The following is a 230,686-nucleotide window of genomic DNA, read 5'->3' as shown; positions in this document are numbered from 1 at the left end:
TGTTGCAGGTGAGCTGGACCTTTCCGGTTCCTATGTCCTGCAGACAGGCGGTAATGCCAGTATTGAGACAGATATCACCAGCTTCGCGGTTCCAGATACATACAAACCCGAGCAGTGCCCGGTGCTGGAACAGGTTAATGACGGTTTCTCTGTTGATTTGACATGGGGATCTGTGGCCGGAGCTGCCGGTTACCGGATATACCGGGTCAGGGATGACCTGCTGATGTCAGGAGTGGCTGAAATGGTTTACCAGGCCGGACCTGATATGAACAGAATCACCCTGATAGAGCCTTATGGGGCCAAAGATTACATCATAATGACCCTGTTTGACGATACAGAGGTGATCCGGCATGCCATCACAGGCATGTCCTGGGAGAACAGGGACGGGAGCCCGGTGATCACAGTCAGCCCGACAGAAATAAGGGCAGGTACGGCCACTGAACTGCTGATAACAGTAAATAGCGGCGGCTTCCCCCTGGCTGACGGCACGGTAGATGTGGGTGCTTTTGCCGCCGCAGTTGAACTGGATGAAAACGGTCAGGCAAGAGTTACCGTGACGCCTCAGGAAACCGGTTTGTTCACTGTAACGGCCTATGACCAGGGCGGAACGGCAGTTGCCGGAGCCACTGTTCAGGTACTGCCGGCGCTGGAGGATATTCCGGCAATTCCTGCAGAACTAAGGTACAGCGCCTTCGCCAGAGAGGTAACCCTGACCTGGAACCCCAATACAGAGGCCGATTTGGCCGGATATAACGTTTACCAGATGATTAATAACGTCTGGACCCGGATTAATACAGAGATGGTAGTCGAAGCCACATATACCGTCACCGGATTGAGATTCGGCATCCCATATCCCTTTGCGGTAACTGCAGTTGACCTCAGTGGAAACGAATCGGGCAGGTCTGAGCCGGTAAGCGTCACTTTATTTAGAGAGCCTTCCACTATAGAACTTGATTTGGGCAGTGCCGCCATTGCCGGCCAGCCGGTTGATTTCCGGGCAGCCACTGTGGCTAAAAGTGATGTGGGCGAACCGGTCCGGTTCCGGATAACCCTTTATGACAAAAACCAGGCTCAGGATATAGACCTCCGGTATCTTGAGGGCGAGGACGGAAGCTATCAGCCCATGGCTTTTGATGAAAACGGAATGGCCTGGTTTGGCCCTCCGGAAGGCTTCCTGCTTACCGATTCCTCCCAGGGCTTCCGGGTAGCCTTTGACAGATCCGGGGTATACGGTTTTACTTTTGATACCATTGCTCTTTATGATGACAGTGTCTTAAACGGGGTCAGGAAGATTGTTGAGGTTACCGGAACTTATACAGCTCCGGTGATCAGGGATGACCTGCTAACCGCCATTTCCGCAGGGCAGGAAACCGGCTTTAAAGTAACCACAACTGCCAACAGCGCCCAGGGGGCTGTGGTACGTTTGCGGCTGACTCTGGCTGACCCGGCGCAGCGAGATAATGTTACTCTGAAGTATCAGGACGATGACGGTATCTTCCTGCCGCTGACCTTTGATGAGCAGGGAGCAGCCTGGTTTGGCCATGCAGACGGACTCACACTGGCAGATAGGGTAACCGAAATGAAAGTTTTCTTTGCCGAAACAGGCAGTTACGGATACAAGCTTGAGATTGTGGATTTGGCCACCCGGAAAGTACTGGCCTCTTCCGAAAAATGCATTGAAGTTAAGACTGCATACCTGGCTCCCGGCATATCTGATACACTGCCCGCCAGGGTTGATACAGGGACGGTTTATGATTTCACTGTCTCGACAAAAGCCAACAGTGAAGCGGGTACGTTGGTCAGGGTAAGAGTTATTCTGGCTGACCCGGAGCAGAGAGAAGAGCTTACCCTGAAATACAGGGGAGATGACGGCGCCTTCCTGCCGCTCACTTTTGATGACCAGGGAGTAACCTGGTTTGGTCCCGCCGCAGGTTTCCCAATTGCAGACACCTCAACAGAGTTTAAGGCAGCCTTTGCCGTACCGGGAACTTACGGTTATACGCTGGAGATAGTGGCCCTGACGGGCGATGGGGCCATCGACGGGATACTGGCTGCGACTATGAAGAGTGTGTCAGTCAAGGCTGCCTATCTGCCGCCGGTGATTGCCGACAGCTTGGGTACAACAGTTGATGTGGGTGTGGCCCGGGCCTTTACGGTCTCCACGACTCCCAACAGTGACCGGGGGACAGATGTACGGGTGCGGGTAACCCTGACTGACCCGGAACAGAGAGAAGAGCTTACCCTGAAATACAGGGGAGATGACGGCGCCTTCCTGCCGCTCACTTTTGATGACCAGGGGGTTACCTGGTTTGGCCCGGCAGATGGGTTCCCGCTGGCTGATGCGGTCACTGAACTTACGGTTTCCTTTGCTGCCGCCGGAAATTACGGATACAAACTGGAAATTGTGGAACTGGCCGGTGGGAATGTGCTGGCATCAGCTGAGAAATGCGTTCAGGCAGCAGATGCTTACTGCGCTCCGGTTATTGCCGATACCTTGATATTGAGGCCAACTGCCGGAACTGTTTATGACTTTGAGGTATCCACTATGGCTAATAGTGATGCCGGCAAAGTGGTCAGGGTAAAGGTAGTCCTGGAGGATGCCGCACAGGCCGGTGAAATAAACCTGCAGTACAAAGAGAGCGACGGAACATACCACCAGTTACTGTTTGACCAACAGGGAATTACCTGGTTTGGTCCATCAACCGGTTTTCCCTTAACAGATACATCAACCGGCTGTAAAGTAGCTTTTACTGAACCGGGGACTTACGAGTATACACTTGAAATAGTGGAGCTTGCCAGTGGTAACACCCTGGCAGCGGCTGTGAAGAGTGTTCTGATAAATGAAACTTACCTGCCGCCTGTGATAACAGACAATCTGCCAATCAGAGTGAGTCAGGGTTTAGAGCAGGCCTATACGGTAACCACAACGGCCAAGAGCGCCAGGGGGGATACAGTGAGTTTGCGTTTTGTCCTGGCCAATCCCGCTCAGAGAGATGTAATAACCCTGAAATACAGGGATAGTGGCGGCATCTTCCAGCCACTGTCCTTTGATACCCAGGGAGCCGCCTGGTTTGGCCCGGTTGGGGGTTTCCCGCTGAATGATACAGTGATAGAAATGCTTGCTTCCTTTGCAGTCGCGGGCAGTTACGGATACCGGCTGGAGATTGTCGAGCCCGGCAGCGGGAACGTGCTGGCTGCCGCTGAAAAGGGTGTGGAAGTGCCGGCTCCGGCAGCGTCGGGCGGTGGTTCAGCCGGCGGCGGCGCTATCGTACCGTATGTCAATATCCTGCCTGCTGCGGCCCCAGCCATCACTGGATATAGTGATGTCTCCGCAGATTACTGGGCAGTGAACGAAATAGTATATCTCTCCAGTAACAATATTCTGAAAGGGTTTCCTGACGGGACCTTCCGGCCCGGGAATAGCATGAGCCGCGGGGAATTGGCGGCTCTGCTGGCGCGGGCCCTGGACCTGGACTCCGCTGCTGCAGCAGCCTTCCCGGATGTGCCTGACGGGCACTGGGCTGTGAAGGCAGTTGGCACAGTAACCACCGGCGGATTAATGGCCGGTTACAGTGATGGCACTTTCAGACCCGATGCCTTTGTTACCAGAGAGGAAGTCGTACAAACACTCTATAATGCCTTGCACTATCTCGGGAAAGGGGCAAGCGCCCAAGTTTCAACGAATAGCACAGCTTCACCGGAGGTATTGGATCGATTCAGGGATAAAGAAAAGATTCCGGAATGGGCTTGTGAAGCAGCAGCACATATGGTTCAGCAGGGATATGTCCGGGGTGTTGAGATAGACCTGTTCGGTGCAGGGAGGCTTTGCGGCAGAGATGAGGTCTCAGTACTGCTCTACAAAGTCATGGAGAGTTCTAAAGATGGGAGGGTTGCCTAATGAGAAAAGAAGCTAACTTATCTATCAGAGTCTTAACCTTAATAACCATTCTTATCACAGCCGCCTTCCTGACAATGACTTTTTCCGCTCCGGTAATGGCTGCTGACACCGTAGCCCCTGCCGTCTACTGGGAAGAATCCTATGGCGATTCCGGTGCGGATACTGCGTATGCTGTTACCGAATCTGTCTATGACAACTCCTATGTATTTGCCGGGGCCACGGAGAATGAAAAAAAGGCATTTGCCCTCAAGGTGGATAAAGAAGGCCGGACGGTTTGGGCCAATACCTTTGACAATATGGCCAGTTACGGCGTTAATGTTGCCAGAGCGGTGTATCAGACAGCGGATAATGGTTTTATCCTGGCAGGTTACGCCAGGGCAACATGGTACATGGGTAATGAAAGAATTTATCTGGTGAAGATAGATGAACAAGGCAATCTGGAGTGGGAGAAAAGAATCTTTGTTGCTGACGGTACGGCCAGGGCTAATGGCTTCGGTGTACTGCAAGCCAGTGACGGAGGTTACATAGTTGTCGGTTCATTTCTGCTTTACGACCAATCAGATATTTATATCTGCAAGACTGACTCTCAGGGAGAGGTAGAGTGGGAACAGAGCTTTGGCGGCGGCGCCTGGGATTATGCTTATGCTGTCAGTGGCACCAGGGATAATGGGTTTATTGTTGCCGGTCATATGGAATTAGGCAGGAGGAAGCTTACCCTGATAAAATTCGGTGATGGGGGCGGGGTGGAGTGGCAGCAGAATTACGAGAGCGCTCTCGACTCCACGGGTAAATCGGTTAAGCAAACAACTGACGGCGGCTATGTAGTTACCGGGTATACCGGCGCCAATATCTTCCTTACTAAGGTTGATGCCTCAGGCAATAAATTATGGGAACGGACATACAGTGATGGCATCGGTTATTCGGTTGACGTTGTCGGAGACGGAGGATATGTAATCACCGGCAGAAATTCTATGGGTATAATAGTAATCCGTACCGATAAATCCGGCAATAAGGTCTGGGAGAAGACTCTGGAATCAGCAGGCGCCACCGGTTTTGCAGTTGATTATACGGCTGATAAGAACTTTGTAATTGGCGGGGAATCGGGGGGAGATGCATACCTGGCAGCCCTGGAGCCCGAACGGGAAGCGCTGCTTGAGGTTTCTTCACCCAATGTCCTCGCAGACGGTAATGTCCTGGTATACACAGTATTAAAAGAAGAAGGTAAGGTAATCACCACCGGTGCCGCCGATCTCAAAATAAAAGTTCCGGCCACCGGTGAAGAGGTTGAGCTCAAGGACCAGGGGACAGACGGGGACATGGCAGCAAATGATGGGGTCTACAGCGCCTGGTATCAGGTTATTGCCAATCCGGTAGATATTGACCTTTATCTTGACGACGTAAAAGTGGATTCCACAAGTGTCAAGGTGGCTACAGAGACGGATTTGGCTGTTGTTACTGATTTGCAGGCCTTGTGGGATGAGTATAAAAATACGGGCATGGCTGCGGCTGGGGAAGACGAAAATGATAATGGAACCCCGGATTATTATGATCTGCTGGGCCGGATCAACAGGTATGCCTTTGCTCATGACGGGATCGTTTTTGACATGTCCCGGGAAATTACCACAGCTAACGGGTATGCCGAGAATTATGCGGATCAGGATTACCTCACAGCTGATGTTTACGACATGGGAAAATTAATTGATGCCTGGGTAAACAAAGTTGGGCAGCCTGCCCATTTTAAAAACGTGGCCATCATAGGTGATGACAAGGTTATCCCCTTTATCCGGAGGGATGACCCTATAGCCACTGCTGCCGACGGAGAACATAGCTATCCCGGCGAAGTTGGCGGGGCTCAGGACAACCTGACACTAAGGACCAGCCTGGCGAAACAGATAATGACCGACATGCCCTATGGTTCTTATGAAAATACACCTCCCAACAATCAGCCTCATCCCCGTTTGGATGCCGGTGTAGGCCGCGTATTTACGGACCGGCCGGACAAACTTATTGAGGTAATAGATGCCTATGAGGAGACGATTGTGTTAAACCCCGCAGACCGTACGGCAGTTCTTTACAGCCTGAAACAGGACACTGTGGACTGGCCGGCTGCGGTCAATGCAGGGGTGCTGCCTGTGCTGAATGCCCAGATGCAGGGGGGGAACCAGGTAATTGACATCAATTTGCCGGTTCCGCCTTATACGCCAGGTGAGTTTTATCACTATGACGGGACAGTGGTTAACTGGTCGGCAGGTAAAGTGGCTGATGCTGTCAGCAATGCTGAAATAACTATGTTCTGGAGCCATGCTGACCACAAATCTGAGAATACCCAGAACAATCCTGATGTGACAGCAGCCACTTTTGATGCCATACCGGAGTCGCCGGGGCATTTATTGATTAATACCGGCTGTCATTCCGGGTATTCTGTATCCAAAAGCGGTACGAATGCTGGTCATTATGATGATACTATGGCTGCCAGCTTAATGGAAAAGAAGGTTACCTATATCGGGGCCTCTACTTACGGGATTGGCGCAGAACCACAGCTAGGGTATCATGACCTGATTCTCTCCAGGTTCCTGGACAATGTACTTAACGGTACCAGGAAGACTGTAGGTGAAGCGCTGGTAGGCAGCTATACCGAATACTGGACCCATATTCAGCCTGCTTTGGTGGATGATACATCAACATACACAACCTATGGGACGATGCTCTATGGCCTGCCCACCCAAGCTCTTGAATATGGAGGAACAGTGCCTCTGGCACCTGTTCCCGGGCCGGCGCCGGCTTCTGTAACTGATGAAAGGGCCTTCAGAACCTTGGAAGCTGTCCCGGAAGAACAGGCCTTAACTATAAATGTTCCTATAGAAATACCTAACTTCAAGATAACTACAGATGATAACGGGAAGGCCCTGATAGAGGTTCCCAATGGCGGGACTCAGACTGTAATGGCCTTTGCACCCAGCCTGCCCCTGATTACTAAGTCGTATCTGCTGCCTTCCGGTTCGCAGGTAACCCGTGTTCACCTGACAGATGTAACAACATCCGTTTATGCTGACCCATTAGACTTAAAAACTACTATCCCAATTAACAGGACTCACGGACCTTTGGAAGGCGCTATTGATCTTCCCAATCCTTATCCCGGGGAATTATTCTGGTGGAGCGCCACGGAACAGAACGGGGGAGTGCTTTTAACCATCAGCATCATTCCGGTACAATATGATACCGGAACCCAACTGGCAACACTATATCATGAAATGGAATTCCAGGTTGATTATTCAGCTTTGGTTTCGGCCACAACCTTGGATGATGTTCACCTGAATGGCAGCTCAAGCGTGAGCGCCGGCAGTTCATCTGTGCCGTTCACCGCAGAAATAACCACCCCCTTGGACCAAACCCTTGGCGTATTCTGGATGGTCAAAGACCCGGCCGGGCGGGTGCTTGAGTCTGGGAGCGGGCTGGCTGAGCTGGCTGCCGGGACCAGCGAGCTGGAGTTAGCGTTTGATACCCTGGGCTGGGCTCCCGGTCCCAAGGACCTGACTGTAGCCCTTATTGACACTGTTATCAGGGATGTCAGGACAATGGAATTTACTGTTTCCGGGATTGATATCAGCACAGCCCTGAATAAACCTGCTTTTTCCCCGGCAGACACTACCGGGGTGGTTCAGGTAGAGGTAAGAGACGAAACAGGAGCATTGGTAGAGGGACTGGGTTTAGCAGGATTCAGGTTGTATTTGAATGGTTCAGCCCTGGAACTTCAATCATTTGCGGAAATATCTGCCGGAACTTATGAGGTGGAGTTTACCCTGGGCATCTTAGAACCCGGCGCTTATCTCTTGAAGGTGGATTGCAGCGACGGCAGCGGCGCAAGTTCATCCAAGTCCCTGACCTTCAGGTATCAAAACGACTTAACCCCGCCGAGAGTGGCTGCTGTAAACCCGCCAGATGGCGCTAAAGACGTTTCCCTGAATACTGATATTGTTATCAGTTTTAACGAACCAGTTATCCTGGGCAGCGGTTTTAGTAACCTGAGCATTAGCGCAGAAGACAATCTGGTCGGTTATTCTGCCACCTTCAGCGGGAATGACCTTATTTTAAATCCGGATACAGACCTTGTTTCCAACACCATGTATAATGTCAGTATCCCCGCAGGAGTTGTTGAGGACTTATCCTGGAACGTATTTGAAGCCGTATATAGCTTTAGCTTTACAACTGTCTCCAATACGGACGCATCTTTGACCGATATCAAGATAGGCGGGGAGACTGTGAGCGGATTTGCCTATGACCGTCTCGCTTATGATGTTGTTTTGCCCTACGGGACCACAGAAGTTCCTTTGATAACGGTGACACCGGGTTATGCCAAGGCCCTGTATGAAATAATTCCGGCCGCTGATGTCAGGGGAACAGCAGAGATAAAGGTAACTGCCGAGGATGGCATTGCCACCCAGACTTACATTATTTACTTCAGTGTGGCCAAGAATTCGGATGCCACACTCAGTGAACTGAAGGTGGGAAGCCAAACTGTCCTGGGCTTCCCGGAAGGACACACATCCTGTTTTTTCATTCTGCCATATGGGACTACGGAAGTACCCCCGATAACGGCAGTGCCCACTGACAGTACTAATGCGCGGTATGAAATAACGCCCCCCGGAGGGGTTAACGGGACTGCAGTCATTATGGTTACTGCTGAAGACAGTATTACTCAGAAAACGTATACTATTAAATTCAGCGTAGCCAGGAATAACGATGCCAATCTCAAGGATCTGCAAATTGATGGGCAGACTGTTACCGGCTTTTCCGCTGAACGGTTCTCCTATGTGATTGAACTTCCCGAAGCGTTCGCTGAAGTTCCCCAGGTTACGGCATTGGCCAATGACCCCGGTGTATGGGTGGAGACGACTCAGGCTCCGGGAATACCCGGAACTGCCGTAGTGTCGGTTACGGCTGCCGACGGAGTGACCACCAGGCTTTATTCGGTGACCTTCAGCGTACCCGGGAGTACTGATGCCAGTCTGGCGGATATTAAGGTTGCCGGTGTGACTATACCCGGTTTTGCTGCAGACAGGTTCAATTATGAATATATATTGCCAGCCGGCGCAACTGAGGCTCCTCTAGTGAGCGCTGCTGCTTCTGATCCCGGCGCTAAGGTGGGAATTACCCAGGCTGCCGGTCCGGAGGGTACTGCAACTATCATAGTGACCGCTGAGGATGGCACGAACAGCCGGACTTACTCTGTTATCTTCCGGATCCTGGAGAACGATGGGGCTTTACTGAGTGATCTCAGGGTTGACGGCATAATGGTCAGTGGTTTTTCGGCTGACAGGCTTAACTATGAGGTGACTTTACCTTTTGGAACTACCCGGATACCACAGGTATCTGCTATAGCAATTGACCTCAATGCTTCTGTAACGATAACCCAGGCCTCCGAAGTGACCGGGACTGCTGTAATTGCAGTGGTATCCCAGGATGGCAGAATTACCAGGGAATATACCGTGAGTTTTATGGTTATCGAAACTGCCACTGCCGACCTTGTCGACATAACAGTTAACGGTGATTCCATCGAGGGCTTTTCAACTGCCCAATTAAATTATCAGGTAGTACTGCCTGCGGGAACTGTTATGAAGCCGGTTGTGGGTGCTGTGGCTGCCGACCCTCAGGCAGATGTGGACATTTTCCCGGCCCCGAGTGTCACCGGGACGGCTCAGATTTTGGTGACCTCCTCTGACGGCAGGGCAACCAAAACATACAGCGTTACCTTTGATGTTGCCGAAGACCCCAGCGCGGCGCTTAGTGATTTGAGGGTTAACGGGACAACTGTACCTGGCTTCTCGCCTGACACTCTTACTTACGAGGTCTTATTACCGGCGGGAACGACACATGTACCTGAAATTACTGCTGAATCAGTTGACCCCGGAGCGGAGATTAAGATAACACGTCCTGAGAATCTATCAGGCTTGGCAGCAATAGTAGTTACTTCACGGGATGGCAGGACGTCACAGACATACAGCATCAGCTTCAGGGTCATCCAGTTTGGTGACGCTTCCCTAAGTGATTTAAAAGTGAATGGGATTACTCTAACCGGCTTCTCTTCAGGCAGGTTAAACTATGATGCGGTATTGCCCTATGGAACTACGGAGGCTCCCCTGGTGAGTGCAGTGACTGCAGACCCAGAGGCAGATCCCGATATTACCCAGGCAGATGATGTTAACGGAACTGCCACCGTAGTGGTAACTTCGGCTGATGGAGGGCTCACCAGAACTTATACTGTAAGCTTCAGTGTGGCCTACAGGGCGCCGGTGATTTCCAGCACTCTGGCCGGAACTGTTCTGCCCGGAGAAGAGACGTCATTTACAGCAGCCACCACGGCTAACAGTGATGCCGGGGAATTGGTCCGGATAAAGATATCCCTGGCAGATCCCGCAGTTAGAGGTGATGTCATCCTTAAATACAAGGAAGTCAATGACCGGAAATACTATCAACTTAATTTCGATACAGCAGGTGTAACCTGGTTTGGCCAGCCAGCAGGCTTCCCGCTGGGAGATGTGACCAGTGACTTCATGGTGACCTTTATGGCTCCGGGGGATTACGGCTACAGGTTTGATATTGTTACCTTCGATAGCGCTGAAGTATTGGCATCAGCCTTTGGCACTGTCAGGGCCCTGAACAATGATGCCGCTTTAATGGACCTGTCTGTTGATGGCACTACAGTTGCCGGATTCGCCTATGACCAATTGAGCTATGAGGTAGTTCTTCCGTATGGTACAACGGCAGTGCCATTGGTTTCTGCGGTTACCGCTGATGAAAATGCAGCATATAAAATAACCCAGGCCGACAGCGTAACCGGGACTGCGATAATAGTGGTTACAGCCGAGGACGGGTTAACCACCGAGACTTACACTATTAGTTTCAAACCTGACGACCCCCCCGTTAAACCCGGCGGCGGTGGCGGCGGCAGACCGGCAGATACTGCCGGCCCGGTTGTGGTGGCTACAATTCCTGCCGCAAACCATCCGGTTGACGTAAATGTGAACACACCTATTCATATCAGGTTTAATGAGCAGATTCAGGCGGGAACTGCTATCAACAATATTACTATCAAGGCAGGCCAGGAGGCTGTTCAGTTCAGTTACCGGATTGAGGGAGTAATCCTGAAGCTGATACCGGCTGATGAACTCGCTTCCGGTATCACTTGCGAGATTCAGATCCCTGCAGGGGCTGTCAAGGACAAAGCAGGAAACGGCCTGGTCAACCCATACTCGTTCAGCTTCACTACCCAAGGGTTCATTACCGTCCCCGGAGCTGCAGGTCCGGGAGCCCCATTCAGCGATGTTTCCAATAATCATTGGGCGGTAAATGAGATAGTATACCTGCACAACATGGGAATAGTCAGCGGTTTTCCTGACCAAACGTTCCGGCCTCAAAAACAAATCACCAGGGGTGAACTTGCTGTGATGATGGCCAAGCTGCTGCAACTTGATACCGATTCAACCCAGGATAAGCAGACGTTCCGGGACGTATCCAAACAGCACTGGGGCCACAAGGAGATTGAGGCCGCCACACAGGCTGGGGTCATGATTGGTTACGGAAACGGCCTCTTCAAGCCGGATGTCCTGATAAAACGGGAAGAGCTGGTAAAGGTGATTGTTAATGCCCTCAATTACAGCGGTGCTGCGGATGCTGATGTTTCCACGGATATTCTGAGCCAATTCAGTGATGGGGAACTGATTCCCTGGTGGGCTAGGGAGGAAGCAGCAGAGGCAGTGGGCCGGAACATGGTAAATGGAATAAGCCCCGGGGTTTTTGGAGCCGGAATTTACAGTACAAGAGACCAGGTGGCGGTTTTGGTGTATAGACTGATTGGAGAGCAATAAGATAATCAGGCTCACTATAATTTGATAACTATACTCGAACAGCTTGAGAGGATTGAATTCTGTCATTCACAGAACTCAGTCCTCTTATTTTTTGCTCTTATATTCACTGGGGGATATTTAATATATACCATTTTTACCACCTATTAAAGATGCCGTAATTGGGAATCATAATTCGAGAAAAGACTGCTTGGGAGGGTTTTTATTATGTGTAAGATTAAGGATAGAATTACCCTTGGTTTTCTATGCGGGATACTTGCTAACATACCTAAAGCATTATTAAATGAATGTTTATTTCAGAACAAGGTAGAAACAAAAAGGTACGGTGAAATAATCTGCGGGATATTTATGCCTAAATATCAGGCGCTGAGCAAAAAAGGCAGACTGTTTGGAATTGGCGGGGATTTTATTACTTCTGCCATTCTAGGGATACCTTTAACAGTTCTATGTGGGGCCTGATAGCATCCGGCCTAATAGTACTGCTGGGTCACGAAAGCTTGTTTAAACCTCAAGTACAAAACAGTGTGCTGAGCAAGCCAGGTGCCGGTGTCAGTGATACTCAAAACACAGAGGAGAATACTGGTGAAAATAGGGACAAATGACCCTTGCTGCTCTGGGACAATTGCACTATGATAAAGGTAAGGAAACAGGACAAATGTTCCGGGACAGATGACAGACCCCGGAAACCCGAAAGGAGCGGATTGGTATGTCGGATACCGTGATGAGTATTTATATTATAGTCTGTATTGGCTTATTGATTTCGTTGTTGTTCCATTCTGCCCGGGGGCACCGGCGCATAGTATTAAACCTTGCGTGGTGGACTATTATCGGTGTTTTCGTAAGCACTGTGGGAAGTTTCCTGCTTCTTGGGACATTTACCCCCAATATGGCTAATGACAGCTTAACCTCCAGAGAGATATACAATGCTTTCAACTTGGCCGGCAGGAACATGCCTGAGTATAGTGAGGCCTTGCAGGGGATTAATAATATTGGAATAGTTATCAATGCCATGGGGCTGGGTGTATTGGTGATGGTGGTCCTGGGCGGGTTCTTCCCCAAGGCCTTCTTCCAAATGGACGGAACAAGGCCAAGGCGGGGTATCTTTCGCTAAAGAAACTGCGATTTCTTTAAATCTGGCCCTGACAAATCATATCGCCTGATACTATAAATGGAAACCGGTGGTCCTGCCGGTTTCCATTTATTTACCGGGGCATGGACTCGATAACCCCGGAAGGTGACCACTTAACCCCGAAAAATACCCTTAAGCCCTATAATCGTTGACCGGACTACGCTGTGTAGTATACAATACTAACAAATCAACACCAGTGACCCTGCCATTTGACACCAGTGGTCACATGACCAACATGGAGGGCGGGATTAAATGAACGAAATTTTGGGACTTAACGTTTTAGCAATGTATTTCGTCTATGGACTTTCCTTCTTTACAATGGGAATTGCCATTGCTTTGCAATACCGCAGTTACAGCAGTTTCCGGATGGCTAACAGCCTTAGCCTGCTGGCAGCCTTTGCCTTGCTGCACGGCTTCAGTGAATGGGGAAGTTTGTTTATGCCGGTGCGGGTTCCGGATTTCGGTGAGTTTCCGATTTGGAAGCTTATTGCTATCCAAAGGCTGCTGCAGTCCGTTTCTTATTTTTTCCTATTCTGTTTCGGTGTCAAGCTTATTTCTGATACCAGGCGGCAGAATTTCTTTATGGCGCTCATCCTGCCCACTGTTGCTTTTCTTATCTGGTTCAGTCAATTTGCCCGTTTTATTCCCCTGGTTGGCACTGAGGGGCTTATAGAATGGCTGTTGGTTAGTGAAAGCTGGTCCAGATACCTGCTTGCTTTTCCAGCCAGTTTGTTTACCGCTTATGGACTTTATTTACAGATACCTGAGGTAAGCAGGATTATTGACCGTGCAATTCTTCGCAATCTGTGGATGGCAACAGTTGCTTTCGTTATGTATGCCATTTTTGGCGGTCTCGTAGTGTCTCATGATGTGGTTGGAGGTTTGGGCAAACTGATTAATGCCCAAAACTTTTTCCGCATATCCGGTTTGCCCATTGAGTTATTCCGCACAGGAACAGCTCTCTTGGCTACCTGGTCCATTACCAGGATGCTGGCCATCTTTGATTTGGAGAAACAGCGCCAGGTCCTGGAAAGCAGACGGCTGGAGGTGGTGTACCGCGAAAGGGAGCGCTTTGCCCGTGACCTTCATGATGATGTTATCCAGTCTATTTATGCCGTGGGTCTGGATCTGCAGACGACAAACCATTTAATGGGAAATGACAATGAACGTGCTGCCGGGCAGATTAATTCTTCAATAGAAAGACTTAATAAGGTGATTCATACCCTTAGGGCGTACATCCGCGGTCTGGAAACAAAAGGCCGGGAACAGGACCTGAAGGCTTCTCTTGTCAATATGATTAACCAATTCCGGGAAGAAACAGGACTGGCAGTTGAATTCAGTTTTCCCCTGTCAAGCGGTGCATATATCGAACCTGCTGTGGACACAGAAGATTGGCAGCAGCAGCTGCGCCAGATTATCCGGGAGGGCTTGCACAATGTTGTTCAGCATGCAGAGGCAACAAAGGCAGAAGTAAATATCGGTGTGTCCGCTAAGTCCCTGGTAATTACGCTGAAAGACAATGGTAAGGGTATGTCTGGGAAAGAAATTTCATTGGTTGAACAGAGCGATTCACACCTGGGAATCCGTAATATGCGTTCCCGGTCCAGGCTCCTCGGAGGTGTATTGAAAATTTTTTCCCAGCCCGGTAAAGGAACCAGGTTAGTTATTAGTATACCCTTGAACAGGAAGTAACGTGTCAGGGTCAGAGGCAGCCAAAAGAGTTAAACGTCCCGTGCAATACGGTACAGATGTCAGTTGTCACCGCTACCCCCGTCTATTAAGATGTGTTTAAGGCAATCTTCAGAAGGAAAGGAGATGCGGTAAAGTGGAAAAGAAAAAGATAAAGATTCTTGTTGTTGATGACCATGAGATAGTTCGGTTGGGGCTGACTCATTTTATGGAGCAATATCCGGACCTGGAGGTTGTGGATAGTGTCGGCAGCATGGGGGAAGCTCTTGTAAGGACTGAACAGCATCGTCCCGATGTGGTAATCATGGATATAAGCCTGAAGAAGAGCAGCGGTATTGACGCCTGCCGGGAAATCTGCAATTGTTTTCCCGGTACAAAAGTCATTATGCTGACATCCTATGGGGATGAAGAGATGTTGATGGAGTCCATTTTCGCAGGCGCCAAAGGCTATGTGCTTAAAGACGTGGGAAGTGATGAGATAATCAGGGCTGTGCGGGCGGTCTACCGGGGTGAATCCCTCCTGGATTCGGTAGTTACCCACAAGCTGTTAGACCAGATGAGACGAAATGGACAAAAGTCCCATGATGCCCTGGAACAGTTGACAACTCAGGAAAAGAAAGTCCTGGTCCTAGTTGCTGAAGGGAAAACCAACAGGGAAATTGCAGAGACAATTTATCTGAGTGAAAAGACCGTTAGAAATTATGTCAGCAGTATCCTGGCTAAGCTTAATCTGGTCAACCGGACAGAAGCCGCAGCATATGCAGCCAAAAAGAACATATTTAAACACGCCTGAGTTAATAACAGTCTGAAAGCCTGAGAAATCAGGCTTTTTTTTTTGCCATCCATTAGACATGGGACAAATGCACTCACCATACCGTGATATCCGGGACAATTACCCCTGACAGTCTGAGCCTGATTGGGGACTCTTGACATCTGACTTTTCATTCTGTTGCACTTTATAATAACACTAAGAAACACTATAAGTCGTAATAAGGGGTGTGATAGGAGTGGCGAAAGAAAGAGAAGGCGGATTCAGGTTTACACAGAGCGCCCTATTCAGGATAGGATTGCTATTGGGTTTGGTGCTGGTGGTCTTCGCCTTCGTCAGGACAACTGCGGTGCCGGCTTCTTTTGGAGAGTACGGTCGCTACAGGGGTGACAACATTGCAGAAAACATTAATAAGGAAGTGGGTTTTACAAAAGACAATTCAGTCTGTGGGAAGTGTCATCAGAATGAGTTTCAGACATTAGCCGGGAATGAGCATCAAGGGCTTAACTGTGAGTCCTGTCACGGTCCCGGTACCAGGCATACCCAACAGCCTGCCGAGGTATCCTTGAAAATCACAGAGACTGCAGAATTATGCAGCTCATGTCACGCCAAAATTGCCGCAAGGTCAGAAGACAAAATAGCCACAGTGATACCTTTTATGCACAGCGGAGGGGGAGACTGCGCCATGTGCCATAATCCTCACAAGCCGTGGGGTAAGATAGGAGGGACAGCACAGTGAAAAAAAAGGTAAACCGCCGGGAATTCCTGATTTCGTCATGTAAACTGCTGGCTTTGGCAGCAATCCCGGTAAGCACTCTGGGATTGATGCAGAAGTCTTCCTTTGCCAATGGTATAGCTGAAGATATTGATTGGCCGAAAGTCTGGGAAGGTAAGGAATGGGGGTTTGTTGTTGATACCCACAAGTGTATCGGCTGCGGCATGTGTGTCAAAGCATGTAAGCAGGAGAACCATGTACCCCTGGATGATGAAGTCTACCGCACCTGGGTAGAGCGATACGTTGAAACCCATGAGGGAGTGAGAATTGATTCCCCGGATGGGGGGCGGAAATTTCTGCCTAATGCAGTCATCAGTGAAAAACAATTCTTTGTTCCAAAGCTCTGCAACCAGTGTAAAAAACCACCGTGTGTCCAGGTGTGCCCGGTAGGCGCTACTTACAGGACAGAAGACGGAGTGATTTTGGTTGATGACAAACGCTGTGTAGGCTGCCGCTACTGCATTCAGGCCTGTCCGTACGGAGCGCGTTTCCTGCATCCCGAAACACATGTGGCTGACAAATGTACCTGGTGTTATCACCGCATCATGAAAGGGCTTAAACCGGCATGTGTCACGGTTTGCCCCGCTGGCGCCAGGAAATTCGGGAACCTTAAGGAAGACAGTGAGGTTAAGCAAATAATTGAAACTGAACGGATCAGGGGACTGAAGCCTGAGAAAGGAACCAAACCGATGGTATTCTATATTGGACTTGATGAGGTGGTGATGTAGTGGAAGGCTTCATATATCCCAACGAGATTGAGATAAACTGGGGTTTATTTATCGTCCTGTACCCATACCTTACCGGCCTGGTGGCGGGAGCGTTTATAGTCTCATCACTCTATCATGTTTTCGGGGTAGAGAAATTAAAACCGGTGTCCAGGCTGGCATTGATATCCGCTCTGGCAGTACTGCTGGTTGCTCCACTGGCTTTGATATCACATCTTGGCAAGCCATTGCGCGCTCTTAATCTGATGTGGACTCCTAATCCAACCTCGGCAATGGCCGGGTTTGGCTACATCTACGGTTTTTACCTGATTATCGTGTTACTTGAAATTTGGTTTATGTACCGTAAAGACCTGGTAGAATGGGCGGCAGAAAAAAAGGGCCTGATGGGCAGGGTCTATAGTTTACTGACCCTGGGCGCCAAGGACACCTCAGAACGGGCCCTGCATACAGATCACAAGGTAGTAACATTTCTGGCCATTCTGGGTATCCCTTCAGCGGCCTTCCTGCATGGTTATGTCGGATTTATATTCGGGGCCATCAAGGCCAATCCGTGGTGGTCTACTCCGCTGATGCCGGTAATCTTCCTGTTGTCAGCCATTGTTTCCGGGATTGCCCTGTTGATAGTGGTTTATGCAGCGGCATGCCGGATAAGAAAAAAGAAAATTGATTTTGACTGTTTGATGACAATGAACAAGTACCTGTGGGTATTCCTCATCTCTGCTTTTGTTCTCGAGATTCTGGAAGTCATCCACCTGGCTTATGAAGCGGAGGAAGAATGGCCTGCCGTCAGGGGCTTGATTACTTCAGTAATCCCCTTCGGGTATTTTGTAATCCAATTGGGTCAAATGGTCGCGGCCTTCTTCCTGCTGCTGATAGCCAGGTTTGAGAGTGTCCCCGGAAAAGTTCGCCAGTTCCTGACTATTGCTTCCGGATTCATGATTCTGATCAGTGTGCTGGCAATGAGGTTTAACGTGGTTGTTGGTGGACAGCTTGTTTCCAAGAGCCTGTCCGGATACTCCGAGTTCCAATGGCCGCTCTGGCATGAGGGGGTGATTCCCACTATTGGTTTCCTGATCCTTCCCTTTGTATTTCTCCTGGCGCTGGTCAAGCTGCTGCCGCCATGGATGGCCGGCGAGGAAGCTGTTTTACAGCCGGTATCTCCTGAAGAAATGGATTCACCCGCAGTGGAGGGAGTATGGGGATGGCTTGTATCAGGAGTTCGCCGTAGTCTGTCAAGATTAGATGTCAGGGGTCTTTGGAGAGAGGAATAAAAATCAAGGAGGTGGATTCAAATGACTGAAATGCTGGTAATTATCATGGGACTGGCAGCTATGTTTGGGTTTTTCCTGGGGCTTTATTTCTTCGTTTGTCGTCTTAACCTGAGTAGGCCGCTGGCCTGGCTGGGGGGTATTGTAAGCGGGGTAATCTTTGGCGGACTGTTGGCCTTTGCATCACTTATGCTTATCTGGCCGCCATTCAGCCTGCTGCTTACATTAGGCATGATGGTAATAGTGGTTGTAGTGGCTGCTGTGATTCTTATTGGCAAAGAAAATCGGGACCTGGCAGCTAAAGTTAGCGGGAACGGGGTGAATGAGCATGATGATATGGATGTTCCTGGCCTTGGCCTTGATTTTGACGCTGGCACTAGGTCTTAGCATTGGAGGTTTGGTAGTATATCGCCGGGGTCACTGGGAGAATATAGCCAGTTATCTCCTGGTGGTGTTGATGGGAATTGCGATTTCAGCCTTGAGCATGCTCCTGGTTACTATCGCTATATGGCCTCCCTATAATGCCATCTCCTTTATTCTGACATTTGGGTTCATCTTCCTGGTAATAGGTGTCCTGTACTTTGTCAGGTTAACGAATAATACCCCTGATCTTACTGAGAGCGAATAATATGGGTAACAGTACAACAGGCTCTATGCATTGAAGTGCATAGAGCCTGTTGATTCATACCACAGGAAAACTAGTATTATTATTCTGTTTACAACCAGTGGCATTGGTTGCAGTAGGTGGCGGTAATGTTCTTCCCTGTCTTAGGTTTGGCTTTGTCATGGCAGGTCAGACAGTTTTGAATTCCTCTTTCGGCCACTCTGGCAGGGTGAATGGCAAGCATTGATTCTCCATGCATTTCAGGCCGGATCAGGTGGCAGTTGTAACAAAAACTCTGGGCCCGGGCAAAATCAGCAGCAATATCCCCCGTTGAAGGTGTGATAAACTGGCGCTCTCCGGGAATAACGTGGCATTTAGTGCAATCACCGATTCCAGTCCTGGCGGTCTTGCCATGGTCAGCTTTCCAGGTCGGCGCTTCGTGTGACAGAAGGGTGTCTATGGACGTATGGCAGGCGCTGCACTCGCGGGTAACATTGGCCCCTCTGTGACACTCCAGACACACCCACATGCTTGGTTGGAGAAAATACTTAGTGGATACTTTTTTGGCTTCATCAACATTCCAGGCATCAAGGTCACTAAGCCTGCCGTTTACGGTTAATCCCCGGTCGGCAATTTTAGCATGAACCACGCCGCTATGGCACTTAACGCATAGTACTCCGGCAGCGGAGTGCCTGTCATGAGGGATAATCAGGTCACCCGATACCGTAGCCTCACGGTTTGAGGTATGACACTGCTCACACACTGCATTGGGGATGGCTTCAGCAATTTTAATGGGCACAGTCAGGTTTTTCTTCTCTGTTACCGCCTGACCTTCATTGCTGTGAGCGGAATTGTAGCGGGAGGGGTCAATGTCATGACAGCTTGTACAGGGTATCTTGCTATGGGAAGAAACCTGCCAGGTCAGCACCTCTGGTGTTAATTCGTGACAGCCGGTACAGCTTTCTTCGGGTCCGTTGGTTGGGCGGGCAGATAAGTCTTTGCCTCCGGCATCCTTAACAGGTTCTCCGGTAAGGGCTACTCCAAGGAAAACCATAAATAACAAGACCGCGGCTAGTGCAAGGTAAGTATTCCGGCGTTCCCGCATTTTATCTGACCTCCTAATTTATTATTGTTGTGTAACATTGTTTCTTTTGTTGACACCTCCCAATAACTTTTTCCCAGCCTAAATTCAATCAGCACTTCTATTATACTGTGTTATTTCCCATAGTTCTTCATGTCAACTGCCATGAAATCATGGGTCATATGTCCCGTGATAATTTAAAAATAGCAGTCGGTTTTGACTGCTATTTTTGATATCACCCGAATGGGGGTTTCACTTTGTTTTGGGCAATTGACACAGAGCATGAAACAAGGTATCATAATAAAGGGCATATGCCCTTAGGCGCTGCGTATCCTGTAACAAGCCCAGTAAGGAGGTGGAACTTTGTTCTCAGAGACAGTTATGGACCATTTTCAAAACCCCCGCAATGTGGGCAGAATAGAAACTCATGATGGGGAGGGAATCATGGGTTCCGGAGAATGCGGGGATTATCTGGTAATTACCATCAAAGTCTGTACACAAGAAGTTATCACAGATATTAAATTTCAGGTAAAGGGTTGTGTCGCTGCGGTTGCTGCCAGCAGTATGACAACAGAACTGGCGAAAGGGAAACACGTTTATGATGCCTTAAACATAAGTGAAATTGATATTGTTGATGCCCTGGGCGGGCTTCCGGATGAGAAGATACACTGTTCAGTATTGGGGGCCGGGGCATTAAAAAAGGCCATTTATGATTACTTGGGCAAAAAGTATATAGCCGAAAACTAGGTTTAGCCGACAGTTATTCCAGCTTTGCCGGTCATGTTACACCGGAATACATATCACCTGGCCTATGCTTAGATTATTTGGGTCTATTCCCTGATTGGCAGTAATTAAAGCATTAACAGTAGTGTTAAAACGACGGGCAATGCTGAACAAGGTATCTCCTGAGACAATGGTATAAAATCTTCCACCAGGACATGGAACAGGCTGGGCAGCAGGAATACAAATCGATTGACCTATCACCAAACTGTCAGGATCGACCCCTGGATTAGCGGCAATTAAGGCGGGGACAACAGTACCAAAGCGACGGGCAATCGAGTAATAAGTGTCTCCCGGTTTAATTACGTAAAGAAAACCGCCGGGACATGGTGTGCCTGCGGGAACGCCAGGGATACAAATTTGTTGTCCTATTTGCAAGTTCTGTGGATCTGCACCGGGGTTGGCAGCAATTAATGCATCTACGGTAACATTAAACCTTGTTGCCAGACCAAAATATGAATCTCCAGGGATGATAGTATACAAAGTCCCTCCGGGACAAGACGGAACCTGATTGGATTCTATTTTATCTGTCATTAATAACACACCCTTTGCAACGATTTGATTGATAATTATTCACTTCATTATATGAACTAATGTCCCAACTGTGCCCTTATTAACCTCATCAAAATTGATAATTCCACAATTGACAGATGTAAAAATTATTTAATTTTAATTATTGGAATAGGTCTTGTTAACCGCTATCCTGTCGTAAAATTTCAGTATTTGTCGATGAATGACGTTAATTCCACATATATTCCCTAAAAATGATGATTTGGATGGAAAGGCAGCAGTCTGGAACCCTAGTGGTTCCAGTTTTTATATTTGACAGCGGTTCAGCCATATGTTAAAATTACCAAAATATGATTTTAATGACAAGCAGTTAGGGAATTGTCGGAAAGTAAAATTTGATAAAAAAGAGAATCTTAAATGGAGGCGGAGCCCACCATCAACGGTTTGTTCTTGAGCGTTTTTTAAAAGCAGTGATATTTGTTTATTGCTTGAAAAAGGCTCATTATTTGTTTCAGAGGTGATCATATTGGTTAGGGCTGTGGACATAGTTGCAGATATAAATGAGCCATATTCTTCCAGCTTGGCTTATCTCCTTGATGAGATGAGAAGATTGGATTTGCTGATATATTCTGAAGTGGTCAGGCAGCAGCGCTGCCAGGCTGATAATCCTCTGGACCAGTTCAAGGGGCTTGTTTTGACCCGGGAAGAGATTGAGGGATTGTTAGCTGGTTCTACTGCTCCGCATTCGGAAGATCAGAGGCCCGGCGATGATGACAACAAGGCGGGATTTTTAAGAGGAGCCTTAAGAAATCTGGAGCTGCAAGTTCGGAAGCGCCGCTCAGCCACTATTGCTCAGGGAGGGTATCTGTCACTGCATCATCTGTCGAGGCTGTTTCACCTGTCCTCATTTGAAGAATTCTGCCTGCTGATCTGTTTGGCTCCTGAAATTGATTCCAAGTACGAAAAACTTTATGCCTACCTGCAGGATGACATAAACCGCAAAAAGCCCTGTGTAGGCATGGCTATTAACCTCTTTTGCCATACGGCAGCAGAAAAGGCAGAGGCCCGGTCTGTCTTTGGCCATGAGGCGCCCTTGGTAAAATACGGGCTGCTCCAAATCGGTGATAAGGTTCCTGACAATATGCGTCCGCTGCTATCACGATTCCTTAAGCTGGATGACCGGATAACCGGCTTTTTGTTGGAATCCGGAGAACCGGATGCCAGGCTGAACTCAATTATCCGGCTGTCCTTTCCTGAGGGGCCGGCTGAAGTTCACATTGAGCAGGAGGTAATTGACAGGCTGCAGGGTTGTGTGGCCTATCAATTAAATAATAACGGCTCCCAGGGCCGGAATGTTATTCTTAATTTTTCGGGGCGTTACGGCGCAGGAAAGCAGACCCTGGCAGAAACTGTCTGTTATCACGCAGGATTGCCAATCCTCATTGCAGATGCAGGGGAAATGCTGGACAGCAGCCAGCCATTTAGAGAGATAATGTGGGTTTTGGGCCGGGAAGCGCTGCTGCAGCAGGCAGGGCTGTGTCTGGAGAATTTCGACAGGCTGGTTGATGAGACTGACGAAAATAAGACCAATATAAAGCTGGTTCTTGATGTCTGCCGGGTGTTTACGAGGCTTACCTTCTTACTTAGCAGCCGGCCCTGGTCACCTCAGGGCATGTCAGGAACAGGTTTTTTTGCAGCCCTGGAACTTCCCCTTCCTGACGAAAAGACCAGACAGAGAGTGTGGGAAAAAATCAGCGGAGGCGGCTATTTGGAGGGCAGCATAGACTTTGGGGAGTTGGCCGGAAAATTCCGGTTCACTCCGGGGCAGATCAGAGATGCTTATTTTATGGCAAAAGATCTGGCAGGCTGGCGCTCCGAAGGTCAGGGCGCAATAAACTGGGATGACCTTAACTGTGCCTGCCGCAGCCAGTCAAATCAGAAGTTAAGCCGGTTGGCGCAAAAGGTTGTTCCCAGGTATTCCTGGGAAGAACTTATCCTGCCGGATGATCAGATGCAGCAGCTCAGTGAAATATGCCGGCAGGTAAAATACCGGCACATTGTATTCGGAGACTGGGGGTTTAACCGTAAACTATCATCGGGGAAGGGTCTCAGCGCCTTGTTCTGCGGTCCTCCGGGAACAGGCAAGACAATGGCTGCTGAGGTTATAGCGGGTGAGCTGGGGCTTGAATTGTATAAAATTGATTTATCACAGATAATCAGCAAATATATAGGAGAAACGGAAAAAAACCTGCAGAATATTTTCCGTGAAGCGTATACCAGTAATGCCATCCTATTTTTTGACGAGGCAGATGCCTTGTTTGGAAAAAGGTCTGAAGTCAAAGATGCCCATGACCGGTATGCTAATATAGAAACAGCTTACCTTCTGCAGAAAATGGAGGAATATGACGGAGTTACCATACTGGCTTCCAACCTGCGTAAAAATATGGATCAGGCATTTGTCAGGAGACTGCAGTTTATTATTGAGTTTCCCTTTCCCAACGACGAGTACCGGGAAAGAATCTGGCAGGTTATGTTTCCCCCGGAAGCGCCGCGAAGCGGTGACCTGGACCTGGGGTTTCTGGCCCGGAAGTACAATATTACTGGCGGTAATATCAAAAACATTGTTCTGACTGCTGCCTTTATGGCGGCGGAAGCTTCACCTGAGATAGAGATGAAACACCTTATCCGGGCTACCAAACGTGAACTCCAAAAGATGGGGAAAATTTGCATGCCGGAGGACTTTGGGCAATACTTTGCATGCCTTGACTAGGCATTTCCGGAGCCAATGCTGGCGGAAATGCGAAGTTCAAGGTACACAGTATTGAACATAAAAAAGAGTTCTATTTCCGAGATATAGGGAGATGTATAAGAAATATGGGTGATTATACTGTTATTGCAGATGTAGGGGAGACTTTGATTAAGCTGTTGAGAGATAATATGAGCGATTTGGTGAATCCCGATTCCATTGACCTTTTATCTCCTGCCGATGTGGAAGGGCACAGTATCCGGTTAACCCTGTTCCTGTACAGCGTTTCCGAAAACGCCTATTTAAAAAACAGGGAGGTTTTACAGGAACATTTATCAGGACTGCGCCAGCCGCCGCTTACTGTGGATCTGTACTATATTCTGACGACCTATGCTGCCAACCAGATTCCTGACCTTACAGAACGGACTCTGGAAGAACACCGGATATTAGGTAGAGCGATGCGTGTCCTTTATGATAACCCTATTCTCCGGGGGTCGGTCCTGCAGGGGAATTTAACAGGAGTAGATGAGGAATTCCGGATAACCCTGAATTCCCTCTCAATGGAAGAACTCAACAAGATCTGGACCTCTTTTCCTACCAGTCATTACCACCCGTCAGTAGGTTACCTGGTTACACCGGTGGCCATTGATTCGGCACGGACTGTGGAAACACAGCGGGTAGTGGTGCAAAAAACAGAGTACTACAAGACAGAAACGAGGAAATGATTCCAATGAGTGATATTTATGAGTGACTGTTATCTGAGTGACCGTTATTTGTTAGAACAGACCCACAGCCAGGTTTCCCTTGCTGTCAGGCTGATAGATGATTATACCGGCGGATACCCTGCCGGCAGGGTCAGCGTTTTTATCAGGGATTGCAGCTGCAATGCGGTTAAAACCGCCAGCGGGTATCATGTCTTTTCTAATTTGCCTTCCGGGGTATATCAAGTGGCGGTACGGGCGGATTATTATTTTGATACGGAAACTATTGTAGATACCGGAGTTCTTGATAAGCGAAGTCCTGTGGCTAATATCACGCTTAGGCCGAATCCGGGATATCCTTTTCCGGATGGAGCCACCCTGCTGCGCGGAATGGTATATGACCAGACTGGGCAGGGGATACCCGGGGCCGGGGTATCTGCGGAAATTATGCTGCCGGAGACTGCAGTCAAAGCCAGAGTAGGTAATCCTGCTCCTGATGCCGGAGACACGTTAATCAAGCTGATTGGCATAAATGGGTTGTTGCACAGCGGGGATTACCTGGCGCTCAAGGATTCCAACCGGTCACATACCGAATTTTGCCGGATTGCCGCCCCCCTGCCTGAAAATAACTCCAAACCATTTGAATTGACGAAACCCCTGCAGTTTAAGCATTTATTGAATACCCCCCTATTTCTGCTGATACCGGATAGCACTGTGAAAACCGAGACCAGCAGCAGGGGAGAATATGTTGTTTATTTCAGGACATTAAAAAATGACAAATTCCTGACAGTATTAAACTTAAGCTGTCCGGGTTACCAGACAGAGGTGCGGGAGGTGGAAGTCTGTGAAGGAGGCCTGGCCTCCCTGGGGAAGATAGTCCTTTGAAATTCGACCGGTAGAAAAAAAGGAGGAGAGGGAATTGCCGGAATACTTATCACCTGGTGTATATGTTGAGGAAATCGAAATTGGGGCCAAACCGGTTGCCGGGGTTTCGACCAGTACTGCCGGATTTTTGGGAGAGACCGAGAGAGGGCCGGCCATACCCCGCCTGGTTACCAGCTGGCTTGATTACCAGAGGGTGTTTGGCGGGTATTTTGGGGCTGACAAGTACCTGCCTTATTCTGTTCAGGGGTTTTTTGACAATGGCGGACAGCGCTGCTTTATTGGCAGGATTGTTAAAACAGGCGCGGGGACCGCTTCATTTAAACTCAAGCAGGGCACAGCCAATGCCCTGACAGTTGCTGCAGTCGGTGAGGGCTCATGGGGGACCAGGATAGCCGTCAAAGCAACAGCGGGAACCTTCAGCGGCTTTAAACTCAGTTTGTTTTACTGGAAGGATGTTCCTGTTTCATTATATGACCCGGATAATGACCTGACTGCCAAGCCGCGCCCGGCTGTCACAGAGGTGTTTGACAATCTCTCCGTTGTTGAGGCATCAGCGGATTATTATACCAAAAGGGTTAACGGGATTTCAAACTTGATTACCGTGACTAAACAGTCGGGTGATTCCGGCGCCGTTCCGGATGTTCTGGCAGTAACCTGGCTTGCCGGGGGAGATGACGGGACCGGGCCTCTGGTCCTGGCTGATTATACCAGGACTGATACCAATGAACCCGGAAAGCGCAAGGGGTTATCGGGATTTAGCGAAGTTGATGAGATATCGTTGGTATACTCCCCTAATGCCCAGGCAGTAAATGGTCTGGTGGGGGCTGTGATTACCCACTGTGAAAATCTCAAAGACCGGTTTGCCTTGATTGATGCTGCCCAGGGGTCGGCAGGCGTAGCCTCACTTGACCCCAGGAGTGATAACGAGACAAAGTATGCAGCCTTCTATTACCCGTGGCTTAGGGTAGTTGATCCTGTTGCCGGGATGAGACGGTTAGTTCCCCCCGGGGGACATATGGCCGGTATTTATGCCCGCACCGATGCCGAACGGGGAGTGCACAAAGCCCCGGCAAATGAGGTTGTGCGTGGGGCAGTTGACCTGGAATTTCAAATCACCAAGGGTGAGCAGGATATCTTAAACCCGAGAGGTGTCAATTGTATCCGCTTCTTCCCGGGAAGAGGCATTCGGATATGGGGGGCCAGGACCCTTTCCAGTGATACCCTGTGGAAATATATTAATGTGCGCCGGTTATTCATCTATTTGGAAGAATCGATAGATGAGGGTACCCAATGGGTGGTTTTTGAGCCCAACAATGAGAAACTCTGGGCCAGGGTCAGGCGCACCCTGACGGAATTCCTGACCAGGGTCTGGCGGGATGGGGCTCTCATGGGAACCAAGCCTGAAGAGGCATTTTTCGTCAAGGTTGACCGGACCACGATGACTCAGGATGATATCGATAATGGGCGCTTGATTGTCCTCATTGGTGTCGCGCCGGTTAAACCGGCTGAATTTGTTATTTTCCGCATCGCTCAGTTTGCGGGCGGTTCGGATGTCAGTGAAGGCTAATGAAGAGGAGGAAAGGAGATGCCGGAATACTTATCGCCCGGAGTGTATGTCGAAGAAATTGAAATTGGCGGGAAGCCTATCGAGGGAGTAAGCACGAGCACGGCCGGATTTCTCGGTGAAACTGAACGGGGTCCGACCATTCCCGGATTAGTTACCAGTTGGCTTGAATTCCAACGGGTATTCGGCGGTTACTGTGGGGCTGACAAATACCTTCCCTATACAGTACAGGGGTTTTTTGAAAACGGTGGTCAGAGATGCTATATAGGAAGAATTGTCAAAGCAAGTTCCCAGACGGCCTGGTTAAAACTGCAAAAGGAAACAGAAAATGTTCTTACAGTTGCAGCTGTAGGCGAAGGAGCCTGGGGGAACCGGGTAGCAGTAAAGATAACACCGGGTACCTTTGGCGGGTTCAGGGTGGGCCTATTCTATTGGAACCAGGCGCCTCAAAACTTATTTGACCCGGAAACTGATAATGTTTCCACCCCGCGGCCATCGCTGACAGAGGTTTTTGATAATCTTACCGTTAATGAAAATTCACCGGATTACTATGAAAAAAGGATTAATGGGATATCCAATCTCGTCAGGTGGAGTCTGGCTGCAGGCGATTCCGGAGCTATGCCCGATACCGGGCACAGCGGCACAGCCCGGGGCGGCGGGGAAGGGACAGTGACCCTGGCTGCCGGGGCTTCCGGTATCGATGATGCCTACAAGGGGATGTGCCTTGAGATTACCGGGGGAACAGGCAGCGGCCAGGTGCGTAAAGTTACTGATTATGACGGAGCTGCCGGGGTTGCGACAGTGGATTCAGACTGGACAATTGTTCCGGATATTACTTCCACATACCGGGTCTACCTGCTGGCATACCTGGGGGATGGGCTGGATTCGCTGGTTTGGCAAGGCAGCGTTATGGATGCGGGGGCAGGGAATATCACACTTGATGAAGGCGCCGCAGCTACTGATGATGCTTATCAGGGAATGTGTCTTGAGATTACCGGAGGGACAGGCAAGGGTCAGGTGCGCGCAGTTTCCGACTATGACGGCGCCGATCGGGTTGTCACTTTGGACTTGGAGTGGGAGATTATACCTGATGACACCTCTGCATACAGGATAATTGACCTGGCTCCGGAACTTGTTTTGGGTGATTATGAGAGATTTGATACTAATGAGCCGGGCAAACGCAAAGGATTATCCGGTTTTGCCGAGGTTGATGAGATTTCCATTATCTATACTCCCAATGCCCTGGCTGTTGATGGGCTGGCAGGGGCGCTGATTACCCACTGTGAATCCCTTAAAGATCGTTTTGCCATCATTGATGCTGCCCAGAGTTCAGCAAATATATCTGCATTAAATCCGCGCAACAGTAATGACAGCAAATATGCCGCCTTCTATTATCCTTGGCTGAAGGTGGTGGATTCGGGAGTGGGGCTGCTCAGGCTGTGCCCGCCAGGTGGACATGTGGCCGGCATTTATGCCCGGAGTGATACCGAAAGGGGTGTTCATAAAGCCCCTGCAAATGAAATCGTCAGGGGCGCAATGGATTTGGAATTTCAAATAACCAAGGGTGAACAGGATGTGCTGAATCCCAGAGGGGTGAACTGTATTCGCGCCTTCCCTGGACGCGGCATCAGGGTGTGGGGGGCCCGGACCCTGTCCAGTGACCCATTGTGGAAGTATATTAATGTTCGCAGGCTGTTCCTGTTTATGGAGGAATCCATTGAGGAAGGGACCCAGTGGGTGGTCTTTGAACCTAATAATGAAAGACTCTGGGCCAGGGTGAAACGGACCATCACGGAATTTCTGACCAGGGTCTGGCGTGATGGGGCCCTGATGGGCGCTAAACCGGAAGAGGCTTTTTTTGTCAAGGCGGACCGGACAACCATGACTCAGGACGATATTGACAACGGTCGGCTGATAGTTCTGATAGGTGTGGCCCCGGTTAAGCCTGCCGAATTTGTAATCTTCCGCATTGCCCAGGTCGCAGGCGGGTCAGACATTACGGAAATCTAAAAATAAAATTAGAGGTGAATTATTATGGCCACAGGGCAGAGAAAAGACCCTTTAAGGAACTTTCGTTTCAGGATCGAAATTGACGGGATTCAACAGGCCGGTTTCAGTGATGCCACCGGTTTTGATGCTACGGTTGATGTCATTGATTACCGTGAAGGCAGTGACCCTACACATGTTCGTAAGCTGTCCGGACTGACCAAGTACGGGAATGTTACTCTGAAGTGGGGGATAACCGACTCCATGGAGATTTACAACTGGCATAAAGCAGTGATTGACGGTAATGTCCAGAGGAAAAACATATCCATAATAGTTGTGGATGAAGCTGGCAGTGATAAGGCACGGTGGGAAATTGTCAATGCCTGGCCCACCAAATACGACCCCCCTGACTTCAATGCCAAGGGAAATGACGTTGCTATTGAAACCCTGGAGATTGTCCATGAGGGGATGACCAGGGTCAGCTAACGTCAGATTGAAATTCATCAGTCAGATTGAAATTCATCAGTGCTGAGCTTAAGGAGGAATCTTGAAACATGGCATTTCAAACTGAATTTGAGTTTACTCTCCCAAAAGGTTATGTGGATGAACACGGCAGCCTGCATCGCAGCGGGGTTATTCGCCTTGCTACGGCAGCAGACGAAATACTGCCCTTGAAAGACCCCAGGGTGCAGCAGAATCCTGCCTATCTCACAATAATCCTGCTTTCACGTGTAATTACCAAATTGGGAGATCTGCCGGCTGTCAATCCGCGAATTATCGAAGGTCTTTTTGCAACAGATTTGGCTTATCTGCAGCATCTTTACCAACAGATAAATGAAATCGGGACACCGGCCATAAAGGCGGCCTGTCCCAAGTGCGGGCAGGAATTTGAAGTGGAGGTAGCCGGCTGGGGGGAGGAATAACCGGCTACCCCCTGGACCGCCTTTATGAGGAGGTAGCCTTTATTTCATACTACTTTCACTGGCCCCATGATGAAATTATGCAGCTAGAGCATGGTGACAGAAAACGGTGGTGTGAAGAGATTTCAAGGATAAACAGGAAACTCAGCAGGGAACCGGAAAATGTGTTTGAGCGGTGAAGGAGAGAAATCGGATGGCCACTGGCATCAGAAAAGATCCTTATGCAAATTTCAGCTTTTTAGTGGAGATTGGCGGACTTATCGCAGGCGGGTTTTCTGAGGTTTCCGGCCTGCAGGCCGAAACTGAAACTGAGGAATACCGTGAAGGCGGTGTTAATGAATATGTGCATAAACTTCCTAAAATCACCAAGCACACCAATCTGACCCTGAAACGGGGTATCACTGATTCGGATGTGTTTTGGAAGTGGCACCGGGATGTAATCTCAGGGAAGATTGAGCGGAAAAACGGGTCTGTTATTTTGCTGGATGCTGCCGGTAACGAGAAGTGGCGCTGGAATTTCTCCCAGGCTTACCCGGTAAAGTGGAACGGCCCTGAATTGAAAGCCGAAAGTAATACAATTGCTGTGGAAACTATTGAACTCACTCATCATGGTTTGACAAAAGGATAAAAAAGTGAAGGTGTTTGCCAATCCATTGTGTTAGGAGGGGAATATGTGCAGGAAGCAGGCAGGCAAATGATGGCACGGGACAGCAGTAAGATTTCCCGGGAAAGCAGCAGGATGAACCGGGAAAGCAGCGGAATCAGGCATTCCACCGATAACGATTTTTCAGTTCGGCAGCACGTGCGTTCAGCAGACCAATCCGGCAGCATTTCTTCAAACATACTTAAGATGCAGTCACAACACGGGAATCGCTACGTCCAGAGATTTTTGAATGATATACGAATTCAGGAGAAATCCCGGGACTGTGCCAGGCCACGGGCTGACCGGGCCGGGGTGACCGACCGGATAATGTCCCGTAGCGGCAGTGGGCAGCCCTTGGACCGGGAAGCCCGCACCTACATGGAACCGCGCTTTGGTCGTAATTTTGGCGAGGTGCGTATCCATACCGATTCCTTTGCTGTAAAGGCTGCTGAGCAGTTGAATGCCGAAGCCTTTACCATAGGTAAGGATGTGTTTTTTAACAGCGGGAGATACAATATGGTGACAAGTCGTGGCCAACAACTGCTTGCCCATGAACTGACCCATGTGGTGCAGCAGTCAGGAGACCGGCCCAGGATTAACTGTTGGACGAAATCGGGGGTAATCAAAGAGCTGTGTGGTTCGACGGATAAATGGGTTGTCGACAAGCTGGATAAATCAAAGGTTTACAGTTTTGATAAGATTGTGCGGAAGTGGAAATTATATAACAAAACACTTACCGGTGGCAAGGGAACATTTGTTAAGAATCATCAGTACGAAGTTGACGGTCTGGCCAGTCCCTCTACCAAAGAAATCTGGGTCAGGAACGGGAAAGCGGACTCTGAGGCAGCGGCTACCTTTTATCACGAAGTAATTCACCAGGGGCAGCCGGCTGCCATGGCAATGCTGGAAAAGGAATACGAAGCCTGGATTAAGACAGAGGAATACGGTATCAGGCATGGTTTATCCCAACAGGCGCCAAAGTTCAGGACTAAAAAGGGTTCCGCCTGGGTAGCTAATGAGGCTGAAATCAAGAAATACGTCAAGGCGGCTTATCAGCATAGAGACCCCTCAAGCCCTTATTATTACGAGTGGGATGGACAGGATACTGTCAACGAAGTGCAGGTCACGGGATGGGCTTGTCCTTAATAATCACAGAGATGGGTGCTTAATAATGGAGAATAGTGAAGGAAGCTGGTCAAAACTTAATCTGGAAGACGGTGTTGCCATAAAGAGAGCTCTGTTTGATTATTTTGCAGGCGCAGAGGGTGACATCTTCTCATTAAGAGACACTATAAACGGAATGGAGCCGGAAATCGATTCCGTCGGTGTCCTGAGAATCGGTCCCTGGGTGTATAATGCGGAAAACAGGGCTATGGCGTATTTTCTGGCCCCGGGAGAAGCGGTTGGCTATGACTATCAGGCGTTTCTGGACAGAGACGGAGAGGTCTGGAAAATATCAGGGGTCAGACGTATTGAGGTTTTTATGAGATGAGGGCATGCAGGAGAATTACCGGCGGAGTTTTTATTGGACTTCACAGCATCGGTTTCTCACAGTTTATAACCGGTAAGTATGGTATCGCCAGAAGGACTATGAAGCTGCCTGCCCTGTTGTTATTGAAATACAGGGAAATGCCGTCAAATTTTGTATCTGGGACCGGAGCGTCACATGCCCTGGTGAAGTACAGCCTTAAATATGATGTCAGCCTGTTTTTTCAGGCATTTCCCGGTTATGGCCGACCCCGACTGCGCGATTACCGACTGCCGGAATCGCGGCCAAGCTTCGGGGAATATGTCCGATACATTGTTGTCCCACCCAGGCCGGTATCAGGTACAGTTGGGAATAGACGAACACCCAGAGAGAAACCCGCTGCGGCGATGGCGGGCAGGTCGGTATTAGTTCTATTCCAGGCAAGAAGCATGGCCTCTCGATTTTTAGAAGGGAACTCTTTTCTCATTCATAATACTTCAACTCTCCATATTCAAGGCTTGACTCAAAGCAACCCTGAAATCCGAAGAGTCAGTGTAAGCAGTGTAAGCAGCTTGAAGCAAAAAAGCATATTGGTTCGCGATATACATATTATGCGTCATATCAAAAACTCTTTCGCTTATCAGAATGCCTCTGCACAGCAAAATATCACAGCAGATCAAAACAACACAGCACAGCATAATAGAGATTTAGATCATACTACCTCTGCAGATGAAAAAAACAGCAGCTGGCGGAGTCAAAATAACTTTTTAATTTCTAACAATACAGTACATCAAAACAACACAGCACATCAAATTAGCACAGCATATCGAAACAACATAGTACATCGAAACAGCACAGCACATCAAATTAGCACAGTATATCGAAACAACATAGTACATCATAATAATGCAGTACATCAAAATAGAAATTTAAATTACAATACCTCTGTAGTTGAAAACAACAGCAACTCGCAAAGTCAAAACAACTTTTTAATTTCCAACAACACAGCACATCGAAACAACACAGCACATCGAAATAATGCAGCACATCGAAATAATGCAATACACCAAAATGGAAATTTAGATTACAATACCTCTGTTGTTGAAAAAAACAGCAGCTCGCGGAGTCAAAACAACTTTTTAGTTCATGATAAACCTATAATGCATGATAAACCTATAACTGGTCATAGACCGGCGGCTAACAATTCATCTTTCACTGATAATATTATTTTTACTGATATTATGCCTATAATTCACCAAAAAGACTTTCAACGCAATAACATATTGATTCATAAGAATGATCATACATCTGAAAAATTTCCCGCGTCTCACAACAACTTTTCAACAAGAAAAGACCTGGTATCAAGCCGGGGATATGGCCTGTCCCAGATAAACCGGAGGAACTTTACAGAGACAGAAACCGCTCCGGTACTGGATTATCATAAGACAGGACTTGAACAACAACAAAACCACTTAAGGGGTACGACCAATCAAATTGCAGCGCCGATAACACCGGTGGAGATACAGAGTACCGCAAATATCAGCATTACCGGTAATGCCGGCAGTACTGCCGGAAACGTCAACAAGACGCCTGGGCTCAATAGCAGACAGGATATAGACATGATTGCCGACCGGGTTTACCGGGAAATTGAACGAAAGCTGAGGATTGAGAGGGAAAGAAGAGGGATGTGACGATAAATGGCTTTGGAGAAGGCCTTGGTGCAGGCATTGGATGAAAAAGGCAATCCCAAGGGTGAACCGGTAAAGGTTTTGTTTAACCCAACGGAGTATGCCATTGAAAAGAGCAACCAGTTTCAGAGTACTGCCATACCGGGTCTCCAGGCGCCGGTGACATCATTTGTAAATGGGAATGCCGCCACCCTGACCATGGACCTGTTTTTTGATTCCTATGAAAAAGGGACCGATGTCAGGAATTACTCAGGCCGACTTACAGCAATGCTTGATATCGACAGGGGTCTCCATGCTCCCCCGGTGTGCAAATTTATCTGGGGGAAGCTTGAGTTTAAAGCTGTTTTGGAGCGGGTAAACCAACGCTTTACCATGTTTCTGGATTCCGGTGTTCCGGTCAGGGCCACCTTGAGTGTAACCTTCAGGGAATACAAGACCATTACTGAGCAGCTGCAGAGCCCGCCCAGGCAATCGGCCGACCGGACCAAACACAGAGTCATTAAACAGGGAGATAACCTCTGGCTGATTGCTGACCGGGAATATGGCGACCCAGGGTTATGGAGAATTATAGCCGAAGCCAACAATATCAATAACCCCAGGATATTAATTACGGGGAAGGAAATAATTATTCCCCCACTGGAGTGAAAAGATGGATTTGCTTGACTTAGAAAAAAAATACCGTAGTTTTTATGCTCCTGCTTTTCAGGTTACAGTTGCCGGGGAAGAGCTGCTCCGCTCAGGTGTTGAAATCAGCAGTGTCAGTGTTGATAACACTCTTGAAGGAGCTGACTCGTTTTCATTTGTAGTAGACAACTCCTATGATGTTGTCCGCCGGGAATTGAAATGGATGGACCGGCTGTTTGCCCCGGGAAGCGGGGTTGAAATTAAAATGGGATATACGGATAAATTTGAGTCCTTAATGGTTGGTCTCATAACATCAGTCAAGGTTACCTACCCTGCAGGCGGGCTGCCTTCTCTGGAAGTCAGCGGATTCGACCTTTCCAATAAAATGATGAAGGGTAAGCAGTCTCCGCCCTGGCCGCCTGATATTAAAGACAGTGATATTGCCGGTAAAATTGCTGCGAAATACGGATTAAAGAGTGAAGTTGAGGATACCGGGGTAAAACACCCTGAGGTAAAACAGGATCAGGAAAGTGATTTTGATTTCCTGACCAGACTGGCCCAAAGGAACTACTATGAATTTTTCGTGTTTGGAAAGACCCTTTATTTCAGGGCCCCGGCTTATGATAAAGCCTCCGTCCTGACCCTGGAATGGGGGAAAACTTTGGTGAGTTTTATGCCGGAGATTAATCTCAGAGAACAGGTTTCTGAGGTTGAAATCAGGGGATGGGATGCCAAAGCCAAGAAAGAGATAATCGGTAAAGCTACGGGCGGTAAGGAATCCGAAAAAATTACCGAGCGCTGGCGGCTGCCTGTTTATTCTCAGGAAGAAGCCGATAACCGTGCCCGAGCAATTCTTAACAGACGTGCTGAGGGCTTGGTGAAGGGCAGCGGAGAGAGTATCGGGATACCGGAGTTGCTGCCAGGTAAAAACATTGAGCTTGACAGCCTGGGGAAGCAGTTCAGCAAAACCTATTATATAGAGAGAACTAATCACAGTATTGGCAGTTCAGGATACCGGACGACATTCAGTGTCAAGGAGAATGTGATATGAGCTTGTATGATTTGCTGAATACCGGTCAGAGAACCGGGGGTAAGGTAGCCGGAGTGGCTTCCGCTATTGTGACTAATAATAAGGACCCTGACGGGATGGGCAGGGTGAAGGTGAAGTTTCCCTGGAGGGAAGACGGAGATGAAAGCTATTGGGCCCGTGTGGCTACGCTGATGGCCGGAAATAACAGGGGCAGCTTATTTTTGCCTGAAGTCGGTGATGAGGTGCTGGTAGCTTTTGAGCAGGAGGACATCAGTCACCCCTATATTATCGGCGCTCTTTGGAATGGGCAGGACAAGCCGCCGGAAACCAACACTGACGGGAAAAACAATGTCCGCAAAATCACATCCCGGAGCGGTCATGAAATAATTTTTGATGACAACAGTGAGCAGAAGAAAGAGAGGCTGGAAATCCACACCAAAGCGGGTCATAAAATTATTCTGGATGACGCGGCGGGTGCGGAAAAGATTCTGATAGAAGACAATTCAGGCTCCAATAAGCTGGAAATTGATTCGGCCCAAAACTCTATTACCATGGAGAGCGGTATGAAACTGAAAATTAAGTCTCAGAGTATTGAGATAGAGGCAGGGGCAGCTATGACACTGAAAGCGGGAGCTACCCTGACAATAAAGGGTGCCTTGGTTAAGATTAATTAAAGGCTTATTAAACCACAGAGACACAGAGTACACAGAGAAACAAAAGGGGGATTATTTATGCCGCCGGCAGCAAGAATGGGTGATGTGACCAGTCATGGGACCCCGTTGAGTCCGGGACCGGGAAGTGTTAATGTCCTCATTGGGGGTAAACCGGCCTGGCGGGCGACTACAGATTTTCATACCTGTCCCCTGGTTTCGGGGACGGTCCCGCACGTGGGAGGCATGGTGACTATGGGCAGTACAACAGTTTTCATTAATAACTTTCCGGCAGCGCGTCAGGGTGACATGATCACAGAGAGCGGGCCGCCCAATTCGATATCTTTGGGAGAGCCAACTGTAATCATTGGCTGAAATGATCATGCCTGAGTAACCGGTTGAAGAATAAAGCCTGGCAAAGGTAAAGCCTGGCAAAGGTAAAGCGGAGGTAGCCATGAGTAAGGATTTTTTGGGGAAAGGCTGGAGGTTTCCCGTACTTGTAGAAGCGGTGAGCGGGAAGGTGTTGCTGTCTGAGTATGAGCAGGATATTCAGGAATCAATCCGGATTATTCTGACGACCTCCAAAGGTGAACGGGTCATGCGTCCCGATTTCGGCTGCGGAATCCATGATTTTGTATTTGCTTCCATGAGTATAACTACATTAAGCATGATGGAATCAAGCATCCGCGAAGCATTACAGCAGTGGGAGCCCAGAATAGAGGTTACCGGGGTCAATGCGGCTCCTGATCGTGCTGAACCGGGGAGACTGGATATTGAGATTAAGTACTGTGTGCGCAGTACCAACAACGAATTTAATCTTGTTTATCCGTTTTATTTAAAAGAGAATTAAGCTATACATCACTGAAGACGAACAAGCCAACATCACTGGCAGGCGGAGGTGGATTAATGTCAACTCCCAAAATTGATCATAGAGGCATTGAAGATATATTAGTACAATTCCGGGAGATGGTCCCTTTTTATACCCCGGAATGGAATCCTCAGGCCAAGGACCCGGGATGGGCCCTGGCAGAGATATTTGCCGAAATGTTTGCCGGTGTACTGGAGCGGTTAAATCAGGTGCCGGAAAAAAATTTTATAGAGTTTTTAAATATGCTGGACGTTAAGCTGCTTCCGGCTCAGCAGGCACGGGCCCCGGTAGTGTTTAACCTGAGTTCCGGAGCAGCGGAACCGGCGCTGATACCTGCGGGTACACAGGTGGCCGCAGAGAAGGCGGACGGTGGGGCCCCGGTTGTGTTTAAAACAGAACGGAATATTATGGCAACTCCGGCGAAGCTGGTAAAAGCCTATTTTGTAAAACCGGACAGTATTTTTGAAGCCCCGGAAGACCTGTTATCCGGGCCGGGAGCAGTCCGGGATTTCAAATTCTTTACAGGGCAGAACCTGCAGGAGCATATTATATACTTGGGGAATAATGACCTGCTGCAGGCTGCTAACCGGATCGGGATTGAGTTAATTTCAGTGAAGTGGAACCGGATGTTCTGTGATCCAAAGATGGTCAGTTGGGAGTACTATGGGGAACAGGAAACAGCAGCCGGTGGTGAAACAGTGAAACAGGAAGGCTGGTACAGCCTTGAGATTGATTTGCGGAATACCTCTCCAGAGAAGATTGTGTTACATAAAAATCAGTTAGGGGAAATTAAGCAAAAGGAAATAAATGGGATTGAGAGCCGCTGGCTCAGGTGTAGTGTTAATCCCTTGATGATAGATTACCTGAAAAAAGCGGCCCTGAGAACATTAAAAATTGCGGTTAAGCCGCTTGTTGTAAACGAGAGCCTGCCTAAAACGCCGGTATCAGATGAGGGGCCCAATATACTGCCTGATTTGATGTTTGCCAATGATATTCCCATAGAGATACCGGCAGAGGTTTATCCCTTTGGCCGGTTTCCCAGGGTATTTGATACCTTTTATCTGGCTAGTTCGGAAGCCCTGTCAAAAAAGAACGGAAGAATTACCCTGGAGTTTGAGGCGGCCTATGGGCCTGATTCGATACCTGTGGGTATGGTTCAGGGGATTGGGCCGGACTTTGCCGGTCAGTTGATAAGACACCAAATTGACACCCTGGAGCAGTTGTTGCGCAGGACTCCGGAGGAATTGACCGGGATCTTGACTATCACTTTAAAAGATGGGACAGAAAAGCCTATTACCGTTACCAAGGCCGTAAATATTCTGGAAGCTGCCCGCAAGGAGTATTTTGACAAAACAGGGGTATTCCGGCCTGTCACTGGGGGAAGCGATTCTTCAGGGACAGCAGATGAAGACCTGGCGTTGTCATGGGAATACTGGGACGGCGCCGGGTGGCAGGCCATCAAAGGAATTTCTGACAATACAGATAAATTAAGGCAGCCAGGGAAGGTGGAATTTGACTGTCCGGGGGATATCTCTGTTACTGTGGTCAATGGTCAGGAAAATCTCTGGATTCGGACCCGGATAATCAGTGGTGATTATGGGAAGGAACGGTTTGTCTGCCCTGACGGCAAAACGTGGCAGATTGATACCACTGAGGTCCATCCTCCTCGAATTAATTTAATAAAAATAAAGTATGCCTCCGGTTCGGTTTACCCGGAAAAATGCTTTGCAGTAAATAATCTAAATTACGCTGATATCACGGCAGAGGTACAAGGTTCCTCCAGCAGTCTGAAGCCCTTTAAGCCTTTGGATGACACCCATTACACCTTATACCTGGGTTTTGAGACTCCGCCATTAAAAGGCCCGATAAGTGTGTTTTTTGCACTTGAGGAGCAGGAGTACCGGGAAGATAACCGGCCTGCCTTTAAGTGGGAGTACTTCAGGGAGCAAAAGGAAACCGGTGAATGGGTCAGCCTGGAGGTTTTGGACGGGACAGGCAGTTTTGCTGAAAGCGGCTGTCTGGAATTTATCGGCCCGCCGGACCTGACCTGTAAACTGATGTTCGGCAGGAATTTGTATTGGATCAGGGCGGTGGATACCGGGGATAGATTTAAAAGTATAACTCCTCCGCCAGCCCCTGTTCTTAACGGAATTTATCCAAATACCGCCTGGGTTATCCAAACCGAAACCGGGGCCGGGGAGGCCGCCGGGTTAAGAGGCAATGTCGGCAGAGCAGAGATTAAGGGGTTAAAGACCTCCATTGCCTTTGTGGATAGTGTCTTTAATCCTGAACCCGCTGACGGAGGTTCGGATGCGGAAACCCTGGCAGAGGCCATGGAACGCGGCCCGCAAATGCTGCGGCATCAAAACCGCGCGGTGACCCTGGAGGACTTTGAATGGTTAGCCGGGGAAGCGTCCCGAAATATTGCCAGGGTAAAGTGCCTGCCCAATTTTAATGACCGGGGAGAACAGCAGAGCGGCTGGGTGACCCTGGTAATTATTCCGAAGAGCACAGATGGCAGGCCGAAGCCTTCATTGAGACTCAGACAGATGGTGGAAAGGCGGCTGAGGGAGCATACGGCAAATGTAATTGCCTTTCCGCGGCATCTCCGGGTCATTGGTCCGGATTATCAGGAAATTAGTGTTTCGGCAGCTATTACGGCCAAAACAATAGATATGGTTCCATTGGTCGAGAACCGGGTGTTAAAAGAACTGGATGGCATGCTGCACCCCCTGACAGGGGGCTTGGACGGTCGGGGCTGGGAATTTGGGCGTTTGCCGCGTCTTTCGGATTTCTTTGCCCTGCTTGAGGGAATTGACGGGGTTGACCACGTTGATGTGCTGACAATGGTTAGCAGAAGTGAGTCCGGTCAGGAGATCAGGATAAGCCCCAATAACCAGACAGATCAGGAAATGCCTGAATATGGGCCTAATGCTCTGGTGTACAGCGGAAAGCATGTCGTCAGGGTAAAAGCCAAAGTGGGGGGAATAGGATGACACTGCCTACACCAAATTTGGATGACAGGACTTTTACCCAGCTTTTGGAGAAGGCCAAAGAGCTAATTCCCCGATTTTCGCCTGAGTGGACAGACCACAATACCCATGATCCGGGGATAACATTTCTGGAACTGTTCGCCTGGGTGGCTGAAACGCAGCAGTATTACCTGAATCGGATTAGAGATGAGAATTACCTGAAATTCCTCCAACTGCTGGGCGTCAGGCCAAAACAGGCCTCTCAGGCTGAAGTTGAGGTGTGTTTTTCTGTGGCCGGAACAGTCGGGGAAGGTGTGATTATTCCTAAGGGGACAAGTATTTTGGCAGATGAGGCAGTTTTTGAAACAAAGGAGCCCCTGGTGATGGCTGCCGCGAAGCTGATAAAGGTTATCAGTTCTGCCGGAGGGGGCTGGGTTGACCATACTGAGGCCAACAGCCTGCAAGGGTTGTTCTACTCGGCTTTTGGGGAAGAAGCGGAGCAGGGGAGCGGGTTGTACCTTGGGTTTAGCGGGGATAAGCCGTTTCCGGTTTCCCAGAAGGTCAGCCTGACCTGCAATGTTTTCGAGGATTACCGGGATGCCGGGGGAAATCCGGTGACTGACGGCAGGGCAACCCGGAAAACCGTTCCATCAGGCATAATTGAGTGGGAATACTTTAAGAAAGTCAAAAATAGTGCCGGCGCCTGGGCGCCCCTTCAAATAATTAAAGATGAGACTGGGATGCTTTCCCGGAAAGGACGCCTGTATTTTCTGGCCCCCGGTGATTGGGCGGCTCGTGCTATCCAGCCATTCCCGGAAAAGTGCTCCTGGATCAGGGCGACAGTCCGGGAGGAGGGATTCGAGCTGTCACCCAGGCTGGATAGTGTGGCGCTGAACACGGTTCCCGCTGTGCAGCAGGAGACCTTTAGCGAGGTATTCACATTTTCAGGGACGGGATGCCGGAAATATACGTTTACCGCAACAGGGCTTTCGCTGTATGGCTGTAATTATGTTCAGGTCTGTGATGGCAGTGGTTTCTGGAATGACTGGCCGGACTGTAAAATAGAAAAGAACGTGAATGCCGGCAGAATTACCATACATCTTGATCCTGGGCGTCAAGGGGGGACTATGCCAAAGGGACGTAAAAATTTGCGCCTGGTTTCATACCTGCCTGAGTGGGCGGGCAACGGCCTTATCGGGTCAGGCAGCGGCCTGCCGCACCAGAAGTTCACCCTGGAAAAAATTCCGGTGATACCCCCAAGTCTGGTCCTTCAGGTGGGAGAGCCGGAGCAGCCAGGTGGCCAGGGACCTTTGTTATGGCAGGATTGGTTTGTGGTTGAAGATTTTGATGCTTCCGGTCCCGGGGACAAGCATTTTGTGCTGACTCCGGAGAGTGGTGAAATTGTTTTCGGGGATGGAGTGAATGGCGCTATTCCGCCGGCTTCACCGAATCAGGAGACACTTAATATCCGGCTGATATCTTACCGGGCGGGCGGCGGTAAACAGGGTAACGTATCAGCCGGAACGGTTAACAGAATCCTCCGCCCCGTAAGAGCAGAGGGCCTTGTTAAAGTGGAAAACCGGCAGCCGGCCTCAGGAGGCATATCCCGGGAGCTTCTGGAGGAGACCAAGATGAGGCTTCGCCGGAGCTTGCAGCAGGGGTACCGGGCTGTTACCACTGAGGACTATGAACGCCTGGCTTGTGCCACCCCTGGGATTAGAGTGGCCAGAGCCAAAGCTATTCCCCTTTTTCAGACGGGTCTGGCTAATTATCCCGGAGATTCGGTTCCAGCAGTTGTTACTGTGGTAGTTGTTCCCTTCAGTTATGCTGCGAGACCTATACCCAGCAGGGGATTTATGAAAAATGTGTTTTGTCACTTGAACAAATACAGGTTAATCACAACTGAGCTGGATGTACAACCTCCCGAGTATGTTGTAGTCAGTGTCGGCGCTGCAGTGGTCATCGGCTCGAGGGCCAATCCCGATAACCTGAGATTAAAGGTCAATGAACGGCTGCAGAGCTTTTTACACCCTCTTTCCGGAGGTTCTGACGGAACGGGGTGGTCATTTGGACGCAGTGTTTATAAATCCGAGATATTTGAACTGCTGGAAAAGATTCCGGGAGTTGATTATATCAAAGATGTGGTTCTGCATGCCCAGGGGGCAGGAATCGTACAGGACGCAGAGGGGAATTTTACAATATCTCCTCAGAGTCTGGTATGTTCGGGGGAACATGAGGTTGAAATAATTGCTCCCGGTCAGGTGTCTTGCAGGAAGAGAGGTATATGATGAATAAATCAGAATCGGATGATTATCAGTTTTTGGTACTGCATACGAAATCAGCCTGGCATAAGGGTCTGCCGGTACACATTGATGTCACCGGGGAAGGACTGCAGCTCCAGGAGACCAGGGATTACATAAAGGAAACGGTGATTACAGGGGAGGGCTTTCCTGGTTCCCTGGAGATGCGGGACTTTACTGTCGGACCCTGCTGTCTGGTGTATGTCCTTGACAGCGAGGGTCTGGTGTGGGTTTATGATGTTAAGCAGAAACGGGCTGCAGCCATAGATTGCATCCGGAGCTTGTTTATCAGGCCGGAAGGGATAGCCTGGGCTCCGGGAACGATTTATATTGCGGACAGGCATCAGAAAAAGGTACTTGCCCTGGCTGAGATAAATTGGCAGATCAGGTGGGTGGCCGGACCCGAAGCGCAGAGCGCTGAGGAGAAACTGTGGCGCAATTTTGACCCGATAACGGTACAGGCAGATAAGGATGGCAGCCTCTATATACTCACACCCTACGATGTCCGGCAGAGCGGCAGCGAGAGTTCTGCAGGTGCCCGGTCCGTGCCTGCCGGAGGCCGGGCTGCAGTAGTTAAGTTTGACAAATCTGGCAGGTTTGCGGCGGAATTTGACGTTAAGGTGGAATTGACTGCTGCTATAGAGATAGAACAATTAAATGACGCCGTGAACTTTTATATTGCTTCGGACGGGTCGCTGTTTATCCTGGAAACGGCCGGCAGGAGGGTTATCAAGTTTTTGGCCACAGGCGTCAGGGACTGGGAAAAGAGCCAATGGACCAGGTTCCCTGAACTGCCTTCGGGCATCACTATTGATGGCGGCGGAAATTTATATATAGGTGAAGGCTACAGGCTTTCTAAGGGAATAGAGGAACGAAGCTTCATCCATAAATTTAGTCCAACAGGCGATTTCCTGGACATGGTGCCATTTTTTGAGGGCGCTGTGGAAAAGCTGCAGATAGAAAAAGATGAACGAATCTATATTTACAGTAAGGAAAAACAGGAGTTAACTATATTGAAGCCGGTGCAGACGTATTTCAGGTCTTCGGTGAACCCGCTGCCTTCGGGGACGTATTTCTCCGGCGCCTTTGCCGCCCCTGCTTCTGAAATGCGATGGCATAAGCTGGTTATTGACGCCGAAATTCCGGAAAATACCCAGGTGAAGGTGTCTTACCTGACATCTAATGACAAGGAATTTACTATTAACGGGCAGAGGGTCAATTTGGAAGTCCTCTTGGCCTGCCCAGCCACTTTAGCTGACAATGATCTGGAAGCCAGGGCTGCAATGCTCAACTGTCTCAGTTGGTCTGTTCCCTTAGTCAATGCCAAAGACGCCCTGATACACTGCCAGGCAGGCCGATATCTCTGGCTGAAAATTGAGTTGACCGGCAGTAAGGAAAAGAGTCCGCTTCTGAAAAGCATCCGGGCCTATTTTCCCCGCACATCCTACCTGAGATATTTACCTGCTGTTTACCAGGAGAATGAGCAGAGCAGGGACTTTTTGGAACGGTTTCTCTCATTGTTTGAAACCTTTTTCTCCCAGACGGAGGTCCGCATCGGGCATATTGAGAGATTTTTTGATGCCGATTCTGTCAGTGGTGATTTCCTGCGCTGGCTGGGGACATGGTTAGCGATAGCTGAAGATGAGAACTGGCCGGAAGACAAGCTCCGGCTGCTGATTAAAAAGGCACCCGGTATCTATAAAAAACGCGGAACCCGTGAAGGCATAACAGAGATGATAAATGTTTATACCGGAGATAAACCCTTTATCGTGGAACGGTTTCAGCTAAAATGTTCTCAGGCGGAAGCTGAGTTCGGAGAGCTGTTGGTCAGGTTATTCAGTGATGACCCCTATTCCTTCACTGTGCTGTTAAAACCGTTTCAGGTAAATAAAGACAACGAAATACAGGCTCTTAAAAGGATTATTGATACGGAAAAACCTGCTTATACTAAGGCGGCGGTTGTTGCTCTAAGGCCATGGATTTATCTTGATATGCATACCTATCTTGGAGTAAACACTTACCTGACCAAACCTTCCCTGCGTCTGGATGTTGGCTCAGTGATGCCTCAGGACACTGTGCTGACCGATGGTGATGAAGCAGGACAGATAGGAAGGCGTACCAAGTTGGGTTGCGATACCACCTTGACTTAGGCAGCCAAGGATTGAACACAATGGGATTCTATTTCTGAGAGATTCATTTTAGATTAAGGGAGGTTGTATAATGAAAGACTGCCAGCTGCATCCTTTTGAGCGGAACCGGTACTTTTATGGTAAATTGCTTACGGTCAGGGATTTTGAAATGGAGCAGCGCTATTACATGGAGAAAGGCTGCTTAAGCAACAGACTGATTCATGGCACAGGTATTGCGTGTGGATTGGAAGTGGAACAGCCGCAGCTGGAAAGTGACGGCAGACTGACTGTTGCCCTGACGCCAGGAGCTGCTTTGGACTGCTGCGGTAATGAGATTATAGTTGGCCGGAGCGGCAGGGTAAATACTCACGGCAATTATAAAGAGGGCCTGAACTACATCTATATAAAGTATGCCGAATGTGAAAAAGAACCGGTGCCGTGTCTGACCAATGCTTCATCCTGTGAGGAAAACTGCTGTAACAGCAGGATATTGGAATCCTTCGAGGTGCTGGTTAGTTCCGAGCCTCCTGAAACTGACCCGGAGTCTGAGGGAGAAGAGATTAACTGGAATCCCGGTGATGAACAGGTAAGACCTTACCTGACGGGGCAGGAACATAGAGTGCTGCTTGCTGTGCTGAACATCACCGGGAATGAAGTAACTGTTGAACAGAATAAAACCAGGGAATTCAGGGATATTGTCAAGCATAATCCCCTTTTGCACTACCTGTTCACCTGCCTGAAAAAGAGTTTGGAAGTCCATTTAAATGATACGGACAACCCCCATGGCGCAACTGCAGCCCAGGTTGGCGCCCTTACAAGCGTCGAAGGGGTATCCAACCCCGGAGGTAATGTAGATATCGCAGGCGGTAACAGTATCACTGTCAGTGCTGACAATACTGCAAAAAGAATTACCATTGGGGAAACACATTCCGGGGTGACGGGTAACCCCCATAATACCCGGCACGCCCAGACTGACCCGGCTCCGGTTGACCCGGAATCAGATGATACCGACCGCAGCAAACATGTTTCTGATGCCGACGGGTATAGATGGAACCGCGCCCTAACCGGAATTCAGGTCAATGGGAAGACCATTATCGAAAACCCCGGCGGGGCTGTAAACCTGGTAGCCGGTAAAAATGTGACTCTGACAGTTGATGGAGATAACAATATGGTAACCATCAATGCTTCCGGAGGGTCTGCGGCCCCTGCTGCCAGGACAGGCCGGATTAATGTCGTGACTGATGAAAAGGGTCATGGTGAGCTTACTGTTGATTCCGGATTTGACAGTGACAGCTTTTTTGTATACCTGGGTTTGGAGTATAAAGGGTATACTGAATACGGTCAGGAGCTCCATTTTCGCGGGCAGGTTTTGCACCCCATTGTCAGGATTTACAGTGAAACAATCCTGCCGACTATAAGGCCAACAATAAGACCAACGATAGGGCCAACAATAGGGCCAACGTTAGGGCCAACAATAGGGCCGACTATAAGGCCTACCATAGTGCCAACGCTGGAACCTACCATATCACCGACGATTAGACCAACCATACTACCAACCATACTACCAACCATACTACCAACTATACTACCGACTCTGGATCCCATCAATGAAAGAACAATAGGGCAATTCAGTATTACTATAGATGCCCCGGAACTTGGCGCCGCATCAGTGCCTCTCCGCTGGTTTGCGGTATCTGCCATGGCACATTTAATTCCTACAATAAGGCCAACCATAGAACCGACCATAAGGCCAACCATAGAACCGACAATAAGGCCAACCATCCTGCCAACTGTGGCGCCGCCGATACGTCTTTTGACTGAGGTAACCGGTATTGGTGATACATATGCCGCCCGCCTGAAAGAAAGTGGAATTGCCCATGTGAAGGAACTTGCAGAGGCAGAACCGCAAAAAATATCGGAAATCCTGGGGGTTACCGAAGTTAAGGCCATGAGCTTTATTGATGAAGCCCGGCGGCTGCTGGGGCAATAAGGATACATATGGGATCAGGCATAGTCAGTATTATTATTTCCGCCTGCAATGAGGGCGACAACCTAATTGATACCGTCCGGTGTATCTTAACAAATACGTTACAAAATAAGTTTCAAATAATAGTGGTGGATGACGGTTCTACCGACGGCAGCGGCGACAAAGCCGCCGCCAGTTTTGCCAATGACAGCCGGGTTATAGTTAAAAAGGCTGCTGGTTTGGGTGTTGCCGGGGGACGGAACCTGGGCGCCCAGGCGGCTGAGGGAGAAGTACTGGTATTTCTGGATGGGCATACTTATACTCCGCCTGGCTGGATGGCAGATTTAATCAAGCCCCTGGAGAACCAGCAGACAGGGATGGCCGGCCCTGTTTTTGCCAGTCTCAATGAAACTAAGGGACCCCGGGGGTATGGCGGTACCTGGCGGGGTCTCAGCCTGGAAATGGACTGGCTGCCTTACCGGGGTGCGGAATCCTATGCGGTCCCTGTTCTTCCCGGTGGATGTCAGGCAATTAGAAGAGGGGTTTTTGAAGAAATCGGCGGTTACGACAGTGGGATGACCAAGTGGGGCAGTGAGGACCTGGAGATAAGCCTGCGTACTTGGCTGATGGGGTATGATTGTATACTTCAGCCAAATTCCGTGGTCTATCATCTGTTCCGGAACCGCCACCCATATAATGTGGAGGTTCCGGAAGTGATGTATAACCGCCTGCGCATGGCCTTGCTTCACTTTAGTGATGCCAGGGCAGCCTGTGTCATAGAATATTACAGGGGAATTGCTGAATTTGGACAAATTATGCTAAGGCTGCTGGACAGTGATGTGACCAATGCACGCAGAGAGCTGATGCAGCTGCGCAGGCGGGATGATGACTGGTATTTCCGGCGTTTTGGATTAACGACCATGGGGTGAAGCTATTGGATGGTTACCGGATAACCCATACTAAAACGAACAAAGGTGCGGAGCAGGGACAATCTGTTTCGACCACTGGGAAAGCTCCGGTGAATGCCCCGGCACACCCAATCCTGGGCCTGCAGCAGGTGATCGGGAACCGGGCAGTGGTACGTTTGCTGCAGGCGAAGTCATCGGTCGGCGGTTCCGGGGATGAATATGAGCAGGAAGCCGACAGAGTGGCACAATCGGTTGGAGATTTCAGGTCTGTTGATGTTACCCAGATAAATGATATTGCTCTGGAACAGGAATACATGATGGTGCAGCGGCGTCTGCAGAATCCCTCGGGTTACCTGGGACGCGATGCCGATGAGGCCTATCTGCAAACAATTGAGGCTGAGATTTCCCAGCGAGAATCCCTGAAGGCTAAGCAGAGACAGGCTGCAGCAAAAGTGAGTACCGTTGTGGTAAACTATGACAGCTTTTGCGACTCTTCAGGGAATATGACTGATGACAGGGCGGCTATGCGAATGGTCAGCAGTTGGGAACAGCTGGACAAGGTTTATCAGGATGCTGACAGCGGGAATCCCAGAGCCCAAAAGATTATCGGACAAATTGAAAATGTTTACCGGGCTGCCGGAATTGCAGCGGCGGACAGAACGGCCCAGTTAGGATGTCTTATTCCTGTCTACAGTGATGCAAAAGACATAGTTCCCGGTGAATTATTGGGCGACCGATGTACCCCAAACTGGTCTTCCCTCAATTATTTAAGGGCTGACAAACCGGGAGGCCGCCGTCTTCGCGACACAATCGGCAGGGCCTTTGAGGAGCGGGCGAGAAAGCTTCACGTCTATGATGAACTTATTATAAAATCCCTGAACCTGCTCATGGTGAGTTTTGTTGTCAGGGGGGCTCTAAAACCAAATACACCTGTATCACCAACAGCTGCCGCAGGCGCTGTCGAGGGGGCTGAGGCTGCAGCTGCGGGGGAAGTCAAGGCAGCAGTCACTGGGGAAGTCAAGGCAGCAGTCACTGGGGAAACCAAGGCAGCAGTCACTGGGGAAGCGCAGGCGGCGGCAGAGGCACCTGCCGGATCCCCGTCAAGGGTGTGGGTAGGTGGCGGAAGAAAAGGCGGCAGCTATAAAGAGGTTAAACAGCCCCCGGTGGAAAAAGTCAGTCGGCCCAGGACGCCGGAAGATGAGTCAATTGCGGCAGCCATAGCAGAGCGGGGGAAAATGACGCCGGCACCCAAAGGGAAAACATCCGCCTCGGTTGAGGGCAACTCCACTGAGAGCGGTTGGACTACCGGCCCAAGGGCTGCAGAAAATACAGAAGCTGTAATGGAGCTAAGCAAAAAAATGGGTCATGACCTGCAGCCAAACAAGCTCCTGGACCAGGGAAAACCGGGGCGGTATCATGCGTCCCATGCTGAAAAGCAGGCAGCAGTTGCAGCCCCCAATAAACCGATTGCAGTTTCAGCGCCTATGTGTGACAACTGCAGGAGATTTTTCCGGGCTTTGGCACGCTATACCGGAAAGCCGCAGACTGTTGCCGAACCACGTGCTGTTTGGGTATTCAGACCCGATGGTTCGGTGTTGGTAGTACCGAAATAATAGCAGCGGGAACAAAAAATAAGTGGTACAATTAAACCATCCGCGTGGTAATAACTTGTAAGGAGAGACACATAATGGCATCATTCCCCGAGGAATTAAGTAAGACCCTGAACCTGGCTTATCAAGCTATGACAGCCCATCCTCAACATGATCTCAATTTGGGGTATCGCTGGTTAATATATGAACAGTTAGGCCCGGGTAAGGGTGAATCCCGCCAAACGGGATCAGATGGGTTGAAGAAAAGAGTTAATCTGGCAATTTCTGCCACTGAAAAGGTTTTGCCGCTTTGGGGAAAAGTATATCCCGGCAATAGTCTGCCTGAACGGTGTATTCAGTTAGCAAACCAGGTTTTACTGGGACAGGTTGATGCTAACGAGGCCTGGAAACAGCGGGATTTATTCTGGGACCATTTAGTTGAAATGGGGAATAAAGATCAGGCAAACCAAGTAGTTCATGGAGCAGGCTTTAGTGCGGTACAGGTACTTAATGCTGTGCTCAGGAATGAGCGTTTTGACTCCAGGCAGATTAATCTGAATCTTACAGATGCAGATGTCAATCCTGATGAAATGGATGCCGCTTTTTTTGCTGCCGCTGCCTATGCCAATGGGGCAGTCTGGGATGAGGCTTCAGATTCCCTGAAACGCCGGGAATTTTGGGAATGGTGGCTTAAAGAAGCTGTACCCTTGGCCTGGGAAATGATTTAGCAATATTTGAAGCTTAAAAATTACCAAAACAGCTTGACACTATCTTTAATCGTATGTAATATAGAATTAAGTATTACTAATTGCATACGAATATTCCGGATGAAGGTTGTGGGAGAGTCCTTTTTAGAGGCGCCGAAGGAGTAAGAGGTTAGATGGCTGAACGAACCTCGAAACTCTCAGGCAAAAGTACCGTAACCCGACGGAGCTCTGGAGAGTTTCTAAGTAAAATTAGAACACCAAAGGGGAATGACTTCTTTCAGGAGTAAATCTCTCAGGTCGCAAGGACAGAGAAAACAGCGAAAGTTGTTTGCTCTGTCTTTTTATTTTTCAACACCAGTTGTCTTAAAACAAGGTCGCTTACAAAAATTTAATTAAGGAGGTAAAAAAGTGACAAATATTAAACGTACCCCTCTTTATGAGACGCATGTGAATGCAGGTGCCAAGATTGTAGAGTTCGGTGGATGGGAGATGCCGATACAGTATACCGGCATAATTGAGGAACACAATAAATGTCGTACTGCTGCCGGGATTTTCGATGTTTCCCACATGGGCGAGATTGATGTGCAGGGCCCGGATGCTCTGAAGTTCGTGAATAATTTAGTAACAAATGATGTTGCCAAGATGGCTCTAAAGCAGTGCCTTTACAGCCCAATGTGCTATGAGAATGGCGGAGTGGTGGATGACCTGCTGGTTTACAAAATGGCAGATGATCATTATTACATAGTAGTAAATGCTGCCAATACAGACAAGGATTATGATTGGTTTCTGAAAAACGTCAAAGGTATGAATGTTAAGGTGGAAAACATCTCAAGCCAGGTAGTCCAGATAGCTTTACAGGGACCAAAGGCGGAGAGCATTCTTCAGAAAATCAGTGACTGCGACTTGTCTGGCATTAAATATTACTGGTTTGATTATGGTAAAGTAGATGGGATAGACAGTATAATTTCACGTACCGGATATACTGGGGAAGACGGTTTTGAGATTTATACAAAACCCGAATTTGGACCAAAAATATGGGATAAAATTATGGAAACCGGAAAAGATGCAGGAGTAGCCCCTATTGGACTGGGAGCGCGTGATACCCTGCGTTTAGAGGCCAGATTGCCGCTTTATGGTCATGAAATGTCAGATAGTATTAGTCCTTTAGAAGCTGGGTTGGGGATTTTTGTAAAACTGAATAAGGAAGCTTTTAATGGGAAGGACGCCCTGGCAAAACAAAAAGAGGCAGGCCTGAAAAGGAAGCTGGTAGGTTTTGAGATGGTTGCCAGAGGCATACCCAGAAATGAATATACCGTCAGCAAGGGTGGGCAGGAAATAGGTTGGGTGACCAGTGGCTCATTTGCTCCATCACTCAATAAAAATATTGGTATGGCTTTGGTTAAAGCAGAATATGCAGTTATTGATTCAGAACTTGAAGTGAATATTAGGAATAAGGGTGTCAAGGCAAAAATTGTACCAACACCATTTTACAAAAGAAGATAATTATGTAAAACTCAAAGAATAAAAAGGAGGAATTAGCTGAATGGAAAATCCAAAGGACCTCAAGTATACTAAAGATCATGAGTGGGTACGAGTAGAAGGCAATAAGGCGATAATAGGTGTAACAGATGTCGCCCAAAGTCTTATGGGAGATGTTGTTTTTGTAGAACTGCCGGAAGTGGGGGCAGAGTACTCCACAGGAGAAGCTGCAGCCAATATTGAGTCGGTAAAGGCGGTTTCTGAGGTATTTGCTCCTGTGGGGGGCAAAATAGCTGCTGTCAATGCAGTGCTGGAAGATACCCCGGAGCTTATAAACAAAGAAGCGTTTGGGGAAGGGTGGATTTTTACAATCGAGATGTCGGATGCTGCTGAGTTAGATAACTTACTCAGCGTGGAGGAATATGGTAAACTCTTGGTGGAGGGGGAGTAATATGAACTTTGTACCTCACACGGAAAATGAACGCAAGGAAATGCTGAAGGCAATAGGGTCAGGGTCGATAGAAGACCTGTTTGCAGATATTCCTGAGGCATTACGCCTTCAGCGGGGGTTAGAAATTCCCGGACCGCTGTCAGAAATGGAACTGATACGGCATATGGATGAGTTGGGGAAAAAGAACGGCAGCCTGGATCAGTATGTATCTTTTTTAGGAGCGGGGTCTTATGATCACTATATACCAAGTGTGATTAACCATATGCTTTTAAGGTCGGAGTTTTATACGGCATATACTCCGTATCAGCCTGAAATCAGCCAGGGAACCCTGATGTCAATATTCGAATATCAGACCATGGTATGTGAACTGACGGGTATGGAAGTGGCTAATGCGTCTATGTATGATGGGGCATCAGCAATGGCGGAAGCGGCTTTGATGGCTTGTGAGATTAAACGCTGCAAAAAGATAATTGTTTCCAGTACCGTACATCCTGAGTACCGCGATGTATTGCGGACATATGCAGGACCCCAAAATATAGAAGTAGTAGAAGCGCCCTACAATGATGGTGTTACAGATGCTGCGGCATTATCGGAATTGATGGATGATAAGACTGCGGGTGTGATTATTCAACACCCGAATTTCTTCGGCGGCCTGGAAAAGGTTCAGCAGATTTCAGATATAATACATGAAAAAGGCGGCCTGTATATAGCTGTAGTGGATCCGATATCACTGGCTATTTTGAAGTCCCCGGGGGAATATGGAGCAGATATCGTGGTTGGAGAAGGACAGTCACTGGGTAACCCGGTGAGTTTTGGCGGTCCGCAGCTGGGTTTCTTTGCCTGTACCGGCAAATTCATGAGGAGGATGCCAGGCCGGGTGGTCGGGCAGACCCTGGATAACAGGGGGCAAAGAGCATTTGTCCTGACACTGCAGGCCAGAGAACAGCATATCAGAAGGGAAAAAGCCACCTCCAACATTTGTTCCAACGAAGCCCTTTGTGCGCTGGCGGCTACCATTTACCTGAGTATGCTGGGTAAGAGCGGCCTCGTAGATGTGGCCAAACTGTGCCTGCAAAAAGCTGCTTATTTAAAAGAAGAGCTGCAGAAAATTGGTGTTGGCCCCGCCTTTGGAATATCGACATTTAAGGAATTTACAGTAAAAACGAATCGACCGGTAGAGGAAATCAACCGTGAACTGCTGCAGGAAAAAATAATCGGCGGACTTGATCTGGGCAGATTTTACCCTGAGTTAAAAAATCACATGTTAATTTGTGTGACTGAGAAGCGGACCAAGGAAGAAATGGCCTCTCTTGTAAAAGCCATCGCTGGAATTGAAGGGAGGGCTTCTAATGACTAAACGGCTGATTTTTGAAATGAGCAAACCCGGGCGGCGGGGGGTCAGTCTGCCGGAATCCGATGTACCGGAGCGGGAGCTTTCAGCGTTGATTCCCCAGGAATACCTCAGGGATGAGGCACCGGGATTGCCTGAAGTAAGTGAGATTGATGTGGTCAGGCATTTTACGGAACTGTCGACACTGAATCACGGACTTGACACAGGATTCTATCCCCTGGGTTCCTGTACTATGAAATACAATCCCAAGGTTAATGAGGACATGTCCCGGCTGCCTGCTTTTGCAGCCATACATCCTTACCAGCCTGAGGAAATTGCTCAGGGTGCCCTGGAATTAATGTTCAATACCGAAAAGTACCTGGCGGAAATAGCCGGAATGTCAAAGGTAACCCTGCAGCCGGCGGCAGGAGCTCATGGTGAATATACAGGGATGGCAATTATCAATGCTTACCACCGCAGCCGGGGGGAAAGCAGAACCAAGGTAATTGTGCCTGACTCGGCTCACGGTACCAACCCTGCCACAGCCAATGTATGCGGGTTTAAGACAGTGCAGGTCAAATCAGATGAGCGCGGCGGAGTAGACCTGGAATCACTGCGGGCTGCAATGGATGAGGAAGTTGCGGCATTGATGCTGACAAATCCCAATACTGTGGGGCTGTTTGATGAGAATATTCAGGAGATTGCCCAAATTGTGCATGAAAAAGGCGGGCTGCTATACTATGATGGGGCCAATGCCAATGCCATAATGGGGATAGCACGTCCCGGAGACATGGGCTTTGATGTTATTCACTTTAATCTACATAAGACATTCGCCACCCCGCACGGCGGCGGGGGTCCGGGGTCAGGCCCGGTTGGGGTTAAGGATTTCCTGGAACAGTTTTTACCCAAACCTGTGGTTGCAGAAAAGGAAGGCAGGTTCTATCTTGACTACGACAGGCCGCAGACTATCGGTAAGGTACATGGTTTTTACGGCAACTTCGGAGTTGTAGTTAAAGCCTATGCATACATCAGAGCCCTGGGAGGGGCAGGTCTGAAGAACGTGACTGAGCATGCTGTGCTGAATGCCAACTATCTCATGGCAAAGCTAAAGGACCGTTACTACGTCACTTATGACAGGATCTGCAAACATGAATTTGTGCTGAATACTGCTAATCAGAAGGGGTATGGCATACACACCCTGGACATAGCCAAACGACTCCTTGATTATGGATATCATCCGCCGACAATTTATTTCCCCTTGATTGTGGAAGAGGCGATGATGATAGAACCTACTGAAACAGAGAGTAAAGATACTCTGGATGAGTTTGTTGCGGTAATGTTAAAAATTGCCGATGAAGTAGAAAAAGATGCGGACTTGGTCAAAGAAGCTCCCCACAATACGGTTGTCGGTCGTCTGGATGAAACCCTGGCGGCGCGTCAGCCTGTGCTGAAATATAAACCGGAATAGTATTGGGCTTACCCGGAACACTTTTTAATGGAAGGGATTACTTATGGAACAGATGCTTAATGAAGCCTGGCAGGTAAGACAAGAAAATTTTCCAAATATAATACAACTTGATTTCCCGGCAAAAACCAGGTCCATAAGTGTTACCGGCAGCGAGTGTATGCTGAAATGTGCCCACTGCAACGGACATTTTCTGCAGGCAATGGATCCAATCAGCACCTGGCAGGAGAGCTTGGGCAAAGAGATTAAAAGCTGTTTAATTTCCGGTGGTTGTGACAAGGAAGGAAGGGTTCCGATATCACATTATCTCCCGTACATTAAAGGGATCAAAGACAGCCGCCGCCAGATAAACCTTCATGTCGGACTTCAGGATGAACAGGAGATTGAGCAGTTCAGTCAGTTAGCCGATGTTGTTTCTTTTGATTTCGTCGGAGACAATGAAACAATCAGGGAAGTTTACGGCCTGAACAAGAGAGTAGAGGATTATATCCTGACTTATCTTCGCCTGCAGCGTAGGGTTACCGTAATTCCACATATCTGTATTGGGCTCCGTGGCGGCCAAATCAGCGGAGAATACAAGGCTTTGGAAATTCTAAAAGAAGTGGGAGTAAAGGGTTTGGTCTTTATCGTGTTTTCCCCGACAGACGGCACTCTTTATGCCGAGAGGAAACCGGCCCCATTACAGGAGGTCATCCAAATCCTTTGCAAAGCCCGCATAGACTTTCCCGACATACCGATAAACCTCGGCTGTATGAGACCTAAAGGCAGGTACAGGTTTGAATTGGACCAACTGGCAGTGCGCAGCGGAGTTAATAAGATAGTCCAGCCAACTCCGGGAGTCATGGCTATGGCGGAGGAAATGGGGCTTGAGGTTATCAGGGGAGAGGAGTGCTGTGTATTATGATTAAGCTTTCTGCGGGTACGGCACATGTCCTGGGAATCAGGAAACTGGCTATTGATATTCTCCCTACTACTGCCTATATGATGTGTGGAGAAAGGTGTATCCATGACTGCGGTTTTTGTCCACAGGCAAGAAATGCTTCTTCCCGTACCGATTTGTTATCAAGAGTTACCTGGTCACAGTGCCGGATTGAGGACACGGTCCACCAGATTAAAGCAGCCCATGAAGAAGGAAAGCTGCAGCGGGCCTGCCTGCAAGTTGTAGATGGCAGCAAAGCGATTGAACAGGTAAAGGAAATGGTAAATCACATCAAAAAGTATTCCGATATCCCAATCTGTGTCTCCACCAAGGTTAATCACAGGGAAGAAATCCTGGCTCTTGCTGAAGCCGGTGTGGACCGCATCGGACTGGCGCTTGACGCTGCCTGTGAACGGGTGTACAACCTGACAAAATCAGGAAGCTGGCAGGATACCCTGAATTTTATCAGTGACGCAGCCGGACTCCTGCCGGGACGGATATCCACACACCTGATTGTTGGCCTTGGGGAAACAGAACAAGAGATGGTCAATATAATCCGCTACATGAGGGAACTGGGGGTTACAGTGGGGCTCTTTGCTTTTACTCCGGTCCCCGGGACCAGGATGGCGGGCATGAAGCCGCCTGAGCTTGATTGTTACCGGAGAATGCAGGCTGCCAACTACCTGATGGATATAATACCGGCGGGTGATTGCAGGTTTTATTCCGGACGTCTGATTGACTATGGCTTGACCGCCGAAATGCTGACAGAGTATTTAAAAGACGGAAAAGCCTTTGAAACTTCCGGATGCTCCGGTTGTAACCGCCCATATTATAATGAAAAACCTGGAGGGGTCATCTACAATTATCCGCGTCCTCTGACCAAACCGGAAATAGATGAAGCCATCGACATGGTAATCAAATCACTGGATGGCAGGTTATAATTATGGAGAAGTGGCGCCTGATTGTTGATAAACCTTTACCTGCAGCTATGAACATGGCCTTTGACGAAGCTGTCATGAATTCTGTTATGCAGGGGTTAGCGCCGCCGACTATCCGGTTTTACCGCTGGACGCCGCCGGCAGTCAGCCTGGGATATTTTCAAAAACTGGAGCAAGAGATAGATGTGGAGGCATGCAAGAGAGAAGGTGTGGATGTAGTTAGAAGGCTCACCGGTGGCCGGGCGGTACTGCATCAGGACGAGTTTACCTATAGCGTGATAGCTCCGGAAGACAATCAAAAGATAGCGGGCTCGATACTGCAATCTTATCTGGCTGTGAGCAGAGGTCTGGTTAAAGGACTGGCGGAATTAGGGGTTCAGGCGGAACTTTCTGAAGGTAAAAAGCACACTGAATTTAATTCAGCCGCCTGCTTTGATGCTCCTTCATGGTATGAGATGGTTGTGGGAGGCCGGAAATTGGTGGGCAGCGCCCAGACCAGACGCGGGGGTTGTCTCCTTCAGCATGGCTCCATTCCGGTAAAGATGGATACAGACCTGCTCTTTTCGGTTTTAAACTTCAGCAGCGAAAAGCTCCGAGAAAGGGCCAAATCTTATTTCCTGGCGAAAGCTACATGTCTTAGTGAAATTTTAGATTATAGCCCTGAGTACGATAAAATGTGCGAATGCTTTAAATATGGTTTTGAGACAGTGTTGGGAATCAGCCTTCGGGAGGCAGCGCCGCTAGCTGAAGAAGAAGACATGGCAGCAGAGTTAAGCGCCGGCAGATATGCAGCCGATGATTGGAATAGGCGCAGATAAGTGATTTAGATGGGCGCAGATAAGGCAGAAAGGAGATGATGCAATGGCTTATAATATTGCAATTATCGGCGGAGGACCGGGAGGATATGTTGCCGCCATCCGGGCTGCTCAGCTGGGAGCAAAGGTTGCAGTGGTTGAAAAGGCAGATTTGGGAGGAACATGTCTTAATTGGGGATGTATACCTACCAAGGCTCTGGTTGCCGGGACTGAGACACTGCATATGGTTAAAAAAAGTGAAGAATTTGGCATTTCTGCAGATAACCCAACAGTAAATTTTGCAGCTATGATGGAGCGTAAAAACCAGGTAGTGCAGAGGCTCGTTAAAGGAATAAATTATCTGTTTAAGAAAAACAAAATTGTTTTGTATGAGGGCATAGGAATGCTTGCTTCCGTTAACCGGATTGAGGTAATGAAAAACGATGGTACTGCCGAAAAAATTGAGGCGGAGAACATTATTATTGCCACGGGATCAGAACCGGCTCTGATAACAAGTTTGGGCTATGATGGGGACCGGGTGATAACCAGCAATGAAGCACTTTCTCTGACCGAGATACCCAGGAGCTTGCTGATTATCGGCGGTGGTGTTATTGGCTGTGAGTTTGCCTGCATATTTGCCGAACTGGGCTGTGATATTACTATTGTTGATGTGATGCCTGCCATTTTGCCGGGAATTGAGGAAGAGGCATCAAAATTGATGCAGAGCCTGTTTAAACGGCGTAAAATTAAAGTTATTACAAGCGCTAAAATCGCCGAAGTACGTAAAGACAGCGGCAGTGTAACCGCAGTTTTGGACAGCGGTGAAGAATTGGCAGCAGAGAAAGTTCTTATTTCTATCGGCCGCACCTTCAATACTGAGGGGCTTGGATTGCGGGAACTCGGGATTGAACAGGGGCCTAAGAATGAAATAACAGTTAATTCCAGGATGCAGACCAATATTCCCAACATTTATGCCATCGGAGATATAACCAATAAGATTCAGCTGGCACATGTTGCTTCTGCACAGGGGATTACGGCTGTGGAAAACATTATGGGCAGGCAGAAAGAAATGAACTACGATGTCGTGCCCAACTGTATATTTACGGCTCCGGAGATTGCAGGTGTTGGAATTACCAGCCGGCAGGCCCGGGAACAGGGCATAAATATCAGTTCCGGGAAATTTCCCTTTATGGCCCTGGGTAAAGCTCAGGCCTCCGGTAAGACCGATGGTTTTGTAAAAATTCTGGCTGATGTGAAGACAGACCGGATTCTGGGGGTACATATTGTCGGGCCTCATGCCACAGATTTAATTGCTGAGGCAGCCCTCGCCGTTAGACTGGGAGCAACCTCAGAGCAGCTTGCTGAAACTATTCATGCCCATCCTACCTTAGCTGAGGCCATGATGGAAGCGGCTGAGGCTGTTCATGGCAAGAGTATTCATACTTAAGCTTGGGGGTTAATAAAGCATAAAAACAGCTGTGAATCTTTGAAATCAAAGGGTTCACGGCTGTTGCATTTTTATGTGCTGAAAAGCAACTGCAAAAGTACGGTTAAAGGCGCAAACGCGACCGTTCAACTGCAAAAAACGACCGTTCAACTGCAAAAAACGACCGTTCGCTGGAAATGGTTGACTAAAACTACTTACTGGGGTAGTATGTGTTTATCTATACTATAACAACCTAATAAAGTCGGATGAAGGTTGCGGGAGAGACCTTATTTAAAGGCGCCGAAGGAGCAAGAGGGGGTACAGCTGAACCAGCCTCGAAACTCTCAGGCAAAAGTACTGTAACCGGACGTAGCTCTGGAGAGTTTCTAAGTTGACAAGCTTAGGACACCAAAGGGGATATCTTCTAAAACGAAGTGAATCTCTCAGGTCATAGGGACAGAGTAAACAGCCATTAGCGGTTGTTTACCCTGTTCTTTTTTGTTTTGTCATGGGAAACATTCTTATGCAGGGAGTTAACAGGACGTAACCAAAGAAAAAATAATAAGGACGGATGAAGGCTGCGGGAGAGACCTTATTTTGAAGGCGCCGAAGGAGCAAGAGGTGGTATGGCTGTACCGGCCTTGAAACTCTCAGGTAAAAGTACTGCAGCCGGACGAGACTCTGGAGAGTTTCTAAGTTGAAGAACTTAGGACACCAAAGGTGATAACTTCAATGAAGAAGTGAATCTCTCAGGTTAAAGGACAGAGCAAACAGCAAAGTGCTGTTTGCTCTGTCCTTTTTATTTTTGCCCGCCGTTTAACGATACTTTGCATAAATCGACCGGAATAACAAAAATTGTCTCATATTTCATTTGATAATACGATGAATAGTGTTGTAAAATAAGAATACTAACTGTACAAATTATCATAAAATTATTTAAACACAGATACTGAAATCACTTCAACATTCTTCAATAATTATATGAGGAGGTGAGCCCTGCATATTTGGCTACACGAATTTTTCTGTATAAGCAGTAAATTCAGCAAAAGGTATTCCGACATCTGGGGGATTGCTACCAAGTGATGGGGGGTGGGAGTAAAAACATCTGACTAAAAGGTAACATTCCTAATATGATGACTATCAAACAGTAATAATTAATAAAAGGAGGAACGATACATGAGCAAACCGGTCTATCCTTACATACCGAACTCGGTACCGGAAGAGAAAACAAAACTGCTGAAAGAAATAGGTATTGACAGTGTTGAAGAAATTTTTAAGGAGATTCCCGATCATCTGAGATTTAAAGGGAAAATGAATATTCCCGAGCCCTTTCTTTCCGAATATGAATTGAGGAGACACGTTGAAGGGTTACTCGCAAAAAACAAGTCCTGCAAGGAATATACCAACTTCCTTGGTGCAGGTACATGGCAGCATTATGTTCCGTCTGTGGTTGATGAAATCATAACCCGTGATGAGTTTCTTACTGCTTATGTAGTAGGAGATGCTCAGGGGGACCACGGAAAGTGGCAGGCGCTTTTTGAAAGTGCCAGTATGATAGGTGAAATGACTGGTTTTGAGGCAGTCAATAAGCCTACTTATGATTGGGCAAATGCTATTGCCATTGCCTGCCGTATGGCTGCGAGGATGACAGGACGCAGGGAAATCCTCGTTGCCGGAAACATGAGTCCTGGCAGACTGTCGGTAGTCAAAAACTACTGCAAACCTGAAATTAAAGTTGAGAAAATAAAGTATGACAAAGATACAGGTCTTTTGGATCTTACTGATTTAAAAGCAAAGATATCTTCCAATACTGCAGCTGTTTATTTCGAAAACCCGTCTTACCTGGGCTTCATTGAAACTCAGGGTGAAGAAATAGCCAAAATTGCCCATGATAACGATGCCGAAGTAATCGCGGGGGTTGACCCCAGTTCCCTTGGTGTCCTGGCAGCTCCTGCTGATTATGGCGCTGACTTTGCTGTTGGTGATTATCAGCCGCTAGGTCTTCATATGCAGTGGGGCGGCGGCCTGGCCGGCTTTATCTGCACCCGGGATGACAAGAGGTATGTGGCCGAATATCCGGGTCTGCTTTATGGGATAACAACTTCGGTGCAAGAAGGGGAATACAGTTTCGGTGAAGTGTTCTATGAAAGAACTTCTTATGCATCAAGGGAAAAAGGCAAGGACTTTATCGGGACAACTACCGCACTATGGGGTATTGCCGCAGGTGTCTACATGGCTCTGATGGGACCACAGGGTTTCAGGGACCTCGGTGAGGGAATCATGCAGCGGGTTAAGTATGCTCAAGGCCTGCTTTCAAATATCAAAGGTATCAAGGTTCCTGTTCTTAAGTCACCCAGCTTCAAGGAGTTTGTGGTTAACTTTGATGGCATCGGCAAGACTGTTGCCGAGATCAATAAAGCCTTACTGGAGCATAAAATATTCGGCGGCAAGGACCTCAGCCAGGAGTTCCCTGAGTATGGGCAGAGTGCATTGTACTGCATAACTGAAATCCATACCAAGGAAGATATTAAGAAACTGGCTCTGGCCTTGGAGCAAGTTATCCAGGGACTATAATTACACAGAAAGGGTGAAAAATATGGGTGTTGTTAGATTAAAGAAAGACTATCATGAAGCCCGCTGGTGCGAGCCTATCATATATGAACTATCCACTCCCGGACAGAGAGGGATACTGGTTCCTATGCCCGATGATGAAATTAAAGAGTCTGCCGGTGATGTCCTGTCCGACATTCCTGCCGGCATGCGCAGGAAGGAACTTAATCTTCCTGAAATGGATCAGAAACATGTGTTACAGCATTATGTACGTCTGACCCAGGAAACCCTGGGGGCAAACTTCACTAATGATATCAGTGAAGGTACCTGTACCATGAAATATAACCCGCGTGTTAACGAAGATCTGGCAGCACATCCGAACTTTGCGGAACTTCATCCCTGCCAGGACGAGGATACTGTTCAGGGTATTATGGAAATTTATTATAAGTTTGAGCAGATAATCAAAGAAATATCAGGTATGGACCGGGTTACCTTCCAACCCGGAGGAGGTAACCACGCTGTATATACCGCAGCCAGTATTGTCAGGGCTTATTGGGAGTCCAAGGGCGAACTGGACAAGCGGGATGAGATTATAACCACTATTTACTCACATCCCTGTGATGCTGCTACTCCTGCCACTGCCGGCTTTAAAGTTATCACACTCTACCCTGACAAAGACGGCTTTCCAGATATTGAAGCATTAAAAGCCGCTGTTTCGGAAAGGACAGCTGCCATATTTATGACCAACCCCGAGGACATCGGTCTTTATAACCCCAGGGTTGATGAATTTGTTAAGATTGTCCACGCGGCAGGCGGAATATGCTTCTATGACCAGGCTAATGCCAACGCCTTCCTGGGTGTTGCCAGAGCCAGAGAAGCCGGGTTTGACATGTGTCACTTTAATGTACACAAAACCTTCGGTACACCGCACGGTTCCAGTGGACCGGCTAATGGTGCGCTCTGCTGTAAGGAGGAATTTGCCAAGTTTATGCCTGTACCTACAGTAGGATTTGATGGCAAGAAATATTTCCTGGATTATGATCATCCGGAGAGCTTCGGCAAGGTCAGAGATTTTTGGGGTACTGCAGGGGTTATTTTAAAGGCTTATGCCTGGACTATGAACCTGGGTGCAGATGGCTTGAGAGAGTGTGCTGACATATCTGTGCTTAACAACAACTATTTAGAGAAAAAACTGCTCACAATACCCGGATTGTCTGAATGCTACCAAGGCAACGGATACCGCAGGCAGGAACAGGTGCGCTACTCTTGGGAAAAACTCAAGGAAGATACCGGTGTGGGCACAACTGAAGTTAACTACCGTGCAGTTGATTATGGTATCCCACATTATTGGTTCAGCCACCATCCATGGGAGATTCCCGAACCGATGACTCTTGAGCCATGTGAGTCATACTCTGTGGATGACCTTGATGAGTACTATGAAGTTCTCAAACAAATTAGCAAGGAGGCTTATGAAACTCCTGAGCTTGTGATAAACGCACCTCATAAGGCTTCCGGTCATAAGAGAAATGATGAAGCAGCTTTAGATGATCCTGAAAAATGGGCGACAACATGGAAGGCTTACCTTAGAAAGCACAGGAAGTAAAGGAAGGTCATTATTGTGTTCCGCATTCATCCGGAATGCGGAACACATAAAACCTTTGGACTTCTATTGAAGCAAATATGTTTACTGCTAGGTGGTGTGATAGAATTTGAAAAAAAAGCTGGGGTTAATAGTTAACCCGGTAGCCGGTGTGGGAGGAAGAGTCGGACTCAAAGGCAGTGACGGTGAAGAAATATTAAAAAAAGCTTTGGAACTGGGGGCTACCCCAGAATCACCCAGACGGGCGATGGATGCTCTGGAACGACTTGCAGTAATAAAAGATGAAATTGATATAATTACCTACCCTCACGAAATGGGTGAGCAGGAAGCCAGAGATTGCGGCTTTGAACCTGAAGTACTCGGTTCAATTCAGCCAGGGAAAACCGGTGCCAAAGATACTATAGATGCCGCCAAAACTTTAGCGGCAATGAACGCCGATCTGATTTTGTTTGCGGGAGGTGATGGAACAGCCAGAAATATTTATGATGCCATAGGTAATACCAACGTACCGGTAATTGGTATTCCTGCCGGGGTCAAGATTCATTCAGCCGTATATGCAACTAATTCGAGAAATGCCGGTGAAGTAGCTCTAATGTATCTGCAGGGTAAAATTAAAAAAGTTCATGATGCAGAAGTAATGGATATTGATGAAGCTGCGTTCAGAGAAGGAAGAGTTACCGCAAAACTATACGGCTATCTTAAAGTGCCTCATGAAGCCAAACTGGTTCAGGGGTTGAAATCCGGAAGAACTGAAGGAGAAGCAACAGCTCTAAATTATATTGCAGATGATGTTATAGAGAACATGGCAGAAGATATTGTATATGTTATTGGTCCGGGAACCACAACCAGGGCGGTAATGCAAAAGCTGGGATTACAAAATACTTTATTGGGTGTAGATGTGATCATGAACAAAAAAGTATTGGCCAATGATGTAACAGAATCACGGCTGTTAGAATTAACCAAAGGTAAAAGAACCAAGATTGTAGTTACCATAATAGGCGGCCAGGGCTATATCTTCGGTAGAGGCAACCAACAAATCAGCCCAAGAGTGCTGAAAGAAGTGGGTAAAGACAACATTATCGTGATAGCCCCACAAAGCAAACTTACAGCATTAGGCGGTAATCCTTTGTTGATTGATACCGGAAACTATGAGGTTAACAACATGTTGAGTGGTTACTACAAGGTAGTAATCGGTTTAGAAAGAACAATGATGCGAAAGGCAGAATAAAAGGAGGTTAATCTATGTCAGTTGGAACACAACAGAAGATTAGCGCTGAACAGGAATTAGAAAAGTTTGGATATCATCAGGAACTAAAAAGGTCTCTTTCTTTCTGGGAATTAACGGCATTTGGTATTAACTATATGATTCCTATTGCACCTGCTATCATTTTCGGTTACTTGGTTCAGATTTCCGGAGGAACAGTTTCCCTACCATACATGTTAGCCGGTATTGCTATGATTTTCACGGCTATGAGCTATTCAGTTATGGTTAAAAACTATCCTCTGGCCGGTTCGATTTACAATTATGTATCCCGTGGCTGGAATCCACATATTGGATTCCTGTCTGGATGGGTGCTTATTTTAGATTACATACTTATTCCGACAGTTACATCGATGAGCGCTTCTCTCTATATTATGCAGTTTTTCCCTCAAGTCCCTTATGCAGTATGGTTGTTGGTTTTTGCTGTCAGTATGGGTCTTCTGAACCTCTTTGGTGTTGAACTGATGGCTAAACTGGGTCTGTGGATGGTTGCTATCGGTGAATTTGTAGTCTTCACCGGATTCGCAGTCTGGGGTTATGCCATAGCAGTAAATGGAGTTGGTACCGGAACTCTGTTCAGTTCCATACCGTTCCAGTTCACCAGTGTAAGCGCATTGGCAACGGCCACATCGGTAGCAGTATTGAGCTACCTTGGATTTGACGCCATTACCACACTGGCAGAAGAAACTAACAATCCCAAGAAAGATGTTCCCAAAGCTATCTATGCATCTGTTATTATTGGGATGTTTACTATGTTTGTGACAGGTTACCTTGGCATGCTGGTTATTCCCAACTGGCAGGAATTTATTAGTCAGCCGGGCTGGGCTGATACCGCCCTGTTCCACGTTGCTGAATTGACCGGCGGTCGTTGGTTCACAATTTTCTATACTGCCGGATTCGTACTTGCCATGGGTGTATTTAACGTCGTTGCCACTGCAGCCGGTGCGCGCCTGCTCTATGGTATGGGACGTGATAATATGCTGCCCAAGAGCATCTTTGCAAAAATTAACAAAAAGTATCAGACCCCTCATTATAATATCATCATTATTGTTATCCTCGAATATGCTCTCGGTATTTTCTTAACCGTTGATAAAATTACAAACCTTATCAATTACGGCGCTCTCGGAGGGTTTGCCGCTCTTAACATTGGAGTTATCTGGCTCTATTATGTTAAGAAGAAAGGTAATTCTCCCGAGAAACTGGGCGAAACTCCTAACTGGTCACCTGAAGGCGGTTATCACATCAGGTATTTCCTGGCGCCTTTGCTTGGTTTCCTGATTGTCGCCTGGGTCTTCAGCAGCATGGATCGTACCGCCCTGCTGGTTGGTACAGTATGGCTGGTAATTGGTATAGTCTATGAGTTTATCAAGACAAAAGGCTGGAAGGAACTGCCGCCGCAATTGGAACTCTAATATTCGCCGGGTATAAGATGTTACCCACTAATGAATTTAGGTAAGATTCAGGCTATAGCCCCCCTAGCCTATTGTTTCAGGGGCGTGGGGGGCTATTTTCCTAAAATAAGGCAGCCATATATAGCCACCACAATTACTTTTACTCTGACAGTCCCAGTATATATGGCATTAAATCATTCCTGGGGACTGACGCTCTCGACAAGCGGTGTTTATGTAGCAGCAATAGCAGTGGCTTGGAGCATATGGGGCAGAGGGCTGCGGACCGAAAATCGGAGCGATGGAAATGGGCACAGTGAAAAAAACCTTATTAAGGGTGTCTTGAAAAACAGGGAAGTAATCCTGCTCAGTATAGCTGAAGCAGGCGATATGTGGAGCTTTCAGTTTCTCACCTCATATTTACCCACATATTACATTACGGAGGCTGGTTTATCTATCAAGTCTGCATCGAACATAACCGCAGTGTTTCCCATTGCCGGTATTATTGCCGGTCTGCTCTGCGGGTTTTGGATGAGTAAGACAGGGCGGCGCAAGCCATTTACCTGGCCATTACACCTGGTAACTTTTACCGGAACTCTGTTGGCTATTAACGGTACAGGCTTTATCAGACTGCTTGGTTTACATGGTACAATTTTCTTATTTTCTTTTTCATCAATAATAGCTGCTGTATGCACATTTTTAATGAAAGAGACCGGACCTCTCGCGAAAAATAAATCTGTAACTATATAGGAGGTCTATATTGTGACTGAATTATCATTAGAGCTCAATGAAATTACCAAACGAGTAAAATCAGCATTAGAGGAACTCCTGGATGTGGCTGCATTAAAGCCGGGGAATATTGTGGTTATTGGGTGCAGCACCAGTGAGGTTGGAGGACATCAAATAGGGTCAAATTCCAGTATGGATATTGCAGAAGCCTTATTGGAGGGGATTCTGCCAGTTGTCAGGAAACATGATCTTTATCTGGCTGTTCAGGGGTGTGAGCACATTAACAGGGCAATAATAGTTGAAGAAGAGTGTGCTGAAAAATATGGTTTTGAGATTGTCAATGTGGTGCCACATCGCAAAGCCGGTGGTTCGTTTTCCACAACTTATTATGCAAATTGCAGAAAACCGGCAGCTATAGAGACAATTCAAGCTCATGCCGGATTGGATATAGGTGATACCTTTATAGGCATGCATCTCAAGAGAGTTGCTGTCCCTGTGAGGTTGAGCATCAAGGAAATTGGGAAAGCGCATGTGACCGCTGCCCGTGTCAGGCCAAAATTAATTGGCGGAGAAAGGGCAAAATATAAGTAGGTAGATTTTGAGGGGGATTAATAATGACGGATAAAGGCACCTGGACATTAAAAAAAGGTTTGGCAGAAATGCTTAAAGGTGGAGCAATAATGGATGTTACTACTCCTGATCAGGCAAAAATTGCAGAAGAGGCTGGAGCATGTGCAGTCATGGCATTAGAAAGAGTACCTGCTGATATCCGTGCTGCCGGCGGAGTTGCCAGGATGGCTGACCCAACGATAGTTACCAAAATAGTTGATGCCGTTTCCATACCTGTTATGGCTAAGGCAAGAATAGGACATTTTGTAGAAGCGCAAATCCTGGAAAGCCTTGGAGCAGATTATATTGATGAAAGTGAAGTACTGACTCCTGCAGATGAACAATTTCATATTAACAAGCACCATTTTAAGGTTCCATTTGTCTGTGGGGCCCGGAATTTGGGTGAGGCTCTTAGGCGTATCGGCGAGGGAGCCGCAATGATAAGAACCAAAGGGGAGCCGGGAACAGGCAATGTTGTTGAAGCAGTCCGTCATATGAGAATGGTCATGTCTGAAATCAGGCTCCTGCAAAATTTGCCTGATGAAGAATTGATGACTTTTGCCAAAAGTACCGGCGCTCCTTATGACATGGTAGTCATGGTGAAAAAACTCGGCAGACTGCCGGTAGTAAATTTCGCTGCCGGAGGGATTGCTACACCTGCAGATGCGGCATTAATGATGCAGTTGGGATGTGACGGGATTTTTGTGGGTTCAGGCATATTTAAGTCTAAGGAGCCGGAAGTCAGGGCAAAAGCGATTGTTGCCGCAACCACTCATTATAATGACAGCGAACTGTTGGCCAAAGTATCCAAGGGGTTGGGAGAAGCAATGCCAGGCATTGATATATCCCAGATACCGGATACGGAAAGGATGCAAGAGCGTGGTTGGTAATTATTTTCCGTCCCTAAAAATAAAAGGGGGAATGACTTTTGGCTTTTAGACGTAAAGCGGTTTTACTGGTTTCCCTTGCCTTATTAATTAATTTTATATTTTTTCTTTTTTCAATATGGCCCTATAAAGGATTAGAGAAGCTGGACCCTATTCAGAAACCGGGTGATCCGGAAGTATCGATTGAACACCAGATAAACCAGGAAATATATAAAACTAATTTAACAACTTATATATCGCTTAATGTTGCTTCACTGGTGTTGGGTATGTCCGCATCTGTGTTATTAAAAAGGAAAAGCGCCTGATAGAAACTCTGGCGGCCGGAAAGGGGAATAGTATATGGAAAATCCGCAGGATTTGAAGTACACCAAAGATCATGAATGGATAAGGGTAGAAGGAACAAGGGCAATAATAGGTGTCACTGATGTTGCTCAGAGCCTTATGGGAGATGTGGTTTTTGTAGAGTTACCCGAAATTGGGGCAGAGTATGCCCCGGGAGAAGCTGCCGCCAATATAGAATCAGTAAAGGCAGTTTCAGAAGTTTTTGCCCCTGTCGGCGGCAAAGTGCTGGAAGTGAACACGGTCCTTGAAGACACACCGGAACTAATTAACAAAGATGCCTTTGGTGAAGCTTGGATTATGGTGCTGGAGATTTCCGATACCGGTGAGCTGGATAACTTACTCAGTGCCGAAGAGTATGGGAAACTTTTGGTTGAAGGGGAGTAAAAACTGAGATAAACACATAAAAACTGAGATAAACATTGTCTGAACTTCAATTGTATAGTAAAATGATTGCATAGTTACTATTAAAAAGTTGATATCTTAAAAGTGATGAAGGGGACAGTAAACAAATAGGTTCTAACAGAGAGCCGGTGTTTGGTGTGAACCGGTAGAACCTGTTGTTGATCCACTCTGGAACAGTAAGCGATTAAAAAGCATTACCGGTTAATACCCGTTAGCGTATTTAAAGAGGGCTGGAATATGAATTATTTCAGTCAAACAGGGTGGTACCGCGGGGAACAAGACTCTCGTCTCTGGAAAAGTAATTTTTCAGTTACGGGAGTTTTTTAATTTATTCCATAGTAATGAGCTTTACCGCCGGGGCTGCGAAATGCCTGTAAATATTCAGGAGATTTAAGCCTAAATTAAGGAGGAGATTTAAATGAAGGTATTGGTATTGGACAATGTTTCTGAAAAGGCGGTCAGGATTCTGTCTGAAGGTGGGATTGAAGCGGTAGTTAACAATAACAAACTAAGCGAAGATGATCTGTGTGGGATTATTAGTGAATATGCCGGTGTAATTGTCAGGAGCGCCACTAAAATAACGGCTCCGGTTATAGCGGCAGCCAAGAGCCTCAAGATAATCGGCCGGGCCGGAGTGGGTGTGGACAATATTGACATTCCTGCGGCAACCAATGCAGGTGTGATTGTTGTTAACGCCCCTGATGGCAACACCATCGCCGCCACCGAGCAGACTATGGCACTGATGCTGGGTTTAGCCCGCAACCTGCCACAGGCACACAAAGACCTTAAAGAAGGTAAATGGATGCGCAAGGAATACCTTGGCGTGGAGCTGAGAAACAAGGTCCTGGGTATTGTAGGTTTGGGAAGAATCGGGACAGCAGTTGCCAAAAGGGCCCAGGCATTTGAGATGAAAACTATCGGTTATGATCCCATGGTGTCCCCGGAGGCAGCAGCGGCTAATGGAATTGTATTTCAGACACTGGAGGAAGTCATTAAAGAGGCGGACTTCCTGACTCTCCATATTCCCAAGACAAAGGAATCCTTTAACCTGATAAACCGGGAAAGCCTGGCTATGATGAAGGATGGTGCCAGAATAATAAACGTAGCCCGTGGAGGGATTGTGAATGAAACAGATCTTTATGGGGCCTTAAAGGGGGGCAAACTGGGCGGAGCAGCGCTGGACGTATTTGCTGTCGAGCCTACCACTGACAGTCCGCTTTTTGAATTGAACAATGTTATTATAGCGCCGCATCTGGGTGCATCCACCAGAGAGGCTCAGGTTAATGTTGCTCTAGATGTGGCTGAGGAGTTTGTAAATGTACTGGTGAAAGGTGAAATGGCTGCCAATGCTGTTAATGTGGCGCCAATCAAACCAGATATCCTTGCTGCTGTCAAGCCATATCTGGCTCTTGCGGAGAAATTGGGCAAAATGCAGGCACAACTGGTTGAGGGGAGTGTTAAAAATATCAGGATTACATATACCGGTGAATTGGTCCAGGTTGATGTATCCCCGTTGACGGTATCATTCCTTAAAGGGTTTCTTGAGTCCATGGCTGAGGAATCAGGGTCGGTCAACTTTGTAAATGCACCCATTTTGGCAAAAGAGAGAGGAATTACGGTAGAAGAGATTAAGACAGTTGGAACCGGTGATTATACAGCATTGATTTCTGCCAGTACGGAATCGGCAGAAGTCATGGAAATTGCGGGAACCCTGTTCGGAAAGGATGACCCGAGAATCGTCATGGTTGACGGTTTTAGGGTTGATGTGGTGCCGTTTGGTAATATCCTGGTGGTTCCCCACCAGGACCGGCCGAAAGTTGCCGGCCCTGTTGCCAGTATAGTCGGAGAACATGACCTGAATATTGCGGGTATGCAGGTTGGCCGCAAAAGTGTGGGAGGGAAAGCCATTATTATGTTGGCGATAGATACGGCAGCTTCTGATGAAGTGCTGGCCGAGATTATGAGGGTGGATGGTGTGCTGGACGTTAAGATGGTGACCCTTTAAGTTAAAGGCTGAAACTTGGAGCAGTGAATGTCAATGTGATATTCACTGCTTTTTTTGCGCTAATTGAGGAATTGGTTCAAAATACAAGAAAATAACTAAAAATATATTGACAAATAAATATGTTATAACATATAATAATAACAAAGAAATAAACGATATATAAATGGAGGGGTTAGCATGCAAAACAAATTTGAAAACCACCAGATGAAAGTCGAAGATGAGCAACGGGGGTTCAGAATCCACAGGACGGTTTATCTGTGTGTAATCAGTCTGTTGGCATTCATAAACTTGGCTTTTGTTCCCGGATTTATCTGGTTCGTCTTTCCCCTGATAGGTTGGGGGATCGGTATCATGATACATTATATGAATATCAGAAACCTTTCTAAAGAGGCAGGTCATAACTGATATTGCAATTAATTGCAACTGATATTAAAGGGGTGGTCCAGTGAAAATCGTTTTACGAAAAAAAGACAGTGTTACCAGTATTGTATTGTTCCTTTTCAACATTTACGGCGAATATACCGGGCAGTACTCAATAGGGCTGAACAAATTAATCAGGTTTATGCAGCAATTTGAAAAAAACGAGACATCTACCCGGATGGGTTTGTCTCGCATGGTCAAAGCGGGAGTATTGGCCAATCAGCGGAGTGAAAACGAGGTTTATTATCAACTGACTGACTACGGCCTCGAAAACATCAGGATATGGAATGATGGAATTGGCAGGTTTTTTGCACGCTTCAATAAAAGACATAATCCATGGGAGCCCAAATGGTATTTAGCTGTTCTGATGAATTTCCATAAATCAGACAAGGAAAATCAATTGATTGTTGATGAATTAATGGAGCTTGGCCTCCGCGAGATGGAGAAGAATGTTTGGCTCTGCCCTTACCGGGTATCAGGGCAGATGGCTGATTTGTCAGTAAAAAATCAATTTGAGTACATAGAATTGTGGGGAGGAAATATATTTTACAATTTTACGGCTGACCAACTTCTAAAGGACATTTTTGAAATCGAGCCGGTAAGGAAAAGCTACCTGAAGCTTTTAGACCTGATCGAAGAAATTAAAAATGAGTCTGCCGGTTTAAAAGACAATGACGGGCATCATCTCCCGTTGTTGTTTAAACTGGGATGGAACTTTTACGATACCGCTGTTTCTGACCCTGTTGTGCCGGAGGAATTAATTCCGGATTGGGAAGGTGACAGGGTGGTCAAGGAGTTTACTGAGTTGAGAAGGCACCTTTTCGATAGGGTAACAGGATATTTTGAAAAAAATATTTAAAAAAATGTTTTGGGGGAGAGGAGTTTTTAGTGTGATGAAGATAATTGCTTACGTCATTTTGGGGGTATTGGTTTTGGGTTTATTGGGTTTTACTGTTTCTGTGCGGAGTTTCTCGAAGAACAAAGAAATCGCGGAGGCCTCCTGGAATGAATATAGACCGGAAAAAATAGCAAATCTCGGCACTGTAAAAGAACTTAAAATAATGCCTTTGATTGACTACTATACGAGTAATGATACTCTGAGCGGAGAACCGGGTGTTTCTTACCTGGTCAGCGCCGGTGACAAAAAGATTATGTTTGATGTGGGGTTTAACATGGAGAATGAACACCCGTCACCACTGTTAAGAAATATGAATCAACTTGGAGTAGATATCAAAGAGATTGACACTATTGTTATATCTCATAATCATGTTGACCATACAGGAGGTATTCAGGCAAAGAAACAAGACACCTTTTTACTGTCCGGGGAAGAAATCGATTTAAGTCATGTGAAGGCTCTTGTGCCTGAAAAAATGGTTCATTCCACGGCAGAAGTGGAAGTAACCCCAAAGCCGAAGAAAATAGCGGATGGAATTGCCACCATTGGAACGATTGACAGGGCGATCTGGGGGATGGGACTTACCTCAGAACAGGCGCTGGTCGTAAATGTAGAAGGGAAAGGACTGGTATTAGTTGTGGGGTGTGGTCACCAAAAAGCAGCCAGGATTCTTGAAAGGACCAGAGAATTGTTTGATGTGCCAATCTACGGAGTAATCGGAGGACTGCATTACCCTGTTGAAGAATCAAGGATGAAGTTTAATATGCAGAAAATCATAGGGACCGGTAAGCTGCCATGGCAGAAAATCGAACAGCAGGAAGTCCTTGAAGCCGCTGCCGAATTAGATAAAACCAATCTAAGTATGATAGGTATTTCTGCACATGACAGTTGTGACTGGACACTGGATAAGTTCAGGGAATTGTTCCGGGAACGGTATGTGGATATTATGGTGGGCAAAGAGATTAGTGTTGCCAGATAATTCTTATCAATGACAAAGTCAGCGGCAGAAAACTCGTATTTTCATTAACCGGTCATGATGGCATTGATTTGATTTCTCAGGACACCCATGAGAGGTATATTATAGATGCGGCCAGATTCAATGAGAGGGCGAAGGCGAAAGCCCAAATGAAGTGATAACTGCTTCAAAAAAGGATTGCAGTGCATAAAAAAGAGAGCCGCTAAGCTCCCCGTAATTCATTATATCTTTTTAAGCCCTTGTCGGTTAAGCTGCAACTGCACCCCTTCCGATTTAAATATTCGAGTTTAACTAAATTATCGATTGACATCCCAAAACCGAGCTGCCCATTACAAGGTTTTTCCCTGACATAAACGTCTTTATAGCTGATCCATACCTGCAATTTGACTGAGGTATTCACCGCCTTTGTTGCATCCGCTTCAGCCGTTGCTTTAATGGATGCACTGGCTAGTGACTTAAAAACGTCCATGTCCCAATTATTTGTAAATTCGTTATTGTACAAAATGACATCCCCTTCCTTATACTAGTTAATTCAACTAAAAAAAGTTATCTCCTGCTTTTTGAGACAACGGTCCAAGTGGTCGTTATTTGGCATCAGCTTATTAATTATTTCACATTGCAGGTTTTTTAAATTTACAAAAGAAATATAGAGGAAAAGATTACCGAAGGGGGTTCAGTGAAATTGGGATATGAAACCATAAAGCTGGATAACAGGGAAGGAACGGCAATCTTAACCTTAAATCGCCCGGATAAACTGAATTCAGTAAATATGACCATGAGGGCGGAAATCATTAAGGCACTTGGAGAACTTGAGACAGACGACAATGTCAGAGTAGTTGTTGTTACCGGTGAAGGGCGTGCCTTTTGTGCCGGGGCTGATGTGAACGAATTTGCCGAAGGGGCAAAAAATCCGCAGCTGCAGGACAACATCAATTGCAAGCTGCTGGAGATGGCCAGGGTATTTTACGAATTTGAGAAACCGGTTATTGGAGCAATCAATGGGGCAGCTGCAGGAGACGGAGCCCAGTGGGCTTTGGCCTTTGATTTAAATGTAGCTTCTGAGAAGGCCAAATTCGCCTGGCCGGCCACTTACCTGGGTATTCTCTGACCGTACGGGATTATCCGGCTTCCGGCGGAAGTCGGGCGTTTCAGGGCTAAAGAAGTCCTGATGACCAGGAAGTTTGTAAGCGCCGCAGAGGCTGTCCAGTGGGGATTTGTGACCCAGGTTGTGCCACCGGAAAAACTGATGGAAGCGACACTGGAACTGGCTGATGAGATAAAGCAGATGCCGCCCCTGGCTATTAAGGCAGTGAAGAAAGCCGTCAACAGGGGGATGGAGGGTTATGATTTTGCCAAATCTGTGCTCGTGAGCCTGCAGAATACAGAGGATGCCATCGAGGGGACAACGGCTTTTCTGGAAAAGAGGAAACCGGTATTTAAAGGCAGGTAAGGTAGATAAAGTGTTTAAACAGAGTTATTTCCGGCTATCATAGGAATGTTAACTATTATTATAAAACCGGGGTGTTAGCAATGAATGAAGCAGCCAGAAAACTGATGCCGGTCCCCGATGTTAGCAGCTGTTGAGGGCCGGGAAATGGTGCTGGTCAGCATCAAAGGGAGCCCGATGGGGTGAATACCGAGAACTGTCAGGTCTGTGGCAGTGAGTTGGATTATTTTGAAAAAGGCAGATACTGTACCTGTCTTCGTTGTGGCACTATCGATTTTACCAATATTAGCTGCCCTGACGGTCATTATATATGTGATGCCTGCCACGGTAAAGAGGTTTACAGAACTATCAGGGACTATGTGGTGAATACGGACTCAGCCAATCCTTTTGAGACATCAGAGACACTCATGGGATATTCTGATGAAGTACCCATGCTGGGGTGTGAAAATGCCTGGATTGCTGCCGGGGCTTTAATGTCTGCAATCAAAAATGAAGGTACGGTAAATGTCGCAGATGACCAGATAGATGAGGTGTTGGTCCGTACCAGAAAGCAGGCAGTAGGCGGATACTGCGGCCTGACAGGTGTTTGTGGGATTGCCCCGGCAGTTGGAGCCTGTTTCAGCGTCATTCTGGGAGCTGCTTGTCCCAAAGACAGGGAGACGGCTGTCACCATGAAGGTTGTCGGCAGGATAGTGAATGCAATTGCCGGTCAAACCGGCCCCTGCTGCTGTAAGAACTTTGTCAGGACATCACTGTTTGAGGCAGTTGGGTTGGCAAAACAATACTTGGATGTAAACCTGCCGCTTCCGGATGATGCAATTATATGCAGCCACGTTGCCAGACACCCCCATGGGTGCAGGCTGGAAAAATGTAATTATTATAAAGACCATAATTGTAAAACCTGAAGTTAATACTTAAGCCTGTTTAGGTTAAACAGGACACGAAAAATATTAAACAATCGATACCGGGGAATTCCCGGTATTGTCTTTTTCCCGGAATTGTTTTTTTTGGCATCGTCTCTCTCCAAAATCTTCCATCGAAACATCTGGAAGGAATCTGCTCGAATTGGTTGAAGTATTTCATAGGCCAATATCACAGGTCAATATTATTGCTATCAGTAAAAGGAAAAATTTTTCACTATATGACAGGAGGCAGGCCAATGGAGGAGACGACCACAGATAAATCCCGCTCAACTAAGTTCCTTGCTTTATATAACAAGCTGGATAGTTTCATGAAAGAGAGGCTGGGCCGGGATGACGGATTCAGCCACACCAGAATGATTAATGAGATGGCCAGAAAGGACATCCTGTTCCGGAGGCATGAGAGTGAACTGAAATCCCTGGCAAGGTTAAGGAATGCCATTGTTCATAACAGGTATCCTGATCAAGCCGACCCTATAGCTGAGCCTCATGAATTTGTTGTTGGCATGTATGAACAAATTATTGATGAGTGCTTTAATCCTCCCAAAGCCCTATCTATAGCTATAAAGAGGAAAGATATTTACACAACTACCCTAAATGCCAATGCAATTATGTTAATGAGAACAATGAACAGTAACAGGTATACCCATGTTCCGGTGCTGGAAAATGATAAAATGATTGGGGTGTTCAGTGAAAACACGGTATTTTCATATATAGCCGAGAACAGAATATTTATTGAACATCACGCCATAATAAAGGATTTTATAGATTACATTCCAATGGAGAAGCATAAAGGGGAACACTTTATATTTATTGACAGGGACACCCTGGTAGGTGATGTGGAGGAAATGTTTCGCTGTGAACTGGAGGGCCACCGGCGCCTGGCAGTGGTGTATATCACGGAAAACGGCAGGCAGGAAGAGGAACTTCTGGGCATGATAACCCCATGGGATATTGCCGGAATCTAAATAAATGTATAGGGAAAACTGGAAGGAGTGTTTTGTATGCTGGAATTGCTAATGAAGAGAAGGAGCATTCGGAAATTTAAGCCCGATATTGTTGAACAGGAGAAAATTGATGAGCTGGTACGGGCAGCGCTTTTGGCACCCTCGTCCAGACGAACTAACCCCTGGGAGTTTATTGTGGTTGCAGACAAGGAAATTCTCCTGAAACTGTCCGCCGCCAAGGAACACGGTTCCAGCTTTTTAAACGGGGCTCCACTGGCGATAGTTGTAATCGCAGATGACACCAAAAGTGATGTCTGGGTAGAGGATACTTCGATTGCAGCTATTATGATCCAGTTGGCAGCCGAAAATATGGGGTTGGGGTCCTGCTGGATTCAAATCAGGAAAAGAAAGCATGATGCGAACCGGACATCAGAGCAGTATGTCAGGGAACTGCTGGACATACCCGAGAATTATAAAGTTGCCTCTGTAATAGCTGTTGGATACCCGGATGAAAAGCGGGAACCGCATACGGAAGCCGAATTAATGTTAGACAAAGTCTTTGTTAACAAGTACGGCCAAAGATAAAAACCGCCCACCCCGGTGGGGGGATAGAGGTGTGCTCGAAGACAATTGAAGGGCAGGTCCGCGGGATAGCCAAAATGGTCGAAGAAGACCGGTACTGTGTAGACCTGCTTGCGGGGGGAGATATGATATGATTGCCAGATTTGGCGAAACCATATGGGTATTTATCCTGGCTATGATTATCACTATGCCGGCAATCATTCCCCTAATCAAGAAGAAATACAGCTGATGAAGGCGGAGCCCTGGAGAAACCATGGAAGACATCGAAATGACGTTTAGTCTTGCCAAGATCCTGGACCTGGATGCTGCAGTTGGAGTATCTATAACCCGCTGCCGGGTTCTGAATTCTCAGACTGGCATCAGAAGGACGGTTCCCGGGCGGAATACAGCGAAGATGTCCACTTCACCAGGGTGTCGGTAAGTTTTTGTGAGGTGCCTGTACAGGAATTAAGTGACAAGTATGAGAAAATCAACGAATATTTCGCAGGTTAAGTCCTTTCTTTCCAGTCTTAACATATTGGAAACGATACAAAATCTGTGTTATAATATACTACGTAAAGTAGTAATAGAATGCAAAACTACATGCTTGTAATGGGACAGTACGGTATTCTAAAGAATGGAGTGATGGTTTTGTATCCGATTTTATTTCATATAGGAAGTATAGAGGTGCGTGCCTGGGGAGTGATGGTTTCCCTCGGAATAATCCTGGGAACATTTATAGCGTTCAGATTGGCCCGTAGAGAGGGTCAAGATGGCAATCTGGTATTTGATTATGTGCTATATGCTGTTATCTCAGGCTTCCTGGGCGCCAGGATATGGGAAGTTATATTCTCCTGGGAAAACTTTGCCGGAGCGCCCCTGGAGGCCTTGAAGTTCTGGAGCGGCGGTCTGTCAATACAAGGCGCTGTTGCCGGTGGACTACTGTTTACACTATGGTTTATCAGGAGAAATAACCTTAACTTTTGGCATTTTGCAGATATCCTGGCTCCAGGGTTGATAGCAGGACAGGCAATTGGCAGAATCGGGTGTTTTTTAAACGGTGATGCTTACGGCATCCCGGCACAGTCGGGGTGGGGTGTGGCATACCGCCCGGGCACTCCCGCATACAGCGCTTACGGTGGTGCTCCACTGGTGCCGGCAGAACTGCTGGAGGGTGCGGGGGATCTGGCAATTATGGCGCTGCTGCTGTTGTTATTTAGCCGTAGACCCTTTAACGGTTTTATCGCCCTGATGTACTTTGTGCTTTACTCAGCTCTCAGGTTCACCCTGGAATTCTGGAGGGGTGACAGCCTGTTGATGACTGAAGGGCTCAAGGCCGCCCAGGTATCAAGTATTGTAATTGCTCTTGCTGCAATTGGTGTGATTATATTCAAAATGAGGCGAAGAGCGTAACCCGGGGAATGGGTATTACTCAGAAAAATTGCTGATTTGTTGAAGTTAATATTGATTTCTGGGGTGCAAGGCTGTATAATAGTGATACTACAAATAGCAGTAGGAGAATGCCAGGCAAAACAGATAGGAGGAGGAGGAGACTATGCCAGAAATTAATGGTATTAATCTTGAGGTTGGCCAGAAAATTATTGAAACTGTCAGGGATAATCCCGAATTTGGCAAAACCATGTGGCGGGCTAGGACAGTTTGGAAGGGTGGTACCAAGTCGGAATCGGAAATTCGCGGTTTCAAGGTACTGATTGACGAACCCATTGACCTTGGGGGCACCGATGAGGCGCCTAATCCTGTGGAAATGATCCTGTCTGCCCTGGGAAGCTGCCTGGTGGTTGGTTATTCGTTGAATGCAGCTATGATGGGGATAGAACTGCAAAAGATTGAAGTTGAACTTGAAGGTGACATCGACCTGCCGGGATTTTTCGGGCTGCCGTCAGATGTACTTCCCGGATATACCAGCGTGAGAGCAAAGGTATTTCTGAAGAGTTCAGTTGGCCTGGACAAACTTGAGGAACTTCATCAAAGGGTTACAGCCACATCCCCTGTAGGACTGACTCTCAGTAAGAGCGTTAACCTTGACGTAGAACTTGTTAAACGGAGAACAGCTTAATATTTAGCTTCCCCTGCATGTCTGCGTTTCATATGTAAAAGCCGGTACGGTTATCGGGCTTATTGCCTGGTAACCGTACCGGATTTTTTTCTATATAGCATAAGCAGGGCTGCTGCCCCCATAACCGCCCATATTATATAAAGTAATTTTGACCGGACAGTGATAAGAATGTGAAGAAGGTGTGAAACCTTACTACGATGCATAGTAAATATTAAAAGAACATTGTCAAGAAAGCTTTTGTTTGTAATTTTAATGAATTATCTTCTATAATCCGGGGAAATAATAATTTTGCATAACCTATAATTTTCACTTTGGTTGAAGGAGGTGAAAAATTTGCCTGATATCAAGTGCTCAGTTACCGAGTGTGAGTATAACAGCAATATCAAGTGTGGTGCTCCGATGATCCAGGTGGACCACAACAAGGTTCCCCAGTCAAACAATTCAGATGAAACCAAGTGTGATACCTTCAGGACCAAAGGCTAACCAGAAAACCTCCCATTTTAAAACTGGGAGGTTTTCACTTATGTTCTTATCGGGTTTTCAATTGGATTTCTCCTCACTAGATGACGGTCAGTGTGCTGGATGACATTCTCATCTCGCAGGTAAATTCAAAGGTGCCTGCCTTATCAGGAACAAAAGTAAAGGAATCCTGCCCCACATCCAAAGCCTTGTTAATGTCAAAGTCAGGTATCATAAGTCCGCTGACACAGCCGGCATCTGCTGAGGAATTTGTTCTCACCTCTACCGGAATACCCTTTTTCATGGTGATATTATTCGGGCTGTAGCTGCTCGTAGTCAGGTCCAGAGAGACAATCTGGGGCCGCCGCGCTGTTCTGCAAGAGGAGCGGGCTCCGGTGGGGCAGAGCCAACCACTGCAGAAGCAATCCAGACCGCCAGGACAGACAGTGTTATACCTCCATTTTTCTAGTGATATGTGTATGTGAAGCCCTACTATGCCGCACAATAAAGGTAGACAAACTAAATGCGATGCAGTATAGTAGTTGTAAACAAAGTTCTACTACGAAGTATAGTAGCAGATGGCAAAAAAAACTGAGCCTGTAATGAGGGTTAAGATTAGGGGGTGGTACGCTTATTACGCTGTCTTTCACGTGAAATCTGCTATTTGCTAATGTTGCAAGCTAAATAAAACAAGCCCTGAAATAAGGGCTCTGTATAAAAAAACGGGGGGTTAAAAAATGGGTAAGATTCATGAAAGCATCACCGAACTGGTTGGGAGCACACCATTGGTGAGGCTGCAAAAACTGAATGACACCGGGGCCGATATTCTGGTTAAGCTGGAATCCTTCAATCCGGGTGGAAGTGTCAAGGATCGTATCAGTCTTAATATGGTCGTCCAGGCGGAACGGGAAGGCAGAATTGGCAGTAATACCGTAATTATCGAACCAACCAGCGGGAACACCGGAATTGGGCTGGCAATCATTGCTGCTGCCAGAGGGTACAAACTGATATTGACCATGCCGGATACCATGAGTGTGGAAAGAAGGAGCCTGCTCAAGGCATATGGCGCAGAGCTTGTGTTAACTCCGGGGGCGGAGGGTATGAAGGGTGCCGTCAGCAAAGCCCTCGAATTATCAGGAGAATACCCGGATTCCTTTGTGCCACAGCAATTTGAGAACCCGGCCAATCCTGAAATCCACAGCAGTACAACTGCCAGGGAAATCTGGGAAGACACTGATGGAAATATTGATATACTTGTCGCTGGGGTTGGTACAGGGGGGACAGTTACCGGAGTTGGTCAAAAACTTAAGGAACTGAATCCCGAGGTACAGATAATTGCAGTTGAACCTGCAAATTCTCCCGTGCTGTCCGGCGGCGCTCCAGGACCCCATAAAATTCAGGGTATCGGGGCCGGTTTTGTGCCAGGAGTGTTAAACAGGGAGGTTATTGATGAAATCATCACTGTTACAGATGACGATGCCATGGATTTAGCCAGAAAAGCAGCCTCCGGCGAAGGAATGCTGGTGGGGATATCAAGCGGTGCGGCCCTTTACGCTGGGCTTAAAGTTGGCAGTCGCCCGGAAAACAAGGGTAAAAGAGTCGTCATAGTTTTTCCCGATACCGGCGAACGATACCTTTCCACAGCGCTGTTTGCAAACGTTTAACCTTATAAAAATGACTGTTTTTGGTTGACAAAATCTACTACGCATGATAGTATGTATAAAAATATAATAATAGAAATCTTATCAAGAGCGGCGGAGGGACAGGCCCAATGATGCCCGGCAACAGCCGAATCCCTGGGAGGGATTTTTGGAAATGTGCCAATTCCTGCAGGAGTTTTCTGAAAGATAAGAGAGGATTATGGGATTGTCCCAAAGGCTGCCTCCTCTCTGCCTTGGGACGGTCCCAATTTTATTTAAAAAACGGCCTGAGGGAATTTAACATTGATGATGGAGTCAAACTAGTACAGTATACGGAAAAGAACGGAGGCAATGTAAATGGTGGGTAAAGATTCGAAAAATGATGCTGCAGACGTTACCTGCCTCATTGGGAACACCCCGCTCTACAGGTTTAGAAAAACTATTCCTGATGGAGCGGCTGCGGTCATGGCCAAAATGGAAATGTATAACCCCGGCGGCAGTATCAAGGACCGGATAGCCCTGCAAATGGTAGAAGAGGCAGAAAAGAATGGCAGCATCAGATCAGGCAGTGTTATCGTTGAGGCCACCAGTGGCAACACGGGCATTGGTCTGGCTATTGTAGCCGCATCCAGGGGCTACCGGTTGATCCTGGTGATGCCGGAATCGATTGGCAAGGAATACAGGACCGTACTCCGCATGTATGGGGCAGAGGTAGTTGCCACACCGGAAGATGAAGGGATGACGGGCGCTGTAAATAAGGCTGAGGAAATTCTCAGCCAAAATCCTCACTACTACATGCCGAGACAGTTTCAGAACCCTTCCAATCCTGAGGTCCATCGGAGGACAACCGGCAGGGAAATCCTCAGTCAGATGGAGGGAAAAATAGATGCCTTTGTTGCTGGAATCGGGACCGGAGGAACCATCACCGGGGTTGGGGAAGTCCTTAAACAGGAGATACCCGGTGTCCGGGTGATCGGTGTTGAACCTGCCGAGTGTGCGGTCCTTTCCGGAGGCAAACCCGGCAGCCACAGGATACATGGGATTGGCGCCGGATTTGTCCCGGAAACGCTGAATCTTGCTGTTTTAGATGAAGTTATTACGGTGACCGAATATGATGCTGTGATGACTTCTATGGCCCTTGCCAGGGCAGAAGGAGTCTTGGCAGGTTACTCTTCAGGAGCCGCTGTTTATGCCGCTGCCCGGGTGGCCAGGGAACTCGGACCGGGCAAACGGGTTGTTACGATTTTGCCTGATTCAGGAGAAAAATACCTTAGTATGGCCCCTTATTTTCGCTTTGACTTGGCTAAAAACGGCATGAATTAATTAGGAGGAATGTTGATGTGAAAGCAAATGAAAAACTTAAACCGGAAACCCTGGCGCTTCATGGAGGGCAGCGGCCTGACCCCGCTACGGGCTCCAGGGCGGTTCCCATTTACCAAACAAGTTCTTATGTTTTTGAAGATACTGCTCATGCAGCGCGGCTTTTCGACCTTGAAGAACCGGGTAATATCTATACAAGGATGATGAATCCCACCACAGATGTGTTGGAGCAGAGGGTCGCCGCTCTTGAAGGAGGGGTTGGGGGTCTGGCCACAGCGTCGGGACAGGCAGCTATAACGCTGGCGCTGCTTGCCCTGGCCCATGCAGGAGATGAAATCGTTTCATCTGCCAGCCTTTATGGAGGGACATACAACCTGTTCTGCCATACTTTCAAAACGATGGGGATAAAGGTTGTTTTTGTGGACCCGGCTGATCCGGAAAATTTCCGTAAAGCCATTACCTCCAGGACAAAGGCTGTATATGCTGAAACAATTGGAAATCCCAAACTGGATACCCTTGATATTGAAAATGTAGCTGCCATTGCCCATGAACGTGGGGTGCCGCTGGTTATTGACAATACATTGCCATCACCTTATCTGGTGAATCCTGCCGCCCATGGGGCAGACATTATTATTCACTCTGCTACCAAGTTTATCGGCGGACATGGCACATCTTTAGGGGGCATCATCGTGGATTCGGGAAACTTCAACTGGGAGGGCGGGAAATACCCCCAGTTCACCACGCCTGACCCCACATATCACGGAATTAATTTTGTGGCAGCTGTAGGAAAAGCCGCATATATTACCAAGGTTCGGGTCCAGCTTTTAAGGGATATAGGGCCTGCCCTGAGTCCGTTTAATGCGTTTCTGTTGCTCCAGGGACTGGAGACGCTTCATCTGAGGATGGAGCGCCACAGTCAAAATGCTATTGAGGTGGCCAGGTATCTTTCCCGGCATCCTAAGGTTGGCTGGGTAAAATATCCCGGACTGGAAGAAGACCCTGCTCATGACCTGGCCAGGAAATACCACAGAAAAGAGCTATATGGGGCAATTGTAGGTTTTGGCGTTAAGGGCGGTCTGGAAGAGGGCAGAAAGTTCATCGAAAACCTGGAACTGCTTTCACATCTGGCCAATGTCGGGGATGCCAAATCTCTTGTCATCCACCCGGCATCAACCACCCATCGTCAGCTTAGTCCTGAGGAACAGCAGGCGTCTGGGGTGACCCCTGACTTTATCCGGCTTTCGGTGGGGCTGGAGAATATCGGGGACATTATTGCAGATATTGACAAGGCCCTGGAGGTGGTCTGAAATGCCGATAAAAATCCCGGATAACCTTCCGGCGGCCAAAATACTGGCCGGGGAAAATATTTTTGTCATGGATGAGACCAGGGCTTTTCATCAGGACATCCGGCCTTTAAGAATCCTGCTCCTGAACCTGATGCCTGCCAAGATTGTCACAGAAACACAAATCCTTAGGCTGCTGGGGAATACCCCGCTGCAGCTGGAGGTGGTATTCCTGCACCCCGGCACCTATATGTCCCGAAACACCCCGAGAGACCACCTGGTTGCATTTTATAAGACGTTTGATGAAATAAGGTATGCCAAATTTGACGGGATGATTATTACCGGGGCTCCTGTTGAGCAGCTCGAATTCTCTGAGGTAGCCTATTGGGAGGAACTGAAGAAAATCATGGATTGGTCACTCAGGAATGTTTACGCGGTGCTTTACCTGTGCTGGGGCGCTCAGGCCGGACTTTATCACCATTTCAGGGTATCCAAGCACAGACTGCAGGAAAAGATTTTTGGCGTTTTCCCCCATACGGTGAACCAGAAAAATCATAAGCTTCTGAAGGGCTTTGATGATATCTTTTATGCTCCTCATTCAAGGCATACGGAAAATCGCCGTGAAGACATTGCAAAAGTTTCCGGCCTGGAAATCCTTGCCGAGTCTGACGAGGCGGGGGTCTACCTGGCAGCCTCAGAGGACGGCAGGCACGTATTTGTTACCGGACACTCTGAGTATGAACCACTGACCCTTAAGGCAGAGTATGAACGGGATATCGGTAAGGGACTGGAGATTGGCCTGCCGAACAATTATTTTCCCGGGAATGATCCGGCAAAAGCGCCCGTGGTAAACTGGAGGGGGCATGCCAATCTTTTGTTTGCCAACTGGATAAATTATTTCGTCTATCAGGAAACTCCCTTTAATCTTAATGAAATCGTCTGAAAAGGCCATATACCGACTTAGAAACCAGAATAATACTATTGACCATAGTAGCGGGAGATAGTAGAATTAATTAAGTACTAATAGTAGTAGTAGTAGTAATTCCCAGCAATAATTATATTGTTCATAGAAGGATAAAACACGCGTATAACGTGTTTTGCGAAGGGAGCGAGTGCAGGATGTTTCTGTCAAAGTTTATTTCTGACTTCAAGCCGCATAAGCTGGGGCTGAAAAAGGTGCTTGGCGACCTGGAGGCTGAAGTTATGAAGATTATGTGGCAAAAGGAAAAGGCTACGGTCAGGGAGGTTCATGAACATTTGTTTTTAACCAGGGAACTTGCTTATACTACGGTAATGACCATTATGAGCCGCCTTGCCGACAAGAAGCTCTTGAACAAAGAACCAAAAGGCAATGCCTTTGTTTACAGCCCTGCTGTGTCAGAGGCGCAGTTTGCCAGCATGGTTGCCGGTGAAGTCCTTGACGGGCTGATGGAGGATTTTGCTGAGCCGGCTCTTTCCCACATGGTAGACAGGTTGACTGAAGGGAACCCTGGCAGATTAGACGAATTAGAGAAACGTATAAAGGAGCTTAGGACAAAGGGGGATGGTTAGTATGTTTTACACTATGCTGGTTAAGAGCTATGTACACCCCTTTATCCTTTATGTATTGTTTGGGACCCTGGCAGGTTATTTGGCAGTACTGCTTTTGCTGCGGCTGCCGCTGTTTAAGGACACCCGGTCGAGGGCGGTACTCTTCGGTATCCCCCTGGTTGTTCCGGTTGCTGCCTATGTATTCAGGGGACCGCTCCGGCTTGACAGGTGTGCCGTATACGGCCACAGCATCGGGCAGATCGATAGCTGGCTCTGTTTTGCAGGGAATATCCTGGCTGTTATCCTAACCCCGTTATTTTTCGCGTCGGTGATTTTTGCTGCTGCCAGAATTATTCTCAGTATTTATGCGTCACGCAGTTATGTAAAGAAATATGGGTATGCATCAGATGCAGACCGGCCCCAACTGTTTGCGGCACTGAAAATACTCTGTCTTAAAGCAGAAATGAAAGTTCCCAGGGTCATTGTTACCCGGGACATTTTTGCCAGGGCGTTTACCATGGGATTTCGTTCCCCGGTTCTCGTTCTTTCTGAAGGACTGCTTAGCGGTCTGGATGAAGACGAGTTAGAGACTGTCATGGCACACGAATTGGGGCACATAGTGAGGGGTGATTCCCTCTTAAACAGGATACTCCTTTTCCTGAAAGATATCATGTTTTTCGTGCCCCTGGCAAACATGGTTTTCCGCAATTATTCGGCAGAAAAGGAAAAGGCTTCTGATGATTTTGCCGTAAGGCTGACAGGAAAACCAATGGCATTTGCCCAAGCTCTGATAAAGGTATGGAAAATGTCAAGACACAGTATTGTTGACGAACTCCTGCCATATCCCAGTCTGGCCGGAAACGGCGGGGTCCTGGAAAAACGGGTGGAAAGGCTCCTTGAAGGAGAACACAAAATTATTGGCAGCATTTGGTTTACAGCTGCAGCAGCTATGGTTATAACAGGTTTATCAGTATTTGTCCTTCAGTGGGTTTGCTGATACATTCCGGTCTCCTGTGTGTTATGAATTGCAGGAGACCGTTTAATCTGGAATAAAGTACTATTATATGTAGTAGAAATATTTTCTTCGCGAAGCCTATTGACCAAACACAGCGGAGAAGGTATTATAATAGAGACTACTACAAGGCATAGTAGAATAATGTCAAGGGATCGTTGCCGAGAATAATATTATTTTTGGAGGGGATGTAAATGTCAAGAGAATCCAAGAAAAAAAAATTTGCAGATCAAAAGAAGCCGCGCAGAGGGACATATTTTTTGATAGGATTAGCGGCGGCAGCAGTTATTGCAGGTGGAGCCCTGATGCTTTTTGGGAAATCAGGAAGTGAAGGTCTTACTAATGTGGGCGCCGTAAACTATGGCAGCGCTGCCGTTGATTTCAGCGCCGTTGAGGCTGAGGACTCGGGTAATAAGATTGTGTTGAACTTAGATGAAATTAAGAATAAGAAGAGCCTGACATTTGATGTCCAGGGAGTCGATTTCACCCTGAATAACGGCACCGCCTTTGACTATCTGCCTCTGCTGGCATATGTTTCCGATAAGGGAAATATCGTTGTGGCTGCCAGTCTTTGTGAACCCTGCAGTGGTGTCGCCTTCCACATTGAGGGTGACCAACTGGTCTGCAATGCCTGTGGGACACGCTGGTCCCTGGATGGTTTAAAGGGTATTTCCGGCGGCTGTACCACTTATCCCCCGGAGATGATTGATTACAACATTGAAGGGGATAAGCTGATTATTGACAGGGCGGCACTGGAAAATTGGCAGCCAAGGGCTGTGTAACTCGATGGCTCATTGGGATATTCCGCGGTCATTTCCGGAGCCAACCAACTTCGAAAAACAAAAAAGAAAAAAGGAAAAGTCAATGGCGCAAAAATCTGAACATACAGGCTCTACTCTAGGAGCTATAAAGGAGTTCGTGAGGAGGTTATAAGGATGGAAAAAATGGACGGCACGGAAAACCTGACAACTGTGGACAGCACAAAAAATGAAACTGCTGTAAATGATACTGTACTCCGGCTTCAGCAGGAGACGGAAAAAGTCCGCCGGCGGGACTGGTTGATTAAGGCCCTTGGCGGAGTATTTGTGGCCCTGATGCTGGGACTTGGAATTGTGACTTATGTGTATGGTGAACCTGGTCCGGAAACAGCGTTTTTGGGCGGTGGAGATGGTTCCAACAGCAGTAGTTATTCCGGTGTATCCCTGGCAGCCGCTGCAGGTTCCGGAGGCAGCTGCTGTGTGACCCCGGGCAGTGGCGGGGGTGGCTGCGGGATGGCCGGCGGCGCTGTTGGGGATGCCTCAGCCAGCGGAAGCGGGGAAGCCCTTAATGATGAACTGAAGGGACTTGCTATGGATAAATATAAAGAAGAAACCGGTAAAGACGGCGCTGAGGCAAAAGTGACCAACTTCGGCTGCCATCTTCAGGTGGACATTCTTGACGAAAGCGGGGCCACGGTACGCAGTTACGGTTATCAGGGCGGCCCTTTATACGTAATCAGTTAAAGGCGGTGCACAAGTAGTGAAGCTGCATAATATCGCATTAAACAATATCAGGCGCAGGAAGGCCAAGCTGGCCTTCCTGGTAGCCGGTATGGTGATTGGTATTGCCACAATCGTGGTCCTGTTTACCGTGACCGGGGCTATGGAAAAGGAAATATCGGATAAGTTTGACCAAATTGGGTCAAATATGACAATTGTGCCCCGGACAGAGGCTCTGAGTACTTCATATGAAGGAATCAGCGCCTCCGATATTGCCGGCGGGGTCAGGCAGATGACCATGGAAGATGTGGCCAGGATAGGCACTATCAAGAATAAGGAGAATATCGCAGTTGTATCTCCTAAGCTCCTGGAAACACTGCAGGTTGATGATAAGAACATGACGGTAATGGGTGTGCGGTTTGCGGAGGAACTGAAGATGAAGCGCTGGTGGGAGTTGGACGGCAGAGCGCCGGGTACTCCTGACGAGGTCCTGCTGGGTTTCCGGGCAGCAGAACGGTTGGGTAAGAGGCCCGGGGAGACGGTTGTTATAAACGGGGCTGACTACAAGGTCAGCGGGATAATCAGGGAAACAGGCAGTCAGGAGGATTCAATTGTCCTGGCGGACCTGCGCAGCCTGCAGCAGCTTTCCGGCAAGACGGGGGCGGTCAGTTTCATTGAGGTTGCGGCGCTGTGCTATACCTGTCCAATTGAGGAAATAACCGCACAGATTTCGGAAAAACTGCCCGGGACTAAAGTCAGCGCTATCAGGGAAGTCGTCCAGGCGCGCCAGGACTTTGTGGACCGTTTCTCTCAGCTTGGCATATCAGTATCTGTAATTGTCCTGGTAATAGGTTCACTTGTAGTACTGACTACCATGATGTCGGCGGTTAACGAACGCACCAGGGAGATTGGTATTTTTCGGGCCATAGGCTTCAGAAAGAGCCATGTCATTGGGATTATCCTTATGGAAGCAGGTTTTATCAGCATTATTGGCGGTTTGCTGGGATACCTGGCCGGAATGGCAGGGGCAAGAGTGGCGGCGCCGCTAATCGCCAAAATGGAGGTTGCGGTTCCATGGGATCTCCAGATCGGGCTTATGGCTATGGGGGTAGCTGTCATTATGGGCCTGGCCGCAGGTCTGCTTCCTGCCTTCAGGGCAGCACGACAGGACCCTGTTGAGGCCCTGCGTTTTATTTAGGTAAGGGGGAGTTTGGGATGGACTTGATTAAAGTGGACAATGTAACAAAGGTTTTCAAAGGCGGGGAAGGTAACGTGACTGCACTCGGAGGAGTGAGTTTTATAGTCCCCGAAGGGGATTTTGTTGCCCTGATGGGTCCTTCGGGTTCCGGCAAGAGTACTCTCCTGACCATGCTTGGGGCGATGAACCCTCCAACCTCGGGCATTGTTGATATAGACGGAATCGATATCTACAGCCTGACAGCTGAGAAACGGGCTGATTTCCGGAGTGAGTACCTGGGGTTTGTGTTTCAGCAGTTTCAGCTGATCCCATACCTTACAGCATTGGAAAATGTAATGCTGCCACTGGCGATAACCGGAAAATCCAACCGGGAACAGGTCAGGATGGCTAAAGAAGTCCTGGAGAAGGTGGGGCTTGAGGGCAAGGAAAACAGGCTGCCCAATCAGATGTCCGGTGGTGAACAGGAGAGAGTGGCCATCGCCAGGGCCATTGTCAATGAACCTCCCATCCTGTTTGCCGATGAGCCGACAGGCGCTCTTGATTCCAAGAACAGTGAAGAAATTATGAACCTGTTTAAATACCTGAACCGGGAAGGTCAGACCATCATAATGGTGACACATAACGAGGAATTTCTGACCCATGTAAAACGGACCATCTTTATCAGAGACGGGGTGCTTGATCAATCCAGGCATCCGGGCAGCAGAATTGCAGTATAGGAGGCAGGCAGATGCAGTTAAAAGATATAGCCCTGAAAAACCTGCAGCGCCGCAAAACAAAGCTGTTATTTATGGTATTCGGGATATTTTTCGGTATTGCCACAATAGTGACTCTTTTCACACTTACAGGGGCCATGGAACAAAGTGTGAACCGGAAAATCAGTGAAACAGGTATCACAATAGCGGTGTCACCGGAAACTGAATCGGCTTCATTTTCAGTTGGTGGTATTCCGGTGGTGTCAGGTGTTTCATATAATGTAACAGACCTTCCTGCAGATACACCTGAGGTAATCCGTTCCGTAACTGATGCTGAAAAGATCAGGGTAATTGCCCCAAAGGTAATGGGGATGGCGGTCACGGAAGGCGCTAAGGTTTTACTGGTAGGGGTGGATTTTGACAGTGAACTTAAGATAAAGCCCTGGTGGGATTTGGACGGCAGCTTGCCTGACCGGGAAGGGCAGGCTCTGATTGGCGCCAGGGTTGCCGGCAAATACAGGACTTCCCTGGGCAGCGCTATAAATGTCAATGGCCAAAAGCTGACTGTAACCGGTATCCTTAAGGAAACCGGGGAAGAGGAGGATGGCATAGTTTTTACCGGCATAGCCACTGCCCGGGAGGCTCTGCAAAAGCCTGACGGGTACAGTTTTATTGAGGTTACTACCCCTAGGGATGAGGCTCTGGCTGTAAGGGTTTCCGGGGAACTCTCCGAAAAACTTCCCGATACCAGGGTAAGGATTGTCAAAGAGGCATCTGAAGCCAGAATGGAGCTTGTGGAAAGGTTTAGCAGTTTTTCTCTGGTGGTCTCTCTGGTGATGGCCCTGATAGCTGTTCTGATAATAGCTTCAACAACCACCGCGTCTGTGAATGAAAGGACCAGGGAAATAGGGATACTGCGTGCCATAGGTTTCCGGAAGGCGCATATTACCAAAATAATACTGCTGGAGGCAGGGATTATCACCGGTATTAGCGCTGCAGCCGGCTACTTTGCCGGTATGGGTGCGGCCTGGCTTACTGCCCCTCTGTTTGCGGATTTCCAACTGAGCATTTCATGGAACCCGCTGCTGGGCGCCGCTGTCCTGACAGGTGCGGTGGCAGCAGGACTTTTGGCCAGTCTCTATCCGGCATCAAGGGCAGCCAAACTGGATCCGGCAGAGGCCCTGAGGTTCATATAGATTGACAAAGAATGTTCAGACAGAGTGACAAATAAATGTTCGTTTTATGAGCCCGTTTGGAACAGATATAATTTACTACAAACCGTGGCTGTACTTCATTATTATCCAGACAATTGGAATGGCTGTCTTTATCATTGGTATGGCTGACAACCTGAACTTTTATTTCAGCGGAAAGGCCCGGTTGTTTCGGAATAACCCCAGCCTTGGGGCGATGATAAAGGTGTTTTTTAATGAGGTCCTGCTGCAGAGACAGCTTTTTGCCCGGGGCTTTTTCAGGTGGCTGAACCATATTCTGATATTCTGGGGCTTCATAGGATTGCTGAGTCTTTCGACAATAGGAGTATTGCTCAAAATGGTCCCCGGTGATTCGGCATTTTTCGAGTTTTTTACGATGGGATCCGGATACCTTTATTATAAATTTGTCGGTGATCTAGCCGGCTTGATGGTTCTGGCCGGGGCAGCCGCAGCCCTAATCGGGCGTTTTACCACCGGACCTGATAGAATTGATACCCGGTTAAGTGACACTGCTGCCTTGGGTTTCCTGCTGCTGCTGGTTTTAACGGGTTTCCTGCTGGAGGCTCTGCGGATTGCAGCAACCCCATGGGTGCCGGCTTTTGAGTATTCTTTTGTGGCTGAATTCATGGCGGGATTAGTTGCCGGCAGACAGATACCGGGGTCCCTGATGACTGCACTCTGGACCTTTCATGCCACCCTTACTGCTGCTTTTGTGGCCTATCTACCCTTCAGTAAGATGGTACACGTATTTGCAGCGCCTGCCGAAATAGTTATAAATGCCTCAGAAGAAGAGCTAAGGAGGGATTTATATGGGTATCTCCGCTAAGAATAAAATACCGCTGAGTTGTCTGAGCCCCAGGCAGCTAATAGAACTTGATGCCTGTTCCCGCTGTGGGGAGTGCATGAAATGGTGTCCCATTTATGCTGTTGACAGGTCTGAGGACCTGATTCCCGGTAACCGGATTACTGCACTAAAGAAGCTGTTAAAAGGTCAGCATGGGCTTCGGGCAAGGCTCTTTGCCGGCGGACGGTTCAGTAAAGCACAGGTGGACCGCCTCATCGAGGTTCTTTATGAATGTACTGCCTGCGGCCAGTGTCACTTTGTCTGTCCGTCCAGGATTGACACTGCCGAACTTTGGGAAGCCCTTAGGGAGGCGGTTGTGGAAGCAGGTTTGGGCCCGCTCCCCAATCAGGCCGAGTACCTCCGGGTTCTGAAAAAATATGAGAATCCTTTTAAGGAACCACAGGAGAACCGTGGCCTGTGGATGCCAAGAGGGCTGGAGCAGGGGACTCTCTACCAGGACCTGCCGCTGATTACGCAATCACCTCAGCCGGTGCTTTTCTATCTGGGCTGTACAGCAAGCTATAATCCGGAGATCAACCTGGTAGCCCAGTGGGTAGCTAACCTGATGCATAAGGCCGGGGTGAAATTTGGTGTCCTGGGCAATCAGGAGAACTGCTGCCGGGGCAAACTCCGCCGCATGGGTGACGGTGATTTTGCCGCAAAGGCTATTGAGAATATAGACCTTTTGAACAGCCTGGGTATCGATACCCTGGTTACTAACTGTGCCGGCTGCTTTAAGACCATTTTTCAGGACTATCCCAGAATCAAGGAAATAAATTTTAAGGTGTTCCATGCAATAGAGTATATAGATATGCTGATCCGGGAAGAGAGACTGCAGCCGGTTAACCCGGTTACCATGCAGGTGACTTATCACGATCCCTGCCACCTTGGGCCGCCATAACGGGATATATGATGCGCCCAGGCGGGTCCTCCAGGCTGTGCCGGGGGTGGAACTGCTGGAAATGGAGCGGATCAGGCAAAATTCCAGGTGCTGCGGCATGGGGGGCGGCTTGAAGATGGGATTCCCCGAAATTCAGGCTCTGGCCGCTGCGGAGCGGATAAAAGAAGCGGAAAGGACAGAGGCCGCAGCTATCGTCACACCTTGCCCCACCTGTTTTCTGGGCCTTCAGACCGGAGCTGCCAAGGCAGAGTCTGACATCAGTGTCAGGCATTTGATGGAATTAGTCAATATTTCAGTTTTTGGGCAATAAGCTATATTGGAAAACCGGATGTTTCAGGCATCCGGTCAGCTTATTGACAAACCCAATAACATTTTTAAGCATTAAATTGTAATATGGACAGGGGTAGATGAATTCCTCCGGCGGGCTACATCTCCGCCGGCAGCAGCTCCCGCTTCGCGGGTCGCTGGCCGGTCGGACGATAGACTCCGCCAGCCGGAACACATCTACCCCTGTCTTTTAACATTTTAAGCTCAAAATTACTGACTTTGTCAACAGCCTGACCGGATGTTTCAGGCATCCGGTTTTTTCAATTTGACCTCGATTTACCGTAGTGTTAAGCTATTCTTATACCAATGGAGCAACCATTTTGCTGCGGAAGGACCCCACTATAGAGCACATTTTTTTCCCCTTTTCTTCTCATAATAACAACAAAACGACCAAGGGATTTCTGATGACAAATGTCCCGCGGTTTGGGAAAAGGGGATGACACAATATTGAAGAAGCTGCTGCAGTTGTTGAAAAAAATGCTTGCGGTGTTTTTTGTGGTTACAGTTATTATTGTGCCTGCAGGTGGCTGTACACCAGCCAAGAAACCAATTAATCCGGATAACAAGCTGCTGCCCAAGACAATGCCAAGGTTGTCTGCCGACCAGGCCAGACAGCCTGCTCCCAAGGGGATTCCGGTAACACCTGAAGAACTCGACAGGGCGGCCTCTGGATTGGCTTCACTGGCTTCCGGTGTTCCGGGGGTGGACAGGGCCTATGTAGCCCTGGCAAATACCGCTGCCTTTGTGGGAATTGAAATGGAAAACAGGGCAGGTGCGCTGCCGGGGACAGCCAAAAAAGAGATTGCTGACCGCATAATGGGGGCTGACAGGCGGCTGGCCAGGGTCTACGTTACTACAGACAAGGCCACGGTATCCCGGATAAAAGGCGTAGCCAAGGGAATCGCCAGTGGCAGGCAGGTATCTGATTTTGCGATGGATATAGCAGAAATTGAACGGAGAATTGTTCAGGAGGGTCAGCGGTAAGGGGAAGTGGTGACGAGTTGCTTGACAAAAAGTCCAGGAAGATCAAAAAATTCTATCAACGCTGGCTGCCTGCTTTTCAGGTAATCAACCAAAAGATGCGTCAGGACTACAGGGCGGCAATCCCGCTTTTATTACAGCGGGTTGCCATCAATGACAGCACCAGAGTACTTGATGTGGGAACCGGTACCGGCGCTTTGGCCGGGATTTTATCAGAGTATAGCTCCCGCGTTACCGGGATTGATTTTTCACCTGAGATGCTGAATGAAGCAAGAAAAGTCTATGGTGATAAAATTGAATTCAGGGAAATGGCAGCTCACGAGATAAGCTGTTTTGAGCCTGGGTCTTTTGACATGGTTGTATCTGCCTACTGCCTTCATGATATGAATGACAGCCACAGGCTTTTTGTTCTGGAACAAATGCGGCGGGCTGCCGGGCAGAAGGTGGTAATTTTTGATCTGGCAAGAACATTGAATCCGGTGATTTGGGCCATTGAACTCCTGGAAGGGAGCTTTTATAGAGATTACATTAAGGCTATAGACAGGCAGGTGGCAGCGGTTTTCCCATGGTGTGAAAAAATTGCTTTTTCCAATTGGATGTGTATCTATATATGTGATGTATGAGAGCGGGACTGTCCCAGAAAAATCTTGGGAGTAGTCCCCTTTTAATTAATATTTATCCTCAGGGAGATAATAAGGGGTAAACACAAATTAAAGAGTAAACACACAAAGGAGGATGATGTTATTGTTCTGGACCGGCTGGCCGTGGCAGAGGGTGATTATACTGTTTGCCGGAATGGCTTTCCTGCTGATTGGTTTACAGGTGACCCTTTTTCACTACAGGCAGAATTTTAGGAACTGGACTATGTGGGTGCCGGTAGCAGCTTCCCCGGCATTGGGGCTTTTGCTGCTGGCAGCTGGCTTTTACAACGTCCCGGCGATGCGGACAATTCTGCTTGTGCTGCTATCTATAGGGGCTTTGGCGGGAGTTGGCGGATTTGTCCTTCACTTTGAAGGAGTAGGTGAACGGGTTGACGGGTATCGCCTGAACAACTTTCTGGTCGGTCCCCCGATTACTCTGCCATTAATGGTAACAGCCATATCGCTGCTGGGGCTCATCGCCCTGTATTGGAGGTGGTGACAGATGGAGGCTGAAAATATGAGCACTGTAGACAGCCATTATCAAGGCTATAATGTGCTTGACCGCATGGATGAGTGGGATTCCCATACCAGAGAAATTGTCAGAAAACGCCTGGGACCTTTCTCAAAACGGCGGTTCCTGTCGGAACGGGAATGGGGATATCTCTCGATTATTGCAGAACATATAGTTTATGACAACAGGGCTGATATTATTGAATGGATTGTACATCATTGTGATGGGAAATTTGCAGAGGAGACAGGTGAAGGGGAACGGAAGAAGGGCCTGCCCCCTGCAAGGGTTCTTGTCAGGGAGGGGCTTAAGGCCATTGACCATGCCGCCCGATTGAGCTATGGCTGTGATTTTGGAAGTCTTGAAGTTGAACAGCAGTTTCAATTGCTGGCAGACCTGCAGCAGGGAAAAGCGGCCTACAACCCCCAATGGTCACTGGTCCCCCAGAAGGCGCTGTTTAATAAGCTTGCATCTGAAATGATCTCTGCTTACTATTCCCATCCCGATGTCTGGTCAGAAATAGGCTACGGGGGGCCGGTATATCCGCAGATTTATGTAAGGATAGAAGAAGGACTGGTAGAGCCATGGGAGGCCAAAGCAAATGGAAAATAGAGATTACGTAAAACGCAACTGTGACCACTATAGCGGTCACAGGTATCAGCATCTGAATAAACGAAAATATGGTTCCAGCGAGGTTGATATCTGCATTGTCGGGGCGGGTGCAGCAGGAAGTGTACTGGCCTGTGAACTCAGCCGGGCCGGTCTGGAGGTTGTGGTGGTTGAAGCCGGGCCCTTCTGGAATCCCCAGACGGATTTTGCCAGTGATGAACTGGCAATGCAGAAATTGGCCTGGAATGATACCCGGATTGTCTCCGGCAGTGACCCCCTGAGTATGGGGCATAATAATTCGGGGCGGGGAGTTGGGGGAGGCACGGTACACTTCACCGGAGTGTTTTACCGCTTCCATGAAAGCGACTTCCGGACCAAAACCCTTGACGGTGTAGGAGAAGACTGGCCTATCACTTACCGGGACCTGGAGCCCTATTACAGCAAAATAGAACAGGAAATAAAGGTTTCCGGTCCCAGGGTGTTTCCCTGGGGCGCCTTCCACGGGCCTTACCCATATCCGGAGCGGGAGCCTATCAGCGCCAATGCACAGGTTTTCCGGAGGGGTTGTGAAGCAGTGGGGCTCAGGAGCACCGTTGCCCCCCTGGCTATCCTGTCCGCCCCTTTTGACGGGCGGCCCCCGTGCACTAACAGGGGTTTCTGCAATCAGGGCTGTATGCCCAATGCCAAGTACAGCGCCCTGATACATCATATTCCCAAAGCCATAGGCCATGGTGCGGAAATTCTGACAGACTGTATGGTGACCAGGATACTGACCGACAGGAACGGCGACCGGGTAACCGGAGTCGAATTTGTCCATGACGGGCAGAACTACCGCCAGGAAGCCAGGCTGGTAATTGTTTCTGCATTTGTGGTAGAAACCTCCAGGCTGCTGCTCAATTCAGCCACTCCCCGGCATCCGGAGGGGCTGGCCAACAGCAGCGGGCTGGTGGGCAAATATATTATGCCCCACACCGGTCATGACATCTATGCCAGGTTTGATGATGAGATCCGCTTTTATAAGGGGACCCCTGTGCTGGCTGTCAGCCAGGAATTCTATGAGACTGACCCGCAGCGGGGCTTTGTCAGGGGATATACTTTTAACGCCCATGGCAGCCGCCCGGTAGCTATGGCTAAAACGCTGGCAGCCTCTGCCGGTATCTGGGGGAAACAGCTCAGGGAAATCATGATAGACTTTAATTTTTATGCCCGGGTAACCTTAGTAGGGGAAGTGCTGCCATCACCGGACAACACAGTAACCCTTACTGATGAAAAGGATGAGTATGGCCTGCCAAGAGCGCTGGTTACCTTCAGCTATGGTGACAATGATAATAAATTGATAGCTCACGGGGTGGCCATGTCGAATAGGATACTTGAGGCTGCGGGAGGCCGGCCGGCCTTTGTAGTCCCCGATACCGCACACCTTCACGGCGGATGCCGGATGGGCCTTGACCCACAGAAGTCGGTGGTCAACCGGTTCTGTCAGAGCCATGATATTCCCAATCTCTACATTTGTGATGCCAGTGTTTTTGTCACCTCTGGAGGGGCAAATCCCACAGAGACGGTAATGGCCATTGCCGCCCGGACAGCCGACCACCTTATTGACAGTATGAGCAAGGGCAGGCCGCAGAGGGAGCCCGCTTCAGTGGCCGGAGCCAGTCATTAAAATTACGGTATCATAAAATTGCGGTAATTAACTCCTGTGAAAATTTATCAAATTGGCAGGGATTTTATCTTTGGTGCATAAATATTAAAGTCAATGGTATAACCACATGAAATACAGAGTTAAAGGAGCAACTTCATGAAAGAAGTAACCATATATACTGACGGGGCCTGCTCCCACAACCCCGGACCCGGCGGCTGGGGGGCAGTCCTGATGTTTGGTTCAAGTGAAAAGGAAATTTCGGGATATGAAGCCCACACCACCAACAACCGGATGGAGCTGACTGCTGCAGTCAAAGCCCTGGAGGCGCTGAAGGAGCCCTGTAGGGTTAGTTTATATAGTGACAGCGCTTATCTGGTGAATACCTTCAAACAGAACTGGCTGGAGAAATGGCAGCGCAATGGGTGGAAAACCAGCAACAAAGGTTCTGTGGAAAACCAGGATCTTTGGAAACAACTGGTGGAGCTAACCGGAAAGCACACTGTGGAGTGGGTAAAGGTAAAGGGCCATTCTGATAATGAGTATAATAACAGGTGTGACCGGCTGGCCCGGGATGAAATTAAAAGGCGGGCCTGATGGACCCGCCCCTTGCTAGTGTAACAGTTTGTCAATTTTATTCCTGTCAAAACCGATTACGGTTTCGCCGTTGATGACCAGTGTCGGAACGGCCATACTTCCTGTCTTTTCAGACATTTCCTGCCTGGCTTTGGCATCTGTGGCTACGTCATAGTCACTGAAGCCGACTCCTTTACGTGAAAGATACTCTTTCACCTGATGACATGCCGGTCATGTTTTAGTAGTGTACATAATAACTTCATCTGCCATCTGAAAACCCCTTCCCTTGCTTAACTTTATTCTGGCGCGCAAACTCTGAAGCTTAAAAGATCATACTAACAATCAATGTTTATTTTTTCCTGATATTATGGCTGATATACGGAAAACAGCTTCAAAAATACGAAATGCCTGCAGGCATGCATATAGTTTCAAGATTATGGTCAAATTATGAAAACAAAGGAAAACCGAAAATTTCGACAGATTAGTTAGATGTTGGCGAAGGAATTTAAATAGTTTTTGTAGAATATCTTATCTTAATATTTAGGAAATTATACTTTGAGGTAAAATTGTGGATAGCCTCAAAGTATAATTTCCGGATATCAACAAAAGTTTCCTTAAAGTTTTGATAGAAACTTTTGTTACAATTAAATAAAGGTATTTTTGCAAGGCAGCAGGGTTGTGTCAAAGGCAGGCTGCAAAGGCCTGTCAAAAGCTTTTTTTAGTACTACTAACTAATCGGGGGGCGTAGATATTGAAAAGCTATCAGACGAGTCAACTGAGAAACATCGGGATTTTTGCCCACGGTGGCGCAGGTAAGACTTCGCTGGTGGAATCGATGCTATTCAACACTGGAGCCATAAACAGATTAGGCAGAGTAGAAGATGGGACAACAACTTCAGACTATCACCCGGAAGAAATCAAGAAACAGGTTACCATTCACACCACACTGGTTCCCTGCGAGTGGAACGATGCCAAACTTAATTTGCTGGATTCACCCGGTTTTTCCGATTTTATCGGTGACGTACAAGGTGTCCTCAGGGTAGTTGATAATACCCTGTTTATGGTTTGTGCGGTTGCAGGCGTTGAGGTTCAGACCGAACTTATCTGGGATATGGCAAGTGAGTCCGGGCTTCCCAGGGTAGTTTTCATCAACAAGATGGATCGTGAAAATGCCAATTTTGAAAAGGTATTGGGAGAGATCGAACAGCAGCTGCCGGGCAGCTTTATTCCGGTTCAAATTCCCATAGGGGCAGCGGAGACTTTCAGTGGGTATGTTGATGTGATTGCCCAGAAGGCTTATGCGTACAAAGATAAGGGCGAGGTAAGCGAGATTCCGGTTCCTGACGATTTGGCAGCTGCTCTGGAGATTTACCGGGAAAAGCTTGTGGAAAGCTCTGCTGAGATGGATGATGAGGCCTTGGAGAAATACCTCAATGGTGACGAATTATCTGAAACAGAAATAATGAATGGCCTCAAGGCAGGAATCAAAGAAGGCAAAGTTACACCGGTACTTTGCGGCTCGGCAACTAAAAACGTTGGTGTGAAGCAGTTAATGGATTTCATGGCAGAGTACTATGCAGCTCCGGAGGATAAATCCTCTGATCCTTTGTCGGCCCTTGTGTTTAAGACTCTGGTTGACCCGTTTGTGGGTAAGATGAACTTCATCCGCGTATTTTCGGGCAGCTTGAAGGCAGATGTTCCTCTGTACAATGCGACCAAAGAAAAAGCTGAAAAGATTGGTCAGGTACTTTATGTACGGGGCAAGCACCAGGAAAATACCACCCAGGTGCCGTGTGGTGATATCGCGGTCCTGGTTAAGCTGCAGGATACCAATACAAATGACAGCCTGGGTGTCAAGGAAAAGCCGGCTAAACTGGACCCTGTAATATTCCCGGTGCCAACATTTACAGTGGCTATTGAGCCCAAGTCCAAAGGTGATGAGGATAAGCTGGGAAATGCTATCAGCAGAACCTTGGAAGAAGACCCTGCTCTCAGAGTGGAGAAAAACGTGGAAACACACCAGACCCTGCTTACAGGTATGGGTGAGATGCACCTGGATATTACCCTGGATAAAATTAAGCGGAAGTTTGGTGTTGATATAGTTACAAAGGATGTCAGGGTGCCTTACCGGGAGACCATCCGGGGTACTGTCAAGGTAGAAGGCAAGCACAAGAAACAGACCGGCGGTCATGGTCAGTATGGTCACTGCTGGTTGAGAATTGAACCACTTGCCGAGGGTACTTTTGAGTTTGGTGAAGAGATATTTGGTGGTTCTGTTCCCAGGCAGTACATACCGGCGGTTGAAAAAGGTGTCAGGGAAGCTATGGCAGACGGCGTTCTTGCCGGCTATCCCGTTACTAATGTTAAAGTCGTGGTTTATGACGGATCATACCATAATGTCGACTCCTCGGAAATGGCCTTCAAGATTGCCGGCGCCCAGGCATTTAAAAAAGGCGCGCAACAGGCTAAACCCACGCTGTTGGAACCGATTGCCGATGTTGAGGTCAGAGTCCCGGAAAACTATACCGGTGACATTATCAGTGACTTCAACACCAAGCGCGGCCGGATTCAGGGGATGGAGCCTGGTGAGAAGCTGACAACGGTTAAGGCCCAGGTTCCCATGTCTGAGATGTACCGTTATGCTATTGACCTGAAGTCAATGACCCAGGGCCGGGGTTCATTTTCAATGGAATTCTCCCATTACGAGGAAGTTCCCGCGATGCTGGCTGATAAGATAGTGGAAAAGGCCAAGGCAGAAAAAGAAGCGGCCGAGAAATAGAAAACATTTTAAAATAGGGGACCTAGGCCCTTGTGTAATACTACAAGGGCCTAGGTCTGTTTTTTATGGGAGTCAGAATAAGAACATAGTTAATCGTCTTAAAAAATTGCCTGTTTAGCAGTATGAAATATATGGCTTAACGTTTAGAGATAAGCAAATTGCTGGAAGCATATTCTAAGAGCATTCTGAATTCTGACTCCTAACTACTTTGGTTGCGGCTGTAAGCCGCGCTATGGTATTTGTTTCAAACCTCATGAACTGTAAATGTTGTTTTACAGAGCTCTTGAAAGGAGTTGACAGGGAATGAAACAAAACAAAGAAGATATCGTAATTTTATTGGCTGTAGTAGGAATTATCATTTTTATAATAGGCTTTGCGTATCTTATCCGTGAGTTTAGAACTTCTCCCAGATCAGGCTCTAATAATTATAACAGCGCTCCCGGAACGTACAACGAACTGACGGAGGGTCAGGTCAATGAGAGTCAGGGTGAAGAGAGTCAGAAAATGAGAGAAAAAAATATTACCCCTGCCAAAGTAAGGCTGGTCATTGATGCGATAATGGCTGCCGGGCTGTTGGGCGGATTATCTCTCATTTTAAGGGGCAGGGTTAATTATATGCTGATAATTGGGGCAGTCGGGATTATTATAGTAATTATCGACCTGTACCTCAGAAATCTATTCGGATAGCGTACTATTATCAAAAAAATTGTTAAGGAAATATTCTTGTTTGAAGGAATCGATTGATTGCAGGCAGAATATGTCTATATTATTGGACATTTTAAGCTTGCGTTTGGGGGCGCGGGATTAAAGTAAAATGTTCAGAATATTGTGTTATCATGAGGGAGGGTGACAATTATGGGGGGAGTAATTAACACTATTCCTGACCGCAAAAGTCTCCGGGATTATGATGAGGCCTGCAGGACCTTCAGCTTTCAGGGAGCAGCATCAGAATTGTACCGGGAGCGCCCGGGTCCGGTCAACATAGCATATCAGGCTGTGGATTACCAGGCTGCGGATGAAAGGCTCAGGGACAAAACTGCACTGTTTTTTGAGTCGGGTGACAGGGAAGAAATTTATACTTTTGCCCAGATGGCGGCTTATTCCAACAAATTTGCCAATGTGCTCAAAAAATACGGAATTGGTAAGAGCGATCGGGTGGGAATTTTTATGTCCAGATGCCCGGAATTATATATGAGTTTTATGGGAACCGTAAAAAGAGGAGCTATAGTGGTCCCGCTCTTTGAAGCTTTTATGGAAGATGCGGTATTTGACAGGCTTAAAGACAGTGGAGCAAAAGCCGTCATTACCACTCCGGAACTCAGGAACAGAATTCCAACCAATAAATTACCTGACCTGAAACATATATTTGTCGTTGGTGGCTGTGGAACGCTAAAAAAGAAGGATATTCAGTGGCACAACGAAATGGCAGAGGCCTCAAGAGAGTATGAGATTACCCAGGTAGCGCCGGAAGATCCCTATCTGCTTCTTTATGCCTCAGGGGCGGAAGGAAAGCCTAAGGGGATACTGCATGCCCACAGGGGTGCGGTGGGGATATATATTACTGCTAAATGGGTTCATGACCTTTGTAAAGATGATATCTACTGGTGCACAGCGGATCCTGGCTGGATCACCGGAATTAGCTATGGGTTTTTGGCGCCATGGATGCATGGGGTTTCTGTGGTTGTAAGAGGCGGGCGGTTTGATGCTGAAGATTGGTTCAGAACACTCAGCAAGTACCGGGTAACAGTATGGTACAGCGCTCCTACGGCCTTCAGGATGATGATCAGGTGCGGTTCCGGGCTGCAGGCAAAATATCCCCTCTATCTGCGCCATATCCTGAGTGTTGGTGAGCCTTTAACCGCAGAAGTGCTTGATTGGAGCCTGCGGGAACTGGGCCAGGTCATTTACGATACCTGGTGGATGAGCGAAACAGGGATGAACCTTATCTGTAATTACCGCTGCCTGCCCATTAGGGTCGGCTCAATAGGGAAGCCTGTTCCCGGAGTAAAGGCTGCAGTCATAGATGATGAAGGAAATGAACTGCCGGCAAATCACATAGGAAACCTTGCCATTGAAGCCGGCTGGCCGGCGATGTTTTCGGGTGTCTGGAATAATCATGAGCAATATTACAATTATTTCAGACATTATCCGTGGTTTATCACGGGGGATGCGGCCTATTATGACAGTGACGGGTATTTCTTCTTTCAGGGCCGCATTGATGGTGTTATTAATACTTCCGGTGAAAGAGTGGGACCAAATGAAGTGGAAAACAGGCTCCTGCAGCACCCGGCGGTTTCTGATGCCGGTGTTGTCGGGAAACCGGACCCGCTCAGGGGTGAAATTGTAAAGGCATACATAAGGCTTGATGAGTCTTATGATTGGACTCAGGAACTGGCTGATGACATCAGAACCTTTGTTAAGCATGGGTTGGCATCACACGCTGCTCCAAGGGAAATCGAGCCCCGCAGCTTTATTCCCAAAGATAGGGAAGGACGCAACAACCGCAGTGTTTTAAAGGAGTGGGCTCTGGGGCTTGACCTTAAATAGGTTTTGGACTTGACCTTAAATAGGATTTTGGTATATCATAGAAATAACTGTTGCAATAAGAAAATTCAGAAAAATTGCAAATTATGTCCGGAGGTGCATGAGAATGGGTTCAAAAATGATTGCAGTTGCAGGAAAAGGCGGTACCGGTAAGACAACTTTCACTGCTCTGGTATTGCGGGAACTGGTGAATATGAAGAAAGCCGCCATTCTTGCCGTAGATGCTGATCCCAATGCTAATCTTAACGAGGCGCTGGGATTGGATGTTGATACTACAATTGCTGAAGCGGTTGACTCTGTTAAGGCCGGTGAAGTGCCTACAGGGATGACTAAGGAAGCATTTATTGAGTGGAAGCTCAGCCAGTCTATGATAGAAACCAAGTATGTTGACCTGCTGGTGCTGGGCGTTCCTACCGGCCAGGGTTGTTATTGTTATCCAAATGACCTGCTGCGCCGGCACCTTGATAACCTGAGGGGCAACTATGACTATGTTGTCACTGATAATGAGGCGGGACTGGAGCATTTGAGCCGCCAGACAGTTCAGGATATTGATTACTTTTTTATTATCAGCGACGCTTCGGCGCGCAGCATCCGATCTGCCGGCAGAGTAAAGCAGATTGTCGATACACTGCATACAAAGGTTCACAATATCTATCTTGTTGTGACAAAAGTTATGGAAACCGGCATTGATGAACTTATGGGGGAAATCGAAGCAACAGGTCTCCAACTGGTGGGGACTATTCCCTACGACCCGGAGGTCGCCGAATATGACTTGAAGAGTAAGGCGCTGTACGAGCTGCCGGAGAACTCCAAAGCTGTCGTGGCTGTAAAGGAAATTATAGCGAAAACAGGTCTGTAAATAATTAGCAACACGTGTAGTCAGTATTACGGATAATCAGCAGTTTGAGGCTGTCTCAATTTGAGACAGCCCTTACTTATTTACTGTGGTTTTCACGTAGATGAAATCGGCATCTCCCCCGATGTAAGATGTCACCCAATATGGTTTAATTAAATCAGGGTTCGGTCAAAAGAAGCCGGATTCAATAGAAGAAGGGGGAGAAACGAGTATGGGAACAAGGGCTTATCTGTTAGTCAACGTGGTGGATGAGGTGAATCAGCAGGACTTTGTGAAGATTCTGCGGGAACTTGAGGAAATGCTGGAGATTGATTTTGTTGACCCTGTGATTGGCAATTGGGACATGGTACTTATGATTGAAGCTCCGATTACGGTTGAAGCAGTGGCTAAAAAAATTGGTGATCAGCCCTGGGTTAAGGAACTTCAAACCCTGAGGATAGTCAGCCTCTTTGAGCGCCACCGGGCATCAAAAAAAGAACTTCTTTCGGCACTTCAGCATCAAGGGGTTTGATACCATGGGCGAAAACAGTGTGTTATCGAAAACGGACAACAGTACAGACCCTTTTGAGATCATAGATAATATTGTTGGCAAAAGCAATTTGGACATGGGATCAGCTATTGTAATCCTGCAAAAGACCCAGGCAGCTTTCGGCTATGTCTCTCCGGCTATGCTGGAACGCATATCTCAGCTGACGGGTGTGCCAACAAGTGTGCTTTACAGTATTGTGACTTTTTATGCCCAGTTCAGAATGGAACCTATCGGGGAAAATCTCATTCAGGTATGTCATGGGACGGCATGCCATCTGGCCGGGGCCGAAAGGATTTCGGAAGCTGTGGAAATGGAAACAGGAGCTAAGACTGGACATACAAGCCCTGATGGCAAATTCACCGTAGAAAAGGTGGCCTGTCTCGGCTGCTGCAGCCTCGGTCCTGTAATGACAGTTAATGAAGAGACCTTGGTCAGGATGACTCCGGAGGCATCACGCCATATGATTCAGGAACGGCGCGGCTGTTGCAGTTGTGGCGGAGCATCTGCTGATGCCAATGGGATGTCCGGGGAGGTGAGCTAGGTTGATTAAGGTAACGGTAGGCCTGGCTAGCTGCGGCATCGCAGCCGGAGCTCAGAAAGTCTACGATGCTTTCCAGAAAGAGCTGGATGGGACAGATGTGCAGCTTGATTTCAGCGGTTGTATGGGTATGTGTTATAACGAACCCCTGGTAGAGGTTCGCGGCGAAGACGGTAAACGGTTTATTTACGGCAAACTGCTGCCGGAAAATGTTGCCCGGATCGTAGAGGAACATATCCTGAAAGGCAGTCCCGTTAATGAATGGCTGGTTTATGGCGATGGAATTGTGACTCCTGATTCTGACTTCATTGATAAGCAGGAACGGATTTTGTTGAAACACTGTGGGGTAATTAACCCTGAGAGCATAGAAAGTTATTTGACTGTAGACGGCTACAAAGCAATTGAGAAGGCTGTCTTGTCCATGACCCCTGAGCAGGTCATTGATGAAATTGACCGGTCAGGCCTGAGGGGTCGAGGCGGCGGAGGGTTCCCGACTGCAGCCAAATGGCGCTTCGCCAGAAGGTCGCCAGGCAAGGACAAGTATGTTATTTGCAATGCCGATGAGGGTGACCCCGGGGCCTTTATGGACCGCAGTGTCCTGGAAAGTAATCCCCACAGTGTTCTTGAAGGGATGCTCACTGCAGGTTATGCCATTGGGGCAAACAACGGATATGTATATATCAGGGCCGAATATCCCCTGGCAATAAACAGACTTAAAAAGGCTATTGCCCAGGCTGAAGAAAAAGGGTTCCTGGGAGATAACATCTTGGGAAGCGGCTTCAGTTTCCGGCTTGGGATCAGGGAAGGCGCAGGAGCATTTGTCTGTGGGGAAGAGACAGCATTGATAATGTCTATTGAGGGTAAACGCGGTATGCCCCGGATCCGGCCCCCTTATCCGGTTGAGGCGGGACTCTGGAATAAACCTACATCCATAAATAATGTCGAGACTTATGCCAATGTCCCTTGGATAATGCTTAACGGCGCAAATGCCTTTAACCGTTACGGAACAGAGACCAGTAAAGGAACCAAGGTTTTCGCACTGGCAGGAAGTATTGCCAGGGGTGGGCTTATCGAGGTTCCCATGGGAATCACTATTAAGGAAATTGTTTTTGATATCGGGGGTGGGCTGGCTTCGGGACGTAAATTTAAAGCAGTCCAGACCGGTGGGCCGTCAGGAGGATGTATTCCGGCTGCTTTAGCTGACACGCCGGTAGATTACGAGTCATTGAAAAAAATCGGGGCTATCATGGGTTCCGGCGGCATGCTGATAATGGATGAATCTGCCTGTATGGTTGATGTAGCCAAATTCTTTCTGAATTTCACCCAGGAGGAGTCCTGCGGCAAGTGCACCTTCTGCAGGATTGGAACCCGGCAGATGTTGGGGATACTTAAGCGGATTTCAGAAGGCGAGGGCAGGGAAGGCGATATTGAACTTCTTGAAGAACTGGGGCAGAAGGTTATTGCCGGTTCTCTGTGCGGGCTGGGACAGTCGGCGCCAAATCCCGTGCTTACAACCATCAAATATTACCGGGAAGAATATGAGGCTCACATTTCGCATAATACCTGCCCGGCCAAAAAGTGCAAGGCCTTTATTAGTTATGACGTAAATGCCGAAAACTGCAAAGGCTGCGGGAGATGCAGCAAGGAATGCCCTACAGGCGCTATTTCGGGTGAAAAGAAAAAACCCTTTACTATTGACCGGGAAAAGTGTATCCGCTGCGGCTTATGTATCAATGTCTGCAAGTTTGATGCCATAACCGTAAATTCAGGAGAAGAAAGGGGGGCGGCAAGCAATGGCTAAAGTTAAAATTACTATAGACGGCAAGGAAATAGTGGCTGAGGAGGGGAGCAATCTTCTGGAGACCGCCAGGTGTAACGGTATCGAAATTCCGTCCCTCTGCCATGACTCCAGGCTGGAACCATTTGGGGCCTGCCGCCAGTGCCTGGTAGAGGTTGAAGGGGGACGCGGGCCTGTCCAGGCGTGTGGAGCCAAGGTTCAGGAGGGAATGGTAGTCCGGACCGCGACAGATCATATTCTGGGCCTGCGCCGCCTGGGTTTGGAACTTCTGCTGACAGAACATACCGGGGATTGTATTGCGCCATGTCAGCTAGCCTGCCCGGCAGAAATTGATATTCAGGGTTTTGTGGCCCATATCGCTAATAGCAGAACAGCAGAAGCAGCGGCGCTGATAAGGGAAAAGATGCCCTTCCCCGCTTCCATTGGCAGGGTTTGCCCGCGTTTCTGTGAACAGGAATGCCGCCGCAATCTCATTGAGGGACCGGTTTCAATCTGCTTCTTAAAAAGATTTGCCGGAGATTCAGAGTTACAGGAGGGGAAAGTAAATATTCCGCCTGCCAAGCCTGATACAGGCAAACAGGTGGCTGTAGTGGGCGGTGGACCGGCAGGACTGACCGCAGCCTACTACCTTGCACTCGAAGGCCATCGGGTCACAATTTTTGAGGCTGCTCCGGAACTGGGCGGAATGATGAGATATGGTATTCCTGAGTACCGTCTGCCAAAAGCTGTGCTTGATGAGGAAATCAGGGTGATTACCGAACTGTGCCAGGCAGTTGTCTGCAACAAGGCGCTGGGGCGTGATTTTACCCTCAGACAGTTAAAACAAATGGGATTTGACGCCATATTCATTGGTCTCGGGTCCTGGGCTAACCAGAGCCTGAGACTTGAAGGAGAAGACCTTGGCGGAGTATATTCGGGAATAAGCTTCCTGGGCAGGATGGCTCTCAAGGATGCCCTTCCTGTTGGCAGCAGGGTTGTGGTCATAGGAGGCGGCAATACCGCCATGGATGCTGCCCGGACTGCGGTCAGGCTCGGAGTTCCTGAAGTAACCGTTGTCTATCGCCGGTCCAGAGATGAAATGCCGGCAAATCCCCATGAAATAACGCAGGCTGAAGAGGAAGGCGTTAAGCTTGAACTGCTGACAGCTCCGGTTGCGTTTATCGGTGAAGGGGGTCAGGTTAGTTCTATTAGGTGTGTAAAGATGCAGCTGGGAGAACCGGACTCCTCCGGAAGGAGGCGGCCCGTACCTGTTGAAGGCTCCGAGTTTGAGATTCCTGTTGATACAGTAATTACCGCCACCGGGCAAAAGCTGGAACAGTCAGCACTTTTAGGAAGCCCTGAAATTGTTTTGAACCGTTGGGGAGATATTGAAGCAGATTCAGAAACTTATCAGTGCCAGGCTGAGTGGCTGTTCTCAGGTGGCGACTGTGTCACCGGCCCGGCGACAGCTGTTGCGGCAGTGGCTGCCGGTCGCAAGGCGGCGCTGTCAATAGATCTTTACCTCAGGGGAGAAGCTGTGGTGGCACCCCAAAAATCCTTTAACTGCAGCCGGGGTACCCTGGAGGAAATTGACCCTGAAGAATTTGCCGACAGAGAACGAATCCCCAGGACAGCTATGCCTACTGTAGCTCCTGAAGTAAGAAAAGATAACTTCCAGGAATTTGAGACGGGGTTCACCAAGGAAATGGCCGCAAAGGAAGTAGAACGGTGCCTGTCCTGCGGTTGTCTGGATGTGTTTGATTGCAGGGTTCGTAACTATGCTACAAAACTTGAGGTAACCACTAAAAGACTGGGAGTCGGAAAACCCAAATATCCGATTCTTAATGATCATCCGCATATTATCAGGGATCCCAATAAGTGTATCCTGTGCGGCAATTGTGTCCGCGTCTGTCAGGAGTTTCAGGGAGTCGGGGCGCTGGGATTTGTTAACAGAGGTTCACATACGGTGGTTCTGCCATCCCTTAAGTCTCCGCTGGCTGAAACCTTATGTAAATCTTGCGGTCAGTGTGTGGCCATATGTCCTACCGGAGCGCTTACCCAGCAAAGCATTCTGGCTAAACCCGGACCCTGGCTGACGAAAAAAGTGGAATCTGTCTGCCCGTACTGCAATGTTGGCTGCAAATTGGAGCTTGAGATTGCAGGAGGTCGGATAGTAGCCGTCACATCTCCGGTAGACAGCGCCACGGTCAACGGAGGAGACCTTTGTGCCAGGGGGGCTTTTGGATATGATTTTGTTCATAATCCTGAAAGACTGGTTAAACCCCTGGTGAGAAAGAATGGCAGGTTTGAGGAGACTGGCTGGGATGAGGCCATTCAGACTGCCGGGAATATCCTAAGGGAGGTAAGGGACACTGCCGGGCTGGATAGTGTTGCTATTGCTGCAGCGCCAGGGCTCACCAATGAGGAGACCTATACGGCATACAAGCTGGGCCGGATGGCGCTGGGGGCCAGCAACATCTTTGGAACCGCACCTGTAACCACAAACAGCCTGCTTTCCGAAACTGGGAGAAAAGGACTCGGGCCGTCGTTCGCAGACCTGATGGACAGTGACCTGATTCTGGTTGTCGGCGGGGAGATTTCGGATGATTATCCTATTGTGGCCCACAAGATCAGAAAAGCCGCAGCTAAAGGAAGTAAAGTGCTGATAATCAGTCCCGGAGCTACCAGCCTGCAGTCGATTGCTGCTTTAAGCCTTAAAGTCAGATACCGGAATTTCCTCAGCCTTTTCGAAGCATTTCTGAGTTACGTGTTCCGGTATAACCTGATTGACCCTGCTGTAAGGGAAAATAATTCGATTCTGATTGACACTCTGAAGGAACGAATTCCGGGAGACTTCTATGAAATTATCAAATCAGTCAGGACCAAACCCGAAAAAATTGTTAAATTCCTGCAGTTTTACCTGAGGGCTCATAACCCGGTAGTGGTTGTGGACGGATATGTGATTGGACCTGATGAACTTGACATGGTTAGTCTCTTTACCTTGATTACAGGTAATCTGACCGGTTCCGGAAGGGGAATGATCACCCTGTATCCATATGGGAATATCAGGGGACAACTGGAAATGGGTGTCAGGACAGGCGCTTCTGATTATACGTCACTTATTGACGGCATCAAATCCGGAGCTGTCAGAGGGCTGTTAATTGTCAGTGACGGTCTGGGAATTGACAGCAGGCTGATGCACCAAGGTATAAAAACCATTGTCATAACGCCCTTTTTACAGGACAATATGGCTGCTGAAGTAATTCTCCCGGGGGCTACCTTTGCTGAGACAGAAGGCAGTTATACAAACTGTGAAGGAAGAATGCAGCACCTGGCTCAGGCATTGTTACCCCCGGCAGGTAAAGATAACAGGCAGATAATGAGTGAACTTGCTTTTGCAATGGGCTGTCAGCTGGAATATAACAGCGGGGCAGGAATACAGGGAGAAGTACTTAGACAACTGCTTAAAAGAAGACAAAACTAAATCTTTTACCGGGAGCGGGTTTTCCTCCCATTCTCCATGCTCCCGGTTTTTTTAAATCTTAATGGTGCAGCTTACTTATCATTTAGCAAATAGGTTTAAAAGCGCCTGCGTACCTCTGGAGGGGACATTAGTTCCGTTTGACAGCAGAAACAATTGGTAGTAAAATATAAGTAAGAGGAACAATATAGAAAATTCAAAAAATTCAAACTTACTACTGGCCCCTCTGATATATTTTTTAAAATTGATTGTGAAATTAGTAACAAACTCCTTAGGTGTGTAGGAGGAAAAATTCCTTGAAAAAAAATTCCTTGCAAAGAGTTTCCATCATGTTAGCCGATGACCACGTGGTAGTAAGGGAGAGTATACGTAAACTCCTGGAAGATGAAGAAATGTTTCAGGTTGTTGGTGAGGCCGGTGATGGTGAAAGCGCCGTTAAGCTGGCTACAGCCCTCAAACCGCGGGTGTTGGTTATAGATATTGATATGCCGAAACTTAATGGAATCGAGGCCACCAGAAAGATAAAGGAATTGAGCCCGGAAACGGCTGTATTGATATTAACTGCATATGACTATGAACAATACATTTTTCCTATCCTGGAATCGGGGGCATCGGGGTATTTGCTCAAAGATATCAGTGGACAGGAGCTGGTTCGTGCGATTAGTGCGGTCGTACGCGGCGAACCTGTTCTGCACCCGGTTGTAGCAGGCAAGGTCATGCAGCATATGCGCTGCGTTAAGGCTGCAGAGAGTACGGAGCAGTTGACCTCTAGGGAAAAAGAGGTTCTTAGGCTTGCCTCCATGGGCATGAGGAACAGGGAAATAGCTGGGAGGCTTTTTCTCAGTGTGCGTACGGTAGAAACCCACTTGCGCAACGTTTTTTCTAAAATAGGGGTTAACTCTCGAACAGAAGCAATTTTGACTGCTTTGAGACAGGGCATAATTAAAATTGAACAACTTGATGGCGGGGAATAAAGGCTGGATTAACTGAAGTTCGCTGTTCTATGGGAAAGGAGATGTGTTGCCCGTGGAGCCGGACATCTATAATGTGCAGAACAATGAAAATAACCTGCGTCTGTATGTAAAACAGGTTACCCTGGCCCAGGAGGAAGAAAGACTTCGTATAGCCAGGGAACTTCACGACAGCACTGTTCAGTCATTGATTGCCATACTCCACCAATCAGAAAATTTTATGGCAAAAAATCAGAATTTGAGTACTATGCCATATACCAGGTTCCTTCTGCAGCTTACGGAACAGTTGAAGAGTGTTATCAGGGAGGTTCGTCATTTGAGCTCAAACCTGCGGCCTTCCATTCTTGATCACCTTGGACTGCTCCCCTCACTGGATTACCTTGCCGAAGAACTTCGGAAAAATTACGGAATCAGGACAAGTCTGGAGATAAAGGGTCCACTTCATCGTTTCCAGCCTGAAGTGGAGGTCAGTATTTTCCGGATTATTCAGGAAGCCCTCAACAATGTTGCCCGCCACTCAGAGGCTTCCCGTGTAGACATAAGTATTGAATTTGGCAGGGATACAGCAAGATTTATGGTCAGGGACAACGGTATTGGGATTAGCGGTTTTCCAGAGGTGAAGTCAATCCTTCTCAGCAACCGTAAACTTGGGTTGGCAGGGATGTTTGAGAGGGCACAGCTAATCAATGCAGAAATTGTCCTGGAAACAGCTCCGGGTGAAGGGACTGTTATTTATATTACTGTCCCGATACCAGGAGAACCTGCTTGACAGCCTCTGGGCCATTTTATGGCTTCAGAGGTTTGCTCATTTTAGGGGGTGGTAGGACGAAGTAAGGCGGACAACCGAATAGGAGGATGTTGCCTGTGTTGTTTACAAGGCACGAGGTGCCTTGTGAGAAATGGGAGGAATAGGCAATGGGAAAACTTGATATTACTTCGGCAAAGGAGCAGAGAAGAATCGCTAAATGGAGTGCGGTCATCTCTGCAGCAGTATGTGTGGTAACATTCCTGCTGGGGCACAAAGCTCTTACGGTGGGAATATTTATTAGCTGCTTCCTAATGGTTCTGAATTATAAGGCCCTGAGCCTCGTTCCTTGGATTTATCAAAGATTTAAGTCCCCTATACGGGCAAAAGTGGTGGCATTTGTTTATTATTATCTGAGATTTTGGCTCATCATCATGGTTATGTTCTTTACTATACCCAGGGGAGGATATGAATTTGCCCTGGGGTTCCTGGTAGGTTTTCTAATTCCTAAAGTTGCTATGGGCGCCATTTTAATCTATGGCGGCAGCCATGATTGGTGGCTAGAGCGCAGCGGTCCGGCAGTAATGCCGGAAAAGGAACTTACTGCTCTGGAAAAAGAATTGCTGGAAAAGAACCCATTTGAATTTAGTATGGTAGATTTTGAATGGGAATCCCATAACAAAAAGAAATAACGGGCATACTATCCCTGCACATATAAGAAAATCGAGTAATCTTTTTTAGGAGGCAGGTTTATGGTAACCCACAAAAAGGCCCAAAAAGATACCGCAGCACAAAGGAAAGATGCAGCAGGGGTAAAGCAAGACCGGACAGTGGAAACAGAAGAGAAGCTTGACTATAAGCTGCAGGTTCCTCCGGAATTTGTACCCACTGAACTGGGGTCGGCAGTTTTTGCCAGTGTTGAGGGAAGTCCCGCTGATGAAGAATTTTTGATTGCAGATAAAGACAGCAATGATGATATTGAAGATGGAGTCAAAAATTCTCGTGAATAAAGGAGAATTTTCTTTTATACCCCGGAGGGCATATTTCGAGAGAGAGGCTCTGGAGTATCAGCTGGGAAAAGAAATACACCAGGCTCTGGAAGAGATGGGGGTGGAGATAAAACTGGCCGGGTCTCACAACAGAATAACCGGGATACCCGGAAAAACGCCCCGGGAAGCATATCAGGAGGGCAAGAATACTATGGTTGTGGGAGTCAGGAAGACTCTTGAGTTTCAGACCTGCAAGCCCTCGGCACACTTTCAGCTGCCTTTGGCGACTAGCTGCCCAGGGATGTGCCAATATTGTTACCTGAACACGACACTTGGCAAAAAACCCTATATCAGGGTCTATGTTAATATTGATCAGATATTGGACAAGGCCAAAGAGTATATTACTTCCAGAGAGCCGGAGATTACAATTTTTGAGGGTGCGGCCACCTCGGACCCCCTTCCTGTTGAACCTTATACCGGGGCCTTGGCGAAAGCTATTAACTATTTCGGTATCCAGGAAATGGGCAGGTTCAGGTTTGTGACCAAATTCACCAATGTGGACAGCCTGTTGAAGCTGGAACACAAAGGCCATACCAGATTTCGATTCAGCCTAAATGCCCCTACGGTTATTGACCGGTATGAGCAGAGAACTCCAAGGCTGCTCCAACGCCTTGAAGCTGCCCGGAAGGTATATCAGGCGGGCTACCCGACAGGGTTTATTGTGGCTCCGATAATTGAGTATGAAGGCTGGCAGGAGGAATACCGGGCTGTGTTTTCCGAGCTGAGGAAACGCTTTGGTTCCGGGGAACAGCTCACCATTGAGCTGATAACCCATCGCTTTACCCAGAGGGCCAAAAATAACATCCTGGATATCTTCCCGGAGACGACTCTGCCAATGGTGGAAGAGAACCGCAAATTCAAGTACGGCCAGTTCGGTTATGGTAAATATGTGTATCCCCCGGAGAAAATGGCAGAAATAAAAACCTTCTTACAGGACATGGTGGACCAAAGCATCCCCCAGGCAGCAGTGGAATATTTTGTATGATAATTAAGAGAGTGGCAGTTCATTTTGATATGAACTGCCACTTTCTGCTTATTGACAAACCCCACATAATTTGAGTATTAAACTGTAATATTGACAGAGGCAGATGAATTCCTACGGCGGGCTACATCTCCGCCGGCATCCGCTCCCGCTTTGCGGGTCGCGGGCCGGACGGACGACAGACCCGCCATCCGGAACACATCTGCCTCTGTCTTACAACATTTATGTAGTTCAAAATTTTTGACTTTGTCGACAGCCTGAGAGTGGCAGTTCATTTTGATATGAACTGCCACTCTCCTTATTAATTCCACACAAATATAGGATTCTTTTAACTGTTGGCTTAGGAAATGACTGTAGCATATGGTGAGGTGCTGTACAAGATCCAGCAAGAAAAGCCCAATGAGCCATCGAGTTCGGGGACGCTGCCTTATTGCCGGTGGGTGGCAGCTAGACTCACTGGCGGCAGTGCGGAAAATCGGTACAGCACCTTACCATATTCTTTTCACAGTCATTTCCGGAAGCCAACATTTATTTTCCACTCTCGCAAAGGATTTTACGGATTTTTGTCGAAATATGGGAAAATATAGGACTAATATTCAGGGGGGGCCTTCATTGAAAAAAGGGAACAGATTTATAGCCAAAATGCTGCTTACCATCATGCTTTTCAGTCTTGTGTTACCGGGACCGGCTGTGTTTGCGGCAACCAGACCCACCATAACGGTGTCCACGCCGGTCGATGATGCTGTTGTCACCACAAACTCAATAGCTGTAACGGGATATGTGACAAATGCAACAATCCTGAGGATAAATGGCGTTAGTGTTTCCTTTGGAAGCAGCGGTTTTTTTTCGTATACTGTCCGCAACCTGTCAGAGGGTACTAATTCCATCAGGATTTCTGCCACCAGTTCTTCAGGATATACCTCAAATACATATCTTTCCGTACATTATGATCCTGATGCTGTCAGGCCTGTAATACATATTTCCAGTCACGATGACAATGAACAGGTTTATGCGGCAAGCCAAAGTATTAGCGGGACCCTGACTGATGCCGATTCCCTTGACGTTAAGTTAAATTGGGTCACTGACATACCGTACGTCCCTAATGGGAGCGGGGGTTTCACTGCAGATGTGACCCTTGTCCCTGGTGATAATGTGATTGTGTTCACTGCCGGCAACTCCGGGCTCACAATCACCGAAACCCTGCATCTCACCTATACCAAGTCATCTCTTATTTCTGATGTCACAGTAAATGGGATTGATGTTAATGATTATATTACCACAACTACAGGTTCGGTCAGCCTTGCAGGAGTTGCTCCCAATGCAGATTCAGTGGCTGTTACTCTTAACGGGGATGCTGTCAATGAGAGTTTTGCAGCAGGAGTCTTTTCAGCAACTCTGAACCTGATAAGTGGAGCTAACCGGATTGCCATTACCGCGGAGGGGGGCGGGGCAAGGGAAACCAGGGATATTACCATATATTACGGTGAAGCGGGTCCCCAGGTCTATGACGTCTCACCGGAAGACAACAGCACAGTTTATACAACATCTATAACAGTAAAGGGGACGGTCCGCGATGCGGCTTCCCTTACAGTTAACGGAAACAGTACCTCCATAGCCGCAGACGGGACTTTTTCCCGGGCTGTAACCCTTATCGCAAACCAGTCAAATATTATCACCATAGCTGCAGCTTCTGCAGGTGGGGTTGTCACTACACATAACTTCAACGTCTATTGTGAGACCAATCCGGTAATTACCCTTGAGGAACCTGATAATGGCGATGTTTTCTATACAAACAGCCTGACGGTCTCCGGGAAAGTGGTCAATACTAAGTCCGGCGGGCTCACAGTAAATGGGACAGTTGTTTCCTTCAATTCTTCAGGGAGCTTCTCCAAAACCCTGACCATGAAACCCGGATATAATACCATAAGTGTTAAAGCACTGAACTCTGCGGGTGTGGAGGATGTTGAAACTGTTACAGTTGAATATCGCGGGGGACCCGGTATTGTCAATCTTACTCCGGAACAGGGGGTAACTCATACGGTAAACAGCGATTCTGTGACTGTCACCGGAAAGGTTGTCAATATTCCTTCAGGGGGGTTAAAAATAAACGATTCCGCGGTTAGCTTTGACAGTAGCGGGAACTTTAAGAAGGCTATAGCTTTGTCTGCAGGCCTCAATGAAATTAAGATTACTGCCACTGACGGGTATTCTACTGCTGCGGCTACCATAAATATAAGATATGAATCCGGTCCCGTTATTATGATTATCTCTCCTGAAAACGGGGAAGTGGTGGTCAGGGATACAGTAACTGTTAAGGGCAGGGTATTGAACACTGAAAGAAATGGGCTGACAATTAATGATGAAACAGTTTCCTTCAGCAGCAGTGATGGCAGCTTTTCCGCCGACGTGGAACTGACGGGAATTAGGAATGAAATCGTTATTAATGCTTATAACGGGCAAAAATCGGCGGAAAAAACCCTATTCATATATTATAGCGGTGCTCCAAGTTTCACTATATTATCACATAGTAACGGGGACACTGTGGATACGACCGACATCATTCTTGAGGGGACGGTTTTTCCCGCTGATAGTAATGATATTGATTCATTCACCGTTGAGGTGAACGACAGCGTAACTATTGCCAGGGTCAGCTTGAATGATGGCAGGTTTCGTATCGGCCCGATAACCTTGAAGTCAAATAAAGACGGGTCAGACAAAGAAAATAAAATTAGTTTAAGCGTTACCACCGTGCCGGTTACTATTACAGAGGGTGAGGCGCTGGGATTTCCATTAAGTGAACGGACGAACCTTCCTCGCACAATTACACTGACGTATACTAGTGGGCCCTCCATTGCAGTTGACTCTCCCCTTGAAGGGGCCACGATTTATTCCAATATGGTTACTATCAGGGGAAAATTGAAAAAAGCTGATTTCAATACCCTTGAAATTGACGGTGAAGAGACAGATGTCAGGTCTGACGGAAGCTTTTCCCGGAGTGTGACCCTGAAAGGCGGGAAGAATGAAATTGAGCTGAGCGCAAGCTTTGGGGAAGCCTCAACCACCAAGACCCTGACGGTATATTATAATACAATAGCAAAAGAGGGCTCTGAGGTTAGGACAGAGGTCGCCGACGGTGATGAAATCAAGGCCTATGATGACTGGATAAAGATTAAGCTGGATGCGGGTTCAGTAGGTTTCAATACAGAATCACTCCTGGAGGTGGAAGACCCGGGCGACCTGGAGGATGCACCTGACCAGTCCGCCTTCGTGGGGCCCCTGTTCCGCCTGCGCTGGTCGGGAGATGACCCTGTCAAGCGCTATCAGGTTACGCTGAAATATGATGACGTAGTTGGTGAAAAACAGGCTCACAAGATAACGGTGTTGTTTTATGACACGGAAGAGGATGAGTGGCAGATTCTCGGTGGGATAGTTGACTCCAAGAGCCGGACTGTCAGTATTAAGACTGACAGGGAGGGTTACTTTGGCGCAGCTATCTATTTCAGGACCTTTGATGATGTGGCTTTCCACTGGGCTCAAAGGGATATCGAATTCTTAGCGGCTCGCGGGGCAGTAACCGGAAGGACCGGGGACAGATTCATGCCTGATGCCAGTGTTACCAGGGCGGAGTTTGTTACCTTCATGGTACGGACATTGGGACTGCAGCAATACGAGCCGGAGGATGCTTCTTACAGTGATGTGCGCCGGAGGCACTGGGCTTTTCCGTATATTGAGGCTGCCTTGAGGGCCGGGCTGGTTTCCGGCGTGTCTCATGACAGGTTTGCGCCGGACAGGAACATATCCCGGGAAGAGGCTGCCGCGCTGCTGGCCCGCGCAGGTAACCTGAAGACACCTAAGGAGCAGGAACTTACCAAAATTTTCAGTGATTTTAACGATGCCGGCAGGATCAGCCTATGGGCACGGGAAGATGTGGCTGCTGCGGTAAAAGCAAAACTCATGAAGGGGTTTGCTGACAGTACCTTTTCTCCTGACCAAAATACTACCAGAGCGCAGGCAGCTGCAATGATATCGCGGCTGACCGAAGTTGTAAACAAGACCTCCCGCAGCTAGAGACGCCGGTTAACTGTTATCTGTGGGGGCGCTGTCCTATAGGTTATCATAGCCTATGTACCTGGGGTTGCGGTCCAGATTGCTGTAAGTATGGCAGATGCCTTTGTTGAGCTTTTTAATGACTTCCATTTTTTCGTCAAAGGGCATTTCGGTTGGCAGAAGGCAGAAACCACTGGCCTGGACCAGGGCATTCATTGAGTCCATGGTAAGGTCATTAAGGTGGGAACACCCCTGTTTTCCCCCGATAATTTCCTGAATTGACCTGCGGACCCCCTTTTCCAGCCGTAGGCCTGCCAGCTCCTTCATTCTGGGACAAACTTCATGGCAAAGGTCAAAAGGGACGGTAACCATGTCTGTCCTGGCATCGATTATAGTTTTGGAATCATTATCGAATTTAATGATTGTTTTTATTTCATGAAAATTATCCTTCATGTGTGCCGTTACTTCGAGAATATTTCCACCGAGACTATTTACTTCGATTGTTTTGTTGCGATTGAATAGTGACACTGGATGTTCCTCCTTTGGTTAGAAAAAATTACCGCTAATGGTTTAATTTTAAGTCAAACCCGCTTAAAATGCAACTTGCAGATGCATCGGGGCATGATTTGGGCGGGATGAACGGGTTGCACTGGGGAGAATGAGAGGGTATAATTTTTATGTACTGTCAGTCAAATACAGTGAGTTTCCGGGATCAAAAAGCACAACAGGAGTGATTACACTGGTACGTAGAATCGGTTGCGGACTGCTATTGTTTTTATTTTTAACGACATGCCTGATATCTCCTGCCGGAGCTGCCCAGCAGCAGGCAGCGGTACCTCCCCAGGTGTCCGGAAAAGCAGCCCTGCTCATGGATAGCAAAAGTGGAGAAATACTTTATAAATATAATGCACATGTTCCCCTGCCTCCTGCCAGCACTACAAAGATACTTACAGGCATCATTGCCATTGAACGCACAAAGCTTACCGATATAGTGACCGGAGGCAAAAACCCGACACTGGTGATACCTTCTGCTATCGGGCTTCATGAAGGGGAAACCATTACCATGGAAAATCTGCTCTATTCCCTCTTTGTAAAATCCGCTAATGATGCAGCAGTTGCTGTTGCAGAGCATATAGCCGGCTCCGTTCCTGCCTTTAGTGAGCTGATGAATAATAAGGCTAGAGAGTTGGGGGCGGTAAAATCTAATTTTGTTAACCCTCATGGTCTGCCGGACCCTGAGCACTATTCGACAGCCTATGACCTGGCGGTAATTGCCAGGTATGCCATGCGGAACCCGGTATTTAGGGAGTTCGTGAGTACCAAGGTAAAGGTGATTCCGAGGAAAGATGATTCTGATGTCAAATGGCTGCAAAATTCCAATAAGCTTCTGTGGCGCTATGAGGAAGCAACAGGGATAAAGACGGGGTATACCAAGGAGGCAAAGAACTGTCTGGTGGCCTCAGCAGCCAGGGGAGACCAGGAAATGATAGCAGTAGTCATGGGGGAACCGGGGTCTGTCGTCTGGACTGATGCCGGGAACCTGCTGGACTACGGATTCTCCGGGTATAATACCATAAGAGCCAAGGAGGCCGGTACTTTAGTCCGGGAGGCAGCAGTCAGCAATGGCATCGGGGATGTGGTCCTGAAAACAGCAGAGGACTTTTATTATACCGTTCCCAGGGGTGAAAGCGGTACGGTAACTGAGAAGGTGGCAGTAGCAGATGATATCAGGGCTCCGGTGAAAAAAGGCCAGGTACTCGGTAAAATAACTTTTCATCTCTCAGAAAAAAACCTCGGTTCAATAGATCTGGTGGCAGGCAATGAAGTTAAGGCAAAAGAGATAACCCAAATAGCGCCTGTTAATCCTCTGTTGGCGGGGGGCCTGATGCTGGGTCTGTTTGTAGCCTGGAATGTAACTAAGCGGAGAAGAAGACGTCATAGGTACAGGAGAAAGAATAGGACTTGGCATAGAAATTCTATCAGATAACCGGAGGAACATAGAATGGCTGAAAAAATAAAAAGTGCGGTTATGGCTGAGGCCAGGAAAATATCAGTGGCTTTGGTAACATGGGGGTTTGGTGTCGCAGCCATGGTTGCCTATTGTGTGTTGGTATTCTGGCTAAAACAGAGTTTTGGTATATATGTCAGCATGGCAGGAGCGATGGTGTTTCTGGCTTTTGCCTTTTTCTTTATTGATTTGTGGTGGAGGTTGTCTCATAAAAAGTATGAATGATTATTCCAGAGGTGTAATTGCCTGTAATCGCGGTTATAATATTACCGCGGAGGTGTTGCTTATGGAAGAAAAAAGCGAACCCCTGTTAAAGGTTGTCCCGGGCGGTCATTTCGAGCTTGAGGTCCTTCATGACAGGGTAATAGGTCTCCTGGATACAAATGAAAAGCGCGGGATTAGGCAGTTGCTGCAAAAAAACAATGAAACCTGCAAGAAACTGATTTTCCCGTATATTAAATCCCGTGAGAACCAGGCTGCAGTAATGACTGCTCTGGCCGGGATATTGGAAGCCCACGCAAGGGAATGTTATACTATAGGTTATCTTGACTGTGAGCTGAATAGCGGCAGAAAATAAGCTGCCGCAGCCGTGGCTTGGTTTGGCATAAACCCGTATCTCACGGGTTTTTTGTTTGCCATTTTACAAAAGTCAATCCAAAAAGCAGGAAATTCCAGTATTTTGTCGAACAAAATCGATATCGTATAATTGTCAAAATCGATATTCATATAATTATCAATATGGTTGTCTATGTAACTCGTCCTGGGAAGGGGATGTGATTGTTGCGGATAGGTTTTGGTTTCAAACTTGTCATAGTATTTGTCCTGATGCTGCTGTGTATTTCCACAGGGATTGGGTTATATGCCCTCAATACCATGGATCAATATGGGTTATCGCTTTTAGAGGGCCGGCTTTTGGAAAATATCAACCTTACCGATGAGCTTATTGAAGGTACTTATCCCGGAGAATGGCTGATTAAGGGAGGCGTATTGTTTAAGGGAGAAAACGAAATTAACTCTGATTCAATGTTGATGGACACAATAGCTGAGCGTACCGGTAATGAGTTTCTGATATATCTGGGGACTGAACTGGTGGCAGCCAACATCGAAGGAATAGCAGACCCGGAGGAATACCGGGTAGCACCTGAAATACTCTCTGAAATGCAGCAGGAAGGTTCGGCTTTTGTAAAAGAAGTCGAAATTGCCGGGACTAAAGAACTTACCGGAGTTATGCCGGTTACCGACCAGTCTGGTGATATTGCCGGATTCCTGGCTGTCCGGATTCCCCGACAGGAGTCCACCAGCCTTGTGAACAGTATCCGGATGCGGATGATGATTGGAGCTTACCTGGCTATGGTAGGAACAGGGATAATTTTCTACTTTCTAACCAGAATTATTTCCAGACCCATTCCCACAATAGTTGAGGGAATGACCAGAGCTGAAAGCGGTGATCTCACGGCGCGCCTTAATATTAATACAAATGATGAATTTGCCTGTCTGGGAGATAATTTTAACAGTATGGTCTCCAATATTGCCGGATTGATTGAAAAGATTCATTCTGTATCTGAACATGTGGCCAGTTCAGCTGACCTGCTTAATAACGGGGCTGCCGAATCATCTAAAACCACAGAACAGATTGCGGCAACTATTCACATGGTGGCAACAGGAACAGAGGACCAGGCAAAGAGCGTTGAGCAAACATCAATGGTCATCGGGGAGATGTCAAAGGGTATCCAGGATGTCGCCGGACATGCCCATGATGTGATGAATATTTCCGGGGAAGCCAGCGCCACTGCCTGCAAAGGCGCCAGTTCCATACAGGATGCAGTTTCGCAGATGAAGAATATAAATACCACAGTTAATTTAACTGCTGCTACGGTTAGTAATTTGGGCAAGAAATCAAAGATGATAGGATATATTGTTGACGTAATTACTGGTATCGCCAAACAGACTAATCTGCTGGCACTAAATGCCGCAATTGAGGCTGCCAGGGCGGGTGAGCAGGGCCGTGGTTTTGCCGTGGTTGCTGAGGAGGTACGCAAACTGGCAGAACAGTCAGGCCAGGCAGCTAAGGAGATTTCCGATCTGGTAATGGAAATCCAGGAAGAGACCGATAAGACAGTAACAGCGATGGAATCAGGTATTGTTGAGGTCGAAAGCGGTACCAGTATAGTAAACAAAGCCGGTGAGGCGTTTAATGATATTGTGAGTTCAATTAATAACGTCAACCGAAGAATCCTGGAGGTATCGGCAGCAGCTGAGGAAATGGCCGCAGGCGCCGAACAAGCGGTTGCGGCCATGCAGAATATTGCCAGCATCTCTGAGGAAACCGCTGCCAGCGCGGAGCAGGTAGCGGCGGCGGCAGAAGAGCAGACAGCTTCTATTGAGGAAGTGGCTGCCTCGGCATCGGTTCTGGTTAATCTCTCCGAGGAATTAAAGAGTATGGTGGAAAACTTCAAAGTCTAAAAAAAACGGGGCTGCCATTTGGCAGTCCCGTTTTTTAGAGAAGTTTTTTTCGCAATATTTCAGCTCCCCAACTGCAGTAGAACTCGGCTGTTGGCCCCAGTTTATCATGAGGGGAGGGGGGCACCTCCTCATCTGTAAACAGGGTCACCAGGGCATTTATGTATTCGTAAATCATTGTACCGTTTTTCCCTTCCTGTACCCTGCATTTATATTTTTCACAGTTTTCCGGGGTGATTACTGCTGCTTGCGCTTCACGACCGTTATAACGTAACACTATGCGGTCACCTTCGATGTGGCTGTCGATATCGAGACGGGCAGAAATTTTCATGAAGTAAGACGGGCTCAGCAGTACTCTTGGATTTCTTCCGGCAATTCCCAGAACCTTTTCAAGGGCTTCCAGATGCATGGCAATTCTCCTTTCAATCTGTACTATATTAAAGTAACCCAAAACTCGTTAATTTACAATATTTTTATGTAACTTTGCCGGAAAAATATCGCTGTCCGAACCATTTAATCCGGTATTAATTTCTTTACCAGCTTTGTAAAATACTGTGTAAAGGGGAGTACCAACAGTGAACTGAGTACATTAAATATGGTATGGGCATTGGCAATCTGGCGGGGGAGCGCCGTTGCAGTTGTCTCCACCAGATGTGCAAAAGGCAGGATAAACGGAATAACTGCTATTGCACCGACCACATTCAGCAGGACGTGTGCCGCTGCCACCTGTTTTGCTGCAGGCGGAGTCCCGATTGCGGCCAGAACGCCGGTGATGCAGGTGCCGATGTTGCTGCCCAGAATGATTGCTATTGATGTGGGCAAATCAACCAGGCCTTGGCGGGAAAGGGTAATCACAATCCCGGTGGTTGTCGCACTGCTGTGGATCAGCGCTGTAAAGAAGGTGCCGGCAACTACACCAAAGAAGGCATTTGAACTTACCTGGGCAAGCAGATCTACAAAGTGCGGGGAATTTTTCAATGGTTCCAAGGCATCAGAGATGGTATTGATTCCGAGAAAGATTATCCCGAAGCCCGTAATTGACTGCCCCAGGCAGCGCAGAGATTTTTTTCGGGGTACAACTATCAGCAGCGCTCCCAGACCGATAGCAGGAAGGGCAATGTTCTCAATCCTAAAGGATATTATTTGTGTGGTTATACATGTGCCCACATTTGTCCCCAGCACTATTCCTACTGCCTGGGAAAATGTTAGAATCCCGGCATTGACAAAACCGATGGTGATTACAGTTACTGCCGTACTGCTCTGGACAAGAGCGGTAATTACAGTGCCGGTGATAAAACCTGTCAAGGGATTCCGCGTAAGTGTTTTCAGGGCTTCCTGCATTCTTCTCCGGGCGGCGCTTTCCAGACCGTCCCGCATGAAGCGCATGCCAAATAAAAGCAGGGCTATTCCGGCAAAAAAATTAAGAAGTGACAGCATTGGCTTCCTCCAATCCAATTGCCCTGAGGGCATGTGGGATTCTTCACTCCCATTTTCAGTTTTATTAGAGACAAATTTGCTTTATGACAATTTTTACTAGGTCATTGGATTGATAGTTTTGTACGAAATTGATGTTATTTTTAAAATAAATTGAAAATTAACAAAATTGACCCCCGTAAATATAGGAAATAGGTCGTATTAATGGACAAAATACAAATTCTGGTGTATGATTGGAACAAGTAGTACACTAGATAGTAGTCGTATATGGGAGGTATAATTGTGTTTCTTAAAAGACTGATTTCTGATTTTAAACCTCATAAGATTGGTTACAAAAAAGTATTGGGAGACCTTGAGGCAGACATTATGAAAATTGTCTGGAGGGCGAACAAGGCTACGGTAAGAGACGTGTATGAACAACTGCGGTTGGAGCGGAGTCTTGCTTATACTACTGTAATGACAATTATGGGTCGACTGGCCGAAAAAGGACTTCTTGATAAAGAGCCGATAGGCAATGCATATGTGTATACTCCTACTATCAGTGAACCTGATTTTATCAAAAGAGTTGTTACAGAAGTTCTTGACGGTCTGATGGAAGAGTTCTCTGAGCCTGCCATTTCACACATGGTTGAAAGGCTGGGTTCTGAGAATGAAACTAATATCAGCAAACTTGAGGTCATGATTCAGGAACGGAGGTCAAAGGGGGCAAAATAACCCATGACATACGACGTTTTTATTCATAAGTTTGTTCATCCCTTTATTGTTTATGTCCTAATCGGTTCACTGGTCAGTTATCTGCTTGCCCTTCTCATGGTGCAGTTTGCAGTGATCCGAAATGCAAGATCAAAGGCATTGCTGTATATATTGCCCTTCATAACTCCTCTGGCTGCATACATAGCATACAGGCCGTTTATTATTGATCGGTGTACGGTTTACGGGCATCCACTGGGTGTGTTTAATGACTGGCTCTGTTACTCAGCTGAAGTTTTGGCTACAATTCTTACCCCGCTTTTCTTGGTAGTGGTATTTTTGGCAGTTCTTAAAGCATTTATCAGTATTGCCGCAGGTAAAAAAATTGCCAGAAGATATGGCTTTGCCCGGGCGGAACAATACCCGTTACTTTTTAATATTATGGAGAAGCTGTGCCTTAAGGGCAGCATCACAAAGCCTGAAATAATTGTTACACCGGATTCGTTTGCCCGTTCTTTCACAATGGGTTATAAGTTTCCGGTTATTGTAGTTTCAAAGGGCTTATTGGATGCCCTTGATGCTGAGGAACTGGAAACAGTTGCCGCCCACGAACTGGGGCACATTGTGCGGGCGGATTCTATGACGACCTGGACCATGGTGTTTTTAAGGGACCTCTTGTTTTTTACCCCGGTTATATTTTGGGTTTTCCGAGATTTCATTAATGAAAAGGAAAAAGCCGCAGATGATATGGTGGTCAGGCTGACCGGGCGACCGATGGCATTTGCCCAGGCTTTGATTAAGGTTTGGAGGCTGTCACCCAAGAAATTTTTAGACAATGTTGTTTTTGACAACTTTATGCCTCACCCTAATCTTTTAGGGCAGACTGGGGCTGTTGAATTCAGGGTAAGACGAATGCTCGACCATGACCCCGGCAGATTTAAGGATTACGTGCAGGGTTATGTTGCGGCCCTGATAATTTCAACACTTACCATGTTCGTTCTCTTTTATGTCTGCTGATGGCATCATAAGTGTTGCATAGAAAATTTTGGTTATAGGGGTTAGATTGTTCCACAAGGCGAGGTGTTGTCCGCTAGAGGAATTATCTGCCCCTATCTTTGTCGATAGTCGAAAAACATTTGGAAAATAGTTTTCTTGACGTGGTTATGTACGAACAAAAGTGTTTATAGTATAATAAATCGAATGCGCCTTATAAATTCCATATGGAGGTGTGATCATGCTGCTGGAGGAGATTTTACTGGCCAACAGCTTTTTTGTAAACGAATACCGCGATTTACAAAAAAAATTCAGCCATAAGCCGAGAAAGCATGTGGCCATATTTACCTGTATGGATACCAGGCTTGTCGAATTTCTTGAACCGGCTCTGGGCATCCGGCGAGGAGATGCTAAAATCATTAAAAATGCCGGAAACAGAATTCGCAAAGACTGTGATGATGCCATCAGGAGCCTGGCAGCTGCGATTTATCTGCTGGGGGTGAGGGAGTTACTCGTTATTGGCCATCTTGATTGCGGTATGTCAAAGCTGGATACTGAACTGCTTTCAGAAAGGATGAAGGAGTTTGGTATTTCTGAGGAAGAGATTGATAAGAATGATCTGGCGGCGTGGTTGGGTGGGTTCCCTGATGTTGAAGAAAATGTTATTGATGCTGTTACCAAGATAAAATCTCACCACTTGATACCTCGAACTATCCCAGTACATGGGCTGATATTTTGTCCTGATAATGGGGAGTTGAAGGTTGTTGTCAACGGTTATGGGCAGGTTGAACAAGAGTAAATTGGAGGATCCTGAAAATGCTTCTGGAATTGTTTGTGACATCCTGGATACTTGGTTTTTCGGGGGCCATGATGCCAGGTCCACTGCTTACAGTAACGGTTAGTGAAACAACGAGGCGGGGGGCAAAGGCCGGGCCTCTTCTGATGGCAGGCCATGCTTTGCTGGAGCTGGCCCTGGTTGCAGCCCTGATCCTGGGGCTGAAGTCTTTTTTAAATAATCAGTACTTTATTATAACAGTCAGCATTGTTGGCGGATTGTTCCTTATCTGGATGGGATACGGGATGCTTAGGGATGCCCGGCAGGGGAATATTTCACTGGAACTTCAGAGTGGACCGGAGAAGGTTCTGGTGGGCCCGGTTTTGACCGGAATGCTGGTAAGCCTTTCAAATCCCTACTGGACTATATGGTGGGCTACTGTAGGCCTCGGTTACTTAACAAGTGCCTGGGAATATGGTATGGCAGGCCTTTTTTTCTTTTTTACAGGGCACATCCTGGCAGATTTCACTTGGTATGGGGTGGTTGCTGTTGCCATTGCCAGGGGGAAAAAAGTTATGTCTGACAGATTATATCGCAGAATCATTGCTGTCTGCGGAGCATTTCTGATCGGCCTGGCACTGACCTTTATTTGGAACGGCATTGTCAGGATAGCCGGCTGACAGTGAAAAACTAAGCTTCGGTAAACCAGAAATGCAGTAAAAAAAGGGAAAATAAGAAAAAAGTCGAAGTGATTCCATGGGGTGATACTCATGGACTGGTGGGCAGCTATATTAATTGTGCTGTGGGCAGTTATTTTGCTGTCAATATTTACGATGATAATGCCATGGAGCGCTTCAATCACAGTATCATCGCCGGGGGAGGCCGGACTCCGCCTGCAGTTCCTGAAAAGGGTGCTTTTCCTGAATATCTTGACAAGTTTCTCAGGACAAACGGAAGTGAGTGTTGCGGGTCTACGGTTTAGGCTTAAGAAAAAAGAAGACACAAACCACCATAGAAAAGAAGACAGCCAAGAACATAAAGATGTTCCAGAGCAGGACAGTATTAGGAGAGCATCCTTACCCGGCAGGCTGAGCGCTGCAGTTGGAGCCCTGACACCTGACACCTTTATTGTATTGTTGCGATATTTTCGGGGTATGATAGGTGATACCGACTCGCGGCTGGAAATATCAGGAGAACTTGGATTAGGCGACCCAGCGGCTACAGGCATTGTATGTGGTATGGCCTATGGCTTATGCGGTGCGCGGGGAGTAGTTAAAGTTGATATCAGACCGAATTTTTTTGAGCCTGTTTTGGCAGGTAAACTCAAACTGACTGTTACAGCTGTTCCCATGTTTATTCTGCTGCGTACCCTGAGAACAGCATTTCATCCCGCAATTAGAAGAGTATGGATCGCCCTTGCTGTCCCACCAAGGCGGACGGCTCCGGGGGCTTAAGTATCAAAGGAGGTGTTTGATTTGGACCTGAAACAGAACATGGATACCATTTTTTCACACCTGGAGAACATGTTCAAAGCAAAAACCGTAATTGGCGACCCTATTGTAATCGGGGAAGTAACCTTGGTACCTGTGGTCAATGTGACCTTCGGGATTGGTACCGGAGGCGGAGAAGGTAAGGATGCTAAAGACCAAGGGGGAGGGGGCGTCGGAGCTGGTACCGGAGCAAGGCTTACCCCTGCTGCAGTAATAGTTATTAAAGGGGATTCGGTAAGCATGCTGCCGATTTCCGGAAGGGGCAGCTTAGAGAACGTGGTTGCTATGGTTCCCGAAGTGTTAGACAAGCTGAAGAAGACGGTGCAGAAAGAAAATAGGGACAAGGAAGTAACAAAAAGGGTTGAGTAATTTCGTTTATTGTTTAATTTAATGCCATAATTATTTCCCGTGATGTTTTTCACGGGAAATTTTATTTTGAAAAATATTTATCTTGGGGCTGTCGAAAAAAATATAAAAAAACCTAGTATTAGGTGCTATTAACTTATATGGTAATAAATACCATTAGTTATAGAGGCAAGTATTAGTAAGCTTTGGCGAATTATGCATAAATGTAATAAATGAGCACGTGTAAAAATTACCCTCCATAATACAAAAGACGACAAATATTCACTTAACTAGGCGTAGAATTACTCGACATGTTTTTCAGGACATGGCTAATTTATACGTGTAAAATGGAAAATGAGCTGTATTATTTGTTTGACTGGTTAAACAGTTTAGCGGGAGGGGTAAAAGTGGGAAATAAGATATTGAAGTTGGCTGGAAATGCCTTTATTGCAGTGTTAGTACTGGTAATGGTAGTTCTGGTCTTTTTTACAGTAGGCTCCAAAATCTCGCCTGACGGTTTACCCAAACTGGCCGACTACAGGCTGATGGTTGTCTTGAGCGGCAGCATGAGTCCGGTTTTTGAGGCTGGAGATGTGATCGCGGTATCCGGTCAAAAAAAGCAGACCGAATACCAAAAGGGTGACGTTATAACCTTTAAAGATCCGGAGGATACCAAGAGAATTGTGACTCACCGGGTTGCGGAAGTGGTTAAGGATGATACCGGTGTCAGCTATCGTACCAAGGGTGATGCTAATGGGAGTATTGATTCGAAACCGGTGCCGGCAGACAATGTAATTGGGCAGCAGACAATTCGCATACCGTATTTTGGCAGGGTTGTGGAGTTTGCCAAGACAAAGCAGGGTCTGGTGTGGCTGATTATTGTTCCCGGAGTTTTAATTATTGTAAGTGAGCTTAGAAGCATAGGTAAAGCCATTACCGGTGAAGTGGAAAAGAAAAAACAGGAGGCAGTGGCTGAGCCATGGTCAAAAGAGTAGAAGAGACTCCGTGTCGCTGGCATATGACCAGATGGGAAAGAAAGCAACTGGAAAGGATAAGGAAGGCTGATAAGGCAGAAAACAGCTTCCGCTATCGGACGGTTATTTTGGCAGTGGCAGTGATGCTGCTCTTAATTTCGGGGCTGATTACTCAAACACATTCATATTTCACGGCAAGGGCAGAAAACCGCAACAATTTTTTTCAAGCCGCCTCTATTGACAGTTTTCTATCTTTGGAACCGGGTAAAGCTCAGGCAACCTTTCCGGCGGCAGCAGGTGATCCGAAAGGAGAGACTCCGACAGTAGCACAAGAAAAAGACGGCCAGATTACCCTGGATTTTGGTGAAGTAGTTGAAGGTTCCGGCCGGAATTTTGATGATGTATTAAAGATACACAATGTATCAGGTGAGAATTTGAACGTTAGGTGGCGGATTGACGGTGAGATTGCTTCAGTAATTGATAGGACAGAGGGGAGTTTTATCCTTGTGCCTGATTCCGCGGGTTCTGTTGACAGATTGCAGCAGGAGGCTGCAGAGGATGTTACCTCAGTCGTATATGGTGAGGAAGAAGCATCAAACCTTTGTATGGATGAAGGGTCGGGAGAAGAAGCAGAGTATTCCCTGAATATGAAACTCAATGTCAGGAGAGGTCCGGGGGTTTACAGTGGAGATTTGGTACTGACGGTAAATGGGGAATTTCTGTCTGTGAGAGTTCCTGCCAGAGTTGTGGTCCGGGAGAAGGCCCCGGTAGCTATGGAGGAAGCCCTAAATATGGTGGGTGTCCCGGTTATTGTAGAGCCAACCAAGGATCCTTTAGAAATGCTCATCGAGGAAGTAGTTGGCAGCCCAGCAAATGAAATAACAAATGAAACAATCGATACTGCAAATGAAACAATTGGTACTGATGAAGAACCCAATGAACCAGAGACAGAAGTTGCTCAGCCTCTGGATTCAGATAGCAGTTTAAATGTCCCGGCAGTTATAGATTCAAAAAAGAATTCGATAGAGGCAGTTAGTGAGGATCCTGCAGGAAATTTACCTGACGATACGACAGATTCCTCAAAAGATGAGGAAGCCGGTGAGCTGCAGAAATAAAACATTCTACCTGTAATTAGCAGATAGTACTGAATAACCCTGTGAAAATTAATACCGATTAACTTCAGCTAGGGTGCAATGTAAATTCGCAGTTTTACTCCTTGGGGGAAACAAAAAGGTAGTATCGAAAGGAGTGATAAGTATAAAAAAAGAATTTAGACGGATTTTCTAGAGCTCTTCAGCCCAAAGTTTGGAAGGCAAAAAAAGTTATTGATTAGTTCAGTTCACACGTAAGGAGGAAAAGGAAAACATGAAAAAGCGCATAATGATGAGCCTTATGATAATAGGCTTAATTTCTGCTTTAGTGGGTGGAGCCACTTTTGCCTGGTTTACAGATACGGCTGTAAATGAAGGTAATACTTTTTCTGCAGGAACAGTTGACCTCGAATTAGACAGAGAAAATGCACAGCCTTTATTTGGTGACCCGACATCTTCAACGGCACCAGCGCTCATTGACACCACCAACGTTTATCCCGGTTGGGAAGGTAATGCTACTATTAAAGTAAGTAATGCCGGCACTCTGCCAATCGAGTGGTATGCCTTTATTGAGGGTAGTGGTTCTTTACAAGACGTGCTTGAAGTAAAAATTGAGAGCCCCAATGTAGGAACCGGTACAGAAACTAATCCACTTGTGTTACAGGATTGGACTGCATTGTCAAATTTGATGGGGAATGATTTGACAACAAATATGAGTAACGCGCCCTTGAAATGGGATGGGGATACTGCTGGAGCTATGCAAACGAACTATGATGACATTGAGTATGACATCTATGTAAGAGTTCTGACCACTGCTAGCGATACTTATCAGGGAGCAAGCTTTACCGGTGATATAAAATTCAGTGCCATCCAGTACCCGAACGAACCCTAATATAGATTTTCTAGGCGCCCTTCAGTGAAAATTCAGAAATCCAAGAAATATTTAAGTTTAAATTTAAGGAGGAAAAAGAAAACATGAAAAAGCGCATAATGATGAGCCTTATGATTATAGGCTTAGTTTCTGCTTTAGTGGGTGGAGCCACTTTTGCCTGGTTTACAGATACGGCTGCAAATGAAGGTAATACGTTTACTGCAGGTGAACTTGATATTAACCTTACCGATGGTGATGATGCAGCATTTAGTGGAGCAATTTATGAAGTTGGTACCGACGGAGTAGGCATCGCTCCTGGTTGGAATGGAGATACCAAAACTATAAAGCTTACCAATGACGGCACTTTGCCGCTGATGTGGAGAGGCTACGTTACTGTGGATGCCGATGGAACCAATGATATTGCATTAAAAAATGCTATGAGATTTACAGTATCAGTAGACGGGGGAACCCCAATAACAGTGGATATGACTGGGTTGGCTGATGGTATAAATGGTCCTTTTGCTGGAGGAACATTGGCAAAGGATGCTTATAGGACTCTGGAAGTTACACCGTTCCTGCCGGATTCTGCAGGCAATCTTTGTCAAGGTGGCAGCTTCACTATCGATATCGAAATCAATGCTACACAAACTGCTAATACCGGCTATGCAGGTTTTTAATACCGGTATATAATAATTTAATTAAATTAGGGGTCTATCCCCTAATTCCCTGAAAGGGGCAAAATTATGGCAAAAAGGCTAATTATACCAGTTCTGCTGGTAATAACCGTGTGTATGCTGATAGGCGGCGCAACTTTTGCCTACTTCACTGACACGGCAGCTAATACCGGTAATACCTTTACTGCGGGAACTATTATACTTGAGGGGGAAAGGGACTTATCGGACAAGGTTCCCGGTCCCATGTTTTATTCTGCAGCTTCTGACCCAAGTGGGTATTACCCCTATGACGAAATTGCTACACGGACTCCTAGTGGAGAATGTATTGGTGGCTGGGCACCCGGAGATTCAGTTATGAGAGCTATGAATCTTTATAACAGAGGAACTATAGATGCAAAGGTGACAAAGGTTAAAGCTAATGTGCAGGCGCAATATACCAATTCAAACGATGTCGTTATTTCCGGGGAAACAACGGGAGCGGCTTATGATGAGTTTATAGACAAAATGAATATTAAGATAATGTATCCCTCAGGTAATGCAGTATTGTATAATGGGCCACTTCGTGGTTTACTTAACGACTATGTCCCGACTGACTCAATTATTTATGTAAATGCCGGTCAGGTTGGTTCAGCTAATGTTACCTTTGAGGCGACATTGTCAACAAATGCAGGAAACGATATTCAAGGTAAAAACTTCATATTTGATTTTGCGTTCTATGCAGAACAAATTTAAGGGACAGATAATTTAAAAAGCTGAAGGGCGTTCTTGGAAGATATATTTAAGCCGCGGGAATCCAATTCTCGCGGCTTAAACAGTAATTAACTCAAAATAATTACAAAAGGTGAAGAGGAAAAATGGCCAGGTATGATATTAAGGCGTTCTTAAAGGCAACAAAATATATAAAATATGTTTTAACTGTTTTCCTGGTAATCTTTATTTTTTATGCTGTTTTTATGCAGGATGAAGGACTTGTTGTTGCTGTTGAAACTGATTCTGACTTATCCATAACTACTTCTCCGTCAAGTGGTTTCATTAGCGCCCCCAATATGGCTCCCGGTCAACAGGCTGCTGCCCCGCTGACCGTGAAAAATGAAGGGAATCTGGATTTTTCCTATGATATAGAGGTTGTTATGGAAAACGGCAGTGAGATGTACTATAGTGTCCTTGACTTAGTGATTAAGGACAGTGCCCAAAACGTCCTTTATAATGGTAAGCTTAAGGACCTAAACGACCTGGTATTGGGGGTTTTGGGTGCAGGAGGAACTGATGTATTTGACTTTCAGGTAGGTTTTCCGGCCGAATGCGGCAATGAATACCAGGGATTATCCACAGGTGTAACCTTTGTCCTTAACGCTGTTGAGCATCCTCCATATATTGAAGGTGGAGGTGTTGTTTGGGACCCGCCTTTGGAAAAGCCCGATGTCCATGTGCGCAAGGGTATGATAATGCCCATCAGGTTCCATTTGGTTCAGAACGGTACCTTTGAAATAATCAAAAGAGGGGTGGATTTAGTTATAACCGGAGTAAATGATGCCGGCCAGCCTGTGGAATATATCTTCAGTGTGGTCGACGACACCCTGGAGTGGGAGGAACACGGACTGCACAAACCACACTACCGGCTGATGTTTGATGCCGAAAAATACCCGGTAAAACTGGATACATACTATACGGCTGCCGTTAAATATGGTGATCAGAAATTAGAACCTCAAACCAAATTTATCAGTGGACATTGATTTAAATGAGCAAAGAGCAAATAGTCAGGCAGGATGCTGCATATATGGCATCCTGTTTTAGTTTGTTAATAGAAAATTTACAAATTGTTTTAAAAATTTTAATTTTACAAACCTTAAAAAATTAAAGGAATTGGCGTATAATATATATAGAATAAATCAATAGTTAAACACATGACAGTTTTGGTTTAGCCAAAAGCTAAAGTTGGCTCCACCCACTAAAGCAGAAGCTGAACCGATCAAAGGGCGCTGATTGCGCTCTTTTTTTGTGCTACAGGAAAGAGCGCGCATAGGGAACTGAAATATGCGCGCTTTTCTAGTGGTAAATATCTCCATATGTGGTTTTACCAACCCAGGCAGGAATTTTACAGGTGCTTGTACAATTACTTATTTGTTATTACATAAATGTACAGGAGGACCAAAGATGCATATTAATCCTGCGATATTCCGCGAATACGACATTCGGGGTATTGCTGCAACAGAACTGACCCCGCCGGTGGTACACAAAATAGGACAGGCCTATGGCACCTTTGTTCTGGGCAGGGGAGTTGACAAGGTTCTGATCGGTGGTGATGTCCGCCTGTCGACACCGGTTATCCGGGAAGACCTCATCAAGGGGCTTTCCTCTGTAGGTCTGGATATTGTTGATATTGGCATAGTGACCTCCCCGATGTTTTATTTCGGGCTGCATCATATGGATTTTGACGGAGGAATTATGATTACCGGCAGCCATAACCCCGGGGAGTTTAACGGGATGAAAATGGCGTGTGGAAAATCAACAATTTATGGTGCGGACATACAGCAGATAAAGAGGATCATTGAGGAGGACGCTATCATTGGAACCGGACGCATAGGCAGCGTAACCGGAGCTGATATCTCTGAAACATACCTTGAAATGCTGTCTTCCAAAATTCAACTTGGACCCCGCAGGTTGAAGGTGGTGGCAGATGCCGGCAACGGCGCTGCCAGCATGTATATCGAAAAATTCCTGACATCTTTGGGGTGTGAGGTAATTCCCCTTTTCTGTGAGCCTGACGGAAATTTCCCCAATCACCACCCAGACCCGGTGAAGAGAGAGAACCTTACCTACCTGGTGGAAGAAATAAAAAAACAGCAGGCCGAGGTTGGTGTGGCTTATGACGGAGATGCTGACAGAATCGGTGTGGTTGATGATACCGGAGAGGTTATCTGGGGTGATAAGCTGATGGTGCTCTATTGGAGGGAGATTCTTCGGAAAAATCCCGGGCAGCAGGCCATTATAGAGGTTAAATGCTCCCAAGCTCTGGTGGACGAAATAGAGAGGCTGGGTGGCAGGCCATACTTTTACAAGACGGGCCATTCACTGATTAAGGCTAAGATGAAGGAACTTAATGCCCTGTTTACCGGGGAGATGTCGGGACATATGTTTTTTGCTGATGAGTATTATGGTTTTGATGATGCTTTTTATGCCACCGGGCGGTTGCTGCGAACCCTGTCACATGCTGATGAAAACCTGTCCAGCTTGCTGGGTGACCTGCCGCAGTATTACAGCACGGCTGAGACCAGAATTGACTGCCCTGATGAGATCAAGTTTGGCATTGTTGAGAAAATACGGGAGCAGGTCCTTAGGGTTTATGATGCAATCACTGTTGATGGGGTCAGGATAATCTATCCCGATGGCTGGGGTCTGGTAAGGGCCTCCAATACCCAACCGGCTCTGGTAGCCAGGTGTGAGGCCAGGACACCGGAAGGTTTGGCTTTTATAACCGGTGATTTAAAGGAAAGGATCCTCCGGGCGGGGCTTCCGGACTTCAACTGGGAGTATTAGGCAAATGACCATGCAATAAGCTGTTTTAAAAGCTGTTAGCAAAGCTGATACCATTATGTTTTGGGGGTGATTGTTTTGAAAAAGATTCGTAAGGCTATTATTCCGGCTGCCGGACTGGGGACACGGTTTCTTCCGGCAACCAAGGCCCAGCCCAAGGAAATGCTGCCAATAGTTGATAAACCGACAATCCAGTATATTGTGGAGGAAGCAGTGAACTCGGGGATAGAGGATATCCTGATAATTACGGGTCGCAGTAAGCGGGCAATAGAGGACCACTTTGACCACACTCTGGAGCTAGAGCTTCTCCTGGAACAAAAGGGGAATACCAGACTGCTTAACCTGGTCCGGGATATTTCTGAAATGGTGGATATTCACTATGTTCGTCAAAAGTTCCCGCGCGGTTTGGGGCATGCGGTATATTGTGCCCGGAAGTTTATCGGTAATGAACCGTTTGCCGTCCTGCTGGGTGATGATGTTATTGTCAGTGAAAAGCCCTGCCTGAAACAGCTTATGGACGTATATGAAGAAAAAGGCGGCACTGTCCTTGGGGTACAAAGGGTAGCCAAAAAGGAAGTAAACAAATACGGTATTGTTGACCCCGAAGGGGATGACAGCATACAGACAGTGAAAGTACACAGCCTGGTGGAAAAGCCTGCTGTTGAGGTTTCGCCGTCCAACATTGCGGTACTTGGCCGGTACATAATAGAACCTGAGATCTTTGAACTCCTGGAAAACACTACTCCTGGAGCAGGTGGTGAGATTCAGCTTACAGATGCCCTCAAGGTTCTGGCAGGACAAAAGCCGATGTATGCCCATGTATTTCAAGGAAAGCGCTATGATGTGGGTGATAAAATGGGTTTTCTGAAAGCAACTGTTGAATTCGCCCTGGCCCGCACTGACTTGGGAGGGCCGTTTGCGGCATACCTGAAGGAACTGGTGGGGGGTAGTGATTTCATGAAGGAGATTGCTGTTGGAAATGGGGAGTAGCTGCTGTAATGCTGCATTTCAACAAAATCTGACAAAGATTTGACAAAATTAAACAAAAACTCTTGCGCTATTTAAAATACAGGTGTATAATAAAAATGAAAATAATTTAACAACTCATTCTGATAATGGCAAACCCATCGAGAGGTGGGGACGCAAAGCCACGGGTCTGGGTAACTCCAGATAGCCGGGTTACCGGGGAGTTATATTTAGGCAGTGTTTATTTCATGGCCTGTTTCCGGAACCCGGAGACAGGCTTAATTGTTTACCAAAGTGAATACTCACCAAAACTATATTGGGAAATGAAGAGTTTTTCCAGATTGGAAACACTGTCACTCCCGATAAAGGCAAACCCATCGAGAGGTGGGGACGCAAAGCCACGGGTCTGGATATTCCAGATAGCCGGGTTACCGAAGGAGGTTTTGGCCGTGAAAGATTTCAGGCTGCTTAGAAGGATTCTGATAATCTCAACTGCTATTATTCTTATCACTACATTTGCTCCGACAGCATTTGCCGGGGAGGCAAACATCAGATGGTTTTCCCCTTACACCGAAGGTAATTCGGTGACACTGGCTAGTAACAGCTTTGATACCTGGTTCGGTTTCCAGGGTACTGTTACCGAAAAATATACAGGAATAATTGTCAGGACTGTTCTGGGTGATGACCAGACCTACTACTATTACCCTAAAGTTGGCAATACGGTTGCCGGGGCTGTATACCTGAGATTTGGACAAGGCACATACCGGGTGGATTTCAACCTGGTAAAACCGGGTCAGGCCGGTACGATTGCGTATGATTCGCTGGCCAGAGCACAGATTGAGAACACTGACAACGGTGATAAGAGATATCTGCTCCCTTCATGGGGGATTGAAAGCAATAACCCAGTAATAACCAATAAAGCGCGGCAGATAGTAGGACAAGCCGGGGATGACTACAGCAGGACCAAAGCCATTTTCCAGTGGGTCAGCAAAAACATGGTTTATGACATGGACAAGTTTCGCCGCGGTGAATTTTATGATAATGACGGCGCTGTGAAGGCTCTACAGACCCAAAAAGGGCTGTGCCGGGACTACGCAAACCTGGTTACCGCAATGTGCCGGGCCGAAGGGATTGAAGCCAGGACCGTAATCGGAGAGGCCGGGACCGGGGGAACCTGGTACGGGCACGCCTGGAACGAGGTCCGGATTGGCGATAGATGGGTCACCATGGATACAGTCTGGAAGGTATTTGACCAGGATGCAGGGATTTTTGGAACCACCCATAAGAAAACCCAGGAAGTCTATTAAACATTCCTCGAACCTCCTTTTTTCTGAAGCGACCGCACACGATGCGGTCTTTTTTTTGTGTCTTGATCAAAGAGAGGTTAAACACATAGCAAATTAAAACAATTATACTTGAAATATTTGTTAAGAAAGTATATAATTAATTAATAAAAGTTTCAGGTTACTTACTTCAACTAAGTAAATATCATTATTCAGATAAAGGCAAACCCATTGAGAGGTGGGGGCGCAAAACCACGGGTCTGGGATAATATCCCTGACAGCCGGGTTACCGGAGAATAGCAGCGTGGTGATTTTGGACGGCAATGTGAGCCTGTTCCCGTTAACCCGGGGACAGGCTTGTATTTTTGTTATTTTACAGGCATTTTTTACGCGCATTTTCTGCTTGTATTTTTGCAGGATTTCACCAACTGATGAACATGTGTTTACTTTTTTTACAGGTCTATATCTGCAAATGTCCTTAATTTGACAATATAACAGCAAAAAAAATACAAGGGAAATAAAGGCTTTTTGAGAATACAGTTACAATGAATGATTTTTTAGGTTTGTGAAATTTCTGACAGGTGTAGTTCTTTTTAAAGAAGGTCCGCATATAATGACCATGTATTTATTTTGGGGGAGGAGAGGCTTAGATGAGTGTTACCGTGCCTGAATACGGGTTTCCGGCCAGTTACAATGAAAATTCTGTCATGCTTCTCGTAAGAGATCCACACTGTATTTTTACCTACTGGGAGATTTCCAATGAGCAGATGGACTTGGTAGCCGGGGAATTTGGACGACCCTGGGGGGAAATACAACTTACGCTGCGTGTTTACGACTTGACCGGGCTTGGTGAGGACAGGAATAAAGCCCATGGCAGTTATGACCTCAACGTACATTCCTTGGCAAATAATTATTATATTACTGATGTCAAGGCAAACCATTCTTATTGTGCTGACCTGGGTGTTTTTTCTCCTGACGGCAGGTTTGTCTGCCTGCTCAGGTCTGATGTTATCCAGACACCGCGGGACAGCCTGGCTGACGGCTCGGGACTCGTCATGGCGGATCTGCTGGACCGGTTGTCCGGGAAGAAACCTGCGGAATGGCCGACAGAACAGGAAACCTTCAGCAGTGACGGCGTTTATATCAATTCCAATAATAATGACAGTGAGGAGGATTAAGATGCTAAGAGGCTATCTTGCGCTTGTTTTACATGCACACCTGCCTTACATACGGCATCCTGAAAAAGAGAATTACCTCGAAGAAAAGTGGTTCTTTGAGGCCCTTACCGAAACCTATATACCGTTGATTAAGATTTTTGATGGTTTGTTGGATGATGGCGTGGATTTCAGGGTTACAGTATCCTTGTCCCCGCCATTGATTTCGATGATGGCAGATGACTTGCTGCGGAAGCGCTACCTTATGCACCTCAATCAACTTATTGAACTGGCCGGCAGAGAGACTGAACGGACTGCGGGGAGTGAATTTGAGGACACGGCTCATATGTACCTGGAGAGGTTCCGGGAAATCAGGGATATTTTTGTGAACAGGTATGGAACTAACCTGCTTCAGGCTTTCAGAAAATTCCGGGAAAAGGACTGTGTTGAACTTATCACAAGCTGTGCCACCCACGGTTTTCTTCCTCTAATGAAGAGAAAAGAGAGCATCAGGGCACAGGTTGCTGTGGCTGTGGACCTGTTTACCAGACATTTTGGCAGCCCGCCCAGAGGTATCTGGCTGCCTGAGTGCGGGTATACCCCTGGGATAGATGAAATCCTCAAGGCTTATGGGATCCAGTTTTTTTTCACAGATACCCATGGGATTATGTTTGCAACTCCGAGTCCGGTGCACGGTATATATGCGCCGCTTTACACACCCGGAGGTGTTGCTGCTTTCGGGCGTGACCCGGAAACTTCCAAGCAGGTTTGGGATATGAACCAGGGTTATCCGGGTGATTATTGGTATCGTGAGTTTTACCGGGATATCGGTTATGATCTGGACATCGACTATGTCGGGCCATATGTGGGGGAGAACAACCTGCGTATAGATACCGGCATCAAGTATTACCGCATCACCGGGAAGACGGACCAAAAGGAGGTCTATAACCCTGCAGCTGCGGCGGACAGGGCGGCAGAGCACGCCGCCAACTTTATGTTTAACAGGGAAAAACAGATGCAGCACCTGGCCTCCCGGATGGACCGGCTGCCGATTGTTGTTTCAACTTATGACGCTGAGCTATTTGGCCACTGGTGGTATGAAGGGCCTGACTGGATTGATTTCCTGCTGCGGAAGCTGCATTATGATCAGGACACAGTAAAAACAATTACCCCCTGGGAATACCTGAACCTCTACCCGACAAATCAGGTGGCTTCACTACCTATGGCCAGTTGGGGCCATAAGGGATACAACGAAGTGTGGCTTTCACCTCCCAATGACTGGATCTATCGGCACCTGCACAAAGCCGAGACCCGCATGACAGAGACAGCCCAGGCTAATCCGGGTGCAGAAGGACTCAGAAAACGGGCGTTAAACCAGATGGCCAGGGAACTGCTCTTGGCCCAGAGCTCGGATTGGGCCTTTATAATGAAAATGAAGACGGCAGTAGGGTATGCCGAGAAGAGGACCAAGGACCACATTGCCAGGTTCAGCCGCCTCTATTGGGCTCTTACCAACGATGATCTCAATGAAAATGAAATTTCAGTTTTGGAGCATGCCGACAACATATTTCCGGACATCGACTACCGGGCTTACCAGCCTGATACTCCGACAGTGGTGTCACTCACCAGGCGCGGTCAGGGAACTGTACGTAAGAACAGGAAAATTCTAATGCTGTCCTGGGAATTCCCGCCAAAGACAGTTGGCGGTCTGGCCAGACATGTTTATGATCTCTCAAGGGCGCTGGCTGCCCAGGGGGAGGAAATACATTTGATAACGTGTTATGTTCCGGGAGCCACTGATTATGAGAGGGTTGATGGGGTGCATGTCTACAGGGTCCAGCCCCGGCAGTGCGATTCCGGGAATTTCCTGAGGTGGGTTGAGTGCCTCAATACTGCCATGGTGGAACGGGCTCATGGGTTGGTCAGGGAACACGGCTTTGACCTCATTCATGCCCATGACTGGCTGGTGGCGCAGTCAGCAAAGGATCTGAAGGACAGATACCAGATTCCCCTGGTTTCCACAATCCATGCCACCGAATACGGGAGGAATCGGGGTATTCATAATGACATTCAGCGGCACATAAACCAAATAGAGTGGCAGCTTACCTATGAGTCCTGGGAAGTTATCTGCTGCAGCAGATATATGGCCAGGGAGCTTGCCCAGGTATTTCAGCTTCCCGCTGAAAAGATCAGAATAATTGCCAATGGGGTTGAAATCAAGAATGTTCAGCCAAGAGCGGTTGACCCGGGTTTCCGCAACAGCTATGCAGCGCCAAATGAAAAAATGGTATATTTTATCGGACGGTTGGTAGCTGAAAAAGGGGTCCAGGTTTTGATTAAAGCAGTCCCCAAAATATTGCGGAAGTTTCCCGATACCAAATTTGTCATTTCCGGTAAAGGGCCCTACCAGGACCATCTGGAAAATCTGGCTGCAAAGCTGGGGGTAAGAGAAAAGGTTTATTTCACCGGGTTTGCTAATGATGAAACCCGTAACCTGCTGTTTGCCGGGTCTGATATTGCTGTGTTCCCCAGTTTATATGAACCCTTTGGAATAGTTGCTCTTGAGGCGATGGCCACCAGGGTGCCGGTAATTGCCAGTGAAACCGGCGGTTTGGCTGAGGTTATCGAACACAGGATCGATGGTCTGAAGGTATCTCCGGGTGATGTGGAAGGCCTCGCAGGAGCTGTTGTCAGTCTCCTGGGTGATCCGACCCTGGCACATCAGATAAGCCAGGCAGCCTGGGATAAAGTTAATTCCACATATAACTGGGGCGTGATAGCAGCAGAAACTATCAATGTATACAATGAGATTATTTCTGAGGCAAAAAAGGTAGGCTATGCTGCCGGTTAAATGCAAAATTTGATAGGGAGGTTTGTCTGATGAAGGCTGTGATAATGGCAGGAGGCAAAGGGTCAAGGCTAAGGCCTTTAACGTGCAACAAACCCAAGCCTATGGTGCCGGTTTTGAATAAGCCGGTTATGGAGTATGCTGTGGAACTCCTGAAAAGACACCACATCACAGATATTGCTGTGACCTTACAGTATCTTCCTGAGGTAATCAAAGACCACTTTGGCGATGGGTCAGACCTTGGTGTTAACCTGAGGTATTTTGAGGAAACAATCCCCCTGGGGACAGCCGGAAGTGTGAAAAATGCCGAAGAATTTCTTAATGAGACTTTTCTTGTCATCAGTGGTGATGGGATTACTGATTATGACCTTACTGAAGCGGTTGAATTTCATCGGAAACAGGGCGGCATTGTCACCCTGGTGATGGCCAGAGTCAGGAACCCGCTTGAGTACGGGGTGGTTATGTGTGATAATAACGGACGCATTACACGTTTTCTGGAAAAGCCGAGCTGGGGCGAGGTTTTCAGTGATACTGTGAATACGGGCATATACATCATTGAGCCAGAGATATTCGAGTATTTTGAGAGGGACACGTTCTTTGATTTCAGCAAAGATCTTTTCCCACTGCTTATGTCCAGAGGAATGCCCATGTTTGGCTATGTGGCTGAGGGTTACTGGTCCGATATCGGGAGCCTGGAGCAGTACCGCCAGACCCAGTATGACCTGATGGATGGCTTGCTCCAGGCAGCGATTCCAGGGAGAGAACTGGCCGAAGGCATCTGGGTAGGGCAGGGTACGGTCCTGGAACCCGGTGTCAAGTTTGCCGGAAGGCCTATTTATATTGGGAATAACTGTAACATAGAAGAAGGTGTTGAAATAGGGAGCTATACGGTGCTGGGTAACAATAACACTATCAGGGCCGGAGCCTCCCTTAAACATACCGTGGCCTGGGACGGCAGCTTTATAGACATTGGTGTTGAGCTGCGGGGAGCGACAATATGCAATCACAACAGGATAATGGCCGGGACGGCCATGTTTGAGGGGGTTGTTACCGGAGACAACAATTACTATGGCAAAAGAGTGATTGTGAAACCCCGAGTTAAAATTTGGCCTGATAAGATGGTTGAGGATTATACGATTTTAACCGAGTCCCTTATTTGGGGCGGAGACCGCCGTAAGAGTCTGTTTTCAACACATGGGGTTGCCGGACGGGTAAATGTGGAGGTCTCCCCGGAAATGGTTGTCAGGCTGGCGGTTGCCCATGGTTCAACAATACTTCGGGGGTCCCATGTTGTGGTCAGCAGTGACTGCCACAGGCCTTCAGAGGTTATCAAGAAAGCATTTACACCAGGCCTTCAGGCTGCCGGAATCAATGTATATGATGTGGGTGTGGCTACGACCCCGATTACCCGCTATGCCGTCAAGAGTCTGAACGCAAAGGCCGGAATTCACATCAGGATGCTTCCTCCACACGACCGCGGCAGGATTATCATTGAATTCCTTGATGAAAAAGGGATCAACATCAGCAAGGATTTTGAGCGCAAGATTGAGAATACATATATTCAGGAGGATTTCCGGAGAGCGGATATCAGGAACCTGGGAGAAGTCAAATATATGCCGCAGATGGCGGAAGCTTACAGAGAGGGACTACTGCGCAATATTGACAGGGATATGGCTAAAAGGTGCCGCGCCCGTCTGTTGGTGGCGTATGACTATCAAAACCTCGGCTGGTTTCTTCCTCCTCTGTTTGAACAGCTCGGATGCCAGGTGACTACCTTGAATGCTCCGGATTACTCCCGGGAGGATATAGCGGCCCTGGTCAGGGAAGGTCACCTGGATATGGGGGTACTGCTCAGCAGTAATGGTGATGATGTTATCCTCTTTTCACCCTCAGGGGAAATTATCAGTGACGATAGACTGATGATTCTTTGGGCATATGTTTCTATGGCCCGGAGCGGAGACGAAAAAATCGGTGTCCCGGTTACGGCATCATCTGTTATCGAAAACCTGGCTTTGGCAATGGGAAGAAAGGTTATCAGGACAAAAGTGCATCCGCGGGCAATGATGGAAATATCCAGCGAAAGCCTGTTCCAGCCTTTTTATGATGGAATATTTATTTTCCTGAAGGTTCTGGAATACCTGCTGGAAAAAGATACCGACCTGGCACGGCTGTTCCATAGGCTGCCCGGATCCTGTATTTACAGAAAAGAGGTGCAATGTCCCTGGTCGGAAAAAGGCACGGTTATGAGGCGGCTAATAGAAGATGCCGCAAACGGAAAAGTTGAATTGATTGACGGAATAAAAATTTACGCCGACGAGGGCTGGACACTTGTCCTCCCTGACTGTGAGGAGCCTGTTTTTCGGGTTGTCAGCGAGGCGGCCACCATGGAGGCTGCCCAAAGGCTTACCGATTATTATACCGGCAGAATAGAAAAGTACAGGTCGGCAGTTTAAAGGGGGATTTTTGTGCCTAGGCAGTTGGTAATTGGAAATGGCGGAATGCTGGTTAATTTTGATTCAGGGTATAACATGAGGGATTTGTACTACCCGTATGTTGGGCAGTGGAACCATATTCAGGGAAATAAAAATAGCCTCGGAGTGTGGGTGGAAAACAGCTTTTCCTGGTGTGATGAAACCTCCTGGAAGAGAAAGCTCAGGTATATCAAAGAAACCCTCGTTACCTGTGTAACCCTGGTAAATGAGGGGCTGGGAATATCACTGCAAATTAATGATACTGTTCACTACAATGACAGCATCTACCTGAGGAGGATGACTGTAAAAAACCTGACTGATCATAAGAGAGAGGTCAGGGTCTTTTGTACTCATGATTTTTCCATAGATGAAACTGAGGTGGGGGATACTGCGGTATATGAACCTGAGATGGGTGTAGTTTATCACTACAAAAAAGGAAAGTACTTTATGGCCAACGGCTATTCCGGTGCTGGTGGAATCTTTCAATATGCCACCGGGACCAAGAGGTTCAGAGGCGCCGAAGGGACATGGAGGGATGCCGAGGATGGACACCTCCAGGGAAATCCCATCGCTCAGGGGTCGGTAGACAGTACTATTAGTTTTCGTACCGACCTGGATGCGGGGGGGAGTGATGTCATCTACTACTGGATAGCTGTCGGCAAGAATTATCAGGAGGCTGTCAGGCTCAATGAATACGTACAGAAGAGGGTTCCGGGGACCATTATTGAGTCGGTGGAGGCTTACTGGAGACAGTGGGTTAATAAGATAACCTATGATGACTTATCAATACCGGAAGATATTATGGGACTGTATAAAAGAAGCCTCTTGATAATACGTACCCAGGTTGACAGGCGCGGTGCCATTACGGCGGCAAATGACTCGGATATTATGCAGTATAACAGGGACCATTACAGTTACTGCTGGCCCAGGGATGGGGCCCTGGTGTCTTTTTCGCTGATCAGGGCGGGTTACCCTGAAATGACCCAGGCTTTTTTCAGGTTTTGCGAGAATGCCCTGACATCAGGAGGGTTCCTGCTGCACAAGTACAACCCTGACGGTTCGGTCGGATCAAGCTGGCATCCTTGGATTAATAACGGCAAATCCCAACTACCCATTCAGGAGGATGAGACAGCGCTTGTCCTTTTTGCCCTGTGGGAGTATTACAGGCATACCAAGGATATAGAATTTGTGTTGCAGCTTTACAGGTCCCTGATTCGTCCGGCAGGAAACTTCATGGTGAAGTTTATGCGGGAGGAATACAATCTCCCTTATGAAAGTTATGACCTGTGGGAGGAAAGACGCGGTATTTTTACCTTTACCGCCTCAGCGGTATATGGTGGATTGGTAGCGGCAGCCAATTTTGCCAGGCTTTTTGCCGATCACCGGTCAGCCGAACTCTTTACCGGAGCGGCTGAAAGGGTGAAACAGGGGATTCTGGAGCACCTTTATGACCAATCCCTGAACAGGTTTATCCGTGGCGTGTATGTCAGTGACGACGGAACCCTGGAAAAGGATCTCACACTTGAAAGCAGTATGTACGGGGTGGCTAAGTTCGGTGTTCTTCCTCCAGATGATAAAAGGGTTGTTGCTACAATGAAGGCAATAGAAGCAGGTCTCTGGGTGAAGACTGATATCGGTGGGGTAGCGCGCTACACCAATGATTATTATTTCCAGAAATCCAGTGATATTGCCAAAGTCCCGGGGAACCCCTGGTTTATCTGCACTTTATGGTTAATTGAATGGTATGTTATGTGTGCCGGTACAGTTGAGGAACTGAACAAACCTCTGGAAATGCTGCAGTGGGTGACCCGAAATGCTATGCCCAGCGGTATCCTGCCCGAACAGATACACCCATATACGGGTGAGCCGCTGTCTGTGGCGCCCCTGACCTGGTCACATTCGTCATATGTGCTTACTGTAAGGAATTTGATTGAGATTATGACGGAACTTACTTGTCCGCGGGTATGCTGGCTGCCGGCGGAGAATAAAGCTACTCCTTAAGCTATCTGGTTAGGTTCAGCTGATACAGCCCCAGCTTGACATATTCGGTTACAACCAGCTTGGCCATGCGCAGTTGGTCTGTCCCGGAGGCGCTGTAGAATTCGCTGTCAGGGACCGGGGCAGAAATGACTGTGATGCCTTTGTCTGTAAACATGGTCGTGGCCCGCCGGGAATGGTATGGGGAAGTGACCAGAACCACTGATTGCAGCTTTTTTTCCAGTAGAATTTTCTTTACGAACAGGGTATTCTGCCAGGTAGATTCCGAACTTTCTTCAATGATAATTTCCCTTTCGGAGAACCCGGCACTTACTGCCATTTCAGCCATTTCACCCGCTTCAGAGGGGTTACCCCAAAGGTTTCCGCCCGAAAAGATGAGGTACTTGCCATAGCCCTGCTGAAAGAGGTCTACACCATACCGGTAGCGCTCCAGGGTGCTTTTGCCCAATTTCCCTTTGGCCTCCCACCCGCCGCCTAACACTACGACAGCATCAACCTGGTGCAGCGGGTCACTTATTACCAGCGGACCGGCCAGAAACTGCACCAGGGGAGTATAGAAAAATGCGAGTACCAGCACGACGGCGCTGATACCGATTACCTTGAGTCTCGTCAATTTGGTTCACCCCCGGCGGGATATCTAATATGCAGGATATTTTCTACATTGTTGGCAGGAAGTCCTGCTGTATTTTTTTTTGCATAAATCACACACTAAGGTTGAGGTGATGTAATTTTGGAAATTGGCTGCCCGCTCTGCAATGGATTAATAGATTTTTCACAGCCTTGTCCGTTATGCGGCAGCGTTATGGAAGACTCAGGCATGCTGGAGGATTATTACGGACCATACAGCCCTTATGGAAAAATTGAGCTCTATGAGCCGGATAAAGACCTGCAGACGACCGGTATGATTGCCTGTGTCCATCTATTTGCCTGTCCGGAATGTGGTTATGATAAAAGGATCAGCTTTCCGGAAGTCACATTATAGTATTGTACTTTTACCGGCTGCCGTTTTATAATAAGAAAAGGAGTTGCGAAATGTGACGAAAAAGGTGAGGTAAATGGGTTATCTGTTGTTTATTATCCCTGCAGCGGTTATCTTATTTGAATATGCAGCGATAAATATGGCTCTGGCCTATGCGAGGTTTGCCGTGGAAATGGACCGGCCTGTTGTGGAACTGTTGGGCGGGATGCTGAAAATCGGCGGAAACCTGGCATATGATGCCGTGCCCAATGCTGTGGTAGTCCTTCATCTATTGGCACTGCTGCTGAGTGTGATTTACCTGGTTTATTTTTTTGTATTCTGCCTGCCGCGAAAAGAACGTGAGATTTCTATTTCCCCCCAGGAGGACTAACCTCTCTGGGGGAGTTTTGTAAATGATGGCTATGGTGAGCCGGTTTGGGGGGCAAATTATGCTTAAGGCCCGGTTTTTGGAGAGGGAAAACAGGTTTACTGCCCTTGTTGAGCTCGAAGGCAAACAGGTTCGAGCCCATGTCGCCAATTCGGGGAGACTAAGGGAACTGCTCAGACCTGAAAATGAGGTATACCTGTTAGAAAGGAATGAGCCCCACCGGGTAACCAAATATGACCTGGCTTTGGTGAACTATAATGGCCAACTGGTATCAGTGGATGCCCGGGTTCCTAATAAGGTGGTGGCTGCTGCCGTTTCCGCCGGGCAGTTGGCTGACTTTAGTCAGTTTACTTTAGCCCGTAGTGAGGTCAGGTATGGTAACAGCAGGCTGGACCTGCTCTTGGAAGATGAAAGGAGTAATAGGTGTTTTGTTGAGGTTAAGTCTGTAACTCTGGTTGAAAATGGTATCGCCATGTTTCCTGATGCGCCTACCCAGCGGGGAGCGCGGCATCTGGAGGAACTGACCGCTGCGGTACGGGAAGGGTATCAGGCTGCCATAATCTTCCTCATTCAGAGGGATGATGCGATATTGTTTACTCCAAATGACCGGACCGACCCTGATTTTGGGCAGAAGCTGAGGGCAGCCGGCGGGAGTGGTGTCGGAGTGTATGCATACAGGTGCAGGGTAACTCCGGAGGTGATTGTAATTACAGAAAAAGTGCCGGTAAAATTATCCGGCATTTAACAGGCTGTTGACAAATCTGCTCTGGTACTGTTGGAGAATGGGGGGGACAGGGATGGAGAGAAAAAAGCTGCTGTTAAAAGGGCGGCTTATTACGCCTGAAGGAATCTCACGGGAAAACTGCCTGCTGGAGACAGACGGCAGTATTATCAGTCAAATCGCAGAGATGGGGGCGCTGTTTCCGGGCAGCAGTCATGTTGTGCATAATTTTGGGCCGTGTTACATATGTCCGGGTTTTATCGATATCCACGTACATGGTTGCGGAGGGGCTGATGTTATGGATCCTTTGCCGGAATCATTGGAGAAGATGTCCGAATGGCTGGCCAGGGGCGGTACCACCGGGTTTCTGGCGACAACCATGTCCGCGCCCAGGGAAATGCTGGCCGGCGCTGTCAGAAAAGCCGCTGCCTTTAGAATTGGGAGGTTTAGGGGGGCAAAGGTGCTCGGTGTGCACATGGAAGGACCGTTTCTAAACCCGGAAAAAAAGGGGGCCCAGAAGGAAGAATACCTTCGACTGCCCTCGATTGCTGAGCTTAAGGAATATATTGAAGCCGGCAGGGGGGCTGTCAAAATGATAACCCTGGCTCCCGAGCTTCCAGGGTCCATAGAGGTTATCAGGTATGCCCGCTCTAATGGGTTGGTGGTATCTCTCGGCCATTCCGGAGCATCCATTACCCAAGTTGCAGAGGCCTGCGATATGGGGCTGACCCATGTCTCCCATGCATTTAACGCAATGACGGGGTTTCACCATCGGGAACCCGGGACAACAGGGGCCATTATGAGTATGAAACGGCTTACAGTTGATGTGATTGCTGACGGACATCATGTCCATCCCAGCATCATAAAAATACTCATCAGGGCCAAGGGTATTCAAAACACCATTGCCATCACCGACTGCATCAGCGGCGGGGGGATGGGTGACGGGATATATACACTTGGCGGACAAAGGGTTACTGTCAGAGATGGGGCGACATTTTTGGATGATGGTACAATTGCAGGAAGTACCATCAGTATGGCTGTTGCCGTAAAGGTACTGGTGGAGCAGGTTGGCCTGGATCTTGGGGAGGCGATGCAGATGGTTTCCGCCAATCCGGCGCGTCTCCTGGGACTTGATACAAAAGGAGCCCTGGTGACCGGAAATGATGCCGATATTGTTGTTTTGGATCACGAGTTTAGGGTGTTAATGACAATTGTGGAGGGAGAAATCGTTTACAGGGTGATGGCTAGGGGTGGCGGGTCAGCAGGTTGCTGAAAAGGATTACAAAGAAGGCTGTTGCCGATGTAATCACACAGAACAGGACGGCACAGGAGGCCGCATCTTTGGCGATTTTTACCTTGGGGTGGTACTTTCCCTGTACCTGCAGATCCAGGGTTACCTCAATGGCCGTATTAAGGACTTCGGCCACCAGGGTCATCATTACGGTAAAAAAAACAAATATGGACTCAAAAGCGCTGAAGCCTATCAGTGGACAGATTATCAGGGCAAGTACCGCAATGCCCAGCAGAAGGCGGGTATTTTTTTCTTCCCGGACAAGGTAAACCAGCCCGTCAAAAGCATAACCTCCTGCACGCAGCAGTCGCTTAATCTCGTTCATTGAACTCCCCTCCAGACTCAGATTACAATACTGATTAGAATACCCTTATATTAATTCTAATATTGTATAATAAATTCCTTTATTACAGGTTATTGATTTTTGCTCTAATCACGTATAACATTAGAATCACTAATTTATTTTGGCTGCCGGTGCATATCTCAAAAAAAGGAGGACTTAAGATGAACTTTAAACCAAATTGTATGGCCACAGGGATTGGCAGCGTTCCTCATACCGACCCTGGTGAGGCCGTGAGATTTATTTTATCCTATTTTCCGGAGGCTCCTAACTGGCCTCAGGTTCCGGCCCGGGGGACAGAGGAGGGATTTATTAACCAGTTTACGGCACCGCTGATTGAACTGGGAATTGTTGTGGAAAAGAACGGGAAACAGTATTTCGATACCCAACAGGCAGAGTGGGGTGAAAGACTGGCCAGGTTTTATGAGATGTATATGGCCGCGCTGGAAGGGGATGCCGCAGCCTTAGATTTTTTTAAGTTCCATGAGGTATCGGCATCAGGTTATTATGCTTTTATCAGACACCTTGAGAAAAACGGAACCGGAAACGCCCGGTATCTCAAAGGCCAGATCAGCGGCCCGCTAGCTCTGGGGCTGGCGATGACTGATCAGGACAGGCGCGCCATTTATTATAACTCCCAAGGCCGGGATGTCCTGATCAAGACCCTGGAGCTGCAGGGGCTGAACCAGGCAAAAGCCTTGGGACAGTTTGGGCTGCCGGTACTGCTGTTTGTGGATGACCCGGGACTGTATGCTTCAGGTCAGTCGACATTCATAACCCTGAAGAGGGAAGAAATCATTACTGAGCTAAACAGCATTTATGAAACCATCAAGGGCGCTGGGGCGCTGGCAGGCACCCATTCCTGTTCAGGGATGGACTGGTCCATCCTGTTTGAATCAAATGTTGATATTATCAGCTTTGATGCCTTTGAATACTTTTCTACTGTCGTCAGTTACATGGATGAGATGAAAACATATCTCAACAGGGGCGGCTCCCTGGCCTGGGGAATTGTTCCCACATCTGCTGAAAATGTCTCTGCCCAGACTGTAGAATCACTGGAGAAGCTTTGGGAGGAACGTGTCCGGTATCTGGTGAAAAAAGGTATCGACAGGCAGCTTATTTATGACCGGGCGTTGATTACCCCAACCTGTGGAACGGGGACTTTGAATATGGATACAGCCGTACGTGTACATGAACTTACCAGGGAACTGGCTGGGAGAATCAGCCTGTGAAATTTTGCACTTTTTTTAAAAGACAAGAGAGGAAATTTGCCATTCTCTGCGAATAGAAATATTAAAAGGATATCGCAACACAAAGTCAAGGGTCAAAGCAGAACCCACGACAGATGTAATTGATTATGAGCTTGTGCTTTGACCGCACAGGTTTTTTGTTTTTTTATAACTGAAAATGAGCTTGGAATGCCGTACGAAAGCAATGTTCGTGGGCAGCCAACTCTACTGACGAGCAGAGGCCAACTTTTCACGGAGGGGAGAGGTTTTCGTAGTCGTCAAGAGGGTTGGTTTTTTCTTTAAAAGGAAGAAAGGGTATGATTTCAGTGGAAAAAACCTCCTATGATAAATTAAGGCGCAATGATGTCAAGGATTTTATCGGGGTCAGTTTTGGCAGATATATTAAAACACACTTTGGCAAAGGGCCTGATAAGGTGAAGGTAATTATTGAGGGCAGCACAATCATGGTTGAACTGTATGGTTTATTGAATCGTGCCGAAAGAGAAGTAATCAGGCTGAATGAAGTGGAGAAGGCCATAAAGAAGCACCGGAGTCTTATATTAGAGGCCCTGTGCCAAAAAATCGATCCAATAGAGGAATGGCTGGGAATCCCTGTTGAAGAAATATTTTTTAATTTCATTCCTTGTGAAGATAAGTGCTATCTGGTTATTGAGACGAAAAATAAAATGAAATCTAATGGTTCAATTGCCATTCAAAAAAATGAGGGGAGGGATATGTATGTCTGAGATGATGTCATTTGGTATTGTGATGGGGATAGGGGGAGCATTTCTATTTACTGCGGCAATAGTATTTGCCTTTGTTCTGATGCTGAATTCGAAGCTGGGGAAGGGGTTGTTTTAGGTAAGTGTGTTGCAGGTTGTGGAAACAGATGGTAAAATATATTGAAAGAGCTCAGGTTCCTATAAACTGGGAATGAGCTTTTTTTTTATCCATCAGGATGATTTTTACGGATTCAAAAACGATGCCTGGAGGAATAATAAGGTGTAAGGATGAAGCGAGGTTTACGGGAGGGATAGTTCTGAAAAGCCGCTATTTACGTATTACGTGCTGTCTGATGATGATTATTGTTGGGTTTCTGCTCCGGACAGGACTGGGGTCAGCCGAAACACCGGGAAATGACATTGTTTTTATTTCCGTTAAAGGGCAGATAGAGCCAGGACTGGCCGGTTTTGTGGAACGGAGTATCGCCAGGGCTGAAAACAGCGGCGCCGGGAAGATTGTCCTTGAAATTGACACACCGGGCGGGGTAATTACAGCAGCACAGTCAATCAAGAATGCGATATTTTCTGCGAAGATACCCACTGCAGCATTTGTCACCGGCCAGGCCAAGTCGGCAGGGGTATTGATATCCCTCGCCGGGGAAAAGATATACATGATGCCGGGGTCCAGCATTGGGGCGGCTGAACCGGTTCCCAATACCCCCAAAATCCTGGGGTCATGGATTTCCGATCTGGAATCGGCTGCCTCCGCGCGCGGGCGCAGTACCGTCATAGTTCGCGGTATGGCAGACAGGGAACTTGTCATTAAAGATCTCAAAAAGGCAGGTGAGATCCTTTCCCTTTCAGCTGATAAAGCGGTTGAACTGGGTCTTGCCGACAAAGTGGTCCGGAACCGCAATGCCCTGGTGGCTGAACTGGAAGTAGCGGATGAAGTTACCTACCGGCCTGTTGAATACAAACCAGGATTTGGGGAAACCCTGGCGTGGTGGACTATTAACCCCTTTATCAGTCCCATTTTACTGTTGATTGGTTTTGCCGGTCTTATTACAGAAGCATTTGCCCCTGGCTTCGGAGTACCTGGTATTATTGGCCTTGCTTCCCTGGGAGTCTACTTCGCAGGCCATATGATGGCGGGAGTTACAGGGTGGCTGGCGGTTTTTGTGTTTGCCATAGGGATAACTGCCTTATTATTGGAGATTTTCGTTATTCCGGGGTTTGGGGCGGCCGGTCTGCTGGGATTGGGAATGGTCGTCTGGAGTGTTTTTCTGGCTTCAACGAGTCCGCTGCAGGCTGTGATTTCTCTCACTGTGGCTCTGGCCGGCAGCATAGTTATGCTGTATGTGTTTATTAAAGTTCTGGGCCGCCGCGGAATGTGGGACAGGCTGGTCCTGGGGACAAAGCTGAATACCGCCACTGGTTATATTACTCCCAAAAAGGGAATGGGAAAATACCAGGGCATGGAGGGAACGGCTGTCACTCCACTGAGGCCTGCCGGGACCGCCGAGTTTGCCGGTGACCGGGTGGATGTGGTTAGTGAGGGCGGCTTTATCCCGGCGGGAGCCCCTATCAGGGTAATTCTGGTTGAAGGCAGCCGGGTTGTGGTAAGGAAGCTTTAGAATAATGTAGCTTTAAAATAATGTAGGGAGGTAATAAAATGGATATTGCTGCGTTGATACCTTTGTTTCTATTAGCTGTTGGTCTTATCGCTGTGTCTATTATTCTGAGTTTTATTCCTGTGGGGCTGTGGATTTCCGCACTGGCGGCAGGGGTCAAAATTGGTATAATTACATTGGTAGGGATGCGCCTGAGAAGGGTGCCCCCGGCCCGGATTGTCAATCCCCTGATTAAGGCGGACAAGGCAGGCCTGGTGGTCACGGCTAACCAGCTGGAGGCTCATTACCTTGCCGGGGGAAATGTGGACAGGGTTGTTGATGCCCTGATTGCAGCTGAAAGGGCCAATATCCCCCTTGCCTTTGAAAGGGCGGCGGCTATTGATCTTGCCGGGAGGAATGTCCTGGAAGCTGTCCAGATGAGTGTTAATCCCAAGGTTATTGAAACACCGCTGATATCTGCGGTGGCCAAGGATGGAATCGAAGTCAAGGCTATTGCCAGGGTTACCGTGAGGGCCAACATTGACCGTTTGGTAGGCGGCGCCGGGGAGGAGACTATTATTGCCCGCGTCGGTGAAGGTGTCGTCACCACAGTTGGTTCAGCTGACCACCACAAGGCAGTGCTGGAAAACCCGGATATGATTTCACAGACTGTGTTAGGCAAAGGCCTTGATGCCGGAACTGCTTTTGAGATACTTTCCATTGATATTGCCGATGTTGATGTTGGCCGGAACATAGGCGCTCAGCTCCAGACCGATCAGGCTGAAGCCGATAAACAGATTGCTCAGGCCAAGGCTGAGGAACGCCGGGCTATGGCAGTTGCCAGAGAGCAGGAAATGAAGGCCTCTGTCCAGGAAATGAGGGCCAAAGTTGTAGAAGCGGAAGCCCAGGTGCCTGAAGCTATGGCCGAGGCATTGAAAAACGGCAGGATGGGAGTAATGGATTACTATAACATGCAAAATATTCTGGCCGATACCCAGATGAGGGATGCTATAAGCAAAACTGGTCCTAAAGCAGACAGCTCGGAAGGTGATCGCGGTAAACGAAAGGATAGGTAGTACTTACTTTGTGATTTAACATAGTGTGAGTTACTGCAACTGAACCGCGAAGGTTCCGGCAATAGTTGAACCGGGAGGGTTTATATTGGATATATTCTGGATAATTATTTTTATCGGATATTTTCTGTTCAAGGCTCTGGGGAAAAAGCTGCCGGAGATGATGGAGGATTTCCCCGGTGGATGGCAGCTGCCGGGAACCCAGGATGCCGACGGACAGGAGACCGATGCAGCGGAGGCCCGTCGGCCCAAGAGCGTTGCTGCAAACAAGGATTCAGAACGCGGTACATCCCGGGCAGCAGACCAGCGCCGGGAAGGCATACCTCAGATAATAGACCGGTCTGATGAAGCACCGGCGGCTATTGATTATCGGGATGTGGTCAATGGGATTATTATGAGTGAGGTTCTCCAGCCTCCTCTGGCACTGAGAAAAAAGAGGCAGAATTAAACTGTCCACCACCTCATATATATTACCGGAGGTGGTTTTTTGTGAAGAGAGCGCTGATTATTCTGGGGAAGCGAAAACTGATTTGGACAGTGGCTATGGTTTTGGGGGTAATGTGCCCGCTCCTGGCAGCCAGTTATTACATCCCGGCTGCTGATGTGGCAGGGAATGCAGCCAGGATGCTGACTTACAGCTCTGCGGCTGAGGGGTTGAGTTTCGATTATCCCCAGGACTGGGTGCTTAGGACTGAAAAGGACTATTCGGGTGGCGAAATCCTTGAAAATGTTACTTTCGTGAGTCCGGACAAGAAAGCCCACGGCTTTGTACAGGTAATGAAACTTTCCGGCCCTATTCCGGAATACGTCCTGGAATCACAGAAGAGCATGGTTCCGGGTTATGATTCGCTGAATTTCAGACAGGAAATGAAAGGCAGTAAACAGGGTTATGTGCTCACTTACAGCCGGGGTAACGGAGAGGCGCGTTTAAATGCTGCAGAATACTTTTTTCAGAACGGGGAAAAGGTATGCAGGTTCAGCTTTTTTTACCCGGAAACCCAGCAAAAGCAGTATGCCAGGCTGGCTGATGAAATGGTGGAAAGCCTGACGATTAAAAGTGTTGAATAATGAATTAATATGATATAATTAAACAATATCCTGGTTTTGAGGCCGGCTGCGGCGTTAGGTTGTTTGTCAAAAACCCTGCCTCCGGCCCGTAATACTTACAAAAAGGAGCGGGCACGTTTTGCACAAGATTGCACAGATAAGGGACGAGCTATCACAGACCGTACTTGAAAGGGCCGGGTTGATTGACGGATTGTTCATGGGTATGCTGACCGGACAGCATGTGTTGTTTATCGGACCGCCGGGGACTGCCAAGAGTATGCTTGTCAATGAATTTGGCGGGCGGCTTGATGGGGGCAGGCACTTTTCGTATCTGATGACGAAATTTACCAAGCCTGATGAAATTATCGGCTCCGTTTCCCTGAAAGGCCTGGAAAACGATGAATATAAACGGGTGCTGACCGGCAAAATAGCTGACTCTCATTTTGTTTTTCTGGATGAAATTTTTAATTCCAACAGCAGTTGTGCAAACACAATTCTCACCATTCTTAATGAAAGGCGCTATCATAACGGGACAGATGTGGTCGAAGTGCCTCTGATAATGATGGTAGGGGCTACCAATCAACTTCCGTCTGAGACCGGAGACGAACTGCAGGCTTTTTATGATAGGTTCCTGTTCCGTTTCGAACTCGATTATATCAGGGATATAGAAAACCTGCGCAGGCTTTTTACCCTGCCCGATACCGGGAAATTTACCCGGTACACTCTCGGTGAATTGAGGCAATGGCAGTCTGAGGTCAGGGAGGTTGAGGTTTCTGAAGATATTGTTAATAAGGTCATCAGTCTGGTGATTAAGCTGAGAGAGGCCGGTGTGGCCGTCTCAGACAGGCGGTTCCGTGAGAGCCGCAAGGTTCTGCAGGCACATGCCTGGTTGTATGGGCGCAGTGGAGTTGAATTGGACGACCTCGGGGTCCTGGGGGATATATTCTGGATTCAGCCTGAGGATAAAAAGGTGTTCCGCGAGGTCTTGTTTACAGTGAAAATGACTGTTGAATCCCAGGCTGCAGAATTGTTAACAGAAGCCCGGCAGATCAGGGACCGGTTCAGGTCGCTGGATGACCGGGCCCGGAGACAGATCCTTGGCGGAGAAATGAATACCCGGCTGGCTGAAATTACAGACCGGCTGAGAGAACTCACGGAGCTTGCCGGTATCCCTGGTTCTGTTCTGCGGGATGCCGCCGCCGGGGTCGAGGAGATACATGCGGAGATTATCAGGGAATGTCTTGACATGGATGCCGAGATGGTGTAGGTGATATGATGGTTTTAAAAAGAAATGCTGTTATTCTTAATACATCCGCCAAAGAGATTTATGAATGGCTGGGACGGCATTCCGGGGAATTGGGAAGACTGCTGGCTAATGGGGAACGGTCTGTCAGCCTGTTCCCTTTTTTGGTGGAGGACATCTTTTATGCTCTCTACCAGGATTCCCCGAGGCTGCATTCCATCAATGAAGTTTCTACAGGGGCGAGGCTGAACCGGCTGGTACTGGAACAGCTTATGAAAAGCCGGGAGTTCAAAAATGCCAGGTCGTTTAGCAGGGGTAACCTGCCGGCTTCGGGGATTACAGCTATGTATTTTGCGGAACTGGTCCTTGCGGGCCTGCCCCGGGAGATAGCGGACACCGCCAATGAGATTTTTGTCAGTGAAGAGGAGCTTGAAGCTGCTCTTCTAAACAGGGAGGTATCTACCAAGATAGCTCGGATTGCCGCGGATTCCACCAGGGAAGATATCAGGCTGGCATATGAGAACACTGCCCGGGAGTGGCAGGTCAAGTCTGAAGAAAGCCAAAAAAAGCTCAGGAACCTGGCAGCGAGGCTCAGTATGCTCTGGAATACCTCGGGAAGCAGACGCACCGCCATCTCGGGGAACAGTGACACAAAGGGCGAAAAGAGGGCCCGCTTTGAGACGGGAAATGAAGGCCTGGGTGACAATAAAGGGGTCTGGACCAGGGGCGATTTGGGTAATCACCTGAAACTGGTAGAGACGTATTATCATTCTCCCAAGCTCAAGAGGCTTGCTGACAGGGTTGGCCGCCTCCGGGAGGTCAGGGAGCAGCGGACGGGGCGTTCCGGACTGGAGGACATATCTGAGGTGCGGGGCATAGATTATGGCAATGACCTTTCCGTGGTTGTTCCTGAGGAGTGGCTGGACTATTTTGACCCATTCAAAAAAAACCTCTTCAAGAAGAAGTATGCTGATGAAACCCTCTGTCTTTATGACCTGAAGGCAAAACGTCCTCAGGGAAAGGGCAGCCTGATAATCTGCTTGGATAATTCCGGTTCTATGCAGGGGCCCAAAGAGGAAACCAGCAAGGCCATTGCCATTGCTTTGATGGAAATTGCGGTTTCTCAGAAGAGGGATTTTGTTGTCATTATGTTTGGCGGTCCCGATGATGAACTTAGGGTTTTTGATATCCCAAAGGGGCGCTGCACCCCGGAACAGCTTGTCGAAATAGGGGAACATTTTCTTTGCTCGGCAGGGACTGATTTTGAAAAACCTTTGCATGAGGCTCTTCGTTACCTGGAAAAGGATAAATACCCCGGGGCGGATATCGTTTTTATTACTGATGGGGTATGCAGTGTTAGCAGGGAGTTTCTGGCCGGGTTTGCAGCTGCCAAAAGGGCCCGGCGATTCAGGACGGTTGCGGTAATGGTGAACTATGGGAATGTTTCCAAATCGCCTGTGGAGACTTTTTGCGATGAACTATTGGTTAGTAAAGACTTAAAGGGCATCGACGTTGCCGGGGAATTATTCGGGCAGATGCAGGGAGGGTGATCTGATGCCGGTTGATTATCACATCCACACTAAAATGTGCGGCCATGCTTCGGGTGAAATGGAGGAGTATGCTGCCGCTGGTCAGCAGAAGGGACTCCAGGAAATAGGCTTTTCCGACCATATCCCGATGTATTTTCTGCCTGCCGGAGAGAGGGACTCTTCTATTGCCATGAAGGATGAGGAGCTGGATACATATGTGAGGCGGGTCCGGGAAATGCAGGAAAAGTATTATCCTTTTCCCATTAAGCTTGGCATTGAAGCGGATTTTATACCAGGTATGGAAAAAGAGCTCATGGAAGTGCTGAAAAGGTACGATTTTGATTATATATTAGGCTCAATACACTATCTCAATGGCTGGGGTTTTGACAATCCTTCGCACAGGAAGGAATATGACAAGTGGGACCTGTATGAGCTATACCGGGTGTATTTTGAAACTGTAAAGAAAGCGGCGTCCAGCGGTATTTTTGACAGTATGGCCCATCCCGACCTGATAAAGAAATTTGGGTTCCGGCCCGATAATGATATTATAGGGATTTATGAGGATACTGTCCGGGAAATTGCTGCAGCCGGGGTTTGTGTGGAAGTAAGTACCGCCGGACTAAGGGTGCCGGCAGGGGAAATTTATCCCCATATCGACTTTCTGAAGCTTTGCCACAAATATAAGGTGCCTGTTACCCTGGGTTCGGATGCCCATCTGCCGCAGCAGGTGGGAATGGACTTCAGGGCAGCTATTGCAGCCTTAAAGAGTGCCGGTTATACCAAGGTAGTTACTTTTACGGGACGAAACAAAAATTACTATCAGATTTAATTGTTTTCATAGTGCTAAAATAGGTTTAATATGATATACTATTAATTGGATTTTCTAGCTATACTAATGGCTAGAAGACAAACCCAGGGGTTAATGAAAGGATGATTGTTTGTGGATTTGATTTCTCACGGCTTGATGGGTACAATGATGGCCGGGCTCGGGCTTAACCAGAAATTTGGTCTTGCCGGTACTGTGACAATGATAATTGCCAATATTGCCCCAGACCTGGATATTGTAGCAGGCCTGAAGGGACCAAAGACATTTTATAAATATCACCGTGAAATAACTCATTCCCTGCTTGGCGCAGCCGTACTGTGGGCGCTGATTTCGGGTGGAATTTACTTTTTTACTCCACTGGACAGTTTTGCAGCCATTTTTATCATGGTTGGCGCGGGTCTGGCGGGTCATTTGGTGATGGACTCATTCACACCGTGGGGGCTGCCGCTTTTTTACCCGTTTTCATCCAAAAAGTATGGTTTTGACTTGATTTGGTTCTGTGATCCCGTGATGATAACTTCAATGGTTGGCAGTGTTTACCTGGCATACCATTTTCCGGGCCATGAAAAGATGTTTTTTATGCTAGGCTTTGCACTGATTGCTTCTTACCTGCTGCTCCGGGTATTTCAAAAGCGCAGGGCCCGGAGAATGGCTGCAGGGGAAATGGGTCCCAGGTTTAAAGATGCCGAGGTCTATGTGCTGCCTTCTGCCATCAGCCCTTTTAAGTGGGACGTTATTTATAAGGCCAGGAGCCAGTACCTTTATGTGAGTGTCGATACCAGAAAAGAAGAGATTCTGGCTGCCCGGGAGTTTGTTTCCGCCTCCTATCACAGGTGTATCAAGCAGTCATGTGATTCAGAACTGGTGGATGTTTTTCTGAAAAGAGCGCGGTTCCCCTTTTACAATTTCAACAGGATCGATGGCGGGTATCGGGTGGAATGGTGTGATGCCCAACTGCTTAACCTGGGCGGGGTGCATGGTGTCACTGTTTACCTGAGTGATTGCGGCACGGTTACCGGTGAAAAGCTGCAGGTCAAGAAACCGGTGCGTCGCCGCAGGAGAAAACTTGAAGATTTCCTTCAGGAGGAAGCTTCATAACTAAATAGGGAGCCTAGAAATTTAACCATAACGTATAGAGAGGCAGATATTTTCCTGCACGACGGCAACAATTCAGCTTGTTACCGGCTCCCGCATTTGCGGCTCGCCGACAAGCTGACATCAGACTCGTCGTTCCGGAAAATATCTGCCTCTCCTTATATTTATGGTCAATTACAGCGGCAACCCCATTAAGTAATGAACGGGGTAATAGAAACCGTTGAGAACTGCAAGGTGGGCCGGACGGACGACAGACACCGCCTTCCGGAACACATCCACCCCTGTCTTAATAATACTTTGTAACATTCAAAAATAATGCAGCCCTCTACTTAAGCTATCTTAGCTACGTAGAGGGTTTTTTTAATCTTATCAGATACTGGGGTAGGCTGACTCATAGCTGCTGATATCAACTCCGCAAAATGGGGGTGTTAATCATCAGTAAAGGTAAACAATTCATCGATGGTTGTATTTAAAGTTTGGGCTATATCGTGTGCAAGCTTCAATGAAGGATTGTATTTTCCCTTCTCCAGGTGAATTACTGTTTCTCTGCGAACTCCCACTGCTTTGGCCAGATCTTCCTGAGTCATATTTATTTTAGCCCGAAACTCTTTAATTTTAGTTTCTAGTGCCATTAATCATTGATCACCTGTCCCTCATAGACTCTTAAGGATATTACAAACACCAGTATTATAAGCAAAAAGTTCAGTGCGAATGCAAAAGCATAAACCTTAAAGTCTGGCATAAAAGCAAATACTATATTGGCTACAGCATAAACAATTAATGAGGATATAAAGCAGTTCTTTGCTGCCTTATTTACATTGGTTTCAAATCGTTCGTCATTAAGATATTTCCCAAATCCAAAAAAACTAAAAAAGCCGAAGAATCCAATCAGTCCCCAATTACCCGTAACCAGACTCAATAAACCTATCAATCCTAAAAAACCTAAATACTTAAGCCAACTGGTTTTCATATAGCTCCCTCCAATGTTATAAATAAATAACTTTATGTTATAAATATATAACATTACAGGCACATTGTCAAGCGCTTTTGCCACAATCGCAATAACGGGGGAAACGTCTATTTTAATTTTTTCTTATAAAAACAAAAACACAACCAATAGAGGTTGCTGCTAAGCCGGAGCACAACATATTGTGCGTTGATGAGCTTTTGTCAATAAAACCAAGAAAAACGGGGATATTCATTGAAAATTATTTTTCAAAAAACCCTAAAGTTTAGGAGGAGTTTTATCGATTATGAAGAATAACAGTGGTATAAAGTGGGGATAAGTGGGGGGAAGTGTTCCGGAAGCCCGCTTATGTGGAGGCAGGTGAACAGGCCGATGTTTGTGGGGGAGTATCAACATACCGTAGATCCAAAGGGGAGGCTGATTATCCCCCAGAAGTTCAGGGAGGGGCTTGGCGAAAAGTTTATTGCTACAAAAGGCCTGGATAACTGCCTGTTTGTTTACCCTATGGAAGCCTGGCAGCAGATAGAACAAAAATTCAAAACGATTCCATCAACCAGTAAGGATGCCAGGGCCTTTGCCAGACTGTTTTTTTCAGGAGCCACTGAATGTGAACTGGACAAACAGGGCAGGATATTACTCCCAGCAAATCTCAGGGAACACGCTGCCTTGGAAAAGGATGCGGTGGTATTGGGAGTATCCACTAAAGTCGAGATTTGGAGCAGGGAAAACTGGAATAAATACAGCAGTGAAGCTGAACCAACTTATGAGGAAATTGCAGAGAAAATTGTTGAGTTTGACCTCGGTATTTAAGTAGAGAGAATGTAAAAATGTTTAGAAGGTGAAGGCGGGATGAATTTCCACCATGTTCCGGTAATGTTGGACGAAGTTATGACGTATCTGAATCTTAGGCAGGGTGGAACATATGTAGATTGCACACTGGGTGGAGGCGGGCATACCACAGAGATAATAAAAAAAATCCAACCCGGTGGCCGGGTCATTGGCATTGATCAGGACCCCAATGCATTGGAAGCTGCACGTAAAAGGCTTGAGAGTTTTGGCAGCAGTATTGTTTATGTTCACAGTAATTATTACCGGTTAAAAGAAATTTTCGCAGAACTGAACCTGGGTGAAGCAGATGGGGTCCTTTTTGACCTTGGAGTGTCATCACACCAGCTTGATGAGGGAGAGCGCGGCTTTAGCTATATGCAGGATGCGCCCCTGGACATGCGGATGAACCCCGGAGATTTGTTGACAGCAGAGCAAATTGTCAATGAAAAGACTGAAGACGAGTTGACTGGGATCATTAGAGACTATGGGGAAGAGAATTGGGCCAGAAGGATTGCCCGGTTTATTGTTGACCACCGGGCGAAACGTCCCATACATACAACGGGGGAGCTTGTAGAGATTATCAAAAAGGCTGTCCCGGCTGGTGCCAGAAGGGAAGGCCCACATCCGGCAAAACGAACTTTCCAGGCATTAAGGATTGCTGTTAATGATGAACTGAATAGGTTCAAGAAGGCTCTATATGAGGCTGTCGATATCCTCAGACCCGGTGGCCGGGTTTGTGTGATATCATTTCATTCTCTTGAGGACAGAATTGCCAAAGAGGTTTTCCGGGAAATGGCAAAAACCTGTGTCTGTCCTCCGGGGTTACCTGTCTGCATGTGCAACAAAAAACAGCAGGTTAAAGTCCTTACCGGAAAGCCTGTATTGCCTACTCAGGAAGAGCTTAAAGCCAACCCGCGTGCCCGAAGCTCCAAACTCAGAGCAGCTGAAAAGCGCCGAGTTCTAAACAACGGGGAGGATGAATAAGTTTGTTAGTAGCGAAAGAAAGCTTTGACTACCGTAACCTTCCACTGGAACAGCACAATAACCGGACCATGGTCAGGAAGGTCCGCAGGGTAAGGGCAAAAACAAAGTTTGTTTACTGCGTTATCGCAGTAATCACCCTTTGCCTGGCATTTTTGCTTGTTTCCCGGAACGCGGAGATCGCTTCGGCAGGCTACGATATTATAGCTCTGAGAAGTCAGCTTCAGGAACTGGACACCCAAAACCAGATTCTGCAGCGTAAAATTGATGAAATGAAATCCCTGGAAAACATAGAGTATATGGCGACTGTCCGGCTGGGTATGGAAAAACCAGAGCTGGCAGAAGGAGTTGAATTTGTCCCCGTCGAATATTCTAACGTCGGCTCGAAGGGCGCGATAGGGATTGCTTCTGCTGCTGAGATTCCGGAAGAACCGGTGGAAGAACAGCAGAAAAGAAATTCTCTGGTTCAAGCCCTGGCCAGTCTCATCAACGGATGACCGGGGTTTAACCGGGCGGAGTTGAAGCAACCAATAGAAAACAGAGGGGTTGACTTCAGTGCAGGCCACAAGCATAATTATCAGGAAACGAGTTACCAGACTTTTTATAGTTGTTGGTGTTGTTCTTTGTTTATTAGTCGGAAGACTGGCGTGGATACAGTTCGTCCGTGGCGAGGAACTTAAGGAAAAAGCCAAGCTGAACCGGATGGATGACATACCCATCCCGGCTGAGCGGGGGGCTATATATGACAGAAATGGTGAAGAGCTGGTGGTTAGCATCAGCTCCGATTCTGTTTGTGCCTTCCCGCCGCTGGTAAAAGACGGTGATCCGGAGAAAACAGCGCGGGAGGTTGCCCGAGTTCTTGGTATGGAATATGAAACGGTGTATAAAAGGATTACCAATAATACCAATTTTGAATATATTAAAAGAAGGGTTGATCCGGAAATAACCCAGGAACTTAAAGAACTGGACCTGCCTGGAATCGATATCATCGAGGAAAGCAAGCGCTCTTACAGCAAAGGAAAACTCGCTTCTCATATCCTTGGATTTGTGGGTTATGAAAACAAAGGGCTTGACGGACTGGAAGTCAAGATGGATGAGTACCTGTCAGGTACACCGGGCCGCATTGTCATTGAGAAGGATGCCAGGGGCAGGCAGATTCCCCAGGCCCTGCATGAGCGGATTCCTCCCGACCCGGGGAATAATGTCTGGCTCACCCTGGATGAAACTATACAGTATTTTGTAGAACGGGAACTGGATAACATTGTGACCCAGTACGAACCGAAAAGCGCTGTTATCATTGTGATGGATCCAGAGACCGGCGCTATCCTCGGTATGGGTTCAAGACCTGATTTTGACCCCGCAGATTATGGCAAATACCCTGAGCAGAATCGAAGAAATATGGCTATTCAGCTTAATTATGAACCTGGTTCCACCTTTAAGATCATCACTTCTGCCGCTGCCCTTGAGGAAGGTACTGTAAAGCCTGATGACCGGTTCTACGATCCCGGGTATGCAACTGTAGGTGACCGCCGGATAAAGTGCTGGAAATACCCCCAGGCACATGGAGCCCAGTCGTTTGAGGAAGTGGTCATGAATTCGTGTAACACCGGTTTTGTGGAAGTGGGGCTGAAACTTGGCGGGGAAAGGTTTTACCGCTATATTAACGCCTTTGGCTTCGGACAGAAGACCGGAATTAACCTCAGTGGTGAAGGAAAAGGGATTATGATTCCGGAGAAGGATATCATACCGGTCAATATTGCCACGATTGCAATGGGTCAGTCCATATCCGTAACTCCGCTCCAGCTTATCACGGCAATGTCAGCAGTAGCTAATGACGGTGTGCTGATGAAACCCAGGATAATCGAAAAAATAACTGACAGTAAGGGGAAGTTGGTTAAGGAATATACACCTGAGCCTGTCAGACAAGTGGTATCCAAAGATACCTCAAGACAGCTCTCACTAATACTGGAGAAGGTAGTGAATTCAGGTACGGGAAAAAATGCCTATCTTGAAGGCTACCGGGTGGCCGGGAAGACGGGGACGGCGCAGAAGGCAGGCCCCGGCGGATATATCCAGGGCAAGTATGTGGCCTCATTCGCCGGATTTGCTCCGGCTGATGACCCCAAGATTGCCCTGCTGGTTGTCATCGATGAACCAAAGCCTGGTATGCACTACGGTGGGCAGCTGGCAGCGCCGGTATTTAAAAATATTTCTAAAGACACCCTGCGTTATCTCAATGTAACTCCTGAACTCAGTGAGGAAGAAATTGAAAACAGGGAGGAACAGGCTCAGGTACTGGTTCCTGATGTTGTCAACACAGCCCTTGAGGATGCCCAGATTATCCTGCGGGAAGCTGGACTAAAGGCCAGGATAGAGGGTGAAGGTTCGTGGATTAATAATCAGCAGCCCAAAGCCGGAGCCAAGATTCCGGCAGGGTCAGAGGTGATTATTTATCTGGGGCAGCGCGGGGGGAACATCCCTGAAGGTCAGGAACGCACTGTACCTGACTTAACCGGGATGACCATGAGGGAAGCGGGCCAGCTTCTGGGAAGTCTGGGTCTGCAGTTAAACCCGGAGGGAACAGGGATTGTAGTGGAACAGAAGCTGCCACCGGGAACCAAGCTGAAGTCAGGGGAAGAAGTTACGGTGGTTTTCTCCCCGCCGGTATGGGAACCATCCCCGTAAAAGTTTGTTTCCGCCCGACAGTTGAACTTGGGACAGGTTTTGATTTGTAGACGGGATTAGATGTTTGGATACATCCGATCCCGCTGCATATTTATGGATAAATTGGTGTTTTGCTGCCAATAATAATTAATACATCATATTAGGTCGGAGGTTGCCATGAAAAGTCTGCGTGATTTAATAATTGGCCTGGAAGCTGCAGAAACAAGGGGAAACCTTGATACAATCCTGTCCGGTCTCAGCTATGACTCCAGGAAGGTGACACCGGGCTGCGGGTTTGTCTGTGTGGAAGGCTTCAAAACTGATGGTCACAAGTATATCCCGTCTGCCTTGGAGCAGGGTGCTGCCGCAATCATAGCCCAAAGGCCTGTGGAAGTCCCCGGGGGGATACCCCTCGTCATCGTGCGGGATACGCGAAAGGCACTGGCATTAATGAGTGCTGCCATGGCTGATCATCCTTCCCGTAAACTCACTATGATTGGCCTGACCGGAACAAATGGGAAAACCACCACGACATATCTGATAGAGCGGATATTTAAGGAAGAAGGCTACAAGGTTGGTCTGATCGGGACTATAATTAATAAGATAGGTGAAAAGGTACTTCCGGTCACCAATACTACACCCGAATCCCTTGACCTGCAGATGCTTTTGAAAGAGATGGTTGACAGCGGGGTTACCCATGCTGTAATGGAAGTATCATCACATGCCCTGGAACTTGGCCGCACAGAGGGTGTTGAATTTGATAATGCTGTTTTCACCAATATTACTCAGGATCACCTGGATTTTCACGGGAATATGGAGAACTACCTGGAGGCCAAGAAAAAGCTGTTCGCAGGACTGGACCGGAATGTGGGGAAACAAGCGCCCAAATATGGTATTATAAATGTAGATGACTCCAGCGCCCGGAGCGTTATAGAGGCCACCAAAGGCAGGGTGTTGACTTATGGGGTCAAAAATGACTGTGATATCAAAGCATTTAATATTAACTTGAGAGCAGACAGGGCAGCATTTGATGTGGCAACCCCAAAAGGGGATCTGTATCTGGAAATTCATCTGCCGGGAATGTTTAATGTTTATAACTCTCTGGCTGCACTGTCAGTAGGAATTTGCCAGGGTATCGCAATTAATTCGATAAAAGCTGCCTTGGAGTCAGTTAAAGGTGTTCCTGGGCGCATGGAAAAAGTTTCCGAGGGGCAGGACTTTACCGTACTGGTTGACTATGCCCATACTCCTGACGGGCTGGAAAATATCATCAGGGCTGCCCGGGAGTTCGCTGCAGGACGGGTGATTACGGTGTTTGGCTGCGGAGGTGACCGGGATAGGACAAAGCGTCCGGTGATGGGGGAAATATCGGCACGGCTCAGTGATTATTCCGTCCTGACCTCAGATAACCCCAGGACGGAAGAGCCGCTTTTTATCATCTCCCAGATAGAAGAGGGAGTCAGGAGAGCGGCTGACAGGTCGAAATACTCCATTATTCCTGACCGCAGAGAGGCCATCGGCAGTGCGATAAAGATGGCTGAAGCGGGAGATGTAATCCTTATTGCTGGGAAAGGCCATGAAACATACCAGATAGTCAATGATAAGGTTAACCATTTTGATGACCGTGAAGTTGCGAGGGAGATGTTACCAAAAGATGTATGAATTCACTGCGGAAGAAATTGCCGGGGCAGTGTCGGGGGAAATGTTGCAGGGTGACCCCGGTGTGCTCTTTGACCGGGTGTCCACTGATACCAGGCAGATTAATGAGGGAGACCTCTTTATTGCTTTAGTGGGAGATCGCTTTGATGCCCATGATTTTATTGACAGGGCAGTATCCCAAAAAGCCGCCGGAGTTATAGTCAGCCGGGAGGTTGATACCGGACCCTGGCCGGGACCGGTCATTCTGGTCACGGATACTCTTAAGGCCCTGCAGGACCTGGCGGCACACAACAGGAGTAAATTTGCCGGTCTGGTGATAGGGGTTACCGGAAGCAACGGGAAAACCACCACAAAGGACCTGATCGCTGCTGTCCTGGAACAGAGGTATGCCGTCCTGAAGACTGACGGGAACCTGAATAACCATATTGGACTGCCCCTGACACTGCTTAAACTGGATAACAGTTTTGGCGCTGTTGTTTTGGAGATGGGCATGAGGGGACTCCGGGAAATTGACCTCCTGGCCGGAATTGCTAAACCTGATGGTGCAGTAATTACAAATATAGGGGAAACGCACCTGGAAAGGCTCGGTTCGCTTGCCAATATAGCCAGGGCTAAGGGTGAGATCCTTGACCACATTGATCCTGAGGGGTTTGCCATACTCAATGGGGATGACTGTATGGTCCGCGGTCAGGCAGCGAGATGCCGGGGCCGGGTGGTGTTTTATGGCACAGGTGGAGATGTGCAGCTTACGGCACAGGACATCCGAAGTCCGGAAGGCAGAAGCATAAGCTTTACAGCCCTGACTTCAGAAGGTAAAATCGATCTGAACCTGCCTATTCCCGGCAGGCATAATGTCCTTAATGCCTTGGCTGCTGTAGGAGTGGGTCTGGAGGCCGGGGTTTCTCTTGAGAAGATAAAGAAGGGACTTGGGAATGCCAGGCTTACATCCATGAGACTGGGGATTAAAGAGGGTAAAAGGGCTACTGTTATTGATGACACCTATAATGCCAATCCCGCGTCTGTTAAGGCAGCTCTGGAAATTCTAGCCGATGTGGGCCGGGGGAAAAGAAAAATAGCCATCCTCGGAGACATGTATGAGTTGGGGACAAGGGCTTTTGACGGACACCGGGAGGTTGGTGAAGCAGCTGCGGACAGGCAGGTGGATGTACTGGTTACAGTCGGCAGCCTGGCCCGGGAAATAGCGCTGGGGGCAACTATGACGGAAAATCCTCCTGTGGAGATTATTAGTTTTAATGCTACCGGAGAAACCGCAGAAATTCTCGGGAAGGTGGTCCGGCCCGGTGATGTGGTTCTGGTTAAAGGTTCGCGCGGAGTTAAGATGGAGAGTATAGTGGAGTACCTCCTGCAGATGACATAATACATTCCGGGGGGAGAATTTGTTGGAAGAGATAATCTACGGGTTTGGTTTGGCTTTGATAATCAGTCTCCTGACAGGACCGCTTTTGATACCTGTACTGTATAAGATGAAGTTTGGGCAGTATATAAGGGATGACGGTCCTAAGAGACATCTGCAGAAGGCGGGTACACCCACCATGGGTGGAGTATTGTTTTTAACCGGTGCGGTAACGGGGACATTAGTATTTGCACCGAAAACAGGACCTGTTTTCCTGGTCCTGGGGGCTACCCTGGCTTATGGACTTATTGGATTCATTGATGATTATATCAAGGTGGTCTTGAGGCGGTCACTGGGACTGCGAGCCCGTGAAAAGCTGTTAGGACAGCTGGGGGTCGCCATTACCGTGTCGGTGGTGGCTGTATTTTTCCTGGGCAGGGGGACAGAGCTGGTTATTCCTTTTTCGGGATACCGGTTTGATATTGGCCCGGTTCTGTACATAATATTCACCTCACTGATAGTGATTCCGGGGACGGTTAATGCGGTCAACATCACAGACGGTCTTGACGGACTGGCTGCCGGTTCGGTGGCGATATCAACACTGGCATTTATCCTGGCTGCAATTATGCTGGAACTCCAGGGAGTGGCCGTATTTGGGGCGGCGCTGGTGGGCGGCTGCCTGGGCTTTTTGAGATACAACATCCACCCGGCTCGTGTTTTTATGGGAGATACCGGTTCCCTGGCCCTGGGAGGGGCTTTGGCATCGATGGCTGTAGTTACCGGGACAGAGTTGTTTATTCCGTTTATTGGATTTCTATACTTTGCTGAAATATTATCTGTAATCATACAGGTTATATCTTTTAAAACGACCGGTAAAAGAGTCTTTCTAATGAGCCCGCTGCACCATCATTACGAGCTTAAAGGATGGCAGGAGCAGAAAGTTGTCCGGGTGTTCTGGCTGGCGGCCTTAATTGGTGCGGCTTTGGGACTGTTGGGAATGCATAATATCGGTTAACAGAGAAATTCAAGTCATGATATTATGGGCATAATGATATTCGGGACATAATGAGAGTAGGGAGCAAAATGGAGAGTTCCAGGGAGAAACAGAGAACAAAATGGGGAACAACTGAATGGGAGAACATAAAGGTACTGGTGGTGGGGATAGCCCGCAGCGGACTGGCAGCAGCCGGCTTCCTGGCCGGAAGGGGAGCCCGCGTGGTACTTACTGATAAAAAGTCCGAGGAGGACTTGCAGGATGTTCTTGACCAGGTGCCGGAGAATGTTGGTATTATTACCGGTGTGTATCCCGAGTTCGGTTCCGGTGACTTCGACTTTGTGGTGGTCAGCCCGGGTGTGCCTCTGAATATACCACCGATTGAGCGTGCTGTTAACCTGGGAATTCCGGTATACAGTGAGCTGGAACTGGCCTCATGGTTCGCCGCATCTCCCATTGTTGCCATTACCGGAACCAATGGGAAGACAACCACGACATCACTTGTTGGGGAGATTTTCAGGGATGCCGGCAGGCGTGTTTGTGTTGGAGGCAATATCGGCCTGCCCCTGGTGCTGGAAGTGGAAAAGTATGGCCCTGAAGATGTTATTGTGGCCGAGGTGTCCAGTTTTCAGCTAGAGTGTATTGCAGAGTTCCGGCCCAAGGTGGCTGTTATGCTTAATTTTACACCCGACCACCTGGACAGGCACGGGACGATGGAAAACTATACCGGCGCCAAGGCCAGGATATATGAGAATCAAGACAAGACTGATTTTACGGTACTTAATTATGACGACCCCGGAGTGGCCGCATTAAGTGGCCGGACTCCGGGAAAAGTAATATTTTTCAGCCGGAGGCATAAGGTAGAAGAAGGAATATTTGTTGAGGACGGGCAAATAGTGGCATTGTTTGGCGGAAAAACCGAACCGGTCTGTCCAGTGGGGGAAGTGTTTATCAGGGGAGCCCATAACCTGGAAAATGCCCTGGCTGCAGCCGCGGCCGCCTATGTAATGGGCGTTCCGGCAGAAGTTATCGGCATGACCCTGAAAAGCTTCCGGGGAGTGGCGCACCGGCTGGAACCTGTTGCCGAGTTTGATGGAATCAGGTTTATCAATGATTCCAAGGGAACTAATCCCGATGCCTCAATAAAGGCCCTCGAAGCTTATGATGAACCTATTATACTCCTGGCCGGCGGGAGAAATAAGGGCAGTGATTTCAGCGAGTTTGCCCGGAAAGTTAAGGAAAAGGTACGCAGCCTGATAGTCCTTGGCGAATGCAGGGACGAACTGCGTAAAGCCGTTATGGGGACCGGCTTTACACAAATCCTGGAGGCCGCAAATTTTGATGATGCCGTCAGGATGGCTGCGGCAGAAGCCAGACCCGGGGAAATTGTGCTGTTGTCACCGGCCTGTGCCAGCTGGGATATGTTCAGGAACTTCGAGGAGCGGGGAGAACGATTTAAGGAGCTTGTACTCAGCCTAAGGAGGTAATACTCTTTGTATCCTCGGAAAAAGTCGCCTGATATTCTCTTGTTTGGTGCTGTGGTGCTGCTGCTGGGCATCGGTGTGGTCATGGTGTACAGCGCCAGCCAGGTTACCGCTTATGAAAGACTTGATGACACCTTTTATTACCTGAAAAGACAGGTGCTGTGGGCTCTGATAGGGATTGCCGCAATGATTTCAGTGATGAAAATTGATTACTGGAAGTATAAGAAATGGGCGATCCCGCTGTTAATAATGGCATTTGTCCTTCTTATTGCAGTTGTAATGCCCGGTATCGGGAAGAGTGTCAAAGGCGCCCAGCGCTGGCTGGGAGTCGGATCCATGAGGATTCAGCCTTCAGAGGTAATCAAGCTTTCGCTGGTGATTTTCATGTCCTATGGGCTGGCTAAGAACCGCAGCCGGCTCAAACAGTTTGCTTCAGGAATGCTTCCTTACCTGGCTATTCTGGCCTTGGCCTGCTTGTTGATTTTGCTCCAGCCTGACCTGGGAACTGCTGTGTCTCTTGCCGGGACTGTCTATATAATGCTGTTTGCCGCAGGGGCCAGGGGCAAACACCTGATTTACCTGGCTTTAGCAGGTCTGGCAGCAGTTTGTCTGGCAATTGTCCTCGAGCCGTACCGGATGAGCCGTTTCCTGGCCTTTCTGGATCCTTGGGCAGATCCGCAGGGAACGGGGTTTCATATCATCCAGTCACTGTATGCGCTTGGTTCCGGCGGGTTGTTTGGTCTGGGCCTGGGACAGAGTCACCAGAAGTTTTTTTATCTCCCTGAGCAGCATACGGATTTTATATTCGCTGTTCTGGGTGAGGAACTGGGGTTTTTTGGCGGGGCCTTTGTAATTATGCTGTTCCTGGTTTTTGTATGGCGGGGTTTTAAGGTTGCCCTGAGTACCCAGGATCCCTTTGCGAGCTTGTTGGCAGTGGGGCTGACTTCGATGATTGCCCTTCAGGCCATTATAAATATTGGAGTAGTTACCGGATCCCTGCCGATTACCGGAATACCGCTGCCGCTGATAAGTTTTGGCGGCTCATCCCTTGTTTTTACACTGATAGGGGTGGGGATTCTTTTGAATATTTCACGATATATCTCTTCGCGATGATTAAACCCGTTAAAATGGGGGGAGTGGCAGTGCGGATAGTTCTTACCGGCGGCGGTACAGGGGGGCATATTTATCCCGCCCTGGCCATTGCCAGAGGTTTAAAAGAAAATAACCCGAAGGCAGAAGTGCTGTTTTTGGGGACTGCTAAAGGGTTGGAGGCAGACATTGTCCCGCGTGAGGGGTTTAATTTTGAAATAATTACAGCTGAAGCCCTGAGGCGGAAACTATCTTTACGGGTATTTAAGACTGTTTTTAGCGCCATCAAGGGTTTTTTTGACGCTTTACGAATTTTAAAAAGGTTTAAACCAACTGTGGTAGTGGGAACCGGAGGGTATGTCTGCGCTCCTGTTATCAGTGCAGCGGTAATGCTCAAAATACCGACCCTGATTCATGAGCAGAATGCATATCCCGGGATCACCAATAAGCTTTTGTCAGGCTTTGTGACGAAAGTTGCAGCTACATTTCCCGAATCCAGGAAGTATTTCAGTTCCAGGGCTGATATCAAAGTAACCGGACTTCCGGTAAGGCCGGAGATTACAATGGCAGAACGGGAAGCGGGAGTCAAGGCCCTGAGCCTTGACGGGAACAGATTTACTGTCCTGGTTCTGGGCGGCAGCCGTGGGGCCCGGAGCATTAACAAGGCCCTGCCTGATGTGGCCGCGAAGGTTTGCGGACAGCAGGGTATGCAGCTGGTGCTGGTGACCGGACAAACCGGATATGAGGAGACCTTAGGTGATTTCAGGTCCAGGGGAATAGACCTTGCCGGGTGTGGGAATGTTACTGTCACCCCTTATTTATACAATATTGATGAGGCTCTTGCGGTTGCAGACCTGGTTATATGCCGGGCCGGGGCTACTTCAATTGCCGAGATTACGGTTCGGGGGCTGCCGTCGGTTCTGATTCCTTACCCATACGCCTCCGGCAATCACCAGGAATATAATGCGGAAGCGCTGGTCAGAAAAGGGGCTGCAGTGATGATACCGGACCGGAACCTTACCTCTAAAGTCCTGTGGGATACCATATATAATTTGTTCTCCGACAGACAGGTTCTTGCCGGAATGGCAGAAAAATCGCGCAGTCTGGGTAAACCCGGGGCGCTGAAACATATCCTGCAGCTTATAAACGATATCAGCGGGCAGTAATTGTTCAGAGACTTTTAATGAAGACTTTTTTCTTTTTGGTTAGTGATGGACAGGCTCCGTCAGCTTCATGGCACAATAAAAAATTATACTGCATAATATGAGATAGGGATAACAGGGAGGAGTGACAGTTGTTGGAAACCGGACACGGGAATGTTCATTTCGTTGGAATAGGTGGTTCGGGAATGAGCGGAATTGCCACGATTTTATTGCAGCAGGGATATCATGTAAGCGGGTCAGACCTGAAACAGGGGGAACCCACTTCCCGGTTAATAAATATGGGCGCCCGGGTTTGCTTCGGACATGACGGTGCGAATATTGGACAGGACACTGATCTGGTGGTGGTTTCTTCTGCCATCAGGGAAAATAACCCCGAGCTGCAGGAGGCGCTGAGGCGGGGTATTGAGGTTGTAAAAAGGGGAGAAATGCTGGCCCGGCTGATGGCCGGAAAAAAAGGAATTGCCGTGGCCGGGGCTCATGGAAAAACAACCACCAGTTCCATGGTAGCTCTGGTATTTGAAAGGAACGGTCAGGAACCGACAATTGTGGTCGGTGGGGATATAACTGAAATCGGGGGCAATGCCAAATTGGGGTCAGGAGAGTACCTTGTTGCAGAGGCGGATGAAAGTGATGGTTCGTTTTTGCTATTGTCTCCGTTGATTGAGGTGATTACAAATATAGAGGATGACCATATGGACTACTATGGGAGCAGGGAAGCCATTAAAGAGGCTTTTGGCGATTTTATGGAAAAAGTTCCTTCTGACGGATATCTGATTGTATGTGCCGATGACCCGGACCTGGTGGAAATGGCGGTCGCAAAAGATAAAAGGCTGCTGACTTACGGTATTGAACACCCGGCGATGTATTCGGCCAGAGATATCCGGACCAGGGGTATAAATACATATGCTGAAATTTTTTTCGGGGATGATAGGCTGGGGGTTCTGGAACTTAATGTACCCGGTCTGCATAATATAAATAATGCCATGGCGGCAATTGCAGTTGGCCGGACAGCCGGTCTTGATTTTGAGGCAGTTGCGGGAGCGCTGAAAAATTTTAAGGGACCACACCGAAGATTTGAGTTACTGGGAGAAGTTGATGGCATCAGGGTTGTTGACGATTATGCCCACCATCCAACGGAGGTGAAAGCAACTTTAAGGGCGGCTAAACAGACGGAATCAAATCGTGTCATAGGTGTTTTTCAACCACACAGGTATTCCAGGACAGGGCTGCTTTACAGGGAGTTTGGTGAAGCATTTCCTGATGCAGACATGATTATAATAAATGAGATTTATGCAGCCGGAGAGACACCTGTGCCAGGTGTTACCGCTGATTTGATAGTTAATGCAGTAAGCGAGCATGAGAACAGGAGCGTGCATTATTTCCGGACACTGGAAGAGATTACTGATTTCCTGTATCGGACAGCCGAGCCCGGAGACCTCATCCTGACTATGGGGGCGGGTAATATCAGGACAGCCGGAATGCAACTGGTAGAAAGGCTGAAAGAGAGGTAGGGTATGGACCCTTGCGAAATTGAGCAGAGTTTGGAAAAATTGCTTAAAGGTGAAGTTAAAAGCTGCGAAAGCATGAAGAACCATACCTCCTGGCGGGTTGGCGGCCCGGCGGACATAATGGTGCTGCCTTCCTCTATCGAAGATATCAGGCTATGCCAGCAGTTTGCCATTCAACAAGGCCTGCCGTTGACAGTGATGGGGAATGGTTCCAATATGCTTGTCAAAGACGGGGGCATCAGGGGGATTGTACTCAAGATTTCCCGGGGATTTAACCAGATTGAGGTTAAGGGTACAGTGATTACAGCTGAAGCGGGGGTGTTTATCCCAACTTTGTCCGCCAGGGCTGCCCGGGAAGGCTTGACAGGTATGGAATTTGCGGCCGGCATTCCGGCTTCCGTGGGGGGCGCTGTGAGCATGAATGCAGGAGCCCACGGTAAGAGTATGGCTGATGTTGTCAGGGGGGTTACCGCACTGACAGGTGATGGGAATACCGTCTCTTTGGAGAAAGAAGAGATTGGTTTTTCATATCGAAAAAGCGGCATCCCTGGTAAAGGCCTGGTGATCCTGACTGCAGATTTTGACCTGAAACCGGGAGAACCGGAGGAGATAATGGCTGCAAATAAAGTCAACCTGGAGAAACGAAGGCGCTCACAGCCCCTGGAGTTTCCAACTGCGGGCAGTGTCTTCGCTAATCCCCCCGGACAGTGGGCCGGGTGGCTCATCGAAAATGCCGGGTGTAAGGGAATGAGAATTGGTGATGCCATGGTTTCAGACAAACACGCTAATTTCATTGTGAATTTGGGCATGGCTAAGGCTGAAGATATCTTACAACTAATAACCCGAATAAAGAACCTTGTCATGCAAAAGTACCAAATTGAGCTGGAACTGGAGGTTCGGGTTGTAGGTGAATAACCTGAATCTGGAGGTGACCAAGTGGAGAAGTTTATTGTTATTGGAGGTAAACGTCTAAAGGGGAATGTAAGGGTAAGCGGCGCCAAGAATGCTATCCTTCCTATTCTGGCGGCCAGTCTGCTCACCAAGGGTATAAGTATTATTCATGAGGTTCCGGCCCTCCTGGATGTCCAGGTGATGAAAGAGGTGCTGACATATCTTGGGGCCCGGATAAAGTGCGATGGCAGCACAGTTACCGTTGATAGCAGCAAAGTCGGCAGCCTGGAAATTTCAGAAGACCTGATGCGTAAAATGAGGGCCTCAAATCTGGTCATGGGTCCTCTTCTGGGGAGGTTCGGCCGGGTTAAGGCTGCCTACCCAGGTGGATGTGCCACTTTATAGAAAAGGGTTACAGCAATTTTAGCTGTAACCCTTAAGTTTTTTCAAAGAAAACTATCCTTGAATTCCCTGTACAGGTCAAGGAGTTCCTGGCGGTCACTGATGGAGAGTTTGCGGAAAGTGTTGCGCAGATGGGTTTTCAGGGTGTTGTTGGAAATGTTGAGATTTTCCCGGATATAAGGGTTGTTCCGTCCCTCCAGGAGCAGTTCCATAATCTGTTTTTCCCGGGGTGTCAGGCCGTAATGCCCGGCGAACTGTGCAACTGGAGAACCTTCCTGAGCAGCCCCAACCGGAGACCCGCCTTCAGGGTTTGGTATCTTCCAGACACTACAGGCTGTTTCTGCATGAGCCTTATTGCTCAGACGCGCTTCAGCTATCTCCGGCTTTACAGGGGCAGAAGGATAATTCCAGCCGGCAAATGTTTCCCGCTCTCCCCGGAAAACCATTGTCCCGATAAACATCAGCAGTGCCGCCAAAAGGGAAATCAAATCAGTTTCTGCTATGCTTAGCGAAATTGCTGACGAGATCTCTTTAAAAATAAATTCTCCGGAAAAAATGGCCGTTGTAATCAGGAACATACCCCAGGCAATGACACTCCACGGAAAACGATGACGTGCCGCCAGGTATGCAAAAAGTATCCAGGTGTAAAGGTCAAAAAGAGCAAACCCGGTCTGCAGGAAAGTAAAAGGAATCACAGGATAAGAAATATGTAAAAAGGGGAACAGCACAAAACCAACTCCAAGGAGAGGAAGAATTGGCCGGTAAAGTAATCTCAGGTCAAGGCCGGGATTGAAGTAAACAAATACTCCTGCTGACAGGCATACGGCGAAGTACACCATATTGGTAAGCCAGAAGTTTTCGACAAAGCCTAATTGCTGTCCTGAGGCAATCATCTTATGCATCAGGCCGCCGGCCACGTAAAATAAAATGATTAGCACTACTAACCGTACGGGAAAGGGAAAGGATTCAGCCGACCGGATAGAGGCATCCTGCTGCGGTTCAGCTATGGTATTAGTTTCGCGCAGCAGCAGGATCATGGAACCCAGTGGTATAAAGGCAGTGACTGGGACTGCCATAAGTAACGGAAGCTTGCTGACAATAAAGAAAATGATGGTTCCGACCGTTACCGCGATACCGAAGGCCAGGCTGGCCTGATGGGCAGGAAGAGTACTGTACCGTTCACCCCATGCCGATATCAGCATGGCAGAACCCACCCCTGCCAGAAGTGAACCCAGTATAATCAGCAGATTGTAACGAAGTTCCGGACTATCATTTCCTATTAAACCGCATACCAGAGTTCCGGCTGTCATTAATGATATAGACAGAATTATAAATAATGGTTTTTTCCACAACCCTGCTGTTATTTTACCCATTTTGGCAATAAGCAGATATGAAATTGAGGTGCAAAGTAAAAAGGCCATAAACACGGTTTCAGGGCTCCCGCCAGATTTAGTGGTGACACCATACATAAGCGGGCCGTTCAGAAAGAACAGCCATAACCAGCCCTGCACAATTCCCAGCCCAAATGATTTAGCCCACATTTTTTTCTCCTGCACTAAGACATTATCATACCCAATAATAATTACTACTTGATTAATTAGACAAAATCACCCTTCAAGGGTGATAGACGCTTGGTTAATTATATCATAAACTGAAGCATATGCGAATTATTTTTGGTTAGTTATTGGTGTTTCGCGAAAGCGTATTAGTATTAATTGTGGTGCTCGGCACAGCATTAACCTGTTGTGCTTTTTTACCTTATCAGAAGGGGGTGGCAGCCAAAAAAGGTTTCAGGTAAAAAGACTGACAGCTAAGGGGGTAAATAAATGTGCAGGAGATTGAAAGTTAAGAATTTATTATTAGTATCCGTTATTTTAGCAATGTTGGTGCTCATGATGCCCATTACTTCTTTTGCCGCTTCCGATATTTCACATCATTGGGCAAAAGGGCAAATTGAAGAGTGGTCAGCTAAGGGTTTGATTAAAGGTTATTCCGATAATACCTTTAGACCGGATAATAACATTACCAGGGCAGAATTCTTCACCCTGATAAACAAGGTATTTGGGTTTAAGGAAAAAGCTGTGGTAAGTTTCTCAGATGTATCCGGCGATGTCTGGTATTATGACGAAATTGCCAAAGCTGTGGCTGCAGGTTATGTTGGGGGATATCCTGATGGCTCCATCAGGCCGCAGAACAATATTACCCGTCAGGAAGCTGCTTTAGTGGTGGTTAAGGCCTTTGGTTTAAGTGATGACACCTCCTCAATGTCTTCTGAATTTAAGGATTCCGGTCAGATTGGGGACTGGGCCAGAAACTCTGTAGCTGTTATGCAGGGTAAAGGTTTTATCGGCGGGTATCCTGACGGCACATTCGGGCCGGAGAAGAATATTAAACGTGCCGAAACAGTTACAATCCTCGGTAAAGCCAGTGGGGAGATTATTAACCAGCCAGGTACGTACAGCAGCGAGACCAAGGGTAACCTGGTGGTTAATTCCGGTAATGTAATCCTTAAGGATATGGTTATTGCAGGGGATCTGTATCTTGCCGAAGGAATAGGTAATAGTGGAGTAACCCTGGATGGTGTTACCGTAAAGGGAAAGACCTTTATCCGGGGCGGAACCATTGAAATATCAGAAACAGCGACTATTTCCACTGTAGCTGTTAAGGCGGCAGCGAAAGTCACCATTGCCCAGGGCGCAAAAATCACGGCAATAACCGTGAGCGAAACTGCCAAAGGGGCAGATATTGACGTCTGGGCTGAAACGACAATCGAAGTGAAAGCTGAAAATGTGGTCATCAACAATACGGCATTTGCTGCAGGGACTACGCTGACTGTAGCTGCCGGAGGCAATATCACCATAACTTCAACCACACCGGCAACCACACCGGCAGCCGGTGGCGGTGGCGGTGGCGGTGGCGGTGGCGGCGATACGGAGGTAAATTTGGCAGTTCCCTCCGGTAGTATCGTTCCCGACCATTTTGATGCAGTTGTCACAAATGATGAAACTAATGCTCCAATAACAGGGCTGTCTGTCAGTGATTTTTCTCTCAATAAGGGAGAAACCGCTATACCGCTCAATGAAGCAGCTTTTTATGAATGGATATCTGATGACCCGGAAGATAATGATCCGGGCCGCTATACAATTTATCCGGTCGATTCCCAACTGCCAATGGCCGGAGAATATACACTTACCTTCAGCAGGAGTGGTTATGCTGCTGCCAGTGCCGTGTTTGAAGCAGCAGCAGCAACAGTACCTGTCTGGACTGATGGTGGAACAACTGATGGGCCGGTGACATTATATCCTGCAGGGACAGAGGATATTACCTATGGCCCGGAAACGGGAATCCATACAATTAATGGTGACATCTTAATTGAGGGCAATTTAAGTCAGGTTATCACAATTCAGAACATGACCATATCCGGTAACCTGACTATCAATACTCCCAATGCCACTGTTAATGTAACTGATGATGTTACAGTAACCGGGGATACCAATATTCAGGCGGTATCAGCAGATACTTTTAACAGTCAGGGAAGTCATCATGGTGTAATCGGGGTATTTGGTCCGGCATCACTAAATCTAACCGGAAATGCAGGTCAGGCAACAGTTTCGGTAAATACCACCGGCCAGGTTCGATTCGCCGGAAGTATCAATGTAGTTCAGGTGGTATCAGATGGTGTTCAGATTACCGTTGCAGGCGGAACGATTAATTATCTTCAGGTAGAGGAAAATAGTGCCTATATTAACATTGTGGGTGGAAGCTTATCGAGAATTGCGGTCAATAACACCGTAATTGTGCCGCCTGTAATCATAGGATTAGCGCCTCCGGAAATACAGCTAGTTACAGGTCTGACAGGCGTTAATCTTACTGTTGGCGGCCCGGCGGACAGTTCCAATTCTGTAGTTTTAGATGCGGGAGAAATACTGGAAGTCAATTCCTCGGCGCCTGAAGTTGCTGCTGCAGAGGTGAGCGGAGCAGGCAGTAATGAGATCCGGGTAACTCCTTTAGCAGCTGGCAGAGCCACAATTGATGTCCAGATAAAGAATAGTTCCAATGAAGTAATCAAAGCGGGGACCTTTATTGTAACAATTGCTCCGGCAGCGCCTGCCGGAGGAGAAGTTGTTATTACCCGGCCTTCAGCAGGAGAAGCTGCAGGACAGACAAAAATCAATATTGCCGCTGCTCTGGAATTCAGGATCACAAATTCTGATGGCAGTGCAGTCAAACAAAACTGGACACCTGGCATATCGGCTGACAGGATAACTCAGGCCGGTACGCCTCTGATTGCCGGGGACAGGATTGAGGTCAGGGTTAGAGCAGCCGGTCTTATACCTGCAGGGGAAGAATATGTCTATAATGTCCAGGCGGGTGATATCGGCCAGGTAGATAAGACAGCCCTGACATCGGCGATAACAGCAGCTCAGGCAAAAGCGGATGCTGCTGCTGATATGGTAGGAACAGACCCGAGAGACCCGGGTGAAGTCCTGCGGGCAGACTTGGATGCTTTGGAAGCAGCTATAGCGGCAGCAGAGGCGGTAGCAGATAATGTGGCAGCCACAGTGCAGCAAGTCGCTGCTGCGGTTGCTGCACTCAATGGAGCTGTAGATGCCTTTGAGGCATCAATACAGGGAGAAGTGGAAAAGACAGCGTTAACATCTGCGATAGCAACAGCCCAGGGAAAAGCGGATGCGGCTGTGGTGGGGACAGACCCGAGAGACCCGGGTGAAGTGCTGCAGGTAGATTTGGATACACTGGAAGCAGCTATAACAGCAGCAGAGGTTGTTGAAGCTGATGCAGAGGCAACTGTACAGGAAGTTGCCGATGCGGTCACTGCCCTGAACGCAGCGGTAACAGAATTTGATGCGTCAGTCCAGGGAGAAGTGGACAAGACAGCGTTAACATCTGCAATAACAGCTGCTCAGGTAAAAGCAGGCAGTGCTATGGTAGGAACAGACCCGAGAGATCCGGGGGAAGTCCTGCAGGCGGATTTGGATATTTTGGAAGCAGCTATAGCAACAGCACAGGCAATGGCAGCTGATGCAGAGGCAACAGTGCAGGAAGTTGCTGATGCGGTTACTGCGTTAAATGCAGCGGTAACAGAATTTGAGGCCGCAGTCCAGGGAGAAGTAGACAAGACAGCGTTAACATCGGCGATAGCAGCAGCCCAGGATAAAGTGGACCATGCTGTGGTCGGGACAGACCCGAGAGACCCGGGTGAAGTGCTGCAGGCAGATTTGGATGCATTGACAGCAGCTATAGCGGCAGCACAGTTAATAGCGGATAATGCAGAGGCAATGGTCCAGGAAGTTACTGATGCGGTCACTGCGCTAAATGGAGCGGTAACAGACTTTGATGCATCAGTACAGGGAGAAGTGGACAAGACAGCTTTGCTGGCAGCAATAGCAACAGCCGAGGGTAAAGCGGAAAATGCTGATGTTGGAACAACACCGCGGAATCCCGGACAAGTCCTGCAGGCAGACTTGGATGCTTTGGAAGCGGCCATAGCAGCAGCAGAGGCGGTAGCAGATAATGTGGCAGCAACAGTGCAGCAAGTCGCTGATGCCGTGACTGCCCTGAATGCGGCGATAACCGCTTTTGACAATGCACCACTGCCTGAAATGGGCGGCACAGTAACAATAGATGGCAGTACTAAATTCGGAGAAACACTGACAGCAAATATCAGTGGACTTACGTACACTGGTGAGGTAACTGATAACTCACTTTCATACCGGTGGCAGCGCGGCGGGGCAGCCATTGCAGGGGCCACAGGCACGGCTTACATCCTGGTACAGGAAGACATCGGGCAGACCATAACCGCAACAGTAACGGCTGATGGAAGCAATGCCGCCGGAAGTGTCACCAGCGCCCCGACAGCAGCAGTGGAAAAAGCTGATGGACCGGCAGCGCCTGATGCACCGGTATTGGTGGGCAAAACTGAGACCACTGTTACCCTGACTGCCAATCCCCTTGTGGAGTTTAGCCGGGATGGCGGTTCCACGTGGCAAGACAGTGAAGTCTTCACAGGATTAACACCGGAGACTGGATACACCTTTATTGCCAGGGTCAGGGAAACAGATACCCACAAAGCATCAGCAGCAGGTGACGGCACAACCGTTACTACATTGGCAGAGTTTGCCGGAGGCTCAGGTACTGCAGAGGCTCCCTGGCAAATCAGTGAACCCAGGCATTTGCACAATATCCGCAACTATCTGGGAGCTGCTCACAGTAATAAGCATTTTATTTTGCTGAATGATATAGATTTAGCCGGTTACCTGGGTGAAGATGGTCCGGAGTACAATGAAGGCAAGGGCTGGATACCTATCGGACCAACCTGGGGCTCAGAGTTTAAAGGGGAACTCGATGGTAATGGCAAAACAATTTCCAATCTCACTATAAACCGGTCGAATGAGGACAATATTGGCCTCTTTGGCATGACTTACTATGCTGTTATCCGGGATTTATCCCTGGAAAATGTCAACATTTCCGGGAAGAGTTATGTAGGCAGCATTGCCGGCAGGGCCAGTTACGGGACAATTCAAATGTGCCGGGCAACAGGTATAGTGGCAGCTGCTTCACAAAACGGCGGCGGTTTGGCAGGAGAACACGGCGCCGGTAATCTCATAGTTAACTGTGCTTCCCATGTTACTGTTACTGGAGCAGCCTGGGGCAGAGGGGGTATGGCTGGAAATGCCCATGCGCTCAGCCATTTTCTTAATTCATATTCCACAGGAGTAGTTACCGGAAGCGGCAGCACCATAGGAGGCTTTATCGGGTATCAGGACGGCGGTGTCGGAGATATTAACAACTGTTACTATGATACTAATACATCAGGACAGTCCGACACAGGCAAAGGTGAACCCAAAACCACTTTTAAAATGATCAGAGGGGAGACATTTACCGGCTGGGATTTTGATAATGTCTGGGCAATTGATGAAGGGGCCAGCTATCCATACCTGTACTGGCAGGATGGAGCATCAATACCGAGACCGGATACGATTCCCGGATTTAATATTGTGATTAATATCAACCCTGTGGATGGCGGAACCGTGGTGGGAGCAGGGTTACATGAAGAGAACACCGAGGTGACCCTGACAGCCTCTGCAAACGAAGGCTACCTGTTTGTTAACTGGACCGAAGGCGGAACAGAGATAAGCACAGCAAGCACATATACCTTTACTGTAACCGGGGATGTGGAATATACGGCAAACTTTATCATTCTCGGCGCAGCAGTTGACATCGATAATGTTCTCCAGATAGGAGAAAACACAACAGCTGCGGCCTCGACCACAGAAGCCGGCGTCGGCGGGTGGCAGTCCAGCAATACAGCCACAGTATCCATTGATGCCAGTACCGGGGTAATTACAGCCCTGGGGGCCGGTACAACTACAATCAGTTATACCGTATCAGACAGTGGTAACTACAACAGTACTGAAATCACTGTCTATCCGGCAGCAGTCATCGATAACCCCGCAATTGCCGAAGTCAGGGTAGGTCAGCCTAATGTAACACCTGCGGAATTTACGGCACCGGCAGCGGGAGAAACGATTACATGGCAGTCCGGTGATGAGACCAAAGCGGTTGTTAATGCTGCCACAGGAGAAATAACTGCAGCAGCAGCCGGCGACACAACCATAAGCTACCGGGTGACAGAAGATGCCACCGGAAGAGTTGCAGCGAAAGGCGAACTTGCGATTACAGTTCAGCCTTTGGACCAGATTACCGGCGCCCAAGTAGATATTAGTGAGGGCAGTATCGTTTTTGGCTACAAGTTCTTTGAAAATGGGACGGAAATTAATTATAATGAGGCCCATCTGACACCATATTACCTGGATAAGGATAATTCAATAGTTACCCTGAAGCTAGGTGAGCAGTCGGTGACCAAAGCTCTGACCACTTTAGGGATATCGGCAGACGGAACAAAGACTTACAGCAGCCTGAATGAAGTTATTGTGCAGTGGTGGAGTAATCCCGCTGAGGTCTTTATTCCCTCCCATATTGAGCTGGTTATTAAGCCCCTGGAGGGACAAACCACATTCTGGAGTGAAATGACGGTTTCCCGGGAGCTTACCGCAGATGAAATTCTGCTGTTAACTCCAAACTCAGATGCAACCTTAGCTGCCTTCACTGTAGGTGGAATTGACGTAACCGGTTTGGCGGGACTGGAGGTCTCAAACCCGATGACTGACCAGGGAGCTGAACTTGAAATAACCGATTTCACTGATTTTACCGGTATTGCGGCAGCGGCAGCTGATGCCAATGCAGCAGTGACTGTTACCGTAAATGGAATCCCCGCAGCAGACCCGGTTCACCAGGCTGTTGCAGAAAATGATGTAATAGTAGTGACAGTGGTGGCTGAGGATGGAACAACGGTAAGGCATTACAAGGTAACTGCAGTATTACTGAGTGAGGTAATTCCCGTGGGGGATTTCCTGGAAGCGGAAGCCGGTTCTGATTTTATCGGAGTTGTATATACCAGGGACGGCAAAATTTACTACAATGAGAAGGCCGGCGGTCTCTGGGGTGTGGAAACAGAAATTGGAACAGGTACTGAAGGAAGAATGGCCATTGACAGTTCCGATAACGCTCATATAGCCTATACCACAAATGGGGCCATCGGTTACCGTACTTTTAACGGCAGCGCCTGGAGCGGTGAGGTGTTGATAGCATCCAATAATGGCGGTTCCTGCTCCAAACCGGATATTGCCGTGGACAGTAATGGCTATGCCCATATAACCTATACGGATACAGATGGAAATACCTTCTGGTATGATAACAAGCCGGATATTATGTATGCCGTAAATACTTCGGGCAGTTTTACGAATCAGGTTATCTTTGACGGGTATTATGAAAGCCTGGGAGGGGCTACCTATGCCGGGAACTACTTTAACAAAGGCTCCTATATTGCCTTGGATTCAGGAGACAACTATTATATTGCAGCACACAAATACAATTATTATAGATGGATGAGCGGTACTGACAAAACCTATTCCATAGTTGTCAAATCAAATCTGGGCACCGGCAGCACCACAGGTTCATCTACAGATGTTTTTGACATCTATGACCTGACTGCCAATGGGGATACAATACACCTTCTCTATAAGCAGAGTACCTTTAAGGTGTCCGAACTGGTCTTCAGCGGTGCGGCCATCAGCTTTATTAACACCGGGGGTCTTACCGGCACCTCAGTCAGCTCTGTGGAAACCGACTTAACCAATGTAGTTGTGGGCGGCATCAATTCCACCAAGCTGCAGACCCATTACAACGGGCAGTCCCAGGTATATGATGGTATTGTTGTCAAAGGCACCAGGGTATCGGTGGTAAATACCGGGGGTACATTTAATGCCATATACTCAGATAATGCTGACAGTATCATCAAGCTGGCGGAGATTACCAGACCCCTGAACACTAATGCCACCCTGGCAGTCTTCACCGCAGGCGGGGTGGATGTAACCGGGTTGACCGGACTTGAGGTGACCGACCCCTCGGTGGATGCGGGAGCAGAGCTTGAGGTAGCGGACTTTACCGGGTTCGCCGGGATTGGGGCAGCGCCTGCTGACAGCAATGCAACAGTAACTGTGACCCTAAACGGGATAACGATAGATGAAGCAGACCTGGCAACTCAAGTCCTGGCAGAGAATGATGTCATTGTAGTGGTTGTTGTTGCCGAAGACGGGGTAACCACCAAATACTATAAACTGACGGTCAAGGCAGTACCTCCGGCGCCGGCAGCAGAGACGCTGGTTCCAATGAACGGCGCCCCGGCAGCAGATATAAACCCCCCGACCGCTGTTACCTTTGATACAGATGTTACTGTAAACGACCTCAGCGGCATCACTATAACCTATCTGGATGGGGTAATACAACAGGTGGGCAATGTGGCGGCAGTCCTACAGGGTGATAACCGTACCCTGACTATTGCCCATGATACCTTAAACCATAACACAACTTACACGGTAACCATCCCGGCAGATGCGGTACGAAGCGGCAGCACCGGTAATGAAGCAATCACCTGGAGCTTTACCACCAGGGATGTAATCAGTGCTGTTATTGTCCCGGAGGCAGCAGACTTCTACTACTTTGGCTATGAAAATGTGGTCACAACCATAAACTGGGTAGATGCTGCTCAGGTTACCGGTATCTTTGTACCTGAAGCCTATGATGAAGGATATACTCTCATGGGATCAGAGTATATAGTTACAGACAGCGGAGACGGTACGGCTGTTCTGGCTGTTAAACCAATTGTGTTAAACGATCTGTGGGACAACGGTGAAGGAATATACTCCTTTGTTGTCAGCTTTGATACCGGTGATCCCGTTACCTTCGCGATTAATGTCCAGGAAGATACGACACCACCTGAATTTGCGGCCGGTTATCCGAAGACTGATAATATCACCGAGACTCAATTTGATTTAACGGTACAGACCAATGAGTATGGCGATGCCTACTTTGTTGTATATGATGCCGGGGCGACACCGCCAAGCAATACATCCAGAATTACCGCGGGCTGTTACGATGATGGTCAGCCTTTACCCGGAAACCGTTTTGGGGAAATCTCTTTAACCCCTGACACTGAGGCGGTAATCACTGTTTCAGGATTGGCAGTGGAAACAGCGTATGATGTCTATGTAGTTGCCTATGACAGCAACGGTAATGCAACGTCAATTGTAAAAGTTGCAGTGACAACAGAAGCTTCTCTGCTGGCCCAGACAGCAGCGCCGGTTATTACCCTGCCGGTAAAAGAGGATCACACAGTGGTCACCGGAACAGCTACAGCAGGAGCAGAGATTATCCTCAGCATTAACGGGGCGCCGCAAGCGCCTGTAACTGCCGGAGTTGACGGCAGCTGGGAGGTTACAGGCCTGACGTTACAATTGGGAGATTGGATTACAGTTACTGCTCAGTCTGACGGTGAATTAGTGAGTGAAGCTGCATCCACAAATGTGCTTTCCATGTATGCTTAGCTGAAGCAGCAGTAACGACAGGTAGTCAGGCAGTTTCTGTAGATTTAATCAGCATATGTTGAGATAGTCATGCTTCAAGCGCCCTGGCGCGGTTTGGGTTAATCCCAATTCGTGCTGGGGCGTTTTTTTTAATTAAGGAAATTACCGTTTTGCAGGATTGTGGATAATTTGATTATGTTTGACAAGGCTTCTTTATTTTTACTTATTTATAAGTACTGTGCTGATAGAATTCTCAGAAACTATTCGTGTAAAATAGTGGAAACAAGCAGTATAAAAACAGGAGGTGAATAACCATATTATGTTTAATCGTTCGTTTTATTATCTCGGCACTGGTGCTTATAGTCCTTAGTTTTATACTACCGGGCTTTGCTGTGGTGGGGTTCGGCGGAGCGCTGCTGGCGGCGGTCGTTATCGCCATTCTGGGCTACGTTGTGGAGGCCATTATGGGTAAGAAAATATCCCCCCAGAGCAGAGGCATTGTTGGTTTTATTGTGGCTGCAATCGTTATTTACGTAGCGCAGTTTTTTGTCAATGCCATGACGGTTTCCGTCCTTGGCGCCGCCCTAGCGGCCATAGTCATTGGCATTGTGGCTGCTTTTGTGCCGACGGAACTTCGCTAGGATGTGTTCCTTTTGCCCTGTAAACAAGGACATGAACAGACTTGCCATGACTGTGGTGGTGGTATTCACGGACTTAGCCATTGAAGACAGGTAAATGCTTTTAAAAGAACCGGTAGAAGTCTGAATATTAGGAGGGAGAAAATAAAGATGGAAAGGACAAACCAAACAAGGACTATGACCTTTTTAAGCACGTATCCTCCGCGGGTATGCGGGTTGGCCACATTTACGGAGGACTTGGTGAACGAAATCGATAAAACGGCTTTATTCCGATCGAACGTGATTGCGGTCACTAATACGGAAAAATACGAGGACTTGCGGGTGGTAGCCAATCTCACCCAGCACGACCGCGCCAGCTATTTCCAGACTGCCCGCTGGGCAAACACCAATACCAAATTGCTGATTATTGAGCATGAATACGGGATATTTGGCGGAGAAAGCGGTGAATACATCATCGACTTGGCCAAGAATCTAACAATACCTTTTATCGTCACGACGCACACCGTGCTGATGGATCCATCCCCAAAACAACGGGTAGTTCTGGGGGAGCTTGGACGACTTAGTGCGATGGTAGTGACAATGGCTCAAAGCGCGGTCCCTTTATTGACCCACACGTACGGTATTGAGCCAAACAAAATAGCGGTCATTCCTCACGGTGTACCAAGCCTGCAAGTTAAACCGCGGGAAGAAATTAAAGTCAGTCATGGCTTAGCTAACAAGCAGGTCATTAGTAGTTTCGGTCTCTTAAGCCCAGCTAAGGGGTTGGAGTATGGAATTGAAGCTGTGGCCAAAGTTGTGCCGGAATACGAAAATCTGGTTTACCTGATACTGGGCAAAACGCATCCATGCGTCAAGGAGTTATATGGGGAAAGCTACAGAGAGAGCCTGACTGCCTTGGCGGAAAACCTCGGGGTGAAGGATAATGTCCGATTTATCGACAAGTATCTGACGAAAGAAGAAGTTATCACCTATCTCCATTTGTCTGACATCTACATGACGCCGTATCTGTCCAAAGAACAGGCGGTCAGCGGGACATTGGCGTACGCTGTGGGATGCGGGCGGATCGTCGTGTCGACTCCATACCGCTATGCTCAGGAATTGCTGGGTGGTGGTCGGGGAATGCTTGCCGAATTTAGGGATTCCGAATCTCTGGCGTCGTGCATCAGAGGTGTACTCGACAATCCCTCGCAAAAAAGAGAAATGGAAATGAGGACCTTGGCTGTCGGACAGGAGATGATATGGGCCAATGTAGCTGGTCGTTACATCAAGCTGTTCACCAATATCATGGAAGCACCCCCACCGAAGGGAATGCAACTGTTCACCAACATGATAGAGAGACCCCAACCGAAGGGAATGCAACTGTTCACCGGCATCATGGGAGCGCCCCAACAAAAGGGAGTGCCTGCCAACATCATTGAAGTACCCAAACAGAAGGCGCTGGTAGAATAAATGGATCACGCTGTTTGTGGGCTTTAGGATATAACCGGGGGATGTTGCGATGGCATCACGTCAAACGGCATCAATCGCAACCAAGGAGCCGAAAGTATCATCGGCTTCTGTATTGCCAGTCTAGCTTTGGTGCAACATGAGAAAGGAAAGTGATTCTGATATGAAAATTATCATTCTTGCGGGCGGCGGAGGTAGCCGCCTGTTCCCTCTTTCGCGAACTAGGTTTCCTAAGCAGTTTCTGAAATTGAACGGCGACAAATCGTTGCTGGCCCAGACAATAGAGCGCTTTTCGACGCTGTTTAATCCATCAAATATGGTCATCGTTACTAATCAGGAATATGTTCACCATGTAAAAACTGAGCTTGTTGCAGCCAAGGCCCAAGAAGCTCATATTCTGCTGGAGCCAGTGGCCCGTAATACCGCACCGGCAATTGCCTTAGCGGTCAGGTACTGCGTCGACCGACTGGGCTGTGAGTTGGATGAAGTTATTTTTGTGACGCCCTCTGACCACATCATCCGACCATTGGAAATGTTTACTACCAATTTGGGGCAGGCGCTGGGCATGACAAAGATGAACAAAATTGTAACGCTTGGCGTAAAGCCGGATAGTCCGGAAACCGGCTATGGGTATATCCAGACCGGCAAGCCTAGTGATGGCGGTTTTATCGTCGAGTCGTTCCATGAGAAGCCGGACAAAGCCACGGCAGAGGCTTACGTTACTGAGGGCAATTACTATTGGAATTCTGGGATGTTGGCGTTTACCATTTGTTGCTTAATGGAGGAATTGCGGGTGCATCGGCCGGATATTTATGCGCTTACGGACACGGTTCTGGACATAATGACGGAAAATTTTGCTGAAATGCCTAATATCTCGATCGACTATGCCGTGGTCGAGAAATCAAGGCAGGTGGTGATGTTGCCGCTTACGACAGAATGGAGTGATATCGGTTCGTGGGATGCTATCTATAACGTGTTGGACAAGGATGCAAACGGCAATGCAGTCCAGGGCGACTGTATCCCGATTGATTGTTCGAACACGTTGATTTTGGGACACAGCCGCCTCATCGCTGGCATTGGTCTGGAAGACCTATTGGTAGTGGAGACGGATGATGTCATCGTAGTTGCCAAAAAAGGCGAATCGCAGAAGGTAAAAGACCTAGTGAGCGAACTAACGTCAAAGGGCCGGGTGGAAGCGGATGAGCATACGACAGTCTATCGACCCTGGGGGCTATATACTGTGCTGTGCTCTGGGCAGGGATATAAGATGAAGAAGATCGTCGTCAATCCGGGGCAGGTACTTAGCCTGCAGATGCATTATCACCGGAGTGAGCACTGGATCGTTATCGGTGGTACAGCCAAGGTGACCATCGGTGAAATCGAGCAGATGGTCCACGAGAACGAAAGCGTCTTCGTGCCGCAAACGACCAAACACCGTATGGAAAATCCGGGCAAGCTGCTGCTAGAGATCATCGAGGTGCAAAACGGCAGTTATTTGGGTGAGGACGATATCGTTCGGTTTGAGGATATATATGGTCGGGTAAGTACATAGAAAAGGGTACATTACGACGTTGATGCTGAACGAGGATATTCTAATCGATAGCCTATGCCGAAGGCGGAGGCAATTACAGTTAGATTGATAGATACAGGGGGTATGAGAAATGCTAAAGGATTATTTAGAGAAACTAAAGAATGAAAAAAAGAAGAAAGAACGAAAGAAAGGATACAGCAAAAAAAGTAGCTGCAGGACTCACAGTAGGTGCTGCTATTGGTGCAGCAGCTGGCGTTTTATTAGCGCCCAAATCTGGTCAAGAAACCAGGGAAGACACAAATAAAGCAGATTATGGCGTTTCATACCCTCCCCAACGACAGATGAGATCCTCCTTCCAAATACACGTGATTTAAGCTTAGGCAAGGTTAAACCCTTGGTATGAAACAAACTAAAGGCTAGTTTTAATACCCAACCTTTTTTAGAGGCAGGAATTAGCTAGAATATTGTTGAAATATATAAATATCTATACCCTCGTCTCCGGCTACTGATGACTTTCAACGGCGCCACAACATGGGCAAAAAATCTGTTCTCCGCTACTAATGAAAAACACCGCTTGAGGGGTTTTCAACCAGCTCATAATTTGTTAAAATGACCATAGTTAGAGTTGGTAGACGCCCCTGGCGCTGTTAGTGCAGTAGCACTTTAAACGGGGGCGTCTTTCTTTTCTGTAAATTCTATGGTCATTATATATAGTAGTCTGCGGTCAGGCAATACCGTCATTTTTACCATTGAGCATACAAAGGTGGTTTTAAGTGATCTTGCGGGTGGGGATTCGCGCAGCAAACTTTGGATATTAAGAATGGAGGTATAAGGGTGGTCAATAAGAAGATTGCTGATACGCAAAAAGAAATCTGCTCACCCGGTGAGTACCATAACACTGATCAAGCGAAAACGCCTGAGGCGGACTTTCCCATCATCGGCATTGGCGCTTCCGCCGGGGGTTTGGAAGCCCTGGAACTCTTCCTGGGAAATGTGCCGGAAAAAAGCGGTGTAGCTTTTGTTGTGGTTCAGCACCTGGACCCAACGCGCGAGGGCATCATGGTGGAATTGCTTAAGCGTGCAACCGTCATGCCCGTCTTTCAGGCCCAGGAGCACACTGCTGTCCAGCCCGACTGCGTCTATCTTATCCCGCCAAACAAGGACATGTCCCTCTTCCACGGGGTGTTACACCTTTTCGACATGGCAGCGCCCCGCGGTCTTCGTCTGCCAATCGATTTCTTTTTTCGATCTCTGGCCGATGACCGGCAGGAACGGAGCATCGCAGTGATCCTCTCCGGCATGGGCACCGACGGCACGATGGGCCTTAAGGCCATCAAGGAAAGAAGCGGAGTGGTCTTTGCACAGGATCCGACTTCGGCGAAATTCAATGGTATGCCCAAAAGTGCCATCGGCACCGGTCTTGTTGACGTCGTAGCCCCGGTGGAGGAGCTGCCGTTCAAGATTATCGCTTACCTTAAGCACAAACCCCTGATAATCGACCGGTCCGAACCAGCCCTGACAGACAAAGAAGACAGTGCCTTCGAAAAGGTTATTATCCTGCTGCGCTCACAGACAGGCCAGGATTTTTCTCTCTATAAGAAAACCACCGTCTGTCGCCGCATCGAGCGGCGTATGGGCATCCACCAGATCGACAAGCTCGCAACATATATCCGCTTACTGCAGGAGAATCCCCAGGAACTGCAACTGCTCTTCAAGGAACTTTTGATTAGTGTGACCAGCTTTTTCCGCGACCCGGAGGTGTGGGAGCATTTGAAAGAACAGGTATTCCCGGAGCTTTTTAGCGGGCGTGCGCCGCATCAGCCGCTGCGGGCCTGGGTGCCCGGCTGCTCCACAGGGGAGGAAGCCTATTCCTTGGCTATTGTTTTCAAAGAGGCACTGGAGCACCTCGAACCAACTACGAACTTCCCGTTTCAGATTTTTGCCACCGACCTGAACCGTGACGCCATTGAAAAAGCCCGTCAGGGCTTCTATACGGCCAACATTGCGGCAGATGTTTCCCCGAAACGGCTACGCCGCTTTTTTATCCAAGACGAACACGGTTACCGCGTAGCTCAAGAGATCCGCGAGATGGTTGTTTTTGCTCCCCATAATATCATCATGGATCCACCCTTCACCAAGATGGATATCCTGAGCTGCCGCAACCTGTTCATCTACCTGACCCCCAAGCTGCAGAAAAAGCTCCTGGCACTCTTTCAATACAGCTTAAATCCAGGCGGGATCCTATTTCTGGGCAGTGCGGAAACCACCGGCAGCTTTTCCGACCATTTTGCGCCCTTGGAAGGCAAAGGGCGACTCTACCGGCGGCTGGAGTCCAGCCTGCGTTCGGAGTTTTTCGAATTTCCTTCCTCGCTCTATCCCGTTTTTCCGGGTGCGCTGGAAACGGCTGTCACTCACCCGCAAGCACAAAAGCATATCCCAAATCTGGAGGAGCTGGCCGACCAGTTGATCCTGCTGCACTACGCTCCGGCAGCCGTGCTGGTTAACGATAGGGGCGATATTCTCTATACCAGGGGACGAACGGGCAAGTACCTGGAACCGGCAGCCGGTAAGGCCAATTGGAACATTTTCGCCATGGTCCACGCAGGGTTGCGCTACAAGCTAAGCAGTGCCTTTCAGAAAGCGCTTCGCCAAAACAGCCTGGTAACCTTGAAAAACTTAGAGATAGATACTGATAGCGGGAAACACACCGCGGATGTCACCCTCCAGCCGCTCCCAGAGACGAAGGGGCAGCAGTGCCTGGTCATGATTGTTTTTACAGAAGTCAGAATGCCCTCTCTAACGGAAGTACCAGGCGGGGCTAAACTGGCACCTGCCCACAGAAACCGTGTGGCGGAACTGGAGTTAGAACTGGCGCAAGCCTGCCAGGAACTGCAGACCTTTCATCAAGAGATGCAGACCTCTCAGGAAGAACTCTTATCCGCCTACGAGGAACTGCAATCCACCAATGAGGAACTGCAATCCACCAACGAGGAAACAACTTCCTCCAGAGAAGAAATGCAGTCCTTAAATGAAGAATTGCAGACGGTTAACTACGAATTGCAAACAAAGGTGGAAGAGCTGTCCCGGGTAAATAACGACATGAAAAACCTGCTCGACAGCACGGACATCGCTACTTTATTCCTGGATAAAAAGCTCTGCGTGCGGCGTTTTACCGCCCAGACGGCCAAAATCATCAAGCTGATCCCCGTCGATGTGGGACGGCCGATCACGGACATTACCTCCGACCTGTCCTACCCGGAATTGGCCGCAGACGGGCGGAAAGTCCTGCGCACACTAGTATTTACGGAGAAGTCGGTCACCGCCGGCGGGCGCTGGTTTAGGGTGCGCATCATGCCCTATCGCACGCTTGAAGACAAAATTGACGGTCTGGTGATCACCTTTACAGACATCACCGCTTTAAAGACGCTGGAGGCTGCTCTTAAGCAGACCCAGATCGATTTGGAGAAACGCATAGCTAAAAAAGATATGGAACTGAACGAGGCCGGAAAGAGACTGCAGGATGAAATAAGGCGGGATTGTAAGGAAGAGGATACTGATAAAACCCCGAAATCTGAAAAACATGGGAGCGATCATCATGAGCAAGAACAATAACAAGTCAGCGGACGAGTTGCGCCGTCGGGCAGAGGTGCGGTTGAAAGAAATAAAGCAAAAAAGAGGTTTTTCCGCGACGCCGGCAGAATTGCATCGGCTCGTTCATGAACTGGAGGTACACCAAATTGAGCTGGAGATGCAAAACGAGGAACTGCAGCAGGCACGCTCAGAGCTGGAGGCATATCTTGGACAATACACCGACCTCTACGACTTTGCTCCTGTAGGCTACTTCACCCTGGAGCGCGACGGGATGATCCTCCAAGCCAACCTGACAGGGTCACACCTGTTGGGGGTAGAACGTTCCAGGTTGGCAAACCGTCCATTCGGTTTATTCATTTCTACCGAGTACCGTCCCCTTTTTAACGTTTTCCTGGAAAAAGTGTTTAAAAGCGAGGCCAAAGAGACCTGCGAGGTGGCAATCCGCAAAGCAGGAATGGAACCACTCTATGTGCACATTGAAGCCAGGCCTTTTGAAAACGGACAACAGTGCCGCATTGCAGCGGTGGACATCAGCGAGCGCAAGCAGGCGGAAGAAGGGCTGCGGGAGAGCAACAAAAGGTATAAAGAACTGCTGGAACAGACCAGTGACTGGGTTTGGGAGATAGATACCGAGATTAAATATACTTACACTAATCCCAGGATATTTGAAATAATGGGCTATAGCTCTGCTGCAGAAATTATTGGAAAAACACTGTTTGACTTTATGAAACCTGAAGAAGCCGGGAGATCTAGGCTGTTTATAGAAGATATAATGCAACGGCAAGAGATTTTTGCTCTATATAAAAATACCATGCTCCACCCAGAGGGGCACCCCGTCTTTTTTGAAACAAGTGGGATACCCTTTTTTGATGAGCAAGGCTGTTTACAGGGCTACCGCGGCATTTCCCGGGATGTAACAGCAAGAAAGCAAGCCGAAGCGGAAGCAGTTCGCGTCGAAGCGCTTCAAGCTATCGAAAATGAAAGGATGCGCCTGGCCAGAGAACTGCATGATGAAGTAGGCATGATTCTTTTTGCCCTCAAGCTGGACCTGCAGTTGCTCTGCACGATGATTTCTGATGCAGATATAAAGTTGCAAGAAAGGTTGCAGGAAAGTATAAATAAAGTAAATGATTCAATAGTAAAAGTTCGCCATAAATCCGCTTATTTACGCCCCCCTGCGCTGGACGTTCTTGGTCTAATAGTTGTGTTAAAAGACATGGTAGAGGAAATGAACCAGAAAACGAGCATGAATACCCAGTTGAGGGTTGACCCGGAGACGCCGGAATTTAGCCCGGAAGTAGAAAACACCCTTTACCGCTGCATCCAGGAATCTTTGACCAACGCGGCCCGTCATGCTTACGCCCGCAATTTGACTGTTAACCTTACCTGGAACTTAAAGAAGGTTACCTGCAGGATTCGAGATGATGGTGTCGGCTTTGATACAAATGATTTTAACGACTACGCCTCTAACCATCTCGGCTTGCTGGGCATGAAAGAACGTGTTTTTTTGTTAAAAGGAACAATTGAAATAAAATCTTCTCCCGGGCAAGGGACCGATATTAAAATAACCATACCGCTCAGTAAAAAGTGAGGCGTTTCCCATGCGTGTTTTATTAGTAGATGATCATGCAATTTTCCGCCAGGGACTGCGTGCCTTGTTGGAAACTAAGGACAGTAATGTAGAGGTTATTGGTGAGGCGGAAGACGGGCTTGAAGCGCTGGCCCTCACTGCTAAAAAAGCTCCCGATTTGGTTGTTATGGATATCTACATGCCGAAGCTCAGCGGATTGCAAGCAACGAAACAGATACGAGAACGTTTTCCAAAGACAAAGATAATTATCCTTTCCAGTTATGCGGATAAAGTGTATGTAAAGGAGGCTTTAAAGTTTGGTGCATTGGGATTTGTGATTAAGGATGCTGTTTTTGAAGAACTCAAAGTAGCGCTGAACGCCGTAAAAAATAATAAAATCTATCTAAGTCCTGGGTTACTGGAGCCTATCGTGACCCATTATATGGAGTCACCTCCTGTGAGTAAGGCTTTAAAAGCATACAATAATCTTACAATAAGGGAACGGGAAATATTTAAGCTTTTTTCTCATAACTGCAGCCGTAAGAAAATCGCGCAAAGCTTACAAATAAGCCCCAAAACAGTTGACACGCACCGCTTTAATATTATGCAAAAATTAAACATCAACAGCGAGACAGAAATAATTGAATTTGCCAAAATCCTTAAACAGGAAAATTCCTGAAGTAAAGGTTTGCTCCATAACTTCACTAAACAAGCCTTATGATGTTTGACAAGGCTTGTTTTTATTTACTTATTTACTTACTTATTTAATTTATAGGTACTGTGCTGATAGACTTCTCAGAAACTATTCGTATAAAATTAGAGATAATATTCGAATTATACTTCAAACTTACAGTTCAACCGTCCCCTGCCACACTGAAGCTTTAAAGAAAGTATTGAAGTGAAGGAGAAGATTAAAATGTTTTCATATAAACTTTGCAAACCCTTAGCTCTTTTAATATCATTATTAATTTTTATCCTGCTATTGGGTTATGATCCTTTGCAGAAGCACGTATATTCCCAGAAAATAAAGACGGTTGATCAAATGAACTTCCGGGAAATAAAGATGGTTGATTACGTATACGCCCAGGAACCTAAAATGGAGGGAGCGGAAAGCTATTCGGAACGGCCTGATCTGGATTTGGATTTGTTGCAAAGGGATCTGGTATTAAATCTTCTGGGAAAAAGTTTTGCTGAAATAAAGGAAGTGATGGGGGAACCGGAAGAGCAAGGGGACAGCAATTGGTATGGGCCGCACAACTATATGCTCTTTAACTATGAAAGGGGACCCATTCGTTTTTGTTCACCGGAGGATGTGGAGAATCAATTAGCAGTCAGCATCATTATGGGAGGAAAACAAGAAATTTTGGACGCAAGGGTGGGAATGACTTTCTTGCAGATAAAAAATATTTTAGGAGTACCCGATTCCGGACCTGAACTTGGCCTAAACAATTTATATTATATGAATTATTTTTTCGGGGGGATGAAAAATCAAATACCAGAAGTCTTTTTAAGTTTCTCTGCTGATACGATTAACAGTCCCACTCACGAAGTTTTTCTTAAATGGGAGGCTATGGGTAATTGGGATGCAGAAGATGCATTTCAAGATAATGAATATTAACAATGAAACAAATTTGTTGTTATATTTAGGTAAAAGAGAGGATTGAATAAATCTATGAAAACACTTAATAAGATGAAATTCATACCATTACTACTAACACTATTACTGGTAATTATGATGGCAGTATCTGCAATTAGTATGGCAGCCCAAACGCCCGTAGATCTTGGAACAACCTCCAGTTTTGCGGTTTTGGCCGGCTCGACAATCACCAATACCGGAACGACCACAATTAACGGAGATGCTGGCGGAGATGTCGGGCTGTCTCCAGGTACAGAGTTCACTGGGCAGGCGAGCGTGTCAGTGAGTGGGACTGTATACCTGGCTGATGTTGATGGTGTCGCAAGTGTGGCCAAGGACGATCTGGTAACTGCATATGACGACGCCGCTGGAAGAACACCGGTCACTCGCATTCCCACTGAGCTTGGTGGGACTACATTGACTCCTGGCACTTACGATTCAGCCGACGGCACTTTCCAGATAACAGGCACTCTCACGCTCGACGCCCAGGGTGACCCCGATGGCGTCTTCGTATTTAAGACTGCCTCCACGCTCATCACAGCATCAGACAGTAATGTTAACCTCATCAACAGCGCTCGGTTCTGCAGAATCTTCTGGAAGGTCGGAAGCTCCGCGACATTAGGAATGAACTCTCATTTCGTAGGACACATCTTCGCATTGACATCCATTACAGCGGATTCCGGTGCGACGGTGCAAGGACAGTTGTTGGCACGGAATGGCGCGGTCACACTAGACACCAATACCATCACAAATGGGACTTGTGCGATCCCACCGACTCCACCGGTCCCGCCGGCCCCAGCCACCCTTCATGTAATTAAGCATGTTATTAATGATAATGGTCGCACAGCAGTTGCTGCTAACTTTAACCTGCACGTAAAGACTTCCGGTAGTGATGTTGCCGCAAGCCCAGCACCAGGTGTTGAATCACCTGGAACAACCTACACGTTGGCAGCGGGTACTTATGTAGTTAGCGAAGACACTTTTGCTGGATATACCGTAAGTTATAGCGGGGATAGTGATTTTAGTGGCAATATTACTTTAGCCTCCGGCGATAACAAAACCGTAACGCTTACTAACAATGACATTCCCATTCCGCCAAGCGTTACCCATAGCAGCGGGGGGGGACAAACGACCTATCCACCATTAATCAACGTTATAAAAACACCAGAACCGCTGGCATTGACTTCCGGACAGGGCTCGGTTACGTACACCTATAAAGTAACCAACCCCGGTATGGTCGCATTAAGCAATGTGAGTGTCACCGATGATAAAGTCAGTCCCGTGAACTATGTTTCCGGTGACGACAACGCTGACAACCTGCTCCAAGCCAATGAGACATGGATCTACACCGGCAAGATGAATCTCAACGCAACCACGACGAACACCGCCACGGCCAAAGGCAGCGCAAATGGTATAACAGCTATCGATATCGCGTTCGCTACAGTCGTTGTCACACCAACTGTTCCAGTCTATCCACCACTCATCAACATTATAAAAACACCAGAACCGCTGTCATTGACTTCTGGACAGGGTTCGGTTACGTACACCTATAAAGTAACCAACCCCAGTATGGTCGCATTAAGCAATGTGAGTGTCACCGATGATAAAGTCAGTCCCGTGAACTATGTTTCCGGTGACGTCAACGCTGACAACCTGCTCCAACCCAACGAGACATGGATATACACCGGCAAGATGAATCTCAATGTAACCACGACGAACACCGCCAGGGCCGAAGGCAGCGCAAATGGTATGACAGCTATCGATATCGCGTTCGCTACAGTCGTTGTAACTCCACCGGTAGTTGTCACACCGACTGTTACAGGCAGGCAGCTTCCAGACACTAGCACACCTTGGTACAATGTCCTCCTTGCAGGCGCTGCTTTAACGCTTATCGGAGTTGTGGGCTGGTGGATAACCAGGAAGAAGTTTTATGCATAAAGCAAAATCGCCACGGGGCAAGTTTTCCCTCGGTGCCACACTATCCCTGGGATCTTTAGTCCTTGGGATTGGATTTATCAGTTGGGCATTGATAAATATTGGGGCACAGTCCGTAGATTCTGACTATGTATACCGCGGCCCCTCTGCCAGCCCAACCACTATCGCGGTGAAACAGGTCCGGTTAACGGGAGACAATGCCGCCCAAATGGAACCAGAACATCCATCCAGTATACTTAATCCTGAAAAAATTCTTTACCCTTTATATCCTGCGGAGGGTGATAATATCGGAAGCCTGTCGATTCCGGTTTTAAAGCAGAAACTGCCCATTATCCAGGGAACTGGTGCGGATGAGTTAAAAAAAGGCGTAGGACACTTCACCCAAAGCGTGCTGCCCGGGGAAGAAGACAATAGTGTTCTTTCCGGACATCGCGATACGGTCTTCGCAAAATTAGGCAAGTTGAAGATAGGTGATCAATTGATTGTGCAAACATCGGCCGGTACATTCACCTATGAAATTAATCGAATCCGAATCGTTGATAAAGATGACAAAACGGTTATCGTACCTGCCGACCATGCCGTCCTGACACTAACTACCTGCTATCCATTCCGTTTTGTTGGCAATGCACAGGACCGCTATATCCTCACCGCAGATTTGGTGATAAGTATATAAAACCCATGTTTGGATGAGGTTTGAATGATTTTAGATCAATAAATAAGGAGGTTTTCATAATGATTTTGAGAAATTTACTAGACTTTGTAAGCAAGGAGAAAAGAAAGAGAGAGAGAGTAAAAGCAGCGCAGAAGTTCGCTGTAGGAATGGGCGTCGTAGCCGCTGCAGGTGTAGCAACAGGAATTCTTTTTGCTCCAAAGTTGGGCAAGGAAACACGAGAAAATTTGAAAAAAAAAGCTGTAAACACTGCCGAAACCATCAAGGATACAGTCCGGAAGAAGGTAAAGACGGTGAACGATTCCGCGGCTCATGCTGCGCAGGAAGTAAGTAATGTCATCAAAGACGTTCATGGGAAAACAGAAAGTGTAAAAAAGGACATTAAGGACGGTTGCCATGAAATCACACAGGATATTCATAAAACTGCTGAAAATATTTCGAATGAACTTAATAAAGCTGTAAAGTGAGGAACACACTATGGTAATTCAATTTACATTACAGGACCTAATGCTTTTTTGGGTTTGTGCATTAGGAATTGTAGCAGGGATTCTTCTACTTCCTATCCTTTGGAATATAAAAAAGGTGGTAGGTATCTTGCGGGCTCTGGTAGAAACCAATCAGGAATTTATTAACAAAACTATCAGAACATTGCCGGGAATTTTTGAGAATGTGGGACAAATCAGCAGTGATGTCAGAGAGACTACAGATAAGCTCAAAGTTTCGGTTCCGGTGATTTTACAAGAAGTTGAGTGCGTTACCAATACAGCAAAAGGAAGCATTGAATTGGCAGGTGTTGTGGTGGAAAATATGGGTTCCGGAATTAATGAAACTATAGCTGCTTACAAGAAAGACACCTCTGGTTTTATGGCTTATTTTCACATCATTGAAGAAGTGCTGGAAATCATATACCGCATCCTTTCTTCCAGCAAGTAAAACTTGCTGGGCAACCTTAATAACACATTTGAAACCGTGTTACGAGAGCACTGGCAACTGAATGCAATGCTTTGTTGGCTTAAGCCCATGCTGCTTAGCCGTAAGATCTCTCAATTACATATGGTCCCGGCAGCAGCCCCCTTGGGCTGTTTTTTGCTTTCAGATAACGGCCGTGCTCGCCATAAATTTATGTGGAAAACTGGCTTTATACTATCTAGAGCATGGTGCAAATGAGAGGGGTAGTTGCAAAGTGATTAGACTCTTTTTCTATCTTAAGGCTATACCAAGTGTCAACCGTCGTTTCAGTAATATAGAGAGAAAAAATGTATCCGTTGTTGGTTATCGGACAACGAGACATCTGAATAGACTGATAGTGAGCGGGGTGGTATCCATGGATGCCAAAAACAAGATTAATGAAGACAAGAAACCAAAGAGGATCACGGTACCTATGGTTATACAGGGCCGAAGTTTCCGAGGCAAAAAATTTACAATCGAAGATGTAATGTTGTACATTTTGGAAGATGCCTTGAAGAATGAACGGACAAAACAATCTATGTGATGGTATACTTAGAGTGTGTACTACCGTTACATTGATTGTTTTGTTTTATACAGGGAGGACAACCTATGATTTGGTTATTTGGCAATTACGGCAGGTTAAGCAAGGACGAAAAAGGTGAAAAACTAGATAGCAAAGATACTCAATTGGCCTTTAACAATCAGTTCATAAATGATAATAGTATGGGTATGATCGTAGACAATTATTTTGATGATGATATATCAGGTACGGTGTTTGATGACCGGGAAGATCTTGAAAGATTAAAAGAAGACTTAATAAACGGAAAAATCAATGCGGTTGTCACAAAAGATTTGTCTCGGCTTGGTAGAACCAATTATAAAACACTTGGATTAATCGAATGGTTGCAGGAAAATCAATTCCGCCTAGTGGCCATAAATGATAATATCGATTCTCTCAAGGGTGATGATAGTTACATTGGTATTAAAACCTGGTTCAATGAGCAATATGTGCGAGATGTTTCAGTCAAAATTCGTTCAAATGTTCATCAAAAATTAAAACAGGGCGAATACTTAGGGACTCCACCTTTTGGATATAAAAAAGAATACACGATGTTAAATAACAAGCCCAAACCAATTAATAAGTTGCTTGTTGATGAATTAGTACGGCATATCATTGTAGAAATTTTCGATTTATACATAGCCGGACATGGTTATCGAAATATAGCGGACATTTTGCAGGACAAGGGATACATCAACCCTTCCAAATATAAAAATTATAATAGGCCGCAGAGTTTACGTTGGAATAAGGACCATGTCAAACGTATAATAACCAACAGAGTGTATTGTGGAGATACTGTTCAGGGTGTCTCGGAGCGGATCAGTTATAAGACAAAAAAAACACGAAAGAGACCGGAAACGCAATGGTATGTAACAGAAAACTCTCATGAACCCATTGTCTCGAGAGAGACTTGGGAACTTGCAAATAAAATTAACCAGAAAAGAGCCAATGAAAATGGCGCTCGAAATAAAAAAACAATCTATTTATTTAGCGGATTTTTGGAATGCGGAGCGTGTGGGAGATTCTTATGTGCACGGGTAACACATGGCCATTTAGGATTTATCTGCGCAAACTATTTTCACTTTGGGAAAAAGGCCGATGGGAAAGTTGGTGGCTGCACAAGCCATCATGTTCGTTCAGACCTTTTGGAGCAAGTTGTATATGATGATATTGTCAACCAGATGAACGAAGCAAACATGGAATCCATTTTCCACAGGAAGTTGGAAAAGGAGAAGATAGCGAAAGATCATACCAAGACAATTAGTCAACTACAAAAAGAAATTGATAAGTATAAAAGAAAGTTAGATATTATTTATGAAGATAGGTTAAACGATATTATATCAGTGGAGTACTTTCAGACGAAGACAAAGGACGTTAATAATAATATAGATGGACTTAAACTACAGGTGGCAACCCTTGAAAAAGAAATGTTGGCTGATAAAAAACTGGAGTTAACCAAGGATAAATTAAAAAGCACATTCAGAGACGTTCTTAAACAAAAAAAATTGACTAGAGAACTGCTGGAAAAGGCAATTAAGAAAATTTATGTTTATCTACCAGGTGACATTAAAGATGAAGATAAAGAGGTTGTTGCCAAAAAATTGGGAACAGACATAGAGACAGTAATAAGAGTAAAACAAGAAGGAGGTATTTTCATTGAATACAACCTAGTATCTATATAGGGGCCTGCCTGGGTGGATGTGCCATTGGTTCACGGCCCATGGACCTGCATCTTAAGGGTTTTGCTGCCATGGGGGCATCCATAAAGGAGAAGCATGGTTATATTATAGCTGAGACAGATTGCCTGCAGGGCACTGAGCTGCATTTGGATTTTCCCAGTGTGGGGGCTACTGAAAACCTGATGATGGCAGCAACCCAGGCCAGGGGGCAGACTATTATCCGAAATGCTGCCAAGGAACCGGAACTGGTGGACCTGCAGAATTTTCTTAACACTCTTGGAGCCAGAATCAGGGGCGCCGGAACAGATTTGATTAAAATAGACGGACCTACCGAGCTGGGTTCTGCCAGCCATACTGTTATTCCGGACCGGGTGGAGGCAGGGACTTATATGGTTGCGGCTGCTATAACCGGTGGAGACATCATTATCCTGAATGTTATTCCCGAGCATGTGGAAGCAGTGATAGCCAAACTAAGGGAGGCCGGAGTAATAGTGGAGGTGGGTGAGGACAATATCAGGGTGGCGGGACCGCCCAGGCTGAAGCCGGTTGACCTGAAAACCCTGCCATATCCCGGTTTTCCCACAGATATGCAGGCCCAGATGATGGTGCTGATGACTGTAGCCGATGGTACCGGAATAGTTTCTGAAGCCGTTTTTGAAAACAGGTACAAACATGTTGATGAACTGCGACGAATGGGCGCTGACATTAAAATAGAGGGCAGGGTGGCTATAGTCAAAGGAATACCTCGCCCGAGCGGTACTTTTGTAGAGGCCACTGACCTAAGGGCTGGAGCCGCCCTGGTGTTAGCAGGGTTGATCGCCGAAGATGCCACTGTAATTGAAAATGTCTGGCATATAGACAGGGGCTATGAAAATCTGGAACGCAAACTGAGCTCACTGGGAGCGCGGATTATGAGGGTAAATGGTATCTGAGGGATGCAGCTAAGGCTGCTTTTTTTTGTTTCACTGGGGGACAAGTTTTTTAACAAGCTGATATATTTTTATTCTGTATTTTGGTATAATAAAAAACAGAGGTGATAGGCATGCCAAGTCTTTACTCAACAAGTCACTCTCACAAAAAAAGCGGACGGTGGCATATTATACAGAGCCTTTTTTTTATTTTCATCTGCTGTCTGGCGGTATTCTTTTTTCTTCAATCTTCATTTTTCAGGGTAAGGGAAATTACCGTCAGAGGAAATAAAGGGTTTAACGCTGCGGAAGTGGTATCCCTGAGCGGATTGTCTGATGGTGTCAACATCTTCAAAGCCAATTTAAAGCAGGCAGAGAGCAAGGTTGCCATGCACCCGGTGATACAGAGTGTACAGATAGTCAGGGATTTTCCGGCAGCCATTATTATTGAAATAAAAGAACGCCAACAGGCGGCTTTGGTTTTCAGTGGGGACAGCTTTGCGGTCATCAGCAGCGATGGTTATTGTCTGGCCAAGGAAAGCAGTCTGGGGCGGACAAATCTGCCTATCATTACAGGGGCAGAACCGGGTTTGCCGGCTCCGGGCCAAAAGGTTTCGGGAGAAAAAGTGTCGGCAGCCCTTGATTACCTCAGGGCAATGCCGATTAATCTGAGAGCAGCAGTTTCAGAGTTAAATGTGACTGATCTGAACAATATCCGCATGTACACCATGGATAAAGCTGAAGTCAGGTTTGGTGATACGGAACGGATACCGGAAAAGATCAATCTTTATCAGGAGGTAATCAGGCAAAAATATGCTAATAAGATTCAGTATATTGACATAAGTTATAAGGGCAGTCCTGTGATAAAATTCGTCCAATAACTAACTGGGATTGGGAAGCAGGAGAAACACTAACATTTATAGAAAAAATAACCATTTGAAAGGTAAGGGATGCAGCATTGAAAAGAGGACAAATTTCAATAGCCATTGTACTCCTTTTTCTCGGCATGATGATTGCCGTGCAGGTACGGGCGACCCAACAGGCTGAACAGAATGTGCCGACTGCGCGGGTGCAGGAACTTACTACCAGGCTCAAAGAAGTCAAGGAGGAACGGGATTCCCTTGTTATTGAAGTTGACGACCTCCGCACCAAGCTTAATCAGGTAAGTGCCGGGGGTGCCAGTCAGGCCATCAGAGATGAATTGGCCAAGGCCAGGATGGAGGCCGGAGTCCTGCCAGTTAAAGGTAAGGGTGTTGAGGTGACCATGAATGACAGCCCGAAGGAACTACAACCCGGCGAAGACCCCAACCTGTATATCCTTCACGAGGAGGACCTCCTCAAGGTGGTCAATGAATTACGTGCCGGCGGGGCTGAGGCCATGTCCATAAACGGCCAGAGAATCCTGGCAACTTCTGAAATCAGGTGTGCCGGCAATACTATTTTGGTGAACACAAAAAAAGTAGTACCTCCGATTACCATTCTGGCAACAGGGAATCCGGATACCCTCAAAAGCGGGCTTGAAATTAAGGGCGGTATATTTGAGCAGCTAAAATACTGGGGTCTGGTGGCGACGGTAGAGAAAAGTGATGATATTACCATTCCGGGTTTTTCGGGACCGGTGACTTTTAATTATACCAGTCCGGTGGAAGACAGCGGTAGATGAACGACTGAAAGAGGGTTGATTTATAGTGTGGTTACCTTTATTAGGTTTGATAATCGGAATAGTAATAGGCATTCAGGCGCCTTCTCTGCCTCAGGCTTATGCCCAGTATATGTCGGTTGCGGTACTGGCTGCACTGGACTCGGTATTTGGGGGAATCAGGGCCGGAATGGAAAAGAAGTTTGATGATACTATCTTTATAACAGGCTTTTTCAGCAATACTCTGCTGGCCGCCGGACTTGCCTATATCGGGGAAAGAATCGGGGTAGCGCTGTATACCGCAGCCATATTTGCCTTTGGGGTCAGGATCTTTCAAAACCTTGCAATTATAAGGAGGCACATTTTAAAAAAGTAGAAAAAATTGAAATTCAAAAAGAGGGAATTTAAGTTCCATGTGGAATTTTACCATTATTCCGGTTTTGGTATCTTGAAAAATGAATGGGGTTCATATACTTTAAAGGGGAGTAGAGCTTCAAAGGAGGTCAAAATTTTAATGCTTGAATTTGAAATCGATATGGACCAGTTTGCCAATATAAAAGTCATCGGCGTTGGCGGCGGAGGAGGAAATGCGGTCAATAGGATGATTACGGCAGGGTTGAAGGGTGTAGAGTTTATTACGGTAAATACTGATGCCCAGGCTCTGTATATGTCAGAAGCTCAGCACAAGATGCAGATTGGAGCCAAACTGACTAAAGGACTCGGAGCCGGAGCCAATCCCGAGATTGGGCAAAAGGCTGCTGAGGAGAGCAGGGAAGAGTTAGCCAAGGCCCTTAACGGTGCTGACATGGTATTTGTTACCGCAGGTATGGGTGGCGGCACCGGGACAGGAGCTGCTCCTATTGTGGCTGAAGTGGCTAAAGAAATCGGCGCTCTTACTGTCGGGGTGGTGACCAAACCCTTCACCTTTGAGGGAAGAAAGCGCCTGACCCAGGCCGAAGGCGGTATTTCCAACTTAAAGAATAAAGTCGATACCCTGATAACAATTCCAAATGACAGGCTGCTCCAGGTAATCGACAAACATACTTCTATTGTGGAGGCTTTCAGGATAGCAGATGACGTCCTGCGCCAGGGTGTCCAGGGCATATCTGACTTGATTGCGGTACCTGGACTTATCAATCTTGATTTTGCTGATGTGAAGACAATTATGACTGAAACAGGGTCGGCCCTAATGGGAATTGGTATTGCTTCAGGTGAAAAAAGAGCCTCAGAGGCGGCTGAGTCAGCTATTTCCAGCCCGCTTTTGGAGACCTCAATCGAAGGAGCCCGGGGTGTGCTGCTGAACATCACCGGCGGTTCCAGTCTGGCGCTCTTTGAAGTCAATGAGGCTGCCGAAATTATAGCCCAGGCTGCTGATCCCGAGGCAAATATTATCTTTGGCGCGGTGATTGATGAGTCGATGGAAGATGAAGTCCGGGTAACCGTTATAGCTACGGGTTTTGACCAAAAGTTTAACCGCAAGGAAATTAATTCCGAACTGGACATAAAACCATTTGCGACTGATGACCTTGATATTCCGGCATTTCTGCGCAGGAAATAAGGGGCACAGGAGGTAGGTTTCTTGAATTGTCATGAGTGTAGATACCTGATGTTCGACCTGATTGATGATAAGCTGTCAGAGGATCTCAGGCAAGAGATGGAAAAACACCTGGATGAATGTCCTTCATGTGCCCAGAGTTTTGCTAAAATGAAGGCCAGGGAAGCGGCAAAGGAAAAAGAAGAAAAGGCTTCAGGCCTTTTCTGGTACTTGTTAATGCCCTCCGGGGGCTTTAAAAGGTTTTTCTTTGTGGGGGCTATTTTCACGTTCATTTTGGTCATGGCGCTTATTTCAGTTCAGCTTAAAGGACAACTTTTCGATTTCTTTTAGAAAAGTAGATTCTTAGTAATACAGAGTCTTATAGTAATATAAAGCTGCCGGCTTAGTATAAGCCGGCAGCTTTTTCAACGTATAGAAAGTATATTTTTTTATGTCTTTGACCTTGCTCCGGGTTTCTGTTGTTTTATCAATTGAGAAAGAGGAATCAATAATTGAATAGGGGCAGACTACATTTCATACCCCCAAAACCGCATTTTAGACCCCGAAAACCGCATTTCAGACCCTTTTGCCGGAAAATGTAAAAAAAGGTGGTAAAATGTAAAAAGGAGCATAAAATAAACAAAATCCAGAATAAACAAGATCCAGAATAAACAAGATCCAGAATAAACAAGATTCAATTCCCCGATAAAGGCAAACCCGCCGAAAGGCGGGGGCGCAAAGCCACGGGTCTAAAGCATATCGCGACCGACTTTTATTAACCGTGATATGCTATGACAGCCGGGCTGCCGAAGCAGAATTTGCTATATTACATTACAGTAGAAGCGCCTATCTTATCGGGTAGGTGTTTTTTGCGTCTGCGAAGGAGGAATGATGAATGAGAAAAACATTTAAAAAGCAGTTGTGGATTAAGGTCCTGGCTGTTGTTCTGGCCCTGGCCCTGAACATGGGGGCCCTGGACGGGGTAATCAGGCTGGCTGTGCAGGAATGGACCCTGGGAGGTTTTGAAGGGTTCCTGCGCCCGGCAGCGGCCAAGAAGGTTGATGACACGGTCTATGACACCGGGCCTGAGAAAAACGAGCCGGGCAGGGACAAAAATGTCCTGCCCGAGACTGCAGGGCCCAAAAAGCCCAGAAACCCGGCGGTCCTGGAGGCCAAAAGCAGAAATGAGGTCAGGGAGAAAAGAACTGAGTACTCCAAAACCTTCAAAATCAGTGACAGTGAATACAGGACTGAGGTCTACCAGGAACCGGTCCATTACAGGGATGAAAACAACGGGCTGGCAGACATAGATAATACCCTGGTGGAGTCACCGGAAAAAGGCTATGCCTTTGAAAACCGGGCCAACAGCCTTAAAGTGCGCTTTTCTGAGAATTCATGGGTTAAGTCCCGTGAAAAGGCCGGTGAAACGGTCCGTGAAACGTCCGGTACAGCCTCCCGGGAGATGTTCTGGGGGAAGCCGGGGGAACAGAAGCTGGGAGAGATACAGCAGAAGGAGCATGCCATTGCCTGGCGCCTTCTGGGCAGTAAAGAAAGTCCGGCCAGGGCTGTACAGAATACCTTAATCTACCGCGGCATAACAGACCATACCGACCTCAGGTACATTATTGACGGGAAAACCCTGAAGGAGGAAATCATCCTTAATGACCCGGAGGCCCCGTCTGAGTTTAAGTTTGCCCTTGATATAAGGCACCTGGACTACAGCATGCGGGACGATGGCTCTATCGATTTCACCGACCCCGGTACAGGTGATGTTATCTGGAACATGCCCACACCATACATGTATGATGCCAGGGGCGAACGCTCTCAGGCCGTAACTGCAGAAATAAGTCGTAAATACGGCCTGTTTGGCGAAACGGTGCTCACCGTGACAGCCGACCCCGAATGGCTCACTGCCCCGGACAGGGCTTATCCTGTTGTCATCGACCCCACCCTCCAGCCGGGAGAACGCTTCGGCAGGGACACCTTTATTTCCTCAAAGTACCCCGATACCGCCTATAATGACAGTGAACACCTCTATGTGGGGGATACTGCCGGATTTGGGGATACCATGAGTTTCTTCTATTTCCGTGATATTATCCGTGAAGCCAATGCCACGGTAACGGAAGCCACCTTTTCTGTTTATGCCGCAGGGGGCAGTCCGGATTCTGTTGACCTGTACCGGGTAATCCCTGACGTGATGTGGGATTATGAGGTATTGACATGGAACTGGTGGCAGACCGTGTCCGCACGGGGCGATACCCTGGGTGAGCTTGTTGACAGCACGGCAGGCCCGTCTTCCGGGTGGTGGAATTTTGATGTCCTGGACCTGGTCCAGAGGTGGATGGAAGACCCGGTCAAGAAGAACGGAGGACTGGCCCTTGTCCCCGGTTCCGGCTCAGGTTATGTAAAATTAATTTCCAGCAACTATGGCGCTGATGATGACCCCAGGTCAGACACATATAACAGCAAACATCCCAAACTGGCTTACACATATACCCTGAACCCGCCCCAGCCATCGGCGGACTTCAGCCTGGGCATCGACCGTGATACAGGTGAAATCAGGGTTTACGGCAGTGCTAGGGATGATGCCAGGATATATCTCTCCACCGGTGACGGGGATAACTATACCACCTCTGCTGACAGCAGCGGTGACTGGGAAATAGACGGGCTGACCTTTGAAGAAGGTAAATACAAGACCATCTCCATGTACTATACATATGAAATTGAATGGACCGATGAAGAGGGCGAAACCCATACCGAGACAATTACCGGTGACACCACCTCCCAGAAATTCCTGGTGACCAGGTACAGCAAAGGGGCCAGGATGAAGAGGATGGCCAAATTCTATTACCTGGACGGGACAAAAGATGACCTGCTCAAAGAAATAAATGAAATTGATTCAGAGCTTGATATGGTTGTCGGGGACTATGTCCTTATCCCTGACCCCAAACGGGAAAAACCATATATAGGCGGAGAGATCATCATAAACCCTGATGAGGAATACCGCTTGAGGGAAAAGATAAGGCCCTTATATGCCAATGGTGATATAGTCGGCAACTCTGTTGATGCTGCCACCGGGAACTTCTTTGTCATAGATACCGACCTGTCCTTTGACGCCCTGGGGCTGCCGGTGGAATTCACCAGGTTCTTTAATGCCCGGGAACCTGAAATATACCGGGGGCCTATGGGGCAGAACTGGTACATGGGCTATGACAAGATGCTGGTAAAATATGAGGATGGTTCCATACTGGCCACCGGCGGTGACGGGGGAGGGTATTTCTTCCGTAAGTCGGGTAGCCGTTATGTCTCTGATGATGATGTCACCGAACAACTGGTGAAGAACGGTGACGGGACCTATTCAGTCATCACCAAATATGACACCGTCTATCACTTCAATGATGACGGGATGCTGGACCGGGTTACCGACCGCAACGGGAATGCGGTAACCATGACCTATGACGGGGAAGGACTGCTGCGGCAGGTGACTGATGCTGCCGGAAGGACCTGTACCCTGTATTATGACGAAATGGGCCGGGTGATCATAATCCAGGATCCTGAAGGCCGCCAGGTGGACTATGACTATGACAACTGGGGACGGCTCCTCCAGGTAATTGACCCCAACGGCGGGGCTGTAAAGTATGAATATGGCTATGTGGATGAAGAGGGCCTGGCCCATGACAACTACCTGGTTACCAAGGTAACCGACCCTATGGGCAATGTGGCTGTAGTTAATGAATATGACAGTCAGGGTCGGGTCATCAGGCAGACCGATGCCGCCGGTTATACTGTCAGCATGGATTATGACAGCGGGAGGACAACATATACCGACCGTAATGGAAATGAATTTATTTATGAATTTGACAGCGAATACCGGGTGACAAGCATCTCCGGGCCTGATACGGCTGACGGGACGGTTTATGTAAATTATGCGGCACCGGCAGAGGACAGCAAATTCACTGATACCCAAACCGGGGGCACGGTATCCGGCATCACGGATATGTCCATAAATGAAGGAACTGTGACGGGAGAACCGGATCCTGTGGTTACCTCTGCTTCGGCAACCCGCATCCTGGCAGAGTACCATTATGACGGACGGGGCAACCGGGACACGGTGACTGATGCCATGGGCAATGTGACCCAATATGATTATGACACCCGGAACAACCTGACCTCAGTTATAAATGCAGACGGTAAAGAGAACACCTATGTATATGATAATGACAACAATGTTACAGACATCATTGATGCCATGGACAATAAGACCCTCCTGGAATATGACGGAAATGGCAACCTCCTTAGGGTGACTGATGCCGAAGGGAAGACAACCACATATACCTATTACGGCTCCGGCCAGGTAAAATCAGTATCAGACCCGGCAGGGAAAACGGTGTCCTATACCTATGACTCTGACGGGAATGCAGCCACAGTAAAAGACGGCAGGGGATATATCACTTATTACCGCTATGACGGTATCAGCAGGCTGGAAGAAGTCGAAGACCCCAAAGGGAACTACACATATTATGAATATGACGACAACGGCAACCTGCTGGAAGAAAGGACACCCATCGGCACAACCATCAACAGCTACAACTATAACAATTACCTGACAGGCACCAGGGACCCTGAGGGGAATGTGACCACCTTTGAATATGAAAGCAGGGGACTAATGGTCAGGGGAAAAGACCCCCTGGGGAAATATACCTGGATGGGTTATGACGGCAACGGCAGCCGTTTGTGGACAAAGGATGCCAACAACAACCGGACTGATTACCGCTATGATGACCTGGGCCGGCTGCGGGAAATTATCGAGCCTGCCGGGGATATCACCACATATTCCTATGACCCCAATGGGAACAGGACAGCAGTCATAGATGCCAAAGGTGAAACCACATACTATGAATATGATATCCTGAACCGCCTGGAAGCAGTTATCGACCCCCTGGGGCGGAGAGCTGCATACACCTATGACGACCTGGGCAATACCCTCACCTACACAGACTTTGACGGGACAGTCACAGAGTACCGGTATGACAGCCAGTCAAGGGTAAGAGAGGTTATCGACCAGATAGGGAGCACCACCAAATTCACCTATGACCGTTCCGGCAACAGGGAGACCGTCACCAATACCCTGAATCAGACATATGCCTACCGTTATGATGATAACAACAACCTGGAAAAGGTAATCAACCCGGCAGGGAACATCACCCGGTTCGAGTATGATGAGACAAACAACCGGACAGCTATGATTGACGCCCTGGGCCAGAGGACCACCTATGAGTATGACGACATGGGCCGTCTGGTTGGGGTGGCTGACCCGTTAAACCGTGATACCGAGATCGAACTTGACAAAAACGGCAACCGGCTGGCAGTCACAGACGGCAATAATAATACCACCAAGTTCGGCTATGATGCCAATGGACGTCTGGAACAGGTTATTGATGCCAAAAACAATACCACCAGGTACAAATATGATGATGTCGGAAACCTGGTCTTATTCACTGATGCCAATCACCATACCACCGAATACAGATACAACCAGAAGAACCTGCTTACCGAAGTAATCAATCCCCTGGGGCAAAAGAACTCGTTTGACTATGACCAAAACGGCAACATCATCTCCAAGACAGACCCCAATGGCAGCAACGTAGAATATGAATATGATGAACTCAACCGCCTCCTGGGGGCCTATTACCCTGATGGCAGCTATGTCGAATACGGCTATAACGACCAGGGTAAACGGGAATGGATGGAAGACATGTATGGTACCACCTGGTATGACTATGACCAAATGGGCCGCCTGACTGCAGTAACCAACCAGGATGACATGACCACCGAATATGGCTACAACCAACTGGACCAGAAAACAAAAGTCCGCTACCCTGACGGTAAGGAAGTAACCTACAGTTATGATAACCTGAACCGCCTGGAAACGGTAACCGACCGGCTGGGTAAAGCCACTACGTACAAATATGACGCCGTGGGCCGCCGCACAGATACTGTCTTACCAAACGGGGTAGTCACCTCATATGACTATGACAGGGCAAACCAGCTCACTGCTATTGCCAGCAGAAACCCGGCAGACAAACTCCTGGCCAAGTATGAATATACGTATAACGGGGCCGGGAACCGGGATAGCTTCACCCAGACCGTAGAAGACATGGTCTATACCACAGATTATGAATATGACCCCCTAAACCAGCTCATTGGAGTGGACAACCCCAATGGCGGCCAGGTGACCTATGACTATGACCCGGCGGGCAACAGGATAAAAATGACAAAAACAGAAGGGGATTGCATCACCACCACGAAATATGAATACAACGAAGCAAATGAACTGCTCAGGTACAACATGAATGAAGGCCCATACACCGAGTTCCGCTATGACAATAACGGGAACAGGACCACCAGAATAGAGCCCGGGGACCGGGTAACCACATATACCTGGGATTACGAGAACCGCCTCACAGAAGTAAACTTTCACCAGGATAAGTGGGTCGGATTCGAATATGACGGTGACGGCAACCGCATCACCAAGCTGTCAGCTATGACCCAGCCGTGGCATGAAGAAGAGATTAAACAGGACAACGGCAAAGGCAATGACCCTGAGTTTGTGCCTCCCGGCCAGCAGAAGGTTAAGAAGCAGAGGGCTGACCTGGTCTATATGCTGCTGAAGAATGACAGGGGTGAGGGAGGCAAAAGCAAAGGCAACAGCGGCGGAAATGGCGGCGGCAGCAGTGGGAATAACGGTGGCGGTAATAGCGGCGGCAGTAACGGCAATGGGAATGACAAGGATAAGCCTGACAACGGTAAAGAGAACGGAAATGAAAAGGATAAGGTCAATAACGGCAAAGACAGTGCTAAAGTAAAGAATAAAGACCTCGATATAAAGGATAGAGAAGCTAAAAAAGAGAAGGCCAAGGCTAAGAAGGGCTACCGCAAAAAAGGGAAATACGAAAATCGGGGTAAACACCTGGGGTGGTATAAGAATGGGAAGATACCCCAGGGCCCTGAAGGTGAAAAAGTTGAAATCACTTATTACCTCAACGATGTGTCTGACCCGCTTACTCAGGTATTGATGACCTATGGTGAAGATGGCAACTTCAACGCAGCCTATACTTACGGATTAGAGCGTATCGAAGTTGAGGCATTGGATGAGACCAGGCCGGAATCCCAGGACCCGCTGTATTACCTCTATGACGGCTTAGGCAGTGTCACCTTTATGGTGAAGCCAGACGGGAACAAGCGTGACCACTACCGTTATGATGAGTTCGGCAAACCTGCACCGGGGAACAGTAAGCTGTCCCAGGATGGCGTGAATGTACTGCATAACACCTTCGGCTATACCGGTGAGATATGGGATCAGGAGAGTGAACTGCTGTACCTGCGGGCGAGGTATTATGAGCCGGAGACGGGGAGGTTCCTGAGTAGGGATACGTATGAGGGGAATCTGCAGAACCCGCTGAGTAAGAATTTATTCATATATGTACAGAACAACCCTATTAATTTTAGTGACCCCACAGGAAAATATAGACTGGGGTGGTTTACAGAATTAGGACACAAGAGGGCATATTTTGAGAATGAATCATTGAATGAAAAAATTGAAATGGTATCATTAGTTCCCTTTGTTGGAGATGCAGTTAAAATAGGATATGATGTCTATCGAGGTGACTTACCTGAAGCTGCAAAAGATGTGTTAACAGCAGCAGTTACTATAGGAGCAGGCAAGCTCTTAGTTGGAGTTGCAAAGGCAGGTTCAGCAGGTATTAGTTGGTTACAAGAGAAAGCTTTGTCTGAAGCACCCGGCATAGTATTTAATGGCATTACCTATATGATACAACCGAACTTGAAAAGTGCTTCTAGGGATAAAATAATATTTGGAATATATAAATATATGTTTGGACATGCCCATATAAGCAAAAATGGGTTATGGGTGGACCCGGATCATAATGGCTGGAAATATTGGAAAAGTCGGTTGAAAGAAATTGACAGAGCTTACTACTATGGAGATACTGGTTGGGTTTCAATTGGTGAAGACGATTCTCATAGAACTATCCTAATGGTTTACGCGTATTTTGATACTATTGAGGCAATCTTAAATGATACCTATGAAGACATCGAAATAGTTGCTCACAGTATTTCAACGAAGTTTTTATAAAAGCTAGGAAGGAGTTATAAACATATGGACTTTTTAATGAAAAAACCGATTTTTAATTTAATTGCTTATTATGGTTTGAGGAAGCAAAAGAAGTTCATAAAAATTATCACTACAAGTTCCATGGTTTTTGCCGGTATAGTTTTTATGGTGTTTATCTCAGGTTGTCAGACGGATAAACCTAAAAATCAGGTTATAGAGACAGCAAATGAGTATGATATTGTCAATGAACGAGGCAATACAGTAGGAAATATCATTAATGATGGGCTAGTAGCTAAACAAGGTGGTTGGATATACTATAGCAATTTATCGGATGGGAAAAAATTATACAAAGTAGGAGCAGATGGTTTAAGCCGAATTAAGATAAATGATGATGTAAGCAGAAACATAAATGTAGTAGGTGAATGGATTTATTATAGTAATGGTTCAGATAACGAAAAATTATATAAAATAAAGACTGATGGAACAGGCAAAACCATGATGACCAATGACAGTGTTTGGTTTTTAAACGTTGTAGGAGATTGGATATATTATAGCAACGGTTCAGAACTTGGTGCACTTTATAAACTGAAAGTTGATGGTACGAACGGAACTAAATTAAGTGATGATTGGTGTGAAAATGTAAATGTAGTAGGAGACTGGATTTATTACTTAAATCGGAAAGACAATAAAAATCTATATAAAATTAGGACCAGTGGTTTAGATAAAACCAAAATCTACGACTTAGTTGGACAATTTAATATCGAAAAGGATTGGATTTATTACTCAATGAATTTAATTAATGGTCTTTACAAAATGAAGATTGATGGGACAAATAAAGTTAAGTTAAATAATGATATGGTGAGCAATATAAATGTATCAGGAGATTGGATTTATTACCGCAATAAGTCAGACAATAACAGAATTTATAAAATAAAGACAGATGGTACTGATAAGACTAGACTTAATGATGATGAAAGTGCCAATATAAATATATCAGGTGGTTGGATTTTTTATCAAAGCACCTCTGAGGAAGAAGGGAAATTTTATAAAATAAAAAATGATGGGACTGTTAGACAAGTAATAAAATAAAAGGTTTTTATATTTTCCCTCAAGGGGCTAGATTAGTCGTTTGAGGGTTTTTGTTCGTCCGGCATGTGTACCGGGCCGATGGGTTGAAAGAAACCCTATCACCTAACCAGCGGGAAGATAACCCGTAAGCAAGGGCGTCACTGGCTAACGGTGGGGTCTGAAGGAAGCTGAAGGGGGAGACTGGAACATAGCGGAAGCGAACCGAGGTTGGCTCTCCGGATGGGTAACCCTGCAAGAAATGGGAAAGCCCGAAAGCTGGATAATCTGGGGAGTTAGGACGGATGGTTTCAGACTCAGGCAATTACACTTAACCGGAGAAGCCCGGCATTTACGGTAACCCTGCACCGGGGAACAGCCAGCTGTCACAGGACGGCAAGAATATGCTGCATAACACCTTTGGCTATACAGGTGAGATGTGGGATCAGGAGAGTGAACTGCTGTACCTTTTACTATACTTGGGATATATTTAAGAAGTGGCAGATGTGTTCCGGAGGGATGAGTCTGACGTCAGACTGTGTGAAAACCCATCCATAAACCATCGCTAAACTAAGCATTTAATCGCAACTCATCAAATTTTGCATATGGTGTTAATCGTATTTGTGATTTTTCAAGACAATAAAAAATTAAGGCTAGCGTTATCTACATAAGTAACGCTAGCCTTTGTCTTATTTCTTTAACTCCTAAGATAGTTAATACCCTTTTGAAATTATACGCAAAAAAAGCCAAAGAGGCCTCTACCTAAGGTTTGAGTTTTCCTAGAAGCCACATCAATTCTAAATTTCTTCCAGCTTCTGTTTCGAGTTTTCGGGAAGAGCGTATCCTGTTTATATAACCATATAGATATAGCTTGAGCAGATCTTTTGGGTTATATGCTAATCGCCCAGTATTGGCCGGAACAGCTTTAGTAAAGCCTAATTCCTTTATATCCAAAACCGCAACAAATTGATCAAGGACTCTTATCGGATTATCTTCACTTATATAATCGTCTATTCTATCCGGAAAAAAGATGAGCTGATTTCTGTCTGTACCCTCTACATATCTCATAAAACAACACATCCCCCTTGAATCTACTATAGTTAAATTATATCATAAATGTCGTTTTATGTTAATAAAAAAGAGGTTTTCACACAGTCTGACGTCAGCCGGCCTGCGACCCGCACGGAATGCGGGAGCAGCATGCCGGCTGAGTTGTAGCCATCCCGGAGGAATATATCTGCCGCTTCTTACGTTAAAGTCAAAAATAAGCAGCCCCCATTAGATTACGGACGGCTCCCATACTGCGAAAAATGTACTCTCACCCGCAGAAAAAGGCGAGAGATTTTTTTGTGCCTGATGCATCTATTGACAAATTTCTATTTAGAGGCATTGTATAATGAATAGGATAACGCTAAGCTTGGTCAAAGGATAATCTGAAGGCGCTTAGCAAAGCTAAGGTTTTTAATCATATACCATGAAGGACTAACATATAATGTTACTATGAAATTACATAATATGGTGGTGGCGAAATGGGGGTCCAAACAGTAGTGTATGTCTACCCGGACATTGCCTTTGCTGTCAGTTTGCTAATGAACGGACTTATACTGTGGGGGACAGCCAGGTTTAGTAAGATCACCACCCGATGGCAGAGAATAGCTGCCGGAGCCTTAACCGGGGCGCTATATTCGGGTGCCGCAGCCTTCCCACAACTGGGAATTCTGCATTCCCTGTGGTTAAAAACAGCGTTCTCGGTATTCATGTTTGCTGTGGTATTCGCACCGCTAAGCCTGAAAAGGTTTATTTCTACACTAACCACGTTCTATATTATTTCTTTTTCTCTTGGAGGCTTGTTTCTTGGAGTACTTTACTCCTTCAGAACAAGTCCGTATCACAACCAGATTACCGACATTTCCCGCCAGGTGGCAGGTTATTTTTTGCCCGGATTAATGGTGACAGTGGTTTTATACCTGCTGCTGACCCGGTTTGCCGGAAGAATTATTCAGACCAGGATGGCTCGGGATCTGTTCAGGGTATCTGTGAAGGTGATATTTGGCGATTCTGAGGTCACCGTCGATGCCCTGATTGACACTGGGAACCAACTGCAGGACCCTTTAAGCAGGATTCCTGTGATAGTGGTTGAGTACAGTGCTCTCAGGGGCCTGTTTCCTGCTGAAGTGCGGATGGCCTTCGAAGACTGCCGAGACCCTGATTTGATGGCACTTCTGAGTTCTCTGTCTAACACTCCATGGGTTACCAGGTTTAGAGTTATCCCATTCTGTTCCCTGGGGGAAGAACATGGTATGCTGATAGGATTCCGCCCGGACGGGGTGGAGGTGTGGAATGGGGCTGAGCCGGTCAGTGTCAGAAATGTAATAGTTGGTGTATATCACCGTCAGCTTAGTCCTGAAGGGTCCTATAAGGCGCTTCTGCATCCGGAGGTGCTTGACAGGATGACAGCCTGAATAAAGAGGAGGTTAGGGTGATTTGAACAAGTTTATGCGGTTTAAATGGCTGGTAAGATTGAAACTACTCAGGTTGTTTTTGAAACTGGGGTTAAAGTCAGAGGTGCACTATGTTGGCAGCAGTGAGGCCTTGCCGCCTCCATTGTCTATTGATGAGGAATCATTTCTTATTTCAAGGCTGGAATCAGGTGATAAGACGGTAAAGAGTGTTCTTATTGAACGCAATCTCAGGCTCGTGGTATATATAGCGAGGAAGTTTGAGAATACGGGTGTTGGAATAGAGGATTTAGTTTCTATCGGTACTATAGGCCTGATAAAAGCTGTAAACACCTTTGACCCGGAAAAAAAGATTAAACTGGCTACCTATGCTTCACGTTGTATTGAAAATGAGATACTGATGTATCTCAGAAGAAATAGTAAAACAAGGTCAGAAGTTTCCTTTGACGAACCTCTGAATATCGACTGGGACGGTAATGAACTGTTATTATCAGATGTCCTGGGTACTGAAAATGATATCATTTATAAATGCCTGGAAGAGGAAGTCGACAAGAAGCTGCTGAACCTGGCGCTGCACAAGCTCAATGGGCGGGAGCGCAGGATTATGGAACTCCGTTTTGGCCTCGCGGACGGGATGGAAAAGACCCAGAAAGAGGTCGCCGATATGTTGGGAATCTCGCAGTCTTATATATCCCGCCTGGAAAAAAGGATACTCAAAAGACTGCGCAAGGAAATCCACCGCATGGAGTAGCAGGAAAAAGTAAACATAATGTAGAAACTAAAATATTAGTTCATAGAAAAGGAGATATTGGCTTAAATCATAGACAGGGATGATTGCATGAGCAAGGCAAGCTTTTTTGAAGGCGCCAAAAAATCTGTTCCCATAATGGTTGGCTACATGCCCCTTGGCCTGGCGTTTGGTGTAATTGCCAGGGAAAAGGGGCTTACTGTTATGCAAACGGCTTTAATGTCACTTACTTCATTTACAGGTTCCGGCCAGTTTATAGCAGTCGGTCTGCTGAGCGCCGGTGTTGGCATTCCCGCAATACTGCTGACCAATTTTCTGGTCAACCTCAGATACCTGCTTTTCAGCGCCTCTATGGCTCCGGCTGTCAGGAAGATGCCAAGTATCGTACAGGCAGTTCTGGCCTTCGGGATTACTGATGAGACATTTGCAGTAAACATGGCTGAATTTGACCGTAGAGAGGCAGACCGGGATTTCATACTGGGAGTCAATATTTTTTCCCACCTTTCCTGGACGGTAAATTCCGCACTTGGCGCTGCCGTAGGTAATCTAATTCCCAATATTGACCGCTTTGGGGTAAATTTTGCCCTGCCCGCAATGTTTATTGCCCTGCTTATATGGCAGGTTAAAGACCGGAATACTCTCTGGGTTGCAGTGATTTCGGGTTTGGTTTCCACAGTTTTGACCCTGTTTACCAGAAACAGTGCCAACATTATTGCTGCCACAGTGGTAGCAGCAACGATTGGGGTGATTCTGTGCCGGAACAGACAAAAATCTACCTATTGATACTTGGGCTCTGGCTGGTGAATTACCTCCCCAGGATGTTCCCTATGGTTATTTTAAGCAAGCTTAAGATACCGGAGCCGGTTATCTGGTGGCTGGGTTTCGTCCCGGCAGCTGTCCTGGCGGCCATAATAGCACCGGCAATCTTAATGCCTGAAAGCGGTCTGTCAATAAGCTTTGCCAACAGTTATCTGGTGGCTGCAGTTCCGGCTTTCGGAGTTGCCATAAAGACACGGAGCCTGGTCTGGACCCTTTTAGTAGGTATGGCGGTAATGGCGCTGGTACAGGTATAGACAGGGAGAGTCTTTTAGAAATCAACCGCTTATCAAAATAGAGTGATAATCAAGAACGAGCTTCATGCCGATACCAAGGATAATCAGCAGGCCGAAGTAAAGACCGGCAAAGGCTGCCCTGGTGGTTAGAGGAGTATTATAGTATTCCGGATTGGGTGATTTCCACTGGCGGTATATCTGGGTTAAGCCCAGGATGAGGAGCAGGAAAAGAATCGGGTTAAAAAACTTGAAGGCAGCAGCTATGACAAGCGGAATCCCCACCAGCCACATTTTTGGGGAGATAGCTGACACGATGCGTCCCCCGTCAAGTGGGTGGAATGGTATCAGGTTAAATAGGTTAATCATAAATCCTGAATATGCGAGAGCCAGCCAGAAATCCTGGCCTGACAGGGGGTACATGGCAGCACATAAAAATGCTCCCATACTGCCTACAAGCGGCCCTCCCATAGCTACTTTGGCTTCGGTAACGGCATCAGCCGGATGGTCTTTCATGGCAATAAAGGCCCCCAAAAAGGGGATGAATACAGGGGCAGATACATTGAGGCCAACGAATTTGGCGGTAAGAAAATGCCCCATTTCATGAACGAAAATCAACAGCACGAACCCAACGGCAAAAATCCAGCCATAAAAGTTGGCATACACCCAGACCATAAGGAGCATGGAGCCAAAGGTGGTCAGGAATTTGCCAAATTTCAGAAAAACCAGGAGGTATTTTAGTTTCCCCAGGAGCAGCAGCAAAGCGCCAAGAAGGGCCCAGATACCCTTCTTGTTTTTTTGCCTGTTTCCAGGGTGTCCAGTGCCGTTTGGAGCTTCCTGCTGCTGCTTTATTTCATTTTCAGGTAAAATATCATTTTCCGCGGGGGCGGTAAACTCTTTATCCAAGTCAAAAACCTGCCTTATGGTTGATAGAAGTTTTTGTAGATTCACATTTCGACATCTTAACCGGAGGAACCTCTTTTCTGTTAACTTTACTTTGCCGAACGGCACAAAGGTTTATGTGTATAAACCCATTTTTTTTTGGCAATAATCCTAATGAACTGTGAACCTGAAACCGGAAAGGGTGTCATGCTGATGATGATAAACAAAGTGGAAATTTGTGGAGTTAATACATCGAAACTACCAGTATTGACCAGCAGTGAAATGCGGGAGTTGTTCGTAATCATGCAGGCCGGTGAGAAAAGTGCGCGTTCCAAGCTGATTAACGGTAACTTAAGGCTGGTGCTCAGTGTGATTCAGCGATTCACCAACAGAGGCGAATATGTTGATGACCTGTTTCAGGTAGGCTGTATCGGACTTATGAAGGCAATTGATAACTTTGATCTGGGTCAGAATGTTAAGTTTTCGACTTATGCCGTACCAATGATTATTGGTGAGATAAGACGCTATTTGCGAGATAACAACCCTATTCGGGTTTCCCGCTCGCTCCGAGATGTTGCCTATAAGGCGCTGCAGGTCAGGGACAGTCTGGTTAACCGGTATTCCAGGGAGCCTTCAATAAATGAAATAGCCGGCGAACTTAAAATGCCCAGGGAAGAAGTTGTTTTTGCCCTGGACGCCATTCAGGAGCCCATCTCCTTATTTGAGCCCATTTATCATGACGGGGGTGACCCCATATTTGTAATGGACCAGATCAGTGATGAAAAAAATCAGGACGGGAACTGGCTGGAAGGCATTTCCGTAAGGGAAGCCATGCGCAAACTCAGTGACCGGGAAAAATTGATTCTCTCACTTAGATTTTTTGAAGGAAAGACTCAGATGGAGGTAGCCGATGAAATAGGCATTTCACAGGCCCAGGTCTCCCGCCTGGAAAAAGCTGCTCTAAAACATATGAGAAAACACATGTGAAAGATTAAAATAAGGTAATTTGTGAAAAGATATATGTAAAAAGATATATTTAGAGCAGATTCAGAGAGAGATAGGAAGACGGGAGGAATAATTTATGCGGAGCAAACTTACGAAGATAGGCGCTGTATCAGTAACGGCAGCGGCAATTGTGGTATTGGCGGTAATGCTGACTTTAGCTGCAGCCGGCGCCGAAATTACAGCCCAGGCAGATACCGTAACGGACCTGTCAGTAAAAGCAGGCCAGCCTGTTACCGGTAATGATGCCGGTGTCTGTGTCGAAGCATATAACCAGTATAATCTTATCAGGTTTCACGTAATCGCCAATAGTGACAGTGAACGTGACCAGGCGCTGAAAAGAAAAGTCAGGGACCTTATTGTAAGGGAAATGACTTCTGAGTTCAGTAAGGCCAAAAACCTTGATGATGCCAGAAAAATTGCACAGGGGCATCTTGAAGAAATCGAATCAATAGCTGCGGAGGAAGTTAAGGCCTGGGGAGAAGACTACCCTGTCAATGTTCAGCTGGGTAATTTTGATTTTCCGGTGAAGTCTTACGGAGATCTGACTCTCCCGGCCGGAAATTATGAAGCGGTAAGGGTTGTTATTGGACACGGGCAGGGCGCAAACTGGTGGTGTGTGCTTTTCCCGCCGTTATGCTTTATAGACGTGTCCAGGTCAATGGGCGCACCTGAACCGGAGGCTGGTTTTTTCGCTATGGAAGCGGTCACTGCATCCGCAGTTTATGAACAGAGCTCGGTGGAAAAAGGCCCAGAGGATCCTGAAGTGGAACTTCTGGACCCTGAAAAGGACTCTGGGAAACATGAGAGCAGTAAGGAAAATTATAAAAACATAAAAGTAAGGTTTAAAATTATTGAACTGTTTGGTGGAATATTTAGTTAGAAGCTAAAAGTTGCCTGCACATTCTGACAACCTCCCTCATATAATATGAATGAGGAGGTGGAAGACTGAAATGGTCAAAATCTCGGATTTGAGAATGCGGGAAGTTATCAATGTTTTAAATGGAAAGAAACTCGGACTTATCAAAGACATTGAAATTGACCTTGAAGCGGGCCGTATCAGGTCAGTTGTATTACCCGGCAATGGAAGGGTTTTTAGTTTTATGGGCCGGAGTGATGATGTGGTAATACCCTGGCATAAAATCAAAAAGCTTGGGTTGGATGTTATCCTTGTTGAGCTTTCTGACTATGCTGACACAACTCATAATGCAGTTTATTAAAAGAAAAATGACTGCCTTATTTATATAAGGGGGCCATTTTTTTTGCCGTTAATTCATTCTATTTTTCGAATATTTAAACTTTCTGTTTTGGGAGGAATTTCCTTGACTCACTAGATATAGTGTCCTATAATGAAAATGTACCCTACATGTTGTGGGATTTGAAATAATTCTGAAAACTTCAGGTGATTATATGAAATGTCCCTTTTGCGGATTCATGGAAAGTAAGGTTCTCGATTCCAGACCGGCAGATGACGGTAACGCTATCAGGAGAAGACGGGAATGTGCTGATTGCGGCCGAAGGTTTACAACTTATGAAAAAATAGATGAGATTCCACTTGTTGTTGTTAAAAAAGATGGCAGAAGGGAAGTGTTTGACAGGGCCAAGATTCTTGGCGGAATAATTAAAGCAGGTGAAAAAAGGTCAATTTCCATGCAGCAGATGGAACAAATGGTTAACGATATTGAGAAGGAAATCAGGAACAGAATGGACATTGAGGTGGGGTCTGAACAAATAGGTGAATTTGTGATGGACAGGCTCAGGAAGCTGGATGAAGTCGCCTATGTAAGATTTGCCTCGGTTTACCGGCAGTTCCAGGATATTAACAGCTTTATTGATGAATTGGAGAAGCTGTTAAAAAGAAAGGCTAAGTAAGAGAAATATGGGCCTAAATGCAAAAATATGGGCTTAAATGCAATTTAAATAAAAAAATCGGCAAAACAGCATAGGGGAGGATTACTTAATGATTCTTGAAAAAGAGAGTTTGACAGCAGCAAATCTGACGGAACTGCGCTCTATCCGAACTGGTGGCTTTGTAGCTATCCGGAAAAGAGACGGAAGACTGGCAGAATTCCATGAGAGCAAAATTACTGATGCCATTTTTAAGGCAGCACAGTCCGTAGGCGGAGAGGACCGGACCCTGGCTATGGAACTGACTCTGGAAGTACTTAAGCAGTTGCGGCAAAAATTTAATGATAACATATTTTCTGTTGAAGACGTTCAGGACTGGGTGGAGAAGGTTCTCATTGAGAAGGGCCACGCCAGGACGGCAAAGGCTTACATACTATACCGGGCCAGCAGGACCCGAATCAGGGATGCCAAGTCGGAATTAATGGATGCAGTAGAAGAAATACTTGTGGAAACAAACCGGGAAAATGCTAATGTGAGCAACTCCCCATCGGCTAAGATGCTTCAGATAGCAAGCGCAGCCAGTAAGAAGTATTATCTCTCAAGGCTTATCCCTGAAGACCAGGCGTATGCTCATACAAATGGAGATATTCATATTCATGACCTCGATTTCTATGGGAAAACATTAACCTGTGTTCAGATTCCCCTGGGTAAGATTTTAAACCAGGGATTTGATAACGGCCATGGTTATATCCGCCCTCCCAAGAGACCTGCCTCAGCCACTGCCCTGGCAGCGATAATTCTCCAGAGTTCGCAGAATGATATGCACGGTGGACAGGCATTCCCCTTCTTTGATACTGATATATCCCAGTTTGTCAGGGATGCCGATGAAAATGAAACTTACCAGGCAATGGAGGCCTTCATTTACAATCTTAACAGTATGCATTCAAGAGCCGGTGCCCAGGTGCCCTTTTCCAGCCTCAATATCGGTACAGATACTTCACCGGAAGCCCGCAAGGTGGTTAGGAACCTGCTTCTGGCATATGAGAAAGGACTTGGCAGGGGTGAAAACCCCATTTTCCCCAATATCATATTCAGAATTAAAGAAGGTATTAACCTTAATGAAGAAGATCCCAACTATGACCTCTTAAAACTGGCAATCAGAGTTGCCTCAAGAAGGCTGAACCCAACCTTCAGCTTTATGGATTCATCATTCAACAAACAGTATGGCACGGAAGTCAGCTATATGGGATGCCGCACCAGGGTTATTGGAAACATCAACGGCCCCGAAACATCTGAAGGCCGCGGCAACCTGTCATTTACCACGATTAACCTTCCCAGAATTGCAATTAAATCAGGGACCAATATAGATAAGTTCTACAAAGAGCTTGATAAAGTACTTGACCTGTCGGTGAAGCAGCTTTACCACAGATACAGCGTTCAGGCCCGGCTTAAGGTGAAGGACATGCCCTTCCTTATGGGACAAGGCCTTTACATAGATTCAGAGGGACTGAAACCTAATGACTATATTGAAGAAGTTATCAAGCAGGGGACATTGTCGGTAGGATTTATAGGGCTTGCAGAAACTCTCAAGGCACTGCTGGGCAAACATCACGGCGAATCTGCAGATGCTAATGAACTTGGACTGCAGATTGTTGAGTTTATGTATAACAAGATGAATCAGGCTACTCAGGAGCACCAGCTAAACTACACCCTTCTGGCTACTCCCGCAGAGGGCCTGTCAGGCAGGTTTGTCCGCCTTGACCGCAGGGAATACGGCGAGATTCCGGGTGTTACCGATGGTGAATATTACAGCAACTCCTTCCATATCCCGGTAGGCCATAAGATGAGTATTTTTGATAAAATTTCTATTGAAGGAGCATATCATAAATACTGTAATGCGGGTCACATTACCTATGTTGAGTTCCCGTCCCCTCCGATACATAATTTGGAAGCTATTGAAATGGTTATCCGGCATATGAAAGATTCTGATATAGGTTATGCCGGCATCAACTTCCCAGTGGATTACTGTATGAGCTGTAATTACACAGGTGTTATCAATAAAGATGACTGTCCTATGTGCGGTTCCATTGATATTAAACGTGTCCGCCGGATTACAGGTTATTTGAGTACCGTTGAAAGGTTCAATGATGCCAAACAGGCCGAACTTCGCGACCGGGTATGCCATAGTCTGCTGGAACGGGAGTAATGGCTTAATATGGAGTTGAACATGAAGTTAAAGAGGAGGTACTTTTCATGTCTAGGCCTTCATGGCATCAATATTTCATGGAAATAGCCGAACTGGTTGCTACCAGGTCAACCTGTCTTAGGCGAAAAGTCGGCGCTGTCGCGGTTAAGAACAGGAATATTGTCTGTACCGGTTATAATGGCGCTCCATCAGGTGTATCCCACTGTGACAAGAGAGGTTGTCTAAGGGAGGAACTGCAAATACCTTCCGGTGAAAGGCATGAGTTATGCTGGGCGGTTCACGCTGAAGCCAATGTGGTGGCACAGGCAGCTCTGCATGGTGATGTTCTGGAGGGGGCTACCGTATATGTTACTATTCAGCCTTGTGTCTCATGTGTAAAGCTGTTAATCAGCGCCGGGGTGGATAAAGTCATTTACAAGGGTGAGTATCCTGATGAACTGGCCCAAAGAATTGCTGATGAAGCGCTTATTGATCTGGTTAGGTATAAGGAGTAGCTTATGAAGATAAGAATTGCGGGTGTCGTCGGGGAATCGGTGGTAGATGGGCCGGGAATCAGAACTGTGGTTTTTGCTCAGGGATGCCCAAGGGCCTGTATAGGCTGCCATAACCCGGAAACCCTTGACCCGGCAGGCGGCCGGGATATGGAAGATATCGAGATTCTCAGGTTAATAGAAAAAACAAAACTGGTAAAAGGGGTCACCTTTTCAGGTGGGGAGCCTTTTATGCAGGCAGGGGCTTTTGCCAGGCTGGGAAAAAAGGCCCGTGAAAAGGGCCTTGATATAATAACATACACCGGGTATACATGGGAAGAACTGCTTGAAATTGGCAAAGAGGACCCTGCGGTAAGGGAGCTTCTTGAGATCTCGGATTATTTGGTAGATGGGCCTTTCATGGAATCCAGGAAGGACTTGACCCTGGCATTTAGGGGTTCGGCGAACCAGAGAATTATTAATGTCAGAGAGTCGCTACAGAAAGGTGACGTTGTCACTGCTGACTTTGCATAAGTTATTCTTCAGGGTTTGAGTGCCCCTGTTTCTTTGTACGGGAAGCAGGGCATTTTTTTTTGACAGAAAGCTGTAAAGGTATTTAACATAAAATTAACATTGAATAAAAAGGAAAATGAAGAACTCAGTCGAAACACATATATTTGGGTCTTAACATAATCTTAATAGGACTTAACGTAATTTTAATATAGGGTTTCTACAATGCCTTGGTGTTTTTAGGATACGATTTCTCGGGAAATAAACAAAAAGGAGACAGAAACTATGTTTAGGAGATTTAAGCCGGCTGATGCTATGTTTTTCGAGCTCTTTGAAGAAGCAGCTACTATTTTGCATCAGGGGGCAGTACTGCTCCAGGATATGATGGCAAAACATGAAACAATGGATGAAAGGCTGAATGAACTCATAGCTGTGGAACAAAAAGGGGACAGGGTTACTGACGAGATTATTGACAAGCTTAATGAGACTTTCATGACCCCTTTTGACAGGGAGGATATTTACAGTCTGGCGCGGGAACTAGATGAGGTTCTGGACTCGGTGTGCAGTACTGTTGAAAAGATGGTAATTTATGAAGCCGGGAAGCCTGATAAGAAGTTCCGGGAAATGGTCGATGTTTTTGTGCAGGCAACCGAAAAGGTTAAGGATGCCGTATCATTATTGAAGAAAATGAAATCAAACACAGTACAGATTTTAGATATCTGCTATGACATTAAAAAATTCGAATCTGAGGGTGATAAGATATATCGTTTTGGGGTTGCTGATCTGTTTAAAAACAGTAATGATGCCATCATGGTGATAAAATGGAAAGAGGTTTTTGAACAACTGGAGACAGCCCTGGACAGGTGTGAAAAGATTGCCAAATTGATTCGTGGGGTTGTGGTCAAATATGCCTGATTTGCTGCTTATAGCAATTGTCATCATGCTGGCGCTGGTCTTTGATTTTATTAACGGATTTCATGACACGGCCAATGCCATCGCAACTTCTGTATCAACCCGGGTGCTCACTCCGGCCAAGGCCATATTTATGGCTGCAGTCCTTAACTTTGTAGGTGCACTTGTTAGTACAAAGGTTGCTGAGACCATTGGCAGCGGTATTGTCAGCCCGCATTTGATTAATAACAAGGTCTTAATAGCCGGTTTGCTGGGAGCCATCATATGGAATCTGTTTACATGGTATTATGGGCTGCCCAGCAGTTCTTCCCATGCTTTAATCGGCGGGGTGGCCGGAGCCGTAGTGGCCAGTCAGGGATTTGCAGTGCTTAATGGTGCAGCGTTGCTGGAAAAAATATTTGTACCCCTCATTGCATCACCTATCATTGGCTTCTTTATTGCCTTTATGGTAATGCGCCTGATATTTTTTCTGGTGGGTAATGTTGCCCCCAGTGTAGTAAATAAATACTTTTCTAAGCTGCAGATAGTGTCGGCTGCCTTTATGGCCTTCAGTCATGGCTCCAATGACGCCCAGAAATCGATGGGTATAATTACTGCAGCCCTGGTATCTGCGGGGATCCTTAAGGAGTTCCATGTTGAATTATGGGTGGTTATAGCATGTGCCACTGCCATGGCCATGGGCACATCTATTGGCGGCTGGCGGATTATAAAAACCATGGGTTCCAGGATTATCAAGCTGGAACCGGTTCACGGATTTGCAGCCGAAACATCGGCGGCGCTGGTTATCATAGGCGCCTCTTTATTTGGCAAGCCTGTTAGCACAACTCATGTCATCTCTTCTTCCATAATGGGTGTAGGGGCGACCAAACGCATGTCTGCGGTGCGCTGGACCGTGGCCCGGAACATTGTGAATGCCTGGGTTTTGACAGCTCCTTTATCGGCGCTGGTGGCGGGAATTATATTTTTCCTGATTGACCTGGTTTAGCTAATAGAAAAAATTGGTATAAAAATAAACTGCTGGAATACTCCCAGCCAGATTGGATAAGCCCCATACTCTACAGTATGGGGCTTGCTGGTGAAATTGGATATTTTTTCACCCTTATCCCTAAGGGTATTTTCCTTTATACTTAAGACACCGGACTTGTCCGGGTAAAGGAAAGGGGGTATAGAGTGAAAAAAAATGTTTTAAAAAACACGATGATTGTGGTTGTTACCATGCTTCTGATTGTCTTAACAGCTGGTTTTGCCAGTGCTTCTGATACATACACGGTTCAGAAGGGCGATTCCCTGTATCTTATTGCCAAGAGGTACGGAATTCCGGTTTCTGCGTTTAAATCAGCAAACGGATTGACAAGTGACTGGATTTACCCAGGCCAGAAGCTTGTCGTTTCCGGGAACAGTTCATCAGGTTCCGGCTCAGGTTATAAAGTTACCGGGGGAGACACCCTTTACTTGATTTCCAAACGTTTCGGTGTCTCTGTAGATGAGATAAAAAGGGCCAATGGCCTATCTGCTAATACAATTTATCCGGGACAGGTTCTGAATATCCCGGGATCGTCTTCCCGGGCAACCCTGACAGTGTCCAGAAGTTTTTCCAGAAGTGACCTTAACCTGCTTGCCCAGGCGGTTCATGCAGAGGCCAGGGGGGAGACCTATGAGGGCCAGGTTGCCGTTGCAGCCGTAGTCCTTAATAGGGTGAAGCATCCTGATTTCCCTAATACCATACCTGGCGTTATCTATCAACCTGGGGCTTTTACTGCAGTGGATGACGGTCAGATCAAACTGGCTGCTGATGAAACAGCATATAAAGCTGTGCAGGATGCTGTAAATGGCTGGGATCCCTCTTATGGGGCGATCTATTATTGGAATCCGGCTACAGCTCAGAGTAAATGGGTATGGTCCCGGACAATTATAAGACAGATTGGAAGCCACATTTTTGCAAAATAGTTTGTTTCTAATACCGGTAATAAGTTCACGCGACTGCGGAGCTGTTACCGGTTTTTGTTTTTCCCTTCAGTGAAGCTCACACCCGTAAGGAGTGTGCCGTTCGACTAAGGCGCTAAAGCGCAAAGTCTCACACAGCAGACCGGAGCCACGGATGGCGGTGCCACCACTGAGGCGAGACGCCGAATTGGCGGTTTAGTCTGTGGTTTCGCCAAGAACAAGGTTGGATTGCTCCGGCGTCGGGGTGGAAAACCGCTAAACAGCTCGCCATATTGGTTTAAGGTTATTTTCCAGAAAACAATCCCACTGACACCAGATTATACTTGGTGAAAGCAGTCACATGCTGCGTTATAATGTACTTAGTCCATGAAGCCTTTTCCGGGTGCCTGATGTTGTAGAGTTACCTGTGAAAAGGTTTCTTGTGGTAAAAATCGATTGTTAAAGAAAGGAGGGTATTATGCGAAATCGAAGCTGGGGTATTCCCGGTTTCCTGGTGCTGATTATGCTCCTTTTGGTTTCTTTCCCAGGAATGGCGCTGGCTGAAGATACTGCGCAACCGGGAACCGGTATTCATGCGGGGCCTGCGGTGATAGACCACTATGAACCTGCAGTAGAGGAACCTGTGGTTGAGGAACCTGTGGTTGAGGAACCTGTGGTTGAGGAACCTGTGGTTGAGGAACCTGTGGTTGAGGAACCTGTGGTTGAGGAACCTGTGG

General features: G+C 47.5%; 201 protein-coding genes, 4 pseudogenes, 10 riboswitches and 1 other annotated feature (1 of these 216 cut by a window edge). Of the genes and pseudogenes, 189 read left to right on the top strand and 16 right to left on the bottom strand.

The window, feature by feature from the left end:
* The 11 genes from Ga0451573_RS19680 to Ga0451573_RS03400 all read left to right on the top strand — a co-directional run.
* A protein-coding gene (locus Ga0451573_RS19680) for a fibronectin type III domain-containing protein (protein ID WP_269438077.1) crosses the window boundary here: on the top strand, positions 1 to 3,898 show its end. Its footprint begins 9,158 nt before the window's first position; 3,898 of the gene's 13,056 nt are visible here — the last part of the coding sequence; the start codon falls outside the window, past its left edge; the stop codon is at positions 3,896 to 3,898.
* Positions 3,898 to 11,763: an Ig-like domain-containing protein gene (locus Ga0451573_RS03445; protein WP_231682486.1), complete on the top strand. Its 7,866-nt coding sequence runs from the start codon at positions 3,898 to 3,900 to the stop codon at positions 11,761 to 11,763. Before Ga0451573_RS19680 ends, Ga0451573_RS03445 begins: the two co-directional genes overlap by 1 nt.
* Before the next feature lie 204 nt (positions 11,764 to 11,967).
* Complete coding sequence (locus tag Ga0451573_RS03440) at positions 11,968 to 12,219, top strand: hypothetical protein (RefSeq protein ID WP_231682485.1); 252 nt, start codon at positions 11,968 to 11,970, stop codon at positions 12,217 to 12,219.
* A gap of 247 nt (positions 12,220 to 12,466) precedes the next feature.
* Positions 12,467 to 12,871 (top strand): hypothetical protein, encoded by a 405-nt coding sequence (locus Ga0451573_RS03435; protein ID WP_231682484.1) that lies wholly within the window; start codon positions 12,467 to 12,469, stop codon positions 12,869 to 12,871.
* Positions 12,872 to 13,141: 270 nt separating this feature from the next.
* A complete protein-coding gene (locus Ga0451573_RS03430) occupies positions 13,142 to 14,581 on the top strand; it encodes a sensor histidine kinase (protein WP_231682483.1) in 1,440 nt (479 codons plus the stop codon).
* 133 nt (positions 14,582 to 14,714) lie between these two features.
* A complete protein-coding gene (locus Ga0451573_RS19985) occupies positions 14,715 to 15,371 on the top strand; it encodes a response regulator transcription factor (protein ID WP_231682482.1) in 657 nt (218 codons plus the stop codon).
* A gap of 214 nt (positions 15,372 to 15,585) precedes the next feature.
* Positions 15,586 to 16,086: a cytochrome c3 family protein gene (locus Ga0451573_RS03420; protein ID WP_231682481.1), complete on the top strand. Its 501-nt coding sequence runs from the start codon at positions 15,586 to 15,588 to the stop codon at positions 16,084 to 16,086.
* Positions 16,083 to 16,850, top strand: coding sequence for a 4Fe-4S dicluster domain-containing protein (locus Ga0451573_RS03415; protein WP_231682480.1), 768 nt, complete (start codon positions 16,083 to 16,085; stop codon positions 16,848 to 16,850). The genes Ga0451573_RS03420 and Ga0451573_RS03415 overlap by 4 nt, the downstream gene beginning before the upstream one ends.
* Positions 16,850 to 18,118: an NrfD/PsrC family molybdoenzyme membrane anchor subunit gene (gene nrfD, locus Ga0451573_RS03410; RefSeq protein ID WP_231682479.1), complete on the top strand. Its 1,269-nt coding sequence runs from the start codon at positions 16,850 to 16,852 to the stop codon at positions 18,116 to 18,118. Before Ga0451573_RS03415 ends, nrfD begins: the two co-directional genes overlap by 1 nt.
* Before the next feature lie 21 nt (positions 18,119 to 18,139).
* On the top strand, positions 18,140 to 18,502 hold the full coding sequence (locus Ga0451573_RS03405; RefSeq protein WP_231682478.1) for a hypothetical protein: 363 nt from the start codon (positions 18,140 to 18,142) through the stop codon (positions 18,500 to 18,502).
* Positions 18,444 to 18,743 (top strand): hypothetical protein, encoded by a 300-nt coding sequence (locus Ga0451573_RS03400; RefSeq protein WP_231682477.1) that lies wholly within the window; start codon positions 18,444 to 18,446, stop codon positions 18,741 to 18,743. Before Ga0451573_RS03405 ends, Ga0451573_RS03400 begins: the two co-directional genes overlap by 59 nt.
* An 88-nt stretch (positions 18,744 to 18,831) precedes the next feature.
* On the opposite strand, the gene Ga0451573_RS03395 is transcribed toward Ga0451573_RS03400, so the two are convergent.
* Positions 18,832 to 19,824, bottom strand: coding sequence for a cytochrome c3 family protein (locus Ga0451573_RS03395; RefSeq protein WP_231682476.1), 993 nt, complete (start codon positions 19,822 to 19,824; stop codon positions 18,832 to 18,834).
* A 339-nt stretch (positions 19,825 to 20,163) separates the two neighbouring features.
* Here Ga0451573_RS03395 and Ga0451573_RS03390 point away from each other — a divergent pair, with 339 nt between their 5' ends.
* Positions 20,164 to 20,547, top strand: coding sequence for an iron-sulfur cluster assembly scaffold protein (locus tag Ga0451573_RS03390; RefSeq protein ID WP_231682475.1), 384 nt, complete (start codon positions 20,164 to 20,166; stop codon positions 20,545 to 20,547).
* 36 nt (positions 20,548 to 20,583) lie between these two features.
* On the opposite strand, the gene Ga0451573_RS03385 is transcribed toward Ga0451573_RS03390, so the two are convergent.
* On the bottom strand, positions 20,584 to 21,114 hold the full coding sequence (locus tag Ga0451573_RS03385) for a LysM peptidoglycan-binding domain-containing protein (RefSeq protein ID WP_231682474.1): 531 nt from the start codon (positions 21,112 to 21,114) through the stop codon (positions 20,584 to 20,586).
* 502 nt (positions 21,115 to 21,616) lie between these two features.
* Here Ga0451573_RS03385 and Ga0451573_RS03380 point away from each other — a divergent pair.
* The 11 genes from Ga0451573_RS03380 (at position 21,617) to Ga0451573_RS03335 (ending at position 32,027) form a co-directional block, all read left to right on the top strand.
* The gene (locus tag Ga0451573_RS03380) at positions 21,617 to 23,860 is read left to right on the top strand and encodes an ATP-binding protein (protein ID WP_231682473.1); all 2,244 of its coding nucleotides are present in this window, start codon (positions 21,617 to 21,619) and stop codon (positions 23,858 to 23,860) included.
* A gap of 104 nt (positions 23,861 to 23,964) precedes the next feature.
* The gene (locus tag Ga0451573_RS03375; RefSeq protein WP_231682472.1) at positions 23,965 to 24,561 is read left to right on the top strand and encodes a Pvc16 family protein; all 597 of its coding nucleotides are present in this window, start codon (positions 23,965 to 23,967) and stop codon (positions 24,559 to 24,561) included.
* Positions 24,562 to 24,579: 18 nt separating this feature from the next.
* Positions 24,580 to 25,422, top strand: a complete 843-nt coding sequence (locus Ga0451573_RS03370; RefSeq protein WP_231682471.1) for a carboxypeptidase-like regulatory domain-containing protein — start codon at positions 24,580 to 24,582, stop codon at positions 25,420 to 25,422.
* 34 nt (positions 25,423 to 25,456) lie between these two features.
* Positions 25,457 to 26,989: a phage tail sheath family protein gene (locus tag Ga0451573_RS03365; protein WP_231682470.1), complete on the top strand. Its 1,533-nt coding sequence runs from the start codon at positions 25,457 to 25,459 to the stop codon at positions 26,987 to 26,989.
* Between the two features lie 18 nt (positions 26,990 to 27,007).
* Positions 27,008 to 28,996 (top strand): phage tail sheath family protein, encoded by a 1,989-nt coding sequence (locus Ga0451573_RS03360; RefSeq protein WP_231682469.1) that lies wholly within the window; start codon positions 27,008 to 27,010, stop codon positions 28,994 to 28,996.
* 24 nt (positions 28,997 to 29,020) lie between these two features.
* Entirely contained in the window at positions 29,021 to 29,458 is a 438-nt protein-coding gene (locus Ga0451573_RS03355) for a phage tail protein (protein ID WP_231682468.1), read from the top strand.
* Positions 29,459 to 29,526: 68 nt separating this feature from the next.
* A complete protein-coding gene (locus Ga0451573_RS03350) occupies positions 29,527 to 29,895 on the top strand; it encodes a phage tail assembly protein (RefSeq protein ID WP_231682467.1) in 369 nt (122 codons plus the stop codon).
* Entirely contained in the window at positions 29,880 to 30,071 is a 192-nt protein-coding gene (locus Ga0451573_RS19980) for a DUF6760 family protein (RefSeq protein ID WP_331459375.1), read from the top strand. Before Ga0451573_RS03350 ends, Ga0451573_RS19980 begins: the two co-directional genes overlap by 16 nt.
* A gap of 14 nt (positions 30,072 to 30,085) precedes the next feature.
* Positions 30,086 to 30,520: a phage tail protein gene (locus Ga0451573_RS03345; protein ID WP_231682466.1), complete on the top strand. Its 435-nt coding sequence runs from the start codon at positions 30,086 to 30,088 to the stop codon at positions 30,518 to 30,520.
* 45 nt (positions 30,521 to 30,565) lie between these two features.
* Complete coding sequence (locus tag Ga0451573_RS03340; protein WP_231682465.1) at positions 30,566 to 31,681, top strand: eCIS core domain-containing protein; 1,116 nt, start codon at positions 30,566 to 30,568, stop codon at positions 31,679 to 31,681.
* 25 nt (positions 31,682 to 31,706) lie between these two features.
* On the top strand, positions 31,707 to 32,027 hold the full coding sequence (locus Ga0451573_RS03335; protein ID WP_231682464.1) for a hypothetical protein: 321 nt from the start codon (positions 31,707 to 31,709) through the stop codon (positions 32,025 to 32,027).
* A 207-nt stretch (positions 32,028 to 32,234) separates the two neighbouring features.
* On the opposite strand, the gene Ga0451573_RS03330 is transcribed toward Ga0451573_RS03335, so the two are convergent.
* The gene (locus tag Ga0451573_RS03330; RefSeq protein WP_231682463.1) at positions 32,235 to 32,447 is read right to left on the bottom strand and encodes a hypothetical protein; all 213 of its coding nucleotides are present in this window, start codon (positions 32,445 to 32,447) and stop codon (positions 32,235 to 32,237) included.
* Positions 32,448 to 32,575: 128 nt separating this feature from the next.
* On the opposite strand from Ga0451573_RS03330, the gene Ga0451573_RS03325 reads away from it, so the two are divergent.
* The 34 genes from Ga0451573_RS03325 (at position 32,576) to Ga0451573_RS03160 (ending at position 72,303) form a co-directional block, all read left to right on the top strand.
* Positions 32,576 to 33,694: a hypothetical protein gene (locus Ga0451573_RS03325; protein ID WP_231682462.1), complete on the top strand. Its 1,119-nt coding sequence runs from the start codon at positions 32,576 to 32,578 to the stop codon at positions 33,692 to 33,694.
* A 6-nt stretch (positions 33,695 to 33,700) separates the two neighbouring features.
* On the top strand, positions 33,701 to 34,336 hold the full coding sequence (locus Ga0451573_RS03320) for a CIS tube protein (protein WP_231682461.1): 636 nt from the start codon (positions 33,701 to 33,703) through the stop codon (positions 34,334 to 34,336).
* 4 nt (positions 34,337 to 34,340) lie between these two features.
* On the top strand, positions 34,341 to 35,366 hold the full coding sequence (locus tag Ga0451573_RS03315) for a phage late control D family protein (RefSeq protein WP_231682460.1): 1,026 nt from the start codon (positions 34,341 to 34,343) through the stop codon (positions 35,364 to 35,366).
* Positions 35,363 to 36,019 (top strand): phage baseplate assembly protein V, encoded by a 657-nt coding sequence (locus Ga0451573_RS03310; protein WP_231682459.1) that lies wholly within the window; start codon positions 35,363 to 35,365, stop codon positions 36,017 to 36,019. The genes Ga0451573_RS03315 and Ga0451573_RS03310 overlap by 4 nt, the downstream gene beginning before the upstream one ends.
* 57 nt (positions 36,020 to 36,076) lie before the next feature.
* A complete protein-coding gene (locus Ga0451573_RS03305) occupies positions 36,077 to 36,370 on the top strand; it encodes a PAAR domain-containing protein (protein ID WP_231682458.1) in 294 nt (97 codons plus the stop codon).
* Positions 36,371 to 36,449: 79 nt separating this feature from the next.
* A complete protein-coding gene (locus Ga0451573_RS03300) occupies positions 36,450 to 36,845 on the top strand; it encodes a GPW/gp25 family protein (RefSeq protein ID WP_231682457.1) in 396 nt (131 codons plus the stop codon).
* Positions 36,846 to 36,901: 56 nt separating this feature from the next.
* The gene (locus Ga0451573_RS03295; protein ID WP_231682456.1) at positions 36,902 to 39,859 is read left to right on the top strand and encodes a baseplate J/gp47 family protein; all 2,958 of its coding nucleotides are present in this window, start codon (positions 36,902 to 36,904) and stop codon (positions 39,857 to 39,859) included.
* Positions 39,856 to 42,123, top strand: a complete 2,268-nt coding sequence (locus Ga0451573_RS03290) for a putative baseplate assembly protein (protein ID WP_231682455.1) — start codon at positions 39,856 to 39,858, stop codon at positions 42,121 to 42,123. The genes Ga0451573_RS03295 and Ga0451573_RS03290 overlap by 4 nt, the downstream gene beginning before the upstream one ends.
* The gene (locus Ga0451573_RS03285) at positions 42,120 to 44,285 is read left to right on the top strand and encodes a phage tail protein (protein ID WP_231682454.1); all 2,166 of its coding nucleotides are present in this window, start codon (positions 42,120 to 42,122) and stop codon (positions 44,283 to 44,285) included. Before Ga0451573_RS03290 ends, Ga0451573_RS03285 begins: the two co-directional genes overlap by 4 nt.
* 70 nt (positions 44,286 to 44,355) lie before the next feature.
* A complete protein-coding gene (locus Ga0451573_RS03280; RefSeq protein ID WP_231682453.1) occupies positions 44,356 to 46,254 on the top strand; it encodes a helix-hairpin-helix domain-containing protein in 1,899 nt (632 codons plus the stop codon).
* Positions 46,255 to 46,262: 8 nt separating this feature from the next.
* Positions 46,263 to 47,159: a glycosyltransferase gene (locus Ga0451573_RS03275; RefSeq protein ID WP_231682452.1), complete on the top strand. Its 897-nt coding sequence runs from the start codon at positions 46,263 to 46,265 to the stop codon at positions 47,157 to 47,159.
* A 5-nt stretch (positions 47,160 to 47,164) separates the two neighbouring features.
* Complete coding sequence (locus tag Ga0451573_RS03270; RefSeq protein WP_231682451.1) at positions 47,165 to 48,751, top strand: hypothetical protein; 1,587 nt, start codon at positions 47,165 to 47,167, stop codon at positions 48,749 to 48,751.
* Positions 48,752 to 48,825: 74 nt separating this feature from the next.
* Complete coding sequence (locus tag Ga0451573_RS03265; RefSeq protein ID WP_231682450.1) at positions 48,826 to 49,455, top strand: Imm5 family immunity protein; 630 nt, start codon at positions 48,826 to 48,828, stop codon at positions 49,453 to 49,455.
* Between the two features lie 99 nt (positions 49,456 to 49,554).
* Positions 49,555 to 49,657: riboswitch (glycine riboswitch) on the top strand.
* A 185-nt stretch (positions 49,658 to 49,842) separates the two neighbouring features.
* On the top strand, positions 49,843 to 50,937 hold the full coding sequence (gcvT, locus tag Ga0451573_RS03260; protein ID WP_231682449.1) for a glycine cleavage system aminomethyltransferase GcvT: 1,095 nt from the start codon (positions 49,843 to 49,845) through the stop codon (positions 50,935 to 50,937).
* A gap of 40 nt (positions 50,938 to 50,977) precedes the next feature.
* A complete protein-coding gene (gene gcvH / locus Ga0451573_RS03255) occupies positions 50,978 to 51,364 on the top strand; it encodes a glycine cleavage system protein GcvH (RefSeq protein ID WP_231682448.1) in 387 nt (128 codons plus the stop codon).
* 1 nt (position 51,365) lies between these two features.
* Positions 51,366 to 52,721: an aminomethyl-transferring glycine dehydrogenase subunit GcvPA gene (gcvPA, locus tag Ga0451573_RS03250; protein ID WP_231682447.1), complete on the top strand. Its 1,356-nt coding sequence runs from the start codon at positions 51,366 to 51,368 to the stop codon at positions 52,719 to 52,721.
* Positions 52,714 to 54,162, top strand: a complete 1,449-nt coding sequence (gene gcvPB, locus Ga0451573_RS03245) for an aminomethyl-transferring glycine dehydrogenase subunit GcvPB (RefSeq protein ID WP_231682446.1) — start codon at positions 52,714 to 52,716, stop codon at positions 54,160 to 54,162. The genes gcvPA (Ga0451573_RS03250) and gcvPB (Ga0451573_RS03245) overlap by 8 nt, the downstream gene beginning before the upstream one ends.
* 43 nt (positions 54,163 to 54,205) lie before the next feature.
* Entirely contained in the window at positions 54,206 to 55,063 is an 858-nt protein-coding gene (gene lipS1, locus Ga0451573_RS03240; protein WP_231682445.1) for a LipS1 family lipoyl synthase, read from the top strand.
* A complete protein-coding gene (lipS2, locus tag Ga0451573_RS03235) occupies positions 55,060 to 56,019 on the top strand; it encodes a LipS2 family lipoyl synthase (protein ID WP_231682444.1) in 960 nt (319 codons plus the stop codon). The genes lipS1 and lipS2 overlap by 4 nt, the downstream gene beginning before the upstream one ends.
* 2 nt (positions 56,020 to 56,021) lie before the next feature.
* A complete protein-coding gene (locus Ga0451573_RS03230; RefSeq protein WP_231682443.1) occupies positions 56,022 to 56,834 on the top strand; it encodes a lipoate--protein ligase family protein in 813 nt (270 codons plus the stop codon).
* A gap of 43 nt (positions 56,835 to 56,877) precedes the next feature.
* Positions 56,878 to 58,257, top strand: coding sequence for a dihydrolipoyl dehydrogenase (gene lpdA / locus Ga0451573_RS03225; protein ID WP_231682442.1), 1,380 nt, complete (start codon positions 56,878 to 56,880; stop codon positions 58,255 to 58,257).
* Positions 58,258 to 58,502: 245 nt separating this feature from the next.
* Positions 58,503 to 58,606: riboswitch (glycine riboswitch) on the top strand.
* Positions 58,607 to 58,609: 3 nt separating this feature from the next.
* A riboswitch (glycine riboswitch) is annotated at positions 58,610 to 58,698 on the top strand.
* 109 nt (positions 58,699 to 58,807) lie between these two features.
* A riboswitch (glycine riboswitch) is annotated at positions 58,808 to 58,912 on the top strand.
* Between the two features lie 3 nt (positions 58,913 to 58,915).
* Positions 58,916 to 59,003: riboswitch (glycine riboswitch) on the top strand.
* Positions 59,004 to 59,412: 409 nt separating this feature from the next.
* The gene (gcvPA, locus tag Ga0451573_RS03220; RefSeq protein WP_231682441.1) at positions 59,413 to 60,810 is read left to right on the top strand and encodes an aminomethyl-transferring glycine dehydrogenase subunit GcvPA; all 1,398 of its coding nucleotides are present in this window, start codon (positions 59,413 to 59,415) and stop codon (positions 60,808 to 60,810) included.
* 22 nt (positions 60,811 to 60,832) lie between these two features.
* Positions 60,833 to 62,389 carry an aminomethyl-transferring glycine dehydrogenase subunit GcvPB gene (gcvPB, locus tag Ga0451573_RS03215; RefSeq protein WP_231682440.1) on the top strand — a complete coding sequence of 519 codons (1,557 nt, stop codon included), beginning with the start codon at positions 60,833 to 60,835 and terminating at the stop codon, positions 62,387 to 62,389.
* A 106-nt stretch (positions 62,390 to 62,495) separates the two neighbouring features.
* Positions 62,496 to 63,614, top strand: coding sequence for an ATP-NAD kinase family protein (locus Ga0451573_RS03210; RefSeq protein WP_231682439.1), 1,119 nt, complete (start codon positions 62,496 to 62,498; stop codon positions 63,612 to 63,614).
* A gap of 14 nt (positions 63,615 to 63,628) precedes the next feature.
* Positions 63,629 to 65,059: an APC family permease gene (locus tag Ga0451573_RS03205; RefSeq protein ID WP_231682438.1), complete on the top strand. Its 1,431-nt coding sequence runs from the start codon at positions 63,629 to 63,631 to the stop codon at positions 65,057 to 65,059.
* Positions 65,060 to 65,089: 30 nt separating this feature from the next.
* Complete coding sequence (locus tag Ga0451573_RS03200; RefSeq protein ID WP_231682437.1) at positions 65,090 to 65,785, top strand: MFS transporter; 696 nt, start codon at positions 65,090 to 65,092, stop codon at positions 65,783 to 65,785.
* A gap of 12 nt (positions 65,786 to 65,797) precedes the next feature.
* Complete coding sequence (locus tag Ga0451573_RS03195; protein ID WP_231682436.1) at positions 65,798 to 66,355, top strand: TIGR01440 family protein; 558 nt, start codon at positions 65,798 to 65,800, stop codon at positions 66,353 to 66,355.
* A gap of 23 nt (positions 66,356 to 66,378) precedes the next feature.
* Positions 66,379 to 67,263 (top strand): pyridoxal 5'-phosphate synthase lyase subunit PdxS, encoded by an 885-nt coding sequence (pdxS, locus tag Ga0451573_RS03190; protein ID WP_231682435.1) that lies wholly within the window; start codon positions 66,379 to 66,381, stop codon positions 67,261 to 67,263.
* Positions 67,264 to 67,301: 38 nt separating this feature from the next.
* Positions 67,302 to 67,565: a hypothetical protein gene (locus Ga0451573_RS03185; RefSeq protein WP_231682434.1), complete on the top strand. Its 264-nt coding sequence runs from the start codon at positions 67,302 to 67,304 to the stop codon at positions 67,563 to 67,565.
* A gap of 34 nt (positions 67,566 to 67,599) precedes the next feature.
* A complete protein-coding gene (gene gcvH / locus Ga0451573_RS03180; protein WP_231682433.1) occupies positions 67,600 to 67,986 on the top strand; it encodes a glycine cleavage system protein GcvH in 387 nt (128 codons plus the stop codon).
* A gap of 96 nt (positions 67,987 to 68,082) precedes the next feature.
* Positions 68,083 to 68,299 (top strand) — a binding site (T-box leader).
* A gap of 123 nt (positions 68,300 to 68,422) precedes the next feature.
* Positions 68,423 to 70,009 carry a phosphoglycerate dehydrogenase gene (serA, locus tag Ga0451573_RS03175; RefSeq protein WP_231682432.1) on the top strand — a complete coding sequence of 529 codons (1,587 nt, stop codon included), beginning with the start codon at positions 68,423 to 68,425 and terminating at the stop codon, positions 70,007 to 70,009.
* 177 nt (positions 70,010 to 70,186) lie between these two features.
* Positions 70,187 to 70,414, top strand: coding sequence for a 2TM domain-containing protein (locus Ga0451573_RS03170; RefSeq protein WP_231682431.1), 228 nt, complete (start codon positions 70,187 to 70,189; stop codon positions 70,412 to 70,414).
* Between the two features lie 40 nt (positions 70,415 to 70,454).
* Positions 70,455 to 71,288: a PaaX family transcriptional regulator C-terminal domain-containing protein gene (locus Ga0451573_RS03165; protein WP_231682430.1), complete on the top strand. Its 834-nt coding sequence runs from the start codon at positions 70,455 to 70,457 to the stop codon at positions 71,286 to 71,288.
* A 34-nt stretch (positions 71,289 to 71,322) separates the two neighbouring features.
* Positions 71,323 to 72,303, top strand: coding sequence for an MBL fold metallo-hydrolase (locus Ga0451573_RS03160; RefSeq protein ID WP_231682633.1), 981 nt, complete (start codon positions 71,323 to 71,325; stop codon positions 72,301 to 72,303).
* A 199-nt stretch (positions 72,304 to 72,502) separates the two neighbouring features.
* Here the strand turns inward: Ga0451573_RS03160 and Ga0451573_RS03155 are convergent, their stop codons facing one another.
* Positions 72,503 to 72,802: a hypothetical protein gene (locus tag Ga0451573_RS03155; RefSeq protein WP_231682429.1), complete on the bottom strand. Its 300-nt coding sequence runs from the start codon at positions 72,800 to 72,802 to the stop codon at positions 72,503 to 72,505.
* Between the two features lie 174 nt (positions 72,803 to 72,976).
* Here Ga0451573_RS03155 and Ga0451573_RS03150 point away from each other — a divergent pair.
* The 9 genes and pseudogenes from Ga0451573_RS03150 (at position 72,977) to Ga0451573_RS03110 (ending at position 78,735) form a co-directional block, all read left to right on the top strand.
* A pseudogene (locus tag Ga0451573_RS03150) lies at positions 72,977 to 73,750 on the top strand (enoyl-CoA hydratase/isomerase family protein).
* Positions 73,751 to 73,887: 137 nt separating this feature from the next.
* A pseudogene (locus Ga0451573_RS03145) lies at positions 73,888 to 74,652 on the top strand (DUF5714 domain-containing protein); the annotation flags it as partial.
* A gap of 254 nt (positions 74,653 to 74,906) precedes the next feature.
* Positions 74,907 to 75,635: a CBS domain-containing protein gene (locus tag Ga0451573_RS03140; RefSeq protein WP_231682427.1), complete on the top strand. Its 729-nt coding sequence runs from the start codon at positions 74,907 to 74,909 to the stop codon at positions 75,633 to 75,635.
* A 36-nt stretch (positions 75,636 to 75,671) separates the two neighbouring features.
* Positions 75,672 to 76,199 carry a nitroreductase family protein gene (locus Ga0451573_RS03135; RefSeq protein WP_231682426.1) on the top strand — a complete coding sequence of 176 codons (528 nt, stop codon included), beginning with the start codon at positions 75,672 to 75,674 and terminating at the stop codon, positions 76,197 to 76,199.
* A gap of 29 nt (positions 76,200 to 76,228) precedes the next feature.
* Positions 76,229 to 76,330, top strand: coding sequence for a metal-sensing transcriptional repressor (locus Ga0451573_RS03130; RefSeq protein WP_231682425.1), 102 nt, complete (start codon positions 76,229 to 76,231; stop codon positions 76,328 to 76,330).
* A 119-nt stretch (positions 76,331 to 76,449) separates the two neighbouring features.
* Positions 76,450 to 76,617 carry a hypothetical protein gene (locus Ga0451573_RS03125; protein WP_231682424.1) on the top strand — a complete coding sequence of 56 codons (168 nt, stop codon included), beginning with the start codon at positions 76,450 to 76,452 and terminating at the stop codon, positions 76,615 to 76,617.
* Positions 76,618 to 76,766: 149 nt separating this feature from the next.
* Positions 76,767 to 77,588 carry a prolipoprotein diacylglyceryl transferase gene (gene lgt / locus Ga0451573_RS03120; protein WP_231682423.1) on the top strand — a complete coding sequence of 274 codons (822 nt, stop codon included), beginning with the start codon at positions 76,767 to 76,769 and terminating at the stop codon, positions 77,586 to 77,588.
* 142 nt (positions 77,589 to 77,730) lie between these two features.
* Positions 77,731 to 78,252, top strand: coding sequence for an OsmC family protein (locus Ga0451573_RS03115; protein ID WP_231682422.1), 522 nt, complete (start codon positions 77,731 to 77,733; stop codon positions 78,250 to 78,252).
* 333 nt (positions 78,253 to 78,585) lie between these two features.
* Entirely contained in the window at positions 78,586 to 78,735 is a 150-nt protein-coding gene (locus tag Ga0451573_RS03110; protein WP_231682421.1) for a DUF1540 domain-containing protein, read from the top strand.
* Positions 78,736 to 78,811: 76 nt separating this feature from the next.
* Here Ga0451573_RS03110 and Ga0451573_RS03105 read toward each other — a convergent pair whose 3' ends face one another.
* Positions 78,812 to 79,216 carry a cupredoxin domain-containing protein gene (locus tag Ga0451573_RS03105; RefSeq protein ID WP_231682420.1) on the bottom strand — a complete coding sequence of 135 codons (405 nt, stop codon included), beginning with the start codon at positions 79,214 to 79,216 and terminating at the stop codon, positions 78,812 to 78,814.
* Positions 79,217 to 79,448: 232 nt separating this feature from the next.
* Here Ga0451573_RS03105 and cysK (Ga0451573_RS03100) point away from each other — a divergent pair, with 232 nt between their 5' ends.
* From cysK (Ga0451573_RS03100) to rnhA, 20 genes are all read left to right on the top strand, one after another.
* Complete coding sequence (gene cysK, locus Ga0451573_RS03100) at positions 79,449 to 80,375, top strand: cysteine synthase A (RefSeq protein WP_231682419.1); 927 nt, start codon at positions 79,449 to 79,451, stop codon at positions 80,373 to 80,375.
* A 75-nt stretch (positions 80,376 to 80,450) separates the two neighbouring features.
* Positions 80,451 to 80,565: riboswitch (SAM riboswitch) on the top strand.
* Between the two features lie 143 nt (positions 80,566 to 80,708).
* Positions 80,709 to 81,674 carry a cysteine synthase A gene (cysK, locus tag Ga0451573_RS03095; protein WP_231682418.1) on the top strand — a complete coding sequence of 322 codons (966 nt, stop codon included), beginning with the start codon at positions 80,709 to 80,711 and terminating at the stop codon, positions 81,672 to 81,674.
* 17 nt (positions 81,675 to 81,691) lie between these two features.
* Positions 81,692 to 82,978: a homocysteine synthase gene (locus Ga0451573_RS03090; protein WP_231682417.1), complete on the top strand. Its 1,287-nt coding sequence runs from the start codon at positions 81,692 to 81,694 to the stop codon at positions 82,976 to 82,978.
* 1 nt (position 82,979) lies between these two features.
* Positions 82,980 to 83,897 (top strand): homoserine O-acetyltransferase MetA, encoded by a 918-nt coding sequence (gene metA / locus Ga0451573_RS03085; protein ID WP_231682416.1) that lies wholly within the window; start codon positions 82,980 to 82,982, stop codon positions 83,895 to 83,897.
* A gap of 176 nt (positions 83,898 to 84,073) precedes the next feature.
* Positions 84,074 to 84,505, top strand: coding sequence for a BlaI/MecI/CopY family transcriptional regulator (locus tag Ga0451573_RS03080; RefSeq protein ID WP_231682415.1), 432 nt, complete (start codon positions 84,074 to 84,076; stop codon positions 84,503 to 84,505).
* Between the two features lies 1 nt (position 84,506).
* Positions 84,507 to 85,481: a M56 family metallopeptidase gene (locus tag Ga0451573_RS03075; protein ID WP_231682414.1), complete on the top strand. Its 975-nt coding sequence runs from the start codon at positions 84,507 to 84,509 to the stop codon at positions 85,479 to 85,481.
* Positions 85,482 to 85,690: 209 nt separating this feature from the next.
* Entirely contained in the window at positions 85,691 to 86,278 is a 588-nt protein-coding gene (locus Ga0451573_RS03070; RefSeq protein ID WP_231682413.1) for a Fe-S-containing protein, read from the top strand.
* 153 nt (positions 86,279 to 86,431) lie between these two features.
* Positions 86,432 to 86,998: a hypothetical protein gene (locus Ga0451573_RS03065; protein WP_231682412.1), complete on the top strand. Its 567-nt coding sequence runs from the start codon at positions 86,432 to 86,434 to the stop codon at positions 86,996 to 86,998.
* A gap of 16 nt (positions 86,999 to 87,014) precedes the next feature.
* Positions 87,015 to 88,172, top strand: coding sequence for an ABC transporter permease (locus Ga0451573_RS03060; RefSeq protein WP_231682411.1), 1,158 nt, complete (start codon positions 87,015 to 87,017; stop codon positions 88,170 to 88,172).
* 17 nt (positions 88,173 to 88,189) lie between these two features.
* Positions 88,190 to 88,888, top strand: a complete 699-nt coding sequence (locus tag Ga0451573_RS03055; protein ID WP_231682410.1) for an ABC transporter ATP-binding protein — start codon at positions 88,190 to 88,192, stop codon at positions 88,886 to 88,888.
* 11 nt (positions 88,889 to 88,899) lie between these two features.
* On the top strand, positions 88,900 to 90,060 hold the full coding sequence (locus Ga0451573_RS03050; RefSeq protein WP_231682409.1) for an ABC transporter permease: 1,161 nt from the start codon (positions 88,900 to 88,902) through the stop codon (positions 90,058 to 90,060).
* Between the two features lie 46 nt (positions 90,061 to 90,106).
* A complete protein-coding gene (locus Ga0451573_RS03045) occupies positions 90,107 to 90,901 on the top strand; it encodes a respiratory nitrate reductase subunit gamma (RefSeq protein ID WP_231682408.1) in 795 nt (264 codons plus the stop codon).
* Complete coding sequence (locus tag Ga0451573_RS03040) at positions 90,885 to 91,820, top strand: (Fe-S)-binding protein (RefSeq protein WP_231682407.1); 936 nt, start codon at positions 90,885 to 90,887, stop codon at positions 91,818 to 91,820. The genes Ga0451573_RS03045 and Ga0451573_RS03040 overlap by 17 nt, the downstream gene beginning before the upstream one ends.
* A gap of 37 nt (positions 91,821 to 91,857) precedes the next feature.
* Entirely contained in the window at positions 91,858 to 92,130 is a 273-nt protein-coding gene (locus Ga0451573_RS03035; RefSeq protein WP_231682406.1) for a heterodisulfide reductase-related iron-sulfur binding cluster, read from the top strand.
* A 464-nt stretch (positions 92,131 to 92,594) separates the two neighbouring features.
* Positions 92,595 to 93,131 carry a YhcN/YlaJ family sporulation lipoprotein gene (locus tag Ga0451573_RS03030; RefSeq protein WP_231682405.1) on the top strand — a complete coding sequence of 179 codons (537 nt, stop codon included), beginning with the start codon at positions 92,595 to 92,597 and terminating at the stop codon, positions 93,129 to 93,131.
* Between the two features lie 17 nt (positions 93,132 to 93,148).
* Positions 93,149 to 93,751 carry a class I SAM-dependent methyltransferase gene (locus Ga0451573_RS03025; RefSeq protein ID WP_231682404.1) on the top strand — a complete coding sequence of 201 codons (603 nt, stop codon included), beginning with the start codon at positions 93,149 to 93,151 and terminating at the stop codon, positions 93,749 to 93,751.
* Positions 93,752 to 93,872: 121 nt separating this feature from the next.
* Entirely contained in the window at positions 93,873 to 94,268 is a 396-nt protein-coding gene (locus tag Ga0451573_RS03020) for a hypothetical protein (RefSeq protein ID WP_231682403.1), read from the top strand.
* A 3-nt stretch (positions 94,269 to 94,271) separates the two neighbouring features.
* Complete coding sequence (locus Ga0451573_RS03015; RefSeq protein ID WP_231682402.1) at positions 94,272 to 94,889, top strand: gluconate 2-dehydrogenase subunit 3 family protein; 618 nt, start codon at positions 94,272 to 94,274, stop codon at positions 94,887 to 94,889.
* Positions 94,879 to 96,549, top strand: a complete 1,671-nt coding sequence (locus tag Ga0451573_RS03010; protein WP_231682401.1) for a GMC family oxidoreductase — start codon at positions 94,879 to 94,881, stop codon at positions 96,547 to 96,549. The genes Ga0451573_RS03015 and Ga0451573_RS03010 overlap by 11 nt, the downstream gene beginning before the upstream one ends.
* Before the next feature lie 135 nt (positions 96,550 to 96,684).
* Positions 96,685 to 97,122 (top strand): ribonuclease HI, encoded by a 438-nt coding sequence (gene rnhA, locus Ga0451573_RS03005; RefSeq protein ID WP_231682400.1) that lies wholly within the window; start codon positions 96,685 to 96,687, stop codon positions 97,120 to 97,122.
* A 15-nt stretch (positions 97,123 to 97,137) separates the two neighbouring features.
* Here the strand turns inward: rnhA and Ga0451573_RS03000 are convergent, their stop codons facing one another.
* Positions 97,138 to 97,371, bottom strand: coding sequence for a glutaredoxin family protein (locus Ga0451573_RS03000; protein ID WP_492207351.1), 234 nt, complete (start codon positions 97,369 to 97,371; stop codon positions 97,138 to 97,140).
* Between the two features lie 481 nt (positions 97,372 to 97,852).
* Between Ga0451573_RS03000 and fusA the strand changes: the two genes are divergently transcribed.
* From fusA to Ga0451573_RS02930, 14 genes are all read left to right on the top strand, one after another.
* Complete coding sequence (gene fusA / locus Ga0451573_RS02995) at positions 97,853 to 99,880, top strand: elongation factor G (protein WP_231682398.1); 2,028 nt, start codon at positions 97,853 to 97,855, stop codon at positions 99,878 to 99,880.
* A gap of 303 nt (positions 99,881 to 100,183) precedes the next feature.
* Positions 100,184 to 100,567 (top strand): hypothetical protein, encoded by a 384-nt coding sequence (locus Ga0451573_RS02990; protein ID WP_231682397.1) that lies wholly within the window; start codon positions 100,184 to 100,186, stop codon positions 100,565 to 100,567.
* A 168-nt stretch (positions 100,568 to 100,735) separates the two neighbouring features.
* Positions 100,736 to 102,427, top strand: a complete 1,692-nt coding sequence (acsA, locus tag Ga0451573_RS02985; protein WP_231682396.1) for an acetate--CoA ligase — start codon at positions 100,736 to 100,738, stop codon at positions 102,425 to 102,427.
* A gap of 103 nt (positions 102,428 to 102,530) precedes the next feature.
* The gene (locus Ga0451573_RS02980; protein WP_231682395.1) at positions 102,531 to 103,283 is read left to right on the top strand and encodes an ATP-binding protein; all 753 of its coding nucleotides are present in this window, start codon (positions 102,531 to 102,533) and stop codon (positions 103,281 to 103,283) included.
* A 208-nt stretch (positions 103,284 to 103,491) separates the two neighbouring features.
* The gene (locus Ga0451573_RS02975; protein ID WP_231682394.1) at positions 103,492 to 103,791 is read left to right on the top strand and encodes a hypothetical protein; all 300 of its coding nucleotides are present in this window, start codon (positions 103,492 to 103,494) and stop codon (positions 103,789 to 103,791) included.
* Between the two features lie 4 nt (positions 103,792 to 103,795).
* On the top strand, positions 103,796 to 104,350 hold the full coding sequence (locus tag Ga0451573_RS02970; protein WP_231682393.1) for an NADH-quinone oxidoreductase subunit NuoE family protein: 555 nt from the start codon (positions 103,796 to 103,798) through the stop codon (positions 104,348 to 104,350).
* A gap of 1 nt (position 104,351) precedes the next feature.
* Positions 104,352 to 106,148: an NADH-ubiquinone oxidoreductase-F iron-sulfur binding region domain-containing protein gene (locus Ga0451573_RS02965; protein WP_269438075.1), complete on the top strand. Its 1,797-nt coding sequence runs from the start codon at positions 104,352 to 104,354 to the stop codon at positions 106,146 to 106,148.
* Positions 106,141 to 109,608: an FAD-dependent oxidoreductase gene (locus Ga0451573_RS02960; protein ID WP_231682392.1), complete on the top strand. Its 3,468-nt coding sequence runs from the start codon at positions 106,141 to 106,143 to the stop codon at positions 109,606 to 109,608. Before Ga0451573_RS02965 ends, Ga0451573_RS02960 begins: the two co-directional genes overlap by 8 nt.
* Positions 109,609 to 109,901: 293 nt before the next feature.
* The gene (locus tag Ga0451573_RS02955; RefSeq protein WP_231682391.1) at positions 109,902 to 110,579 is read left to right on the top strand and encodes a response regulator transcription factor; all 678 of its coding nucleotides are present in this window, start codon (positions 109,902 to 109,904) and stop codon (positions 110,577 to 110,579) included.
* 52 nt (positions 110,580 to 110,631) lie between these two features.
* A complete protein-coding gene (locus tag Ga0451573_RS02950; protein WP_231682390.1) occupies positions 110,632 to 111,345 on the top strand; it encodes a sensor histidine kinase in 714 nt (237 codons plus the stop codon).
* 146 nt (positions 111,346 to 111,491) lie between these two features.
* Positions 111,492 to 112,013: a hypothetical protein gene (locus tag Ga0451573_RS02945; protein ID WP_231682389.1), complete on the top strand. Its 522-nt coding sequence runs from the start codon at positions 111,492 to 111,494 to the stop codon at positions 112,011 to 112,013.
* Positions 112,014 to 112,073: 60 nt separating this feature from the next.
* Entirely contained in the window at positions 112,074 to 112,331 is a 258-nt protein-coding gene (locus tag Ga0451573_RS02940) for a hypothetical protein (RefSeq protein ID WP_231682388.1), read from the top strand.
* Complete coding sequence (gene splB / locus Ga0451573_RS02935; protein WP_435052280.1) at positions 112,306 to 113,355, top strand: spore photoproduct lyase; 1,050 nt, start codon at positions 112,306 to 112,308, stop codon at positions 113,353 to 113,355. Before Ga0451573_RS02940 ends, splB begins: the two co-directional genes overlap by 26 nt.
* A gap of 609 nt (positions 113,356 to 113,964) precedes the next feature.
* The gene (locus tag Ga0451573_RS02930; protein WP_231682386.1) at positions 113,965 to 117,420 is read left to right on the top strand and encodes an S-layer homology domain-containing protein; all 3,456 of its coding nucleotides are present in this window, start codon (positions 113,965 to 113,967) and stop codon (positions 117,418 to 117,420) included.
* A gap of 36 nt (positions 117,421 to 117,456) precedes the next feature.
* On the opposite strand, the gene Ga0451573_RS02925 is transcribed toward Ga0451573_RS02930, so the two are convergent.
* Positions 117,457 to 117,927: a DUF2889 domain-containing protein gene (locus Ga0451573_RS02925; protein WP_231682385.1), complete on the bottom strand. Its 471-nt coding sequence runs from the start codon at positions 117,925 to 117,927 to the stop codon at positions 117,457 to 117,459.
* Positions 117,928 to 118,057: 130 nt separating this feature from the next.
* On the opposite strand from Ga0451573_RS02925, the gene Ga0451573_RS02920 reads away from it, so the two are divergent.
* The 4 genes from Ga0451573_RS02920 (at position 118,058) to Ga0451573_RS02905 (ending at position 121,870) form a co-directional block, all read left to right on the top strand.
* A complete protein-coding gene (locus tag Ga0451573_RS02920) occupies positions 118,058 to 119,386 on the top strand; it encodes a D-alanyl-D-alanine carboxypeptidase family protein (protein ID WP_231682384.1) in 1,329 nt (442 codons plus the stop codon).
* A 15-nt stretch (positions 119,387 to 119,401) separates the two neighbouring features.
* Positions 119,402 to 119,632 (top strand): hypothetical protein, encoded by a 231-nt coding sequence (locus Ga0451573_RS02915; protein WP_231682383.1) that lies wholly within the window; start codon positions 119,402 to 119,404, stop codon positions 119,630 to 119,632.
* Positions 119,633 to 119,693: 61 nt separating this feature from the next.
* Positions 119,694 to 119,984 (top strand): hypothetical protein, encoded by a 291-nt coding sequence (locus Ga0451573_RS02910; RefSeq protein WP_231682382.1) that lies wholly within the window; start codon positions 119,694 to 119,696, stop codon positions 119,982 to 119,984.
* 203 nt (positions 119,985 to 120,187) lie between these two features.
* Positions 120,188 to 121,870 (top strand): methyl-accepting chemotaxis protein, encoded by a 1,683-nt coding sequence (locus Ga0451573_RS02905; protein WP_231682381.1) that lies wholly within the window; start codon positions 120,188 to 120,190, stop codon positions 121,868 to 121,870.
* 34 nt (positions 121,871 to 121,904) lie between these two features.
* Here Ga0451573_RS02905 and Ga0451573_RS02900 read toward each other — a convergent pair whose 3' ends face one another.
* Positions 121,905 to 122,276, bottom strand: coding sequence for a hypothetical protein (locus Ga0451573_RS02900; RefSeq protein WP_231682380.1), 372 nt, complete (start codon positions 122,274 to 122,276; stop codon positions 121,905 to 121,907).
* Between the two features lie 104 nt (positions 122,277 to 122,380).
* Positions 122,381 to 123,304, bottom strand: coding sequence for a Na/Pi cotransporter family protein (locus tag Ga0451573_RS02895; RefSeq protein WP_231682379.1), 924 nt, complete (start codon positions 123,302 to 123,304; stop codon positions 122,381 to 122,383).
* Positions 123,305 to 123,583: 279 nt separating this feature from the next.
* Here Ga0451573_RS02895 and Ga0451573_RS02890 point away from each other — a divergent pair, with 279 nt between their 5' ends.
* The 19 genes from Ga0451573_RS02890 (at position 123,584) to Ga0451573_RS02800 (ending at position 145,461) form a co-directional block, all read left to right on the top strand.
* Positions 123,584 to 124,015, top strand: coding sequence for a BlaI/MecI/CopY family transcriptional regulator (locus tag Ga0451573_RS02890; RefSeq protein ID WP_231682378.1), 432 nt, complete (start codon positions 123,584 to 123,586; stop codon positions 124,013 to 124,015).
* 3 nt (positions 124,016 to 124,018) lie between these two features.
* Entirely contained in the window at positions 124,019 to 125,008 is a 990-nt protein-coding gene (locus Ga0451573_RS02885) for a M56 family metallopeptidase (protein ID WP_231682377.1), read from the top strand.
* 217 nt (positions 125,009 to 125,225) lie between these two features.
* Positions 125,226 to 125,783 (top strand): beta-class carbonic anhydrase, encoded by a 558-nt coding sequence (locus tag Ga0451573_RS02880; protein WP_231682376.1) that lies wholly within the window; start codon positions 125,226 to 125,228, stop codon positions 125,781 to 125,783.
* A gap of 17 nt (positions 125,784 to 125,800) precedes the next feature.
* Positions 125,801 to 126,439: a LysE family transporter gene (locus Ga0451573_RS02875; RefSeq protein ID WP_231682375.1), complete on the top strand. Its 639-nt coding sequence runs from the start codon at positions 125,801 to 125,803 to the stop codon at positions 126,437 to 126,439.
* 90 nt (positions 126,440 to 126,529) lie between these two features.
* On the top strand, positions 126,530 to 127,213 hold the full coding sequence (locus Ga0451573_RS02870) for a DUF2953 domain-containing protein (protein WP_231682374.1): 684 nt from the start codon (positions 126,530 to 126,532) through the stop codon (positions 127,211 to 127,213).
* A gap of 21 nt (positions 127,214 to 127,234) precedes the next feature.
* Positions 127,235 to 127,618, top strand: a complete 384-nt coding sequence (locus Ga0451573_RS02865; protein ID WP_231682373.1) for a GerW family sporulation protein — start codon at positions 127,235 to 127,237, stop codon at positions 127,616 to 127,618.
* Between the two features lie 383 nt (positions 127,619 to 128,001).
* On the top strand, positions 128,002 to 128,589 hold the full coding sequence (locus Ga0451573_RS02860; protein ID WP_231682372.1) for a signal peptidase I: 588 nt from the start codon (positions 128,002 to 128,004) through the stop codon (positions 128,587 to 128,589).
* Positions 128,574 to 129,683: a hypothetical protein gene (locus Ga0451573_RS02855; RefSeq protein ID WP_231682371.1), complete on the top strand. Its 1,110-nt coding sequence runs from the start codon at positions 128,574 to 128,576 to the stop codon at positions 129,681 to 129,683. The genes Ga0451573_RS02860 and Ga0451573_RS02855 overlap by 16 nt, the downstream gene beginning before the upstream one ends.
* A gap of 250 nt (positions 129,684 to 129,933) precedes the next feature.
* Positions 129,934 to 130,551, top strand: a complete 618-nt coding sequence (locus Ga0451573_RS02850) for a TasA family protein (protein ID WP_231682370.1) — start codon at positions 129,934 to 129,936, stop codon at positions 130,549 to 130,551.
* 83 nt (positions 130,552 to 130,634) lie between these two features.
* Positions 130,635 to 131,207, top strand: a complete 573-nt coding sequence (locus tag Ga0451573_RS02845) for a TasA family protein (RefSeq protein WP_231682369.1) — start codon at positions 130,635 to 130,637, stop codon at positions 131,205 to 131,207.
* Positions 131,208 to 131,273: 66 nt separating this feature from the next.
* Positions 131,274 to 131,936 carry a TasA family protein gene (locus tag Ga0451573_RS02840; RefSeq protein ID WP_231682368.1) on the top strand — a complete coding sequence of 221 codons (663 nt, stop codon included), beginning with the start codon at positions 131,274 to 131,276 and terminating at the stop codon, positions 131,934 to 131,936.
* A gap of 122 nt (positions 131,937 to 132,058) precedes the next feature.
* On the top strand, positions 132,059 to 132,937 hold the full coding sequence (locus Ga0451573_RS02835; protein WP_231682367.1) for a hypothetical protein: 879 nt from the start codon (positions 132,059 to 132,061) through the stop codon (positions 132,935 to 132,937).
* A gap of 421 nt (positions 132,938 to 133,358) precedes the next feature.
* The gene (locus Ga0451573_RS02830; RefSeq protein WP_231682366.1) at positions 133,359 to 134,741 is read left to right on the top strand and encodes a phosphomannomutase/phosphoglucomutase; all 1,383 of its coding nucleotides are present in this window, start codon (positions 133,359 to 133,361) and stop codon (positions 134,739 to 134,741) included.
* 75 nt (positions 134,742 to 134,816) lie between these two features.
* Positions 134,817 to 135,728, top strand: a complete 912-nt coding sequence (gene galU / locus Ga0451573_RS02825) for a UTP--glucose-1-phosphate uridylyltransferase GalU (RefSeq protein WP_269438071.1) — start codon at positions 134,817 to 134,819, stop codon at positions 135,726 to 135,728.
* Positions 135,729 to 135,845: 117 nt separating this feature from the next.
* Positions 135,846 to 135,925: riboswitch (cyclic di-GMP riboswitch) on the top strand.
* Between the two features lie 136 nt (positions 135,926 to 136,061).
* Positions 136,062 to 136,140: riboswitch (cyclic di-GMP riboswitch) on the top strand.
* A gap of 13 nt (positions 136,141 to 136,153) precedes the next feature.
* Positions 136,154 to 137,011: a transglutaminase-like domain-containing protein gene (locus Ga0451573_RS02820; RefSeq protein ID WP_231682365.1), complete on the top strand. Its 858-nt coding sequence runs from the start codon at positions 136,154 to 136,156 to the stop codon at positions 137,009 to 137,011.
* Positions 137,012 to 137,198: 187 nt separating this feature from the next.
* Positions 137,199 to 137,281, top strand: a riboswitch (cyclic di-GMP riboswitch).
* A 356-nt stretch (positions 137,282 to 137,637) separates the two neighbouring features.
* Positions 137,638 to 138,165 carry a DUF4912 domain-containing protein gene (locus tag Ga0451573_RS02815; RefSeq protein WP_231682364.1) on the top strand — a complete coding sequence of 176 codons (528 nt, stop codon included), beginning with the start codon at positions 137,638 to 137,640 and terminating at the stop codon, positions 138,163 to 138,165.
* Between the two features lies 1 nt (position 138,166).
* Positions 138,167 to 140,992 (top strand): 1,4-alpha-glucan branching protein domain-containing protein, encoded by a 2,826-nt coding sequence (locus tag Ga0451573_RS02810; protein ID WP_231682363.1) that lies wholly within the window; start codon positions 138,167 to 138,169, stop codon positions 140,990 to 140,992.
* Between the two features lie 29 nt (positions 140,993 to 141,021).
* Entirely contained in the window at positions 141,022 to 143,442 is a 2,421-nt protein-coding gene (locus tag Ga0451573_RS02805) for a sugar phosphate nucleotidyltransferase (RefSeq protein WP_231682362.1), read from the top strand.
* 12 nt (positions 143,443 to 143,454) lie between these two features.
* Complete coding sequence (locus Ga0451573_RS02800) at positions 143,455 to 145,461, top strand: glycoside hydrolase family 15 protein (protein WP_231682361.1); 2,007 nt, start codon at positions 143,455 to 143,457, stop codon at positions 145,459 to 145,461.
* A 1-nt stretch (position 145,462) separates the two neighbouring features.
* On the opposite strand, the gene Ga0451573_RS02795 is transcribed toward Ga0451573_RS02800, so the two are convergent.
* The gene (locus Ga0451573_RS02795; RefSeq protein WP_231682360.1) at positions 145,463 to 146,071 is read right to left on the bottom strand and encodes a YdcF family protein; all 609 of its coding nucleotides are present in this window, start codon (positions 146,069 to 146,071) and stop codon (positions 145,463 to 145,465) included.
* A gap of 117 nt (positions 146,072 to 146,188) precedes the next feature.
* Between Ga0451573_RS02795 and Ga0451573_RS02790 the strand changes: the two genes are divergently transcribed.
* The 4 genes from Ga0451573_RS02790 to nagA all read left to right on the top strand — a co-directional run bounded on the left by Ga0451573_RS02790 (position 146,189) and on the right by nagA (position 148,798).
* The gene (locus Ga0451573_RS02790; RefSeq protein ID WP_231682359.1) at positions 146,189 to 146,440 is read left to right on the top strand and encodes a hypothetical protein; all 252 of its coding nucleotides are present in this window, start codon (positions 146,189 to 146,191) and stop codon (positions 146,438 to 146,440) included.
* A 73-nt stretch (positions 146,441 to 146,513) separates the two neighbouring features.
* Entirely contained in the window at positions 146,514 to 146,807 is a 294-nt protein-coding gene (locus tag Ga0451573_RS02785; protein ID WP_231682358.1) for a hypothetical protein, read from the top strand.
* A gap of 22 nt (positions 146,808 to 146,829) precedes the next feature.
* Complete coding sequence (gene sfsA / locus Ga0451573_RS02780) at positions 146,830 to 147,549, top strand: DNA/RNA nuclease SfsA (RefSeq protein ID WP_231682357.1); 720 nt, start codon at positions 146,830 to 146,832, stop codon at positions 147,547 to 147,549.
* Positions 147,550 to 147,601: 52 nt separating this feature from the next.
* Positions 147,602 to 148,798, top strand: coding sequence for an N-acetylglucosamine-6-phosphate deacetylase (gene nagA, locus Ga0451573_RS02775; protein WP_231682356.1), 1,197 nt, complete (start codon positions 147,602 to 147,604; stop codon positions 148,796 to 148,798).
* Here nagA and Ga0451573_RS02770 read toward each other — a convergent pair.
* Positions 148,770 to 149,141, bottom strand: a complete 372-nt coding sequence (locus tag Ga0451573_RS02770; protein WP_231682355.1) for a diacylglycerol kinase — start codon at positions 149,139 to 149,141, stop codon at positions 148,770 to 148,772. The genes nagA and Ga0451573_RS02770 overlap by 29 nt on opposite strands.
* Before the next feature lie 179 nt (positions 149,142 to 149,320).
* Between Ga0451573_RS02770 and Ga0451573_RS02765 the strand changes: the two genes are divergently transcribed.
* The 11 genes from Ga0451573_RS02765 to Ga0451573_RS02720 all read left to right on the top strand — a co-directional run bounded on the left by Ga0451573_RS02765 (position 149,321) and on the right by Ga0451573_RS02720 (position 159,533).
* Positions 149,321 to 150,388, top strand: coding sequence for a uroporphyrinogen decarboxylase/cobalamine-independent methonine synthase family protein (locus tag Ga0451573_RS02765; RefSeq protein ID WP_231682354.1), 1,068 nt, complete (start codon positions 149,321 to 149,323; stop codon positions 150,386 to 150,388).
* A 314-nt stretch (positions 150,389 to 150,702) separates the two neighbouring features.
* Positions 150,703 to 151,131: a Na-translocating system protein MpsC family protein gene (locus tag Ga0451573_RS02760; RefSeq protein WP_231682353.1), complete on the top strand. Its 429-nt coding sequence runs from the start codon at positions 150,703 to 150,705 to the stop codon at positions 151,129 to 151,131.
* Complete coding sequence (locus Ga0451573_RS19665) at positions 151,124 to 151,246, top strand: hypothetical protein (RefSeq protein ID WP_269438069.1); 123 nt, start codon at positions 151,124 to 151,126, stop codon at positions 151,244 to 151,246. Before Ga0451573_RS02760 ends, Ga0451573_RS19665 begins: the two co-directional genes overlap by 8 nt.
* A gap of 121 nt (positions 151,247 to 151,367) precedes the next feature.
* Positions 151,368 to 152,741 carry an NfeD family protein gene (locus tag Ga0451573_RS02755; RefSeq protein WP_231682352.1) on the top strand — a complete coding sequence of 458 codons (1,374 nt, stop codon included), beginning with the start codon at positions 151,368 to 151,370 and terminating at the stop codon, positions 152,739 to 152,741.
* A 38-nt stretch (positions 152,742 to 152,779) separates the two neighbouring features.
* Positions 152,780 to 153,793 (top strand): flotillin-like protein FloA, encoded by a 1,014-nt coding sequence (floA, locus tag Ga0451573_RS02750; RefSeq protein WP_231682351.1) that lies wholly within the window; start codon positions 152,780 to 152,782, stop codon positions 153,791 to 153,793.
* Between the two features lie 85 nt (positions 153,794 to 153,878).
* Positions 153,879 to 154,238: a hypothetical protein gene (locus tag Ga0451573_RS02745; protein ID WP_231682350.1), complete on the top strand. Its 360-nt coding sequence runs from the start codon at positions 153,879 to 153,881 to the stop codon at positions 154,236 to 154,238.
* Positions 154,239 to 154,279: 41 nt separating this feature from the next.
* A complete protein-coding gene (locus tag Ga0451573_RS02740; protein ID WP_231682349.1) occupies positions 154,280 to 154,858 on the top strand; it encodes a PsbP-related protein in 579 nt (192 codons plus the stop codon).
* A gap of 118 nt (positions 154,859 to 154,976) precedes the next feature.
* Complete coding sequence (locus Ga0451573_RS02735; protein ID WP_231682348.1) at positions 154,977 to 156,104, top strand: AAA family ATPase; 1,128 nt, start codon at positions 154,977 to 154,979, stop codon at positions 156,102 to 156,104.
* Positions 156,105 to 156,109: 5 nt separating this feature from the next.
* On the top strand, positions 156,110 to 157,630 hold the full coding sequence (locus Ga0451573_RS02730) for a vWA domain-containing protein (RefSeq protein WP_231682347.1): 1,521 nt from the start codon (positions 156,110 to 156,112) through the stop codon (positions 157,628 to 157,630).
* Positions 157,631 to 157,634: 4 nt separating this feature from the next.
* A complete protein-coding gene (locus Ga0451573_RS02725) occupies positions 157,635 to 158,438 on the top strand; it encodes a histidinol-phosphatase HisJ family protein (RefSeq protein WP_231682346.1) in 804 nt (267 codons plus the stop codon).
* Positions 158,439 to 158,549: 111 nt separating this feature from the next.
* On the top strand, positions 158,550 to 159,533 hold the full coding sequence (locus Ga0451573_RS02720) for a metal-dependent hydrolase (RefSeq protein WP_231682345.1): 984 nt from the start codon (positions 158,550 to 158,552) through the stop codon (positions 159,531 to 159,533).
* Positions 159,534 to 159,958: 425 nt separating this feature from the next.
* Here the strand turns inward: Ga0451573_RS02720 and Ga0451573_RS02715 are convergent, their stop codons facing one another.
* Both Ga0451573_RS02715 and Ga0451573_RS02710 read right to left on the bottom strand, forming a co-directional pair.
* Positions 159,959 to 160,162, bottom strand: a complete 204-nt coding sequence (locus tag Ga0451573_RS02715; RefSeq protein ID WP_231682344.1) for a helix-turn-helix transcriptional regulator — start codon at positions 160,160 to 160,162, stop codon at positions 159,959 to 159,961.
* A complete protein-coding gene (locus Ga0451573_RS02710; RefSeq protein ID WP_231682343.1) occupies positions 160,162 to 160,500 on the bottom strand; it encodes a DUF3796 domain-containing protein in 339 nt (112 codons plus the stop codon). The genes Ga0451573_RS02715 and Ga0451573_RS02710 overlap by 1 nt, the downstream gene beginning before the upstream one ends.
* Positions 160,501 to 160,869: 369 nt before the next feature.
* Between Ga0451573_RS02710 and mraZ the strand changes: the two genes are divergently transcribed.
* The 13 genes from mraZ to Ga0451573_RS02645 all read left to right on the top strand — a co-directional run bounded on the left by mraZ (position 160,870) and on the right by Ga0451573_RS02645 (position 175,517).
* A complete protein-coding gene (mraZ, locus tag Ga0451573_RS02705; protein ID WP_231682630.1) occupies positions 160,870 to 161,307 on the top strand; it encodes a division/cell wall cluster transcriptional repressor MraZ in 438 nt (145 codons plus the stop codon).
* 39 nt (positions 161,308 to 161,346) lie between these two features.
* Entirely contained in the window at positions 161,347 to 162,309 is a 963-nt protein-coding gene (gene rsmH, locus Ga0451573_RS02700) for a 16S rRNA (cytosine(1402)-N(4))-methyltransferase RsmH (protein ID WP_231682342.1), read from the top strand.
* A 2-nt stretch (positions 162,310 to 162,311) separates the two neighbouring features.
* Positions 162,312 to 162,803, top strand: a complete 492-nt coding sequence (locus Ga0451573_RS02695) for a hypothetical protein (RefSeq protein ID WP_231682341.1) — start codon at positions 162,312 to 162,314, stop codon at positions 162,801 to 162,803.
* Positions 162,804 to 162,861: 58 nt separating this feature from the next.
* Positions 162,862 to 164,991, top strand: coding sequence for a stage V sporulation protein D (locus tag Ga0451573_RS02690; protein WP_231682340.1), 2,130 nt, complete (start codon positions 162,862 to 162,864; stop codon positions 164,989 to 164,991).
* A gap of 156 nt (positions 164,992 to 165,147) precedes the next feature.
* Complete coding sequence (locus tag Ga0451573_RS02685) at positions 165,148 to 166,632, top strand: UDP-N-acetylmuramoyl-L-alanyl-D-glutamate--2,6-diaminopimelate ligase (protein ID WP_231682339.1); 1,485 nt, start codon at positions 165,148 to 165,150, stop codon at positions 166,630 to 166,632.
* Positions 166,625 to 168,007 carry a UDP-N-acetylmuramoyl-tripeptide--D-alanyl-D-alanine ligase gene (locus Ga0451573_RS02680; RefSeq protein WP_231682338.1) on the top strand — a complete coding sequence of 461 codons (1,383 nt, stop codon included), beginning with the start codon at positions 166,625 to 166,627 and terminating at the stop codon, positions 168,005 to 168,007. Before Ga0451573_RS02685 ends, Ga0451573_RS02680 begins: the two co-directional genes overlap by 8 nt.
* A gap of 19 nt (positions 168,008 to 168,026) precedes the next feature.
* Positions 168,027 to 168,998: a phospho-N-acetylmuramoyl-pentapeptide-transferase gene (gene mraY, locus Ga0451573_RS02675; RefSeq protein ID WP_231682337.1), complete on the top strand. Its 972-nt coding sequence runs from the start codon at positions 168,027 to 168,029 to the stop codon at positions 168,996 to 168,998.
* Positions 168,999 to 169,066: 68 nt separating this feature from the next.
* The gene (gene murD / locus Ga0451573_RS02670; protein ID WP_231682336.1) at positions 169,067 to 170,464 is read left to right on the top strand and encodes a UDP-N-acetylmuramoyl-L-alanine--D-glutamate ligase; all 1,398 of its coding nucleotides are present in this window, start codon (positions 169,067 to 169,069) and stop codon (positions 170,462 to 170,464) included.
* Between the two features lie 6 nt (positions 170,465 to 170,470).
* Complete coding sequence (gene spoVE, locus Ga0451573_RS02665) at positions 170,471 to 171,574, top strand: stage V sporulation protein E (RefSeq protein WP_231682335.1); 1,104 nt, start codon at positions 170,471 to 170,473, stop codon at positions 171,572 to 171,574.
* Between the two features lie 29 nt (positions 171,575 to 171,603).
* On the top strand, positions 171,604 to 172,716 hold the full coding sequence (gene murG / locus Ga0451573_RS02660; RefSeq protein WP_231682334.1) for an undecaprenyldiphospho-muramoylpentapeptide beta-N-acetylglucosaminyltransferase: 1,113 nt from the start codon (positions 171,604 to 171,606) through the stop codon (positions 172,714 to 172,716).
* 128 nt (positions 172,717 to 172,844) lie between these two features.
* Positions 172,845 to 174,224 (top strand): UDP-N-acetylmuramate--L-alanine ligase, encoded by a 1,380-nt coding sequence (murC, locus tag Ga0451573_RS02655; protein ID WP_269438068.1) that lies wholly within the window; start codon positions 172,845 to 172,847, stop codon positions 174,222 to 174,224.
* A gap of 3 nt (positions 174,225 to 174,227) precedes the next feature.
* The gene (murB, locus tag Ga0451573_RS02650; protein ID WP_231682333.1) at positions 174,228 to 175,136 is read left to right on the top strand and encodes a UDP-N-acetylmuramate dehydrogenase; all 909 of its coding nucleotides are present in this window, start codon (positions 174,228 to 174,230) and stop codon (positions 175,134 to 175,136) included.
* Between the two features lie 21 nt (positions 175,137 to 175,157).
* Positions 175,158 to 175,517 (top strand): carboxyvinyltransferase, encoded by a 360-nt coding sequence (locus tag Ga0451573_RS02645; RefSeq protein ID WP_231682332.1) that lies wholly within the window; start codon positions 175,158 to 175,160, stop codon positions 175,515 to 175,517.
* 41 nt (positions 175,518 to 175,558) lie between these two features.
* Here the strand turns inward: Ga0451573_RS02645 and Ga0451573_RS02640 are convergent, their stop codons facing one another.
* On the bottom strand, positions 175,559 to 177,055 hold the full coding sequence (locus Ga0451573_RS02640) for a response regulator transcription factor (RefSeq protein WP_231682331.1): 1,497 nt from the start codon (positions 177,053 to 177,055) through the stop codon (positions 175,559 to 175,561).
* Positions 177,056 to 177,340: 285 nt separating this feature from the next.
* Between Ga0451573_RS02640 and Ga0451573_RS02635 the strand changes: the two genes are divergently transcribed.
* From Ga0451573_RS02635 to Ga0451573_RS02525, 23 genes and pseudogenes are all read left to right on the top strand, one after another.
* Complete coding sequence (locus tag Ga0451573_RS02635) at positions 177,341 to 186,478, top strand: S-layer homology domain-containing protein (RefSeq protein ID WP_231682330.1); 9,138 nt, start codon at positions 177,341 to 177,343, stop codon at positions 186,476 to 186,478.
* Between the two features lie 287 nt (positions 186,479 to 186,765).
* Positions 186,766 to 187,098, top strand: a complete 333-nt coding sequence (locus Ga0451573_RS02630) for a phage holin family protein (protein WP_231682628.1) — start codon at positions 186,766 to 186,768, stop codon at positions 187,096 to 187,098.
* A 237-nt stretch (positions 187,099 to 187,335) separates the two neighbouring features.
* A complete protein-coding gene (locus Ga0451573_RS02625; RefSeq protein WP_492207350.1) occupies positions 187,336 to 188,544 on the top strand; it encodes a glycosyltransferase family 4 protein in 1,209 nt (402 codons plus the stop codon).
* A 160-nt stretch (positions 188,545 to 188,704) separates the two neighbouring features.
* Complete coding sequence (locus Ga0451573_RS02620) at positions 188,705 to 190,093, top strand: mannose-1-phosphate guanylyltransferase/mannose-6-phosphate isomerase (protein WP_231682328.1); 1,389 nt, start codon at positions 188,705 to 188,707, stop codon at positions 190,091 to 190,093.
* Positions 190,094 to 190,233: 140 nt separating this feature from the next.
* Positions 190,234 to 190,446: a YtxH domain-containing protein gene (locus Ga0451573_RS02615; protein ID WP_231682327.1), complete on the top strand. Its 213-nt coding sequence runs from the start codon at positions 190,234 to 190,236 to the stop codon at positions 190,444 to 190,446.
* A 460-nt stretch (positions 190,447 to 190,906) separates the two neighbouring features.
* Positions 190,907 to 193,684: a chemotaxis protein CheB gene (locus tag Ga0451573_RS02610; RefSeq protein ID WP_231682326.1), complete on the top strand. Its 2,778-nt coding sequence runs from the start codon at positions 190,907 to 190,909 to the stop codon at positions 193,682 to 193,684.
* Positions 193,668 to 195,254, top strand: a complete 1,587-nt coding sequence (locus Ga0451573_RS02605) for a PAS domain-containing sensor histidine kinase (protein ID WP_231682325.1) — start codon at positions 193,668 to 193,670, stop codon at positions 195,252 to 195,254. Before Ga0451573_RS02610 ends, Ga0451573_RS02605 begins: the two co-directional genes overlap by 17 nt.
* 10 nt (positions 195,255 to 195,264) lie before the next feature.
* Positions 195,265 to 195,912, top strand: a complete 648-nt coding sequence (locus tag Ga0451573_RS02600) for a response regulator transcription factor (RefSeq protein ID WP_231682324.1) — start codon at positions 195,265 to 195,267, stop codon at positions 195,910 to 195,912.
* 237 nt (positions 195,913 to 196,149) lie between these two features.
* On the top strand, positions 196,150 to 196,851 hold the full coding sequence (locus Ga0451573_RS02595) for a hypothetical protein (RefSeq protein WP_231682323.1): 702 nt from the start codon (positions 196,150 to 196,152) through the stop codon (positions 196,849 to 196,851).
* 54 nt (positions 196,852 to 196,905) lie between these two features.
* Positions 196,906 to 198,807 carry an ice-binding family protein gene (locus Ga0451573_RS02590; protein ID WP_231682322.1) on the top strand — a complete coding sequence of 634 codons (1,902 nt, stop codon included), beginning with the start codon at positions 196,906 to 196,908 and terminating at the stop codon, positions 198,805 to 198,807.
* The gene (gene srtD, locus Ga0451573_RS02585) at positions 198,800 to 199,477 is read left to right on the top strand and encodes a class D sortase, LPxTATN-specific (protein ID WP_231682321.1); all 678 of its coding nucleotides are present in this window, start codon (positions 198,800 to 198,802) and stop codon (positions 199,475 to 199,477) included. The genes Ga0451573_RS02590 and srtD overlap by 8 nt, the downstream gene beginning before the upstream one ends.
* Positions 199,478 to 199,536: 59 nt before the next feature.
* The gene (locus Ga0451573_RS02580; RefSeq protein ID WP_231682320.1) at positions 199,537 to 199,941 is read left to right on the top strand and encodes a YtxH domain-containing protein; all 405 of its coding nucleotides are present in this window, start codon (positions 199,537 to 199,539) and stop codon (positions 199,939 to 199,941) included.
* A gap of 127 nt (positions 199,942 to 200,068) precedes the next feature.
* Entirely contained in the window at positions 200,069 to 200,407 is a 339-nt protein-coding gene (locus Ga0451573_RS02575) for a hypothetical protein (RefSeq protein ID WP_231682319.1), read from the top strand.
* 250 nt (positions 200,408 to 200,657) lie between these two features.
* Entirely contained in the window at positions 200,658 to 200,966 is a 309-nt protein-coding gene (locus Ga0451573_RS02570; protein ID WP_231682318.1) for a hypothetical protein, read from the top strand.
* A 65-nt stretch (positions 200,967 to 201,031) separates the two neighbouring features.
* A complete protein-coding gene (locus Ga0451573_RS02565) occupies positions 201,032 to 202,663 on the top strand; it encodes a recombinase family protein (protein WP_231682317.1) in 1,632 nt (543 codons plus the stop codon).
* Between the two features lie 11 nt (positions 202,664 to 202,674).
* Positions 202,675 to 203,592: pseudogene (gene murA / locus Ga0451573_RS02560) on the top strand (UDP-N-acetylglucosamine 1-carboxyvinyltransferase); the annotation flags it as partial.
* Between the two features lie 110 nt (positions 203,593 to 203,702).
* Positions 203,703 to 204,449 (top strand): cell division protein FtsQ/DivIB, encoded by a 747-nt coding sequence (locus tag Ga0451573_RS02555; protein ID WP_231682316.1) that lies wholly within the window; start codon positions 203,703 to 203,705, stop codon positions 204,447 to 204,449.
* Between the two features lie 77 nt (positions 204,450 to 204,526).
* A complete protein-coding gene (locus Ga0451573_RS02550; protein WP_231682315.1) occupies positions 204,527 to 205,231 on the top strand; it encodes a DUF881 domain-containing protein in 705 nt (234 codons plus the stop codon).
* A gap of 25 nt (positions 205,232 to 205,256) precedes the next feature.
* Positions 205,257 to 205,583, top strand: a complete 327-nt coding sequence (locus Ga0451573_RS02545; RefSeq protein ID WP_231682314.1) for a small basic family protein — start codon at positions 205,257 to 205,259, stop codon at positions 205,581 to 205,583.
* A 138-nt stretch (positions 205,584 to 205,721) separates the two neighbouring features.
* On the top strand, positions 205,722 to 206,765 hold the full coding sequence (ftsZ, locus tag Ga0451573_RS02540; RefSeq protein ID WP_231682313.1) for a cell division protein FtsZ: 1,044 nt from the start codon (positions 205,722 to 205,724) through the stop codon (positions 206,763 to 206,765).
* A gap of 21 nt (positions 206,766 to 206,786) precedes the next feature.
* Positions 206,787 to 207,092, top strand: a complete 306-nt coding sequence (locus Ga0451573_RS02535; protein WP_231682312.1) for an anti-sigma factor family protein — start codon at positions 206,787 to 206,789, stop codon at positions 207,090 to 207,092.
* A gap of 349 nt (positions 207,093 to 207,441) precedes the next feature.
* Positions 207,442 to 207,552, top strand: a riboswitch (cyclic di-GMP riboswitch).
* 84 nt (positions 207,553 to 207,636) lie between these two features.
* Positions 207,637 to 214,896, top strand: a complete 7,260-nt coding sequence (locus Ga0451573_RS02530) for a DNRLRE domain-containing protein (RefSeq protein WP_231682311.1) — start codon at positions 207,637 to 207,639, stop codon at positions 214,894 to 214,896.
* 24 nt (positions 214,897 to 214,920) lie between these two features.
* Entirely contained in the window at positions 214,921 to 215,964 is a 1,044-nt protein-coding gene (locus tag Ga0451573_RS02525; RefSeq protein ID WP_231682310.1) for a DUF5050 domain-containing protein, read from the top strand.
* Between the two features lie 741 nt (positions 215,965 to 216,705).
* Here Ga0451573_RS02525 and Ga0451573_RS02520 read toward each other — a convergent pair.
* A pseudogene (locus tag Ga0451573_RS02520) lies at positions 216,706 to 217,008 on the bottom strand (transposase); the annotation flags it as partial.
* A 461-nt stretch (positions 217,009 to 217,469) separates the two neighbouring features.
* On the opposite strand from Ga0451573_RS02520, the gene Ga0451573_RS02515 reads away from it, so the two are divergent.
* The 4 genes from Ga0451573_RS02515 to Ga0451573_RS02500 all read left to right on the top strand — a co-directional run bounded on the left by Ga0451573_RS02515 (position 217,470) and on the right by Ga0451573_RS02500 (position 220,220).
* Positions 217,470 to 218,402: a sigma-E processing peptidase SpoIIGA gene (locus Ga0451573_RS02515; protein WP_231682308.1), complete on the top strand. Its 933-nt coding sequence runs from the start codon at positions 217,470 to 217,472 to the stop codon at positions 218,400 to 218,402.
* Positions 218,403 to 218,436: 34 nt separating this feature from the next.
* Positions 218,437 to 219,150 carry an RNA polymerase sporulation sigma factor SigE gene (gene sigE / locus Ga0451573_RS02510; RefSeq protein WP_231682627.1) on the top strand — a complete coding sequence of 238 codons (714 nt, stop codon included), beginning with the start codon at positions 218,437 to 218,439 and terminating at the stop codon, positions 219,148 to 219,150.
* 87 nt (positions 219,151 to 219,237) lie between these two features.
* Positions 219,238 to 219,930, top strand: coding sequence for an AzlC family ABC transporter permease (locus tag Ga0451573_RS02505; protein ID WP_231682307.1), 693 nt, complete (start codon positions 219,238 to 219,240; stop codon positions 219,928 to 219,930).
* Positions 219,931 to 219,974: 44 nt separating this feature from the next.
* Positions 219,975 to 220,220 (top strand): AzlD domain-containing protein, encoded by a 246-nt coding sequence (locus Ga0451573_RS02500; RefSeq protein ID WP_231682306.1) that lies wholly within the window; start codon positions 219,975 to 219,977, stop codon positions 220,218 to 220,220.
* A gap of 21 nt (positions 220,221 to 220,241) precedes the next feature.
* Here Ga0451573_RS02500 and Ga0451573_RS02495 read toward each other — a convergent pair whose 3' ends face one another.
* The gene (locus Ga0451573_RS02495) at positions 220,242 to 221,102 is read right to left on the bottom strand and encodes a site-2 protease family protein (RefSeq protein WP_231682305.1); all 861 of its coding nucleotides are present in this window, start codon (positions 221,100 to 221,102) and stop codon (positions 220,242 to 220,244) included.
* Positions 221,103 to 221,291: 189 nt separating this feature from the next.
* Here Ga0451573_RS02495 and sigG point away from each other — a divergent pair, with 189 nt between their 5' ends.
* The 11 genes from sigG to Ga0451573_RS02440 all read left to right on the top strand — a co-directional run.
* Positions 221,292 to 222,065: an RNA polymerase sporulation sigma factor SigG gene (gene sigG, locus Ga0451573_RS02490; RefSeq protein ID WP_231682304.1), complete on the top strand. Its 774-nt coding sequence runs from the start codon at positions 221,292 to 221,294 to the stop codon at positions 222,063 to 222,065.
* Positions 222,066 to 222,159: 94 nt separating this feature from the next.
* Positions 222,160 to 222,963: a stage II sporulation protein R gene (spoIIR, locus tag Ga0451573_RS02485; RefSeq protein WP_231682303.1), complete on the top strand. Its 804-nt coding sequence runs from the start codon at positions 222,160 to 222,162 to the stop codon at positions 222,961 to 222,963.
* A gap of 70 nt (positions 222,964 to 223,033) precedes the next feature.
* Complete coding sequence (locus tag Ga0451573_RS02480; protein WP_231682302.1) at positions 223,034 to 223,300, top strand: YlmC/YmxH family sporulation protein; 267 nt, start codon at positions 223,034 to 223,036, stop codon at positions 223,298 to 223,300.
* A gap of 190 nt (positions 223,301 to 223,490) precedes the next feature.
* A complete protein-coding gene (nrdR, locus tag Ga0451573_RS02475; RefSeq protein ID WP_231682301.1) occupies positions 223,491 to 223,952 on the top strand; it encodes a transcriptional regulator NrdR in 462 nt (153 codons plus the stop codon).
* Positions 223,953 to 224,040: 88 nt separating this feature from the next.
* Complete coding sequence (nrdD, locus tag Ga0451573_RS02470) at positions 224,041 to 226,134, top strand: anaerobic ribonucleoside-triphosphate reductase (RefSeq protein ID WP_231682300.1); 2,094 nt, start codon at positions 224,041 to 224,043, stop codon at positions 226,132 to 226,134.
* Between the two features lie 47 nt (positions 226,135 to 226,181).
* Entirely contained in the window at positions 226,182 to 226,628 is a 447-nt protein-coding gene (locus Ga0451573_RS02465; RefSeq protein WP_231682299.1) for a deoxycytidylate deaminase, read from the top strand.
* A gap of 3 nt (positions 226,629 to 226,631) precedes the next feature.
* Entirely contained in the window at positions 226,632 to 227,138 is a 507-nt protein-coding gene (gene nrdG / locus Ga0451573_RS02460; RefSeq protein ID WP_231682298.1) for an anaerobic ribonucleoside-triphosphate reductase activating protein, read from the top strand.
* A gap of 261 nt (positions 227,139 to 227,399) precedes the next feature.
* Positions 227,400 to 228,029 carry a DUF47 domain-containing protein gene (locus tag Ga0451573_RS02455; RefSeq protein ID WP_231682297.1) on the top strand — a complete coding sequence of 210 codons (630 nt, stop codon included), beginning with the start codon at positions 227,400 to 227,402 and terminating at the stop codon, positions 228,027 to 228,029.
* Complete coding sequence (locus tag Ga0451573_RS02450) at positions 228,022 to 229,011, top strand: inorganic phosphate transporter (RefSeq protein ID WP_231682296.1); 990 nt, start codon at positions 228,022 to 228,024, stop codon at positions 229,009 to 229,011. Before Ga0451573_RS02455 ends, Ga0451573_RS02450 begins: the two co-directional genes overlap by 8 nt.
* Positions 229,012 to 229,196: 185 nt before the next feature.
* On the top strand, positions 229,197 to 229,973 hold the full coding sequence (locus tag Ga0451573_RS02445; protein ID WP_231682295.1) for a cell wall hydrolase: 777 nt from the start codon (positions 229,197 to 229,199) through the stop codon (positions 229,971 to 229,973).
* Between the two features lie 454 nt (positions 229,974 to 230,427).
* On the top strand, positions 230,428 to 230,686 hold a 259-nt coding region (locus Ga0451573_RS02440; protein ID WP_231682294.1), incomplete at its 3' end, for a hypothetical protein.

The organism is Phosphitispora fastidiosa, from assembly GCF_019008365.1.
Classification (GTDB): Bacteria; Bacillota; Thermincolia; order Thermincolales; family UBA2595; genus Phosphitispora; species Phosphitispora fastidiosa.
The sequence above is the reverse complement of the archived record's forward strand: the minus strand, read 5'-3'. Positions and strand labels throughout refer to the sequence as shown.

Bases quoted from the DNA above. Each gene is read 5' to 3' on its own strand.
- Ga0451573_RS03445 (WP_231682486.1), top strand. From the start codon at position 3,898: ATGAGAAAAGAAGCTAACTTATCTATCAGAGTCTTAACCTTAATAACC.
- Ga0451573_RS03440 (WP_231682485.1), top strand. From the start codon at position 11,968: ATGTGTAAGATTAAGGATAGAATTACCCTTGGTTTTCTATGCGGGATA.
- Ga0451573_RS03435 (WP_231682484.1), top strand. From the start codon at position 12,467: ATGTCGGATACCGTGATGAGTATTTATATTATAGTCTGTATTGGCTTA.
- Ga0451573_RS03430 (WP_231682483.1), top strand. From the start codon at position 13,142: ATGAACGAAATTTTGGGACTTAACGTTTTAGCAATGTATTTCGTCTAT.
- Ga0451573_RS03405 (WP_231682478.1), top strand. From the start codon at position 18,140: ATGACTGAAATGCTGGTAATTATCATGGGACTGGCAGCTATGTTTGGG.
- Ga0451573_RS03400 (WP_231682477.1), top strand. From the start codon at position 18,444: ATGATGATATGGATGTTCCTGGCCTTGGCCTTGATTTTGACGCTGGCA.
- Ga0451573_RS03395 (WP_231682476.1), bottom strand. From the start codon at position 19,824: ATGCGGGAACGCCGGAATACTTACCTTGCACTAGCCGCGGTCTTGTTA.
- Ga0451573_RS03385 (WP_231682474.1), bottom strand. From the start codon at position 21,114: ATGACAGATAAAATAGAATCCAATCAGGTTCCGTCTTGTCCCGGAGGG.
- Ga0451573_RS03375 (WP_231682472.1), top strand. From the start codon at position 23,965: ATGGGTGATTATACTGTTATTGCAGATGTAGGGGAGACTTTGATTAAG.
- Ga0451573_RS03370 (WP_231682471.1), top strand. From the start codon at position 24,580: ATGAGTGACTGTTATCTGAGTGACCGTTATTTGTTAGAACAGACCCAC.
- Ga0451573_RS03360 (WP_231682469.1), top strand. From the start codon at position 27,008: ATGCCGGAATACTTATCGCCCGGAGTGTATGTCGAAGAAATTGAAATT.
- Ga0451573_RS03355 (WP_231682468.1), top strand. From the start codon at position 29,021: ATGGCCACAGGGCAGAGAAAAGACCCTTTAAGGAACTTTCGTTTCAGG.
- Ga0451573_RS03350 (WP_231682467.1), top strand. From the start codon at position 29,527: ATGGCATTTCAAACTGAATTTGAGTTTACTCTCCCAAAAGGTTATGTG.
- Ga0451573_RS03345 (WP_231682466.1), top strand. From the start codon at position 30,086: ATGGCCACTGGCATCAGAAAAGATCCTTATGCAAATTTCAGCTTTTTA.
- Ga0451573_RS03335 (WP_231682464.1), top strand. From the start codon at position 31,707: ATGGAGAATAGTGAAGGAAGCTGGTCAAAACTTAATCTGGAAGACGGT.
- Ga0451573_RS03320 (WP_231682461.1), top strand. From the start codon at position 33,701: ATGGCTTTGGAGAAGGCCTTGGTGCAGGCATTGGATGAAAAAGGCAAT.
- Ga0451573_RS03315 (WP_231682460.1), top strand. From the start codon at position 34,341: ATGGATTTGCTTGACTTAGAAAAAAAATACCGTAGTTTTTATGCTCCT.
- Ga0451573_RS03310 (WP_231682459.1), top strand. From the start codon at position 35,363: ATGAGCTTGTATGATTTGCTGAATACCGGTCAGAGAACCGGGGGTAAG.
- Ga0451573_RS03305 (WP_231682458.1), top strand. From the start codon at position 36,077: ATGCCGCCGGCAGCAAGAATGGGTGATGTGACCAGTCATGGGACCCCG.
- Ga0451573_RS03300 (WP_231682457.1), top strand. From the start codon at position 36,450: ATGAGTAAGGATTTTTTGGGGAAAGGCTGGAGGTTTCCCGTACTTGTA.
- Ga0451573_RS03295 (WP_231682456.1), top strand. From the start codon at position 36,902: ATGTCAACTCCCAAAATTGATCATAGAGGCATTGAAGATATATTAGTA.
- Ga0451573_RS03290 (WP_231682455.1), top strand. From the start codon at position 39,856: ATGACACTGCCTACACCAAATTTGGATGACAGGACTTTTACCCAGCTT.
- Ga0451573_RS03285 (WP_231682454.1), top strand. From the start codon at position 42,120: ATGATGAATAAATCAGAATCGGATGATTATCAGTTTTTGGTACTGCAT.
- Ga0451573_RS03280 (WP_231682453.1), top strand. From the start codon at position 44,356: ATGAAAGACTGCCAGCTGCATCCTTTTGAGCGGAACCGGTACTTTTAT.
- Ga0451573_RS03275 (WP_231682452.1), top strand. From the start codon at position 46,263: ATGGGATCAGGCATAGTCAGTATTATTATTTCCGCCTGCAATGAGGGC.
- Ga0451573_RS03265 (WP_231682450.1), top strand. From the start codon at position 48,826: ATGGCATCATTCCCCGAGGAATTAAGTAAGACCCTGAACCTGGCTTAT.
- gcvH (WP_231682448.1), top strand. From the start codon at position 50,978: ATGGAAAATCCAAAGGACCTCAAGTATACTAAAGATCATGAGTGGGTA.
- gcvPA (WP_231682447.1), top strand. From the start codon at position 51,366: ATGAACTTTGTACCTCACACGGAAAATGAACGCAAGGAAATGCTGAAG.
- gcvPB (WP_231682446.1), top strand. From the start codon at position 52,714: ATGACTAAACGGCTGATTTTTGAAATGAGCAAACCCGGGCGGCGGGGG.
- lipS1 (WP_231682445.1), top strand. From the start codon at position 54,206: ATGGAACAGATGCTTAATGAAGCCTGGCAGGTAAGACAAGAAAATTTT.
- lipS2 (WP_231682444.1), top strand. From the start codon at position 55,060: ATGATTAAGCTTTCTGCGGGTACGGCACATGTCCTGGGAATCAGGAAA.
- Ga0451573_RS03230 (WP_231682443.1), top strand. From the start codon at position 56,022: ATGGAGAAGTGGCGCCTGATTGTTGATAAACCTTTACCTGCAGCTATG.
- lpdA (WP_231682442.1), top strand. From the start codon at position 56,878: ATGGCTTATAATATTGCAATTATCGGCGGAGGACCGGGAGGATATGTT.
- gcvPA (WP_231682441.1), top strand. From the start codon at position 59,413: ATGAGCAAACCGGTCTATCCTTACATACCGAACTCGGTACCGGAAGAG.
- gcvPB (WP_231682440.1), top strand. From the start codon at position 60,833: ATGGGTGTTGTTAGATTAAAGAAAGACTATCATGAAGCCCGCTGGTGC.
- Ga0451573_RS03205 (WP_231682438.1), top strand. From the start codon at position 63,629: ATGTCAGTTGGAACACAACAGAAGATTAGCGCTGAACAGGAATTAGAA.
- Ga0451573_RS03200 (WP_231682437.1), top strand. From the start codon at position 65,090: ATGAATTTAGGTAAGATTCAGGCTATAGCCCCCCTAGCCTATTGTTTC.
- pdxS (WP_231682435.1), top strand. From the start codon at position 66,379: ATGACGGATAAAGGCACCTGGACATTAAAAAAAGGTTTGGCAGAAATG.
- gcvH (WP_231682433.1), top strand. From the start codon at position 67,600: ATGGAAAATCCGCAGGATTTGAAGTACACCAAAGATCATGAATGGATA.
- serA (WP_231682432.1), top strand. From the start codon at position 68,423: ATGAAGGTATTGGTATTGGACAATGTTTCTGAAAAGGCGGTCAGGATT.
- Ga0451573_RS03170 (WP_231682431.1), top strand. From the start codon at position 70,187: ATGCAAAACAAATTTGAAAACCACCAGATGAAAGTCGAAGATGAGCAA.
- Ga0451573_RS03160 (WP_231682633.1), top strand. From the start codon at position 71,323: ATGAAGATAATTGCTTACGTCATTTTGGGGGTATTGGTTTTGGGTTTA.
- Ga0451573_RS03140 (WP_231682427.1), top strand. From the start codon at position 74,907: ATGGAGGAGACGACCACAGATAAATCCCGCTCAACTAAGTTCCTTGCT.
- Ga0451573_RS03135 (WP_231682426.1), top strand. From the start codon at position 75,672: ATGCTGGAATTGCTAATGAAGAGAAGGAGCATTCGGAAATTTAAGCCC.
- Ga0451573_RS03125 (WP_231682424.1), top strand. From the start codon at position 76,450: ATGGAAGACATCGAAATGACGTTTAGTCTTGCCAAGATCCTGGACCTG.
- lgt (WP_231682423.1), top strand. From the start codon at position 76,767: ATGCAAAACTACATGCTTGTAATGGGACAGTACGGTATTCTAAAGAAT.
- Ga0451573_RS03115 (WP_231682422.1), top strand. From the start codon at position 77,731: ATGCCAGAAATTAATGGTATTAATCTTGAGGTTGGCCAGAAAATTATT.
- cysK (WP_231682419.1), top strand. From the start codon at position 79,449: ATGGGTAAGATTCATGAAAGCATCACCGAACTGGTTGGGAGCACACCA.
- cysK (WP_231682418.1), top strand. From the start codon at position 80,709: ATGGTGGGTAAAGATTCGAAAAATGATGCTGCAGACGTTACCTGCCTC.
- metA (WP_231682416.1), top strand. From the start codon at position 82,980: ATGCCGATAAAAATCCCGGATAACCTTCCGGCGGCCAAAATACTGGCC.
- Ga0451573_RS03080 (WP_231682415.1), top strand. From the start codon at position 84,074: ATGTTTCTGTCAAAGTTTATTTCTGACTTCAAGCCGCATAAGCTGGGG.
- Ga0451573_RS03075 (WP_231682414.1), top strand. From the start codon at position 84,507: ATGTTTTACACTATGCTGGTTAAGAGCTATGTACACCCCTTTATCCTT.
- Ga0451573_RS03070 (WP_231682413.1), top strand. From the start codon at position 85,691: ATGTCAAGAGAATCCAAGAAAAAAAAATTTGCAGATCAAAAGAAGCCG.
- Ga0451573_RS03065 (WP_231682412.1), top strand. From the start codon at position 86,432: ATGGAAAAAATGGACGGCACGGAAAACCTGACAACTGTGGACAGCACA.
- Ga0451573_RS03055 (WP_231682410.1), top strand. From the start codon at position 88,190: ATGGACTTGATTAAAGTGGACAATGTAACAAAGGTTTTCAAAGGCGGG.
- Ga0451573_RS03050 (WP_231682409.1), top strand. From the start codon at position 88,900: ATGCAGTTAAAAGATATAGCCCTGAAAAACCTGCAGCGCCGCAAAACA.
- Ga0451573_RS03045 (WP_231682408.1), top strand. From the start codon at position 90,107: ATGAGCCCGTTTGGAACAGATATAATTTACTACAAACCGTGGCTGTAC.
- Ga0451573_RS03040 (WP_231682407.1), top strand. From the start codon at position 90,885: ATGGGTATCTCCGCTAAGAATAAAATACCGCTGAGTTGTCTGAGCCCC.
- Ga0451573_RS03015 (WP_231682402.1), top strand. From the start codon at position 94,272: ATGGAGGCTGAAAATATGAGCACTGTAGACAGCCATTATCAAGGCTAT.
- Ga0451573_RS03010 (WP_231682401.1), top strand. From the start codon at position 94,879: ATGGAAAATAGAGATTACGTAAAACGCAACTGTGACCACTATAGCGGT.
- rnhA (WP_231682400.1), top strand. From the start codon at position 96,685: ATGAAAGAAGTAACCATATATACTGACGGGGCCTGCTCCCACAACCCC.
- Ga0451573_RS02990 (WP_231682397.1), top strand. From the start codon at position 100,184: ATGAAACAAAACAAAGAAGATATCGTAATTTTATTGGCTGTAGTAGGA.
- acsA (WP_231682396.1), top strand. From the start codon at position 100,736: ATGGGGGGAGTAATTAACACTATTCCTGACCGCAAAAGTCTCCGGGAT.
- Ga0451573_RS02980 (WP_231682395.1), top strand. From the start codon at position 102,531: ATGGGTTCAAAAATGATTGCAGTTGCAGGAAAAGGCGGTACCGGTAAG.
- Ga0451573_RS02975 (WP_231682394.1), top strand. From the start codon at position 103,492: ATGGGAACAAGGGCTTATCTGTTAGTCAACGTGGTGGATGAGGTGAAT.
- Ga0451573_RS02970 (WP_231682393.1), top strand. From the start codon at position 103,796: ATGGGCGAAAACAGTGTGTTATCGAAAACGGACAACAGTACAGACCCT.
- Ga0451573_RS02960 (WP_231682392.1), top strand. From the start codon at position 106,141: ATGGCTAAAGTTAAAATTACTATAGACGGCAAGGAAATAGTGGCTGAG.
- Ga0451573_RS02945 (WP_231682389.1), top strand. From the start codon at position 111,492: ATGGGAAAACTTGATATTACTTCGGCAAAGGAGCAGAGAAGAATCGCT.
- Ga0451573_RS02940 (WP_231682388.1), top strand. From the start codon at position 112,074: ATGGTAACCCACAAAAAGGCCCAAAAAGATACCGCAGCACAAAGGAAA.
- splB (WP_435052280.1), top strand. From the start codon at position 112,306: ATGGAGTCAAAAATTCTCGTGAATAAAGGAGAATTTTCTTTTATACCC.
- Ga0451573_RS02920 (WP_231682384.1), top strand. From the start codon at position 118,058: ATGAGAGGGTATAATTTTTATGTACTGTCAGTCAAATACAGTGAGTTT.
- Ga0451573_RS02915 (WP_231682383.1), top strand. From the start codon at position 119,402: ATGGCTGAAAAAATAAAAAGTGCGGTTATGGCTGAGGCCAGGAAAATA.
- Ga0451573_RS02910 (WP_231682382.1), top strand. From the start codon at position 119,694: ATGGAAGAAAAAAGCGAACCCCTGTTAAAGGTTGTCCCGGGCGGTCAT.
- Ga0451573_RS02900 (WP_231682380.1), bottom strand. From the start codon at position 122,276: ATGCATCTGGAAGCCCTTGAAAAGGTTCTGGGAATTGCCGGAAGAAAT.
- Ga0451573_RS02895 (WP_231682379.1), bottom strand. From the start codon at position 123,304: ATGCTGTCACTTCTTAATTTTTTTGCCGGAATAGCCCTGCTTTTATTT.
- Ga0451573_RS02885 (WP_231682377.1), top strand. From the start codon at position 124,019: ATGACATACGACGTTTTTATTCATAAGTTTGTTCATCCCTTTATTGTT.
- Ga0451573_RS02880 (WP_231682376.1), top strand. From the start codon at position 125,226: ATGCTGCTGGAGGAGATTTTACTGGCCAACAGCTTTTTTGTAAACGAA.
- Ga0451573_RS02875 (WP_231682375.1), top strand. From the start codon at position 125,801: ATGCTTCTGGAATTGTTTGTGACATCCTGGATACTTGGTTTTTCGGGG.
- Ga0451573_RS02870 (WP_231682374.1), top strand. From the start codon at position 126,530: ATGGACTGGTGGGCAGCTATATTAATTGTGCTGTGGGCAGTTATTTTG.
- Ga0451573_RS02855 (WP_231682371.1), top strand. From the start codon at position 128,574: ATGGTCAAAAGAGTAGAAGAGACTCCGTGTCGCTGGCATATGACCAGA.
- Ga0451573_RS02850 (WP_231682370.1), top strand. From the start codon at position 129,934: ATGAAAAAGCGCATAATGATGAGCCTTATGATAATAGGCTTAATTTCT.
- Ga0451573_RS02845 (WP_231682369.1), top strand. From the start codon at position 130,635: ATGAAAAAGCGCATAATGATGAGCCTTATGATTATAGGCTTAGTTTCT.
- Ga0451573_RS02840 (WP_231682368.1), top strand. From the start codon at position 131,274: ATGGCAAAAAGGCTAATTATACCAGTTCTGCTGGTAATAACCGTGTGT.
- Ga0451573_RS02835 (WP_231682367.1), top strand. From the start codon at position 132,059: ATGGCCAGGTATGATATTAAGGCGTTCTTAAAGGCAACAAAATATATA.
- Ga0451573_RS02830 (WP_231682366.1), top strand. From the start codon at position 133,359: ATGCATATTAATCCTGCGATATTCCGCGAATACGACATTCGGGGTATT.
- Ga0451573_RS02815 (WP_231682364.1), top strand. From the start codon at position 137,638: ATGAGTGTTACCGTGCCTGAATACGGGTTTCCGGCCAGTTACAATGAA.
- Ga0451573_RS02810 (WP_231682363.1), top strand. From the start codon at position 138,167: ATGCTAAGAGGCTATCTTGCGCTTGTTTTACATGCACACCTGCCTTAC.
- Ga0451573_RS02805 (WP_231682362.1), top strand. From the start codon at position 141,022: ATGAAGGCTGTGATAATGGCAGGAGGCAAAGGGTCAAGGCTAAGGCCT.
- Ga0451573_RS02785 (WP_231682358.1), top strand. From the start codon at position 146,514: ATGGGTTATCTGTTGTTTATTATCCCTGCAGCGGTTATCTTATTTGAA.
- sfsA (WP_231682357.1), top strand. From the start codon at position 146,830: ATGATGGCTATGGTGAGCCGGTTTGGGGGGCAAATTATGCTTAAGGCC.
- nagA (WP_231682356.1), top strand. From the start codon at position 147,602: ATGGAGAGAAAAAAGCTGCTGTTAAAAGGGCGGCTTATTACGCCTGAA.
- Ga0451573_RS02770 (WP_231682355.1), bottom strand. From the start codon at position 149,141: ATGAACGAGATTAAGCGACTGCTGCGTGCAGGAGGTTATGCTTTTGAC.
- Ga0451573_RS02765 (WP_231682354.1), top strand. From the start codon at position 149,321: ATGAACTTTAAACCAAATTGTATGGCCACAGGGATTGGCAGCGTTCCT.
- Ga0451573_RS02760 (WP_231682353.1), top strand. From the start codon at position 150,703: ATGATTTCAGTGGAAAAAACCTCCTATGATAAATTAAGGCGCAATGAT.
- Ga0451573_RS19665 (WP_269438069.1), top strand. From the start codon at position 151,124: ATGTCTGAGATGATGTCATTTGGTATTGTGATGGGGATAGGGGGAGCA.
- Ga0451573_RS02755 (WP_231682352.1), top strand. From the start codon at position 151,368: ATGCCTGGAGGAATAATAAGGTGTAAGGATGAAGCGAGGTTTACGGGA.
- floA (WP_231682351.1), top strand. From the start codon at position 152,780: ATGGATATTGCTGCGTTGATACCTTTGTTTCTATTAGCTGTTGGTCTT.
- Ga0451573_RS02730 (WP_231682347.1), top strand. From the start codon at position 156,110: ATGATGGTTTTAAAAAGAAATGCTGTTATTCTTAATACATCCGCCAAA.
- Ga0451573_RS02725 (WP_231682346.1), top strand. From the start codon at position 157,635: ATGCCGGTTGATTATCACATCCACACTAAAATGTGCGGCCATGCTTCG.
- Ga0451573_RS02715 (WP_231682344.1), bottom strand. From the start codon at position 160,162: ATGGCACTAGAAACTAAAATTAAAGAGTTTCGGGCTAAAATAAATATG.
- Ga0451573_RS02710 (WP_231682343.1), bottom strand. From the start codon at position 160,500: ATGAAAACCAGTTGGCTTAAGTATTTAGGTTTTTTAGGATTGATAGGT.
- mraZ (WP_231682630.1), top strand. From the start codon at position 160,870: ATGTTTGTGGGGGAGTATCAACATACCGTAGATCCAAAGGGGAGGCTG.
- rsmH (WP_231682342.1), top strand. From the start codon at position 161,347: ATGAATTTCCACCATGTTCCGGTAATGTTGGACGAAGTTATGACGTAT.
- Ga0451573_RS02685 (WP_231682339.1), top strand. From the start codon at position 165,148: ATGAAAAGTCTGCGTGATTTAATAATTGGCCTGGAAGCTGCAGAAACA.
- Ga0451573_RS02680 (WP_231682338.1), top strand. From the start codon at position 166,625: ATGTATGAATTCACTGCGGAAGAAATTGCCGGGGCAGTGTCGGGGGAA.
- murD (WP_231682336.1), top strand. From the start codon at position 169,067: ATGGAGAGTTCCAGGGAGAAACAGAGAACAAAATGGGGAACAACTGAA.
- murB (WP_231682333.1), top strand. From the start codon at position 174,228: ATGGACCCTTGCGAAATTGAGCAGAGTTTGGAAAAATTGCTTAAAGGT.
- Ga0451573_RS02640 (WP_231682331.1), bottom strand. From the start codon at position 177,055: ATGTGGGCTAAATCATTTGGGCTGGGAATTGTGCAGGGCTGGTTATGG.
- Ga0451573_RS02635 (WP_231682330.1), top strand. From the start codon at position 177,341: ATGTGCAGGAGATTGAAAGTTAAGAATTTATTATTAGTATCCGTTATT.
- Ga0451573_RS02620 (WP_231682328.1), top strand. From the start codon at position 188,705: ATGAAAATTATCATTCTTGCGGGCGGCGGAGGTAGCCGCCTGTTCCCT.
- Ga0451573_RS02615 (WP_231682327.1), top strand. From the start codon at position 190,234: ATGAAAAAAAGAAGAAAGAACGAAAGAAAGGATACAGCAAAAAAAGTA.
- Ga0451573_RS02605 (WP_231682325.1), top strand. From the start codon at position 193,668: ATGAGCAAGAACAATAACAAGTCAGCGGACGAGTTGCGCCGTCGGGCA.
- Ga0451573_RS02600 (WP_231682324.1), top strand. From the start codon at position 195,265: ATGCGTGTTTTATTAGTAGATGATCATGCAATTTTCCGCCAGGGACTG.
- Ga0451573_RS02595 (WP_231682323.1), top strand. From the start codon at position 196,150: ATGTTTTCATATAAACTTTGCAAACCCTTAGCTCTTTTAATATCATTA.
- Ga0451573_RS02590 (WP_231682322.1), top strand. From the start codon at position 196,906: ATGAAAACACTTAATAAGATGAAATTCATACCATTACTACTAACACTA.
- srtD (WP_231682321.1), top strand. From the start codon at position 198,800: ATGCATAAAGCAAAATCGCCACGGGGCAAGTTTTCCCTCGGTGCCACA.
- Ga0451573_RS02580 (WP_231682320.1), top strand. From the start codon at position 199,537: ATGATTTTGAGAAATTTACTAGACTTTGTAAGCAAGGAGAAAAGAAAG.
- Ga0451573_RS02565 (WP_231682317.1), top strand. From the start codon at position 201,032: ATGATTTGGTTATTTGGCAATTACGGCAGGTTAAGCAAGGACGAAAAA.
- Ga0451573_RS02555 (WP_231682316.1), top strand. From the start codon at position 203,703: ATGCCAAGTCTTTACTCAACAAGTCACTCTCACAAAAAAAGCGGACGG.
- ftsZ (WP_231682313.1), top strand. From the start codon at position 205,722: ATGCTTGAATTTGAAATCGATATGGACCAGTTTGCCAATATAAAAGTC.
- Ga0451573_RS02530 (WP_231682311.1), top strand. From the start codon at position 207,637: ATGAGAAAAACATTTAAAAAGCAGTTGTGGATTAAGGTCCTGGCTGTT.
- Ga0451573_RS02525 (WP_231682310.1), top strand. From the start codon at position 214,921: ATGGACTTTTTAATGAAAAAACCGATTTTTAATTTAATTGCTTATTAT.
- Ga0451573_RS02515 (WP_231682308.1), top strand. From the start codon at position 217,470: ATGGGGGTCCAAACAGTAGTGTATGTCTACCCGGACATTGCCTTTGCT.
- sigE (WP_231682627.1), top strand. From the start codon at position 218,437: ATGCGGTTTAAATGGCTGGTAAGATTGAAACTACTCAGGTTGTTTTTG.
- Ga0451573_RS02505 (WP_231682307.1), top strand. From the start codon at position 219,238: ATGAGCAAGGCAAGCTTTTTTGAAGGCGCCAAAAAATCTGTTCCCATA.
- Ga0451573_RS02500 (WP_231682306.1), top strand. From the start codon at position 219,975: ATGGTTATTTTAAGCAAGCTTAAGATACCGGAGCCGGTTATCTGGTGG.
- sigG (WP_231682304.1), top strand. From the start codon at position 221,292: ATGATGATAAACAAAGTGGAAATTTGTGGAGTTAATACATCGAAACTA.
- spoIIR (WP_231682303.1), top strand. From the start codon at position 222,160: ATGCGGAGCAAACTTACGAAGATAGGCGCTGTATCAGTAACGGCAGCG.
- Ga0451573_RS02480 (WP_231682302.1), top strand. From the start codon at position 223,034: ATGGTCAAAATCTCGGATTTGAGAATGCGGGAAGTTATCAATGTTTTA.
- nrdR (WP_231682301.1), top strand. From the start codon at position 223,491: ATGAAATGTCCCTTTTGCGGATTCATGGAAAGTAAGGTTCTCGATTCC.
- nrdD (WP_231682300.1), top strand. From the start codon at position 224,041: ATGATTCTTGAAAAAGAGAGTTTGACAGCAGCAAATCTGACGGAACTG.
- Ga0451573_RS02465 (WP_231682299.1), top strand. From the start codon at position 226,182: ATGTCTAGGCCTTCATGGCATCAATATTTCATGGAAATAGCCGAACTG.
- nrdG (WP_231682298.1), top strand. From the start codon at position 226,632: ATGAAGATAAGAATTGCGGGTGTCGTCGGGGAATCGGTGGTAGATGGG.
- Ga0451573_RS02455 (WP_231682297.1), top strand. From the start codon at position 227,400: ATGTTTAGGAGATTTAAGCCGGCTGATGCTATGTTTTTCGAGCTCTTT.
- Ga0451573_RS02450 (WP_231682296.1), top strand. From the start codon at position 228,022: ATGCCTGATTTGCTGCTTATAGCAATTGTCATCATGCTGGCGCTGGTC.